The organism is Burkholderia sp. SRS-25, assembly GCF_004343765.1.
Classification (GTDB): Bacteria; Pseudomonadota; Gammaproteobacteria; order Burkholderiales; family Burkholderiaceae; genus Burkholderia; species Burkholderia contaminans.
Window position 1 is genome coordinate 56,998 of sequence record NZ_PTXM01000001.1, and the last position, 164,906, is coordinate 221,903.

The 164,906-nt window shown below is 66.3% G+C and carries 145 protein-coding genes and 5 pseudogenes (1 of these 150 running past the window's edge); 74 read left to right on the plus strand and 76 right to left on the minus strand.

The genetic code is table 11. The annotated features are described in order from the left end of the window. The 11 genes from C5O79_RS00265 to C5O79_RS00315 all read right to left on the minus strand — a co-directional run. Window positions 1-15, minus strand: the start of a protein-coding gene (locus tag C5O79_RS00265; RefSeq protein ID WP_047853275.1) for a TadE/TadG family type IV pilus assembly protein. 519 nt of this gene lie to the left of the window's left edge; the window shows 15 of its 534 coding nt (coding positions 1-15); its start codon is at window positions 13-15; its stop codon lies off the left edge, out of view. A 12-nt stretch (window positions 16-27) separates the two neighbouring features. Next, a complete protein-coding gene (locus tag C5O79_RS00270; protein WP_047853274.1) occupies window positions 28-1,299 on the minus strand; it encodes a TadE/TadG family type IV pilus assembly protein in 1,272 nt (423 codons plus the stop codon). Window positions 1,300-1,324: 25 nt separating this feature from the next. Continuing rightward, on the minus strand, window positions 1,325-1,627 hold the full coding sequence (locus C5O79_RS00275) for a hypothetical protein (RefSeq protein ID WP_046546972.1): 303 nt from the start codon (window positions 1,625-1,627) through the stop codon (window positions 1,325-1,327). A 20-nt stretch (window positions 1,628-1,647) separates the two neighbouring features. Beyond that, window positions 1,648-3,579 (minus strand): type II and III secretion system protein family protein, encoded by a 1,932-nt coding sequence (locus C5O79_RS00280; protein WP_047853273.1) that lies wholly within the window; start codon window positions 3,577-3,579, stop codon window positions 1,648-1,650. A gap of 99 nt (window positions 3,580-3,678) precedes the next feature. Beyond that, window positions 3,679-4,518, minus strand: a complete 840-nt coding sequence (cpaB, locus tag C5O79_RS00285) for a Flp pilus assembly protein CpaB (protein ID WP_047853272.1) — start codon at window positions 4,516-4,518, stop codon at window positions 3,679-3,681. Between the two features lie 35 nt (window positions 4,519-4,553). Further along, window positions 4,554-5,954: an ATP-binding protein gene (locus C5O79_RS00290; protein WP_131931041.1), complete on the minus strand. Its 1,401-nt coding sequence runs from the start codon at window positions 5,952-5,954 to the stop codon at window positions 4,554-4,556. Between the two features lie 32 nt (window positions 5,955-5,986). Further along, window positions 5,987-6,526 carry a prepilin peptidase gene (locus tag C5O79_RS00295; RefSeq protein WP_047853270.1) on the minus strand — a complete coding sequence of 180 codons (540 nt, stop codon included), beginning with the start codon at window positions 6,524-6,526 and terminating at the stop codon, window positions 5,987-5,989. Window positions 6,527-6,553: 27 nt separating this feature from the next. Further along, window positions 6,554-6,760: a Flp family type IVb pilin gene (locus C5O79_RS00300; RefSeq protein ID WP_047853269.1), complete on the minus strand. Its 207-nt coding sequence runs from the start codon at window positions 6,758-6,760 to the stop codon at window positions 6,554-6,556. Window positions 6,761-6,842: 82 nt separating this feature from the next. Beyond that, window positions 6,843-7,034 carry a Flp family type IVb pilin gene (locus C5O79_RS00305; protein WP_046546977.1) on the minus strand — a complete coding sequence of 64 codons (192 nt, stop codon included), beginning with the start codon at window positions 7,032-7,034 and terminating at the stop codon, window positions 6,843-6,845. Between the two features lie 140 nt (window positions 7,035-7,174). Further along, window positions 7,175-7,366 carry a Flp family type IVb pilin gene (locus C5O79_RS00310; protein ID WP_046546978.1) on the minus strand — a complete coding sequence of 64 codons (192 nt, stop codon included), beginning with the start codon at window positions 7,364-7,366 and terminating at the stop codon, window positions 7,175-7,177. 99 nt (window positions 7,367-7,465) lie between these two features. Next, window positions 7,466-7,702, minus strand: a complete 237-nt coding sequence (locus C5O79_RS00315) for a hypothetical protein (RefSeq protein ID WP_124473768.1) — start codon at window positions 7,700-7,702, stop codon at window positions 7,466-7,468. Window positions 7,703-8,417: 715 nt separating this feature from the next. Between C5O79_RS00315 and C5O79_RS00320 the strand changes: the two genes are divergently transcribed. Genes C5O79_RS00320 through C5O79_RS00335 form a run of 4 tightly spaced genes read left to right on the plus strand, consistent with a single transcriptional unit; the run spans window position 8,418 to window position 12,499 of the window. Continuing rightward, window positions 8,418-9,656 (plus strand): glycosyltransferase family 87 protein, encoded by a 1,239-nt coding sequence (locus C5O79_RS00320; protein ID WP_046546979.1) that lies wholly within the window; start codon window positions 8,418-8,420, stop codon window positions 9,654-9,656. Next, entirely contained in the window at window positions 9,653-11,032 is a 1,380-nt protein-coding gene (locus tag C5O79_RS00325; RefSeq protein WP_122477930.1) for a glycosyltransferase family 87 protein, read from the plus strand. Before C5O79_RS00320 ends, C5O79_RS00325 begins: the two co-directional genes overlap by 4 nt. A gap of 24 nt (window positions 11,033-11,056) precedes the next feature. Further along, window positions 11,057-12,100 carry a glycosyltransferase family 2 protein gene (locus C5O79_RS00330; RefSeq protein WP_046546981.1) on the plus strand — a complete coding sequence of 348 codons (1,044 nt, stop codon included), beginning with the start codon at window positions 11,057-11,059 and terminating at the stop codon, window positions 12,098-12,100. A gap of 15 nt (window positions 12,101-12,115) precedes the next feature. Beyond that, window positions 12,116-12,499, plus strand: coding sequence for a GtrA family protein (locus C5O79_RS00335; RefSeq protein ID WP_046546982.1), 384 nt, complete (start codon window positions 12,116-12,118; stop codon window positions 12,497-12,499). A gap of 43 nt (window positions 12,500-12,542) precedes the next feature. Here C5O79_RS00335 and C5O79_RS00340 read toward each other — a convergent pair whose 3' ends face one another. Further along, window positions 12,543-12,782 carry a hypothetical protein gene (locus tag C5O79_RS00340; RefSeq protein WP_124473769.1) on the minus strand — a complete coding sequence of 80 codons (240 nt, stop codon included), beginning with the start codon at window positions 12,780-12,782 and terminating at the stop codon, window positions 12,543-12,545. Window positions 12,783-12,802: 20 nt separating this feature from the next. Between C5O79_RS00340 and C5O79_RS00345 the strand changes: the two genes are divergently transcribed. Together C5O79_RS00345 and C5O79_RS38420 are read left to right on the plus strand one after the other, a co-directional pair. Beyond that, entirely contained in the window at window positions 12,803-13,306 is a 504-nt protein-coding gene (locus C5O79_RS00345; RefSeq protein ID WP_011349899.1) for an inclusion body family protein, read from the plus strand. Window positions 13,307-13,371: 65 nt separating this feature from the next. Beyond that, window positions 13,372-14,262, plus strand: a complete 891-nt coding sequence (locus C5O79_RS38420; protein ID WP_122477933.1) for an AidA/PixA family protein — start codon at window positions 13,372-13,374, stop codon at window positions 14,260-14,262. Window positions 14,263-14,290: 28 nt separating this feature from the next. Here the strand turns inward: C5O79_RS38420 and C5O79_RS00355 are convergent, their stop codons facing one another. Both C5O79_RS00355 and C5O79_RS00360 read right to left on the minus strand, forming a co-directional pair. Next, window positions 14,291-15,229 (minus strand): ABC transporter substrate-binding protein, encoded by a 939-nt coding sequence (locus C5O79_RS00355; RefSeq protein ID WP_122477935.1) that lies wholly within the window; start codon window positions 15,227-15,229, stop codon window positions 14,291-14,293. A 99-nt stretch (window positions 15,230-15,328) separates the two neighbouring features. After that, on the minus strand, window positions 15,329-16,447 hold the full coding sequence (locus C5O79_RS00360) for a TauD/TfdA family dioxygenase (protein WP_122477938.1): 1,119 nt from the start codon (window positions 16,445-16,447) through the stop codon (window positions 15,329-15,331). Window positions 16,448-16,882: 435 nt separating this feature from the next. Between C5O79_RS00360 and C5O79_RS00370 the strand changes: the two genes are divergently transcribed. Continuing rightward, window positions 16,883-18,316, plus strand: a complete 1,434-nt coding sequence (locus C5O79_RS00370; protein ID WP_122477940.1) for an MFS transporter — start codon at window positions 16,883-16,885, stop codon at window positions 18,314-18,316. Between the two features lie 44 nt (window positions 18,317-18,360). After that, window positions 18,361-19,629, plus strand: coding sequence for an ATP-grasp domain-containing protein (locus tag C5O79_RS00375; protein ID WP_122477943.1), 1,269 nt, complete (start codon window positions 18,361-18,363; stop codon window positions 19,627-19,629). A 46-nt stretch (window positions 19,630-19,675) separates the two neighbouring features. Here the strand turns inward: C5O79_RS00375 and C5O79_RS00380 are convergent, their stop codons facing one another. Further along, on the minus strand, window positions 19,676-20,551 hold the full coding sequence (locus tag C5O79_RS00380) for a LysR family transcriptional regulator (RefSeq protein ID WP_122477945.1): 876 nt from the start codon (window positions 20,549-20,551) through the stop codon (window positions 19,676-19,678). Between the two features lie 167 nt (window positions 20,552-20,718). On the opposite strand from C5O79_RS00380, the gene C5O79_RS00385 reads away from it, so the two are divergent. Then, window positions 20,719-21,663: a hypothetical protein gene (locus tag C5O79_RS00385; RefSeq protein WP_122478978.1), complete on the plus strand. Its 945-nt coding sequence runs from the start codon at window positions 20,719-20,721 to the stop codon at window positions 21,661-21,663. Between the two features lie 49 nt (window positions 21,664-21,712). Next, on the plus strand, window positions 21,713-22,930 hold the full coding sequence (locus tag C5O79_RS00390) for an ATP-grasp domain-containing protein (RefSeq protein WP_122477948.1): 1,218 nt from the start codon (window positions 21,713-21,715) through the stop codon (window positions 22,928-22,930). 76 nt (window positions 22,931-23,006) lie between these two features. On the opposite strand, the gene C5O79_RS00395 is transcribed toward C5O79_RS00390, so the two are convergent. Beyond that, complete coding sequence (locus tag C5O79_RS00395; RefSeq protein ID WP_122478981.1) at window positions 23,007-23,531, minus strand: GNAT family N-acetyltransferase; 525 nt, start codon at window positions 23,529-23,531, stop codon at window positions 23,007-23,009. A 498-nt stretch (window positions 23,532-24,029) separates the two neighbouring features. Here C5O79_RS00395 and C5O79_RS00400 point away from each other — a divergent pair, with 498 nt between their 5' ends. From C5O79_RS00400 to C5O79_RS00410, 3 genes are all read left to right on the plus strand, one after another. Then, window positions 24,030-25,232, plus strand: coding sequence for an AAA family ATPase (locus C5O79_RS00400; protein ID WP_122477949.1), 1,203 nt, complete (start codon window positions 24,030-24,032; stop codon window positions 25,230-25,232). Window positions 25,233-25,236: 4 nt separating this feature from the next. Next, entirely contained in the window at window positions 25,237-26,940 is a 1,704-nt protein-coding gene (locus C5O79_RS00405) for a cobalamin biosynthesis protein CobT (RefSeq protein WP_122477951.1), read from the plus strand. Between the two features lie 256 nt (window positions 26,941-27,196). Continuing rightward, the gene (locus tag C5O79_RS00410) at window positions 27,197-28,300 is read left to right on the plus strand and encodes an alpha/beta fold hydrolase (RefSeq protein WP_122477954.1); all 1,104 of its coding nucleotides are present in this window, start codon (window positions 27,197-27,199) and stop codon (window positions 28,298-28,300) included. 46 nt (window positions 28,301-28,346) lie between these two features. Here C5O79_RS00410 and C5O79_RS00415 read toward each other — a convergent pair whose 3' ends face one another. The 4 genes from C5O79_RS00415 to C5O79_RS00430 form a co-directional block, all read right to left on the minus strand. Next, window positions 28,347-30,116, minus strand: coding sequence for a histidine kinase (locus tag C5O79_RS00415; RefSeq protein WP_122477957.1), 1,770 nt, complete (start codon window positions 30,114-30,116; stop codon window positions 28,347-28,349). Window positions 30,117-30,196: 80 nt separating this feature from the next. Beyond that, window positions 30,197-31,618 carry an HD domain-containing phosphohydrolase gene (locus C5O79_RS00420; RefSeq protein WP_122477959.1) on the minus strand — a complete coding sequence of 474 codons (1,422 nt, stop codon included), beginning with the start codon at window positions 31,616-31,618 and terminating at the stop codon, window positions 30,197-30,199. Between the two features lie 36 nt (window positions 31,619-31,654). Further along, entirely contained in the window at window positions 31,655-32,104 is a 450-nt protein-coding gene (locus tag C5O79_RS00425) for a GNAT family N-acetyltransferase (protein WP_122477962.1), read from the minus strand. Next, window positions 32,013-32,450, minus strand: a complete 438-nt coding sequence (locus tag C5O79_RS00430; protein WP_039355450.1) for a hypothetical protein — start codon at window positions 32,448-32,450, stop codon at window positions 32,013-32,015. The genes C5O79_RS00425 and C5O79_RS00430 overlap by 92 nt, the downstream gene beginning before the upstream one ends. Window positions 32,451-32,755: 305 nt before the next feature. On the opposite strand from C5O79_RS00430, the gene C5O79_RS00435 reads away from it, so the two are divergent. Next, complete coding sequence (locus C5O79_RS00435; RefSeq protein WP_122477965.1) at window positions 32,756-33,379, plus strand: ABC transporter ATP-binding protein; 624 nt, start codon at window positions 32,756-32,758, stop codon at window positions 33,377-33,379. Between the two features lie 246 nt (window positions 33,380-33,625). On the opposite strand, the gene pntB is transcribed toward C5O79_RS00435, so the two are convergent. The 4 genes from pntB to C5O79_RS00455 all read right to left on the minus strand — a co-directional run bounded on the left by pntB (window position 33,626) and on the right by C5O79_RS00455 (window position 39,146). Further along, window positions 33,626-35,038 carry a Re/Si-specific NAD(P)(+) transhydrogenase subunit beta gene (gene pntB, locus C5O79_RS00440; protein WP_046546996.1) on the minus strand — a complete coding sequence of 471 codons (1,413 nt, stop codon included), beginning with the start codon at window positions 35,036-35,038 and terminating at the stop codon, window positions 33,626-33,628. Between the two features lie 13 nt (window positions 35,039-35,051). Next, window positions 35,052-36,644 (minus strand): Re/Si-specific NAD(P)(+) transhydrogenase subunit alpha, encoded by a 1,593-nt coding sequence (locus tag C5O79_RS00445; protein ID WP_122477967.1) that lies wholly within the window; start codon window positions 36,642-36,644, stop codon window positions 35,052-35,054. Window positions 36,645-37,337: 693 nt separating this feature from the next. Beyond that, window positions 37,338-38,141 carry a lipid II flippase Amj family protein gene (locus C5O79_RS00450; protein ID WP_039355440.1) on the minus strand — a complete coding sequence of 268 codons (804 nt, stop codon included), beginning with the start codon at window positions 38,139-38,141 and terminating at the stop codon, window positions 37,338-37,340. Between the two features lie 99 nt (window positions 38,142-38,240). Next, window positions 38,241-39,146 (minus strand): LysR substrate-binding domain-containing protein, encoded by a 906-nt coding sequence (locus C5O79_RS00455; RefSeq protein WP_122477970.1) that lies wholly within the window; start codon window positions 39,144-39,146, stop codon window positions 38,241-38,243. 166 nt (window positions 39,147-39,312) lie between these two features. Between C5O79_RS00455 and C5O79_RS00460 the strand changes: the two genes are divergently transcribed. The 6 genes from C5O79_RS00460 to C5O79_RS00485 all read left to right on the plus strand — a co-directional run bounded on the left by C5O79_RS00460 (window position 39,313) and on the right by C5O79_RS00485 (window position 43,628). Beyond that, window positions 39,313-39,855, plus strand: a complete 543-nt coding sequence (locus C5O79_RS00460) for a hypothetical protein (RefSeq protein WP_047853260.1) — start codon at window positions 39,313-39,315, stop codon at window positions 39,853-39,855. A gap of 6 nt (window positions 39,856-39,861) precedes the next feature. After that, complete coding sequence (locus C5O79_RS00465; RefSeq protein ID WP_122477971.1) at window positions 39,862-40,188, plus strand: hypothetical protein; 327 nt, start codon at window positions 39,862-39,864, stop codon at window positions 40,186-40,188. 18 nt (window positions 40,189-40,206) lie between these two features. Beyond that, window positions 40,207-41,052, plus strand: a complete 846-nt coding sequence (locus tag C5O79_RS00470; protein ID WP_122477976.1) for an MBL fold metallo-hydrolase — start codon at window positions 40,207-40,209, stop codon at window positions 41,050-41,052. Window positions 41,053-41,268: 216 nt separating this feature from the next. Further along, window positions 41,269-42,015, plus strand: a complete 747-nt coding sequence (locus tag C5O79_RS00475) for a glucose 1-dehydrogenase (RefSeq protein WP_122477978.1) — start codon at window positions 41,269-41,271, stop codon at window positions 42,013-42,015. 153 nt (window positions 42,016-42,168) lie between these two features. After that, complete coding sequence (locus C5O79_RS00480) at window positions 42,169-43,023, plus strand: DJ-1/PfpI family protein (RefSeq protein ID WP_122478982.1); 855 nt, start codon at window positions 42,169-42,171, stop codon at window positions 43,021-43,023. A gap of 122 nt (window positions 43,024-43,145) precedes the next feature. Next, window positions 43,146-43,628: a DUF4440 domain-containing protein gene (locus C5O79_RS00485; RefSeq protein ID WP_122477980.1), complete on the plus strand. Its 483-nt coding sequence runs from the start codon at window positions 43,146-43,148 to the stop codon at window positions 43,626-43,628. A 196-nt stretch (window positions 43,629-43,824) separates the two neighbouring features. On the opposite strand, the pseudogene C5O79_RS00490 reads toward C5O79_RS00485, so the two are convergent. Then, a pseudogene (locus C5O79_RS00490) lies at window positions 43,825-43,926 on the minus strand (IS5/IS1182 family transposase); the annotation flags it as partial. Beyond that, a complete protein-coding gene (locus C5O79_RS00495; protein WP_047853256.1) occupies window positions 43,920-44,552 on the minus strand; it encodes a TetR/AcrR family transcriptional regulator in 633 nt (210 codons plus the stop codon). The pseudogene C5O79_RS00490 and the gene C5O79_RS00495, both read right to left, overlap by 7 nt. Before the next feature lie 272 nt (window positions 44,553-44,824). Here C5O79_RS00495 and C5O79_RS00500 point away from each other — a divergent pair, with 272 nt between their 5' ends. From C5O79_RS00500 to C5O79_RS38425, 3 genes and pseudogenes are all read left to right on the plus strand, one after another. Beyond that, window positions 44,825-45,718, plus strand: coding sequence for an NAD(P)/FAD-dependent oxidoreductase (locus tag C5O79_RS00500; RefSeq protein ID WP_047853255.1), 894 nt, complete (start codon window positions 44,825-44,827; stop codon window positions 45,716-45,718). Between the two features lie 95 nt (window positions 45,719-45,813). Then, the gene (locus C5O79_RS00505; protein ID WP_122477983.1) at window positions 45,814-46,677 is read left to right on the plus strand and encodes a class I SAM-dependent methyltransferase; all 864 of its coding nucleotides are present in this window, start codon (window positions 45,814-45,816) and stop codon (window positions 46,675-46,677) included. Between the two features lie 222 nt (window positions 46,678-46,899). Next, a pseudogene (locus C5O79_RS38425) lies at window positions 46,900-47,019 on the plus strand (IS5/IS1182 family transposase); the annotation flags it as partial. 200 nt (window positions 47,020-47,219) lie between these two features. On the opposite strand, the gene C5O79_RS00510 reads toward C5O79_RS38425, so the two are convergent. From C5O79_RS00510 to C5O79_RS00525, 4 genes are all read right to left on the minus strand, one after another. Beyond that, window positions 47,220-48,167: a GlxA family transcriptional regulator gene (locus C5O79_RS00510; RefSeq protein WP_122477985.1), complete on the minus strand. Its 948-nt coding sequence runs from the start codon at window positions 48,165-48,167 to the stop codon at window positions 47,220-47,222. A gap of 399 nt (window positions 48,168-48,566) precedes the next feature. Next, on the minus strand, window positions 48,567-49,115 hold the full coding sequence (locus C5O79_RS00515) for a glutathione peroxidase (RefSeq protein WP_122477988.1): 549 nt from the start codon (window positions 49,113-49,115) through the stop codon (window positions 48,567-48,569). 312 nt (window positions 49,116-49,427) lie between these two features. Continuing rightward, window positions 49,428-49,775 carry a hypothetical protein gene (locus C5O79_RS00520; protein ID WP_124492898.1) on the minus strand — a complete coding sequence of 116 codons (348 nt, stop codon included), beginning with the start codon at window positions 49,773-49,775 and terminating at the stop codon, window positions 49,428-49,430. 249 nt (window positions 49,776-50,024) lie between these two features. Further along, on the minus strand, window positions 50,025-50,489 hold the full coding sequence (locus C5O79_RS00525) for a GNAT family N-acetyltransferase (RefSeq protein WP_122477993.1): 465 nt from the start codon (window positions 50,487-50,489) through the stop codon (window positions 50,025-50,027). A 150-nt stretch (window positions 50,490-50,639) separates the two neighbouring features. Here C5O79_RS00525 and C5O79_RS00530 point away from each other — a divergent pair, with 150 nt between their 5' ends. The 3 genes from C5O79_RS00530 (at window position 50,640) to C5O79_RS00540 (ending at window position 53,106) form a co-directional block, all read left to right on the plus strand. After that, complete coding sequence (locus C5O79_RS00530) at window positions 50,640-51,302, plus strand: GntR family transcriptional regulator (protein WP_046547009.1); 663 nt, start codon at window positions 50,640-50,642, stop codon at window positions 51,300-51,302. After that, entirely contained in the window at window positions 51,286-52,527 is a 1,242-nt protein-coding gene (locus C5O79_RS00535; RefSeq protein WP_046547010.1) for a dicarboxylate/amino acid:cation symporter, read from the plus strand. The genes C5O79_RS00530 and C5O79_RS00535 overlap by 17 nt, the downstream gene beginning before the upstream one ends. A 174-nt stretch (window positions 52,528-52,701) precedes the next feature. Further along, complete coding sequence (locus tag C5O79_RS00540; RefSeq protein WP_046547011.1) at window positions 52,702-53,106, plus strand: hypothetical protein; 405 nt, start codon at window positions 52,702-52,704, stop codon at window positions 53,104-53,106. Window positions 53,107-53,489: 383 nt separating this feature from the next. Here the strand turns inward: C5O79_RS00540 and C5O79_RS00545 are convergent, their stop codons facing one another. Continuing rightward, window positions 53,490-53,804 (minus strand): hypothetical protein, encoded by a 315-nt coding sequence (locus tag C5O79_RS00545; protein ID WP_081421338.1) that lies wholly within the window; start codon window positions 53,802-53,804, stop codon window positions 53,490-53,492. A 202-nt stretch (window positions 53,805-54,006) separates the two neighbouring features. Here C5O79_RS00545 and C5O79_RS00550 point away from each other — a divergent pair, with 202 nt between their 5' ends. Beyond that, entirely contained in the window at window positions 54,007-54,222 is a 216-nt protein-coding gene (locus C5O79_RS00550) for a hypothetical protein (protein ID WP_046547012.1), read from the plus strand. A gap of 412 nt (window positions 54,223-54,634) precedes the next feature. Further along, window positions 54,635-55,660: a phosphate ABC transporter substrate-binding protein PstS gene (gene pstS / locus C5O79_RS00555; protein ID WP_122477999.1), complete on the plus strand. Its 1,026-nt coding sequence runs from the start codon at window positions 54,635-54,637 to the stop codon at window positions 55,658-55,660. 595 nt (window positions 55,661-56,255) lie between these two features. On the opposite strand, the gene C5O79_RS00560 is transcribed toward pstS, so the two are convergent. After that, window positions 56,256-56,855, minus strand: coding sequence for a DJ-1/PfpI family protein (locus C5O79_RS00560; RefSeq protein ID WP_122478001.1), 600 nt, complete (start codon window positions 56,853-56,855; stop codon window positions 56,256-56,258). 135 nt (window positions 56,856-56,990) lie between these two features. Further along, window positions 56,991-57,374: a hypothetical protein gene (locus tag C5O79_RS00565; RefSeq protein WP_046547015.1), complete on the minus strand. Its 384-nt coding sequence runs from the start codon at window positions 57,372-57,374 to the stop codon at window positions 56,991-56,993. 132 nt (window positions 57,375-57,506) lie between these two features. Between C5O79_RS00565 and C5O79_RS00570 the strand changes: the two genes are divergently transcribed. Continuing rightward, window positions 57,507-57,926: a hypothetical protein gene (locus C5O79_RS00570; protein WP_081421337.1), complete on the plus strand. Its 420-nt coding sequence runs from the start codon at window positions 57,507-57,509 to the stop codon at window positions 57,924-57,926. A gap of 371 nt (window positions 57,927-58,297) precedes the next feature. Here the strand turns inward: C5O79_RS00570 and C5O79_RS00575 are convergent, their stop codons facing one another. After that, entirely contained in the window at window positions 58,298-59,743 is a 1,446-nt protein-coding gene (locus tag C5O79_RS00575) for a DEAD/DEAH box helicase (protein ID WP_174242171.1), read from the minus strand. Window positions 59,744-60,139: 396 nt separating this feature from the next. Between C5O79_RS00575 and C5O79_RS00580 the strand changes: the two genes are divergently transcribed. After that, window positions 60,140-60,874 (plus strand): ABC transporter substrate-binding protein, encoded by a 735-nt coding sequence (locus tag C5O79_RS00580; protein WP_122478984.1) that lies wholly within the window; start codon window positions 60,140-60,142, stop codon window positions 60,872-60,874. 112 nt (window positions 60,875-60,986) lie between these two features. Here the strand turns inward: C5O79_RS00580 and C5O79_RS00585 are convergent, their stop codons facing one another. Next, complete coding sequence (locus C5O79_RS00585) at window positions 60,987-61,631, minus strand: carbonic anhydrase (protein ID WP_046547019.1); 645 nt, start codon at window positions 61,629-61,631, stop codon at window positions 60,987-60,989. A 365-nt stretch (window positions 61,632-61,996) separates the two neighbouring features. Here C5O79_RS00585 and C5O79_RS00590 point away from each other — a divergent pair, with 365 nt between their 5' ends. Next, entirely contained in the window at window positions 61,997-62,788 is a 792-nt protein-coding gene (locus C5O79_RS00590) for an MHYT domain-containing protein (protein ID WP_122478006.1), read from the plus strand. 158 nt (window positions 62,789-62,946) lie between these two features. Here C5O79_RS00590 and C5O79_RS00595 read toward each other — a convergent pair. Together C5O79_RS00595 and C5O79_RS00600 are read right to left on the minus strand one after the other, a co-directional pair. Next, a pseudogene (locus C5O79_RS00595) lies at window positions 62,947-63,027 on the minus strand (potassium-transporting ATPase subunit C); the annotation flags it as partial. Between the two features lie 116 nt (window positions 63,028-63,143). Then, window positions 63,144-64,073 carry a LysR substrate-binding domain-containing protein gene (locus C5O79_RS00600; protein WP_122478008.1) on the minus strand — a complete coding sequence of 310 codons (930 nt, stop codon included), beginning with the start codon at window positions 64,071-64,073 and terminating at the stop codon, window positions 63,144-63,146. Window positions 64,074-64,185: 112 nt separating this feature from the next. Between C5O79_RS00600 and C5O79_RS00605 the strand changes: the two genes are divergently transcribed. The 4 genes from C5O79_RS00605 to C5O79_RS00620 all read left to right on the plus strand — a co-directional run bounded on the left by C5O79_RS00605 (window position 64,186) and on the right by C5O79_RS00620 (window position 68,602). Next, on the plus strand, window positions 64,186-65,358 hold the full coding sequence (locus C5O79_RS00605; RefSeq protein WP_047853245.1) for an acyl-CoA dehydrogenase family protein: 1,173 nt from the start codon (window positions 64,186-64,188) through the stop codon (window positions 65,356-65,358). A gap of 321 nt (window positions 65,359-65,679) precedes the next feature. Continuing rightward, complete coding sequence (locus C5O79_RS00610) at window positions 65,680-66,537, plus strand: MaoC family dehydratase N-terminal domain-containing protein (protein WP_163009092.1); 858 nt, start codon at window positions 65,680-65,682, stop codon at window positions 66,535-66,537. 10 nt (window positions 66,538-66,547) lie between these two features. Further along, complete coding sequence (locus C5O79_RS00615; protein WP_131931043.1) at window positions 66,548-67,747, plus strand: CaiB/BaiF CoA-transferase family protein; 1,200 nt, start codon at window positions 66,548-66,550, stop codon at window positions 67,745-67,747. A 3-nt stretch (window positions 67,748-67,750) separates the two neighbouring features. After that, on the plus strand, window positions 67,751-68,602 hold the full coding sequence (locus C5O79_RS00620; protein ID WP_122478014.1) for a CoA ester lyase: 852 nt from the start codon (window positions 67,751-67,753) through the stop codon (window positions 68,600-68,602). 162 nt (window positions 68,603-68,764) lie between these two features. On the opposite strand, the gene C5O79_RS00625 is transcribed toward C5O79_RS00620, so the two are convergent. Continuing rightward, window positions 68,765-69,052 carry a DUF1330 domain-containing protein gene (locus C5O79_RS00625; RefSeq protein WP_122478016.1) on the minus strand — a complete coding sequence of 96 codons (288 nt, stop codon included), beginning with the start codon at window positions 69,050-69,052 and terminating at the stop codon, window positions 68,765-68,767. A gap of 477 nt (window positions 69,053-69,529) precedes the next feature. After that, window positions 69,530-75,424: an excinuclease ABC subunit UvrA gene (gene uvrA / locus C5O79_RS00635; protein WP_047853243.1), complete on the minus strand. Its 5,895-nt coding sequence runs from the start codon at window positions 75,422-75,424 to the stop codon at window positions 69,530-69,532. 441 nt (window positions 75,425-75,865) lie between these two features. Here uvrA and C5O79_RS00640 point away from each other — a divergent pair, with 441 nt between their 5' ends. The 6 genes from C5O79_RS00640 to C5O79_RS00665 all read left to right on the plus strand — a co-directional run bounded on the left by C5O79_RS00640 (window position 75,866) and on the right by C5O79_RS00665 (window position 85,736). Continuing rightward, window positions 75,866-76,843, plus strand: coding sequence for a chromate resistance protein ChrB domain-containing protein (locus tag C5O79_RS00640; RefSeq protein ID WP_047853242.1), 978 nt, complete (start codon window positions 75,866-75,868; stop codon window positions 76,841-76,843). Beyond that, window positions 76,840-78,018, plus strand: coding sequence for a chromate transporter (locus tag C5O79_RS00645; RefSeq protein ID WP_122478023.1), 1,179 nt, complete (start codon window positions 76,840-76,842; stop codon window positions 78,016-78,018). Before C5O79_RS00640 ends, C5O79_RS00645 begins: the two co-directional genes overlap by 4 nt. Before the next feature lie 458 nt (window positions 78,019-78,476). Then, window positions 78,477-79,211 (plus strand): response regulator transcription factor, encoded by a 735-nt coding sequence (locus C5O79_RS00650; RefSeq protein ID WP_236862421.1) that lies wholly within the window; start codon window positions 78,477-78,479, stop codon window positions 79,209-79,211. Window positions 79,212-80,218: 1,007 nt separating this feature from the next. Beyond that, window positions 80,219-83,743: a YadA-like family protein gene (locus tag C5O79_RS00655; RefSeq protein WP_122478026.1), complete on the plus strand. Its 3,525-nt coding sequence runs from the start codon at window positions 80,219-80,221 to the stop codon at window positions 83,741-83,743. A gap of 107 nt (window positions 83,744-83,850) precedes the next feature. After that, the gene (locus C5O79_RS00660; RefSeq protein WP_122478028.1) at window positions 83,851-84,645 is read left to right on the plus strand and encodes an OmpA family protein; all 795 of its coding nucleotides are present in this window, start codon (window positions 83,851-83,853) and stop codon (window positions 84,643-84,645) included. A gap of 281 nt (window positions 84,646-84,926) precedes the next feature. After that, window positions 84,927-85,736 carry an NYN domain-containing protein gene (locus C5O79_RS00665; protein WP_226237101.1) on the plus strand — a complete coding sequence of 270 codons (810 nt, stop codon included), beginning with the start codon at window positions 84,927-84,929 and terminating at the stop codon, window positions 85,734-85,736. Between the two features lie 38 nt (window positions 85,737-85,774). Here the strand turns inward: C5O79_RS00665 and C5O79_RS00670 are convergent, their stop codons facing one another. After that, the gene (locus tag C5O79_RS00670; RefSeq protein WP_236862422.1) at window positions 85,775-88,012 is read right to left on the minus strand and encodes a HAMP domain-containing sensor histidine kinase; all 2,238 of its coding nucleotides are present in this window, start codon (window positions 88,010-88,012) and stop codon (window positions 85,775-85,777) included. Between the two features lie 566 nt (window positions 88,013-88,578). Here C5O79_RS00670 and C5O79_RS00675 point away from each other — a divergent pair. After that, window positions 88,579-89,379, plus strand: a complete 801-nt coding sequence (locus C5O79_RS00675; RefSeq protein WP_047853237.1) for an EAL domain-containing protein — start codon at window positions 88,579-88,581, stop codon at window positions 89,377-89,379. A gap of 318 nt (window positions 89,380-89,697) precedes the next feature. Here the strand turns inward: C5O79_RS00675 and C5O79_RS00680 are convergent, their stop codons facing one another. The 5 genes from C5O79_RS00680 to C5O79_RS00700 all read right to left on the minus strand — a co-directional run bounded on the left by C5O79_RS00680 (window position 89,698) and on the right by C5O79_RS00700 (window position 97,190). Then, the gene (locus C5O79_RS00680; protein WP_122478030.1) at window positions 89,698-90,690 is read right to left on the minus strand and encodes a beta-ketoacyl-ACP synthase III; all 993 of its coding nucleotides are present in this window, start codon (window positions 90,688-90,690) and stop codon (window positions 89,698-89,700) included. Window positions 90,691-90,756: 66 nt separating this feature from the next. Further along, window positions 90,757-91,086: an acyl carrier protein gene (locus tag C5O79_RS00685; protein ID WP_122478032.1), complete on the minus strand. Its 330-nt coding sequence runs from the start codon at window positions 91,084-91,086 to the stop codon at window positions 90,757-90,759. A gap of 80 nt (window positions 91,087-91,166) precedes the next feature. Next, a complete protein-coding gene (locus tag C5O79_RS00690) occupies window positions 91,167-95,048 on the minus strand; it encodes a type I polyketide synthase (protein ID WP_131931044.1) in 3,882 nt (1,293 codons plus the stop codon). Between the two features lie 31 nt (window positions 95,049-95,079). Then, window positions 95,080-96,357, minus strand: a complete 1,278-nt coding sequence (gene ccrA, locus C5O79_RS00695; protein ID WP_122478036.1) for a crotonyl-CoA carboxylase/reductase — start codon at window positions 96,355-96,357, stop codon at window positions 95,080-95,082. 74 nt (window positions 96,358-96,431) lie between these two features. Beyond that, complete coding sequence (locus C5O79_RS00700) at window positions 96,432-97,190, minus strand: glucose 1-dehydrogenase (protein WP_047853232.1); 759 nt, start codon at window positions 97,188-97,190, stop codon at window positions 96,432-96,434. A 69-nt stretch (window positions 97,191-97,259) separates the two neighbouring features. On the opposite strand from C5O79_RS00700, the gene C5O79_RS00705 reads away from it, so the two are divergent. After that, entirely contained in the window at window positions 97,260-98,534 is a 1,275-nt protein-coding gene (locus C5O79_RS00705) for a carboxymuconolactone decarboxylase family protein (protein ID WP_236862423.1), read from the plus strand. A 60-nt stretch (window positions 98,535-98,594) separates the two neighbouring features. Next, a complete protein-coding gene (locus C5O79_RS00710; protein ID WP_122478038.1) occupies window positions 98,595-99,065 on the plus strand; it encodes a MaoC family dehydratase in 471 nt (156 codons plus the stop codon). Window positions 99,066-99,172: 107 nt separating this feature from the next. On the opposite strand, the gene C5O79_RS00715 is transcribed toward C5O79_RS00710, so the two are convergent. From C5O79_RS00715 to C5O79_RS00770, 12 genes are all read right to left on the minus strand, one after another. Beyond that, window positions 99,173-100,630, minus strand: a complete 1,458-nt coding sequence (locus tag C5O79_RS00715; RefSeq protein WP_122478994.1) for an amino acid racemase — start codon at window positions 100,628-100,630, stop codon at window positions 99,173-99,175. Further along, window positions 100,630-101,904: a dicarboxylate/amino acid:cation symporter gene (locus tag C5O79_RS00720; protein ID WP_122478996.1), complete on the minus strand. Its 1,275-nt coding sequence runs from the start codon at window positions 101,902-101,904 to the stop codon at window positions 100,630-100,632. The genes C5O79_RS00715 and C5O79_RS00720 overlap by 1 nt, the downstream gene beginning before the upstream one ends. Before the next feature lie 183 nt (window positions 101,905-102,087). Then, complete coding sequence (locus tag C5O79_RS00725; protein WP_047853229.1) at window positions 102,088-103,002, minus strand: LysR substrate-binding domain-containing protein; 915 nt, start codon at window positions 103,000-103,002, stop codon at window positions 102,088-102,090. A gap of 242 nt (window positions 103,003-103,244) precedes the next feature. Continuing rightward, complete coding sequence (locus C5O79_RS00730) at window positions 103,245-103,565, minus strand: high-potential iron-sulfur protein (protein ID WP_122478040.1); 321 nt, start codon at window positions 103,563-103,565, stop codon at window positions 103,245-103,247. A gap of 141 nt (window positions 103,566-103,706) precedes the next feature. Next, entirely contained in the window at window positions 103,707-104,048 is a 342-nt protein-coding gene (locus tag C5O79_RS00735) for a cytochrome C oxidase subunit IV family protein (RefSeq protein ID WP_046547029.1), read from the minus strand. A 7-nt stretch (window positions 104,049-104,055) separates the two neighbouring features. Then, window positions 104,056-104,775 (minus strand): heme-copper oxidase subunit III family protein, encoded by a 720-nt coding sequence (locus C5O79_RS00740; protein ID WP_047853226.1) that lies wholly within the window; start codon window positions 104,773-104,775, stop codon window positions 104,056-104,058. Next, window positions 104,772-105,383, minus strand: a complete 612-nt coding sequence (locus C5O79_RS00745; protein ID WP_122478042.1) for a cytochrome c oxidase subunit 3 — start codon at window positions 105,381-105,383, stop codon at window positions 104,772-104,774. Before C5O79_RS00745 ends, C5O79_RS00740 begins: the two co-directional genes overlap by 4 nt. Beyond that, a complete protein-coding gene (gene ctaD / locus C5O79_RS00750; protein ID WP_122478044.1) occupies window positions 105,380-107,140 on the minus strand; it encodes a cytochrome c oxidase subunit I in 1,761 nt (586 codons plus the stop codon). Before ctaD ends, C5O79_RS00745 begins: the two co-directional genes overlap by 4 nt. Window positions 107,141-107,171: 31 nt before the next feature. Continuing rightward, window positions 107,172-108,320 (minus strand): c-type cytochrome, encoded by a 1,149-nt coding sequence (locus C5O79_RS00755; protein ID WP_046547033.1) that lies wholly within the window; start codon window positions 108,318-108,320, stop codon window positions 107,172-107,174. Between the two features lie 104 nt (window positions 108,321-108,424). After that, a complete protein-coding gene (locus C5O79_RS00760; RefSeq protein ID WP_046547034.1) occupies window positions 108,425-108,940 on the minus strand; it encodes a hypothetical protein in 516 nt (171 codons plus the stop codon). A 218-nt stretch (window positions 108,941-109,158) separates the two neighbouring features. Beyond that, window positions 109,159-109,668: a hypothetical protein gene (locus C5O79_RS00765; RefSeq protein WP_046547035.1), complete on the minus strand. Its 510-nt coding sequence runs from the start codon at window positions 109,666-109,668 to the stop codon at window positions 109,159-109,161. A gap of 204 nt (window positions 109,669-109,872) precedes the next feature. Further along, window positions 109,873-110,088 carry a DUF3820 family protein gene (locus C5O79_RS00770; RefSeq protein WP_047853223.1) on the minus strand — a complete coding sequence of 72 codons (216 nt, stop codon included), beginning with the start codon at window positions 110,086-110,088 and terminating at the stop codon, window positions 109,873-109,875. Between the two features lie 123 nt (window positions 110,089-110,211). Here C5O79_RS00770 and C5O79_RS00775 point away from each other — a divergent pair, with 123 nt between their 5' ends. Further along, entirely contained in the window at window positions 110,212-110,400 is a 189-nt protein-coding gene (locus tag C5O79_RS00775) for a hypothetical protein (protein ID WP_039355684.1), read from the plus strand. Window positions 110,401-110,481: 81 nt separating this feature from the next. Here C5O79_RS00775 and C5O79_RS00780 read toward each other — a convergent pair whose 3' ends face one another. Both C5O79_RS00780 and C5O79_RS00785 read right to left on the minus strand, forming a co-directional pair. Then, window positions 110,482-110,817, minus strand: a complete 336-nt coding sequence (locus C5O79_RS00780; RefSeq protein ID WP_046547037.1) for a hypothetical protein — start codon at window positions 110,815-110,817, stop codon at window positions 110,482-110,484. A gap of 235 nt (window positions 110,818-111,052) precedes the next feature. Then, window positions 111,053-111,994: a LysR substrate-binding domain-containing protein gene (locus tag C5O79_RS00785; RefSeq protein WP_122478046.1), complete on the minus strand. Its 942-nt coding sequence runs from the start codon at window positions 111,992-111,994 to the stop codon at window positions 111,053-111,055. A gap of 81 nt (window positions 111,995-112,075) precedes the next feature. On the opposite strand from C5O79_RS00785, the gene C5O79_RS00790 reads away from it, so the two are divergent. Beyond that, on the plus strand, window positions 112,076-112,474 hold the full coding sequence (locus C5O79_RS00790) for a nuclear transport factor 2 family protein (RefSeq protein WP_046547371.1): 399 nt from the start codon (window positions 112,076-112,078) through the stop codon (window positions 112,472-112,474). A 237-nt stretch (window positions 112,475-112,711) separates the two neighbouring features. Here C5O79_RS00790 and C5O79_RS00795 read toward each other — a convergent pair whose 3' ends face one another. The 4 genes and pseudogenes from C5O79_RS00795 to C5O79_RS38775 all read right to left on the minus strand — a co-directional run. After that, complete coding sequence (locus tag C5O79_RS00795) at window positions 112,712-113,374, minus strand: OmpA family protein (RefSeq protein ID WP_122478048.1); 663 nt, start codon at window positions 113,372-113,374, stop codon at window positions 112,712-112,714. Between the two features lie 125 nt (window positions 113,375-113,499). Continuing rightward, a complete protein-coding gene (locus C5O79_RS38430) occupies window positions 113,500-113,757 on the minus strand; it encodes a YadA C-terminal domain-containing protein (RefSeq protein ID WP_306172476.1) in 258 nt (85 codons plus the stop codon). 58 nt (window positions 113,758-113,815) lie between these two features. Beyond that, window positions 113,816-114,052 (minus strand): annotated as a pseudogene (locus C5O79_RS38910) (hypothetical protein); the annotation flags it as partial. Beyond that, window positions 114,028-117,507 (minus strand): annotated as a pseudogene (locus C5O79_RS38775) (ESPR-type extended signal peptide-containing protein); the annotation flags it as partial. The pseudogenes C5O79_RS38910 and C5O79_RS38775, both read right to left, overlap by 25 nt. A 1,442-nt stretch (window positions 117,508-118,949) precedes the next feature. Between C5O79_RS38775 and C5O79_RS00805 the strand changes: the two are divergent. Then, a complete protein-coding gene (locus tag C5O79_RS00805; protein ID WP_039355697.1) occupies window positions 118,950-119,786 on the plus strand; it encodes a response regulator in 837 nt (278 codons plus the stop codon). Further along, window positions 119,779-122,127 (plus strand): sensor histidine kinase, encoded by a 2,349-nt coding sequence (locus C5O79_RS00810; RefSeq protein WP_122478053.1) that lies wholly within the window; start codon window positions 119,779-119,781, stop codon window positions 122,125-122,127. The genes C5O79_RS00805 and C5O79_RS00810 overlap by 8 nt, the downstream gene beginning before the upstream one ends. Window positions 122,128-122,259: 132 nt before the next feature. Here C5O79_RS00810 and yjfF read toward each other — a convergent pair whose 3' ends face one another. The 4 genes from yjfF to C5O79_RS00830 form a co-directional block, all read right to left on the minus strand. After that, complete coding sequence (gene yjfF / locus C5O79_RS00815; RefSeq protein ID WP_047853216.1) at window positions 122,260-123,348, minus strand: galactofuranose ABC transporter, permease protein YjfF; 1,089 nt, start codon at window positions 123,346-123,348, stop codon at window positions 122,260-122,262. Beyond that, entirely contained in the window at window positions 123,345-124,385 is a 1,041-nt protein-coding gene (locus C5O79_RS00820) for an ABC transporter permease (RefSeq protein ID WP_047853215.1), read from the minus strand. Before C5O79_RS00820 ends, yjfF begins: the two co-directional genes overlap by 4 nt. Then, window positions 124,382-125,896, minus strand: a complete 1,515-nt coding sequence (locus C5O79_RS00825; protein ID WP_039355706.1) for a sugar ABC transporter ATP-binding protein — start codon at window positions 125,894-125,896, stop codon at window positions 124,382-124,384. The genes C5O79_RS00820 and C5O79_RS00825 overlap by 4 nt, the downstream gene beginning before the upstream one ends. A 74-nt stretch (window positions 125,897-125,970) precedes the next feature. Further along, on the minus strand, window positions 125,971-126,933 hold the full coding sequence (locus C5O79_RS00830; RefSeq protein ID WP_046547044.1) for an ABC transporter substrate-binding protein: 963 nt from the start codon (window positions 126,931-126,933) through the stop codon (window positions 125,971-125,973). Between the two features lie 375 nt (window positions 126,934-127,308). Between C5O79_RS00830 and C5O79_RS00835 the strand changes: the two genes are divergently transcribed. Beyond that, window positions 127,309-128,337, plus strand: coding sequence for a DNA topoisomerase IB (locus C5O79_RS00835; RefSeq protein WP_122478054.1), 1,029 nt, complete (start codon window positions 127,309-127,311; stop codon window positions 128,335-128,337). A gap of 272 nt (window positions 128,338-128,609) precedes the next feature. Continuing rightward, window positions 128,610-130,079 carry a glycine betaine/L-proline transporter ProP gene (gene proP, locus C5O79_RS00840; protein WP_122478057.1) on the plus strand — a complete coding sequence of 490 codons (1,470 nt, stop codon included), beginning with the start codon at window positions 128,610-128,612 and terminating at the stop codon, window positions 130,077-130,079. Between the two features lie 74 nt (window positions 130,080-130,153). Here the strand turns inward: proP and C5O79_RS00845 are convergent, their stop codons facing one another. The 4 genes from C5O79_RS00845 to C5O79_RS00860 form a co-directional block, all read right to left on the minus strand. Then, window positions 130,154-130,978: an alpha/beta fold hydrolase gene (locus tag C5O79_RS00845; protein ID WP_122478060.1), complete on the minus strand. Its 825-nt coding sequence runs from the start codon at window positions 130,976-130,978 to the stop codon at window positions 130,154-130,156. Window positions 130,979-131,172: 194 nt separating this feature from the next. After that, window positions 131,173-132,165, minus strand: coding sequence for a LysR substrate-binding domain-containing protein (locus C5O79_RS00850; RefSeq protein WP_046547047.1), 993 nt, complete (start codon window positions 132,163-132,165; stop codon window positions 131,173-131,175). 613 nt (window positions 132,166-132,778) lie between these two features. Then, window positions 132,779-133,651: a diiron oxygenase gene (locus C5O79_RS00855; protein WP_122478998.1), complete on the minus strand. Its 873-nt coding sequence runs from the start codon at window positions 133,649-133,651 to the stop codon at window positions 132,779-132,781. 47 nt (window positions 133,652-133,698) lie between these two features. Then, on the minus strand, window positions 133,699-134,646 hold the full coding sequence (locus tag C5O79_RS00860) for a fatty acid desaturase (RefSeq protein ID WP_047853210.1): 948 nt from the start codon (window positions 134,644-134,646) through the stop codon (window positions 133,699-133,701). Window positions 134,647-135,064: 418 nt separating this feature from the next. Between C5O79_RS00860 and C5O79_RS00870 the strand changes: the two genes are divergently transcribed. From C5O79_RS00870 to C5O79_RS00980, 23 genes are read left to right on the plus strand one after another with little or no spacing between them, the layout of a single operon-like run. Then, window positions 135,065-136,828 (plus strand): fatty acyl-AMP ligase, encoded by a 1,764-nt coding sequence (locus C5O79_RS00870; protein WP_236862424.1) that lies wholly within the window; start codon window positions 135,065-135,067, stop codon window positions 136,826-136,828. Continuing rightward, the gene (locus C5O79_RS00875; RefSeq protein WP_071335853.1) at window positions 136,825-137,535 is read left to right on the plus strand and encodes an ABC transporter ATP-binding protein; all 711 of its coding nucleotides are present in this window, start codon (window positions 136,825-136,827) and stop codon (window positions 137,533-137,535) included. The genes C5O79_RS00870 and C5O79_RS00875 overlap by 4 nt, the downstream gene beginning before the upstream one ends. Next, window positions 137,507-138,724, plus strand: coding sequence for an ABC transporter permease (locus C5O79_RS00880; protein ID WP_047853209.1), 1,218 nt, complete (start codon window positions 137,507-137,509; stop codon window positions 138,722-138,724). Before C5O79_RS00875 ends, C5O79_RS00880 begins: the two co-directional genes overlap by 29 nt. After that, window positions 138,721-139,461 (plus strand): outer membrane lipoprotein-sorting protein, encoded by a 741-nt coding sequence (locus C5O79_RS00885; protein WP_122478067.1) that lies wholly within the window; start codon window positions 138,721-138,723, stop codon window positions 139,459-139,461. Before C5O79_RS00880 ends, C5O79_RS00885 begins: the two co-directional genes overlap by 4 nt. Beyond that, the gene (locus C5O79_RS00890; protein ID WP_122478069.1) at window positions 139,451-140,770 is read left to right on the plus strand and encodes a hypothetical protein; all 1,320 of its coding nucleotides are present in this window, start codon (window positions 139,451-139,453) and stop codon (window positions 140,768-140,770) included. The genes C5O79_RS00885 and C5O79_RS00890 overlap by 11 nt, the downstream gene beginning before the upstream one ends. Window positions 140,771-140,785: 15 nt before the next feature. Further along, on the plus strand, window positions 140,786-141,895 hold the full coding sequence (locus tag C5O79_RS00895) for a hypothetical protein (protein WP_124617870.1): 1,110 nt from the start codon (window positions 140,786-140,788) through the stop codon (window positions 141,893-141,895). A 58-nt stretch (window positions 141,896-141,953) separates the two neighbouring features. Then, window positions 141,954-142,208: an acyl carrier protein gene (locus C5O79_RS00900; RefSeq protein ID WP_011350104.1), complete on the plus strand. Its 255-nt coding sequence runs from the start codon at window positions 141,954-141,956 to the stop codon at window positions 142,206-142,208. Between the two features lie 7 nt (window positions 142,209-142,215). Then, window positions 142,216-143,100 carry a hypothetical protein gene (locus C5O79_RS00905; protein ID WP_046547053.1) on the plus strand — a complete coding sequence of 295 codons (885 nt, stop codon included), beginning with the start codon at window positions 142,216-142,218 and terminating at the stop codon, window positions 143,098-143,100. Between the two features lies 1 nt (window position 143,101). Next, window positions 143,102-143,740 (plus strand): hypothetical protein, encoded by a 639-nt coding sequence (locus C5O79_RS00910; RefSeq protein ID WP_124647623.1) that lies wholly within the window; start codon window positions 143,102-143,104, stop codon window positions 143,738-143,740. Between the two features lies 1 nt (window position 143,741). Beyond that, window positions 143,742-144,725, plus strand: coding sequence for a ferritin-like domain-containing protein (locus C5O79_RS00915; protein WP_046547055.1), 984 nt, complete (start codon window positions 143,742-143,744; stop codon window positions 144,723-144,725). A 3-nt stretch (window positions 144,726-144,728) separates the two neighbouring features. After that, window positions 144,729-145,712, plus strand: coding sequence for a ketoacyl-ACP synthase III family protein (locus tag C5O79_RS00920; RefSeq protein WP_046547056.1), 984 nt, complete (start codon window positions 144,729-144,731; stop codon window positions 145,710-145,712). Further along, window positions 145,702-146,877 carry a PLP-dependent decarboxylase gene (locus C5O79_RS00925; protein WP_131931045.1) on the plus strand — a complete coding sequence of 392 codons (1,176 nt, stop codon included), beginning with the start codon at window positions 145,702-145,704 and terminating at the stop codon, window positions 146,875-146,877. Before C5O79_RS00920 ends, C5O79_RS00925 begins: the two co-directional genes overlap by 11 nt. A gap of 24 nt (window positions 146,878-146,901) precedes the next feature. Further along, window positions 146,902-148,476 carry an acyl-CoA ligase (AMP-forming), exosortase A system-associated gene (locus C5O79_RS00930; protein WP_124474397.1) on the plus strand — a complete coding sequence of 525 codons (1,575 nt, stop codon included), beginning with the start codon at window positions 146,902-146,904 and terminating at the stop codon, window positions 148,474-148,476. Beyond that, a complete protein-coding gene (locus tag C5O79_RS00935; RefSeq protein ID WP_124474396.1) occupies window positions 148,473-149,564 on the plus strand; it encodes a hypothetical protein in 1,092 nt (363 codons plus the stop codon). The genes C5O79_RS00930 and C5O79_RS00935 overlap by 4 nt, the downstream gene beginning before the upstream one ends. Further along, window positions 149,564-151,414: an acyl-CoA dehydrogenase gene (locus tag C5O79_RS00940; RefSeq protein ID WP_165935637.1), complete on the plus strand. Its 1,851-nt coding sequence runs from the start codon at window positions 149,564-149,566 to the stop codon at window positions 151,412-151,414. The genes C5O79_RS00935 and C5O79_RS00940 overlap by 1 nt, the downstream gene beginning before the upstream one ends. A gap of 1 nt (window position 151,415) precedes the next feature. Beyond that, window positions 151,416-152,672: a citrate/2-methylcitrate synthase gene (locus C5O79_RS00945; RefSeq protein WP_124474394.1), complete on the plus strand. Its 1,257-nt coding sequence runs from the start codon at window positions 151,416-151,418 to the stop codon at window positions 152,670-152,672. 35 nt (window positions 152,673-152,707) lie between these two features. Next, entirely contained in the window at window positions 152,708-153,370 is a 663-nt protein-coding gene (locus tag C5O79_RS00950) for a class I SAM-dependent methyltransferase (RefSeq protein ID WP_122478095.1), read from the plus strand. Between the two features lie 3 nt (window positions 153,371-153,373). Continuing rightward, window positions 153,374-154,447 carry a TauD/TfdA family dioxygenase gene (locus tag C5O79_RS00955; protein WP_047853197.1) on the plus strand — a complete coding sequence of 358 codons (1,074 nt, stop codon included), beginning with the start codon at window positions 153,374-153,376 and terminating at the stop codon, window positions 154,445-154,447. Between the two features lie 13 nt (window positions 154,448-154,460). After that, window positions 154,461-155,474 (plus strand): ABC transporter ATP-binding protein, encoded by a 1,014-nt coding sequence (locus tag C5O79_RS00960; RefSeq protein WP_047853196.1) that lies wholly within the window; start codon window positions 154,461-154,463, stop codon window positions 155,472-155,474. Then, the gene (locus C5O79_RS00965) at window positions 155,467-156,546 is read left to right on the plus strand and encodes an ABC transporter permease (RefSeq protein WP_131931046.1); all 1,080 of its coding nucleotides are present in this window, start codon (window positions 155,467-155,469) and stop codon (window positions 156,544-156,546) included. Before C5O79_RS00960 ends, C5O79_RS00965 begins: the two co-directional genes overlap by 8 nt. Window positions 156,547-156,598: 52 nt before the next feature. After that, window positions 156,599-157,141, plus strand: a complete 543-nt coding sequence (locus C5O79_RS00970) for a permease (RefSeq protein ID WP_131931047.1) — start codon at window positions 156,599-156,601, stop codon at window positions 157,139-157,141. 2 nt (window positions 157,142-157,143) lie between these two features. After that, the gene (locus C5O79_RS00975) at window positions 157,144-158,562 is read left to right on the plus strand and encodes an FAD-binding oxidoreductase (RefSeq protein WP_131931048.1); all 1,419 of its coding nucleotides are present in this window, start codon (window positions 157,144-157,146) and stop codon (window positions 158,560-158,562) included. Window positions 158,563-158,594: 32 nt separating this feature from the next. Further along, window positions 158,595-158,837 (plus strand): hypothetical protein, encoded by a 243-nt coding sequence (locus C5O79_RS00980; RefSeq protein WP_047853192.1) that lies wholly within the window; start codon window positions 158,595-158,597, stop codon window positions 158,835-158,837. 108 nt (window positions 158,838-158,945) lie between these two features. Here C5O79_RS00980 and C5O79_RS00985 read toward each other — a convergent pair whose 3' ends face one another. The 4 genes from C5O79_RS00985 to C5O79_RS01000 all read right to left on the minus strand — a co-directional run bounded on the left by C5O79_RS00985 (window position 158,946) and on the right by C5O79_RS01000 (window position 163,191). Beyond that, complete coding sequence (locus tag C5O79_RS00985; protein ID WP_039347791.1) at window positions 158,946-160,298, minus strand: TRAP transporter large permease; 1,353 nt, start codon at window positions 160,296-160,298, stop codon at window positions 158,946-158,948. 4 nt (window positions 160,299-160,302) lie between these two features. Next, window positions 160,303-160,875, minus strand: coding sequence for a TRAP transporter small permease (locus C5O79_RS00990; protein ID WP_047853191.1), 573 nt, complete (start codon window positions 160,873-160,875; stop codon window positions 160,303-160,305). After that, window positions 160,872-161,858, minus strand: coding sequence for a TRAP transporter substrate-binding protein (locus C5O79_RS00995; RefSeq protein WP_046547069.1), 987 nt, complete (start codon window positions 161,856-161,858; stop codon window positions 160,872-160,874). The genes C5O79_RS00990 and C5O79_RS00995 overlap by 4 nt, the downstream gene beginning before the upstream one ends. A 772-nt stretch (window positions 161,859-162,630) precedes the next feature. Further along, a complete protein-coding gene (locus C5O79_RS01000; protein WP_124492944.1) occupies window positions 162,631-163,191 on the minus strand; it encodes a hypothetical protein in 561 nt (186 codons plus the stop codon). Window positions 163,192-163,559: 368 nt separating this feature from the next. Here C5O79_RS01000 and C5O79_RS01005 point away from each other — a divergent pair, with 368 nt between their 5' ends. Next, window positions 163,560-164,138: a DUF4337 domain-containing protein gene (locus C5O79_RS01005; protein ID WP_046547070.1), complete on the plus strand. Its 579-nt coding sequence runs from the start codon at window positions 163,560-163,562 to the stop codon at window positions 164,136-164,138. 92 nt (window positions 164,139-164,230) lie between these two features. Here the strand turns inward: C5O79_RS01005 and C5O79_RS01010 are convergent, their stop codons facing one another. After that, window positions 164,231-164,464 carry a hypothetical protein gene (locus tag C5O79_RS01010; RefSeq protein ID WP_011549124.1) on the minus strand — a complete coding sequence of 78 codons (234 nt, stop codon included), beginning with the start codon at window positions 164,462-164,464 and terminating at the stop codon, window positions 164,231-164,233. Window positions 164,465-164,906: the final 442 nt, after the last annotated feature.

A 164,906-nucleotide genomic window follows, 5' to 3' on the forward strand; every position in this document is an offset into this window, starting at 1 on the left:
CGGAGGCTTTTTCATGATCGTCTCCCGCTATTGAACGAGCATCGGGACCTGGGTCCCGGACGCGCTGCCGCTGCCGGGCAAGCCGTGCGTCGCGCACGGATTGTTGCCGGAGACCGACGAGCCGAGGTATTCGAGGTGTGCGACGATCGCGCCGCTGCCTGCGCTGAACGGAAGCGGATCGAGCATCAGCACGCAATCCCATTGCGTGACGTGTACCTTGCCGCTGCTGCCCGACAGCGTCGAGCAATCGCCCTCCGGCGCGAGCGCGACGCGGCGGTCGCTGCCGAACGTCTGGTAGTTGCTCGCCGTCGCGGTGCCGTTGGTGTTGATCCCGCTGCCCGTCGGCGGCGCGCCGTCGCCCTGGTAGGACTTGAAGGCTGCACGGTCGGCCACGAACTGCGTGTACGCATCGCCCTTGATGCCGGCCGTTCCGGGCGGCCCGTAGTTCGGGCCGACATACGCGTAGCCGGTGAAGTCGGGTTGGCCGCTCGAGCCGTTCGCGCCATTCGTGTAGATGCCGAAGCGCGTATTCCAGGCGCGCAGCGACGCCGACTTCAGGCCCGTGGTGGCAAGATCCGGCGGGCTCTTGATGTTGCAGGTGTTGCCGGAGAGCTCGCCGGCGAGCGTGGTTTCGTTCGTCGAGCCGTCGAGCGCCGCCCAGCCGAAGTTGCCCGGCCCGTAGGTCGACGACGACCCGGACGGCGACGAGATCCAGTCGCCGACCTTGTACGCCGGATCGGACGGGCCGCGGCACACGAACACCGGAATCGCGCAGGTCGTCTGCCCGCCGCCGACGGTTGCAATCGCGCTGGCCGACACTTCCGCCGCGTTCGCGAGCTTCGTGCCCGGCAGCACGTTCAGCACCTCGATGAACCAGTGCGCGATGTTGCTCAGCGTCGCGGTGCACTGCACGTACTTGATGTTCGCCGGCGTCGTCACCGCGTTCTTCGCCAGGAACGGGTTGGTCAGCGAGTCGCTGAACGTGACGTTCGCGTCCGTCGACATCTGCACCGACTTGTTCTGGAAAAACACGAAGTTCAGGTGGCCGGCGGCGATGCCGTCCGCCTCGGCCACCGACAGGCTGATGGCCGAAGTCAGGTCACGCGCAGCCGACAGCGCGCACGCATCGGCGCTGTTCTGCAGTTCGCTGCGCGTGACGTACAGCTTGCCGAGATCCAGCGCGAGACCGACGAACCCGATCATCACCGCCAGTGCGAGACCGACGATGATCGCGACGGCACCGCGCTGGCGATGCAGGCTGCGACGCATGACTTTCGGATGGCGAGCTGCGCTGTTCATGGCGTTCTCCCTGAGCGTGCCGTCGTTACTGGGTGGCCTTGCCGATGCCGATCACGAACGCATTGGCGGGCGGCACGGTTTGCTTGAACGACTTGTCGTAGTTGTCGAGCGCGGCCGCGGCGGCGGCGCCGTCGACCCCCGGTGCCGACACCGAGGCCGCGTGTTCGGCGGCATGCGGGTCGATGATCTGGGCCTGGGTCACGGCGCGGACCGAATCGCCGAAGCGGGTGTCCCACACCGGGGTCGACGACATGCAGCCGGCAAGCGCGAACGCGAGCGGTGCGGCGAGCGCCACGCGGCGCACGATGACGAGGTAGGCGGATTTCATGAGCGTCCCCTTGGATGGCTTCAACGATCGGTGGATTCGGGTGCCGCGCTCACGCGCACGACCTGCTGCGCATGGGCCGCCGCCGGTGTCCGGCGCTTCGGCTGCCCCGCCGGCTGGGCCGGCGTGTCGGGGCCGGCCGCCGCGAGGCGCGCGGCGGCGGCTTCGATACGCGCGATGCGGGCCGCGTTGGCGGTATCGTGCTGCGATACGGCGGCCGCCACGGGTGCAGTCGTCTTCCGCGGCTCGGCCGGTGCCGGCGGCGGCGCGTCCGTCCCCTGCGGCGCGCGCGGTGCGGGCAGCGCGGCAGCCGGGCCGGCGGGCGCGTCCGATTGCGGTGCCGGTGCGGGGGCCGGTGCCTGGGCCGGGGTCTGCGGTGCGGCTGCCGCGCCGTTCGCCGGTTGTGCACCGTGCTTGCGGAGGCCGCCGCGGCCTTCCATGTTGCCCGTCGCATACACGTCGATTTCGTTCGGCTTCGTGAAGCTGTCGGTCGGCAGCGGCACGTCGGCGGTCTGCAGCGGCTTCACCAGGTGCGGCGTGATCACGAAGATCAGTTCGGTGCGGTCCTGCTGGAACGATGTACTGCGGAGCAGCGCGCCGAGCACCGGAATTTCGCCGACACCCGGGAGCGCCTTCAGCGCACCGGTCCCGTTGTCCTTGATCAGCCCGCCGATCGCGAACGTTTCGCCGTCGCCCATCTGCACCGTCGTCGATGCGCGCCGCGTCGTGATCAGCGGCAGGATCGACGTGCCGCCGATGTTGGTCGCGCTCAGCGTGACGCCCGTCTGCGACAGCTCCGACACTTCCGGCGCGACCTTCAGGCTGATCCGGCCATTACTCAGCACGGTCGGCGTGAACTTCAGCGCGACGCCGAATTCCTCTTCCTGCAGCGTGATCGACGACGTGCCGTTGCCGCTGCTTTGCGGGATCGGGATGAAGATCTTGCCGCCGGCGAGGAACGTCGCTTCCTGGCCGCTGATCGTCACGAGATTCGGCTCCGCGAGGATCTTGACCAGGTTGTCGGTGTTCTGCGCGTCGGCCGCAAGGTTGAACGGCTTGTTGTTCGCCTTGCTGAAGGCGATCCCGGATGCGACGCCCGCGAGCAGGTTGCTGACCAGCGCGCCGCTCCACGAACCGAACCCGCCCTGGATGTTGAGCGCGCTGCCCATCTGGTTGATCAGCGTCTTCGACACCTCGGCCACCTTCACCTCGAGCATCACCTGCTGCGGCGACGTGACGTTCAGCATGTTGAGCACCCCGGCGCCCGCCTTGCCGCCGCCCGCCGGATCGCTCGCGCTGTCGCCGTACGCACGGGCGATCTGCACGGCCTGCTGCGCGGCCATCGAGCTCGACACGGTGCCGGCCAGCACGATCGTGCCGGCGGCGGTGGACACATGGATGTCGCGCTCGTTCGGCATCAGCTGCGTCAGCGACGCCTGCAGGCCGCCGGCGTCCGCGCCGACCGCGACGTCGATCACGCGGCATGCCCCGCTCTTGCCCTGCACGATCATGTTGGTCGTGCCGACCGCGAGCCCGAGGATGTACAGCGTCTGCGGCGACACCATCGTCGCCTGCGCGACGGCCGGATTGCCGATCGTCCGGTTGCGGACCGGCTCCGGCATCGGCACCAGCAGCGACTTGCCGAGCGGCACGCTGACGCTGGTCGATTCGCGCACCGCGCCGACGCAGTTCGGCCCGCGCAGCGGCCCCGCCGATGCGGCGGGTGCGGCGGCCGCCACCGGCGCCATGCTGATCGTCATCTGCATCGGCCCCTTGCCGACCGCGGCCGGCGCGCTGGCGCCGCCCTTGGTCAGCACGGCCGACTCGACGCCTTCCTGCGCGAGTGCGCCATAAACGGTCAGCCATCCCGAACAGAGGATCGCGGCCATCATCGTGCCCCGTGCGACGCGTGTCTGCCGCGGGCCGGTACCTGTGCATTGCGGTTTGATCTTCATTTCGTCTGATCCCCCGAGAGACCGGCGCCGTGCCGGTTATCGACTTCCAGGGCCGCCGCGCGTTGCCGGCGGCCGATTATGTGACTTCAATGATCCGATTCAGAAACACTCGACGCTGCCCTTCACGCCCGTCAGCACGCCGACGCAGTCGCGCCGCACTTCCGGCGCCGCGTGCGATGCGACGTGCACGCGTACCGTCTTCACACGAACCGGTGCCGGCGCTGCTTCGGGTGCGGGCTCCTTGCCGAGCAGCGTCAGCTTGGTCGCCCCGTCGGTGGTCAGCGTCTTCTGGTCGACCTGGTTGCGCAGCACGAGTGACAGCGTGCCGACGCTGCGTGCGAGGTCGAGCCGTTCGGCCTGGTCGGGCGTGACTTCCAGCGTCACCGCGTTGACCACCTTCGGCGCCGTGTCGTCGCGGCTGACCTGCTGCGCGACGGCGAGCACGAGGATGTGCTCGAGCACGATCTTCGAGATGCTCTGCCCGTCGGTCTTGCCCTGTTGTTCCTGCGTGTTGACGATCACGTCGACGTAGTTGCCCGGCAGCGCGAAGCCCGCGACGCCGACTACGTCGTTCACGCGCACCGTGATCGCGCGGCTGCCGTCGGCGATGACCGCGGACAGCCCGCCCTTCGTGCCGACCGGCGCGAGCTTCGACTCGATCACCGGCTCGCCGCGTGCGAGGCTGGTGCGCACGACGCGCCCTTCGAGCGCCTTCGTGTCGGTGAACGCGCCGGTGGGCACGCTGCCCGCCGGCCAGCTGACCATGTGGATCTGGTTCGGCCCGAGCGGTTCGCCCAGGTTCAGATCGGTGTTGGCCACCGCGACCGACGTGACCGAGCTCGTGGATGTCTGCACCAGCCAGTGGGACGCGAACACGACCGCGGCAAGACCCGCGACCATCGCGACGACCAGCATCAGGACCGCTCGACTGTTTTTCATGGCAATGCTCCTCGACGAATCGTGAAAGAAACGGCTCAACCGGTGACGAACGTACGGCCTCCGCGCTCGACGGGCGACGGATGGCTGCCGTCCCGTTCAGGCGCTGCGCCGAAGTAACTCGCCCACGCGTCGTACAGCGCGTCGTGCGTCACCTCGGGCGGATCGCCGCGATAACGCGCGCCGGCGGCCACGAGGCGCAACAGGTCCGCCGGAAAGCATGCGAGAAATGCCTTGCCGGTCGGCAAGTGCAGCCGATGCAGCAGGAAGTCGAACGCATCGCTCGCCGATACGAGTCCGAGCGATTCGCAGGCCGCGTTGTACACCTGGCGGTAGTCGTCGATCGACATCGCGCCGACGTGAAGCTTCGAGCCGAGGCGGCGCAGGAACGCGTCGTCGCAGAACTGCTCCGGCGCCAGGTTGCTCGAGAACACCGGCCAGACGTCGAACGGCATCACGAAGCGGTTGCCGGATTCGAGCGTCAGATAATCGACGCCGCGATCGAGCGGGCGCAGCCAGCGGTTGAGCAGGTCGCGCGGCTCGACGCGCTGGCGGCCGAGATCGTCGACGACGTACATGCCCATGTTCGCTTTCATGTGCGGGGGCGCCTGGTAGAAACCGGCGGCCTCGTCGCGGCGCAGGTCGAGCTCGTCGAGCGTCAGTTCACCGCCCGACATCACGACCGGCCGTTTGCACAGGCGCCAGCGGCGATCGACCGACTGGCCGCCGGCGTGCACTTCCGCGTCGACATGGACGAGCGGGTCGTACATCTGGATCACTTCGCCGGCCGCGCAAATCGCGTGCGGCACCGGCACACGGCCGTGCATCAGCCAGCCGAGCCGCTCGGCGAGGAAGGTCTTGCCGCTGCCGGCCGGGCCGTAGATCAGCAGCGGGCGGCCCGCATTCAGCGCGGCAGCCGCTGCATCGAGCACCGACGTATCGATCACGATGCCTTCGAACGCCGCCCATACTTCTTCCTGGCTGATGTGCAGCTTGCGCACCGAATGCGCGTTCAGGCACGCGATATAGGCGTCGAGCGTCACCGGCGCGGGCCCGCTGTAGCCGCTGCGGGCGCGTTCCTCAAGCGCGAGCACCCGGCCCGCGTCGGTCAGGCGGAACGTCACGTCGAGATCGGTCGCGCCGCGATGGGTGAGTTCGACGAGATGCTCGCGCACCAGGAACGCGAAGACGTCGTCGAGCACCGCGAGCGGCAGGCAGTGCCGCTCGACCAGGTCGCCGTACGACGGGCGGCCGAGCATCAGCGTCGACTTCAGCACGAGGCCGGCGACGAACGTCCTGCTCAACCCGGTTTCCTCGAGCGAGCGCGGTGCCGCCGGCAACTGCGCACCCAGCTTCGTATGCACTTCCCGCGACGGCAACGGATCGGGCAGGCGTGCCACCTGTGCGTCGCGTCTCGGTTCGGTGTGATTCGTGTTCATGATCGTTGCGTCCTCGTTGCGGATGCGTCGCGCTATGCGCACGACACGAACAGCATGCCCAGCGTGCCGGCCGCGATCGCCACGCCGTACGGCAGCGTGCCGACCGATGCGATTTCGACGGGGCCGCCGGCGGCCTCGGCGCTCGCGCCTGGCGAGCGCCGCGCGATCAGCGCGCGCACGTTCACCCACATCTGGCCCATCCGCCCGCGCAGCAGCGCGTAGGCGATGGCGCCGATCCCGCCGGCCAGGAAGGTGGCCAGCACGATGTAAAACGTCATTTCCGCGCCGACCCAGGCGCCGATCGCAAGCATCAGCTTCACGTCGCCGGCCGCCATGCCGCGCAACAGGTAGAACGGCAGCAGCAGGCCGAAGCCGGTCGCGGCGCCGGCGAGCCAGCCGAGCGCGCCTGCCACGACACCGTGCAACAGGCACTGGGCAACCAGCGCGCCGGTCAGGCCGAGCAGCACGAGGCGGTTCGGAATCCGGCGGGCCGCGATGTCCGTGCTGGCCGCGGCGACCGCGAGCAGCGTCACGCACAATGGAACCGGGTAAGGCGGCGCAACGGGGAGCATGGCGAACCTCGCAGTCGAATCGGTGGATCAGGAAACCATTGCCAGCGCGGTGGCCACGGCGGCCGTCACGGCCGTTGCGATCACCTCGTACGCATTGGCAAGCGAGCCTTTCAGCGTGACGACGCTGCCCAGCACCGCGACAGAAAACATCGCCGCGAGGAATGCATACTCGATCGACGTCACACCCTGCTCGTCGCCGATCCGGCTACATAGGGCACGCACCTTGGCTCGCATGATGGTCTCCGGTTCCGGATTGATCAGAAGACCGTGGACGGCTCGAGCACTGCACCAGCCGAGCCGTCCGCGGTACGGTCCATCAAAGGCCGGATACTGCCGAATCCAGATCGGCCGCGATCGTGCTGAACACGGTTTTGAGGTCCTTCCCGATGGTCGACAGCGCGAGAATGATGCCGACCGCGATCAGTGCGGCAATCAGGCCGTATTCGATGGCGGTCACGCCGTCTTCGTCACGAACGAAACGGCTGGCTTGTTGAATGAACTTGGACATGATGATCTCCTTGCGTGGTGAATTTCTTGGCCCTCGCGTGCCGGCTGGTCGGATGACCGTGCATCGATACGTCGAGGAACGTCGTTAATGCCGTGTGGTGCAGACAAACGAGCCGAAGGATTCGCTTGCCGTACCGCCCATCAGAAGCCTGCGACTATCGAGTCCAGATCCGAGGCGATCGTGCTGAACGCGGTCTTCAGATCCGTACCGATCGTCGTCAACGCGACGACGATGCCGATCGCGATCAGTGCGGCGATCAGGCCGTACTCGATGGCGGTCACACCGTCCTGGTCCTGGATGAACCACGCGATCTTTTCGATGATTCTTGACATGGAGAGTCTCCTTTCGGACTGCTACGAAATTCCCTTCGTCGGTCAGGACTTCAGGGGGTGGGTACCACCGGCACTACTCGAAAAGGCGGAACGCGTCGCTCAGTTGCGGGAGCGGGGATACACTCCCCTGTCCGTGCGAACGGGTATCGGCGACGCGGAGAGCGAGAAAGGCGCGTGCGGTTCGACCGGCCGGACAAACCGGGCAATCAGGTCGACCTGAACGGCGCGGCTGCCGTTCGACGCATGGAATCCGGATGAACGGGAGACAAGCTCCCGGATAAGCTGCAATATGCTTTTAATGCGGTTCTCGAACCGTGCTGTGCTGTGGTATTTCATTTTTATTCCCCATATACGGCCATGCCGATTTTTTATTGCCCTGACGACACCGGGTCTCATGGGTCACTCGACGACGGCTTGCGCAGTTAATCGAACTGGAGCTGCGTATTCCCCGACGCGCTCCGGCCCTCGTTTCTGCCCGTGATTCCGGCGCTGGTTCCATGCTTCCCTGCCGGAACCGCCCGGTCGTCACATCGTCGACTGCCGTGCCAACGCATACGCAAAGAGCAGGCCACGTCGGACGAAATCCAGACGCATCAAGGGTCCCGGCGATGCCCCGGTTCCTCGGCCTCCGACCCGATGCGCGAAATGTTTCAAAATTGATATATCCGCCCGCGCGAGCGTTGCAAGCCTGAACGCCGGCCGCCGCGCTGTGCAAAGGATCGAAAAAATTTTCTCGGGACTTTCCCGAACGCCCGACGCCACCCGTGCCTCCCGCGATTGGCGCGGTGCGGAACCGGTCGAAATGACGGAATGTTTCAAGGCAGAAACACGAAAGCCGGCCGGGCGGATTTCTCATACCTGAAAATGCGGTTTTCAGACGCGTCGCCGACCCATTCAAATCCCGGCTTTCAGCAGGCGGTTTGCAATGCGCGATTTTTTCTTCAACAATGAACTCACCGGATAACACCATCCCGGATGGTTTCGATCCGTAGGCACCAGAACACGAAACGGCTGCGACCGACCAGACAGCCACTACTACATACGGGGAATCATGTACACCGCCAATCGCGAAATGCGCGGGCGTGCAATACGCCGCGTTCAATGGCTGACAGCCGACCGGATCGTTCCGTACAGCTGCATCATGCTGATGCTCTTCGCCGCGTTGCTGATTACCTGGGGCATCGTGACGAACGGCTTCACGTCAAACGCCATCGCGCTGCCCGGCGTCGATTTCTCGGTGTTCTGGACCGCATCGCACCTGGTGTTGCAGGGCCATGCCGCATCGGTCTACGACGCCTCTTCATTCCTGCAGGCCGAGTTCGCGCACTTCGGTGCGTTTCTTCAGCACCGGCCGCTTCCCTGGCTCTATCCGCCGACGATGTTGCTGCTCATCGCTCCGGTTGCCCTTGTGCCTTTCCTGCCCGCATATTTCCTCTTTTTCGCGGGCAGTCTTTTATGCTACGCGCTCGCCGTCTCGCGGTTGTCGGGATTGCGCGCGCATCTTCCCGTGCCGCGCGCCGCGGCGCTCGTCGTGGTCGCGTATTCCGCCGTGTGCATGGCCGCGCTGTTCGGCCAGAACAGCATCCTGACCGCGGGTATCGCCGCGCTCGCGCTGCATCTGCTCGGCAAGCGCCCGGTCGTCGCCGGCGTGCTGATCGGCTTGCTCGCGATCAAGCCGCAACTGGCCGTGGTGTTCCCGGTCGTGCTGATCGCGGCACGTGCGTGGCGCACGTTCGCGGCGGCCGCGATCACCGCCGCGCTGTTTACGGCCGCCGGCATCGCGCTGGCAGGCCCCGGCGCGCTGCACGGGCTCGGTCAGACACTGTCGACGGTGCGCGACCAGCATTTCATGCTTCCGTCGTACTGGCTCGCGTCGCCGACGCCGTTCGCCGCACTGCGGCTCGCAGGGATGCCGGTGGCCACCGCGCTGGCCGCGCAAGCGGCGGTCGCGCTGCTCGCGATCGCCGCGGCCGTCGACGTATGGCGCCGGACGGGCGACATGCGCCTGCGCAGCGCGGTGCTGGCCGTCGCGACGCTGCTGACGACACCCTATCTGTGGAACTACGAACTGACGTGGCTCGGCATCGCGATCTTCTGCCTGATCGCGCACGGCCTCGACGAAGGCTGGCTGCCGGGCGACCAGGGCATCATCGTGCTGGCATGGCTGCTGCCGATCTTCGAGATGTTCAACCGGCTGATGAAGCTGCCGCAGATCGGGCCGCTCGTGCTGCTGGCGGTGCTGTTCGTCGTCGTGCGCCGCTCGGCGCTCGAGCCCGGGAGCGCACGATGAGATCGTCACCTTCCGCGCGCCATGCCCATCCGGACGCCGACGTGCATCCGGAACTCCCGATCGCGGGCCCGCGCCGCTACCCGCACTGGCTCAATCGCGAGCGCGTGCGTCTCTATGCGGGTGCCGCGCTGGTGGCCGAGCTGCTGTTCATCTGCATCTACGTCACCCGCGTGTTCCTGTCCCACAACGGCGCGCTGCAACCGCTGTCACAGGATTTCTCGCCGATCTGGAGCGCGGCGTGGCTCGCCGCGCACGGGCACGCGGCCGATGCCTGGAATTTTCCCGCGCTGTTCGCGGTCCAGAAGCTCGCGATCCCGGCGATGAATCTCGCGGACGGCACGCTGCCGTGGCTCTATCCGCCCTCGATGCTGCTGCTCGTGCTGCCGCTCGGCTGGCTGCCGTACACGCTGGCGCTCGTGCTGTGGCTCGGGCTCACGTATGTGCTGTTCGCGGCAACGATCCACGCGACCGTGCAGCGCGACGCAGCGTGGCTGTGCGCGCTCGCGTTCCCCGGCGCGTTCCTCACGGTGATCGTCGGACAGACCAGCCTCTTCACCGCGTTGCTCGCCGGCGCCGGCCTGCTCGCGCTGAACCGCCGCCCCGTGTACGCCGGGATCTGCTTCGGTTTGCTGACGATGAAGCCGCAACTCGCGGTGCTGTTCCCGCTCGCGCTGCTGTGCGCGGGCCAATGGCGCGCACTGGCCGCGTGGGCCGCGACGATCGCGTGCAGTGTCGTGCTCTCGACCCTCGCGTTCGGGTTCGGCCCGTGGCTCACGTTCGCGCATGTGATCGACAACGTCTACGCGGTCGTCGGCTCCGGCCAGGCCAAGCTCGTGCGCATGCCGTCGGCGTTCGCGCTCGCCACGTTGGCAGGCTGGCCCGCAATCGTCGCGAACGGCCTGCAGCTGCTGTCGGTCGCGACCGCGGCCATCGCCGTCATCTATGCATGGCGCGGCGCCTGCTCGTACGCGCTGCGCGCCGCGACCCTCGCCTGCGCCTGCCTGCTCGTCAGCCCTTATCTGTACGACTACGACCTGACCTGGTACGGCATCGTGATCGCGTGGTACGCGCGCTATGCATGGACGCACGGCTGGCGGCGCTTCGATCGCGAATGGCTGATGCTGCTGTGGCTGATGCCGCTCGCGGGCCTCGCGGTCGTGCCGCATCTGTCGTTCCAGTTCATGCCGCTCGTCACGCTGGCGTCGCTCGGGCTGCTCGTCAGCCGGATCGCCCGGGAACGACACGATGTGCCGTCGATGCCGGACGCTCGCGACAACTCGACCGAAACCGCGTTCACGCATCAGGCCAGAACGCACCACCGCCCGGCGTACGGAATGCGCCGCACCGGCCGACTGACCCTCGGCGCGCATCGGTGAAACGACATCACAAGGGGAATCATCATGCGGGAACCACACTATGTACCGCTCATCTCGCTGGTCGTGCCGTTCTATAACGAAGGCGAGGCCGTCGAGCACTTCTTCGACGTCGTGATTCCGCTGATGACGTCCATCGACGCGATCCGTTTCGAGATCGTCTGCGTGAACGACGGCAGCCGCGACGACACGCTCGACCGGCTGATCCGGATCAGCACAGCCGAGCGGCGCGTGCGCGTGATCGATCTCACCCGCAACTTCGGCAAGGAAGCGGCGCTCACGGCCGGCCTCGACGAAGCCCTCGGCGACGCGGTGATCCCGCTCGACGCCGACCTGCAGGATCCGCCGAGCCTGATTCCCGTGATGATCGAGCACTGGCGCGACGGCGCGGAAGTCGTCGCGGCGAAGCGCAGCAACCGCGCGTGCGACTCGTTCGCGAAACGCACGGCGGCCGCGATCTACTATCGCGTGCACAACCTGCTGTCGGACGTGAAACTGCCGGAGAACGTCGGCGATTTCCGGCTGATGGACCGCAAGGTCGTGAACGCGCTGCGCAGCCTGCCCGAGCGGCATCGCTTCATGAAGGGGCTGTTCGCGTGGGTCGGCTACCGCACCGTGATCGTCGAATACCAGCGCGACGCGCGCAGCGCCGGGCACTCGAAATTCTCCGGCTGGAAGCTGTGGAATTTCGCGCTCGAAGGCATCACCAGCTTCAGCACCGTGCCGCTGCGCAGCTGGACCTACATCGGCGTGGGCATCGCCGCGCTCGCGTTCCTGTACGGCGCGTTCATCATCCTGCGCACGCTGGTGTTCGGCAATCCGGTGCTCGGCTACGCGTCGCTGATCTCGGTCACGCTGTTCATCGGCGGGATCGAGCTCATCGGGATCGGTGTCGTCGGCGAATACATCGGGCGGATCTACGACGAGTCGAAGCAACGGCCCGTCTACCTGATCCGCCGCCGCTACCAGGCGCACGGCAAGGTGATCGAACTGCCGGTCGCGCGCGACGCGCGCCGCCAGATGGCCCGCCGGCGCGTGCAGCCGACTCGCGCGCGGATCGGCGAACGCTGACGCGCGCCGACGGCCATGATCGGCGTGCTCCAGGCCGAACGCACGCGGCTCGTGCGCTTCGGCGTGTCCGGGCTCGGCTCGACCGCGATCCACACGCTGGTCGCAGCGGCACTGTTCGCGCGGTTCGATGCGACGCTGGTGACGGCGAACGCGATCGCATTCCTCTGCGCGACGGCGTTCTCGTATGTCGCGAATACGCTGTGGAGCTTCTCGTCGACGGTGGGCACGCGCAACGCGGTGCGCTTTCTCGCAGTCACGCTGGCCGGTTTCGTCGAAACGATGCTGCTCGCGCGTGCGACCGAAGCGCTGGACGGCTCCCGCGGGATGAGCATCGCCGCGATCGCGCTGCTGGTTCCGCCGACCACGTTCGCGCTGCACCGGCTGTGGACCTACCGGTAAGCGATCCTTCCCCGCCCCGCCGCTGCCGGACATAATCGGCCATTCAATTAACAGGTTCAATTTCGTTATATTTATGTAACGCATCGAGTCGATTGAATTCGATTTTCAAATTACTATCTGGAACAATATTAAATACCCTGTTTACTTTTACAGCTTCCGGAATTAACCGAACGGGATAATCTGCATTCGCCATCTCGCCTGCACGTGCCTTGATCGGCGAAAATCCTTGCAGGACAAGGCGATGGCGGCCGCACGAAGCAATTCGCGCAACAATAAGTCCCATTCATTCAAACGGGAGCTTCTATGTCACGCGTCACCGATGTGCTCGTCTCCTTCGATACCGAAACCATTCTCAAAAAATATCCGAATCCCAGCAAGAACCCGGCCGCACCGACGCTGATCGATTGGCGCTATGTCTATATGGTGACCAACCAGGACAACGTGATCTCCGGGCAGGCGGGTGGCGAACTCGACCTGAAGGCGCAGGTCGGCGACCTGATCCGCTGGCGTGAAACGAGCCTGTCGCTGGGCTTCGAGAACCAGGTCGTGTTCTACAAGTTCGTCGGCAACGTCGGCAACGAACTGATCTCGACACCGACGCCGCGCGTCGCGGAAGCGTCCATTCCGGTGCCGAACACCAGCAAGCCCGAGGTGCCGACCTGCCAGAAGGTCGCGAACTACTACTGGTCGTCGGAATGCCTGAAAGTCGGCCGCGTGACGTACCACTTCCAGTTCCAGATCATCGATCGCAACTGCCAGAGCCAGGGCTGCTTCTCCTGGGATCCGTTCATCTCGATCCATAACTGATCGCGGCAGGCGGGCGGCCGCGCGGCGGCTGCCCGCGTCATCCACTTGTTGCGGAGGAAGCGCACATGTCTGGTCTTCGTTGCGATGTGCTGGTGATCGTCGACGCCGTCACGTTGCTGTCGGCCCACCCGGAGGCAAGCCGGGACCCGGCCGCACCGACCGTGATCGACGGCCGGCACCTCTATGTGGTGAGCCCCGGCGACGCCGCGCAGCTCGGCCACAACGACAGCCGCCTCTTTACCGGCCTGTCGCCGGGCGACCAGCTGCGCCTGCGCGAAACCGCGCTGGCCCTGCGCGCCGAGGTGAGCGTGCTGTTCATCCGGTTCGCGTTGAAGGATGCGGGCATCGTCGCGCCGATCGAACCCGAAGTGCGCGATGCGGCCACGCCCGTGCCGAATGCCGACGACCTGCTGCATCCGCCGTGCCATCCGATGAAGGACCACTACTGGCGCAGCGACGTGCTGGCCGCTGGCGCCACCACGTGTACGGCCGATTTCGCGGTGTTCGACCGCGACGGCGCCGTATCCGGCTATTTCCGCTGGGAAACGTCGATCGAGATCGCGGGGAGCCGGCCGGACACGAAGCAGCCCGGTTTCAAGCCGTCGTCGGATCGCAATGGCCGCTTCACGCTGCCGCCCAATACGGCGTTCAAGGCGATCTTCTATGCGAATGCCGCAGACCGGCAGGACCTGAAACTCTTCGTCGACGATGCGCCGGAACCGGCCGCATCGTTCGTCGGCAACAGCGAGGACGGCATCAGGATGTTCACGCTGAACTCGAAGGGCGGCAAGATCCGGATCGAGGCGTCGGCCAACGGCAGGCAATCCGCGACCGATGCGCGCCTCGCGCCGCTGTCCGCGGGCGACTCCGTGTGGCTCGGCTGGCTTGGCGCGGAGGACGGCGCCGATGCCGACTACAACGACGGGATCGTGATCCTGCAGTGGCCGATCACGTGAGCGTCGCGGCAATCGGCGCGCGGGCGGCTCAGGTGCGCGGCAGCCCCGGCGGATTGGTCTGCGACCGGTCGATCGCTTCGGCGTCGAGGCTCCAGCGGCCGAGCACCTTCCGGTAACTGCCGTTCGCGATCAGCGCATTGATCGCGACCGTCAGCGGATCGGCGAGGCCGCTGCCCTTGCGCGTCGTGATCGCGATGTCCGCGGTGCGCGGCCAGCCGCCGCTCACCGTGCCGATCAGTTTCGCATCGCCACGCAGCGACGCCTGGTACGCGAGCATCGAATTCACACTGAAGATCGTATCGACGCGCCCCGACTGCAGCGCGACCCAGCGCTCGGCCGCATCCGCGTAATACTGGATCTCGACCGGCGCGAGGCCGCGCGCGACGTTCTGCCGGTTCCACTCGAGCAGGATCTTTTCCTGGTTCGTGCCCGAATCGGTCACGACGCGCAGCCCGGCAACATCTTTCGGCTCGCGGATCGCGGCAATCCGGCTGCCGTTCTTCACGTAGAAGCCGAGCTGATCCTTCCGGTAGGTCGAGAAGTCGAATTTCTCCTTGCGCTGTTCGGTCACCGTCACGTTCGAGATCACCGCGTCGACCTTGCCGGACTGCAGCGCAAGCGGCCAGTCGGCCCACGAAAGCGGCACGATCTTCAGCTTGCGGCCGATGCTGTCCGCGACGAGCTGCGCGAGATCGGGATCGAAGCCGACTACCGTTCGCGCATCGGTCGCATAGGTGCTGAGCGGCGGCAGGTTCGGCGCGATGCCGATCGTCAGCGTGTTCGCTTCCGCAAACCGGAGGCCGGCCGGCAACGCCTGTTCGACCGCCGGGTTCACGGCGCCGCGCTGCCGGCCGGGCTGCTCGGGGCTCAGATCGAACGTCGCGGCCTGCGCGCCCACGCTGCTGCCGATCAGGACGGCGGCCAGCACGCGAACGACGCGCACGACGGGGAATGCTGTTCTTCTCATGTCTTCCGGATTCCTTTGTTTTTTGATGATGCGTGCGCGGAACGCGGGCGGGGCCCTACGATATTCACCGCCCGTCGCCGCGTGGCGTTCCCGGCCCGCTCAGGCGGGCGTCGCCTCGAGTTCGGCCGCGGCCGCGCGTTGCGTCACCGGTTGCGCAACGGGCGACGGGCGCGTTGCTTGCGATTCGCCCGCATACAGCGCCTTCGGATCGAACACGCGCGCCTGCAGCGGCGTGAACGCGCGGAAGTTCCACAGGCTGCGCGCGACGAACACGCGCTGCACCCAGCGCAATGCCCGATCGTTCTCGTCGTATTGCGGATCGAAACGGTCGCGCGAATGCAGCGTGAAATGATTGTTGATCAGCACCAGCTTGCCCGGTTGAATCTGCACGCCGAACGAAACCTCGCGCACCGCGCGATACAGGTTGGCCAGCGCCTCCTGAGCGCGCGTGTTGACCGCCAGCACCATGTCCGGATAGAACGCGACCGTCACGCGCGGCGCATCGAGCGGCCCCGACAGCACCGCGCTCAGGTCGGTGTTGTCGCGCGGCGTCGGTGCCGCCCCGCGCCACCGGTACGGCACGCGGATGATGTAGTGCTCGCCGTAGAGTTGCGCGATATCCTCCGGCGACAGCAGCTGCAGCGCGCGACGCGCATCGGCGAGCCGCGTGTACGGGCCGCCGCCGGCTTCGCTGCGCACGCCGAGCAGCAGCAACGCGAGCGGCGACGTATCACCCTCCGGCATGTGCGCCTGCGCGGCGTTCTCGATATGGAAATCGAGCTCGACCTCGGAGCCCAGGCCCGTATAGTCGCGCGCGGTCGCCTTGTGGGGCGTGAGGTTGTTCACGAGCTCGCGGCCTTCGTGCGCAATCGAATACGGCTCGCCGGCCAGCGTGCTCAACGCGACCAGGACGTTCTCGCTCAACACGCCGGCCTTGAACGAGCGGCCGGTTTCCTCGAACCTCGGGCTGCCCTTCACGTCGTCGTCGATCGGCAGGTTGTCGATCTCGATCGAGCCGTGCGCATCGGCGGTCGGCGCCTTCGCGCGATCGAATGCGTCGACGACCCGGTCGGGAAACGCGTTGTAGGCAAGCTTGCGCACCGCGCTGATGTAGCCCGCGCCGCCGGCCGGATCATAGGCCAGTGCGCCGAGCGTCGTCCGGATGTGACTGGACTCCGCTGCCGTCAAAACGATGCGTTCATCTGCGAGATAGGTCATAGGTCTCTCGTATAAAGATCGGGGGTCGATAAGCGGTAGGGCACTACCGCCGCGCGTTGCCGTCCTCGGGGCTCAGCGCTCGACAAGACTAGGAGACCGCCATTGCATTTCGAAATGATATTAATTCGATTGCAAACAAAAAATTTCGATATAAGTTCAGCAATGCTGCGAGTGGCTGTCCACGTCGTTCGCACCGCCGCTTAACACGAATAGTTGTTAAATAATCGCGGCATATTATTTGTATTCGCTAACGGGTCGATGCTAGTTTTCTGTCGGATTCGACGATGCGCCGGCCGTGGATCAGCAGCCGGCACCCTTCCTCCGCCCCACGGAAACCCGTTAGATGAACCGATTCCATCCGCTGCATCGTTCGCCCGCAAACGACCCGCCGCCGGCTGCGTGCCGCCCCACCCGCTACGCGACGCGGAGGACACGATGAGCGATCGCGCTCCGGCCCTCGAGCGCTCGCTGCCAGCCGGCGCAGCGCCGTACCGCACGTCGCTGCGCGCGATCTTCCCGACCGTCGCGGCCGCGAGCCTCGGCTTCGCGATCGTCCAGCTCGACGTGACCGTGGTCAACGTCGCGATTCCGAGCCTCGGCCACTCATTCGGATCGAGCGTCCACGGGCTGCAATGGATCGTCGATGCGTACACGCTGTCGTTCGCCGCGCTGCTGCTGACGTCCGGCACGCTGGCCGACCGCTTCGGCAGCCGCCGGCTGTTCGCGTACGGCCTCGCGCTGTTCCTGCTGGCATCGCTCGGCTGCGCGCTCGCGCCGTCGCTGGCCGCGCTGATCGCCGCGCGCGTCGCGCAGGGCGTAGGCGCCGCGATGATCCTGCCTACGTCGCTCGCGCTCATCACCCATGCTTGCGCGAACGATGCGGCCGCCCGTGTGCGGGCCGTCGCGTGGTGGAGCGCGACGGGCGGCGCGATCAGCGCGGCCGGGCCGACGCTCGGCGGCCTGCTGATCGATTCGCTCGGCTGGCGCGCGATCTTCTTCATCAACCTGCCGATCTGCGCAGGTGGCCTGTGGCTCACGCTGCGCCATGTGCGGGATTCGGCCGCCGCGCGCACGCGGCTGTTCGATCCGGCCGGCCAGATCGTCGCGGTGCTCGTGCTCGCGCTGCTGACGGGCGGGATCATCCGGGCCGGCGCGCAGGGGATCGGCGATCCGTATGCGGCCGGTGCGCTGGCCGCGTCGGTCGTGCTCGGCGCGCTGTTCGTCGCGATCGAGCGGCGCGTGGCCGCGCCGATGCTGCAGCTCGCGTTCTTCCGGATCGCGCGCGTGCCGGGCGTGCTCGCGATCGGCGCAGTCACGAATGCCGCGTTCTACGGGCTGATCTTCTCGCTGAGCCTCTATTTCCAGAACGCGCGCGGCTTCACCGCGACCGAGTCGGGGCTCGCGCTCGCGCCGCTCACGATCATCATGCTCGCCAACATCGCGAGCGCGCGTCTCGCCGTCCGCCATGGATTCCGCGCGACCGTCATCGTCGGCCTCGCCGTGTCGTTCGCGGGCTACGTGTGGCTGTGGCAGACGCTCGGCGCGCATACGCCGTATCCGCTGCTGGCGCCGGGGCTCGCGGCGATGGCGATCGGCGGCGGCATCGCGATTCCCGCGCTGACGTCGACGATGCTCGGCAGCGTCGAGGCCGGCCGCTCGGCCACCGCGTCGGCGATCCTCAATACCGCGCGCCAGGTGGGCGCAGCCATCGGCGTCGCGGCGCTCGGCGCGCTGGTCGCGGGCCAGGGCGCGGCGATCGTGGCCGGCGCGGCGCGCGGGTTCGCGGTCGCGGCCGTGCTCGTCGCCCTCTGCATCGTGCTGGCCGCGCGCTGGCCCGGCGATGCGCCCGACAGCGACCCGCGGGCCTGAGCCCGCCCCCCCTTCAACCGATCCCACAGCCCAGCGAGGAATCCATGCCGCATCGTTTCATCGATACCGTCCTGATCGTCGACGGCGCGTCGACAGCTGCCTATCTGGCGCCTGCGTTCCGCGCCTATGGCATCCGTTGCGCGCACGTGATCAGCGATCCCGACCTGCCGGAAATCTACCGGAACCAGTTCGTCCCATCCGACTATATCCGCCAGGTCCAGCACCACGGCGACGTCGACGCGACGCTCGCGCAGTTGAGCGACCTGCGGATCGGCGCGGTGCTGCACGGCCTCGACGCGGCGCTGGAGCTGGCCGACACGCTCGCCGAACGGCTCGACGTGCCGACGCGCAATCCGCTCGCGACGTCGGCCGCGCGGCGCGACAAGTATGCGATGAACGAGCGCATTCGCCAGGCCGGCCTGCGTGCGCCGGCGCACTTCCACAGCACGTCGGTCGACGCCGCACTCGAATGGGCGCGCGCGTACGGCACGCTGCCGCTCGTGGTGAAACCGGCGCGCAGCGCGGGCGTGACCGGCGTGAAGATCTGCCGCACGCTCGACCAGGTCGAGGCCGCCGCGCGCGACGTGCTGGCCACCCGTTCGCTGTACAACCAGCCGAACGACGACATCGTGATCCAGAGCTATTCGGAAGGGCAGGAATACATCGTCGATTCGGTGTCGTTCGAAGGCCGCCACCGGGTGGTCAGCCTGTGGGAAGTGCACCGCGACCGCACGCATGCGCCGCGGCTCGACAAGATGCTGGTGCTGAATCACGCCGATCCGCGCTACGCGCCGCTGCTCGACTACGCGGCCGCCGTGCTCGATGCCCTGGACGTGCGCTTCGGGCCGACCCATCTCGAACTGTTCGATACGGCCGACGGCCCGACGATCGTCGAGCTGAACGCGCGGCTGCATGGGAGCCTCGACCCACGGCTGACGAGCGCGGTCAGCGGCGAGAATCACGTGTCGGCTGCCGTCGAAGCGGTGCTGCACCCGGAGCGACTGTTCGGTGAAGTCGCCGCGCCGACGGATTTTCGCGGTTACTGCGGGCACGTGCTGCTGCTCTCGTCGCGCAACGGCATACTGCGGCAGGACTTCACGTGGCAGGCGATCCAGTCGCTGCCGTCGTTCGTCGGGCTCAAGCAATGGGCCAGGGTGGGCGACACGCTGCGCGTGACGACCGACCTGCAGACGGCGCTCGGCACGGTCGGCCTTTACAGCCCGACGTTCGAGCGCCTGCTGGAGGATTGCCGGCGCATTCGCGAGATCGAGGCTGAATTCTTCGCGGATGAACGGGCGGTCGTGCCGGCGTAGCGCGATCGGCGCAGCGCTTGCGGTGCGGCGCGCCGCAAGCGCTCCGCTAGCGCCCGAGCAGCGCCGCCGCCTGCCGCCCCAGCACCGCACGCAATGTATCGAGCTCGGGCAGCTCAGGCGCTTCTTCGGACGTGACGAGATAGGTCGTCACGCTGTCGAGATCGTCGAACGCATGCGCCCGCAGTTCCTTGCGCGCCACGTGCTCGGTCGTGATCCGCTTCGGCACGATCGCGACGCCCATGCCGGCCGCCACACAGCCGAGGATCGCGCCGAACGTGCCGAACGACGCCACCGACTCGATCGCGACGCCGCGCGCCTTCAGCCAGCGCTCCGCGACCGCGCGATACGGGCAACCGTCGTGAAACGCGAGCAGCCGCACCGGGTTGTCGGCCAGCACCTGCCGCCGCGTGGCCGTGGCGACGCTCACCAGCACCATCTCTTCGGCGAACGCCGGCTCGTAGCGCAACCCGGGGCGCACGACCGCGCGCGCCGTGAGCGCGGCGTCGATCCGGCCGCGCAGCAGCGCGTCGGCCAGATCCGGTTCGCTGCCGATCTGCACCGCGAGGCCGAGCGCCGGGTCGCGCGCCTTCAACGCGGCGGCGAGCGCCGGCAACCGCGTGGCCGCCGTGCTTTCCATCGAGCCGAGCCGGAAGTTGCGCGCGACCGGTGCTTCGCGCACCACCTGCGTCGCTTCGTCGACGAGGCGCAGGATGCGGTCGCAGTACGGGATCAGCCGGCGCCCGGCGTCGTTCAGCACCAGCCGCTTGCCGTGCCGGTCGAACAGCGGCGCGTCGAGCGACGCTTCGAGCTGGCGCAGCCGCGCGGTGACGTTCGACTGCGTGCAGCCGAGCCGTTCGGCCGCGCGCAGCGCGCTGCCTTCCTGAACGACGGCCCGGAAGGTTTCGAGCAGAGGGATGTTCATATCACTTTCTCTTGTTACCGATTGTGTTTATATCATTTTACTTCGCCAAAAATCCGGATTAGCCTTGCGGATATCCGGTGCCCGACGGCCCGCTCCCGAGGAATCCGCATGCCCTTCTCCGCCTGCCCTGGTCGTACGCCCGTCCGCCGTCGCTGCGAGGCGCGTCCGTGCGCACGCTGATCGCCGCACTGGTGCGGCGTGGCCCGACGGTGCTCGCGTGCGGCGTCGGCCTCGGATTGCTGGTGCCGCCGCTCGCGGATCTCGCGCGGCCGCTGATGCCCTTCACCGTGTTCCTGTTCGTGCTCGGCACGCTGCTGCGCGTCGAGCCCAGCGCGGTGCGTGCGGTCGCGCGGCGGCCGGCCGTGTCGCTGCTGCTGCCCGCCGCGACGATGATCGCGTGCCCGGTCGCGCTCGGCATCGCCGCACGGCTCGCCGGCATGCCGTACGACTGGGTCGTCGCGCTGGTGATCGCGTACTGCGCGCCACCGTCGAGCGGCACGTCGACGATCGCGCGGATGCTGTCGCTCGACGCCAGCGTCGCACTCGTCGCGACCTTGGCGTCGATGGTGTTCGTGCCGCTCACCGCGCCGCTGCTGACGGCCTGGTTCAGCCACGATGCGGCCGTGTCGATTTCGCCCTTGACGCTCGCGTGGCGGCTCGCGCTGCTGATCGGCAGCGCCGAGGGCGTCGCGCTGCTCGTGCGGCGCTTCGCCGGCGCCCGGCTCGACCGCTATGCGACGCCGATCGATGCGACCGTCGTCGCCGCGCTGCTGGTGTTTGCGCTCGGCACGATGGCCGGCATGCAGCAATCGATCATCGACGCGCCGCACCGCGCGTTGACCGCGATCGCACTCGCGTTCGCCATCAACGCGGGCTTCCAGGTCATTGCGTACGGGCTCACGCCCGGCGACGTCCGCACGCGGCTCAATGTCGCGCTGATCGTCGCCAATCGCAACGTCGGCCTGATGTGGGCCGCGCTCGGGCTCGCCGCGACACCCACCATGGCGCTCGTGTTCACCTGCGCGCAGTTGCCGATCTACACGCTGCCGCGCGTCGTCCAGCATCTGCGGCCGCGCCTCGAAGCACAGCGCCTGCGCCGCCGTGCACGCTAGCCGGCACGCGATGCCGTCCCACTCTTCCGCCTTCGATCAAGGATCCAGCATGAAGCGACTCATCGTGATCGGCGCCCGCGCCACCGGCAGCAGCCTCGCGCTCGTGCGTGGCGCGCTCGCGCGGCAAGTGGCCGTGACCGTGATCACCGCCCCCGGGCACCGTCTCGACGGCGTCTTTCCGGCGGGCGTCGAGACCATCAACCTCGAACCCGATGCCGGCCAGCTCGCCGGCTGGCTGCGCACGCGCTATCCGGACGAGATCGACACGCTGCGCGTGACGACCGCGCACGACACCTATGCGCGCACCGCCGCATGGGTCGCCGACGCGCTCGGCCTGCCCGGCCCCGATGCGCGCCACGTCGCGCACGCGGTGTCGAAGTCGAACCAGAAGGCGCTGCTCGCCGCGCACGGCATCCCGTCCGCGCAATTCGTCACGGGCACGCTGGCCGCGCCGGCGGCGCTCGCGGCCGCGGCCGACCCGCTGCGCTTCCCGGTCGTCGTCAAGCCGTCGGAAGGCTCGGCGAGCGATGGCGTGCGGCGCTGCGAGAGCATCGCCGAGGTACGTGCGCAGATCGACGCCCTCGCCACCGGACACGCCGACGCGCAAGCGCTCTCGACCGAGCGCGTCGTGATCGAGGAATTCCTGAGCGGCAGCGAATACTGCGTCGAGTTTTTCGACGGCCGGTACGTCGGCGCGCTGCGCAAGCTGAAGCGGCATGGGGCAGGCTTTCTCGAGCGCGGCTATACGTCCGAACTCGATCTCGATGCGGGTACGCTGCGCGCACTGATCGACGTCGGGACGCGCGCCACGTCGGCCGCCGGGCTGACCTGGGGGCCCGTGCACCTGGACTGCATCGTGCATGACGGCGTGCCTCACGTGATCGAACTGAATCCGCGCATCGCGGGCAGCTTCATCTGCGACATCGTGCGCGACGGCTATGGCTTCAACGTGGTCGAAGCGTTGCTCGACAAGCTCGACGGTCGCTCGGTGGAGATTCCCGAGCGGTTCGAGCCGCATGCGTATGCGCGCGCCGAATTCCTGCTCGACAGCGATCCCCGCGCGTGGCGTTTCGCGCAAGCGGGTGAGATCCACGACGGCACGGTCACGATCAGTTACGGGCCGCAGGTGCTGCCCGATCGCGAGCGGCGTGCGTTTCTTTATGTGCGGGTGGCGCTGCCGGTCGCGCACGGTGTGGACGGTGCGCCCGCGCATTCCGGTTCGTCGGCCCACGGGAATCCCGTCGGCCAGCCCACCGTTTCCGGCTAACCGTGAAACGATCGACTGGATGCCTTCCCGGGCTCGGCCGAAAGCCGCCGTGCCGCGTGGCCTCGGTCAGGCACCGTCACAAACGACGCCCCAGCAACTGCCCGGGCCACCCTTCCACGTCGAAGGGTGAAATTCGCTCATAGCCGCACGACTCGTAGAAACGCACCAGCGCGCCGGTCCCGCCGCCATAGCAGTCCACCCGCAAGCGCGCCACCCCGGCCGCCCGGGCGCGCTCGTCCGCGAAGGCCATCAGGCGCCGGCCGACACCCCGCGCCCCCGCATCGCGCGACGCAACCAGCACGCGCACATAGATTTCCGGCTCGGTCGCGGGCGGCACGTAGGGCATCGACTCGCCGAGGATCAATGCGCCCAGGACGCGGCCGTCCTGATCTTCTGCTACCCACGCGTCGGGCAGCGCGCAGGCGTCGGTCACGAGTGCGATCCGCCTCGGTTGCGTCGACCAGGGCTCGCGGCCCCATTGCCCGTCGTTGCCGATGGCGACGAACCACGCAATCACGTCGTCGAAGATCGCCAGCACGGCCGGGGCATCGAGCGCGCTGGCACGACGAATTCTCACCTTGTCCACGCCTGTCGACGTCACGTTCAACCCTCCTTCGCCTGCGTCATCGACCGGCGCGCAATGGGATATCAAGCCGGGCGGCCCGCCGACACGCGATGGAAGTCCGGTGATCAAGCCTGCTACGGTACTGACATTCCACCCGATTGATCAAGGTGTGACGGCCCGCGATTCGACATGACGGGTTGTCTTCGCGAAAAACCCGGGCAATCGGCGCAGGGCTGGGGTGTCGATCGACCTTCTCATGCATGAGCGTGGCCGCCCCCTGGCAACGAGCCGCCCCGCTGCCGGCGGATCGGCCCGACAAAAGTGGCTCGGAGCATAGCAAGGAAGCCGAAAGATCATACTGCAGCGCATTGCCCACGGCGCTCCCCCGATCCGGCAAGCCGATGCGCCGCCTGCTCCGCCCTGGCTCGCAGCGGATCGATTCCCGCGCGAATGTCGCGGTTCACGGCAAAAATATACAATCGACGCGATGCATCGCAGGCATGAAGCGCCAGCCGCCCACTCTCGCTCGCCACCATGAACGCACCCGCTGATTCCTCCCCCTCCGCCGCGTCGGTACTCGGCGTCTATCGTCAACTGGCGAACCCGTCCGCCGGGCAATGGATCGTCAGCCGCTCCGAACGCGCGCACATGTACCGCATCCAGCATCACCGGCCTGACGGCAGCACGTCGGTCGATACGGTCGTCGATGCGGACAACCTCGATGCGAAACTGCACAAGTGGATCCAGGAAGGCTTCGTCCGGCGTGAAGCCGGCGATCGCGCGGCGCCCGCTCATCGCGGCGCGTTCATGCAGGCGCTGCGAAGCGCGCACGCGTCGCGACCGGCGGCGGCCGGCGATGCGGCGCACGTCGCGCAGGTGGGCGGCGTGCCGATGCCGCGCGGCCCGGGCGGGCCGCTGGTGCCGCCGCTGAACCCGGCCTACCTGTTCACCGCGCGCGTGACGAACGTGCTGGAAGACATCGTCGAGAACCGGCGCATCCTGCTGATCGGCCACACCGGCACGGGCAAGACGAGCCTCATCGAGCAGGCCGCCGCGCTGGCCGGCCATGGCGTGCTGCGCTCGAACATGAACGGGCAGACGACGATCGGCGATTTCGTCGGGTTCTGGACCGTCAAGGGCGGCGAGACGATCTGGGTCGACGGCGTGCTGCCGACCGCGATGCGTGAAGGGCTGTGGCTCATCGTCGACGAGATCGACTTCGCGGAACCGGCGATCCTCGCGGTGCTGACCGCCGTGCTCGAACCGGCCGGCCGCTTGTTGCTGAAGGAGAAAGGCAACGAGATCGTCGCTCCGCATCCGTCGTTCCGGCTGTTCGCGACCGCCAACGCGGTGGGTGCGATGGGGCAGTTCCGCCATCTGTACCAGGGCGCCAACGTGATGAACGAGGCGTTTCTCGACCGCTGGCGCGTCTACCGCCTCGACTACTTGCCGCCGCCCGACGAGGCGCGCGTGCTGCAACGCACGTTCGGCGCGGCCATGACCGCGGAGATGGCCGACACGCTCGCGGCAATCGCGGCCGACTGTCGCGCCGCGTTCGTCCGCGAGGATCTGGCCAGCGCGTTCTCGACGCGGCGCCTGATCGACTGGGCCGAGCTGATGCTGCGCACCGGCGATCCCGAAGCGGCCGCCGGCCCGACGATCTATGCGAAGGTCGGCGCGGAAGACGCCGACCTGATCCGCAGCATCATCCGCCACTACATCGACGTCGAGGCCTGACGCGATGGATCGGGACGACGACGCGCGGTCGCTCCACCTGACCCGGCTGGCCCGCACGCTCGCGCAACGGCACGGCATCGAGGTACGGTTCGCGCGCCACGGGCCCGTCGCGCAACACGACCTGCTGGTGCTGCCCGACACGCTGCTCGCCGGCGACGTCGACGACGATGCGATCACCGGCCTCGTCGACCTCTACGCAGCGCGCATCCGCTTCGGCGCGATCGATGACCTTGCCGCACTGGCGTCCCCTGCGGTGCAGGCCATTGCGCAGGCGATCGACGACTGGCGCACAGCCGGCTGCCTCGCCGCGATCTATCCCGGCGCGATGACGTTCCTGCAGCGGATGCGCGCGGCGACGGCCGCCGACACGCTCCGCCGGTGGCCTCGCCTGGCATGGCGCGACAGGCTGGTGTGGCGCATCGAACGTGCGCTGTGGAGCGAGCCGCCGCCTTCCATCGAGCGCGTGCCGTCGCTCGACGCGACGATGGCGGCATCGAGTGACCTCGTCGACGCAGCGCGTGCAGCAACGTCGACCGCCGACAGCATCCGCGCCGCGCACCGGATCGTCGAACGCGTGCGCGCGCTGGCGTCGGCCGGTGCGAACAACATGATGTTCACGGCCGATCCGGGCAGCACGATCGACAGCGACAGCATCGCCGCCGAATTCGAATCGGACGGACAGGGCGCGCCGGACGACTCCCGTGCGCCCGTTTCCGCCGAATCGGGCGCCGGTGCGATCGCCGACACGGCATCGTCCACCGAAGCGCCGACGCCGGGCAATGCAGGCCCCCGCACGATCCGCCTGTCTGCGGACAACCGGCCGCTGCTGTCGGTCCCGCTGACCACCGCGTTCGACACGGTGACGGACTTCACCGGCAACGGCGAACCGGCGCGCTGGCATCGCCTGCGAAGCGCGGCCCGCGCGCAGACCGAGCCGCTCAAGCTACGGCTCGAACGTGCATTGAAAGTGGACGAGCAGACGCGCTGGAAACGCGAACAGGAGCGCGGCGAGCTCGACCGGATGTCGCTCGCCCGCCTCGTCACGTCGCCCGGCTATCGCACGCCATTCCGCGTCCCGCGCGCCGCACCCGGGCGCGACGCGGCCGTCAGCCTGCTGATCGATTGCAGCGGGTCGATGGCCGGCAGGAAGATCGAACTCGCCAGGCTGTGCGCGGCGGCGCTGTGCGACGCACTGACGCAGCTCGGCTTCGCGTGCGAAGTGCTCGGCTACAGCTCCGTCGAGGATGCCGCGATGCGCGCGCACTACCAGCGCTGGATCGATGCCGGCCACGACACGTTCGGCTATAACCGGTTCGTCGAACGGCTCGACCTGCGCGTCTACAAGCGGTTCGATTCCGACAACCCGAGCGGCCTCGCCTGCATCGAATGCGGCCACGAGAATCCCGACGGCGAGGCGTTGAGCTGGGCCGCCGAGCGGCTGCTGGCGAAGCGGGCGCGGCGGCGAATCCTGATGGTGCTGTCGGACGGCTATCCGGCCACCGGCGACGGCAACCCGGCGATCCTGCGCACCGACCTGCGCGCCCGCCTCGATGCGCTGCGCGAGCGGCGCGTCGAACTGATCGGTGTCGGGATACTCGACGATGCGGTCGAAACGTTTTATCCGGTCAGCAGCGTGGTCGAGCATCTGCACGAGTTGCCGGGCGCGGCGTTCAGCGTATTGAGCGATACACTGCTGGATCGGCGCTAGCGTCGCGCGCGACAGGGTCGAAGCGCACTTCGATTCGCCGGCGCGTCACATCGAACGGCTAACATCGCCGATGGCCGACTCGAATCGCCGCGGTGACGCAGGATCCGGCGTTGCGTTGCATTCGGCCGGTCGACCGGTTTCGATGTGCGCGCGGCCCGCAGCACGATCCTTGCTCCGGGCCTCTTTCGATTGTCAACTCGACGGCGGAGTCGGCCGCATCTTCCCGCCACGGTCGGCCGCCGGCACGAAACTGCACATGCCCAGGAAAAAAACCAGCCTCTGGTTGCGGCACCTCGAACTGCTTTCCGTCGCCGCCGGCACGCGACCGGCGAAGCGCACGCGCAAGCCGCGACCGGCCGCCAAGCGGGCGGTCAAGCCGGCCGCCCGGCCGGCCGTCACCGTGCGCACCGCCAGGCGCACGGGTACCGAGCCTCACGCCCGCGCACCGGCGGACAAGGCGCCCGGCACGTGGCTCCGCTCGTTTCATTCCGCGGGCCCGAGCGCCGGCCGCTACGTGAACCACGTTGCCTACGCGCTGTATCTCCCCGCCGCGCCGACGACGACAGCCGGCATGCCGGCCGTCGTCATGCTGCACGGCTGCAAGCAGAGCGCCGAATCGTTTGCCGCAGGCACGCGCATGTGCCGTCTCGCCGAGCGGTCGGGGTTCGCCGTGCTGTTTCCCGAACAGGCCAAGACGGCGCATGCGCACCGCTGCTGGCACTGGCATGGCGATGCGACGGAGTCGGAAGCCGCGGCCGTCACGTCGCTGGTCGACGCAATCGTGCGACAGCACGGCTTCGACCGCGACCGGATCTACCTCGCCGGCATGTCCGCCGGAGCGGGGCTCGCCGCGGCACTGGCGATCCGGTATCCCGACCGCTTCGCGGCAGTCGGCCTGCACTCCGGCCCGGCCATCGCCCCGCCGTCGTCGACGTTGGCGGCGATGAACCTGATGCGTCGAGGCCTGCGCGACGACCCGATACGCGCGGTCGAGGCCTGCGCCGACGTCACCTCCTATCCCGGCATGCCGGCCCTCGTGGTGCACGGCGCACTCGATACGGTGGTGACCGATCGCAACGCGACGCAGCTCGGCATCGCGTTCGCGCGGCTCAACCGGCTCGTCGACGAACACGGCGCGATGCGGGTCGGCGAGCAACTCACCTATGCGCGCGACGATGCCGACTACGTCGACTATCTCAAGGCCGGGCGTCTCGTCGTCAGGGTCTGCATCGTCCGCCGGCTGCCGCATGCATGGAGCGGCGGCGACCCGCGCGAGCCGTTTCACTCCGCCACGGGGCCGGACGCCACCGCGATGTTCTGGCATTTCTTCCGTCGCCAACACCGCAAGCGGCTGCGCTGACGTGCGACAACCGCGCTGGCCCGTGGCGCGCGACGCCGTCATGCGATCACGCCCGTTGCTCGAGCTCCGCCGTGTTCGCGCGATCGCCTGCCCGCCGGATCGGTATCCGGACGCAGAACGTCGTGCCCCGCCCGGGCTCGCTCGTCACGTCGATGGCGCCGCGATGGCGCTTGACGATGCCGTGCGAAACCGACAAGCCCAGCCCCGTGCCCTGCCCGACCGGCTTCGTCGTGAAGAACGGATCGAAGATCCGCCGGACCACGTCGGGCGTCATGCCCGTCCCCGTGTCGCTGATCGCGATCGACACCTGCTCGCCATCGCTCGACGTGCGGATCGTGATCACGCCGTGCTCGGGAATCGCCTGCGCCGCGTTCACCAGCAGGTTCATGAAGACCTGGTTCAACTGCGACGGCAGGCATTCGACCTGCGGCACGTCGCCGTAATCGCGCACGATGTCGGCCTTGTACTTGAGTTCGTTGTGGACGACGTTGAGCGTGCTTTCCAGGCCCGCACGGAGATCGACCACGCTCCACTCGTCGCTGGCCGGGCGCGAGAAATCGCGCAGGTCCTGCACGATGCGCCGCACGCGCAGCGCGCCGTCGATCGATTCGTCGATCAGCGTCTCGATCTCGCCGCGCACGTAGTCGAGATCCGCCGCGCGGCCCGTCGCCGCCAGCGCGTCGCGCGCGGCCGGGTCGAGCTGCGGCAGCGCGGCTTCATGCGCGGCGATCACGTCGAGCAGACTGCGCACCCACGTCTTCAACGTGTTGAGGTTCGCACTGACGAAGCCGATCGGATTGTTGATCTCGTGCGCGACACCGGCCGCGAGCTGGCCGATCGACGCGAGCTTTTCCGACTGCAGCAGCTGCACGTGGGTTTCCTCGAGCGCATGCAGCAGGCGCCGCTGCTCCTCCTTCTCCTGTTCGAGCCGCGCCTGCGCGGCCTTGCGTTCGTCGATCTCGGTCGCCATGTTCTCGCGCGTGCGCTGCAGCATCGCCGTCGTCTGCTCGTAGCGATGCAGCGCGCGTTCCAGTTCGGCGGTGCGCGAGCGTACGAGCCGCTCGAGCGTATCGGCCATCCCGCGCAGGAAAGTCGTGCGCGCATCGAAGCGGCTCAGCAACAGCGTGACGACCAGGGTCGCCGTCGTGAACAGCGTGACCGTCGTCGCTAGCCACGGCATGTCGACCCCGTTCGCGGCCCCGCACCGCGCGTCCGGCGCGAAATGCGCGGCCGCCATCGCCGTGTAGTGCATGCCGGTGATGCCGACCCCCATGATGAAAGCCGCACCGACCCGCTGAGCGGTCGCATGACGCGCCTGCTGCACGCGCAACGCCTGTGCGATCCAGAGCGCGGCAGTCGACGCGATCACCGCGATGCCGATCGACGCGGCGAACAGCGCGGCATCGTAGCGGATGCCGGGTTCCATGCGCATCGCGGCCATCCCCGTGTAATGCATGCCGGCGATCCCGGCGCCCATCAGTGCGCCGCCCACGAGCAGCCGCCGCCAGCCCAGCCGTGCGCGCGTGACGACAGTCAGCGCGAAGTACGACACGAGCACGGCAATCGCCAGCGACGCGCCCGTATCCGACCATGCGTAGCCGAGCGGAATCGGCAGCGAAAACGCGAGCATGCCGACGAAATGCATCGACCAGATGCCGGTGCCCATCGCCACCGCGCCGCCGCCCAGCCACGCACGCTTGAGCTTCGGATTGTCGAGCAGCGAAATGAAGGCGGCCAGGTCGAGTGTCGTATAGGAGGCCAGCGTCGCGATCGCGAGCGACAGCAGGACGAGCGGGAGATTGTAGGTGCCGTACATGATCGAGCGCCCCGATCGAGGTGAGTACATTGCCGCGGCGCGCAGTCGTGCACCGCGGCCATCACGCCGCGCGGCCGGGCTCAGGCCGGCGCCGCGCCGGCATTCGGCGCGCTCTGCGCCGGCTTCGCCGCGGCCTGGCCGGCCAGCACGAGGATGTCGAACGACGTCCCCTCGCGTGTCTCGAAGCGGCGCACGAGCTCGATCTGGTGCGCCGACATCACGCTGCCCTTGGTCATCAGCAGCACGCCGCGATGCGTGCGCAGATCGTCGGCGAGCTGCATCCCTTCGCGCAGCTGCGCGGACTTGACCTCCGCGACGGACGCCGCGATGCCGAGGCTCGCCGGGTCCCGCATCAGTTCGGTCAGGCCGTCGACGATCCGCGGGTCGTAACGCACGCCGGCCTGCGAGCGCAACGCGTCGAGCGCCTGCTCGACCGAATGCGGCGCCCCGATGTCGCCATTGCGCAGCCCTTCGAAATCGCGCGCGATCGCCAGGATTCGCGAGCCGAGCGGGATCGCGTCGCCCGCCAGGCTGTCCGGCGTGCCGCGTCCGTTGAAGCGCTCGTACTGGTGCAGCACGATCGACGCGACCTTGTGCAGTTGCGCGACCGGTGTCAGCACCATCTGCGCGCGCAGCGGGTGCTGCTGGTACAGGCCGTGCTCTTCCGCCGTCATCTTCGTGAGCGGCTTGCGCAGCAATTCGTCCGGCAGCGACAGCTTGCCGATGCCGTGCAGCAGCCCCGCGAAATAGACGTCCTGCGCATGCAGCTCGCTCATCCCGGAACTGAGCGCCAGCCGCCGCGCAATTTCGCCGACCCGCATCGCGTGACCGCTGGCCGACCCGCAGCGCATCTCGATCATGCTCGCGCAGACCTGGACCATCGCGGTGAAGCTGCTTTTCAGGTCGCGTTGCGCGGCTTCGAGGAACATCACGGTCTGGCCGAGCTCCTCCGTGCGTGCGCGAACCTGCGTTTCGAGTTCCGTGTTGAACCGGCGCAGCGCTTCGTTCTGCGCTTCCGTCAGCGCGGCGAGCCGGGCCGCTTCACGCCGCAGGCGCCGTTGCTCCAGCGCCTGTTCGAGGGTCAGCAGCAGGTCGTGATCGTCCCATGGCTTGTTCAGGTAACGATAGACGCCGCCGTCGTTGACGGCCTGCACGACCGACGCGATTTCCGCATAGCCGGTCAGCAGGATGCGCATCGTGTCCGGATAGAGCGACCGCGCGCGGGCCAGGAACTCCGCGCCGCTCATGCCCGGCATCCGCATGTCGGACACGATCAGGTCGACTTCGGTCGACGCCAGGACCTCGAGGGCCGCCTCGCCGCTTTCCGCGGTCAGGATCTCGTAGCCGGCGGGCCGGAACACGCGCCGGAGCGCCGACAGCACGCTCGGCTCGTCGTCGACCAGCAGGATCGACGGCACGCCACCCGCATCGTCGGATGTCGCTGCCGCCCCGGTCGTTTCAGGCGATACCGCATTCGGTCCGTTTGTTGCAGATGTCGTCATGATGGTCTCGGATCATGTATTTATAGTCTCTCTGCATCATCGGCATGCGCCGCGCATTCCGTATCCGGGAAAACGCTGATGTGCGCGCACGTAGTAGATGTCCCACTCCGCTTCGTCTACCTGCACGAAGCCGTGCCGGGCATGGAAGCGGTTCGAATCGCTGCCGCGCAGCGCGCCGACGCGAACGGGCACGCGCTGCGAGTCGGCGTCGGCAAGGATCCTGCGCAGCACGGCCGCGCCGATCCCCCTTCCCTGATGCTCGGGCACGATGTACAGATGGTCGAGCAACCACTGATCTTCCTGCGGCTGGACCACGAAAAAGCCCGCGTTCACGCCGTCGGCTTCGATCAAGCTTCTCGCGCCGCCCGTCGGCCGTCGGCGCGAACCGCGTGCGTCAGGGCGTCTCGATGCCGTCCGCCCGCGTCGCCAGGAATCGCAGGTACTTGCCGTCCTCGTCCTCGAACAGCTCCGGCCCGCCGCTCGCATAGGCGCGCATCAGCTCGTCGGCCGCACGGTCGAGATTGCCGAGTTCGAACTGGCACTGACCGAGCCTCAGGTGCAGGAACGGGTTGCCGATCGCGTTGGGGAAATGCATCGACTGGGCGAGCGTATCGCGTCCGGCCGCGTAGTTCTCTTGATGGAAATTCGCGTCGCCGATCGCGGCCATCAACCAGGTGCCGGCTTCCCAGTTGGTCTTGGGTTCGGGAAGCAGGTCGAATCCCGCCCAGAATTTCTCGAGCGCGCCTTCGTAGTCGCCGTCTTCCATCAATGCATCGCCTGCGTCGCTCAGCGCGCCGATCCGTTCGTACAGCGCGTTGTCCAGTTCTGCCATGTCGAGTCCCTGTTCCGGAGTTGAAGTCGGCCCGGTGCGGCCGATGATTGCGAAGCAATCGCGGTGATTGTGTGCAGTTTTGCCGTCCTGATCGTTCATCCGCCCGGCATTCATCCAGCATACTCGACCTGTATGACGCGCGCGCCTCGACTTTCAGCGCACCGTCGTCTGCTCGGGCCCGTCGCTTGTCGCATTACACTATCGGCCGCAACGCTACGCGTCCCGACAATCCGTGTTGCTGGGCCTGCCGCCGACCGTGATGTGGGTCGCGCTCACCTGGCGAATTTTCGTTTGACTACCGACCCATGATCCGCTTCGACAATCTCGGCAAGCGCTACGACAAGCGCGTCATCTTCACAGGGCTCCACTACGCATCCGGTGCCGGATGCGTGGCGCTGTGCGACGAAACCGGCAGTGGCAAATCGACGTTGCTCGCCATTCTCGCCGGCACGCTCGACGCGGACGAAGGCGAAGTGTGGCTCGGCGGCCATTCGCTGCGTACCGCGCCGCAGGAGGCGAAATCCGCGCTGGCGTACGTGCCTGACGATTGCCTGGCGTATCCGCTCCAGACCGGTCGCGAGTTTCTGGATCTCGTGGCGGCCGGCAGGAAGAGCGTCGTCGACGCCCGCACGCTCGAGCTGGCCGATCGATTCGGGCTTGCTCCGCATCTGGAGAAGCGCTTCGAGCAGATGTCGTTCGGTACGCGCAAGAAACTGTTCCTGACGGCGACGACGCTCGGCGCGCCCGCCGTCGTGATCGCGGACGATCCGGACAGCGGGCTCGATGCTGCGTCGCGTGCCGTGCTGATCGATCTGTTCAAGACACTGGCTGCAGACCGCGCCGTCTTTTTTTCGAGTCACGATCCGGCGCTGGTGCGCGCCTGTGACGCAAGGGTCACCACGTTTGCGGAGCTTGGATTCGCTGGATAGACGGTCGCGTCGCCGGCGCAGTGCCGGGGAAGGATCGGGTGTGGCGGCTGGTCGGAGGGGGAACTACGCACCGGCAATCAATCGCTGTCTTTTGCCGCAAGGACGTGCGAAGCGGCCCCTCCCACCCCGCACTTCCTTGACCTTCACGATACGCACGGCCGGCGCGCCGGGCCCCGATCAATCGACTGTCCGACACCCCAGCCGATCCATCGTTCGCTCCACGCACGCGCCCGGCCATGCGCCCCGTCAGGCCTTCAACGCCCCGAAGACCTCGTCCAGCATCTTCTTCGCGTCGCCGAACAGCATCCGGTTGTTGTCCTTGTAGAACAGCGGGTTGTCGACACCCGCATAGCCGGACGCCATGCTGCGCTTCATCACGATCGAGGTCTTCGCCTTCCACACCTCGAGCACCGGCATGCCGGCGATCGGGCTCGCCGGATCTTCCTGCGCCGCCGGGTTCACGATGTCGTTCGCGCCGATCACCATCGACACGTCGGCTTCGGGGAAGTCGCCGTTGATCTCGTCCATCTCCATCACGATGTCGTAAGGCACCTTCGCCTCGGCGAGCAGCACGTTCATGTGCCCCGGCATGCGGCCGGCCACCGGATGGATCGCGAAACGCACGTCGACACCCTTCTCGCGCAGCACCTTCGTGAGCTCGTGCACGGTGTGCTGGGCTTGCGCCACGGCCATCCCGTACCCCGGCACGATGATCACGCTCTTGGCCTCGCGCAGCAGCTCGGCCGTCTCCAGCGCGCTCACCGCCACCACTTCGCCGGCCGGCTGTGCACTGCCGCCCGCCGCCGCGGGCGCACCGCTGCCGGTGCCGAAGCCGCCGGCAATCACGCTGATGAAGTTGCGGTTCATCGCGCGGCACATGATGTACGACAGGATCGCACCCGACGAACCCACCAGCGCGCCGATCACGATCAGCAGGTCGTTGCCGAGCATGAAGCCGGTGGCGGCCGCCGCCCAGCCCGAGTAGCTGTTGAGCATCGACACCACGACGGGCATGTCCGCGCCGCCGATCGCCATCACCATGTGCACGCCGAACAGCAGCGACACCACCGTCATCACGATGAGCGGCGTCATGCCGTCCTGGACCGTCTCCGCATGCAGGAACGCGCGGCCGAACACGATCACCACCACCAGCGCGGCCAGGTTGAGCCAGTGCCGGGCCGGCAGCAGCAGCGGCTTGCCGCCGATCTTGCCGGAGAGCTTGCCGAATGCGATCACGGAGCCCGCGAAGGTCACCGCACCGATCAGGATGCCGACGTAAATTTCCACTTCGTGGATCGCGTGCTCGGCACCCGTGAACTGCACCGACGTATCGATGTAGCTCGCGAAGCCCACCAGGCACGCCGCCAGGCCGACCAGGCTGTGCATCAGCGCAACCAGCTCGGGCATCTGCGTCATCTGCACCTTCTTCGCGGCGTAGAGGCCGACCGCACCCCCGACGACCAGCGCAGCCACGATGTACGGAATGCCCTCGGCCGACACGCGCGGGCCGAGTACCGTGGCGAGCACGGCGATCAGCATGCCGATCATGCCGAGCAGGTTGCCGCGCCGTGCGGTTTCGGGATTGGCCAGCCCGCCGAGGCTGAGGATGAAGAGGATGGCCGCGCCGATATAGGAGACGGTAGTCAGATTGGAAGTCATTGTTGTCGTCTCCTTACTTGCGGAACATCGCCAGCATGCGACGCGTCACCGCGAAGCCGCCGAACATGTTGACGGCCGTGAGCGTCAGCGCGCCCACCGCCAGGCCCAGGATCAGCCCTGACGGACGGCCCTCCGCCGCCGCGTCGCCCAACGGCGGCGCGACCTGCACGAGCGCGCCGATCGCGATGATCGACGAGATCGCATTGGTCACGCTCATCAGCGGCGTATGCAGCGACGGCGTGACGTTCCAGATCACCATGTAGCCGACGAAGCAGGCCAGCACGAACACCGTGAAGTGCGACAGGAACGTGGCCGGCGCGAACTGGCCGACCAGCAGGAACGCCAGTGCGCCCACGGCGAACGTGATGGCGAGCGACTTCGCCGACATCGGCGCGCCGCTGCCGTGGCCATGGCCCTTGGATGCGGCGGCCGCGACCGGCGGTGTTGCAGGCTTCGGTGCGGCGGCCGGCTGCTGGATCGGCGGCGGCGGCCACGTGACGTTGCCTTCCTTGACGACCGTGAGGCCACGGATCGCGTCGTCGTTGAAGTCGACGTTGATCGTGCCGTCCTTGCCCTTGCACAGCTCCTCGACCACGCGCAGCAGGTTGGTCGCATACAGCGTCGACGACTGGCGCGCCAGGCGCGACGCGAGATCCGTGTAGCCGACGATGGTCACGCCATGACGCACCACGGCTTCGCCCGGCACCGTCAGCTCGCAGTTGCCGCCCTGCTCGCCGGCCATGTCGACGATCACGCTGCCCGGCTTCATCGACTGCACCATCTCGGCCGTGATCAGCTTCGGCGCCGGCTTGCCGGGAATCAGCGCGGTGGTGATGATGATGTCCGCGTCCTTGGCCTGCTGCGCGTACATCGCGCGCTGCGCCTGCTGGAAGCCCTCGCTCATCACCTTCGCGTAGCCGCCGCCGCCCGAGCCTTCTTCCTCGTAGTCGACCTTGACGAATTCGCCCCCCAGCGACTTGACCTGGTCGGCCACTTCCGCGCGCGTGTCGTTGGCGCGCACGATCGCGCCGAGCCCGGCGGCCGTGCCGATCGCCGCGAGGCCGGCCACGCCAGCGCCCGCGATGAACACCTTGGCCGGCGGCACCTTGCCCGCGGCCGTGATCTGCCCGTTGAAGTAACGGCCGAATGCGTGGGCCGCCTCGATGACGGCGCGGTAGCCGCTCACGCCGGCCATCGACGTGAGGGCATCCATCTTCTGCGCGCGCGACAGCGTGCGCGGCAGCGAATCGATCGCCAGCACCGTGGCCCGCTTCGCGGCCAGCTGCTGCATCAGTTCGGGGTTTTGCGCCGGCCAGACGAAGCCGATCAGCGTGCCGCCCTCGCGCATCAGCGCGACTTCCTCGCTGCTCGGCGGGCGCACCTTGAGGACGATATCGCTGCGGCCCCATAGATCGGCGGCGGTGGCCACGACTTCGGCGCCGGCCGTGCGGTAGTCGTCATCGCTGAAGTTCGCGCCGGTGCCGGCACCGCTTTGCACGGCCACCGAGAATCCGAGCTTGATCAGCTTTTCGACCACGTCGGGAACGGTCGCTACGCGCCGCTCCTCGTGGGCCGTCTCCAGAGGGACCCCAATCAGTAATGTCATATCCTGAATTGTCAGTAGTGGCCGTCGCGAGGAATTACGGCCTGCGTTTCAAGTCACCCAACTCAATCCGTGTCCGACTTTGCTCCGCGCGCAGCTTGGCACTCCCGCGCAGATTTCACAAACGATCGATCCTCTAATCGATTGTCTTGTCAGAGCAAACCGGTTCATGCTCTTGCCCGATTATGCTGACGAATATCCGGCGTATGGTCCGATCGGATAAAACCCGTCAAGCATATCTCGTGCCAGAGTCTTTCCAAAATTTATATTTTGAATCGGCGCGCATTCAATCCATGAATCCCCTGTCTGGACACAACGGGGCCGGCACCCACCCGCTCCCGGCCCGCACCGCGCCGCTTGGCTCGCCAGCACGTGAATCCGTTTGAAACCTGACGAAATGGCTATCGGCACAACAGCAGCGGAATCGGTTTCATCGAGAATCTCGTTGCTTTCCGGAACAATGCCACTTGTCGCGTGCCAACGACATAATCCGTGTGGCCGACGCGCTTCAGTGCCGGCGAGTTTAATGGAGAACGCTGACTGCACTCTCGGGCCTCATCCGGTGACGATCATTCACGCAGCGCGTCGACGTGGGCACGTAACGCCGGCGAAAAAGGTCTGACGCGGCGACACACGGGTTTCATGGCGGTGGTCGACGCGGGAGATTGCCGGTTGCCCGATTCTCTCGTTGCCGCGCTAGATCAGCTCGGCGACGCGCACGATGACGAGCGCGGCCGGAACGAGCACCGCCTGCGCACACACCGTGCCGAGCACGCGCGCGCCCGCGAGTGTCGTGATGGCCCGCCGAAAGCTGTTCTCCGAGATCCGCCCTTCGATGACGTCGTCGGTCATGACGGAAACCTGCGGGTCGATGACGACCGCCAGCACGACGGTCGCGAAACCGTTGATGACGGACGACAGGTTCGCGCATGTCACTCTCAGCTCGGGCTTCAGGTAGCCCGCGTACAGCGACGCGAATACGCCGACCGTCCAGATCGCCATCGCGGCGACGTTCAACGCAATGACGCGCCACGACACGCCGGTGTTCGCGGTCAGTTGCGTGACGTTCTGGCTCGAAGGCAGTCGTGCGCCGACGCGCAGGTAGTTGATCCCGGCGCGACTGCACGCGTGCAGCAGCAGGCGGGGAATCGAGCGGTTCACCTGGAAGTGTTCGACGGCGCGACTGAAATAGCGCTGGAATGTCGGGATCAGGAACGACCCGACGATGGTCGCCACGGTGGCGGACAGCAGGAACCACCGGAAGTCGGCCAGCAACCCGCTCCCCATCCGGTGCGCGATGTCCATTTCAACGCGTTTCGCGATGAACGGCCCCTGAAAGGAATTGGCCGTTCGGGACACCAGCGCGATGATCCCGAACAACGAAAACGACAACGCGATGCGACGCGTTCGCACACCGGCGATCCGCACGGCATACGCCAGTGTCGCGATCATATGGATGACGAAGGTAAGCCCGCAGATGATCCAAAGCTGACTGTCCATGCTGGTGCCGCGTGCGTGACGGGATCACGAGTGTACCCGAGCACGGCACATCAGCCTGGCGAAGCTGCCTTCGCAAGCGTAACGGTTGGGCGATGAGCGTCAGGCGCTACCGTGCGGTGCCAATCCCCGCGCTTCATCCAGCATCCATGTCGCGAAGGCCTGCAACGGCCCGTCGGCCAGCTCGATCGGTTCGGGCAGCACGAGGCAGAAGTTTTTTGTCACCGTCTTTCCCTCCGGCCACGGGGCGACCAGCCGGCCCTGCTCGAGCTCCTTGTCGATGTACAGGCGCGGCACCAGCGCGACTCCGAGGCCGGCAAGCGCCGCCTCGATCAGCATCGAATGAAGGTCGTAGCGCGCGCCCACCGCCGAATTGGTCAGCGCGATGCCGCACGCCTGCGCATAAGCCTGCCATGCGTCCGGGTTCTGTCGCCGATGAAGACGCGGCAATGCATCCAGCGACGGGTTCGCCCCGGCGCCGGCGAGCAGCGCCGGACTGCAGACGGGCACCAGCACTTCCTCCAGCAGCGGATGCAGATGCATCCCCGCCCAGGCCGGATGCTCGAAATGAATCGCTGCGTCGAAACCGCTTCCGGCCAGCAGGAACGGCTCCATCCGCTCGGCGATATGCACGGTGATGTTCGGATGCCGCGCCTGAAAGTGTTTCAGCCGCGGGATCAGCCAGCGCGTTGCGAAGGTCGGGATGGCGGCGATATCGAGGCTTGCGCCTTCGATCGGCTGCCCCATCAGGTACAGGCTGTCCCGTTCGAGTCGATCCAGAATCTCGCGAACCTGCACCGCATAGCGCGCACCGTTCGGCGCCAGCCGTACCCGGTTGCCGATCCGCTCGAACAGCGTGACACCCAGGAACGCCTCCAGCCTGCCGATCTGACGGCTGACGGCACCCTCGGTCCGTGCCAGCTCCTCGGCGGCTCGGGCAAAGCTGCCGTGTCGGGCAGCGGCTTCAAACGCCTGGAGCGCGGAATTGCTTGGGATCTTGCGGGACATGGGCGTCTCGTTGGTCGAAGTGTGTTCGCCATCAGCTTGAGCAAATGTCACTGAAGGCTGACTTTATTTCGTTTTATGGCGCGGAATGGCGAGCTTAGCATTACGTTACCGCACTGAACATCACACGTCCCCAGATGAATGTGCAGCCTGCCCAAAGGACGATCCCATGATCTACACCGTGGAATGCAGCTTCGCCGACCTCGACAGCGAAGCCGAATGGAACGACTTCTACAGCCTTGAAAAGCTGCCCGCACTGATCTCGGTCACCGGGTTTCACACGTCGCAGCGATTCAAGGCGATCACCGGCGGTTGCCCGGTCTATCTGGCGATCCACACGATCGACAGCCTCGATGTTCTGACCGGCGACGAATATCGCCGCAAAGGCGGCGGCAATTTCGCGAAGTGGCAACGACACATCACCGACTGGCACCGGAATCTCTACAGCAATATCGGCTTCGCGCCGGCCGTAAAGGACGATGAACATCTCGCCGTGAGCGCCGATGGCCCTGATTCGCTGATTCGATTGGGCCTCGAACCGCTGGCCATGCAGGCCGTTGCGCTGGAGAAGTTTCCGGGGCGCCGTTGGCTCGCCGTCGTGCCACGGAATAGCGCGCGGCTTGTCGAGGCGCTGCCGGAAGGTATTCACCTTTACGCACCGATGACGGAGCAGTTGACGAGCACACGCGCCCTTTCGATTGCACAGGAGTAGACCGCGATGCCCAACGTCACTTTCTCGATCGATGCGAAGCGGATGCCGGCTGATGAAAGCCTTGCCGAGCTGTCGCGCGACTGCGTTGAGCTCTGCACGCGGGTGCTCGAGGCTGAACTCAAGAACGTCCACGTCATTTTCCTGGCGGTTCGGCATGGGCATGGACATCCCGTCTTCGCCGACATCCGGTATCGCGTCGGCACGCGTCGCACGCCGGAGGTCATGAACCGGTTCATGGAAGCGCTGGATCAGGCGATCGTTCGCCGCACCGGCCTCACGGCGCGCATTCGGTGTTTCGGTTACACCGCGTCGAACCTTCACGCCCGCAATTAGCCGATTCGGAGCAACACGATGTCCACCCTTACCTTTCCCGTTCAGCAAGTCGGCGACTTCACGATTACCGCGATCAGCGATGGATACCTCACTGCGAGCCTCGACTTCCTGTCGAATATCGATTCGGATGACGCATCAAAAATGCAGCGTGATGCGGGGCAGAACGAGCCGGCGGCCGTTCATATCAATTGCTATGTCGTACGCGGAGCGGGCCGCACCGTGCTCATCGACGGCGGGGCTGGCGGGTTCAAGCAATGGGGCGGCCAACTCCGGACCAACCTGGCGCTTGCCGGTATCGAACCCGCTGCGATCGACACCATCCTGCTTACCCACGCGCATCCCGATCACGTCGGCGGGCTGGTGAATGATGCAGGACAGGCCGCGTTTCCACATGCGGAGCTGGTCGTGCATCAGCGAGAGGTCAAGTTCTGGCAGGACGACGGAAATCTCAGTCGCGCCAGTGAGCGGGCTCGCGGCAACTTCGCGAAGGCGCGTCAGGTATTCGACGCTTATGTCGACAGGCTTCGCATGTTCGAAGACGGACAAGTGCTCCTCGGTATCAGCGCGCTGCCGCTGCCGGGACACACCGATGGACACACCGGATATGTTCTTGAATCCCGCGATCAAGGCCTGCTCGTGTGGGGGGATGTGGTGCATTTTCCGCATATCCAGATTCAGCGGCCGGACGTATCGATCGCGTTCGATCACGATGCGTCGCTGGCGGCCGCTACACGGTCACGCCTTCTCGATCAGGTCAGCGCGGACGGGCTTCTGATCGCCGGCATGCACCTGGGTGAACTCGGGTTCGCACGCATCAAGCGGACGAACGGCGGGTATGGGCTTCTTTACGAGAACGAAGGCTGAAGCCACACGCGTACGGACGTGCGATGCCGCCACCTCACGCCGCAATGCATGAGTCACCCGTCTGATCCAGGTGGCGTTTTTTGAGGGTTATTCGACCTTTGCGCCATCCGCTTCGCGTTCCATACTGCACGTGGAAGATCGAGCAGGGAAACGCACAGACGCCATCGCGTCTTGCACTTTCTGCCCGATCAATCACGACGTGGAAAGGAGCAGAAGATGAGGCTTAAAAACAAGTCAGCGTTAATCACCGGCGGTACCAGTGGCATCGGTCTTGCCACCGCGAAGCGGTTCATCGCGGAAGGCGCTCGCGTCGCAGTGACGGGGCGCGACGAGGCGGCGTTCGAACGCGTGAAGGACGAACTCGGTGGTCATGCGCTCGTTCTCAAGGGCGACGTCCGTTCGATCGAGGACATGCGGTCGATTGCCGCCGAGATCGACGAGAAGTTCGGCGGCCTGGATATCGTGTTCGCGAACGCCGGCTGGGCGTTCCCGTCCGCACTCAACGATATCGACGATGCGCTCTACGACGAGATCATGGACATCAACGTCAAAGGCGTGGTGTTCACGCTTCAGGCGGTGCTCCCGCACTTGCGAGAAGGCGCGTCCGTCATTCTCAACACCTCGTTCGTCGCGCAGACCGGCAAGCACGGCATCTCGTTGACGGCAGCCGCGAAGGCCGCCGTGCGATCGCTTGCCCGCAGTTGGTCCTACGAGTTTCTCGACCGGAAGATCCGCTTCAATGCGATCGCGCCCGGTGCGATCGACACGCCGCTGCTGACCAAGTGGGGCATGCCGGACGAATGGGTTCGCGACCGCAAGGCCGAGTTCGCCGGCGCCATTCCGGTGGGCCGCATGGGCAGCGCCGAGGACATCGCCAACGCCGCGCTCTATCTCGCCAGCGACGAATCCTCGTATGTCGTCGGCACCGAACTGGTCGTCGACGGCGGCGCGTCGCAGCTTTGAGCCTGCGGCGCCCGATTCCAGAGCCCTGCGCGTGATCGCGGCTCATCCACCTTTCTGACCTCACGTCCGCCACGCTTTGAGTCGCGGCGGCTATTTCACTCGGCCCAGTCTGGTAGCGCTCGCAGCGGGGCCGACGTGCAAGGAGAAATGATCTTGACCGACAGTAGCGAAAACAATACTTCCGGACCTCCACTCACCCGAGCCGGTCGTTCGCGCCGCGATGTGCTCAAGTTCGGCGGCATCGCCACGCTCGGCGCCGCCCTCGGTGGCGGAACACTGCTTGGGTACACCCCCCCTGCACTCGCACAGTCCGGCAGCGACGCAGCACTTGCCCCGAATGATCCGCTCGATATCCTGATCGTCAATTACGACGGCGGGACACTTCTCGATTTCGCCGGCCCCAGCGAAGTTTTCCATCGGCTACCGAATACGAACGTTCGCTACGCGAGCCTCAATGGCGGCAACGTGACGCTCGAATTCGGCGTCGTGTACGGCAAGACCGAGCGACTGGCCGATATCGACAAGACAGACGTGCTGCTGGTCCCTGGCGGGTCCGATCTGTCGGCGCCGATGCGCCCCGCGTATCAAGCGCAGATCCGCCGCCTGGCAGAAAGCGCCAGGCACGTGACGTCGGTGTGCAACGGATCGCTCGTGCTGGCCGCAACGGGCATTCTCAATGGAAAGCGAAGCGCCTGCCATTGGGCCTTCGTCAACAAGCTGGCCGAATATGGCGCCATTCCCGTGCCCGATCGCTTCGTCGAAGACGACAACGGCCGGTTCATGAGCGGCGGCGGCGTGACGGCGGGCATCGACTTCGCCCTTCGCGTCGCAGCGAAGCTGCGCGGTCAACAGGCCGCCGAACTCACGCAGCTCGTGATCGAATATGATCCCGCGCCGCCGTTCCACTCCGGCCATCCGAGAGAGGCGCGGCCGGAACTCATCGCGATGGTCGACAAGAAACTGCCCGGTGCATCCAGGGGGCTCGCACGCGTGCCAGGCGTTCGTTGAAACGCTTTCAGGCATTGTGGCCAGCCCATCTACAGACTGCGATGAACACTGCGACCGACATTGCCTGCTTCATCATTTTTTTTGTAGTCCTCTCAATTTAAACCATGCACGGAAATCACTCGATGCAACAGACTCGTATTTTCACTGCTGCTCTTGCAGCCTGCGTTACCTTTTTCGCGTTCGCCGCACCGGCGGTTGCAAGTGGTTCGCAACGCCCGCCCGAAGCGGCCATCAAGGCCGAGAATGCGCGATGGGCGGATGCCTTTGCGCGAGGGGATTACGAGGCGATCGGTCGCCTCTACACCCGCGACGGCACGCTCTTGCCGCCGGGAGGCGACAAGATCAAGGGAAGCAGTGCAATCGTCGGGTACTTCACCAAGGGGTATGCCGGATCAAAGCCCGCCACCGTATCGTTCAGCAATTACGAGTTCTACGGTAACGACCGGGTCGTGACAGAGATGTCGGATGTGGAGGTTCACGACCACGATGGAAAACTCAAATTTCGCGGCAAGCAGACTCTCGTCTTTCTGAACGAGGGCGGCGCGTGGAAGTTGCATCGTGACATGTGGAACGATGACGGCCCGCTGACCACGGATGACCATTGAGCGTCTGGCGAAACGCATAGCGATCTACCCAAAGCGCCGCTGGTCCGTTAGGGATGGTGTTCAGGATTCGTTGCTGCACTGAACCATCAGCATGGAGCTGATGCTGTGCAAGCAGTGCGGCACGTGGCTCGAATGCAGCGCGACGTTCGGTATAAAGAAAGCGCCGATTGCCTGCCCGCGCGGGCGGCTTTTGCACTCAGGCAATGGCCTCGCCCATCAATCGTCCACGCATCATCCAGCGGTTGCTCTGGGCGAACCGCGCATGCAATATCAGGCCGCGATAGCGCACCTTCAGATGCCACCGTGCGCGGCGATGAACATGGCAACGGCCGACCGGGAATAGGATTCGATTTCGTTGTCGTCCACTGCTCTCGCCTCGTCGAAGCGTGCGATCAGCAGGAGATCGGATCCTTTGAAAAGCGCGGCAAACAAGCGGGCGGACCTGGGAGCATCGGGTACGTTCAGAATCGCTTTCGCGTGCAACTGACGCAATACGGCCTCGATTTGGGCGATGACGTGGGCGGGCCCGGCTTCGTAATGGAGCTTGCTTAACGATTTTTGATTCGTCTTGTCGGCCAAGACCATGGCTTCGACACTGCGAACATCGGGACTCAACAGCGTGCGAAGCAGGGATGATCCCACCGCCATGAGCTGATCTTCGACCGAACCGTCGACGCATTCAAAAAGGGCCTGTGGTGCAAACTGATGACAGTGGGCCGCCATGGCCGCGCTGAACAGCGCCTCCTTGTTCTCGAAGTGCCGATAGATGCTCAGCTTGGATATCTTCGCCCGCTGGGCGACCTTGTCCATGGTCGTCGCTTGAAAACCCAATTCCACAAAGAGTTCGCACGCGGCGTCGACTATCGTTTGGCGGAGCGCCTCGTTGGCGGGCCGGCCGCGCCGGCCCTGGCTATTTTCGGTCACGACAATTCCAGTACTTGACAGTATTCAAATTCGCACACTACGATACCACCCAGTATCTTAAATGTGCAAGCCAAGGGTAGCTTTCAACCGGGGCGTCCCGACCAATTTGTCCTGGGCGGTCCGACGATATCGACCAGCCGGTCATTACAGCCACGGGCGATTTTCACGCCAATGCCGAAGCCCTGCTCGCTGACCGTCTCAAGCTGGTATCGCCGGACGATAGTGCCCACCAGGCCCAGCTCCCCTCCATCCAACACCCGGAGCCCCTCACCATGAATGACGTCATCATCATCGGCGGCAGCTTTGCCGGCCTCGCCGCCGCCCTGCAGCTCGGCCGGGCCCGCCGCAAAGTCACGGTTCTCGATACCGGCCGGCCGCGCAACCGCTTTGCCGGTCACTCGCATGGCCTGCTCGGTCATGATCACAAGCCGCCGCTGGACATCCTGGCCGAGGCACGGCAGCAGCTGTCGCGCTATCCAACCATCAGCCTCGTCAATGCCCGGGCAGAGAGCGTGACTGGCGCCATCGACGATTTCTGCGTCGTCACTGACGATCACGAAAGCCTGAGGGCGCGCCGCCTGCTCCTGAGCTATGGCATCGCCGACCAGATGCCTGATGTTCCGGGCTTTGCCGAAAGCTGGGGCACATCCATCGTGCCCTGCCCCTACTGCGACGGCTTTGAAGTCGCCGGCCAGCATTGGGGCCTCGTCTGGTCCAGCCCGCAGTCGTACCAGTCTGCCAGGCTGTTCCGCGATTGGACGGACAAGTTGACTATCTTCACCGATGGTCATGACATTGCGCCCGATATTCAGGCGGATCTGGCGCGCCGAAACATACCTGTCGTAGATGGCCGGATCGTCGAGATCACCCATCACGAGGGCCGTATCGCCACCGTCAATCTCGATAGCCGCCGCAATGTCGCGGTCGACGTCCTGTTCGCCCATCCGCGCAACAAGCCGTCCGCAAGCCTGCATGAATCGCTTGGCCTCGCCACGGTCGATACACCCACCGGCATCGTCCTCGAGGTCGACGAGCGCCGCCAAACCAGCATGCCCGGCATCTACGCCGCCGGCGACCTCGCCACGCCCTTCTTGCCGTCGGTCACCCAGGCGTCATCGCAGGGCGCGATGGCAGGTATTTTCGCCCAGCAGTCGATGCTGGTTTGAGAGCACGGATTCCCTTCTCCGGTTGCATCGTCACCCTCAAAAGGCTGGCGTAGATTGGCGCCGTGAAGGACGGATCGTCGAGTCAAGGAGGTCACATGGCAGAGCAAAGCGCCTATCAGGTCGGTGACTGGAATGGTCAAAGCGGGGAGCGCTGGGTCGCCAACCAGGCCCGGCTCGACGCCATGGTGGCGGTGTTCGGCCAGGCCGCGATAGAAGCCGCCGCGCCCGCGACGGGTGAGCGGGTGCTGGACATCGGCTGCGGCGCGGGTGCGTCGAGTCTGGCTCTGGCAGCCCGCGTCGGCGAGGGGGGCCTAGTGCTGGGCGTGGACATATCCGCACCGCTGATCGACCGAGCGCGCGCGCTTGCGCGACAGGATACGCCGGCCCTGTTCCAGGTGGCCGACGCCAGCAGCGCGGCGCTGCCCGAGGGCGCGTTCGACATCCTGTTCTCGCGTTTCGGGGTGATGTTCTTCGACGATCCGATAGCGGCGTTCGCCCACATGCGACGCGCGCTGCGGCCCGACGGGCGGGTCGCTTTCGTCTGCTGGCGCGGCGCGGCCGAGAATGATTGGGTGCGCCTGCCGATGGGCGCGCTCAAGGGCATCGTCCCGCCAAGCGCGCTGCCCGCTCCCGAAGCGCCCGGCCCATTTTCGTTCGGCGACCGGGGGCGCGTGGCACGCATCCTGACGGCGGCCGGCTTCACCGATATCGCTATCGCGCCCTTCGACGCTTCCGTCCCGTTCGGCGAGGGCGGGACGCGAGACGCTGCGATCGACGACGCGGTGAAGATGACGCTCGAGGTCGGCCCACTGTCGCGTGTGCTCGCCGATCAGTCCGACGACATCCGCGCCCGCGCCTCGGCCGCCGTTCGTGCCGCCTTCGCGGGCCTCCCCGGCGAGCGGTCGGTGATGATCGACGGAGCGGCGTGGATCGTCACGGCACGCAATCCGGCACGCTGAAAGCGATTAACGGAGGAAACGCCCCGCTCTATGGAGCTGTGCGCCTTTGGGCACTCAGACTGACGTCCCTTCTGGTTTGGAAGGCACCATTAGCGAGCCAGGGGCTTTGATGGCAGGGTACAGCGCCGCGCGACACTCGAAATCTTTGGCGCACATGATCAGGAAATCCATTCAAAACCTTTTCCGACCTCGCCAGCTTGGGAAGGACTCCAGAACAGAGCGTTCCACGTCATCAAGCGCCAGTTCGGATATCTGAATGTGTGCTATCGCGGCTTGATGACGAACACGCAGCAAGTGCATACGTTCTTCGCACCGAACAACCCATGGACGGCGCGTGAATGACTGATGGGCGAGGCCATTGCATGAGCGCAAAAGCCGCCCGCGCGGGCCGAACGTCGCACTGCATTCGAGCCGGGTAACACATCGACTGCACCGCATCGGCTCCATGTTGATGGCTCAGTGCGGCAAAACGAATTTTGAACACCATCCTTGGAAGGACTTCGGCCGGGCAGCGCGCAGATCGGCCGGCGGTCGATGGTCGATCAGCGCGCGCCGTTCGATCGGCTCTCGCGTCGAATCGCTTGCGGCGGGTGCCCATGCAGTTTGATGAAGGCCCGCCGCATCCGCTCCGGGTCGGTGAACCCGACAGCCAGCGCAATCTGTTCGATCGGTTCGCTGCCACCCTGCAGGCGCAGCCGCGCCGCTTCGACACGCAAGCGCTCGACCGCCTTCGCAGGCGTTTCTCCGGTTTCCCGGCGAAACGCGCGCCCGAACTGCCGCAAACTCAAGCTTGCGGCCTCGGCGAGCCGCTCGACAGGCAACGCTTCCGCCAGATGTTCCCGCGCAAAATTCAGCGCGATGCGGATGCGATCCGATTCCGGCTCCATCTGCGACATCGCCGAGAATTGGGACTGACCGCCCGGCCGACGATACGGAACCACCAGAAGCCGGGAGACAGCGCGCGCAACCTCCGCACCCATGTCTCGTTCAATCATGCCGAGCGCCAGGTCGATTCCGGACGCGATGCCCGCCGACGTCCAGATGCGGCCCTCCTCGATATAGATACTGTCGCCTTCGACCTTGGCACGCGGAAAGCGCGACTGCAATCGAGCCGCGTATCGCCAGTGCGTCGTCGCTCTCAAGCCGTCCAGCAAGCCGGTTTCCCCAAGCAGAAACGCCCCCGTACACACGCTTGCCACCCGCGCGGCCCGCGCGCCCAGTTTCCTGGCGGCGGCGATGTTCTCCGGTGTCTGCATCGGATCGATGTCACCGCCCACGAAGATGACGGTGTCGAACGTGCGCCTTCCGATCGGCTTCGTGTCGACCGACAGGCCCGTATTGCCCGGAACCGGTCCACCGGGCTGCGAGATGACGTGGAGATCGTAGGGCGCGTGGCCTGCCGCCGTGGCGACCTGGTTGAAGGCCGACAGCGGGCCGCCCAGATCGAGCGCATCGTAGCCACGGCAAACGAAGAATCCGATTCGATGCATGACGAAGTCGTTAACTGAAAATCCCGTAAAGTCGCATTTTACGAGGAACCCTCAAATGACGCCATTCAGCCTGAAATGAGGGAAAAACGTCGTTTACGTCGTGATCGATTGTCCGTATGGCCGCTGAGATCCGAAGCAGGCAACGTGACTTTTTCAGCAGCATCCCCATGTTCCTCGTGGAATCCCGAACGATGTCGTGCAACGTCAACCGTCCGTTGAACGACCTGTCGGCCCGACGCATTCTCCCGTTCGCCGTTCGAGCCAGGCACCCCGTCGCGTTCCGCCTTCAATGCGCGAGTGGCATGCCGGCAGAAATGGTGTTGGGTTGCCCCGCGCTGGCACCCTCGACCACGGGTGCAGGTCAGGCAATCCGTCCTGGCACGCGTCACGCGCGCAGGCTTACGCGGCCTTGGCCAGCTCCGCATCGATGGCGGCGACCAGCTTCGGGTCGTCCGCGGTCGTATCGGGCGAGAAACGCGCGACCACTTCGCCCGTGCGGCTCACGAGAAACTTCTCGAAGTTCCACAGCACCTCGGGCGCCGGATTCGGTTGAATGCCGTAGCCTTCGAGGCGCGCACGGAACGGGCCGTCGCCGGTGGCCTGCGGCTGCGCCTGGGTGAGCGAGCGATAGAGCGGATGCTTGTCCTCGCCGATCACGGAGATTTTCGAGAACAACGGGAACTTCACGCCAAAGGTGCCGGTGCAGAACGACTGGATCTCCGCATCGGTGCCCGGCTCCTGGCCCTTGAAGTTGTTGGCGGGGAACGCCAGCACTTCGAGACCTTCGGCGCGCTTGCCTTCGTAGAGCGCCTCGAGCCCTTCGTATTGCGGCGTCAGCCCGCATTTGGACGCCACGTTCACCACCAGCAGCACTTTGCCTTCGTAGGCGCGCAGGGTCGTCTGCGCGCCGTCGATGGCGCTGACGGGAATATCGTAAATCGTGCTCATGTCTGCATCCTTCAATTGATCAAATGGATTGGCGAACCGCCGGAATCGCGGTGTATCGCGTTCCTTGGAAAACCCTGGACGTCGGACAGTAAAGGCGCGTTGTCGACGCTCGTGATCTGCGCGGAGCAGCGCCCTATCCTACTGCGATCGGTCAACTCCTTGCTTGCAGGCGCGAGCCGCAGGGTCAAACTGACGGCCTCGAAAGACATCAGACACTGTTCGTGCATGGCCAATATCCCTCGCAGAACCGCTGGGCCCTTGTTGGCTACGAGTTGCGACCTAAACGCCCAAAGGCGGCACTCGGCGGCTCACTCAGGTTGCTGAAACCGGGCCGCCACAAACGGGACAAACGATGCGTTTGGCATAGCTGATGAGCGTGAGTCCGCAGCACGTTCCCTCTTGGCTCGGCCCGTGCCCGTCGTCGACAAACTCCCCGGGATATTGAGGCCGCGCGAGCACAAGAAGCGTCCAGGGTGATGATGCAGCGGGCGTCTCATGGAATCGGTGAACCTCCGCGAGCACGAGTTTGGCCGACTGCCATTCCGGACGCGCCACTTTGGCCTCGCGCGCCTCCAACGCCAAAGCGATCACGTCTACCAGTTGCCGCTCCGGCAGCGAGGCCAGTGCATCCACAAGTTCTCGATTTTGTAAAAGACCCATCGAATTTACGATCCAGGTCGTCGGTTTCGAATCTAACGTCGAGGCACGGGTACAGAAAGTCCGGATCGATCGCCGACAGAATGAACGGGGTGCTCGGATGGCTCATGGCAGTTTCCGGTGCGTCAGTTTGACTACATCGACATACGCCAGATCACCTTCGATCGCCGATGTTTTCAAGTTGATCGCAGAAACACTGGACTAGACCACGCATAACCCATCTGGTCGTCTGACGTCAGTACCCAACGAAAGTCAGCCCGCGATCCGGCGCTGCATGAGAAAGAACCCCATGTCGTCGCGCCCCTGCATTGAAATCGGTTTCGGATCGCGATTAAAGCCGAGCATTTCATAAAATGGATAGGCTGATTCACGCGCCGTACACCAGAGCAATAATCCATGCTGTTCGCGGACATAACGAATGGATAGATTGACCAGAAGGCGTCCGAATCCCATACCTCGCACCGACGGATGGACGGCCATGCCGCGAAGGCGCCAGGCTTCAGCATTCAAAACGCCGGCATGTCCTTCTTGACATACCGACGCGACAGCAACAATACCGTCATTATCATGAACGGCAAAGTGCATTGACGTCGGGGCGAGATCTCCGGGTAGAGCGCTCCCTTCCTCATCTCCGGCCATCAGGATTGCGGCTCTGAGTGGATAGGTTTCTTCCGCACGAACGGCGCAGATGGTAAAGCGCACATCTTGTGAAGTCATCTAATTTTCAGCTCGCTTCATGACGAAGATTTTCCTCCGGTTCGCTTTCGGCATACCCACTCGCAAAATTATCAGTTGCCGTGCGTTACCAGTAAGGGTAATTTCCTATCCGTTATCTCTTTTTCAATCATACGCTAACTGCGATCACAGATGACGTTGAAAGTCTCGACAGATGCTGAGCTTGCCTACGACGAGATCCGATCGAGGATCTTTGACGGTCGCCTTGCGCCTGGGCAGAAAGTATCCCATCGAGGCCTGTCGGACGAACTCGGCTTCGGGCAAATGCCTGTGCGCAGCGCATTGCATTTGCTCGAGTCCGAAGGGCTGGTCGTCGTGATCGAAAAGAGCGGGACCTATGTCGCATCGCCGACTACGAGCGATCTGCGCGAAATTTTTGAAATGCGGCTGGCTCTCGAGAGTACGGCTGCATTTCTTGCAGCCAGGTCGGGCGTAACGGCAGACCTCCGCGACGCGGCAGAGAAAATGCAGGATCTGATTGAGCGGGACGTCGCGGACATCATGCTCGAGCAACGCATCGGCTGGGTGTTTCATCAAGCGTTATTTGCTGCAGCAAGGAACGTGCGAATCTCATCGGCGTATGGCCTATTGCGAGCCCAAACCTTGGCGCTGAACGAACTCCCGCGTAGCGACGCCGAAACCGTTCGGCGCGGCACGATCGAGCACCTGCACATCTTTCACGCAATCGAAGCGAACGACGGCGAGCTTGCGCGTCAGCATATGTGGAATCACATCGTTGACGGTACGCCCGCACGGATAAAACTACTAAAGGCGCGGCATGAACACGAAAAATAAGGGACTTTCCCTTCCGATGCAAATGCTTGGCGGGCTTGTCCTGGGCGTCGCTTGCGGCGTATTTGCTCCCGGCTTTGCCGGGAAGCTGGGCTTTCTCAGTGCGATGTTCGGCCACGCGATCAAGATGGTCGTCATGCCGTTGATCTTCCTGTCGGTCACGGTCGGTGTCTTTCGTGCGGGCCGACTGCGCGAACGGCTTGGAAAGGTCGCACTATCCAGTATCGTCTTCTTCGTTTTGATGACTGGCCTGGCCGCGTCGCTCGGCCTGCTGCTCAACTTCGCATTTCGACCGGGTCTCGGGGCGAGCCTCACTCACTCCGGATCGATGCCGGCAGCACTCGCATCCAGCATCGACTGGACGAAATTTCTCGTTGATCTGATCCCCGCGAACATCGTCGCTGCGCTCGCTGCTGGAAATTCTCTCCCGGTACTCGTTTTCGGCGTCATTTTCGGTGCGGCATTGGCGGCTGCCCCCGAGCGTGCCGAGCCCGCGATTGCCGTTTTCGAGGCGCTGCTGTCCGGCCTGTTCAAGATGACCCAGTGGGTGATCGCATGGTCGCCGCTCGCGATCTTCGCCGCGATCGCGCAGCTGTTGTCGGCCAAGGGCTTTGCCGGCGTGCACTCGCTCGTCGAGCTTCTGGGCGTGGCTTATCTCGGCATGGCGATTCTGGCGGTGGTACTCACCCTCGTCATTCGCGTCGCCGGTCAGTCGCCTCTCGCCGTTCTCAGGAAGGTGAAGGAGCCGCTGATCCTTGGTTTCACGACGCGGTCGTCCGAAATTACGTACCCGTTGCACCTGAAGAAACTGGTTGAATTCGGCGTTCCCCACGGCGTGGCGTCCACGATTTTGCCGCTCGCCTATATTTTCAATCGCGACGGCGCGGTCCTCTACACGGCCCTCGCGGTCGGCTATCTGGCTGACGCATATCATCTCGCGTGGTCCTGGCCGCTGGTGATTACGATTTTGATTTTGACGATCATCACCATCGACGGTGCAGCCAATGTGCCCTCCGGAGCGATCGTCGCCATCACCATCGTGCTGACGTCGATCGGGTTGCCGGCCGATGCGGTGCTGCTGCTGTTGGGCGTCGACGCCTTCTTCGACATGGGGAGAACCGCCCTCAACGTCTACGGGAGCACGGCGGCGGCAGCCGTTGCGGTGAGACTTTCCGGTTCGGAGGACAGTATCGCCGCCGAAACCGCGACGCATCAGGCGAGCGTGTGAGTGCCCCGCAAGCGACCGGCGCAGGGCGCTTCACTGTTGCGCCCGCCGATTGCAACGCGCCTGGGCATATCCATTCGAGCATCCAGGAACGGCGAAGAGAACTCGATTGGATGAACGTTCATTTCCATTGATATTCGGTTAGCAGAACGACGGATTTTTTGCAGGAGAAACGGTATGGTTGGTTCAGAGTCCGCAGATTATTTCATGCTGCGCCTAGGCACGCCGCATCCGACATGGGCGTTGACTGATGACAGCAACATGATTGGCATTGGCAATCGTGACGGCGTGGTGAGTGCCCTGTTCGAGCTGGATCGCGACCAAATCGCACGGATCAGAGGATTGGGCCAATCGGTGGAGAGAATCAGGTGTGTGTGCGACCGCGCCGGCCGGGAGCTGCACTTTTATCTCCATGGCAGGCAGGTGTCTCGCGGGGTGTGGGCCGGGGTCGCGTCGGCCGATCCCGACTATCTGCCGACCGCCGCGATGATCGCAACTTGGACAGTGCCGAAGAAGCCCTGCGATGCCTTCCAGTTTTCGAGCGTGAGCGCACGTCTGGTCGCATCCGTCAGCCCAGCCTAAACTGCGATCACAGATTGTTGTGCGAGGTCGAGCCGGATAAGCCCCGCCTTTCGGGGCCGATCGTTCGACATGTTCGTCCGGCTGCACGCGCACGCCGTTCAGTGCCTTTGGTTCTGGCACACTCAACCTCGGATCGCCAGGACCTTTTTGCTGGCCAGTTCACCGGCCAGCGCTTTTCATTCATGGGTAGGTAGTCATCGAGCGACGCCCGTTCATCGCGAGGCTCAATTACGAGACGACGCGGAAGCCCGCAAAAAACATCCCGCCAGCACCGCAGCAGTGCCTGTGCCGCACGCGACGAGATGCAACGTGACGCTCGCCAAGCACCACGCCCGCCCGTTTCAAGACCAAGAACGCCGCTCCCCTCAACCGACCTGCGGCGCTCACCGCATCACCGCCCAAGCCCCCTGCTCGCCCCGAGCACTCCCGGTTCGAACAAAATCCGAAGCATTCAGCGAAACCGTATCGGCCTTTGCCTTTGAACGCGTCTTCCTCGCGACTGCCAGAATCGGCGTCAAATGCTCGTAAAAGCATTCGAGTTGTCGTGCGTCAGACGCCAGTCGCTCAAGTTCGCACGCCTTCTCGAGAATCAATCGAGCAATATGAAAACGCTGAAGGCCGTGGCCGACCCGAACCTGAAACACGACGCCATCGCTGCTATGCGGCACCCCTGCCCACACAAGCGAACTGCGATCCATAAAGCCTCCGGAAAAACCCAATCGTCACACCAATATGCCAGCCATCTCCGACATTGCATATTTGTATTTCAAAATTGTGGCGTTTCACACATCGGCATTTTCGTAAAACTCGAATATTGCGCCGCAGCAAAAGTGTCCGTAGACTGGGTTCGCGCGTCCGATGTAGTTGCCCCGCAGTCGTCCCACGACGGGAGAGCACGCGATGACGACTTCTTCACCAGCACTGAACCAGGCACCCCCTGCGCTCCACGTGTTCCAGCAAGATGGCGGCTGGCACTGGGGCATCACGGTTCCTCGCTCCGCGGGATCCGGCTTCAAACTGATCGCATTCAGTACCGACATCTTTTCCACGGAAGATACTGCCCAACGCGACGGCGATCGGGCGTTGGCCTCCATCGTCGCCACTGACGTGCATTGAATCTGGCGGATCGAGCAATTGCGCCTTCCTTGAATTTTCACAGCCAACTGCAATACTCCTAGCACCCTTCGTTGCGAGACCGCTTACCGCGCACGATGACGGACTTCGCCACTTGCCTGAGGTACCCGATCGTCGGTGACGATCCCGGCCAGCCGGTCGCTACGTGCGGCCTCGGTTGCGGTACGTTGCAATCAACTTCCCGGCGAATGTCATACGAGAAAGATGCGGCACGGAGGCGACTGCCCCCGGCGCAATCGCGCATCGTGCTCGAAAGCAATCGAGAGACGACCATTGCCGCGGTCAATCGACAGACGTTGCCGAAACGCAGCCGGCAGCCCCCGCTCGACCAGTCAGACTTCTCAACCGAGGCCTGCTTGCGGGCCGGCATGCCGATAGCAGGCAGGAGGCGTTCATGAACATCCGGATCTTGATGCCCTGCACCCTGGCTCTTGTCGCCTTCAACGTTCATGCGGCAGATATCACCGGCGCGGGCAGCACTTTCGCAGCGCCGATTTATGCAAAGTGGGCAGATGCGTACAAGAAGGCGGGCGGCGGCAAGGTCAACTATCAAGGCATCGGCTCGTCGGGCGGCCTGAAGCAAATCAACGCGAAAACGGTCGACTTTGCCGGTTCGGACGCTCCGCTGAAGGATGACGAGCTCGCGAAGGCCGGCCTGTTCCAGTTCCCGACGGTAGTCGGCGGCGTGGTGCCGGTCGTCAACGTGCCGGGCGTGAAGGCCGGCGAACTGACCCTGTCGGGCCCGGTGCTGGGTGACATCTACCTCGGCAAGATCAAGAAGTGGAACGACCCGGCGATCGCCGCGCTGAACCCGAAGGTCAAGCTGCCGGACACGGACATCGCCGTGGTTCGCCGTGCTGACGGCTCGGGCACGAGCTTCATCTGGACGAACTACCTGTCGAAGGTCAACGGCGAATGGAAGTCGAAGATCGGCGAAGGTACGACGGTCAACTGGCCGACGGGCACGGGCGGCAAGGGCAATGACGGCGTGGCAGCGTTCGTGCAGCGCCTGCCGGGCGCGATCGGCTACGTCGAATGGGCGTACGCGAAGAAGAACAACATGGTCTACACCGCGCTGAAGAACTCGACGGGCACGGTGGTCGAGCCGAAGACGGAAACGTTCAAGGCCGCTGCTGCCGGCGCGAACTGGTCGAAGTCGTTCTACCAGATCCTGACGAACCAGCCGGGCAAGGAAGCATGGCCGGTCGTCGGCGCGACGTTCGTGCTGCTGCATGCAACGCAAGAGAAGCCGGCACAAGGTGCGGAAACGCTGAAGTTCTTCGACTGGGCGTTCCACAACGGCAACCAGGCCGCCACGGAGTTGGACTACATCTCGCTTCCCGAATCGGTGGTGTCCGAAATCCGCACGCAATGGAAAGCGAAAATCAAGGATGCGTCCGGTAAACCGATTGCAAACTGAGGAGCCCGGACGAGATGCGCAATCGTCCGCATTCGCCGCGCAGCGCAGGAGGGCGCCCCGTTGATGAGCTTAAGGAAGGTCCATCACGACCGCCGATCGACACACACCGCGATGGCGAGCGCGGCCTGATTGAAGCATGGGACGGACGCACTGCCGACCACGATGCAATCAGCGGACAATTTGAACCATGAGCGAAGAAGTGATTCACCGCGCCGACGCGTTCCTGAAAGGCTGACGCACATGCGTTGCGAAGCCTGCACGAACATGCGCATGATGTCCGATCCCGTCGCACATCGCGGACTGGTGGAATTGCACAAGCCAACGAAATTGCGGCCGCTAGGTCGGCCGGCAATCGTCGTGCGACGGTATCGCTGCCGCCGTTGCACGACGAACTGGCTGGTGGAGTCCGATCCGTTGCGGACCGGCGCCACCGAATGGCTCTGCCTGAACGAGTCATCGAACATTCTCGCCCCCTCTTCCACGGGGCAGCCGAACGATGTAGCAACCGGGCACCTGGGAGAAGCCTGTGTCGGGAACCCGACGTTACCGCTTAACCCGGCTCATTGCGACGGAGGCAGCGCCATCTTTTTGCGCGCTACGGCAGGTAAGGCGTGATGTTCGACAACGCACGAGAAACATACTCCTCCTTCTCCCCGACCGGCGCCACATAGTGCAGTGCGCTCCGTGCGGCTTCCTCGCCCTCCAGACGCGCAATGATCCATGCGGCCAGATACTGCGACGCAAAGCAGCCACCTGCCGTTGCGACATTGCCTCGTGCGAAGAATGGCTGAGTGAGGACTTCGACGCCCGCCTCGACGACCCAGGGTTTGGTCGTGAGGTCCGTGCACGCCGGGATGTCGTCGAGAAGGCCAAGCTTTGCCAGAACCAGCGTGCCCGAACATTGGGCACCAATCAGTTGCCGGGTCGGATCGAGATTCAGTTGCTCCATCAGCGTCGCGTCGTTGACGACATCCCGGGTTTGAATACCGCTCCCGACGATGACGGCATCCGCCGCGCGTGCGTCCGCCAACGTCGACTGCGCCTGCACGGTCACACCGTTCATCGATGTGACGAAATGCTCCGGGCATGACAGCGTCACCCGCCAGTCGGGCTTCTTGATTCGATTGAGTACACCCAGCGCGATGAGGGAATCGAGTTCGTTGAAACCCTGGAAGGTCAGAATTGCGATGTGCATGGGGTGCCCTGGCTGAGGTCGGTCGATGCATATTGCCAGATCGGTGCGATGTACGGATTCACGTTGGCGAAAACCTGACGGTTGCTCTCCAGCGCCCCACCCAGCACGACCTGCGCCCCCAATGGCGAGCAACGATCAGAGATCTCCGCGCACTTCACCGGTTCCCAGCGCGTTCCGCTGCCGGTTGACTTCCGCCCAAAGCTCATCGCTGTCGTCATCGCGCAGCACGACCATCCAGTCCAGTTGATCGTCGGTCACGTCGAAGTATTCCAGGATTTCCCGTCGAGCCGCGTCGATGAACTGCGCGTATTCCGGGGTTGCCTGAGCCTGCGCGTGCAACGCGTCGTATTCGGCATCGTCCGCGCCGCCGCCGTGCTCGTCGATATAGCGCGAGATCCACTGGTCCCGTTCGCGGTCGTAGTCGGCCTCGGCGCGCATCGCCTGCAAAGCCGTATAGAAATCCAGTTGGGCAAACGCGGCGATCGCCGCCGTTGTCGCCTCGTCGAATGGTGTCGTCATTCCATCTCTCATGTCGTTCAACGCACATCATCGCACGGGCCGCACCCGGGCAAGCGCCTCAATTCCGGACCGCACGCACATGCCATAATTCGCCCGTTCCCGAGCTACCGGATACATCGTGTCATACGCGAAATGATTTTGATCAGATCACTTGCCGCCTGTCTGTTGATGGCTGGATGTCTTGCTGCAGCACACGCCGAGACGTATCCACCCGAAGTATCGAGAAGCATCGACAAGCTTCAGTCCCAATGTGCCCGCAAGTCCAACGATCCGAAGGCGCCAGCCTGCATCGAATACAAGGCCACGTTGGCGCGCACCATTCCCGCCGACGTCCAGGCATTGATGCATCAGGAAGAAGTCGCCAATGACAAATGCCGGAACGGCCCGGCACCCAAATTATTGCCTGACGGGCAATATGCACCGGGAAGCGCCTGCGCACAACGCGAACAACTGATGAAGACCCTTCACCAGCACAACTGGTGCTGGGGCCATACGGACATGGATAGCTATCTTCCCGGTTGGGTGATCTGCCATCCCGGTGAATGGCAGTAAGGCCGCACCAATAGCAGGACAGAATTCCGCACGGCCGAGGAGCGGGTCGCAGGTCCCAGTCTTCACCGGCGAAGCTCGCACCCGTTGTTGCCGCAGCAAGCAGTCGAACAGGTTTCCCGACGATCCGTCCAGTCTCTCGATCTGCCTTTGCAGCGCGAATCCTCGCCGCCGTCCTGGCATCAGCAACGGGCGCTCGTCCCGGCGGACTTCCCTGGACCTCCCGTTTCAGCCGGAAACGGTGGTTCTGAAACTTGCGTCGACGAATCGCAATTGGCTGCAGATTCGACCCGACGACGCCACACGCTCGAGGTTGCCCTCAGCCGCCAAACCGCCAGCCAAATTCAATGGCTGGCGAGCGGCATCCCCACGCATCAGGACGGACGTTTCCCGCGGGCGCCAGCGGGTTTGCCAGCCGGCTTGCGCGCGCCCGCCGCCGGCTTGCCGGCAGATTTGCCACGCGGCTTCTGCACGCTGAACGGGCTGCCGATGGTGTAGTCCGGTCCGTTACCGGCCGGCTTCGCGTGCGGCGCCGCAGCCTTGCGCTTGTTCTCGCCGCCTTGCGGACGCGGCTTCTTACCCGCCACCGGCATGGCCGCCGACGCAGCTTGCGGCACTTTCGGCTTCTTCGGCTTTTTGGGTTTCTTGATGATCTGGCCCGTCGCGCTGGTTTCCGGCACGCGGTGTTCGGCCTCGAATCCCGGCTCTTCTTCGCGGCGCAGCGTTTGCTTGATCAGCGCTTCGATCGCGGCCAGTTGCGGCGCTTCATCCGCACACACCAGGGACACCGCCACGCCACTGGCGCCCGCGCGGCCGGTACGGCCGATGCGGTGCACATAGTCTTGCGCCACGATCGGCAGGTCGACGTTGATCACCAGCGGCAGGTCGTCGATATCCAGCCCGCGCGCCGCCACATCGGTGGCCACCAGCATCTGGACTTCGCCCGTCTTGAAGCGCTCCAGTGCACGCAGGCGCGCCGGTTGCGGCTTGTCGCCGTGGATGGTGTCGACGGCATAGCCCGCTTCGTCCAGCATCGCCGCCAGGTAATCCACGCCGTTGCGCGTCTTGACGAATACCAGCGCATGCTCCCACTTGTTCTCGGCCACGAGGTGCATGAAAAGATCGGGCTTGTTCCGCTTGTCCACCGTCACCACCCACTGCTTGATCTTGCTGGCCGTGGCATTGGGCGGGCTGACGCTGATGTTGACCGGGCTGCGCAGAATGGTCGCCGCCATCGCGCGGATATCGTCGGTAAACGTGGCCGAGAACAGCAGCGTCTGGCGCTGCGCGGGCAGCGCGGCAAAAACGGCGTTGAGTTCGCGTGCAAAGCCGAGATCCAGCATGCGGTCGGCTTCGTCCAGCACCAGCGTCTGCACCTGATCGAACTGCACCGCGTTCTGGCGATTGAGGTCCAGCAAACGGCCCGGCGTGGCCACGAGCACATCCACGCCCTTGCGCAACTTCATCATCTGCGGATTGATGCTCACACCGCCGTAAGCGGCCAGAAACCGCAAATCGAGGCCCTTGCCGTAGGCGATGAAGCTTTGCAGCACCTGTTCAGCCAGTTCACGCGTGGGCACCAGCACCAGCACACGTGCGCGGTTGCTGGACACCGCCGGGCCGTGTTTCACCAGCCGTTGCAGCAGCGGCAGCGCAAAACCCGCCGTCTTGCCCGTGCCGGTCTGGGCGCCCGCCATCACGTCCTTGCCATCGAGCACGGCAGGAATCGCCTTGGCCTGCACCGGCGTGGGGGCCTGGTAATTGAGGTCCTGCAGGTTACGCAGCAAGGGATCGATCAGGCCGAGCGAGGCAAAAGACATGGACGTATTCCGGACTAAAACCGCAATTCTAGCGGTTGCCGGGCGAATCAAGGCCCACTGCGCGTGGCTGGACGGCGCCGGCGGGGAGCGGCACGACCGACCGGAAGCAGCCACGGGCTGGCGCAAAGCAGGCAAGCCAGCACCTTTTTCAGCACGAATGCCTTCCTTGCCGCGTCTCAGCCCCTTTATCAGCCCATCACTTCATGGCGGATGGTTCACGCCACGAGATGAGGAAACGGTATGTGTCGCGCGTCACCGCGTTCGCAACGAAGGAAGTGAAGCTTGCGCCGCTCGACGGTGCTCGATGACGAAAGCCAGGTGATAAGCTCGATGCCGGCGCGCGGTCGCACATCGACGCGCGCCGAACCCTGCCCTTACGACCGCCACGAGCCACCCATGCCCCTCGCCCCTTCCGTCCTCTCCGCGTTCACGCCGACCGGCAAGCTGCGCGCGTCGATCAACCTCGGCAACCGGATCCTCGCGAACCGCGACCCGGCGACGGGCGAACCGTTCGGCCTGTCGATCGATCTCGCGCGCGCGTTCGCCGAGCGCCTGTCGGCCGAGCTGGAACTGGTCGTGTTCGACACCGCCGGACAGTCGGTGCAGGCACTGACCGACGAGCGTGCCGATTTCGGCTTCTTCGCGGTCGATCCGCTACGCGGCGAAACGGTCGCCTTCACGGCGCCTTACGTGCTGATCGAGGGGTTCTATCTGGTGCGCGACGCTTCGCCGATCCGCACGAACGCGGACGTCGACCAGCCGGACAACCGCGTGACCGTCGGCAAGGGCAGCGCCTACGACCTGTTCCTCACGCGCGAACTGAAGGCCGCGCAGATCGTGCGCGCGCCCACGTCGCAAGCCGTCGTGCAGACCTTCCTCGAACAGCAACTGGAAGTGGCTGCGGGCGTGAAGCAGCAGCTCGAGGCGGACGCCGCTAAAACGCCCGGCCTGCGCCTGCTCGACGAGCGGTTCATGGTGATCCGGCAGGCCATGGGCGTACCGAAGAGTCGCGGCGAAGCGGCCGCAGCAGCACTGAATGCCTTCGTCGAGGAAATGAAGGCGTCGGGCTTCGTCGCGGATTCGCTGCGGCGGCATGGGATCTCTGGCGCATCCGTCGCGCCGCAAGCGTGACGGCATGGGGCGTAACGCAGCGATCCGGGACGGCTATCGCCCCGCTTCCCGCCGGCCGCTTGTGCTCGTCCGACTCGGCAGGGTGCGACCGGCCGGAACGAAGCGCCGGCGCTCAGTACGACTTGACCGCCACCGTGGCCGGCGACTCGCTCAACGGGACGAACTGGCGCGTCGTGCCGTCGAGTGCGTCGATGCGCCCCATCTCGATGTCGTAGACCCAACCGTGCAGATTCATTCGTCCTTGCTCGAGCGCGAGGGCAACCGACGGATGCGTGCGCAGGTTGGCGAGCTGTGCAATCACGTTCTCGCGCACCAGACCGTCGAGCTTGGCCCGAGGGGAGTCGAACTGATGCGCGGCGTTGATGACTTTCGCGGCATCGGAATGGCGCAACCAGTTCGCAACAGCCGGCATATGGTCGAGACACGTACACCGTGAGATCGCGCCCATCGCGCCGCAATCCGAGTGCCCGCAAATGACGATATCCCGCACGCCGAGCACGGCGACCGCATACTCGACCGTGGCCGACACGCCGCCCGGTTCCGGCCCGTACGACGGAACGATGTTGCCCGCGTTGCGAATCACGAACAATTCGCCCGGCTCACGTTGCGTCAGCAGTTCGGGCACCACGCGGCTGTCCGAGCACGTCACGAACAGCGCCTTGGGATTTTGGGCGGTCGCGAGCTGCTTGAACAGCTCGACACGTTGCGGATAGACCTCGCGCTGAAAGCGCAGAAAGCCGTCGATGATGTCGCGCACGGGACTCTCCTGATACGAATTCACGGCGGGCGGGCAACGCGATCGTACGCTGCCGTCCGCCAGGGCGGCCGACATTATCGCAGATCGGCGACGTCGTGATGAGGCTGGCGCGGACGTCGGCCAGCCGGGCTACCTCGACGCGCCCCCATACGCGCACGGCGCATTCGACCCGGCCCGCCCGGGACCGGCAAACCGGCACGATCCCGGGAGGTCCGTCGCACCGACGCACCACCCCAAGTCGGCAGCGGCGGCCTTGATTCGATTCCGGGTTTCGGTATATTTGCGAGACACACGAGGGGATGGCGCACTCGCAAAAACTGGGCGCCCTCAAACGACCAAAAAACCTATAACCGAGAATAACGATCATGTCCGGCACCTACGAGCCTACGCTCGTCGTACTTTCCTGCCTGCTTTCGATCCTCGCATCGTTCACGGCACTCAATATCTCCGACCGCCTGAATCTCATCGGAAATCGTTCGATCTGGCCCTGGATCGCTTTCGGCGGTTGCATCATGGGGCTCGGCATCTGGTCGATGCATTTCGTCGCCATGCTGGCATTTCATCTGCCGGTGGCCGTCGGATACGATATTCCCACCACCGTCGCTTCCTTGCTCATCGCGATTGCCGCTTCGACAGTCGGCTTCATCCCGCTCGCCCGCTTCGCGCTGCACTGGCCGCAACTCATTGTCAGCGCAATCGTCATGGGACTGGGCGTCGCCGGCATGCACTATCTCGGCATGCAGGCAATGAGCATCTGCTCCGGCATTCGATACCAGCCCTGGTTGGTCGTGCTGTCCGTCATCATCGCGATCCTGGCAAGCGGCGCCGCCTTGTTGCTGGCCTTCGACCTGCGCCGGCCGAGCACATTCGGCAGAACACGCCAGATCGGTTCGGCCATCGTCATGGGCGTGGCCGTGTGCGGGATGCATTACTGCGGCATGGCAGCGGCCAGTTTCGAACGAGGCAGCGACTCGACGGCGACCCTCGCCAATCTGCCCGCACCGTGGCTGGCCGGTATCGTCGTGACTTTCAGCCTGGTGATTTTCCTGGTCGCCGCCGTGATCATGCTGCTGGATGCCAGGATCAACACCCAGGCGCGAGAACGCGTTCAGGCGACATTGAGCACCCATCTCGATCGGCGGAATCCCACGCGCTGACAGGGCCCGCTCGACTTCATCCGGGCACGTCGAACCGGCCTTTCGCCTTTCGCCGCTCTCCCGGCCCGGCACACCAGGTGCACGAGCGCACGGCCGCTTCGGCGCGCCGCGCAGTACACCGCCCGCGCAGTTACAGACGCGCATCTGCATGCCGTTGAATCAAGCGCCACCGGCTTCGACATGTCGGTGCCCGCGTCGCGCAGCGCGGCGATGCGCCCCTTCACCTGGTCGGCAAGCGCGGCCCCGCGAGGTCACGCCGGGCCCGCTGCGGCGGTGGCTGCCCCCGGCCCGGCACGCCCGCCGGAGTCAGCCATGACCGCCCTGCGGGGCCGTTCACGCCAACAACGGGCTCGCCCTAGCCCAGCCAGCGCGCATCGGGCCAGTCGCCCTGGTCGAACGTAGCCTTCACGCAATCGAGCAGCACACCGACCACGCAACGCACCGGCGCCGTGGCCTGCCGGCTGCTGGGCGCCGCGAGCACGATCGTGCGCCGGACGCCCGGCGACGCGAGCGGCGCCGCGCTCAGGATGCCGCGCTCGACCTCCTGCGTCACGCCGACGGCCGGCAGGATCGTCCAGCCGTGGCCTTGCGCGACCAGTTCCTTTTGCACGCTCAGCGCATTGGTTTCGGCGAACACCTGCAACGTCACGCCCGCCTCGGCCGCCGCGTGCTCGATCGCCGCCCGCAGGCCCTGCGGCGCGGAAGGCAGGATGAACGGCTCGCGCGCGACCCGCTCGAGCGACACCGGCCGCTTGTGCGACAGCCCGGTCGACGGCGCCGCGACGGCCCACAGACTCTCGTCGATCAAGGCCTTGACGTGCAGCGCGGGCGTCCCCTTCTGCCCGTACAGCAGCGCCGCATCGACATCCCCCGCTTCGAGCCAGTCCTGCAGGTGGCCCGCGTAGCCGATCGTGAGCCGCAGGCGGATGTGCGGGTAGCGCCGCGCCACCTCGCCCGCCAGCCGCGTGGCCAGCAGGTCCGACGTGCTGGCCAGCAGCCCGATGCTCACGATGCCCGCCACCGGCCCCTCGGTCGGCTGGATCTCGGCCTTGGCCCGCGCTACCTCGTTGAGGATGCGGTGCGCGTATTCGAGCATCGTCTTGCCCGACGGCGTGAGCTGCATCCCGTGACGGCTACGGTCGAACAGCTCAGTCCCCATGTCCTCCTCGAGCAGGCGCAGCTGGCGCGACACGGCCGGCTGCACGAGATTCAACAGGCTCGACGCCCGGGTGACGTTGCCCGTTTCGGCCACGGTGACGAACGCACGCAATTGCTTGAGATCCATCGCGGATACCTCGATGCCAAAAACTGATTCGACGATCAGGAAATTCTATTGTTTAAGAAATCCATCAAAACTTATTATGGGCTCAACCCATGCCAATGACGAGACACGATTCATGAGCGCCTCCGTTTTCTCCGCCCCCGACCAGTACCAGGCAATCCGCGACGCGGTACGCGGCCTGTGCAATCAGTTTCCGGCCGACTACCACCGCAAGATCGACGAGGCGCGCGGCTATCCCGAAGCGTTCGTCACGGCCCTCACGCAGGCCGGCTGGCTGGCCGCGCTGATTCCGCAGGAATACGGCGGCCCGGGGCTGTCGATGGCCGAGGCGTCCGTGATCATGGAAGAGATCAACCGCTCCGGCGGCAATTCGGGTGCGTGCCACGGTCAGATGTACGTGATGAACACCATCGTGTTCAGCGGCACCGAAGCGCAGAAGCAGCGCTACCTGCCGCGCATCGCGGCGGGCGAGCTGCGCGTGCAGTCGATGGGCGTGACCGAGCCCACCACCGGCAGCGACACCACCAAGCTCAAGACCACGGCCGTGAAAAAGGACGGCCGCTGGGTCATCAACGGCCAGAAGGTGTGGATCTCGCGGGTTCAGCACAGCGACCTGCTGATCCTGCTCGCGCGCACGACGCCGCTCGACCAGGTGCAGAAGAAGAGCGACGGGCTGTCGTGCTTCATCGTCGAGCTGGACAAGGCGATCGGCAACGGCCTCACGGTGCGTCCCATCCTCAACATGGTCAACCACGAGACCAACGAGCTGTTCTTCGACAACCTGGAGCTGCCGGAAGACGCGCTGCTCGGCACCGAAGGCAAGGGGCTGAAGGTGATCTTCGACGGCCTGAACGCCGAGCGCACGCTGATCGCGGCCGAGTGCATCGGCGACGGCTACTGGTTTCTCGAGAAGGCGCGCGACTATGCGAGCGAGCGCAAGGTGTTCGGCCGGCCGATCGGGCAGAACCAGGGCATCCAGTTCCCGCTTGCCGAATCGTTCATCGAGCTGGAGGCCGCGAACCTGATGCGCTGGCGCGCGTGCGAGAAGATCGACGCGCGCCAGAACGCCGGAGTCGAGGCCAACATGGCCAAGTACCTGGCCGCGAAGGCCAGTTGGGAAGCGGCCAATGCGTGCCTGCAGACGCACGGCGGCTTCGGCTTCGCCTGCGAATACGACGTGGAGCGCAAGTTCCGCGAAACGCGCCTGTACCAGGTCGCGCCGATTTCCACCAACATGATCCTCGGGCATGTAGCCGAGCACGTGCTGCAGCTCCCCCGCTCCTACTGATTCCGGAAGGATTCCTCTCCATGAAGATGCTCGTACCCGATCGGCAAGACCGGCGAGATCGTCGCGCCGCAGCCGTCCATTACGGTCGGTATCTCGGCGGCGATCCAGCACTTGGCCGGCATGAAGGATTCAACGGTAGTCGTCGCGATCGACAAGGATTCCGAAGCACCCATCTTCAGCGCGGCCGACTACAGCCTCGAAGCCGACCTGTTCCGGCCGTTCCCGAACGGGTCAACGCACACTGACGGCAAGGGCAGCCGGCACCTGAAATACAGGCGCCGGCTGCCTGCCGGACACTTCCATCATCGAGTACGAAGCACCATGAATGTCGAGCCCTCTGAATCCTTCGACGCGTGGGTCGGCCGCTGCGAAGACCATACGGACCGGATTACCCGGGCACCCGTCCGTCTGCTGCGGGCGACGCTGGACTATGCGAACCCATCCGAACTCCCCGCGACGCTGCCGCCGCTGTGGCACTGGCTGTACTTCCTGCCGGGCGAACGTCAGTCGAACATCGGCGTCGATGGTCACCCGCAGCGCGGCGGCTTCCTGCCGCCCCTCACGCTGCCGCGCCGCATGTGGGCCGGCGGACGGCTGCAGTTCCTGCGCCCGCTGGCCGTCGATGCACCCGTGCACCGCCGCTCCACGATCCTGAGCGTGCAGAGTAAATCCGGCCGCAGCGGCCGGCTGGTGTTCGTCACCGTGCTGCACGAAACGAGCGACGCCGAAGGCGTGGCCATCCGCGAAGAACAGGACATCGTGTATCGCGATGCGCCGCCTCCCACCGCGGCCGGCGCACCGGCACCCCAGCCAGCACCGGCGCCGACCGACGAACAGTTTTCGCGCGTCGTCACGCCCGATCCGGTGCTGCTGATGCGCTTTTCCGCGCTCACCTTCAACGGCCACCGGATCCACTACGACCGGCCTTACGCGATGCAGGAAGAAGGCTATCCGGGCCTCGTGGTGCACGGCCCGCTGATCGCGATGCTGCTGCTGGAGGAACTGCGCCGCACGCACCCCGACAAGACCGTTCGCCGCTTCGAGTTCAAGGCTGTGAGCCCGTTGTTCGACACCGCGCCGTTCACGTTGAACGGCAAGCTCGAAGGACATGCCGCCCGCCTGTGGGCGCGCGGCCCGCAAGGGCAGCTGGCCATGCAGGCCAGCGCCGAACTGGAGTAACGATCCGACCATGCAAGCTCGCAAAGCTCAACCCGGCCCGCTGAGCGGGATGACCGTCGTCACGCTCGAACACGCGATTGCCGCGCCGTTCTGCACGCGCCAGCTCGCCGACCTCGGCGCCCGCGTCATCAAGGTGGAACGCCCCGGCGTGGGCGATTTCGCGCGGGCGTACGATCACCGCACCCGCGGCCTCGCGTCGCACTTCGTGTGGACCAACCGTTCGAAGGAAAGCCTCACGCTGGACCTGAAGCAACCGGCCGCGCAGGCGGTGCTGGGCGAACTCGTCGCCCAGGCCGACGTGCTGGTGCAGAACCTCGCGCCCGGCGCGGCCGCGCGCCTGGGCCTGTCGTTCGATGCGCTGCACGCGAAGCACCCGCGGCTGATCGTCTGCGACATCTCGGGCTATGGTGCCGACGGCCCGTACCGCGACAAGAAAGCCTACGACCTGTTGATCCAGAGCGAGGCGGCATTCCTGTCGGTCACGGGTACGGCCGACGAGCCCTGCAAGGCCGGCAACTCGATCGCCGACATCGCGGCGGGCATGTACGCGTACACGGGCATCCTCAGCGCGCTCCTGCAGCGCGGCGTCACGGGCATCGGCTCGCACGTGGAAATTTCGATGCTCGAAGCGCTGGCCGAGTGGATGGGCTTCCCGATGTACTACGCGTACGACGACCAGCAGCAGCCGGGCCGCAACGGCGCCGCGCACGCGACCATCTACCCGTACGGCCCGTTCAAGGCCGGCGACGGCCGCGTCGTGATGCTCGGCCTGCAGAACGAGCGCGAATGGAAAGCGTTCTGCGATGTCGTGCTGCGCGACCCGGCGCTCGCGACCGATCCGCGCTTCGACGCCAACGTGCACCGCTCCGAACACCGTGCGGAACTGAAGGCCGTGATCGAACAGGCATTCTCCTCGCTCACCGCGCAGGACGTGATCGCACGCCTCGACGCAGCGCAGATCGCGAACGCCGCCGTGAACCAGATCGGCGATCTCTGGACGCATCCGCAACTGCACGCACGCCAGCGCTTTCGCACGATCGACTCGCCGGCCGGCGAACTGCGGGCGCTGCTGCCGCCCGCGACGATCGACAGCTTCGACGTGCGCATGGATGCGGTGCCCGCGCTGGGCGAGCACAGCACGGCCATCCTGCGCGAACTCGGGCGCACCGACGCCGATATCGAACAACTGCGCGCCGCCGGCGTGATCTGAGCCATGTCCCAGCCCCTCGCCCCCGTCCATCACGCGCGCAGCCTGCTGTTCGTGCCGGCCACTCGCCCCGAGCGCTTTGCGAAGGCGCTCGATTCCGGCGCCGACTGCATCATCGTCGACCTCGAGGACGCGGTGAGCCCCGACAGCAAGGGCGACGCACGCGCGCAACTCGCGCAGCACCTGCCGTTGCTGACGGCCGAGCAGCGTGCGCGCACCGTCGTGCGCGTGAACGCGGCCGGCACGCCTTGGCATGACGCGGACATCGCGCTGCTGCGCGACTGGGTCGCGCAACGCGTAGTCGTGATGCTGCCGAAGTCCGAAGACGCGGGCGCGCTGCGCCACGTCGCGGAGCAGCTCGGCGAGCACGCGCAACTCGTGGCGCTGATCGAATCGCTGGCCGGGCTCGATGCGGCCGATGCGCTGGCGCGTGACCCGCAGGTCGTGCGTGTCGCGTTCGGGCATCTGGATTTCCAGCTCGACCTCGGCATGCGCGCGACGCCCGACGAGCCGGAGCTGGCCTTTGCGCGCAATGCGATCGTGGCTGCGTCGCGTCGTGCGCAGTTGCCCGCGCCGATCGACGGCGTGACCACGCGCACCGACGATACCGAGCGTCTGACGGCCGATTCCCGACGTGCGCGCGCGTTCGGTTTCGGCGGCAAGCTGTGCATCCACCCGGCCCAGGTCGCCGGCGTGAACGATGCGATGGGCTATTCGGAAGACGAGCAGGCGTGGGCGCGCCGCGTGATCGACGCAGCCGCGAAACACGGCGGCGCCGCGTTCAGCCTGGACGGCCGGATGGTCGATCTCCCGGTGATTCGTGCGGCCCAGGCGATCGTCGCCGGCACGCGGAAATAATCCGTTGCGACTACGCGGCAAGATCGGCGACTTCGACAGCCGGCCTCGCACGGCTCGCGCCGAACGCGCTGCCGGGAATCCCAGCTCGCCCTTGAACTGCGACACGACCGTCCCGACGAAGGCGGAGTGGCCGAGACGGTCGACAAGAGGCTCGCCCTCCGGTCAGACGCCTTCGACCATCACGGCCCGAAAGCGCCCGCCCTTCAAGCGATGCTGAACGATGGCCTGGTATGCCGGGCTGTCATACCACGCGCGCGCGGCGTCCGCGGACGGAAACTCGACGATCACCACCCCTTCCGGGCCGTCGCCCTCGAGCGTTTCCTGCGGGCCATACGCGGCCAGCACCTTCAACGGGTGGCCGGCGATCGTCGCGCCGACCTTGTCCTGGTAGCGATCGAGTTCCTGCTGATCCTGCGTGCTTTCATGCGTGAAGACGATGTAGGTCGCCAAGATTGCACTCCTGATGCGTTCGAGAATGATGGGACGATCCGAAGATCGTCCGCCGGACAACGACACTCATCCTAACCATCGGGCGCGCTTTCTCTTATCCCCCTGATTCCAACTCTCTATTCGAGCCGGATTAACAATGGACAATGGACGCACCCGATCGGTCGGGCGCGTGTCGCGGCTGCCGTGATCGTCGGCAACCTGCCATCTCGTTCGCACGCGATGTCCATCAGCCATTCCCGGTGCTCGCCGGGTTCGAGACCTGGCAGCTTGCGTTCGTGCCGTTCGGACTGCCGGCCCGTGACGGCGTGTGCACCTCCCGATCACGGCGGTGGCATAGGGCGTCGACCGCAGCCCCAAAAGAAAACACCCCTCGACGAGGGGTGCATGAGCCGGATCGCGGTGCGCCCCCAGCCGCTGGCAAGTCAGCTGGGGGAAATCACCGCCCGGCACCGGGGCCGTCGAGACGAAGCGTCGCGCTCACCCTACCCGCGCTTCTCCCTCGCGCTCGGCTTCCCCTTCGTCCGCCCCCGTTCGCGCGAGCACCGGCTTGAGCGCCTGCCCGGTGTGGCTTGCACTCACCTGGACGAGCGCTTCCGGCGGCGCCGCCGCGACGATCGTGCCGCCGCCCACGCCGCCTTCCGGCCCGAGATCGATGATCCAGTCGGCTTCGGCGATCACGTCGAGGTCATGCTCGATCACGACGACGCTGTGGCCCGCATCGACGAGCCGGTGCAGCACGCGAATCAGCTTCGCGACGTCGGCCATGTGCAGGCCGACCGTCGGTTCGTCGAGCACGTACAGCGTGTGCGGCGCCTTCTGGCCGCGCCGCGTGATGTCGTCGCGCACCTTCGTCAGCTCGGTGACGAGCTTGATGCGCTGCGCCTCGCCGCCCGACAGCGTCGGCGACGGCTGGCCGAGCGTCAGGTATCCGAGCCCGACATCCTTCATCAGCTGCAGCGGATGCGCGATGTTCGAGATCGGCGCAAAAAACTCCACCGCCTCGTCGATTTCCATCGTCAGCACGTCGCCGATGTTCCGGCCGCGCCACGTGACGGCGAGCGTCTCCGGGTTGAAGCGCTGCCCGTGGCACACGTCGCACGGCACCTTCACGTCGGGCAGGAAGCTCATCCCGATCGTACGCACGCCTTGCCCTTCGCATGCGGGGCAACGCCCGTCGCCGGTATTGAACGAGAAGCGCGATGCCGTGTAGCCGCGCGCCCGCGCTTCCAGCGTATCGGCGAACAGCTTGCGGATCGTGTCCCACACGCCGATATAGGTGGCCGGGCACGAGCGCGGCGTCTTGCCGATCGGCGTCTGGTCGACTTCCAGCACGCGGTCGATCTGCTCCCAGCCGCTCAGCGACTCGCAGCCCTGCCACGCATGCGTGACGTTCAGCGACGGCCGCGGCGCGCTGCGCGCGAGCACACTCGAACGGCGATTGGTGGCCGGCGCGTCCTGCTGCGCGGCCTTGCGCGCGCGGCGCGTGGCCGGCGACGACAGCACCGAGCGGCCAACCGCGTCGAGCAGGTTCGTCATCAGCACGTCGCGCGCGAGCGTCGACTTGCCCGAACCGCTCACGCCCGTCACCGCGACGAGCCGCGCGAGCGGAATGCCGACCGTGACGTCACGCAGGTTGTGCAGCCGCGCGCCATGCACGGTCAGCCAGGCCTCCGGCACCGCGGCGCCGCCTTTCTTGCCCGGCAGGCTCACGCTGCGGCGCGGCTGCAGCGGGTGCGTCATCGGTTGCGCAAGCAGGCGCCCCGTGACCGAATCGGATTGCGCGGCGAGATCCGCGACCGCGCCCTGCGCGACCAGCGTGCCGCCGCGCTTGCCGGCGCCCGGGCCGACGTCGATGATGTGATCGGCGCGACGGATCGTGTCCTCGTCATGCTCGACGACGACGAGCGTGTTGCCCTTGTCGCCGAGCTTGCGCAGCGCGTCCAGCAGGATCTGGTTGTCGCGCGGATGCAGGCCGATCGTCGGTTCGTCGAGCACGTAGCACACACCCTGCAGGTTGCTGCCGAGCTGCGCGGCGAGCCGGATGCGCTGTGCTTCGCCACCCGACAGGCTCGGCGCCGCACGATCGAGGCTCAGGTAACCGAGCCCGACTTCCTCGAGAAACGCGAGGCGGCTGCCGATCTCGCTGACGATGTCGCGTGCGATCTGCGCGTCCCGCCCCGTCAGCGCCAGCCCGTCGATCCAGCGCCGCGTGTCGGACACCGTCCATTGCGCGACCTCGACGATCGGATGCGCGTCGAACGTGACCGCCCGCGCGGACGGGTTCAGCCGCGTGCCGTTGCAATCCGGGCACGGCTCGTTGCCCACGCCTTCCGGTTCCTGCTCGTCGGACGGCAGCGTCTGCTCGCGACCACGATCATCCCCGGCGAGCACCGTGTCGTCGTACGCGGCGCGCTGTTCGCGCGTGAGCGTGACGCCGGTGCCGACGCAGGTCGTGCACCAGCCGTGCTTGCTGTTGTACGAGAACATCCGCGGGTCCAGCTCCGGATAGCTCGTGCCGCACACCGGGCACGCGCGCTTGACCGACAGCACCTTGACCGTGCCGACCCGTGCGGTCGAATGATCGTTCTGCATCGCATCGTGCAGCCCGTCGAGCGGCGCGAGCAGATGCATCACGCCCTTGCCGAGCTCGAGCGTCTCGTCGAGCACGCGGCGCAATTCTGCTTCGTTATCGGGCGACACGACGATATCGGCCACCGGCAGCTCGATCGTGTGCTCGCGGAAGCGGTCGAGCTTCGGCCACGGATCGACCGGCACGAACTCGCCGTCGACGCGCAGATGCGTGCTGCCGCGCGCCTTCGCCCATTTCGCGAGATCCGTATACACGCCCTTGCGATTGACGACGAGCGGCGCAAGCAGCCCGACGTGCTCGCCGCGATGATCGCGCAGCAACTGCGCGGCGATCGATTCGACGGATTGCGACGTGACGGGCGTGCCGTCGTGGATGCAATGCTGCAGGCCGAGCTTCACGTACAGCAGCCGCAGGAAGTGCCAGACCTCGGACGTGGTCGCGACCGTGCTCTTGCGCCCGCCGCGCGACAGCCGCTGCTCGATCGCGACGGTCGGCGGAATGCCGTACACCGCATCGACTTCGGGGCGGCCGGCCGGCTGCACGATCGAGCGCGCATACGCATTCAGCGATTCGAGGTAACGGCGCTGCCCTTCATGGAACAGGATGTCGAACGCGAGCGTCGACTTGCCGGAACCGGACACGCCGGTGATCACGTTGAACTTGCCGTGCGGGATGTCGACGTCGAGCGCCTTCAGGTTGTGCTCGCGCGCATTGACGATCCGCACGACGTCTTCGCCTTCGATCGCACGCCGCTCGCGCGCCGCGTTCAGCACGGCCTGCAGCGGCTTGCCTTCGTCGGCGAGCGCCAGCTCGGCATCCATCGCGCGGTCGTACTGCAGCAGCGCCACGCCGGTATGCGATTCTGCGCAGGCCTTCACGTCGTCGGGTGTGCCCGCACACAGCACGAGGCCGCCGCCGTCGCCGCCTTCCGGGCCGAGATCGATCAGCCAGTCGGCCGCGCGGATCACGTCGAGGTTGTGCTCGATCACGATCAGCGAATGGCCGGCCGCGAGCAGCTTGCCGAACGCCTGCATCAGCTTCGCGATGTCGTCGAAGTGCAGCCCGGTGGTCGGCTCGTCGAACATGAACAGCTTCGCCCGCGCGATGCGCGCTTCTTCCGTGACGACCCGGCGTCCGTTGACGGCTGCCGCCGATTCGGCGAGGAAGCCGGCCAGCTTCAGCCGCTGCGCTTCGCCGCCCGACAGCGTCGGCACCGGCTGGCCGAGCTTCACGTATTCGAGGCCGACGTCGACGATCGGCTGCAGCACGCGCAGCACCTCGGCGTCGGTCGCGAAGAACGCGGCCGCTTCGCTGACGGTGAGGTCGAGCACGTCGGCGATGCTCAGCGCGCGGCCGTTGCGCTCGATGCGCACTTCGAGAATCTCGGCGCGGTAGCGGCTGCCGTCGCAATCCGGGCAGCGCAGGTAGACGTCGCTCAGGAACTGCATCTCGATGTGCTCGAAGCCCGAGCCGCCGCAGGTCGGGCACCGGCCGTCGCCCGAGTTGAAGCTGAACGTGCCGGCGCCGTAGCCGCGTTGCAGCGCGAGCGGCGCCTTCGCGAACAGCTTGCGGATCTCGTCGAACGCGCCGACGTAGCTCGCCGGGTTCGACCGCGTGGTCTTGCCGATCGGCGACTGGTCGACGAACACGACGTCGCCGACCTGGTCGGCGCCCGTGAGGCCGCGATACGCGCCCGGCGACTCGGTCGCCTTGCCGTGATGGCGCGCCAGCGCCGGATACAACACGTCCTGCAGCAGCGTCGACTTGCCGGAACCCGACACGCCCGTCACGCAGACGAGCCGCTGCAGCGGGATCTCGACCGTCACGTCGCGCAGGTTGTGTTCGGTCGCGCCTTCGAGCACGATGCGCGGCGTGTTCGCGTCGACCACCCGGCGCGCCCAGTTCGACGCATGCGCGACATGCTTGCGGCCGCCGAGATACTCGCCCGTCAGCGTGTGCGCGGAGCGGATATCGCCCGGCGTGCCGTCGTAGACGATCGTGCCGCCGCGCTCGCCCGGGCCGGGGCCCATGTCGATCAGCCGGTCGGCCGCGAGCATCACCGACGGATCGTGTTCGACCACGACCAGCGTATTGCCCGCGTCGCGCAGCCGCTGCATCGCCTCGACGATCCGCGTGAGGTCGCGCGGATGCAGCCCGATGCTCGGTTCGTCGAGCACGAACAGGGTTTTCGTGAGCGACGTGCCGAGCGCCGTCGTCAGGTTGATCCGCTGCACCTCGCCGCCCGACAGCGTGCGGCTCTGCCGGTCGAGCGTCAGGTAGCCGAGCCCCACGTCGCACAGATATTTCAGGCGCGTGCGCACCTCGGCGAGCAGCAGCTTCAGCGCATCGTCGAGCAGCGCGCTCGGCAGCGTGATGTCATCGAAGAAGCGACGAATGCGCTCGATCGGCAGCAGCATCAGGTCGTGCACGGTCAGGCCCGGCAGCGCTTCGAGCTGCGCGCGGCTCCAGTCGACGCCGCGCGGCATGAAGCGGCCGGCCGGCGCGAGCACGGCGTCGGCGTTCTCTTTCGAGCCGAGCCGCCATTGCAGCGATTCCGTCTTCAGGCGCGCGCCGCCGCACACGTCGCACGGCGTGTAGCTGCGGTATTTCGACAGCAGCACGCGGATATGCATCTTGTACGCTTTCGACTCGAGATAGCCGAAGAAGCGTTTCACGCCGTACCACTGGCTCTGCCACTTGCCGTTCCAGTCCGGCGACCCGTTGACGACCCAGTCGCGCTCGGCGTCCGACAGCTCGGACCAAGGCGTGTCGCGCGGGATGCCGGCTTTCGCCGCGTAGCGCATTAGGTCGTCCTGGCACTCCTTCCAGGCGGGGGTCTGCATCGGCTTGATCGCGCCGCCGCGCAGCGTCTTGCGCGCGTCGGGGATCACGAGGCCGAGATCGACGCCGATCACGCGGCCGAAGCCGCGGCAGGTTTCGCATGCGCCGTATGCCGAATTGAACGAGAACAGCGCCGCCTGCGGCTCCGCGTAGCGCAGGTCGCTGTCGGGATCGTGGAGCCCGGTGGAGAACCGCCACACCTGCGGTTCGGCAACCGCGTTCTCGGCATCGGCCGGCAGCACGTAGACGTTCACGCGGCCGCCGCCGCGCTTCAGCGACGCCTCGATCGCCTCGACCACGCGCACCTTGTCGGCGCCCTGCACGCGGAAGCGGTCGGCCACCACGTCGAGCACCTTGCGCGGCCCGGTGGGTGAAGCGACCTCGCGCTGCGCCTGCACGCGCGTATAGCCGCTCGCCGACAGCCACTGCGCGATTTCTTCATCGGACACCGCTTCCGGCAGCTCGACCGGGAACGTGACGACGACACGCGGATCGTCCGCCTGCGTGCGCGCAACGAGCTCCGCGTAGATCGTCTCCGGCGTGTCGTGCCGCACCTGCCGCGCGGTCTTGCGGTCGAACAGTTCGGCCGCGCGCGCGTACAGCAGCTTCAGGTGATCGTTCAGCTCGGTCATCGTGCCGACGGTCGAGCGCGAGCTGCGGACCGGGTTGGTCTGATCGATCGCGATTGCCGGCGGCACGCCGTCGACACGCTCGACCTGCGGACGATCCATCCGGTCGAGAAACTGCCGCGCGTAAGCGCTGAAGGTTTCGACGTAGCGCCGCTGGCCTTCCGCGTACAGCGTGTCGAATACGAGGCTGGACTTACCTGAGCCCGACGGGCCGGTAACGACCGTCATCTCGCCGGTACGCAGGTCGAGATCGAGATTCTTGAGGTTGTGCTGACGTGCTCCGCGAATGCGGATCAGATTGCTGGATGACAATTTGCCTGCCCGTCTGAATGAGTTAGCCAGAGTTCACGGTGCCGGAACGCTGCGGCGGATGCCCGCAGGCGCGGCGCACGGGCCGCAAGGTTGTACCCGTGCGACTCGATTTCGACGGACACTATACTGTATATTCATACAGTTTTCCATGACGACCCTTGGGGCGTCATGGGCAGGCGGGTAACGCAGGGGGAGACGCCTGCCGGAACGGTTGGCGCCGGCCACGATACGCCACGCTGCTCCCTTCCCCACATCTCGCTCGCGCGACAGAGATGGCCGAACAGACGCCCCGTTGCAGGCTGGTTCGCTGCGGTTATTGGGCGCGCACTGCAAACCATTCGAATCACCCCGTCGCCGGCTGACGACTGGTGCAGCCTCCCTGCCTGTAGCGCTCGAAAAGCATACTTGTAGATGTTGCAACTCATTAGTAGCATTCTCTACATGAGTACTTTATCGATCTGGTCACTCCTTGTACTGACCCTTCCAACAGAAAACGCGACGGCCCGCATGCGGTTCTGGCGCGCGCTCAAATCGAAGGGCTGCGCGGTGCTGCGCGACGGCATCTACCTGCTGCCGTACACCGCAGAGCATGAAGCGACCCTGCGCGAACTCGCGGACGCCATCGCCGACAGCGGGGGCACGGCCTACCTGCTGCGCGCGCCCAGTCTCGACGCGTCGCAGGAGCAGGACTTCCGCGCGCTGTTCGACCGCGACGACGACTACGCAACCTTCACGCGCACGCTCGTCGACGCGCGCAAGACACTTGCCGCGCAGTCCCCCACGGAACTCACCCGCCTGCTGCGTCGCCTGCGCAAGGATTTCGACGCCATCCGGGCGATCGACTATTTCCCGGGCGATTCGGCCACCCGTGCCGAAGTCGCGCTGCAGGATTTCGTCGCGCTGGTCGACACCGTGCTGTCGCCGGGCGAGCCGCACGCCGCGGACCGCGCCATTCGCCCGCTGGCGATTGGCGAGTACCAGGGTCGCACGTGGGCGACGCGGCAGCGGATGTGGGTCGATCGCGTCGCCAGTGCGTGGCTGATCCGCCGCTTCATCGACGCGCAAGCCAGCTTCATCTGGCTTGCGTCGCCGACGGATTGCCCGGCCGACGCGCTCGGCTTCGATTTCGACGGTGCGACGTTCACGCACGTCGGCGAGCGCGTGACCTTCGAGGTATTGCTGGCCAGCTTCGGACTCCACAAGGACCCTGCGCTGATGCGGCTCGGCGAGATCGTGCACGCGCTCGACGTAGGCGGCCCCGCCGCGCCTGAAGCGGTGGGCTTCGAGGCCGTGATGGCCGGCACGCGCCAGCGCACGGAAAACGACGATCAGTTGCTCGAGCAGATGGGCGCCGTACTCGATTCCCTCTACGCACACTTCACGTCGAACGGCAAAAGCCAAACCGCGGCCAGATCATGACCACTGCCCTCGCCACCCCCGAACCGACCTACTCGCTGGGCGAGCTGGTCGCCTACATGCTGCGCCTCGGCACCTTGGGTTTCGGCGGGCCGGTCGCGCTCGCGGGCTACATGCGTAGCGACCTGGTCGAGCGTCGCGGCTGGATCACCGAGGCCGACTACAAGGAAGGGCTCACGCTGGCCCAGCTCGCCCCGGGGCCGATGGCGGCCCAGTTGGCGATCTATCTCGGCTTCGTCCACTACCGCCTCCTCGGCGCGACGCTGGTCGGTTTCGCGTTCGTGCTGCCGTCGTTCCTGATGGTGGTCGCGCTCGGGTTCGCGTACGCGCATTTCGGCGGGCTGCCGTGGATGCAGGCCGTCTTCTACGGCGTCGGCGCCGCGGTGGTCGGCATCATCGCGATGAGCGCCTACAAGCTCACGACCAAGACCGTCGGCAACGACAAGCTCCTTTGGGCGATCTTCCTGACCCTGGCCGCGGTGACCTTCATCACGGAATCGGAAATCGCGTGGCTGTTCGTCGCGGCCGGCCTGATCGGCTGGCTGTGGCGCGCTCCACCCAAGTGGCTGCACAAGGGCGGCCTGAATGCCGTTGCCGCCACCAATCTTCCCGCAGCCAGCGGATGGCTGAGCGGCATCGACTTACCGCAGCTCGTTCAGATCGGTGCGTTCTTCATGAAAGCAGGTGCGTTCGTGTTCGGCTCCGGGCTTGCGATCGTGCCGTTCCTCTATGGCGGCGTCGTCACCGAACATCATTGGCTGAACGACAAGCAGTTCGTGGATGCCGTCGCGGTCGCGATGATCACGCCCGGCCCGGTCGTGATCACCGTCGGCTTCATCGGGTATCTGGTCGCGGGATTCCCGGGCGCACTCGTCGCTTCGCTCGGCACGTTCCTGCCTTGTTATCTGTTCACGGTCATCCCCGCGCCTTACGTGAAGAAATACGGACACCGACCGGGCGTCAAGGCGTTCGTGAACGGTATCACCGCCGCAGCCGTCGGCGCGATCACGGGCTCCGTCCTCGTGATCGCGAAGCGATCGATCGTCGACGTCCCGACCGCACTGCTCGCCGTCGCCACCGTGCTGCTGCTGTGGCGTTTCAAGAAACTCCAAGAACCGGTGATCGTGACGGCAGCCGCCGTGATCGGGCTCGTGGCGTTCCCGCTGCTCCATCATTGACTTGCGTCGCCGGGAGGCGAACGTGATGGGTCAGATTACCGAAACGCTGCGGCGGATGCCCGCTGGCCCGGCGCACGTGCTGCCCGGGTAAGGCCCGCGCCGCTCGAGTTAGACGGATGCCGCTCTGTCCATCCAAAGCGAATCCCGTTGAAGGCTCCGGCCCCAAGGATGGCTCCAGCGTAACGACGTCCGTGCCGCCCATTGGCCCGAAACCGCCGTTTCGCGTATCGATACGCCACGCGGGCAAGTAAAAAATTCCCGGAAAAGCCCACGCGCCGCCCCTTTTTACCGGGCGTGCAATTCATACGACAAATTCACAAAATGTCACATTCTCGTTCATTATCGATGATTTATATTCCTTAACCGTTTGTTCCATACGCAGCAAAAAGCAAACGTTTGCCTGCTCGCAATGAGAAGGCTGATCAAGATATTCGGGGGCACGAATGCGCATATTGGTTGTGGAGGACGATCCCGTTCAGGCGGAGGAAGTGCAAAGCGCACTTGCTCCGTTTTGTCACACGATCAAGGTCGTTGTCGATGGAGAGCAGGCGCTGCGTTACCTGCGGTCCGAATCCGTCGACGCCGTCGTGCTCGACTGGCATTTGCCCAGCCTGACGGGAATCGAGGTCCTGAACTGGATCCGTACGCGTGCCGATGTCGAATACGGCGTGCTGTTTCTCACCAGCCGCGTCGAGGAGCTCGATGTCGTCAGGGCGCTGGAGGCCGGCGCCGACGACTATCTGAGCAAGCCGTTCCGTGCCGAAGAACTCGCCGCACGGGTCAACGCGCTACTGCGCCGGGTTGCGCGGAACGTGAAGCGCGACGCGCCGATTCGGGCAGGCGAGTACGTGCTGGATCCGGTGGAACGAGCCGTCCGGCTTCGCGACACCCGGATCGAATTGACGACCAAGGAATTTCAGCTCGTGGCGTGCCTGTTTCACAATCTCGGCAAGATCATGTCCCGCGAGTTGCTGGCGACGACAGCATGGGGGCGGGAGCTGGGAACGGAGTCGCGTTCGCTCGATACCCACATCTACAGGATTCGGCAAAAACTGAAGCTCGGGATCGAGAACGGCTTGCGGCTATCCGCCATTTATACGCTCGGCTATCGACTGGATCAGACCAAGCCTGCCACCGAAGCTCCGACCGACGTTCGTCGCGACGCGGGCATGCTGATGGAAAGCCGCGTGTGAATGTCGTTGCATGTGGTTAGCCGTGCCTCCGGCAGGCGGCGTGGCTCCCGGCATGCTCCGACAACATGCGCCGGCGCTGGGTTGTTACGCAACCGAGCGGGGGTTCGCGACATTGGCAATCTCCCGCGGGCGCCGCAACGGCATTGCCAATGCTGATCTTGCATTCACGCACCCTGACGAATGGCATCCGCACGGCGCCTCATATCCGCTGAGCGACCCCGGATTCCCTTGTGCCGCACGACCACACAAGCACCTCCCCGAAGTCGCTTCGAATTCCTATTCATTTCAGAACGTCGCCTGACAAGCGGATCTCCGATGCCTACCGGCGTTCTTACACCGATGCGTGTCTGCTACAAGCCTGCCCGAACCGTCTACGTACACCGCCATGCAATCCCCTGCAATGAGGCAGCATCGCCACACGTTAACAATCATTCAAGGCGTGACAAATGTTTGCTTTTTGATTCGAAGGTCCTCTCCTAATATCTAGCATCACAAGGATCTTGAAAAGAATGACATTTACATCGCTTATCCGATCGTCGCGCCGATAGCCGTAAATCGACGATCACCAAGTCATAAATATTTCACCTTGAATCGTCCGGACGAAGCAATTCAAAAAATCTGGTTTTCTCATTGAAAAGTCAATATCGCGCATTGAATGCGTAGATGGCTCGATTGCCCTATTACAGTAACGGCGGCCTGCCGCCGAGCAAGATTTTTTCATGCCGAGATACAGAAATGGAAAACCTCATTACGGGATCCGCGGTCGCCGCGCACGCGTGTCGTCGTCACGCGATCGACTTGCCCGGCCCGACGACACGCCGGATCTGCCCAGCCCCGCTCCGACTCCATGCCCGGCACGACACATTTTCGTGGTCGCGCACGCTCACTGCATTCCTCGATAGATCTCGATCAGACGCGTAAAGCACTTATTTTATTTTCACCACACATTTAGTATCACTACCCAATCTGACCTGATAGAGATTTATTCTTTTATAGGGGCTATCACAATGAACAGAGTGCACAAGGTCATCTGGAGCAAGGCGCGCGGGGCACTCGTCGCCGTGTCGGAAATCGATATGGCCGGCGGGAAAGGAGAACCCGGTTCGTCGTCGGGCACGGTCGACGCCCGCGGCACACCCCGTCGCCATGAACATCGCATCACAAAATGCGCGGCCGCGATCATGCCGCTCATGCTCGGCGCGCTCGTCATGCCGGAACAGGCGATCGCCCAGTATCAGGCGGGGCCCGGCTCGAGCGCCACCGGTACTGCCGCAACAGCGGTCGGCACCAACACCGTCGCGTCCGGCACCGGCACCAGCGCTTTCGGGCAAGCCGCCACGGCATCCAACAGCAGTTCGACGGCCATCGGCGGCAACAGCACGGCCAGCGGAGTTGGCGCGACCGCGATCGGGCATCAGGCACTGGCGACCGGCACCAACGCTTCCTCGCTCGGCGCGTCCGCCGCAGCGACCGCCGAGAACGCGAGTGCACTCGGCGATTTCTCGACGGCATCCGGAATCGGCAGCACGGCGTTGGGTGCAGGTGCACGGGCGAGCGCCGACAACGCGCTGTCCGGTGGATTGAATGCAGCCGCGTCGGGCACGTCGTCGATTTCCCTCGGCAACGCGTCGGTTGCGTCCAATAATTCCGCAACGACGCTCGGCGCCGGCGGTACCGCATCGGGCGACCACTCGACCGCACTCGGGACGCTGGCGACCGCGGCAGGCGGCTACTCGATCGCCGCGGGCTTCAAATCGATCACCACCAACGCCGCAGATGCCGGCCTCGCACTGGGTTCCGGCGCCTCGGTCAGCGGCGCCTCGGGCGTCGCGATCGGCGTCAACAGCGGCGCGTCGGGCGTCAACGCGGTCGCGCTCGGCCCGGGCGGCACGGCGGGCGTCCCCGGTTCCGGCACGCAGGCGACGGGTGCCCAGGCGGTATCCATCGGCTACAACGCGCTCGCCAGCAATACCTATGCACAGGCATTCGGCAGCCAGGCGACGGCGAGCGGCACGAGCTCGATCGCGATCGGCAACACGGCCACGGCGTCCACGCTGTTCGGTATTGCCCTAGGCAACCTGGCGACCGCTTCCGGCATTTCCGGCGTTGCGCTGGGCGCCGGCGCTAACGCAGGCGGCGACAACTCGGTGGCCCTTGGCATCAATGCCAGGGTATCGGCTTACGGCGGTGTCGCCGTCGGCACCGGCTCGCAAGCGCTGGCAGGCTCGACCGTCGCATTCGGCGACACCAGCACGGTGGCCGCGGCCGCCGGCACGGGTTCCATCGCCGGCGGTCACAACTCGCAGGTGACCGGCGGCACGGGTGCGGTCGCACTCGGCGAAGGCCAGACCGCGAACGGCAACGGCGCGGTGGCGATCGGCGATCCGAACACGGCTATCGGCAACGGCGCGGTGGCCATGGGCGCCACCAACACCGCCAACGGCAATGGCGCGATCGCGCTGGGCAATACGAACATCGCGACCGGGCAGGGTTCGGTCGCGCTCGGCAACGCGTCGCAGGCCAATGTCGCGGGCGCGATTGCCATCGGCGATTCGGCCAACGTCCAGGCCACCGCAACCGGCGGCATCGCGCTCGGCTCGGGTGCGACCGCGAGCGTGGCCAACAGCGTCGCGCTCGGTGCGAATTCGGCGACCGTCGCGGCCACGCCGACCTCCAGCGCGGTCATCGGCGGCGTGACCTACAACTTCGCGGGCGCGGCACCGTCTGGTGTCGTGAGCGTCGGCGCGCCGGGCGCGGAACGCCAGATCCAGAACGTCGCGGCCGGCCAGTTGAGCGGCACCAGCACCGACGCGGTCAACGGTTCGCAGCTCTACGCGACGAACCAGCAGGTCACGTCCAACACGACCGCGATATCGAACATCAACAATGGCGCCGGGATCAAGTACTTCCACGCGAACTCGACGCTGGCCGACAGTCAGGCGACCGGGACGGACAGCATTGCCATCGGCCCTCAGGCAGTCGCGAGTGCAGCCAGCAGCCTCGCGGCCGGCACCGGCTCGCAGTCGAGCGCGGCGAACGGCGTGGCGCTCGGCGCGCAGACGGCAGTTTCGATCGCCGGTGGTGTCGCGATCGGCTCGGGCGCCGTATCGGATCGCACGATCGCGGCAGGCAGCGGCACGATTCCGGCCGGCAGCCACACCGTCCCGTTCAATACGTCCGACGCGACCCTGCTGGGCGCCGTGTCGTTCGGCAGCGCGTCCGGCAACACCTACCGGCAACTGATCAACGTGGCCGACGGGACCGACGCGCACGATGCGGTCACGGTCCGGCAGTTGACCGGCGCACTGCAATCGTTCGCCGTCACGCCGACGATGTACTTCCATGCCAACTCGACCGCGGCCGATTCGCTCGCGGTGGGCGCCGAATCGATCGCGGTGGGGCCGACCACCGTCGTCAACGGCGACAACGGCGTCGGCATCGGCAACGGTGCGATCGTGCAGCAAACGGCGCCCGGCGGCGTGGCCATCGGCCAGGCCTCGAACTCCGGGCAGGCCGATGCCATCGCGCTGGGCAGCGGCGCAAACGCGACCGGGCCGCAATCGATCGCACAAGGCGCCAACGCCGTTGCCAGTACGTCGGGCGGTATTGCGATCGGCTCCGGCGCGAACAGCAGTGCGGCGGACGCCATCGCATTGGGCTCGGGCGCCACCGCGAACGTCGCCAACAGCATCGCGCTCGGCGCCGGATCGGTCACGACGGTCGGCGCGCAGTCCAACTACATCGCATACGGTTTGAGCAGCCCGCAGTCGTCGGCCGGCGAAATCAACATCGGTAACCGCAAGATCACCGGCCTCGCGGCCGGGTCGGCCGGCACCGATGCAGTCAACGTCAGCCAGCTCGAAGCCGTCAACCAGAACCTGACGACGCTGATCCAGAACATCAGCAATACCAACGGCGGCGGCGGCTTCCCGTCGACACCGGGCTCGTCGACACCGCCCGCATCGACGGGTTCGAACTCGTCGGCCGGCGGCAACGGAGCGGTCGCGTCCGGCTCGAACAGCACGGCAGTCGGCAACGGCTCGACCGCATCGGGCAGCGGCTCGACGACGATCGGCGCGGGTTCGACGTCGTCCGGCAACGGCTCCGTGGCCATCGGATCGGGGAGCGACGACGGCGGCCGCAACAACGTCGTATCGATCGGCACGGCGACTTCGACGCGGCAACTCACGAACGTCGCGGCCGGCACCGCCCCCACCGACGGCGTCAACGTCCAGCAACTGAATGCCGCGGTCGGCAACGCGAACGCGTACACCGACGCGAAGATCCAGGCGCTGCGACGCGACGCCGACGGCGGCACCGCCAGTGCGATGGCCGTCGCGGGCCTGCCGCAGCCGTCCGGACCCGGCAAGAGCATGGTCGCGATCGCCGGCAGCGTCTATCGCAGCCAGTCGGGGCAGGCGATCGGCATCTCGACGATCTCCGAAAACAATCACTGGATCTATAAGGCCGCCATCACGACCAACACGCGCAACGACTACGGCGCCGTGATCGGCGCGGGTTACCAGTGGTGACGGCGGGATAAACGGCTGCACTGCAGCGATAGGCGGCGGCTGCGCGCAACGATCGATCGTTGCCGCGGCGCCGGATACGCGGCTCCTTATACGATGAGAGACTGATCATGAAAATCCAATGGGCACTCGCGCTTTCCGTCAGTGTGCTTTCCGTTGCATCCCTGCAAGGCTGTGCGACCGACGGGCCGCCCCGCTTCCCGGATCCGCAATCCGCCAGCCCGAAGGGCGGCACGTTCGTGAACGTGGCCAACCTGCGTAACGTCGGGCCCGGCCTGAACAAGGACCAGATGTACGACCTGCTCGGCCCCCCCCACTTCAACGAGTGGTTCGTCGGCAGCCGCACGTGGAACTACCTGTTCGACTTCCGACGCGGCAACGAAGTCGTCTCGTGCCAGTACCAGGTGCGCTACGACGAGCACATGAAGGTGAGCAATACCTACTGGCGCGACCCCGCCTGCGCGGACTTCGTGCGCGCGCAATCCGCCGCGCCGGCAGCCGCGGCAGAGCCGCCGGCCGCGCCGATCGAGCAATTCACGCTGCAGAGCGATGCGCTGTTCGCGTTCGGCCAATCGAGCCTCGAATCGATGCAGCCCGGCGGCAAGGCGCAGCTCGACGATGCGGTCGAGCGGATCAAGCGCCACAAGGCGATCACGCGGATCGTCGTGATCGGACACACCGACAGGATCGGCACCCCCGCGGTGAATGACCCGCTGTCGCGCGCGCGGGCCCAAACGGTTCGCCGTTATCTGATCGCGCATGGCCTGGACGGCAACGTCATCGAGGCGGACGGCGTGGGATCGCGCGAGCCCGTCACGCATTGCCCGCCCGGCCGGAGCCGCGCCGTGATCGCGTGCCTGCAACCCGATCGCCGGGTCACGATCGCGGTCAGCGGCCGCGACTGACGGGCCGCGACGCGGGTGGCGTCATACACGCCGTGCCCGCGTGGCGGGCGCCACCGTTTGACCGACCGGCAAACCGGCATCGCGCACCGGCGGGCGGCAATGCGCGCGTCGTGCTTCCCGGCAGCGCGCGCGGCGTATCGTTTCCCCCCGTATCGGCGCAGGGCCGGCACGGTCCGTGCGCCCGCCAACCGCCCTGCCCATGCAGAAAGCGTGCGACGCGGCACGACGGCGCTTGATTCGAACACCTGAGCGACTAGCTACCAGCAATCCGGATGACGACGATGAGAAGGGTCGGGGTGTACGTGGATGGAAGCAGCATGGACGCGAATGGCGGCCATCTGATGCGATACGACGTGCTGCGCGCGCTCGCCGGTCGGGCCGGCGCGACGATTCAGCGGCTGCACGCGTACCTGAGTTTCGACGCGCGCCGCGCCGCACGCTCCGCCGATTACGACGCGCGGATCAAGGGTTATCAGGCGGCGCTGCGCGACAAGGGATTCCGCGTCACGGTCAAGCCGCTCAGACACTTCGCCGACGAGGACGGCACCGAAACCGTCAAATCGAACTCGGATCTCGGCATGGCCATCGACGCGCTATCCGAATCGGACCGGCTGGACACCGTGCTCGTCGCTACCAGCGACGGCGATTTCGTCGAAGTCGTGCGAGCGCTGCAGAAGAAGGGATGCCGGGTCGAAGTCCTCGGTTTCGACAACGTGCCGCTCGAGTTGCGCGATGCGGCCGACCAGTTCATCAGCGGCTATCTGGTACCGGGCCTGCTGCCGGCTCGCGATGCGGTGTCCGGCTCGCCGGCCTGGGGCCAGGTCGGGTCCCGCGTGCGCGGCGTCTGCAACCGGTTCGAGCCGGACGACGGCTACGGGTTCATCGCGTTCTGGGCCGCATTGCCCGATACGCCGCTGCTCGCGGCCGCCGACACGAGCCCCGCCTACTTTCGCGGCAGCAGTTTGCAGGATCCATCCATCCTCGCCCGGCTGCCGTCCCGCAGCACGATCCTCGAATTCGACCTCGCGATGCCCGCGAAACACGCCGGCGCGCCCGAAGCGCGCCGGATCCAGGTCGTGTCCGCCGCCTAGCTGCCGATCGCTCGTCGGCGATCGAAGCTGCGGCCGGATCAGCGCCCCAGCGCCGCGTCGTGATCGTGCTTCGACAGCAACATGAGGAAGGTCGTCCCTTCGCCGAGCTTCGATCGGACCTGCAGCTTTCCGCCGAGCGAATCGACGACCGTCTTGACGAACGCCAGGCCCAGGCCATGCCCGGACATCGACGCGCCGCCGTCCAGTTGCGTGAATTCGCGAAACAGCTTTTCCTGATCGCGCTCGGATATACCCGTTCCGTAATCGGTCACGGCGATCCTCACGTGCTGGTCCGTGGCCGACAGCTCCACATCGACCGTGGAAGCTTCGCGACCGAACTTGATCGCGTTGCCGATCAGATTGACGAATGCCCGCCGCAGCAATTGCACATCGGCGATCGTGCTGAGCCCGGGCTCAGCCGTCAGGTTGACTGTCGTCGATTTCGCACTCGCCTGCGGCAGCAGATCGTCGACGGCATCGCCGAGCACCAGTGCGGGATCGACCGCGGCGAGCTTCGGCGGCAGATTCTCGGCCCTGGCAAGAAAGAGAAAATCGTCGGACAGGCTGAGTGCGCGCGTCGCATACTGTGATACCAGTTCGGCGAAGCGCTGCGGCGTGTACCGCGACGGATCCCGCTGAATCTGCGAAACGAGCGCGAGAATCGACGCCTGCGGGGATCGCATGTCGTGCGACAGGAATCGCAGCGCCATGTCCCGCTGCCGCTCGGCCATCCGAACGGACGACACGTCCGCGACCTGGAAGACCAGCGCACGCTCACCGTAGACGGACGGGCGAATCGGCGCGCACTTGATCAGCAGCGAACGACCGCTCCGGGCGTTGGCAATCTCGATCCCCTGATCGAGCTGGGATTTCGTCCGTGCCGACAGCGCGTCGCCGTCAGGCCAGTGATCGAGCGACGTCAACGCCTGTGTGGCGAATTCATTCGCCCGATGCGACCCGGTGATCTGAAACAGCACGTCCGAAACCGGGCGCCCCACCGGCGCCCGCCCGGCCGCCGGATGCTCGTCGGGCTCCGCGCACCACGCGGCGATTCGCTGGTTCGTCAGCAGCACGACGCCGGCAGCCGACGCGATCAGCGTCGCTTCCGGAAGACTGTCGACCCATGCGTCGATCAGCGCTCGATAACGACGTACCCGCGCATCGAGATTCGCAGTCCTTTCCAGTTGATGCCGAACCGGGTCGATGTACGGCACGGCGTTCGCCGATTCCGCATGCAGCGACGGGTCGGCCACCATCCGGTCGCCCAGGAGGCCGATGAAGCGCAACAACACTTCGGTACGCCGCCAGAACACCAGCAGGCAGGCGAGTACGCACATCAGCATGCCGGTGGCGGGCGGCAGCGCCTCGCCGCCGACCACGAACATGACATACGCAATCGCCGCAACCGCTGCTGCCGTGACAAGCGATGCAACGAGGCCTCCGCGGGGACCGAGCCGGTAGAGCAACACGCAGATCACACAAACGACGGTCTCGTTGAACAGCAGCACCCATGCGGCCCCGGTCTGGTGAAGGGGGCCCGCGATGACTGGCGTGGCCAACGCAGTCACCGTCGCGGCCGTGTCTCCGCTCGGCAGTGTGCCGGCCGACGACACGCCGGGCCTGCCCTGCCCGAGGCCGGCCGCCGCGCGAATCAGGACCGCTCGTCCGCTCAGCCGGTTCGACGGCACCGCGCCGTCCAGCACGTTGACGTACGAGTAGCGCTCGCACGGCCCATTCCAGTGAAGTACGGCGTCGCGCGCGCAGGCTTGGCCAGTATTGCCGAGATTGCCGGCCCCGGCCTCCGTCCGTGCGGCGCCGCGACTTGCCGCCTCACCATCGGCGCGGTGCCCGGCACGCGTGCGCGCGACCGCCCGCAGGCCGGTCAAGTCGATACTGATGATCGCGACGCCGCTTCCGGCCAGCCGCTCCATCATCCGCTCGCGTGTTTCGACGCTGAAGGGCCAGTTGCCCAGGCGCTCGGTCGTCCGTTCGTCGACTACGATCATCGCCAGCGGCCTGACGGAACCGCGGTGGACGGACTGCGACACGAACTCGAACCACGCGCGGTCGACGCGATACAGCGCTTGGGCCGCCGTGAGCACCGCGCAGACCAGCACCAGCGCAAACGTCAGGGGTATCCATTCGGTCGCACAATGCGAGGACACGTTCCCGGCCATCTGTCTGCCCTCATCACATGAACGGCGCCGCCACAGCCCCAAAAATCCTCCGAACATGTCGATCAGATGATGCTCCATCGATATCGCATTGATCGGCATCAGAAATGCCTACATCAAACACCGCAACCCATTCCAAACCGCATTGACGGGCGACGCGGCCGCCGCCCTCACCTGCCGATCGCCCGCCTGCGCACACGCGCCGGCGTACCGGTCGATCGGCCTCGCCGCAATGAATCAGAATTCAAGATGCATAAATTATACTGAAATTCCAATATGAATTATATGCAATATTCAATTGTATCTACATTTGCATTTAGTTTTACGTCGCACGCCATTCTTCGAATCAGGAAAAATTACCGACGCCGGGCCATTGCGGTCATTTCATCGTCGCAACGTGCGCTCGTGCCCGCCCAACCAACCAGCCGGACAGCAGGTCAGGCGAAAAATCACCGCGCAGAACGAGCATCAATTAAGTTTCGATTTTCGAATGCAATAACGGAATACATGTTTCGGAAAATACAAGTCAATTTCGCCGATATTTAACATACAAATCAACAAACAAATTTACATTTGTTTGTTTTTAGCAAGTTGAAAATTTGCGTTCCGCTCCATAGAATCGATCAGAGACATGCGGCCGACATTTCACTCGACTTACTCGGACATTCATGAATGCCTCCTTTGCGTCACCCGATCCGCTCGACGATGCCGAACGCGGACTTCGTCAGGACGAGTTCTTTTTCCTCCTGCAACCCAAGTTCGCACTACAGAGGATCCGTCTCGCCGGTTTCGAATGTCTGATGCGCTGGCATCATCCGGCGCGTGGCATCCTGGAGCCCCCATCGTTCATCAGCCTGATCGAGGATTCATGCCTGGCCACCCGCTTCACGGACCTGCTCACCCGGCGAGCGGCGCACCTGCTGGCGCAGTGGAAGGCGGCCGGTCACGGCGAGTTGTCGCTCGCGATCAATCTGTCGCCGTCGGAGCTGGGACACGCAAATTTTCCCGCGCAGCTTGCCGCGCTGCTGACGTCGCTCGGGCTCGAGCCGGCTCGCGTCGAAATCGAGCTGACCGATGTCGTTCCGCCTGCCCGGCTCGACTGGCTCGTGGAGGCCATCCACGCGACGCAGGCAATCGGCGTGCGCGTCGCGCTGGACGACTTCGGCGCAGGCTTCAATTCGTTGACGCTGTTGCAGCAGTTGCCGGTGGATATCGTCAAGTTCGATCGCTCGCTGATCCGCGATGTCCTGCAGAACAGCGAATCCATGCGGGTCGTGGAAACCCTGGTGCACATCGCGCAAGGTCATGGCAAGCACATCGTGATGACGGGCATCGAAACCGCCGAACAGTTCGAGTGGGCGAGCACGCTGCCGGACGTCGACGGCCAGGGCTTCTACCTCGGCGAGCCGCTGTGCGAAGCGGCGGTCGCAACGTTCATCACCGAATGCCATGCGCGGGCCCTCTCCTAGCCCTGCATGCGCCGCGCGCGGGGGCGGCGGATAAGCGCCCTGCGTGTGTCAGGCTCGCGGCTGCGTGCGTCATGCGTCGCACCGGCATGCCGGACGCTGCAACATCCCAGGATTCATCCAGAACATCGGGGGCCATCTACGCTCCGATCGGGCTGTTTGTTCGCGCCGCCCTGTGCGACGTGCAGCCAGCATAGAACGGCGGCCCGAGCGCTCAAAGTGAACTTTTGTCACTTTCGCGAGCATTTCCACAGGGACTCCCACATTTCGGGAAAGGTGCCGACGGGCCGCACCGGCGGGCGCCGGTGCGTCGCGCGTGAACTACCAGCGAATCAACGCAGCCCCCCACGTGAAGCCCGAGCCCATTGCAGGCGTCAGGACGAGGTCGTTCTCCTTGATGCGCCCGTCGGATACCGCTTCGCTGAGCGCGAGCGGAATCGACGCCGCCGACGTGTTGCCGTGTTTGCCGACGGTGAGCACGACCTTCTCCATCGGCAGATTCAACTTCGTCCCGACGGTTTGCACGATGCGCTGGTTTGCCTGATGCGGAACGATCCAGTCGACGTCGTCCCGGGTCAGGCCATTTGCCTCCAGCGCTTCCCGCGACGCGTCGGCGAGATTGACCACCGCATGCAGGAATACGTCGCGGCCCTCCAGATGCATCTTGCCGGCGCTCTGCGTCGACGATACGCCGCCGTCCGTATGAATCTTGTCCCAGTACCGCCCGTCCGAATGCAGATGCGTGGAGAGCACGCCGCGCGGCTTGTCGCCTTCGCGCCGTTCGCAGCGCAACACCAGCGCACCCGCGCCGTCACCGAACAGCACGCAACTGTTGCGGTCCTGCCAGTCGACGATACGCGACATCGTTTCCGCACCGATCACCAGCGCGGTGCGCGCCTGGCCGAGCCGGATCATGTTGTCGGCGACCGAAAGCGCGAAAACGAAACCGGAACAGACGGCCTGCACATCGAACGCGGCGCCGCGCGGCATGCCGATCGCTTCCTGAACGCGCACGGCCGTCGCGGGCATCGTGCGATCGGGCGTGCAGGTCGCGACCACGATGAGATCGACGTCGGCCCCGGCGATTCCGGCGTGACTCAGTGCGGCCCGGGCCGCGCCGATCGCGAGATCGGACGTGTTCTCGCCGGGCGCCGCGATCCTGCGCTCCTTGATGCCTGTGCGCTGCGTGATCCACTCGTCGGTGGTGTCGACCCTGAGCGCGATGTCATGATTCGTCATGCGATGCTCGGGCAACGCGGAACCGCAGCCGACGACGCGCGACGTCCAGTGGCCCGCGCGATTGATTTCCACCATCTTCGGTACTCCGATCAAAGTCGATGACGCGCCGGCCGCCCGATGTCTCGAACCGGCGCCCTCGCGTTACCAGCTTCCGGCGCCCGCGTCTTCGCCCGGCTCCGCGGCAGCGCTCGTGTCCTGCCGTTGCAGCGAGACGAGATGCTCGGCCAGCGCATTGAAGGTCGGATAGTCGTAAAGGACGGTATCGTCGATCTTGATGTTGAGCCGCTCTTCGAGGAAGAACGCGAGTTCGACGGAATGCATCGAGTCGAAACCGGCGTCGGCGAAGGTCTGTTCGAGATCGGTCGGCACCTGCAGGTTGTTCGCTTCTGTCCACTCCTGGATCCACGCAAGAATGGTGTCGGCGGTGACCGTCGGCCCGTTGACGGTGGTGGCTTGAATGTGATCGCTCATGGCATCGATTCCTTGAAGTCGGGTTGAGAACGATGAAGGCGCGGCGGCGACGCCGCACCCGGGAAACGGCAAGGCAGCGCCTATGCGGGCGTCGCGCGCATCAGCGGCTCCGGCTCGGCGTGCGGCGTATCGGCATCGCGTCCACCACCGAAGAAGTGGGCCAGGCGACTCACGGAAGGTGCACACACGATGGAGTTGTGGTCGTCGTCGAACACGCTGACCGTGACGCCGCCGCTCCCGAGACGACCCAGTTGCTGCGCTGCCAGCGCGCTCGACATCCCACGCTTGTCGCGTACGGCGAGCGCGTATCCGATCCGCGTTTGCACCTGTTTCGGCTGATGGCATGCGAGCGCCACCGCGCTCGCGGCATGCAACCGCGCGATGTGTTCGAACATCGCAGGCTGGGCCCGGCGGCGCACGTCGGCGAGGTAGAAATCCTGGTCGAGCATCGCATCGAAACGCGGGTCGACCAGCCATCGCTCGACTGCCTGCGTGCCGTCATCCGGCGCAAGATCCGCGGCCAGTGCGCGCAACCGCGTGGCGAATTCGCCGTCGTGGAGCGGGCTGTCGACGATCATCAACGGCGGGGCGCTCTCGCCCTCCGACTCCCACTGCGCGGCCATTTCGTGCGCGACGATCCCGCCGAACGACCAGCCACCGAGCAGATCGGGTTGCCTGCCGTGTGCCGAGAGCAGCGCCGCGCGATAGCGCGACGCCAGTTCCGTGATCGACAGATACGCGGGCGCATGGCCCTGGTCCGCGTACGGATGACGGATAGCGACGACAGTCGGATCGCCCGGCCATGACGCGGCCAGTTCCTGATAACACAGAACGTTTCCGCCGACCGGATGCACGAGCGCCACGAGCGGCCCGGCCCCCTCGCGCAGCGTCACGACGAGGCCGGCGTCACCGCCGGAGCCGGCCGTTCGCCGCGGATCGGTCGCGACGACTTCGCGATCAGGCGCGTCACCGTCCATCGCGCCGAACCACGCCGCCAGCGTATGCAGCGATGCGCCGCGCGCCAGCATGGCGATCGGCGGCATCTTGCCGAGCCGTTGATGCAGGCGCACCCGCAGCTCCGTCAGCGCCAGCGAGTCGAGCCCCTGGCCGACGAGCGAAAGCCCGTCGTCAAGCACGACGGTATCCGGCGCGACTGCTGCCGCGATCGTGCGCAGCGTCGCGAGCATCTGCGCCGCGCCCGCCGGTACCGCGTCGGCACGATCGGCCGCGCTCGAATCCGGCAGTCGGGCCGCCTCGCTCGATGCGGCGTCGCTGCGTTGGCGCACCACGCCGCGCCCCGCTTCGGCGAGATCCGGGAACGGCAGCTCGAAACGCTCGGTGTCGAACGTGTAACCCGGCGCTTCGGCCGGCGGAGGTGCATTGCCGTACAGCTTGTGCCATGCGATCTTCTGCCCTTCGCTGTAAAGACGTGCGCAGCCATGGGCAAAGCCGGTCGCTTCGGTTTCCTCATCGCCTTCCGGGCCGTCCGCGAGCGACGCGATCGCGCATTGCCAGTCGCCGCCCGCGGCGGCGCGCGCGAGCTTCGACAGCGCCGCGCCGGGTCCCACTTCGACGAAGAGCGTCTTGCCGTCCGATGCCGCGTGCAACGCGTCATGAAAACGCACCGGCTGCTCCACGAGATCGAGCCAGTGCTCGATGCCGGCGATCGCATCGGTCGCGACGGCGCCCGTGAGGGTGGAGACGATCGGAATCGACGGCGGCGTGAGCGTCAGCGGTTCGAGCGCGCGCCGGAACGCTTCGCGCATCGAACGCAGCATCGGCGAATGGCCCGGCGTGTCGTAGGTCTTCAGCAGCGACACGCGCTTGCCCGCCGCGACCATCGCATCGTGCACGCGCGCCACCGCTTCCTGCGTGCCGCTCACGACGGTCTGCCCGGGCCCGTTGATACCGGCGACGAACAGATCCGTACCGAACGCGAACCGCGCGGCGAGTTCGTCGGCAGCGGCGGCCACCGCGAGCATCGCGCCGGCCGGCGTCGCGGTATCGAACAGTCGGCCGCGCGCTTCCACTGCGGCGAGACCGTCGCCGAGCGACATCACGCCGCCGATCACGGCGGCCACGTGCTCGCCGAGCGAATGCCCGATCAGGAGGTCGGGCTGTACACCGAGTTCCATCCAGGTACGCGCAAGCGCGTAGCACACGACGAAGTGGGCCAGTTGCCCCGGATGATGTCGTACCGCTTGCGCGCTGCGGCCGACGATGGCATCGAGCACGTCGCGCGCGGTCTCGGCGTCCAGCAGGCGCAGGCACGCATCCGCGTGTTTGCGGAACAGGCCGTTGCCGTGGTAGAAGTTGCCGCCGACGCCCGGCTGCCATGCGCCCTGACCGGGCACGAGAAACGCGACGCGGGGCTTGCGCGGCGGTTCGCCCGCATGCCAGTTCCCGGACGGATTGTCCGCGAGGAAGGCGTCGAGTGCGCCGATGAAATCCGCTTTCGTCGTGCCGACCAGCGCGACGCGATGATCGAAATGATCGCGCCGCACGCTCGACGTGTGACACGCGTCGCGCAGCGGGACGGACGTGCTCGCGAGCCAGTCCCGCCATGCCGCCGCGACACGCCGCCGTGCGTCCGGCGAGCGCCCCGAAAGCGTCAATACGCGTTCACGCTCGATCGGCGCAACGGCGTCCGATACGGGCGCCGCCGCGGACAGAATCAGGTGGACGTTGGTCCCGGTGATGCCGAAACCGCTGACACCGACCAGCGTCTTGCCTTCGCCGAGCGGCGTACCTTCGCGTGGAATGGCGACTTGTGCGCCTTCCCAGTGAAATCTCGGGTTCGGCGTGTCGAAGTTCGCCTGCGCGGGTACGTGCCGGTGCCGCAGGATCAGCATCGCCTTGATGAAGCCGGCCATGCCCGCGGCGCCCTCCAGATGCCCGAGCTGCGACTTCACGGAGCCGACGAGGATCGGCTTGTCGCGGGCGACGGCGCGCGCATAGACGTTACGCAACGCGGCAAGCTCGATCGGATCGCCGAGCGCCGTGCCCGTACCATGCGCTTCCACGTACGCGACCGCTTCCGGCCGAACGCCCGCGCGCATCATCGCGCGGCGAATGACGGCTTCCTGCGCCGCGCCGTTCGGCGCGGTGAGGCCGTTGCTCGCGCCGTCGCTGTTGACGGCCGATCCGATCAGCACCGCATCGATGCGATCGCCATGCGCGAGCGCGTCGTCATGCCGCTTCATCACGATCACGCCGCCGCCTTCGCCGCGAATATAGCCGTCGGCGCTCGCATCGAAGGGACGGCATTGCCCGGAGGCGGACATCGCCTGGAGCCGCGCGATACCGATCGTTTCCTCCGGCCCGAGGATCAGGTTCACGCCGCCGGCGATCGCCACGTCGCACTCGCCCGCCTGCAGGCTCTGCGCGGCAAGATGGATCGCGACCAGCGACGACGAACAGGTCGTATCGACGAAGATCACCGGCCCGCTCAAACCCAGTATGTGCGCGACGCGCCCGGGGGCCATCGCGCGCAGGTTGCCGAGCTTCGAATAGGTGGTGATGCGCGACGGATCGCCGGACCAGACCGTGCGACGGCCGTAGTCCGCCTCGCCGATCGTCATGAAGACCCCGACGTTCCTGCCGCGCATCCGGCCCGGCGCGATGCCCGCGTTCTCGAGCGCCGCCCATCCGAGTTCGAGCATCCAGCGCTGCTGCGGATCCATCTCCATCGCCTCGGCCGCCGAGGTGCGGAACAACTTGCGGTCGAAGCGGAATGGATCGTCGACATAGCCGGCCACGCGCGAATACGTGGTGCCGGGCTCGTCCGTATCCGGCGAATAGAACGCATCGATATCGAAGCGCTCGCGCGGCGTTTCGCGGATCGCCGTGCGCCCGGAATTCAGCAGCGCCCAATAGCTCGACGCACAGGACGCGCCGCCCGGGAACCGGCACGACATGCCGATAATGGCGATCCGTTGCGCTTGCGTGTTTGACTGGTTCATACCGTCCTCTCGGCGGAAAGGTTCATCCGGCCTAGTGGCGGCTCGCCGCGGCGAGATCGTCGCTGCTGCTCGCCTGGACGAGCACGGCCATGTTGCCGGGCAGGTGCCGGTTCTCCCGGATCTTCGCGTGCGCGTCCGGCAGGCGGCTCCACGGAAACACTTCCGACAGGCACGGGTCGATCTTGCCGCTCATCACGAGCCGGTTCGCCTGCGACGCTTCCTTGAGATTGGCGAAGTGGCTGCCCTGAATGCGCTTCTGGCGCATCCACACGTAACGCGCGTCGCAGGTCAGGTCGTAGCCGCTCGTCGCCGCGCAGAACACGACCATGCCGCCGCGCTTCACGACGTAGCAGGACGGGGCGAACGTATTGCGGCCCGGGTGCTCGAACACCATGTCGACGTCGCGCTTTTCGCCGAGTGCAACCCAGATCGCCTTTCCGAACTTCTTGACTTCATCGACATAGGCCGCGTACTCGGCCTTCGCATCGACGGGCGGGGGCGCGCCCCAGCACGAAAAATCCGAACGGTTGATCACGCCCACCGCGCCGAGCCGCTTGACGAACTCGGCCTTCGACGCGTCGGAGACCACGGCGACGGGACGCGCGCCCACCAGCGCGGCGAGCTGGATCGCCATCGTTCCGAGCCCGCCCGCGGCGCCCCACACGAGCACCGATTGCCCTGCGGAAAGCACGTGCGGCTTGTGGCCGAACAGCATCCGGTACGCGGTGGCGAGCGTGAGCGTGTAGCAGGCGCTGGCGGCCCATGTGAGGTGCTGCGGGCGCGGCATCAGTTGCGTCGTCTGCACGCGCGCGAACTGCGCGAACGACCCGTGCGACGTTTCGTAACCCCAGATCCGTTGCGACGGAGACAGCATCGGATCGCCGCCGTTGCATTCCTCGTCGTCGCCATCGACCTGGGAACAGTGTGCGACCACCTCGTCGCCCACCTTCCATTTCTTCACGTTCGATCCGACGGCCCATACGATGCCCGCCGCATCCGAACCCGTGATGTGATACGCATCGTCATGCAGATCCAGCACCGAGAACGGCTGGCCGAGCGCAGCCCACACGCCGTTGTAGTTGACGCCGGCCGCCATCACGAGCACCAGCACGTCGTCCGGGCCGAGCGACGGCACATCGACGATTTCGTTCGTGAATGCGTGCTGCGGTTCCCCGTGGTTCTCGCGGCGAATCGTCCATGCGTGCATTTTCTTCGGTACGACGCCCAGTGGAATCGCGCCGCCGATGTCGTACAGCTCCGGCGGGTTCTTTCTCGTCTCGACAACAAAATCTATCGTTTTGGTATCCATAACAATATTCATGAAAGAGTTGACCCGATAAACGTCGTACTTGCGCTAGGTCGCCCGTGACGCCGTCGTGCGCATCATGCAGCGGCCATCCCGCCGTCCACCGACAGCGCGGCGCCGGTCATGAACGAAGACGCGTCGCTCGCGAGGAACGTGACCGCCTCGGCGATTTCCTGTTCGGTGCCCAGCCGGCCGACCGGATGAAACGCCTTGATCTGGTCGGTCATATGGGTTTCATCGAGAAACTTCTCGACCATCGCCGTCGCCACGAACGCCGGGCAGATCGCATTGACACGGATATTCTGCTTCGCATATTCGAGCGCGGCCGCTTTCGTCAGCCCGAGGATGCCGGCCTTCGACGCGTGATAACTGCAACCGCCGAATGCCGACGCGACGATGCCATATGTGGACGACATATTGACGATCGCGCCGCCGCCCGCTTTCAGCATTTCCGGAATTTCGTACTTCATCGAAAGGAACATCCCTTTCAGATTGATATCCATCACGTAATCCCAGCTCGCCTCGTCGGTATCGGCCACCGCTTTGCCGAATGCCTCCACGCCGGCGTTATTGAACGCAATATCGAGCTTGCCGAATTCACGCACGGTCTGCGCAACCATGTGCGCGCAATCCGCCGCGCTGGACACGTCGGTCTTCACGAACAGCGCTTCGCCGCCCGCGCGGCGGATCTCCTCGACGACAGCCAGACCTTCGTCGATGCGGCGCGATGCGATCGCGACGCGCGCGCCTTCGCCGGCGAACAACAATGCCGTGGTTCGGCCGATACCCGAACTTCCCCCGGTCACGAGGGCAACCTTTTCATGAAGCTTCAGCATCGTGTACTCCAGTCGCATTGATATGCAGGCCCCGTCATCACCACCCCATTTATTCAGATCGAATTGAAAATGAATCACCGGATCTTGACGGGATGGATTCTAGACGGCGAAAACCCTGCGCCGATGAAAAGTGAAAAAAGTTCAAATTTGATTGTCGGACGGACGAATATCATCGCTGACGTCACGACACTCCGCGTTCAACTCATCGGCTTCCCTATGCGTGCGAATACGATCACCCGGCATGAACTCGGCATGTCCGTCATTCACGCGATCGGCGACGAAGGCTTCGTCGGCCTGAGCGCGGCGCTCGACCGTCTCGACCCCGATTTCAAGCGATTGCTCGTCGAAGGCGCTTATGCCGACATCATCGCCCGTCCAAACCTGTCGCTGAAGCACCGTGAGCTCGTGACGGTCGCGGTGCTCGCGACGATGGGTAACGCGGATGGCGCACTGAAATACCATGCGGGCGGCATGTTGAATACCGGCTGGGCGCCGCTAGCGGTGCTCGAAACGGCATTCGAGACGCTCCACTACGCCGGCATACCGGTGGCCAGCGCCGCGATGCGCGATATCGCCGCGCTATTACGCGAGCGTGACATCGATATCGGCCACGACGTCGATCTTTTCAAGGATTCCGAAGCGGCGATCGCCACCCTGCTTCAGCACCGGAAACGTCCGTTCAATGCGCTGACGCAGAAGGAGCGCCGGCTCGCCGCACTTGCCATCGTCATCGCGCGCGAAAACCGGCACGACGCGGTTCGCGTCCATGTGAACGCCTGTTTGCATGCCGGCTGGACGCGCGGCGAACTGACGGAAGTATTGATTCAACTGACCGGCTATATCGGCTGGCCGCTCATCCTGCCCGTATCGCGCATCGTGCTCGACGTATTCGATACGTTCAGTGTGCTCAATGGCGCGCAGGACGGCTCGGCGAAAATCCAGGCGAACGAGCCCGCCGAGCGGCATGCGCTGCAACGCGACCTGTGCCCGCCGGACGCTGCAGCAGGCTTCGCGGACATGTCGTCCGCGATCGCGCGGGGCATCGATCGGCTGGCCAGTGCGGCATCGGGCGACGAGCCGGTCGAGCACGCGAAGGCGCGCCACCTGACGGCCATCGCGTGCCTGACCTGCGTCGCGCGCAATGCCGACGCCGACCCACTCGCGATGCACATCGGCGATGCACGCCAGTCAGGCGCGTCGCGACCCGAGATCGTCGATGCCATCGTCGGTGCACTGCCTCATGCCGGCATGCTGGCCGTGCAATGGGCGCTCGCCGTGGCGAACCAGTCGTTCGCATCGGCAGATCAGCACGCGGCGCGCGAGCACGACGACGTGCAGGCCTGAAGACGACGGCGCTCGCCCCTCCCCCAACACCATGCGGCACGAACGACACAGGAAACGACGATGAACGATGAAGGCGGATACGATCTCGAGGATCTCATGCCCGGCATGAGCGCGTGCTTTTCGAAAACCCTTTCCGAGCACGACGTGCGGCTGTTCGCGAGCGCGACCGGCGACCGGAACCCCGTGCATCTCGACGAGACCTATGCGCAGCGGACGTTTTTCGGCGGCCGCATCGCACACGGCATGTTGTCCGCCTCGGTGATATCGGCGGCGATCGCGACGCATCTGCCAGGGCCAGGCTCGATCTACCTGTCGCAGGATCTGCAATTCCGCCGCCCGGTCAGGCTGGGCGAAACGGTTTGCGCGACCGTAACGGTCAAGGAGATTCTCGCGAGCCGGCGCCGGGTCGTGCTGGAAACCCGCTGCGAAGTCGACGGCCTCGTCGTCGTGGAAGGCACGGCGGTGGTGATGCCCACGAATGCGGCGGCGCGCCGGAAAGAAGCGGCGCGCGTGCAGGATCAGGAGGCTTGACTGTCGCCTGAAGCGGGCACGCAGGCATCGCAGATGCGCGGCCGGCGCTCACGCGAGCCTGCTTCGTCGCCGCTGATCGACGCGCGACAGGCGACACGTGAACGGGCTCAGCAGCTGGCCGCGATCGCGTGGGCGACGCATCGGCGGGCGAGCACGTCGGTCGGATCGACGAGCGTTGCCCGCGCCCCGTTGCGCGCGACGTATTCGCCGCGCGGCAGCAGGATGGGCAGTTCGGTACACCCGAGCACGATCACGCTCACGCCATCGACAATCAGCGCATCGATTGCGGCACCGATGTCGTCCTCGCACTGTCCGGTCGTGAAGCCGGCCTTGACGCCGTGCTTTCCATAGATCGCGTCCATCACGCGCGCCTGCAACGCCGGTGCGGGCACGACTTGCCGAAGCCCTTGCTGCGCCAGCGCCTTTTCATACACACCGCTTGCGATCGTGCCGGACGTCGCCAGTACGCCGACGTCGCGCAGCGCGGGCCACGTGTTGCGTACATGTGCGACCGTCTCGGTCAGCATGTTGACGATCGGAACGCCGAGATACGGCTGAATGCACTCGACGAACGCATGTGCGGTGTTGCACGGAATGGCGATGAGGTTCGCATCGCCGTCCTCGAGCTGCTTGCAGGTCGCGTACAACGCGATCGTCGGATCCGCGCCGCCGCCCACCAGGTTGCCGGTCCGATCGGGAATCTGCGGGTTCTGTTCGACCAGCAGCTTGACGTGGTCCTGATCGCGCGACGCCGGCGTGTTGCGCACGATCTTGTCCAGGAAATCGACCGTCGCGGCCGGGCCGACGCCACCGACCACGCCGATCTTGAACGGTAGCACACGCGAACCGCGCGGCGCCGATACCGCGTACTGCGCATACGCGAGATTCGAATCGATCAACGGCACCGGCAACGGGCCGATTTCGTCCGTAACCAGCGCAATCTCGGTCAGCCCCGGGACGATGACTTGCACACCCTGATCGACCAAGTCCTCACAGGCTCGGCGCAACAGCTCGACCGGCCGACCTCGACACTCGCCGCGCTTGACGCCGTCGGCACCGTAGACGGCTTCCGTCACGAGATCGACGCCATCGTACGAACGCGGATAAACGACGTCGAACTGCGGCGCCGGAAAATACGTATCGAAGAGCCGCTTGTCGCGCACATAGTCGGAAGCGAGCACGCCGATGCGCGTCACGTCGGGATATGTGCGCCGCACGTGGCTGCGAACGGCTTCGACGATATCGACGATCGCGACGCGCGTATTCGCCTTCAGCTCGTCGAGGAACGTGTGGCTCAGGAAACACGGCAGTACGACCGTCGTCACGCCCCGCTTCTCGAACTGCCGGATCATGTCGAACACGTACAGCTTGCGTTCGACGGTCGCGGCACTCCCCGCCCCCGCGCCCTTGAACGGATGTTGTTCGAAGATCACGTCGACGTGCGCTTCGTCCGACTGCGCGGGCGTCGCCTTCATCATCTTGAAGAACACGTCGGCACTCCCCAGCGGCCCGAGGCCGCCGATCACGCCGAATTTGCGCCGCGCGAGCATGCTGTCCGTGCGCATCATGCGTTCAGCTCCGGCCGGTCGAACACCGCGCCTTCGGGTTTCGCCGCTCGCCGGCCCTCCCACTTCGCAATCACGGCCGTCGCCACGCTGTTGCCGATCACGTTCGTCATCGTGCGCCCCATGTCGAGGATCTGGTCGATCGCGAGGACCATCGCGACGCCGGCCACCGGCAAATGGAACATCGGCGCGACCGCCGCGACCACGACCACCGAGCCGCGCGGCACGCTCGCCATGCCCTTGCTGCTCAACATCAGCACCAGCAGCATGAACACCTGCTCCGACAGCGGCATGTGCACGCCGAACGCCTGGGCGATGAAGATGGCGGCAAACGCCTGATACATCATCGAACCGTCGAGGTTGAATGCGTAACCCAGCGGCAACGTGAAGCCCACCACCTTCTTGTCGACGCCGAACCGCTCGAGCTGCTCGGTCAGGCGCGGATAGGCGGCCTCGCTGCTCGCGGTCGAGAAGGCGATCAGCGCGGGTTCGCGCACGGCCTTCAGCAGGCTCACGACGCGCCGCCCGAGAAACGCGTAGCCGGCGCCGATCAGCAGCATCCAGAGAACGAGCAAGCCGAGATAGAACGCGCCGATCAACTTTCCATACGTATAGATCACGTCGAGCCCACGCAGCGTGACCGACGACGCGATCGCGCCGAATACGCCGAGCGGCGCCGCGCGCATCACATAGTTCGTCAGGCGCAGCATCACCGGCACCATCCCGTCGATCGACTGGATCACGACGCCGACGCGCTTGTCGTGCTTCAGCGCACTCAGCGCGACGCCGAGAAAGAGCGAGAACACCAGGATCTGCAGGATGTCGTTGCGCGCCATCGCGTCGAGCAGGCTGGTCGGGAACGCATGCGTGATCACGTCCCGGGCGTTCAGCGCGGCCGTATTCAAGCCGGTATTGACCTCGCCGGCGGTTGCCGTGAGGTTCAGGCCGGCGCCCGGCTGCAGCGCATTGGCCATGACGAGGCCCAGGCTCAGCGAAATCAGCGACGCGCAGACGAACCACCCGATCGAGCGCAGGCCAATACGCCCGACGTCCTCGCCGCTGTCCATGCCGGCCAGGCCGGACACGAGCGTCACGAACACCAGCGGCGCGATGATCATCTTGATCAGGCGCAGGAAGATGTCGGTGACGATCGAGAAATTGCCGGCAATCGTCTTGAGCGTGCCCGGGTCCGCGATGTGGGTGTGGCAGAGATAGCCGGCGACGACACCGAGAATCATGCCGACTGCGATGCTTAAGGTAAGGCGATTTTTCATGTCCATCCGTCCGTGGTGGCACCCGGCCGCCGGAAGGCGGACCGCCGCTGCGATGAAGGCAGCGCGACGCGGGTCGCGCGTCACTTCTGCCGTTGGAACGAATGGTAGGGACCGTCGATAAAACCGTGATGCCGGTGCAACATGGCGGTATGCGAGTGCCGCATAAGGCGGGAAAACCCTGACTCAGCCGAGCCGTGAAGGCGCCGCCCGCAGGTGCTGCCAGAGGGTGTCCAGGAATTCACTGCGATTCGACACATCGCGATACGCGCGCAGTTCGACGTCGAGGTTCCACGCCGCCGGCCCGGCCGGCACGAGTTCGCCGGCCGCCAGTTCCGCCGCGATCGCGCTCCGGGGCAGCCACGCGACACCCTCGCCTTCCATCACGAGTTTCTTCAGCACCTCGGCCATGTCGGATTCGTAGTGCAGTTGCAAGGCCGGCGCATCCGGTGCGCGACCGAGCAGCAGCGCGAGGCACCGCCCGAAGTAGCTGGTTTCCGTATAGGAAATCAGCGGCAGCGGATGCTGCTTCGTCCCGGGAAGGCGAAAGGCCGGCGCCGATCGATGGTTGGGCCTGCATGCCGGCATCAACGTATCGAGGCCCACGGTCAGGTGTTCGTATTTCACCGGGTCGAGATGGAGCGGCAGTTCCGGATGGTGATACGCAAACATCAGTTCGCAGTTGCCGTTGACGAGCATCAGGATCGAGTCGTGGACATTGGTCGGAATGACGCGCGCCCGCACTTCGCCGAAATGCGGCGCGAGCGCCTTGAGCCAGGCCGGCAGGAAACTCAGCGCGATCGTGTGGCCTGCGGCGATCTGCAGGCTCTTGCCGGCGATCCGCTGCTCGGTGCGGATGATGGCGCGCGTGTCGAACAGGCGGCTGAGCACGTCTTCGGCCGTCTCGCGGAACAGGCGTCCCGCCGGCGTCAGCACCGGCGGAAAGCTGCTGCGATCGATCAATTCGGCCCCGATCCACTGTTCGAGCGATTGAATGCGGCGGCTGAAACCCGACTGCGTGACGTTGCGGAACTCCGCTGCCCGGGAAAAGCTTTGATACTGAGCGAGGGCGAGGAAATCCTCGATCCATTTGATTTCCATGTTGGCCTTGGAGGATCGCGACGGGATCGGCCTGCGCGTACCCGAAGTCAGGGTGGCGCGCAGGCCGGCGGACGCTCACATTGTATGTGCTCGACCCGGCCCGTCGTGTCGGCGTTCGCGATGGCGCCAGTGCACCGACCTGAGCGTCGCTGTTCTGCATCGTCGCTGACCGGACGATATTCTCGGACGCGCCCCGTGCCACCGGCATTTAGGCGGCACGGCCGCCGGCGATCCCTGCCTGGCTACGCCTTTTTCATATAACTGTTGCACCAGCCTTTCGCATTGACCTGCTTGCCGCCGAAAATCGCGCACGGCCCCGTCGCGGCGCCGGCCTTGCCCTGGAAGAACTGGCAATTCACACAGGCCTCGCCCGCGTGGAATTTCGGGTACTTCGCATGGTCGACCCGGCCGGCATCCGCCTTGTAGCCGAGCGCCAGGGCATTGGCATCGGTTTCCTGCACGACACCGGCCACGGTATCGGCGGCCGTCGCGCGGCGTCCAGCCGCGAGCGCGGAAGCAAGCACGGTGGTGACTGCAATAAAACGTCGACGTGAAAATTTCATGGAGTCCTCACTTCAGGTTTGCATGAACGGTTGTCCGGGAAGCGCCGCTCCCTGACGACGGGACGCCGCCCGCGCCGAAACGGTGCCGGTCGATCGCGCTCGTATCGCGCCCATCACGCCGACGCACGATCGACGCCGGAATCAGCGAAAGAACAACTCCCGCATCCCGAACGTGTGATGCGCTTCCGCCGCCATCAGCACCATCAGCACCAGCAGGCTCAGCGGCGGGATCAGGATCGCGTACACGAGCGCCAGCCGCTCCCACATCATGTGCATGAAGATCGACACGATCAGCCCGGCCTTCGCGATCATCAACACGACGATCAGCACCCAGCGCATCAGGCCCTGCACGTTGAAGTAGTCGACCAGGTACGACAACGTGCTCAGCACGAACAGCAAGCCCCAGATCTTCAGGTAGAGGCCGATCGGATGCTGCTGGCCGTGCGCGGCGTCGGGTCGATCGGCGGGATCGATGTGCTCCATGGCTGCCTCACCACAAATAGAACAGCGCGAAGATGAACACCCACACCAGGTCGACGAAGTGCCAGTACAGCCCGGCGATCTCGACGATCTGGAAGTTGCCGTGTTCGGTGAACCCAGGCTGCAGGATCTTGCGCGCGATCAGCAGCAGGTAGATCACGCCGCAGGTCACGTGAAAGCCGTGGAACCCGGTAATCGTGAAGAAGCACGCGCCGAACTGCGCGGCGCCCAGCGGGTTGCCCCACGGGCGGATCCCTTCACGGAAGATCAGGTTGCTCCATTCGAACGCCTGCAGCGACACGAAGGTCGCGCCCAGCAGCGCGGTGGCCAGCAACAGCGCGGCGGCGGGCCGCGCGTTGCGCCGGTAGCCGAAGTTGACGGCCATCGCCATCGTGCCGCTGCTGCTGATCAGCGTGAACGTCATGATCGCAATCAGCAGCAGCGGCACTTCCACGCCGCCCACGCTGAGCCCGAACACTTTCGCGGTATCGGGCCACGGCGCGGTGGTCGACATGCGCACCGTCATGTAGCCGATCAGGAAGCTGCTGAAGACGAAGGTGTCCGACAGCAGGAAGATCCACATCATCGCCTTGCCCCACGGCACCCTGAAGGCTTCGCGGTCGGACGACCAGTCCGTGACGATGCCGCGCCAGCCGTCGGGCCGCGCGTCGGCGGGCAGGCCCGCGGGCGATTCGGCCGCGGATTCGGTGTGGACGGTAGGCGCGGTCATGGCGCGGCTCCATACAACGGCCCGCAGATGGCGGCGACGATCCCCGGGGTCAACCACCATATCACCGCCAGCAGCACGAGCCAGACCGCGAGCAGGAAGTGCCAGTAGAGCGCGCACAGCGCGATGGCCCGTTGGGCCCGGAACGGATCCGCGCGCCGGAGCTGCGCGATCGTCACGCCCCATGCCGCCAGCCCGCCCAGCACATGCAATCCGTGCAGGCCGGTCAGCAGGTAGAGGAAACTGTCGGACGGATTGACGGTGACGGTCTGCCCGGCTGCCGACAGCACGTGCCACGCAATCAGTTGCCCGATCACGAACACGGCCGCCAGTATGCCGCCGGATACCAGCCACACCGCGCGGTACGGGCCTATCCGCCGGGCTCGCTGCAGCGCAATGCCGGCCAGCGCCAGCGCGCCGGTGTTCCACCACAACAGCGCCGGATGCGGGATCGGTTGCCAGTCGGATTCGCGCATGCGCATCGCATAGGCGAGCAGCAGCAGCGAAAACAACGTCGTCGCAACCGCCATGAACACGACCAGGCCGGTGCGGCCCGCATTCGGCAAGCCGGGTGGCGCATCGGGAACGAAGGGGCGCGGCAGCGTGGTCATTCGCGTGCCTCGCCCGGGTGCAGCGTCGGATGAGCCGCTTTGGGTTCAGGCGCCGTTGCCGGCGGCTGATTCTGCGGCACGAAGTCTTCCTCTTGCCCCGGCGGACTGTATTCGTATGCCCAGCGGTAGACGACGGGAAGCGTCGGCCCCCAGTTGCCGTGCACGGGCGGCGTTTGCGGCGTCTGCCATTCGAGCGTGGTGGCCCGCCACGGGTTGCCGTCCGCGCGCCTGCCGTGCCCGAGGCTCCAGGCAAGGTTGAACAGGAACAGCACCTGCGCCACCGCGACGATCAGCGCGACGATCGTGATGAACGTGTTGAGCGTCTGCGCCGAATGCGGAATGAAGCTGTAGCCCTGATAGGCGTAATACCGCCGCGGCATGCCCAGGATGCCGAGATAGTGCATCGGGAAATAGATCGCATAGGTGCCGACGAAGGTGATCCAGAAGTGCGCGCGCCCGAGCGTGTCGTCGAGCATGCGGCCCGTCACCTTCGGGTACCAGTGATACAGGCCGCCGAACACCACGAGGATCGGCGACACTGCCATCACCATATGGAAGTGCGCGACCACGAAATACGTGTTCGACAGCGGGATGTCCACGCTCACGTTGCCGAGGTACAGCCCGGTCAGCCCGCCCAGCACGAAGGTGCTGATGAAGCCGATCGCGAACAGCATCGGCACGGTCAGGTGAATGTCGCCGCGCCACAGCGTCAGCACCCAGTTGTAGACCTTGAGGGCGGTCGGGACGGCGATGATGAGCGTCGTGGTGGCGAAGAAGAAGCCGAAGTACGGATTCATGCCGGCGATGAACATGTGGTGCGCCCAGACCACGAAGCTCAGCGCGCCGATGATGACGATGGCCCACACCATCATCCGGTAGCCGAAGATGCTCTTGCGCGCGTGCGTGCTGATGAGATCCGACGCGATGCCGAAGGCCGGCAGCGCGACGATGTAGACCTCCGGATGCCCGAAGAACCAGAACAGGTGCTGGAACAGCAGCGGGCTGCCGCCGGCGTGCTTGAGCGTCTGCCCCATCGACACCACGGCCGGGATGAAGAAACTGGTGCCGAGCGTCCTGTCGAACAGCATCATCACCGCCGACACGAACAGCGCCGGAAACGCCAGCAGCGCCATGATGGTCGCGATGAAGATGCCCCACACCGTGAGCGGCATGCGCATCAGCGTCATGCCGCGCGTGCGCGCCTGCAGCGTGGTGGTCACGTAGTTCAGGCCGCCCATCGTGGCCGCGACGATGAAGATCGCCAGCGACACGAGCATCAGCACGATGCCCCATTCCACGCCCGGCGTGCCCGGCAGGATCGCCTGCGGCGGATACAGCGTCCAGCCCGCGCCGGTCGGCCCGCCCGGCACGAAGAAGCTCGCCACCAGCACCAGCACGGCCAGCAGGTAGACCCAGTAGCTCAGCATGTTGAGAAACGGGAACACCATGTCGCGTGCGCCGAGCATCAGCGGGATCAGGTAGTTGCCGAAGCCGCCGAGGAACAGCGCCGTCAGCAGGTAGATCACCATGATCATTCCGTGCATCGTGACGAACTGGTAGTAGTGGTTCGCGTCGATGAAAGCAAACTTGCCCGGAAAGCCGAGCTGCAGCCGCATCAGGTCCGACAATACGAGGCCGACCAGGCCGATCGCGATGGCCGTCAGTGCGTACTGCACGGCAATGACCTTGTGGTCCTGGCTCCACACGTAGCGGGTCCAGAAGCTGTGCGGGACGTGGTCGGTGTGCGCGTAGGTCATGGCGTCTGCTCCGTCTGCTTCGTCTGTTCCGCTAGGGCTGGGCCGCGGTGCCGGCGGACGTCCCGCCTTGCGCCTTGATATAGGCCACCAGTGCGGTCAGTTCCTGCTCGCTCAGGTCGAAGTGCGGCATGATCGGCGAGAAGCCCTTCACGACGCGGGCCGTCGGATTGCGAATGAACGCGCGCAGATAGGCTTCGTCGACCTTCGCGGTGCTGCCGTCGGCCATCGTTTCGGTCTTGCCGTACAGGCCCTTCCAGGTCGGGCCCACGAGCGGACTGCCGTCCACGGTGTGGCAGGCGACGCAGCCCTTGGCCGCCGCGAGCGTCCTGCCCAGGTTGGCCAGCGCCTGCGCACTGCCGCCTGCCGCGGCCGGTGCGGCCTGCACGTGGGCCATCTGCTGCTGCGCGAACGTGGTCTGCTGCGCGAGCCAGCGCGAGAACGCGGCTTCGTCTTCCACCACCACCACGCCGCGCATGCCGGAATGCCCGATTCCGCAGAGCTGCGCGCACAGGATGTCGTAGCGCCCTGCCTTGGTCGGCGTGAACCAGAAGGTGGTCACCATGCCCGGCACCATGTTCATCCGCGCGCGGAACGGCGGAACGTAGAAGTCGTGCAGCACGTCGCGCGACCGTGTCAGGACCTGGACCGGCCGGTTGAGCGGCAGGTGCACCTCGGGCCTTTCGATCAGGTAGTTGTCACGGCCGTTCGGGTCGGCGGGGTTCATGCCGAACGGGTTGTCGTTGCTGATGTAGCGCACGTCGGTCGTGCCCAGCTTGCCGCCGGGCCCGGCGAAGCGGAAGCGCCATTGCCATTGCTGGCCGAGCACTTCCATCTGCAGCACGTTGCGCGGCGGCCGGATGTAGTCCGCGTAGACGAACAGCCCCGGCGCCAGCAACGCCGCCACGCCGACGATGGTCAGGCCGATCAGCCACCATTCCAGTTTCCGGTTGTGCGGTTCGTAGGCCGCACGATGCCCGCTGCGGTGGCGATAGCGCACCAGGGCGACCACGATGAACAGGTTGATGGCGATGAAGAATGCGCCGGTGATGACGAGCGTGATCGTCAGCATGTCGTCCATGCGCACCCAGTTCGACGCGATCGGCGTGATCCACCACGGACTGGCAAAGTGAAACCCCACCGCCAACAGGATGATCAGGACCAGGGCAATCGCAAGGGCCATAGGCCGCCTCGCTGCATGTCACACGCCGGAGCCGCCGACATCGGGTTACGCGTCTCCCGCGGGCGCCGCATGTTCAAGGTCGGTGCGGCGGGAAACGCGATGTGTCAGTCGTCCAGGTTCTGCTTGCGCAATCGTTCCAGCCTGCCGTAGGTGATGGCCGCAACCACGCCGAACAACAGGTTGGCCAGCAAGGGCCCGGAACCCCGCTCGGAGACGAACCACGGGAACACGGCCGTCATCACGTAGAAGTTCCACCCATACGCGACGATCCCGAACGCCAGCCCGATGGCGGCTTCCATGCCCACGCTCGAATCGAAGCGGAAAGGCGCCATGATCGCGGCGAGCATCATCCCCATGATCGCGCCGAGCACGTAGTGCAGCAGCAGCGCCATCGCCACGATCTCAAGATTGAATTGCGTCATCTGGCCGAGCGCGCTGCGGCCCATCACCATCGCCGCGATCTTGTGGGTCGGTTGCCACGGGCTCGAGCCGAGCACGAGGGTCGACCAGACGAATTCCAGCGCGATCACCAGCGCGCCGCCCGCGAGGCCAGCCACGGCAGCGGCGACCCAGTCGGGCGACCGACGCTCCCAATGGTGCGATTGAATGTGCAGTTCCATACGACCTCCTTGCCGCGACGGTTCGACGTCGGCACTTCGGTTCCGAAGGCATCACGCGCGTCGGGCCCGCGTCTCTCGCACGATTCGGCATGGCAGGCAGGGTTGCCTGCGCAACGTGCGCACACCCCGCTCCCCGCGCGGCCCGCGGTCGCGGCCGTGCGCTCGACGGAACGCGTCGATGAACGCGGGAGTCGGGCAGGCCGGCTTGCCGTCGCGCGTCAGGGGAAGATCGGTGACGTAGGTTCGGCGCCCTCCAGGTCTGCCTTCGGAAAATGCTGGGCGACCATCTCTTCGATTTCCTGCTCTCGCAATGCCGGCACGTCGGCCATGATCAGGATCTGGCCTGCCTGGATAGCCTCGCGAAATCGCTGGAGTCGCGCGTTCGGCTCCGAGATGCCGATCATCGCGGCGGTCCACGCCCCGAAACCCGCTCCGGCCAACGTCAACCCGACGACCGCGCCGCCCGCGATCACGAGTTCCGCCGGAGGAAATACGAGCGCGACGAGGCCGATCAGCGCGCCGGCCGCGCCGCCGAGCGCGACGCCGCGCTCGAGCGCATGCACGACATCGCTGCTTTGCAGCAACGATGCTTCGGGCAACTGATCGAGTGTGACGCTGTGGTCGGCGAGAACATGGATGTGGCGCCAGGTGATGCGTGCGCGCAATAGATCGTCGACGATGGCCTTCGCCATCTGGGTATCGGGTACGAGGAAATAAAGGCGTCTCATGTTGGCACCCCTTTTCTTGCCATCAACGCGTCCAAGGGACTGCTTTCTATTCTATGTCAGCATCGGCAACGTGCCAGGTGCATGCGGGCCACGGACGGGGTCGCATGCGAGCAGTCGGCACGCGTGGCAGGGGTGGTTGAAGCGCGGTGGGGATCGCGGTCGATCGACGCGGGGCACGTTGCATTCGCCCCGCCCCGACCGGCGCTATCCGCGCTTTCGCAACGGCGCCAGCAAGTCCCGCAGGCCGTTGTGGTCGATCTCGTGCATCAGCGCGAGCTGCCGGCCGATTTCGCCGCGCGGAAACCCTTCGCGCGCCAGCCAGTTGAGGTAAGGCCCGGGCAGATCGGCAATCAGCCGTCCCTTGTATTTCCCGAAGGGCATGATGACGGTGACGAGTTGTTCGAGGTCTGGATTTTGCATGCGGATATTGTGCACGGCTTTTCGGTCCCGTCGCAGACCGCGCGAAAAGGACTCGGCGAATCACCTGCGCCCCTTTTCTCGCCTGCTAGACTGGAATTCCCCCTGCACACGATGGAGGGAATCATGATGTCCGTCTATGTCGTGAAGACCGGCGAGCAGTTCCTCTGCACCGCCGAGGATGGCGATATCGGCATGGCACCGGCCGTTGAGGATGCCACGTCGTTTGGTTCGTATGAGGAAGCGGAAAAGGCGGCGCACGTGCATGCCGATCCCGGATACGAAATCGTGGCCGTCTGCGTGATCAGGCACTGACACGGCGCCCGGCGACGGGCGCCCGGCGCGCATTCCCCCGTATGCGGCGCCGCAAGGAATCGGAGCGTCGTTGCTCCGCCTTTATCGTCTGGGCCCTTTCATGCCCTCCGACTCCATGGCCGCGTGCCACGCCTCATTCGCCTCGATCGGGTCCATCGCTTCGTCGACGGAGGCCGTCGCGCGCTCGGCGGCCGCTCTGGCCTCGTCCGCCGGGGACGCGAAATCATCGTCGCCATTGCGATCGCCATCACCGTCGCCCGGAGGATGCAGCATGTCCTTGAGCATCGCGCTCAGTTCCGACGTGTCCCATGGCAGCCCACGCCGAGTCCGATCCTTGATGTAGTGCCTCACTTCCGCGTCCTGTTCCACGGTCAGCGGCAGCCCTCGGAAGGTGCTTTTGGGGCCAGCGTCGATCATCGCATTCTCCTGTTTCTAGGGCATTTTCAGTGTACTCGCCATTGGGAATGCGGGAGCCATAATTGCTGCGCGCTTGCGGCAGATCAGACGTGCGGGCTCGACAGGCGGGCCGGTTCTTCGGAGGCGATGCGCAACGTGATCAATCGAAGATTTGAACGCTGGCATGGGCGGTGTTCGCGCTCGCGTCACCTGCAACCGCGAAGCCGCAGTACAGGCGTGTTTTCCCCGATAACGATCAGCCTTCCTGCGCCAGCCGAAACAAGACGTCAGCGAGGGCGCGAATCTTGGACTGTGCGGCTCGTTGGGATGGATAGACGACGAAATACGACAAGCCGTTTTGCGCCACGTCGGCAAATGGTGTCATCAGTGTCCCCGCCTGCAGGCGATCCCTCGCCATCCGGGGATCGCCGATCGCCACTCCATGCCCTTCCGCCGCAGCGGAGAGCGTCAGTTCGAGGGTATCGAAAACGAGCCCACGGCTCGCGTCGATCTGCCGTGCCCCAACGCTTTCCAGCCAGCATTGCCACTCCTGATGACCGTGTCCGGGGTGGAGCAATGTGACATGAGCAAGGTCGGCTGCCGAGCCGAGCGATGCGGCCATTTCGCTGGTACACATCGGGGTGAGTCGCTCGACAAACAACGGCACCGCGTCCATACCCGGCCACTGCCCGGTTCCACGCACAACGATGGCGTCGACGTCAGGTGTCGTGAAATCCGGCGTGTCGTCCGCCGACGTGGAGATGCGAAATTCTGTTCCAGGCAACGCGTGATTGATGTCCGGCAGCCGTGGAAGCAACCAGCGAAGCGCAAACGTGGATGGCAACCGCAGCGTGACGACAGGCGCCGCCTTGGCGTGAACGTCTGCGTGTTGAACCAGTTGCGTGAGTACGCTGACGGCCACGGTCAACAGTTCGCTGCCTTCCGCTGTCAGCGTCAACCCTGACGCATGGCGCACGAAAAGTGCACACCGGTAGTGCGATTCCAGTTGCTGGACCTGACGGCTCACCGCACCCTGCGTTCGACACAGATGGTCGGCGGCTCTGCTGATGCTCCCGAGTTGCGCCGCGGCGACGAACGCCTGGAACGCTGTCAGCGGCGGCAGCGGCCGCGTCAGGTCGCCCAATGGGTATGCATGGGTTGCATACCCGGGTTGCGGATTTTTCGATTGTTCGGTCATCGGTGCATCGCTATCTTGCCTGTACCCGATGCGCGTCCGTTCGAATGCGCGGCGTCGTCAACGAATGATCGGAGAAAAATGATGGTCTCATCGTCGGAAGCACTATACACCCGGCAGGTTCGCAACTATCTCGCGGAGCTGGAACGCGGCGATGTCGCGGCGATCTGTGCGTTGTTCACGCCGGACGCCCAGGTCTTCTCGCCGTTTCTCGGCTGGATGAACGCCGCGCCATTCTTTGCGAAGGTCAATGCTGCGTCTGGAGCAAGCAAGATAACGCCCATCGACATCTGCGTCAGCACGATGGGGGCTCGACGGGCGACCGGTTACTTCGTCTATGACTGGGCGCTGAAAGATGGATCCGCGGTGCGTTTCGAGTGCGTCGATGTTTTCGAATTCGACGACGATGGGCGCATCGAGCGGATGATCATCGTCTACGACACCCATCCGATTCGCAGCACGGTGGGTGACAAATACGCGTAGCCGAATCGATGTCGCTCGATGCCGAAGGCTGGTTTGTGGAGGGCACGTGCCGACTTCGATCGCCACGCGCGCAGGGCATTCGGTGAACACGCCGACATCCGCCGCGATGGCGGCACCGCACACGCCCGTCGCGACACGGTGCCTGACTCGACCGCCTGCGCCCCCGGACGGCACCGCTGCCGCAAGCGAGCCGTCCGTTCTCGACGGCCACGCCTGCGGCAAGCCGGTGGCTGCGTCCTACTTCTGCAGCGAGATTTCCACCCGGCGATTACGCGCCCGCCCTTCGGCGGTCTCGTTCGATGCGGCCGGGCTGGTCTCTCCATGCCCCGCCGCCTCGATCGAATCCGCCTTCAGCCCGTGTTCGCGCAGATACCCGGCGACCGCATCGGCGCGACGCTTCGACAGTGCCTGATTGTGTGCATCCGAGCCGGTCGCGTCGGTATAACCGTCCACTTCCACACGCGAGAAATGCCTGTCGCCCTGCTGGTTCAGCAACGCGTCGAGCGCGGCGGTGGCGGCGGACGTCAGCACCGCGGAGTCGGTCGCGAAGTACGCATCGCCGGTCAGGCTCACCTTCTCGACCGCGGCGGGCGCGGGCGCGGCCGCCGCGGCGACCGGCGCGGGTGCCGCACCGCACTGGAACACGATCGAGTGCGGATCGGCGCCGTCGCGGTACGGCGTCGTGGAATCGACCCTGCGCACGGCCTCGTTGCCGCACATGCGCGTCGCGACCTTCATGCAGGTATTGGCGCTCGACAGGATGCCGTGGCAGTCGACGCGGAACGTCCGGATGCCGTCGCGGGGCTGAAGTTCGTATGCGTTGTACGTCGGCCCCGATGCGCTCGAACAGGCCGCGAGGGAAACGACGGACGCCAGCAGTGCAAGATGAATGTTTTTCACTTGATTACTCCGAAAATGCGAGGGGCGCAGCGCGGGCGGCGCAACGGCGCAGCCGCATCCGCGTGCGTTTGCGTTCAGCGCGGTCCGCTCCGGCAATGCGTGCCGGAACGAACCGCAGCGCGCGATTACTTCCACTGATACAGCATGCCCGCGCCGACGACGCGCTGGCTGCCGGCGAAGCCGCCGTTCAGCGTCGCCTTCAGGTTTTCCGTGACACGCGCCTGCACGCCGACCGCCATGGCCTTCTGCCCCTGGAACGTCGCCGTACCGACCCCCATCGCGAAGTTCGAGTCGCGGTCCATGTGCGGGATCGACGCCATCGCGGCGGTGGCCGCGATCCCCTCGCGTGCCATCGAATCGGTCTGCTGGATCTGCTGCTGCATCTGCGTGAGCTGGTTGTTGACCGTGTTCAGCGACTGCGTGAACTGGTTCGACACCGCGTTCAGCTGGTTCACGTTCACCGCATCCGTGCCCTGCGTACCGGCCGCGACGTTGACCACCTGGCGCGCCGATTCCGCCGAACCGACCGCGACGACGTTCGAGCGGCCGCCGTCGTTGCTGCCCGTGCCGATCGCGGCCGAATTGCTGCCCGACGCCGTCGAGCCCACGCCGATGGCGGTGGAACCGTTGCCCGATGCGAGCGAGTTGTTGCCGACCGCCGTGCTGTTCGAGCCCGATGCCACCGCCCCCGAACCACCCGCCGACGAATTCTGGCCAGTCGAGCCCGGCGGCACGTTCGTGCCGCTCGGGTTCGTCGTGTACTGGCCGCCGAGGTTGGTCGTGCGCTGGTCGATCAGCGTCGTCAGCTGGTTCGCGACCGAGTCGAGCTGCGACACGTTCACCGCGTCCGTGCCGTTCTTGCCGGCCGCGAGGCCCGTGATCTGCCGGTTGCCGATGTTCACTTCGCCGGCCGACGATTGCGGGCTGCTCAGGCCGTACGCGACGTAGTTCGTCAGCGCGCCGACCGTCGTCAGCGAACCGGCGCCTAACGCCACGCTGTTCGCGAACGTCGCGGACGCACCGGCGCCCAGCGCGAGCGCATCGGTTGCGTTGCCGAGCGCGCCGGAACCGAGCGCGACGCTGCCCACGCTGACCGCCTTCGCATTGGCGCCTTGCGCGACCGACTGCGCGCCCAGTGCCGTCGCGCCGCTGCCGAGCGCGATCGCGTCGGCCTGCGCAGAACTCGCCGCCTGCCCGATCGCGACGCCGCCAGGCGCGGTCTGGTCGACGATCGCGCCGTTGCCGATGCCCACGCCGTTGTCGCCGTTGACGACCGTCGTCGGCCCCACCGCGACCGATTCCGCACCGACGGCGAGCGAGTCGGTCGCCGTCGAATTCGCGTGGAAATACTTCTGGCCCGTGACCGCGAACGACTGCAACGCGCCGGCGAGCTGCCGCACGGTCACCGCATCCTGCTGCCCGGTGCCGTCCGCGACGTTGGTGATCTGGCGATACGTCTTGCTGGTTGCGTCGCCGACCGAAACCGCGCCGAGCAGCGTCTGGTCCGTCGTGTTGAACGGAATCGATGCTGTGCCGTTGCGGATGATGCCCGACGCCGGCGTCGTCGCGCGGTCGGATACCGACCCCGCACCGAGCGCGATGCTGCCGTCCACCTTCGAGATCGCATTCGGGCCGATCGCGACGCTGTCGAGCCCGACCGCCTGGCTGTCCGGCGCGGTCGAGTTCGCGTGGAAATACTTGATGCCGTGCGCGTTGATGTTGTCGATCGCCGAGCCGACGTTGTTGTTGATCGTCGTCGAGCCGTCGCTGTTGTAAGTCACGTACGACGGGGCCGAAATCGTGCCGGTCGTCGGATCGTAGGTGGCCCCGCCGCCGATCGCGCCCGCCGTGCTGTTGCCGAGGTTGGTGTTGTTGTTGGCGATCGAGCTGAGGCCGGTGGACAGCGAGCCGATGCCCGTCGACGTCGCGGTGGACAGCGACGTCAGGTTGCTGTTCGTGCTCGACAGCCCGGTGGACAGCGAACCGACGGTCGTCGAGGTCGACGTCGACAGCGACGCGATCGAGCTCGTCGTCGAACTGAGCCCGGTCGACAGCGAACCGATGCTCGTCGAGGTCGCGGTCGACAGCGACGTGACGTTGCTGTTCGTCGTGCTCAGGCCGGTGGATAGTGAGCCGACCACCGTCGAGGTGGACGTCGACAGCGACGTGATCGAACTGTTCGTCGAACTCAAGCCGGTGGACAGCGAGCTGATGCCGGTCGACGTCGAAGTCGACAGCGACGTCACCGAGCTATTGGTCGAGCTCAACCCCGTCGACAACGAGCTGATCCCTGTCGACGTCGACGTGGAAAGCGACGTGATCGAGCTGTTGGCCGACGACAACCCGGTCGACAGCGACGACACCCCCGTCGACAACGAACCGACACTCGACGCCGTGGAAGTCGACAGCGAATTCACCGCCTGATTCGTCGCATCGAGCTGCGACCCGTTGATCGCATCCGTGCTCGCCGAACTGATGCGCCCGGCCGCGACATTGGTGATCTGGCGCTCGGTACCCGCTGCGCCGACGCTGACGACGCTGGTCGGATTCGTACCGTTGAACGTGTACGTCACGCCGCCGATCGTCGCGCTTGCGGTCGGGTTCGGCGCGGCCGTCGTCGAGCCCGAGCCGAGTGCGACATCGCCTGCATTGTTCGCCACGGCCGACGCGCCGAACGCCAGCGCACCGGCCGCCGCGGCCGTCGACGTGTTGCCGAGCGCGAGCGAGCCGGTGCCCTGCGCGATGTTCGAATTGCCGATGGCGACCGCGCCGTCGCCGTTCGCCGTGTTGTTCGACCCGGCCGTGACCGCGCCGGTGCCGATCGCGGTGCTCGGGTCGCCGATCGCCACCGCACCGTTGCCGCTGACCGTCTGCCCCAGGCCCAGCGCGACGGCGCCGATGCCGCCCAGCACCTTCGAGTTGTTGCCCCCGGCAATCGAGCCCGCCCCCGCCGCAGCCGCGACCGAGTTGCTGTCGCCAATCGCCACCGTGGAACCCGCCGCCGCGACGCTGTTGATGCCGATAGCCGTCGCATTCGTGGCCGACGCCGTCGCGCCGGGCCCCAGTGCGCTCGCCGAGATGCCGGTCGCAAGCGCAAGATTACCGACCGCGGTCGCGAACTGCTGCGTCGCGGTCGACTGGACGCCCATCGCGATCGAGCTGACCCCCGACGCATTCGCGTTCAGGCCGAGCGCCATCGCGCTATCGGCGCCGGCCGTCGTGGCCGAACCCAGCGCGATCGAACTGGTGCCCAGAGACTGCGTGCCCGAGCCCGGTACACCCGCCGTCCCGCCCCAGCCGATCGCGATCGACGACGTGCCCTTCGCACCGCTGTTCACCCCCATCGCCACGCCCGAATTGCCGGATGCCAGCGCGCCGCTGCCCACGGCAACGGCGGCTGCGCCCGAGCTAGTCGATTGATTGCCGAGGGCCACCGAGCCCGTAAGGTCCGCATGCGACGCATAGCCGAGCGCGACGCTTTGCGCGCCGGCGGCGCTCGCCCCGAGGCCGAGCGCCGCCGCGTACTGACCGGAAGCCAGCGCATTGTTGCCGAGCCCGATGGCGGACACTCCGGTCGCGGCCGCGCCGCTGCCCATCGCTACCGACCCGCTTTGCGTCGCACTCGACAGGTTGCCGATGGCAACCGAGTAGGCCCCCGAGCCGATCGCCTGCACGCCCATCGACGCGCTGTTGACGCCGGTCGCCTGCGCGTTGATGCCGACGGCCGTCGAACCGTCGGCCATCGCATGCGCACCGGGGCCAAGCGCCGTGGCCGACACGCCCTGCGCCGTCGACAGGTTGCCCAACGCGGTGGAATTCGTCTGCGCGGCGCTCGACCCGACGCCGATCGAAATCGACGAGACACCGCCGGTAGCCGAGCCGCCATCCGGCTGATACTGCGCATGCGCGCCGGCATGGAACAACGCGAGATACGCGGACGCCATCAGCAGGGTGAGCCGCCTGAGCGATGGGGCCGAGGTCGCGCCTGCGCGAACCGCGGCCGCTCCTTCGACGTCACGCTCCGCCGTGCCACGCGACGACGCAACGCGCTTTCCGCGTGCCCGATCAAGCTCCGAAGCCGCAACCCAGGCTCCCAGTGCTTCGTTCCAGATCGACTTGAACGTCTTGTTCATCTTGTCTTCCCTCGGTTCTCATATGCTGGATGACGCAACGGCGAACACGGCGACCGGCGAGAACACCCTCTGTACGTTCCCGTCCGCCTCGCGACGCCCCGCAGTTCACTTTGGATCACTAACTAAACAGCCGGGTAATGCTGCACGACACGCGCGATGGACATCGCGATCACGCGATCGCGCGCCGCCCGTGCCGGTCGACACGATGCGAGGCGACGATCGCCGGTTATCGAATCATGGAAGCCGACACGGCAAGCCCGACAGGCCGACGCCGAGCGTGCGGTTCATTCGCGCACGCGCGCGCCGTCGCGCCGAACCCGCGACGACCTCGAATCTCATGGGAAAGCGTCATTCAGACGCCGGATAGGCGAAAAGCCGGCCCGCACCCGGGGGCGGCCCGCCCTGTTTCATTCAGGAGGAGGATGGCGCCGTGCGATCCCCGGGGCTGAAGCATGCGCGGCCGGTTCGTGCGAACCGGTGCGTTGGCCTGTCATGCCTGCTGTGTTCATCGTTTTCGTACCCGCCTGATTCGAGAGCGCGCCGCGCGCGACCGTCCCCCGATGGATCGAACCCTCGGACGGCCCACGCGCAGCCACTCACCCTTTCCGTCCGGCATTCAAACGCTGTTCCGGAATCCCGGAACAGCATCGACGACTTGCCTGACGACCCCTGCACCGAATTAATCGATCGAATTTCATTGACAATTTCGTCTCGACCGGTGCCCAACATCCAATCGCATTCCAGAATTCGCCGATTTCTCTTATATCGCGACGTATTCGGCGAACAATGAAATTTGCATTACCCTCGTGCCAGTAATTCGTTCGCCGCTGCCATCCCATATCATGGAATAGAACATCGGTCGATGTCTCATTGGTATCGCATGCATCGGAATAAGACTTCGGCATGCGATCCGCGCGATTCCGACCGTTTCAAAGAACCGATTCCAGCCGCGCCGGGGCTAGTGTGCTGGCATTCGCCAGAACGAACCTTTTCCGGAGCGGAAAAATCCTTTTCCGGAGCGGACGGCATTTACATTCATACATTCCAATTAAAAATGCGATTTCCCGACTAACATGATTTCGACCAGACATCGAGGAAAAATTAATCATGAGATCCACAATTTCTTCATTCCATTTACATAGAAGGTGTCACCGACTGAACGTACGCCAAACTGATTCCCAATCCCTGCAATTCAAAGTATTCAGAATTGATTCGGAAATAAAGACCGATTATTAAAATCCGGTTCGGCATGTTTTTCCACCCCCCTTTCTTCCAGCCGGACGCCGTGGCGGCGAACACGCAACACCCCGCCGCACAAGCCCCCACATGCCGCACGGAATCCTCACAATGTGACCTGCCGTCGGCATATAATTTTTCGCAACAATCGTGCAGGCCGCGATGCACATCTTCTGACTGGCCACCCTTCCAACGCATCCGCAACCATGTCATCCCGCTCGTCCAGTCCGGCGCCGCCTCGTCCCACGCCGGATCTTGCTGACGCACATATCCTTGTCGTCGACGATCGCCCGAACGACCTGCGGCTCCTCACGGAAATCCTGCGTGCCGCACGGTGCCGGATCAGTGTCGCGTTCGACGGGCTGCAGGCGTATCACCGTGCCCAGGCGATCGCGCCCGACCTGATCCTGATGGATGTCCGCATGCCGCGCATGGACGGCTTCGCCGCGTGCCGGCTGCTGGCATCGACGCCTTCGACGCAATCGATCCCGGTCATCATCCTGACGGCCGCGGGCGATCTCGAGGATCGCATCGCGGGGCTCGAAACCGGCGCGATCGACTACATCATCAAGCCGTTCGAGCCGACCGAAGTGCTGGCCCGGATCCGCAATCACCTGAAACGCGCGCGGCGCAGCCAGCCGTTCGCGCATCTGCCCGAGCTGCCCGACAACCCGGATGCGGCCCTCGTGCGCGCGGCGTCCGAGGTCCTGCTGCGCGACCTGCGCCATCCGCCGGCACTCGAGGCGCTCGCCAGACAGGTCGGTACGCACGAGAAGCGCCTGTCCCGCGTGTTCCGCGATCATCTCGGCCAGACGGTGTTCGAATATCTGCGCGACACGCGCCTGCGCGCCGCGATGCATTTCCTCGCAGAGACCTCGATGGGAATCGGCGACATCGCCGAGGAAATCGGCTTTTCCACGCCCGGCAACTTCGCCACCGCCTTCCGCGAACGCTTCGGCATCACGCCGTCCGACTGGCGGCGCCAGCGCCATGCGGTCAATGCCCCGCCCGCCACACCCGGGGCGCACCATCACGATGGTTAGGCGCCACGCGGCATGGGCATCCGGATGTCGCGCGGTGCTGCTGTTTCTGCTCGCGATGGCCGTCATCTGCGCGACGGCGCGCGCCGCGTCGGCGCCGAACCCCGCGCAACTGGACGCCGTGTCGGTATTCGAGGACGCGAGCACGACGATGTCCGCCGATCAGGTGGCCGCACGGCTCGCCGATCCGGCGCATGGCACGCCGGTGGCCGGCACGTCGTCGTTCAACGTCGAGTTCTCGCGGTCGGCGTGGTGGATCCACGCCACGCTGACCAACCGCGACAACGCCGCGCGCCCGCTGGTGCTGGTGATTCGCGACGCCCGCGTCGACCAGGCGGACTTCTATATCGGCCGGAACGGCCGGTGGGCACTCGACAGCCGGTTCCCGGCCACCGGCCACGGCGGTGATGCCGCCGCGCCGCCATCGCGCTACCCCGCACTCGACGTCACGCTGCGCGCCGGCGAAAGCGTCCCCGTGCTGATCCGCGTCATGTCGCGCAAGGAAATGCGGCTCGCGCCGGCCGCGTTCACGCGTGCGGCGTGGGATGCGCTGGAGCGGCGCGCGACGATGTGGGACTTCGGCTTCTTCGGCGGGCTGCTCGCGCTGATGTGGTGCGCACTGCTGATCGGGTTCTTTTCGCGCAGCAGCGTGTTCCACGTGCTGGCCGCGGTGGCGCTGGGCACGACGCTGTTCGAAGCGGCTTACCGCGGCTATCTGGCGATGGCGTTGCCGCCTGCGCTGCATGAATGGTCGGCGCGCGGCGAAGTGATCTTCGCGTACCTGGCGGTGTCCTGCTTCGTCCTCTTCATCCTGATGGTCGCCCGGCGCGAGCAGGCGAAACTGCCGATGCGCGCGATCTACATGGCATTCCTCGCGCTCGAAGGTATCGGCATGATCGGCGCCGCATGCGGCGACCTGCTGACGTTCACGTGGTTCTGCCTGCGGCTGAACACGGTGCTCGGGATCGTCAACATCAGCCTCGCGCTGCTGCTCGCGATCCGCCGAACGCCGACCGGCCGCGTGATGCTGATCGCCATCGCGATCGCCACCTTCAACATGCTGATCCGCGTGCTCGACGGCATGAGCGCGCTGCCGCCGGCGCTCGCCTGGCTGAAATCCGACATCTTCCCGAACCCCGTCATCGCGATCGTGGGGCTCGCCACGCACCTGCTGGTGCTCGCCGCGTGGATTCATCACGTCGGCCGCCAGCGCACCGAGGCGAGGAAGCGGCTCGAGCACTGGCAGCTCACCGAACAGGATCGCCTGCGCGACGAAGTCGCACGACGCACGCTCGCGCTCAACGACGCGCTGCAACAGGTGACGACCCACATGCAGCAGAAGATCGAGACGCTCGGCTACGTCAGCCACGACCTGCGCGCGCCGCTGTCCACGATCAACGGCTACGCGAAGCTGCTGCTGCAAGGCGCGACGCGCGGCCAGGCGCGGCTGATCCGGTCGATCGACCGCAGCATCCGCTACCAGCTCACGCTGATCGACGAACTGCTCGCGTTCACGAAGGCCGAGCTGCAGCCGCTCGGCGTGACGCCGGACGCCACCGACCTGCCCGGCCTGCTCGACGACATCGGCCACTATGCGGTCGCGCTGTGCGCGCAACAGGACAACCGTTTCGTCTACCGGCCGGCCACGCCGCTGCCGCGCACGGTGTCGATCGACGGCATGCGGCTGCAGCAGGTGCTGCTCAACCTGCTGTCCAACGCATCGAAGTTCACGCGCGACGGCACGGTCACGCTGTCGATTCATGCCGCGCGCGAAGGCGACACCTGGCGCCTGCTGTTCGAAGTGGCCGATACGGGCATCGGGATCGACATCAGCGGAAACCGCGACATCTTCCGCGCGTACCAGCAGGTGCAGGCCGTGAACGGCGGCACCGGGCTCGGCCTGTTCATCGCGCAGCGCATCGTCGGCGCGATGGGGGGCGAGCTGGCCGTCGCCAGCCAGCCGGGCATCGGCACGGCGTTCTCGTTCGCGATCGTCGCGCCGGCCGTCGGGCACGCGCTCGTGCCGGTGTCGGAGCTCGTCCGGCGGTTTCATCCGGACGGCGAGGCCGAGCCGGACATCCCCGCGCCCACGATGCCGTGCCCGCCCGACGACGCGCTCGACCAGCTGATCCTGCTGGCCGACAACGGGCAACTGACCGATATCGAGGAATGGCTCGGCCCGTATGCGGGCGAGCCGGATTACGCGGCCTTCGTGCGGGACGTGCGAGAACACCTCGATGCACTGGACCTGGACGCGATCGGGAACCTGGCCCGCTCGCTGAAACATGCGCGCCGCGCCGCGACGGCGTTCGACGCCGAAGCCGACACGGCCGGGCCGGCCTGACAGCACGGGCCACCGCGCCGCGCACGCGCCGATCGGGCAGCGGCGGGCCGCCGGATGCGACAGCCCGCGCATCGGCACTGCCCACCGTCGCGTCAGGGCGCTTCGTGCCGCTGCCCCGCCGGCCGATGCGCGCTACAGCCGCCGCATCGTCGAAACCAGCGCGGCATCCTCGTCCGGCGATGCTGGCCGCGCCTGTGCGGGGCCGCGTTTCGGCCTCGGCGCCCCAAGCCCCGTGCCGCCCGTGCGCCGCCGCGCCGCGTGCCGTTCGATCACACGTTGCAGCACGCAGAACACGCACAGCAGCGCGCCGACCACGATCCGCGTCCACCACGAACTCAACGTGCCGTCGAACGTGATCAGCACCTGGATCGTGCCGAGGATGCCGACCCCGAACACCGAGCCGATCACGTAGCCCACGCCGCCCGTGAGCAGCGTGCCGCCGATCACGGTCGCGGCGATCGCGTCGAGCTCCATCCCCTGTGCCTGCAACCCGTAACCCGACAGCACGTACAGCGTGAACACGACGCCGCCGAGCGCCGAACAGAAGCCGCTCAGCGCGTACACGCCGACCTTCGTGCGCGCGACCGGCAGCCCCATCAGCAGCGCCGAACGCTCGTTGCCGCCGATCGCGTAAACGTTGCGGCCGAAGCGCGTGAAATGCGCGACGTAGATCGCGCCGGCCAGCGTCGCGAGCGCGATCAACGCGCCCGCGCTCAGCGTGCCGCCGCCCACCGGCACGCTGAAGCCCGCGATCGCATGAAACACCGGCTCGTTGATCGTGATCGACTGCGTCGTGATCAGGAAGCACGCGCCGCGCGCGAGAAACATCCCGGCCAGCGTGACGATGAACGGCTGCAGCCGGAAATAATGGATCAACGCACCCATCGCCGCGCCGTACAGCGCGCCGAACGCGAGTACCAGCGGCACGATCACCCACACGGGCCAGTGCAGCCGCTCGGCGCCGACCGCGCAGAAGATCGTCGTCAGCGCGACGACCGAGCCGACCGACAGGTCGATTCCGCCCGACACGATCACGAACGTCATCCCGATCGCGACGATCAGCAGGAAGGCGTTGTCGACGAGCAGCCCGGTCAGCACCTGCATCGAGAAAAAGCCCGTGTAGGTCACGGACCCGAAGCCGAACAGCGCGGCGAACAGCACGATCGTCACGACGATCGGCAGCGTGCGCGGGTCGGCGAGCCGGACAAGGAATCGATTCATCGCGGCGTCGCTCCGGAAGTGGCGCGCGAACGCGCGGAAGACAGCAGCCGCGACGCGTGCCGGACGACCAGCGCGCGCGCCGCGTCCGACTGGATCAGCGTCACGACGATCACGACGACCGCCTTGACGACGAGCGTCGCCTCCGGCGGCACGCCGATCGAATAGGTCGTGTAGGTGAGCGTCTGGATGATCAGCGCGCCGAGCACCGAGCCGGCGAGGCTGAAACGGCCGCCGAGCAGCGACGTGCCGCCGAGCGTCACCGCGAGGATCGCGTCGAGTTCGAGCAGCAGCCCCGCGTTGTTCCCGTCGGCACTGCGCACGTTCGAGCTGGCCAGGATGCCCGCGAGCGCCGACATCACGCCCGAGCACAGGTACACGCCGAACACGATCGCGCCCGAGCGCAATCCCACGAGCCGTGTCGCGACCGGGTTCACGCCGATCGCACGGATGAACAGCCCGAGCGCCGTGCGGTTCACCAGCAGCGCGGTCGCCGCGATCGTCGCCAGCGCGATCCACACCGCGCACGGCACGGCCGCGAGATAGCCGCCGCCGAGCGCGAGGTAGCCGGGCGCGCCGATCGGGATGATCTGGCCGCCCGTCAGCAGTTGCGCGACGCCGCGGCCGGCCACCATCAGGATCAGCGTCGCGATGATCGGCTGCATCCCGACGAACGCCACCAGCAGCCCGTTCCATGCGCCGGCCAGCAGCCCGACGCCGAGCGCGGCGGCCAGTGCCGTGCCGACCCGCGACGGGTCCGCATCGAGCACGATCGCCGCGGCTGCCCCTGCGATCGCGACGATCGCGCCGACCGAGATGTCGATCCCGCGGGTCGCGATCACGAGCGTCATCCCGAGCGACACGATCACGAGCGGCGCCGCGCGGTTCAGGATGTCGACCGGCGCGCCGAACAGGTGACCGTCGAGCAGCGTGATCGACAGGAAGCCCGGGCGATGCGCGACGTCGAGCGCGAACAGCAGGACGAGCGTCAATGCCGGCCACGCGAGCGAATGACGAAACAGCGTGCGCAGCAGCGTCATGACTGGCCTCCCGCGATCAGCCGGTACACCTGCTCCTCGGATGCATCGGCGCCGGTGAGTTCGGCGACCTTGCGGCGGTCGCGCAACACCGCGATCCGGTGGCTCACGCGCACGACTTCGCTGATCTCCGACGAGATGAACAGGATCGCGAGCCCTTGCGCGCACAGCGCGAGCACGCGCTCCATGATGTCGAATTTCGCGGCGACGTCGATGCCGCGGGTCGGCTCGTCGAGGATCAGCAGCTTCGGCTCCGTCGCAAGCCAGCGCGCAAGCAGCACCTTCTGCTGGTTGCCGCCCGACAGCAGCCCGATCGGCTGCTCCGCGTCGCGCGCCTTGATGCCGAGCCGTGCGATGTACGTATCGGCGAGCTCGCGCTGCCGCGCCCGCCCGATCAGCCGCCACCAGCCGCGACGCGCCTGCAGCGCGAGAATGATGTTCTCGCGGATCGACAGCGCGGCGACGATGCCCTCCTTCTTGCGATCCTCCGGGCAATACGCGATGCCGTTGCGGACCGCGTCGTGCGGCGACGCGAGCCGCGTGCGCGCGCCGTCGATCTCGATCGCGCCGGTGTCCGCACGTTCCGCGGCGAATGCCAGCTGCGCGGTTTCGGTGCGCCCCGAGCCGAGCAGCCCGGCCAGCCCGACGATCTCGCCGGGCCGCACGTCGAGGTCGAGCGGGCTCATCATCCCGCGCCGGCCGACCTGCTGCATCGACAGGAACGGTTCCGCCTCGCCGGCGGTGCGTTCGACCGCCGCCGCACCTGCCTGCAGCGTGTCGGACATCCGTTCGCGGCCGGTCATCTTCGCGACCAGCACGTCGACCGGCAAGTCGCGCGCGAGATACTCGCCTTCGCGCTCGCCGTTGCGCATCACGGTGATCCGGTCGGACACCGCATAGGTCTGCTCGAGAAAGTGCGTGACGAACAGGATCGCGATGCCCGATGCCTTCAGTCGGCGCAGCACGTCGAACAGCCGCGCGACCTCGCCGTCGTCGAGGCTCGACGTCGGCTCGTCGAGAATCAGCACGCGCGCGTCGACCGACACGGCCCGTGCGATCGCCACCATCTGCTGCACGGCGATCGGATACGCGTCGAGCGAGCGCGTGACGTCGAGCGACAGGTCGAGTTCGGCCAGCGCCGCACGCGAGCGCGCATGAATCGTGTTCCAGTCGATCGCGCCGCGCCGCATCGGCTGCCGGCCCGCGAAGATGTTCTCCGCGACCGACAGGTTCGCGCACAGGTTCACTTCCTGGTAGAGCGTCTGGATGCCGGCCGCCTCGGCCTCACGCGGCGCGGCGAAATTCACCGGCGCGCCGCCGACGCGAATCTCGCCCGCGTCGTGCGCATGCACGCCGGTGAGCACGTTGATCAGCGTCGACTTGCCCGCGCCGTTCTGGCCCATCAGCGCGTGGATCTCACCCGGAAACAGCCGGAAGTTCACGCGCTGCAGCGCGTTCACGCCCGGAAACGACTTGTCGATGCCGATCATTTCGACCACCGGCGATCTCTCCATGCATCCTCCCTCGAAGCGGTTGGCGCCCGGGCGGCCGCCACGCCGCCGCCCGCGCCGGATCGTCGGTACGTGGCTCAGTACTTGCGGGTCGGCAGCACCTGGGCCGCGACGTTCATCGGGAACACCGTCTCGTTCGTCACGATGCGCTTGGGCAACTGCTTGCCGGCGACGACGTCCTTCACCGCGCTCATCAGTTGCGGGCCGAGCAGCGGGCTGCATTCGACGTCGACGTTGATCTTGCCGGCGACCATCGCCTGGAAGCCGCCCTTCGTCGCGTCGAACGACACGACGCTCACGTCCTTGCCGGGTTTGATCCCCGCCTCTTCCATCGCCTGGATCGCACCGAGCGCCATGTCGTCGTTGTGCGCGTAGACGACGTTGATCTGCTTGCCGTAAGTCTTCGCGAACGCTTCCATCACCTGCTTGCCGCCGGCGAGCGTGAAGTCGCCGCTCTGCGACGCGATCACCTTGAATTTCGGATTGCTCTTGATCACTTCGAGCAGGCCGGCACGCCGGTCGTTGGCCGGCGCCGAGCCGACCGTGCCCTGCAGCTCGACGATGTTGATCGGGCCTGCGTCGTTCTTGTAGCGCTCTTCGAGCCAGTGGCCCGCGCGCCGTCCTTCCTCGAGGAAGTCGGAGCCGATCATCGTCACGTACAGCGACGGGTCCTTCACGTCGACGCCGCGGTCGGTCAGGATCACCGGAATGTGGGCTGCCTTCGCTTCGGTCAACACGGGCTCCCAGCCCGATTCGACGACCGGCGAGAACGCGATCACGTCGACCTTCTGCGCGATGAACGAACGGATCGCACGAATCTGGTTCTCCTGCTTCTGCTGCGCGTCGGAGAATTTCAGGTTGATACCGGCGTCCTTCGCCGCGCCCTTCACCGACACGGTGTTCGCGGTGCGCCACGCGCTTTCCGCGCCGACCTGCGAGAAACCGAGCGTGATCGGTTTCTGCTGAGCGTGCGCGCCGCCGGCCAGCACCGCCGCCGCGGCAACGATCGCGCCGGCTGCCAGCTTCCTGATGAATGTCATGGTTCGTCTCCGATGATGTCGTTGTGTGCCGCTGCGCTGTTGTGTTTCTGCTTGGCGCGGGCGCGGATCGGGGCTGTGCGCCGGCCGGAGGCGTCGCGCCGGCCCGGTCTGCATGCCCCGCATCAGTCTAGAAACAAGTCCGATAACCTTCTAATGAAATATTGGATTGCGGCGATATCGGATTCGGCATACGTATAAACACCTAAGCATGCGGGCAGGCCCGCCGCGTGCGGCGCACGGTTCTTGCTCGGCCGCCACGACTGCCCTCCGTGCCAGGCGCGGCGGTGCGCGAACGAAAAGGAGCGAAGAATGGTTGCAGCCCGTCAGCGCGGGTCGCCGCGCACTGACAGCACCGCCGGCCGGAGCCCTCGCGGCATGAAGCAGCGCGCCCCCCGCACGGGCGCGACGCTACGTCATGTCGACGACCGACCCCCCGGCTACACGCGCCGCCGCCTGCGCAACGGCTTCGCGTACTACCGGCAGGACGGCGCCAGGATTCGGGATGCCGCGGAAATCGCCCGCATCGACGCCCTCGCGATCCCGCCCGCCTATACCGACGTGTGGATCTGCGCGGATCCGCTCGGACATCTTCAGGCGACGGGCCGCGACGCGCGCGGCCGCAAGCAGTATCGCTATCACCCGCAATGGCGGGCGACGCGCGACGCGAACAAATACGCGCGGATGGCGGCATTCGCACGTGCGCTGCCGCGTATCCGCGCACGCGTCGCGCACGATCTCGCGTTGCCGGGCATGCCACGCGACAAGGTCGTCGCGACAATCGTCCGGTTGCTCGACACGACGCTCGCGCGGGTCGGCAATGCGGAATACGCGCGCGACAACGGGTCGTACGGATTGACGACGCTGCGCAAGCGCCATCTGACGCTCGAACCCGGCCAGGTACGCCTGCGCTTCGCCGGCAAGAGCGGCATCGAGCATGACGTGACGGTCGACGATGCGCGTGTCGCGCGGATCGTACGGCGCTGCGCCGAACTGCACGGGCACGAGCTGTTCCAGTATGTCGACGATGACGGCATGCGCCACGCAGTCGGCTCGTCCGACGTGAACGACTACCTGCGCGCGGCGAGCGGCACCGATTTCACCGCGAAGGATTACCGGACTTGGGCCGGCAGCGTGCACGCGCTCGCGTTGTTACGGCGCGCGCCGCATCGCGGCGTGACGCACGCGCGCAAGCAGATCGTCGAGACCGTGCGGGAGGTGGCCGACCTGCTGCGCAACACGCCGGCCGTGTGCCGGCGCTGCTACATCCATCCCGACGTGCTCGATGCATTCGAGTCGGGTGCGCTGGCTACGCTCGCGGTGTCGCGCACGCCGCGTGGGCTGCGCGTGGACGAAGCGGCGTTCGCGGCGTTGCTCGGCTGCGCAGGTCGGCGCACTGGGAAATGACTGCGCACATCCCCTGGACACCCGCTTCGACGCAGCCGGCCCCACACGAACCCGTGTCGTTTACCACCGGGTTCCGGGCGCATGACCGATAGTCGCCGGCGCCCGTTTCTCTAAACTGGCTCTCACACAACCCTGCCCGATGTCGCCCGCAACGCGCGTCACTTCACCGACATCGGGGCGCCCCGAGACACCTGCCTTCGCTGCCCATCGGCCCGCACGACTCCACTGCACACCCGCCCGGCCGGCTGCCAAGGCAATTCCAGGAGAGTTCATTGAGCCCGTCGCAAGCGCACGCCGCGAAAGCCCGATCTTCGCGCCAGTCCGTCAAGCTGGATGACATCACGATCGTCGACCCCGCCGTCCTCAAGCGCGCGGTCGGCGCCATGGCATTCGGCAACGCGATGGAATGGTTCGACTTCGGCGTGTACAGCTATATCGCCGTCACGCTCGGCAAGGTGTTCTTCCCGTCCAGCAGCCCGTCCGCGCAGTTGCTCGCAACCTTCGGCACGTTCGCGGCCGCGTTCCTCGTGCGCCCGCTCGGCGGCATGGTGTTCGGCCCGCTCGGCGACCGCATCGGCCGCCAGCGCGTGCTCGCCGCCACGATGATCATGATGGCCGCCGGCACCTTCGCGATCGGCCTGATCCCCAGCTACGCGTCGATCGGCATCATGGCGCCCGTGCTGCTGCTCGTCGCCCGCCTCGTGCAGGGTTTCTCGACCGGCGGCGAATACGGCGGCGCAGCCACCTTCATCGCCGAATTCTCGACCGACAAGCGCCGCGGCTTCATGGGCAGCTTCCTCGAATTCGGCACGCTGATCGGTTATACGCTCGGCGCGGCGACGGTCGCGCTGCTCACCGCGTCGCTGTCGCAGGAAGCGCTGCTGTCGTGGGGCTGGCGCGTGCCGTTCTTCATCGCCGGCCCGCTCGGTCTCGTGGGACTCTATGTCCGGCTGAAACTCGAGGAAACGCCCGCCTTCAAGAAGGAGGCCGAAGCACGCGAAGCGGACGAACGCACGCGGCCGAAACAACGCTTCACGACGCTGCTCGTCGAACAGTGGAAACCGCTGCTGCAATGCGTCGGCCTCGTGCTGATCTTCAACGTGACCGACTACATGGCGCTGTCGTACCTGCCGAGCTATCTGTCAGCGACGCTGCACTTCCGCGAATCGCACGGCCTGTTCCTGGTGCTGCTCGTGATGGTGCTGATGATGCCGATGACGCTCTACGCCGGGCACCTGTCGGACAGGATCGGCCGCAAACCGGTGATGATGGCGGGCTGCGTGGGCCTGCTCGTGCTGGCCGTGCCGGCGCTGATGCTGATCCGCACCGGCGGCATGCTGCCCGTGTTCGGCGGGATGCTGATCTACGGGGTACTGCTGTCGACGTTCACCGGCGTGATGCCGTCGGCGCTGCCCGCGCTGTTCCCCACGCGCATCCGCTACGGCGCGCTCGCGATCGGCTTCAACGTGTCGGTGTCGCTGTTCGGCGGCACGACGCCGCTCGTCACCGCGTGGCTGGTCGATCGCACCGGCGACCTGATGATGCCCGCGTACTACCTGATGGGCGCATCGTTCATCGGCATCGTGTCGGTGCTCGCGCTGCGCGAAACGGCGCGCCAGCCGCTGCCCGGCTCCGCGCCGTGCGTCGCGAGCCGCGCTGAGGCGCTGAACCTCGTTCGCGGCCGGGCCGACGAAGCGCGCGGCCGGGACAGGAAGCTCACGCCGGTCAGCGAACGCGCGTGATGCGGGCGCGGGTTGCGCGGGCTCTCATGACATGACGCGACGCCGCGCGACATGCGCCGGCGTCGCGCGCAGCGTCAACCTGCCGACAGCCGCTGCGCGTCGAACCAGTCGAGCAGCATGCGCGTGACGAACGCGGGATTTTCCAGATTCGAAATGTGGCCGGCGTCCGGCACCAGCGCATGGGTGCACCCGATCACGCTCGCCATCTTCACCGTTTCCGACGGCGGGCGCGCCATGTCGCCCGCGCCGCACATCAGCAGCGTGCGTTCGGCGTCCAGTTCGGCGAGGGCCGACAGCGTGTCGGGCCGGCCGAAGATCAGCCGGCCGAGCGGAACGATCGATTGCCGCAACCGGTCGGCCGGCAGGCTCGCCAGCGCGTCGCGAAACGCGGACGGCACCGGGCTCGCCAGATTGACATCCGGCCGGAAGAACAGCGGCACGATCGCATCGAGCAGCGGCGGCGCAATACGGCCCGCGGCGGCGATGGCGTCAAGCATCCCGAAGTAGCGCAGCCGCGTCGCATCGGGCTCGGCCTCGAGCGACGCATCCATCAGCACGAGCGAACGCACGCGCTGCGGTTCGCGCAACGCGAGCCGCGCCCCCCACATGCCGCCGACGCTGAGCCCGACCAGCGCGCACTGTTCGATCGCCAGCGCGTCGAGCAGCGTACTCGCCTGCGCGGCAAGATCGTCGAGCGTCTGTGTGCCTTCGGGCAGCGCGCCCGATGCGCCGTGCCCCCACAGGTCCGGCACGATGACACGATACTGGCGCGACAGCGCGTCGATCTGCGGCGCCCACATCGCCGCATCCCACAGATAGCTGTGCCCGAGCAGCACCGGGAACCCGGTACCGTGATCCTGATAATGCAAGGTGCTGCCATGAATGTTCACTGCGGGCATGTCGTCTCCGGTGTCGGCGCGATCGGCAGCGGCCCGGAACCGGGCGCCGCGGTCGGCGGCGTGCTGCAACGAATGCGAAGCGGCGCATCATCGCACAGGTTGCGGGCGCGGCGCATGACGGATCGCACATGCGTTCGCGTCGAACCTGCCGCATGCCCTTCGACGCGCACCCGCGACGGCGTGGCGCGACCGTGCTATCCGACGCGATACATCGGCACCACGTTGCTGCCGCCCGTTTCCTGGTCCGACGCGAGCGGATGATTCGCCTGTTCGAGCAACCAGTTGGTCAGCACCGCGATATCGAACTCGTTGCATGCATCCGGGTTCTGCACCAGCACGTAGCTGCCCGATGCGACCGTGCAGTGCGGGAACAGCTCGACGAGCCGGCCCTGCTTCAGCAGACCGTCGACCAGCGGCCGCCGCCCGATCGCGATGCCGTGCCCGTCGACCGCGGCCTGCACCAGCTGGTCGTACTGGCTGAAATGCAGCGCGCCGGCGGGCCGCAGGCGCGGCACGCCCAGTTCCTTCAGCAGATGGCTCCATCCGTGCCAAGGCCACTCGCCGCGCGGATCGTCGAGATGCAGCAGCACGTGCTTGTCGAGATCCTCCGGCTTCATCGACGCGGCGTCGCCCGCCGCCGGCATCAGGCTCGGGCTGCAGACCGCCACGACACGCTCGCGAAACAGCACGTCCGTCTCGTCCGTCGACGTATACGGCCCTGCATATCGCACGGCCAGGTGCAAACGTTTGCGTTTAAGATCTTCAATTTCGCTCGTGGCCGATACGCGTACGTCGATGTCGGGGTAGCTGGCGCGGAACGAACCGAGGCGCGGAATCAGCCACAGCGCCGCGAACGAGACGGTGGTCGACAACGAAATCGCGCGCTGGCCCACACTCGACGACAGCTTGCCGATCACCGATTCCAGGTCGGACAACGCGAACGAGATCGCGTCGTACAACTCCCGCCCCTTGTCGGTCAGCGTCAGGGAACGAATGTGCCGGTGAAAGAGCTCGATCCGGAGCTGCTCCTCGAGCGCCTTGACCTGCCGACTCACGGCGGATTGCGTGACGTTCAGTTCCTGCCCGGCACGCGTAAAGCTCAAATGGCGCGCCGCGCATTCGAAGCCTCTCAGGAAATCCAGCGAAGGCATACTTCTCAATCGCTTTGCCAATCTCACATTAGCCATACCGCCGCCTCAAAGTTGCACCCACCGACAGACCAGTCGCCGTTCGTCTCCCTGAATCGTTTCTCCTTTTTGGATTCGGAAACGATTTTATATTGAAGCATGGATGCGGATCATTCTTATTTTCAATCGTGACACCCGTATTTATCTATCGATTTTCATCGGGTAGATATTCTTACATCCACATTATCAAGTAGTGATTTTGTAAATCAGTGAACAGCCGAAATGGCGCGAAAGATAACCGGCAAAGTCGCATAAAAACAGCGCATTACGGGCACAAATAGACGCCATGACAACCATACTGATGCTACAGCAGACGCACATCCGAATGCCTACAATCAAGTTTCAATTGCCAGACAGTTTTATTCCTTTACCGGATAGCGAAAAGAAAACGCACTTCAACATACACGCGGAATACTATTTAAATTCTCGTTTTCATGTTTACGAAAACATACTAAACGAATGAAATTGAATTGCGCCATTCAATTTCCGCAATTGATGAAGCAATTATGTCCGGCAATGAATATTCCGCCGACCCGAAAGGGCAACGCGCGTGCATGACGCCGCCCAGTCGTCCGGAATCGGTTCCGCCCTTTACCGGACGGGATGCGCGTCGCTATACGCTGTCCACCACGCCGTCCGTCACACGGGGCATTCGCGTGGTCACTTCGCGGCGATAGCGGTTCAGTTCCTGTGCGGTCGCGAACGTGCGCTCGAACAGGATCGACAGGTTGTGCAGGATCCGCTCGACGACCTTCTTTTCCCATTCGCCATCGAAGCGAATCTGCTCGTCGAGCCAGCGCTCGAGCCATTCCGGATCGGGCAGGCGCGACTGCACGGTGTCGCGCGGGAACAGCGCCTGGTTCACGTGCAGGTTGGTCGGGTGCAGCGGCTTCTCGGTGCGGCGCGCCGACGCCATCAGCACGCCGATCTTCGCGAACGCGGCACGTGCGACGTCGCCGCAGTTGTTCAGCGCCTTCTTCATGTAGCGCAGGTACGCGCCGCCGTGGCGTGCTTCATCGCGCGAGATCGTTTCGTAGATCTGCTTGATGACCGGCTCGGTGTGCCAGTCGGCCGCGCAACGGTACCAGTGGTTCAGGCGGATCTCGCCGCAGAAGTGCAGCATCAGCGTCTCGAGCGGCGGCGCCGGGTCGAACTGGAAGCGCACCGCGTGCAGCTCCTCTTCGGTCGGCACCATTTCCGGCTTGAAGCGGCGCAGGTATTCCATCAGCACGAGCGAATGCTTCTGCTCTTCGAAGAACCACACGCTCATGAACGCGGAAAAGTCGCTGTCGTGCCGGTTGTCGCGCAGGAACATTTCCGTCGCGGGCAGCGCCGACCATTCGGTGATCGCGTTCATCCTGATCGTCTCGGCCTGCTCGTCGGTGAGCAGCGAAGCGTCGAACTTGTCCCACGGAATGTCCTTCTCCATGTCCCAGCGCACCGCTTCCAGCGACCTGAAAAGTTCCGGATAAAGCATCGTCGTCACCGTCGTTGAAAGGCGTTCGGGCGCGGCACCGATCGGCACCATCGCGGTCATGCCGATTGCGTGGACGCCGGCGCCGCCACGTCGGCGTCGGGCGCACGGTCGTCCGCGTCGTCGTCCACCGTGCGCGGCGACAGCCTGCCGCGCAGCAGCGCGTAATAGAACTGCCGGTAGGTGCGGTGGTAATAGCGGATGCGCGGCCCGATCGCGCCATGCAGGTCGTGCAGCCGCTCGATCGGCAGGTTCGGCATCATGTGGTGCTCCACGTGATAGTTGTTGCCGTTCGTGAACCACGTCATGAACGCATTGCTTTCGATCGTCCGCGTGTTGCGGAACGGGTCGGTGCTCGTCAGGTCGCAGCGGTAATGCTCGGGCATCTCGACCAGCGCATGCACGGGCGCGGCCACGAACACGAGCGGCACGACCCACACCCACACGGCGAACCACGTGTGCAGCGCGATCGACACGCCGGCCAGCAGCGCGATCGCCGCGACCATCAGCAGGTGATCGCGGCGGATCGCACGCGACACGAGCGGGTTATCGCCGAAGCTTGCGCCCGGCACGACGAGCTTCGCGACGTTCTTCGCGAACTGGATATAGTGCGCGGCCATCGACAGCCGCCACGCCCACAGGCCGAGATTGACGACGGGGCTCGCGCCGTACTGGTCGCCGTAGTCGAAGAACTCCTTGTTCTCGGGCGTGCCGAGCAGCCGGTGGTGGCGTAGGTGGCTGTCCTGGTACGCATGGAACGACACGAGCATCGGCATGCCGAGCAGCACGCCGAACACCATGTTGAGCCGCTTGCTCCTGAATCCCTGGTAATGCAGCGCCTGGTGCTGCAGCTCGACCCCGTGCGCGTACATCGCGCCGATCAGCAGGATGCCGACGATCTTCAGGACGACATACGTCGACAGCGCGAACAGCATGCCGTGCGCGATGAGCGCGACGTAGACCGCGAGCTTCAGCGAGAAGACGACGCCGCTCGGGCGGCTCTTCATGTCTGCAACCGGTTTCTGACGGGCGAGAAGCGATGAGGTGACGGACAAAATGCTCTCCTTGGCCGGACCCTGCCCGGCACGATGACGCGGCGACACTGGCGCGCTGCCGGGTTGCAATTCTTCTGTGAGTCGATGCTTCGGACAAACGAATTTTCCGAACGCATTGCATGACGCCCGCGCATGAGCGCACCACATCGTGAACTAGACGACCGGTCGAATGCGTACCGACCATTCACCTCGCGCGGGCTCGCACGTATACGCACATGGCAGCGCCGAGTGGATGCGTGCTGCTCATGCATAGCCTGCAAATATTCCGTTTGTCGCGTCATGTCGATCCGGCAAGAATCCCCCTCACTCGACGAACGGCGCCGCCGGCACCGTGGCGCGAGCGGCCGTGTTCCTCAAGGGGAGAATCCTCGTGACGAAGTGCGCATCCACCATTCATCGCCTCATCGAATCGCTCGAGGACGTCGCGGGCGCCATGCATCGCATGACGTTCGTCGACGACGCCAGCAACGAGGCGAGCATCACGTACCGGCGCTTCGCCGAAGAGGTGTTTCGCCAGGCCGGCGCACTGCGCGAACTCGGTGTGCGCGAGAACGACCTGGTGATGCTGGCGCTGCCCGCATCGGTCGGGCACGCGGCGGCGATGATGGCCTGCGTGATGACGGGCGCACTGCCCTGCACCGTGCCCGTTCCCGCGCGCCGCGCCACCGCCGGGCGGCAGGTGATCGACGTCGCATGCGAGCTGTACCGGCCGCGCCTCGTCATCGCCGCGGATGCGCAGTCCGCCGCGTGGCGCGACGACGCGTTTCCCGCTTCATCCACGCGTGTCGTCGATCTCGACACGCTGTCGCTCGTCGCGGATGCCGGTGCGCGCGCGCTGATCAGCGCTAAGCACGGCCGCGATCCGCATCACGTCCAGCTCACGTCCGGTTCGACGTCGCATCCGAAAGCCGCGGTGCTCAGCCACGAGAACGTGATCGCGAACGTGCTCGGCATTGGCGGGTCGGTGCGCTTCGACATCGCGGCCGGCGACGGCACCGCGTCGTGGCTGCCGCTCTATCACGACATGGGGCTGCTCACGCTGCTGTCGAACATGCATTACCGCGCGCCGCTGCTGATGATGCAGCCGAACAGCTTCATTCGTCATCCGCTCGGCTGGTTGAAGCGCATCGCGTCGGCGCGCGCGACGACGACATCGGTGCCGACCTTCGCGCTGCGCTACTGCGTGCGCCGTTTCAATGCCGCCGCGATGGAAGGTGTCGATCTGTCCGCGTGCCGCAACATCTTCATCGGCGGCGAACGCGTGGACGACGCGACGCTGCGCGACTTCGCCGCGACGTTCGCGCCGTACGGTCTCGCGGCCTCGGCACTGCAGCCGTGCTACGGCATGGCCGAATCGACGCTCGCGGTGTCGATGCATCGTGCGTGGCACGAAGGCGCCGTCGACGGTGCGCCGTACGTGATCGCCGACACGCTCGACCGGCGCGCGCTGATCGAGCGCCGCGACGCGCAACCGGCCGCCGCGAACGACGGCGCCGACACCGACACCGAAACCGTGCTCGCGATGGGCACGCCGATCGAGGGCATGGCGTTCCGGATCCTCGACGACGGCGACCACCCGCTGGCGAACCGCGCGGTCGGCGAAGTCGCGATCCGCGGCACGTCGGTGATGCTCGGCTACCTGAACCCCGACGACGGGTCGATCGCCGCGCCGCTGACGGCCGACGGCTGGTTCCGCACCGGCGACATCGGCTACGTCGCGGACGGCCAGCTCCATATCCTCGGGCGCAAGAAGGAAGTCATCATCATTCGCGGCAGCAACTACTTCCCGCACGAAATCGAGGAGGCGCTGGCATCCCATCGCATGCTGCGCAAGAGCACCTGCATCGCGTTCGGGCTGCCCGATCCGGAGACGGGCACCGAGCGGCTGGTCGTCGCGATCGAGGCGCGGCCCGTCGATGCGACGCCGCAGACGCGCGCCGAATGCCAGCAGCTGCTCGCGTCGCGGATCGGCTTCGCCGCGCAGGATCTGTGCTTCGTCGAGCCCGGCTCGCTGCCGCGCACGACGAGCGGCAAGCTGCAGCGCCTGAAGTGCCGCGACCTCTATGCAAACGGCGCGCTGCCCGTGATCCACGCGACGGCCGCCGCCGAAGCCGGCCAGGGGGCGTACGCATGACGACCGCCACGCTCACGCCGGTGCTCGAACTGCGCGACGTCTCGCGCGTGTACGAGGGCGCGGGCCGCGTCGTCGCGGTGCGCGGCGCGACGATCTCGATCGGCCAGCGCGACGTCGTCGCGCTCGTCGGGCCGTCGGGCAGCGGCAAGAGCACGCTGCTCAACCTGGCCGGTTTTCTCGACGTGCCGAGCGCCGGCGAACGCTGGCTCGAAGGCCGCCGGATCGACGATGCGCCCGACACGCTCGAGCGAATTCGCCGCGAGCGCATCGGCTTCGTGTTCCAGCAGTTCAACCTGATTCCGGTGATGTCCGCGCTCGAAAACGTCGAACTCGGCTGCTTCGCATGGGGCACGCCTCGCACGCGGCGCGAGCGCGCACGCGCGATGCTCGACGCGGTGGGGCTCGCCGCGCGCGAACGCCACCGCCCCGGCGAGCTGTCCGGCGGCGAGCAGCAACGGGTCGCGCTGGCCCGCGCGCTCGCGAAGGAGCCGGCGATCGTGATCGCGGACGAACCCACCGCCAGCCTCGACAGCACCAACGCACGGGCGGTGGCCGAGCTGATCCTCGACACCAATCGCACGCTGGGCACCGCCTTTCTGATTGCGTCGCACGACGATCGTCTGTGCGCGCACCTGCCGCGCCGCATCGAGATGCGCGACGGCGTACCGGGAGTGAATCGTGAACTGGTCGACGTTTGCGTGGCGTAACCTCTGGCGCAACAAGCGCCGCACCGTGCTGACGATGGCGATGATCGGCGTCGCCGCGTTCGCGTCGAGCCTCGCGCTTGGCTACGTGATCGCGACCTTCGACGCGGTGCGCGAAGGGTCGATCGACAGCGGCGTCGGCCACGTGCAGGTGCTGCACCACGGCTATCTCGACCTGATCGGCGAGCGGCCGCTGCAGTACGGGCTGACCGCCGACGAGCAGGCCACCGCCACGCACGCGATCGCGGCACTGCCCGGCGTCGCGACCACCGCGCGCGGCATCGACTTCGACGGGTTGATCTCGAACGGCGATCTCAGCTACGGCTTCGTCGGCGAAGGCATCGAGCCGAACCGCGAGCCGCCCGGCTTCTTCGACTATCACACGGTGCTGTCGGGTCGCTACCTGTCGCCGACGAATGCCGGCACCGAAGTCGTCGTCGGCGCCGAACTCGCGCGCAAGCTCGGCGTGCACGTCGGCTCGGTCGTGCAGCTGATGGCGTCGACCGCGCACGGCGGCATCAACGCGACCGATGCGCAGATCGTCGGTGTGATGAGCACCGGCAACAAGGACGTCGACGAACGGATCGTCAACGTGACGTTCACCGCCGCGCAGGCGCTGCTGCGCACCGACCGCGCGTCGCGCATCGCGGTGTTCCTGTCGGACACCGCGCACACGCCGGCCGCCGCCGCCACGCTGCGCGCCGCGCTGCCCGCGCTCGACGTGAAGACCTGGGACCAGCTCGTGTCGCTCTATCACCAGGTCGTCGCGCTGTACAAGAACCAGTTCTCGGTGTTCGGCGCGATTCTCTGCCTGACCATCCTGCTGTCGATGAGCAACTGGATCCTGATGAGCATCGTCGAGCGCCGCCGCGAGATCTCGACACTGCGCGCGCTCGGCGTGCCGGCCGCGACGGTGCGCGGCGTGCTGATCCAGGAGACCGCCTTCCTCGGCCTGCTGGGCGCGGCCGCCGGCATCGCGGTGGCGCTGCTGACGATGGTTGCGCTCAATCACGCGCAGATCCACCTGCCCCCGCCGCCGGGCCGCGTGAAGTCGATCCTGCTCGAATTCACGGTCTCGCCGGCCGCCGTGGCCGCCGTCGAAGGCGCGTTCGTCGTGCTCGGGGTGGCCGCCGCGCTGCTCGCGACGCTCGGCCTCGCCAAACGCAACATCCTCGAAGGACTCGCCCCATGATTCGCATTCGCCACCTGGCCGCCGCGCTCGTCGCGTGCGCGCCGCTCGTTCACGCCGCCGACGCCCCGACGGCCCAGGCCATGCTCGCCCGTGCCGACGCATACCGCAGCACGGCCGCCGATACGCAGACCAACATCCAGATCACGAACGAAGTCGGCGGGCAGTCCGGCGACGCGACGCGCTACCTCGTCTATACGCGCGGCAACGGCGACACGCTTGCGCTGACGCGCAGCGGCGAGAACGACGGCCAGAAATATCTCGCGACGACGCGCGGCCACTGGTTCTACGTGCCGAACACGCGCAGCGCGGTACGCATCAACGGGATGCAGCGGCTGCAGGGCGAGGTCGTGATCAGCGACATCACGCGCACGCACTGGGCGGACAGCTATCACGCGTCGGCCGCGCCGGGCGCGACGACGATCGCCGGCAAGCCGGCCACCGAGCTCGACCTGACCGCGACCGATCCCGACAACGTCTACCCGACGATCAAGCTGTGGATCACGCCCGACACCGACGTGCCGGTGCGCGCGCAGTTCTTCCTCGCGAGCGGCCTGCTGTTCCGCAGCGCCGACTTCTCCGCACCGGTCGACGCGAACGGGCGCAAGGTGATCCGCAAGATCACGTATCGCAACGAGATCGAGAAGCAGCGCGCGAGCGTCGTCGACATCCTCGACGGCCAGCCGCGCAAGATTCCGTCGGGCTGGTTCAACCCCGACACGCTTGCCGATGGCCAGTGACCACGACGCCCATGTCGACGCCCATCGTGACCGCCTCCGTCCATCATCCGGCCGAATCTGGCCCGCCGCCGCGCTCGCCGTCCCGCTTGCGCTCGGCTGCACGCTCGCGCACGGAGAATCGCTGATGGAACAGTTGAGCACGCTGAACGGCATCGCGTACGCACGCACCGTCGACAGCATGGATGGGCACGCGCTGCTGGGGAACCTGATCGGCGACCAGCCGCGCAACCTGCAGGAAGCCGGCCTGCTCGCGCGCATCGACGGCGAGAACCTGTTCATGAACGCCCGCGCCGTTGCCGGCAATCACTCGCTCGGCGCGCAGTCCACCCGCTTCAACGAGGCCGGCGTGCGCTACGCGTTCGACAACGGCATCACGCTCACCGCCGGCAAGCGGATCGATCCGCTCGACACGTCGCAGGCGTTCTTTCCGCTCGGCTTCTTTCAGAAGCGCGCCGCGACGGCCGACATCTACGACCGCTACGGCGATGTCGAAGGCACGCCGCTCGTCGAAGCGAAATGGGCCGGCGAACAGACCACGCTGCAGTTCATCGCCGGCGAGAACCGCACGCTGCGCAGCGACGTCGACAACCGCGACGTGCAGGGCGCGACGCAGCTCGTGCGCGGCGCGTACAACTGGTCGGGCGGATCGGCCGCGTTGCTCGCGGGCCGGCACGCAGGACACGGGGGCGCCGGCGCGACGCTGTCGTTCGACGTCGCGCGCTCGAACACCGTCTATGCAAGCGCATGGCTCGAGCGCGGCACGACGCGTCCGCTGCCCGCCTTCATCGCAAACGGCACGCCGCTCGATTCCCCGGCCGCGTACGACGCGGTCGATCGCCGCAACGATCGCCAGATCATGTGGCGCAGCGCTGTCGGCATGCAGAGCGCACTGCCCGGCAACTTCTCGCTGATCGTCGAGTGGTCGCACGACGAGGCACGCTACGACGCGAACCAGTGGCGCCAGATGGTCGGCGCGACGCGCGTGAACAACGCGCTGCTGCCCGTCGCGCCCGGCGCGGCACTGGCCGGCCTCGGCGGCACGGCCGATTTCGTGAGCGTCGACGGCAACCTGCGCGACTACCTGTTCGCCCGGCTCGGCAAGAAGATCGGCCGCGTCGAGTATTCGCTGCGCGGCGTCTATTCGCCGCAGGACAAGGGCCTGCTCGCGATCGCGCAAGTCGTCGCCGACGTGAACAAGCGCGTGAGCGTCGATGTCGCGGTCACCCGTGCGTTCTCCGACAGCAACTCCGAGTACCGGATGGTCGGTCTCGGCACCCGTATCGACGCCGCCGTGCGCGTGCGCTTCTGACAGGAACCCTGCCCCATGTCCACGCTTTCCGCTCCCGCTTCGTCCGCCGGCCCGCTCGCGACCGCACCGCTGCTGCTGCGCGTGGCCGACCAGGCCGCGTATCCGGTGCTGCGCCACTTCGACACGATCGCATCGCTCGGCATGCCGCCGCGCGCGGCCGCCCGGCTCGTCGAAGCAGCTGCCGTGCGGCTGCTCGACAGCGAGATGGTGATCGCACTGCATGCCGCCACGCCGGACGTGCTGCCCGATTCGTCCGCATCGACGCCGCTGCGGCACGACGAAGCGCCGCTCACCGAAGCGCTGCTCGAACAGATCGGCCGCGAAGGGTTTCATCACCTGTTCAAGCCGTTCATGCGTGCGTTCATCCGCATCATGTTCGGGCTGTTCTTCTCCGACGACCAGAACCGTCGCGCATGCGAATGCATCGACAGCGGCCACAACTTCGCGTTCCTGATGAGCGACGGCGGCGGCCCGACGCTCGCCGCATGGCGCACCGTCGTGCGCAGCGACGACCACGGCCTCGCGCTCACCGTCGACAAGGTGTGGGGCATCGAAGCGCATCGCGACTGCATGGCGGTGGTCGCCGCACGGCTGCCGGGCGTGATGTTCCCGGCTGCCTATCTCGTGTGGCCCGACGAGTACCGGAAGCTGAAGCGCACGACCTGCGGCGCGCCGTTCCTCGCGGGCAACCTGCAGCTCGCGAACGTCGGCGGCCAGGTGCGCGTGAACGCCGAAGATCGCCTGCGGATCGGCGGCCCGACCGTGTTCAACAAGTACCTGACCGTCGTGCGCCCCTACTTCGTGCGCGCGCTGATGGCGCACGTCGGCTGGCTCGAACGCACCGGCCGCGTCGAACTCGATGCCGACGCGCGCGCCGTCCACCAGTTCATCGCCGACGCCGCGCGCAGCCAGACCGACGACGCGCACTACAGCTTCGGCAAGGTGCAGCGCGTGCTCGCGATCAAGCTGCTGTCGAACGAATTCCTGACCGCGCTCGTGCGCGACGGCAGGGTCGCCACGTTCGACGACCAGCGCGACCTGCTGGCGTTTTCGAAGATGGAAGGCAGTTCGTACCGTTGTTATCACGAGCTTCGCAAGAGCCTGCGCTGCGAAGCCGGCAGTTGACCCACGCGACAGGCCGATCGATCCCGATCAACCCACTTCATTATCAGGAGCTCCTCTCATGACGACCCAGAACGTTCCGGCCGACGCGCTCGACATCCTGTCCCGCGAAGTCGCGAAGATCCTCAACGTCGAAACCGTCGACACCGACGCCGGCATCGGCGAACTCGGCATCGATTCGCTGAACATCGTCGAGCTGATCGTGTTCTGCGAACAGCTCTACGGTTCGATCGACCCGGAAGCGCTGAACATCACGCAGTACACGACGCTGCAGCAGCTCGACGCGCAACTGCGCCGCCAGCAGCACGCTGCCTGACACGACGATGCTCGCGCCCCTTGCGACCGTGGCGGCTCCCGCCGCCCAGCCGGCCCCGGCGACCGCGCTGACCGTGCAGGCGCTCGCGTACCGGCGCGTCGCTCCGTCGCGCGACGGCGCGGCCGTGCCGCTCGACGACACGGCCCGCGCGATCGGCACGCTCGCGTGCGCCGAACGCGAGCGGCTGTGCGGCGCGGTCGGCGCGGACGACTACGTGGTCAGCTCGACGATCCTGTCGATGCTGCTGATGAACGATTCGCCGCAGCATCGCGTGTTCGCTCAGGCACTGGCCGGTGCAAACGACTACACGCCCGACTGGATGACCTGCTCGTACGAATGCGCGGGCTGGGGCTACGTATTGCGCCGCTCGCTCGCCACCGCGGCCGAGACCGGGCCGCGCACGCTGCTGCTGCAGATCGTCGACATCGACGTGCACGGCTACACGTACTGGCACGGCAACCCCGCCTGGGGACGCTCGGGCTTCGGCGTGTGCACGCTGCTCGTCGACGTCGGCCGCGAAGCGTCATCGTCGGCGCCGTCGGTGCTGGCCGAGGCCGCGCCGCCGGCCAGCGCGGTCGTGCGGCTGGGCCGCGACATCCGCACCTTCTGCGCGGCCCGCCCCGGCTTGCACGCGGCGCTGCCGTTCTTTCCGGCGACGTCGCGCCGTGCGCTGCTCGCGTCGGTCGGCAAGACGCCGCTGCTGCCGGACGGCCACGGGGTGTTCGGTCATGCGTTCGGCAGCGATCCGTGGCTGTCGGTGCTGCTCGCGCATCGCGACGGCGACACGCCGCGCCGCGCGGCCGTCTGCTCGCTCGCGCTGAACGGCTATTACGCGGTCGCCGACGTCGCGTTCGCGCCGGACGCGACGTTCTCTCTCGACGACGAGGCGTGACATGGTGCGACCCGTTCACTTCACCTACCGGATCGAGCGTGACGCGCGGCGGCCGGTCGCGGTCGCCGCGAGCGCGTACCGGATGCCGCTCGACACGCCGGCCGACTATGCGCGTGCCGCACTCGCGGAAACGGCCGGCGACGTGTACGACGCCGGCGCCATGCATACGGGCGATGCGCACGGCGGCGATCGCCGTGTGTTGCTCGACCACGTCCAGTACTTCGCATTCCTCGCCGAAATCACCGCGCGAATCCGCGACGCCGTGCATCCGGACGCCCGCCTGTTCATCGAAGTCTGCGCGCCGTACTTCGGTGCGTTGCCGGCCGAACTGCTCGCGCCGCACGTGCTGCTCGGCGTGCACCTGTACGACGAAGCATTGCGCGATGCCGCGCGCGGCGCCCCGGTCGTGTGGATCGGCGACCGGATCCTGCGCGATGCGGAGTTCGCCGGCGACAACCGCGTGTGCTGCGCGATCTGGCCCGCGCGGCTCGCCGACGCGTTCGACGCGCAGCTGCGCGGCCCGTGGCCGTCGTATGCGATCCGCCTCGACCCGCACCCGGCCGCCCCGCGCGGCGCGGCTGCGGCGCTTACCGATTCCGCCCATCATTCCGGCGCCGCCGCGCGGCCGGGGAGACCTTGAAATGACTGACACGCTCACCGTTATGCAGGACACGGCCGACATCCGCTGGTCGATGCCCGTCGACGCCCTGATGTCGAACGACTACGCACTGCGCGAAGAGGCGCTGAACCGGTTGTACGAAAAGGCGAAGGCCGCGCAGTGGGACGTCGCGACCGATGTCGACTGGAGCCACGATCTCGATCCGGCGAACCCGCTCGGCATGCCCGACCCGACGCTGCTGATCTACGGCACCGAGCTGTGGGGCAAGCTTTCGGACACCGACAAACGCGAGGTGCGCCATCACGCGCAGGGCTGGCTGCTGTCGCAGATCCTGCACGGCGAGCAGGCCGCGCTGATCTGCGCATCGAAACTCGCATCGGCCGAGAACGGCCTGAGCGCGCGGCTGTGCGCGGCCGCGCAGATGATGGACGAAGCGCGCCACGTCGAGGCGTACGCGAAGCTCGTGAACGAGAAGCTCGACGTCAGCTACCCGATGAGCCGTTCGCTGAAGGGGCTGCTGCACGACACGATCACGAGCAGCGCGCTCGACATGACGAACCTCGGAATGCAGGTGCTCGTCGAGGGCATCGCGCTGTCGATCTTCCAGAGCGTCGTCGCGTACAGCACCGATCCGTTCATCAAGGACCTGTTCGTGCGGATCCAGCGCGACGAATCGCGCCACTTCGCGGTCGGCCGGATCACGCTGTGCCGCGTGTATGCGGAGATGAGCGCGGTCGAACTGCGCGAGCGCGAAGAGTTCGTCTGCGAAGGCGCGGCCGTGCTGTACGAGCACCTGTGCGCGGACGACATCTGGGAACCGATGGGGCTGTCGAAGCGCGAATGCAGCGCGATGGTGCGCGAGTCGCCGGTCTCCAGCTCGATCCGCCGCTCGATCTTCCGGCGCCTGGTGCCGACGATCCGCGAGATGGGCCTGCTCACGCCGACCGTGCAGGCGACCTTCGAAAAACTCGACGTCCTCGACTACGCGGCAATGCCGCTCAACTGAACCATGACGACGACCTCCTCCCAAGCGTCACGCGATTTCTGGATCGGCATCGACGCGGTGGCCTACGAGCTGCCGGGCCTGCCCGTCGACATCGAGGCCTGGGCCGCCGAGCGCGACTACCCGGCGCAGCGGGCCGCGGCGATCGCGCAGTCGGGCAGCCGCTATTTCCACATGGCGCTCGACACGAGCGAGACCGATCTCGCGATCGCGGCGGCCGGCCGCCTGCTCGACACCGCGCGCGTGCATCCGTCCGACATCGGCGCGATCGTGCACGTGCATACGCAGCAGTTCAGCGTGCCGCCCGCGCCGCGCAGCCTGCCGCACGAGCTGGCCGCGCAGCTCGGCATCGAGCCGTTGTGGCTCGGCTCGGTCGCGCAGCTGAACTGCGTGTCGGTCGCGGCCGGCATCGAGACGGTGCGCGCGCTGATGCGCCGCTATCCGCAGCTCGACGCGGCGCTCGTCGTGTCGTCCGACCGCGTGTACGGCGAGGATTACCGGATGCGGCAGATGACGGGCGTGCAGTGCGACGGCGCGGCCGCGATGCTGATCGCGCGCAACAGCACGAAGAACCGCCTCGGCGGCATCGCGATCGAGACGCATGCGAAATGGCATCGCGGCTCGGATACCGTCGCGGCGAACGAGGCCGACCTGATCATGATGGAGTGGCCGTACACGCGCAAGGCGATCGACGCTGCGGTCGCGCTCGAGCCGCACGCGCTCGACGCGTACGAGCTCGTGCTGCCGCACAACGCCGACCTGCCCGGCTGGAACGCGCTGTGCCGCGCGATGCGCGTGCCGGCCGAGCGGCTCTATGCGGAGAACATCCATGCGCGCGGCCACGCGTGCTGTTCGGATTTTCCGATCAACCTGGCCGACGTCGGGCTCGACGCGGTCGCGCGCGGCCAGCGTGTGCTCGGCGTGATGCAGTCGAACTGCGGCGCGTACGCGGCCGCCACGCTCCATCCGGTGGGCCGCCATGACGCCTGAGCGCCCGCTTCCGCCCGCCGGCGACCACGCGTGGATCGCCGACCTGCGCACGCCGTGCTACGTGTACGAGCCGGAAGTCGCGATCGCGCGATACCGGTCGCTGAAGGCACGGCTCGGCACGCGGCTGATCGTGTCGCTGAAGGCGAACCCGAACCAGGACATGCTCGCCCGCTGCGCGCACGCGTACGAGGATGGCGTCGAACTCGCGAGCCGCGGCGAACTCGATGCGGTGATCGGCCGGATCAAGACGCCGCGCTACCTGAACAACCCGTCGATGGACGAGATGTTCATGCGCGCCGGGCTCGCGTCGCGCTGCCATTTCGTGCTCGACAACCCGGACGCGGTCGCGCGCTTCGTGCCGCTGGCGCGCGAGGCGGCGGCCGGCGGCAGCACGCCGGGCTCCGTGCTGCTGCGCGTGAATGCCGGCGCGCTGGCCGGCGACGATGCACGCGCGCTGTGGCACGACCACTTCGGGATGACGCCGAACGAGGCGCACGACGCGGTGCGCACGCTCGCCGCCGCCGGTTTGCAGGTAGCCGGGCTGCACGTGTTCTCCGGCCCGCATTCGTTCATCCGCCAGGACGCGGCGCAGCCCGACACGCTCGTGTTGCCCGAACGGCTCGCGGCACTCGCCCGCGATCTCGCGCCCGCCAACGGCGCGCCGCTCGCGTCGCTGAGCCTCGGCGGCGGCTTTGCCGACGATCATCCGGGCGATGCCGCGTTCGAACGCTATGCGACCGCACTCGCGCCGCTCGCCGGGCAGTACTCGCTCGCGCATGAATCCGGCCGCGCGATCTTCGCCGATGCGGGCGTGTTCGCGACGCGCGTCGTCGCGGTCAAGACGTGGCAGGACCGCACGATCGCCGTCTGCGACGGCGGACTGTCGCATGCGTTCCTGCTTGCGCAGACCGAATCGGTGATGCGCCGCCTCGCCGCGCCGTCACTCGTGCGCCGCACGCCGGCTCAGCCGGCGCGTGGCGTGCCGACGATCTACGTCGGCAGCACGTGCAGCCGCGCGGACGTGATCGGCCGCGACGACACGAGCGCGCCGCCGCAGGTCGGCGACATCGCCGTGTTCGCGCGCTGCGGCGCCTATCACCGCACGTACTCGATGGCGCATTTCCTGTCCCACGAAGCCGCGCACGTGTACGTGCGGCCCGCCTAGACCAACCTGAGAGAGAAGCCGATCATGAACGCCCTGATCAGCGTCGCCGACCTGCTCGAACACGGCGCCGCGCGCTGGCCGCAGCATCCCGCGTATACCGACGGCGGCGGCACGATGACCTACGAACAGCTCGCACGCGCGGTCCGCCGCGCGGCCGCCGCGCTCGCGTCGCGCGGTGTGCAGCCCGGCGAGCGCGTGGCCATCTACGCGCCGAAACGCATCGAAACCGTGGTCGCGATGCTCGCGGCCAACGCGCTCGGCGCGATCTTCGTGCCGGTCAATCCGCAGTTGAAGGAAGCGCAGATCGAACACATCGTCGCCGACAGCGGCGCGGCGCTGTTCATGACCGGCGCGCAGCGATTGAAGCGCCTGCCGGCGCTCGCTGCGCTCGTCGGCGAACGCGCGATGCTGATCGAGGAACTTGCCGACACGATCCACGCAGCCGGCGCCGACACACCGGCACCGCTTCCCGCCGGCCGGCCGGTGGACGACGATCCCGCCGCGCTGCTCTACACGTCCGGCTCGACCGGCAAGCCGAAAGGCGTGGTCGTGTCGCACCGCAACCTCGTGTCGGGCGCGTTCAGCGTCGCCGCGTACCAGGGGCTGGCCGACGACGACGTCGTGCTCGGCGTGCTGCCGCTCAGCTTCGACGCGGGCCTGAGCCAGCTCACGACCGCGCTGGCCGCTGGCGCGTGCTATGCGCCGCTCGACTTCCTGCAGCCGGCCGAAGTGCCGCGCCATTGCGACGCGTTCGGCGTGACGTCGATCACCGGCGTGCCGCCGTTGTGGATGCAGCTCGCGTCCGCCGGCTGGAGCGATACGGCGCGCATGCGGATCCGCCGCTTCGCGAATACCGGCGGCCATCTGGCGACACCGCTGCTGCACCGCCTGCAGGCGGTGTTCACGAACGCCGCGCCGTACCTGATGTACGGGCTGACCGAGGCATTCCGCTCGACCTACCTGCCGCCGTCCGAAGCGGCGCTGCGCCCGACGTCGATCGGCAAGGCGGTTCCGAACGCCGAAATCCTCGTGCTGCGTGCGGACGGCAGCGAATGCGCGGCCGACGAACCCGGCGAACTCGTGCATCGCGGCGCGTTCGTCACGCTCGGCTACTGGAACCGGCCCGAGCTGACCGCGCAGCGTTTTCGCCCGCTGCCGCGCCGGCACGGCGAGATCCCGCGCCCGGACGTCGCCGTGTGGTCCGGCGACATCGTGCGGCGCGACGCGGACGGCTACCTGTATTTCGTCGCGCGCGGCGACGACATGATCAAGACGTCCGGCTATCGCGTCAGCCCGACCGAAGTCGAGGACGTGCTGTTCGCGCTGCCCCACATCCGCGAGGCCGCCGTGTTCGGTGTGCCGCACGCATCGCTCGGCGAGGCGATCGCCGCCTGCGTCGTGTCGACGCTCGACGCCGACGCGTGCCGCGCCGACATCGCGCGCGCCTGCCGCGACGCATTGCCGACCTACATGAGCCCGCTCGTCGTCGAGCCGCTGCCGGCGTTGCCGCGCAACCCGAACGGCAAGATCGACCGCCCCGCGCTGAAAAACCAGTATCGCGACGCGTTCGCGCCCACGAACGAGGAGACCGCCGCATGACCCTGTCGACGCTCGATGAAACCTGCCTCGGCGCGCGCCGCATCGCCGAACCCGGCACGCTGGCCCTGTCGGGCGGCGTCGTGGTGCTACCGCCCTCGGTCGTGTTCAGCGCGATCCAGGCGCAGGAGCGCCATCCCGGCTACCGGCACCTGCTGCTGCCGCAGGCGCGCTTTGCCCGGCCGCGCGGGATGGGCGCACTGACCCCTGACGAAAGCACGCGCCTCGCGCCGGGCGGCCGGCCCACGCTGCGGGTCGCGCCGCCCGGGCGCAGCCTCGCCGATCTCGCCGCCGACGCGGCCCTCGACCTGCGCGACCAGCTCGGCTCCGGGCAGCTGGCCCGCACGACCCACGTGATCGTCGCGAGTTGCGCGCTCAATGAAGGCATCGGCGATTCGGTCGTCGGCCGCATGCAGTACGAGCTCGGCCTGCAGCGCGTGACGCCGTTCGCGCTCGGCCAGAACGGCACGCTCGGCTGGTATTCGGCGCTGATGCTGCTCGACGGGCTGCTCGACGAAGGCGACCAGGCACTCGTGATCCTCAGCGACAAATGGCTCTACCCGTTCTTCCGCCAGTTCGGCGACCTGGTCGGCTACGGCGACGCGGCCGCTGCGCTGCTCGTGTCGCGCGCGGGCGCGGCGCCCGAGCCCGCCGACTGGGGCGGCGTGCGGTCCGTCGCGGTCGAATTCGGGCCGTCGATCGCCGATCCGTGGGCCGACGCGCCCGGCACGTTGCGCGACACGCTCGCGCCGGTCGCCGCGCGTGCGATCCGCCGCGCGCTCGACATGGCCGGGCTGCGCGCCGGCCAGATCGACTGGTGCGTGCCGCCCGGCTTCGATCCCGGCTTCGCGGCGCGCGTGGCCGACGCGGCGTCGATCCCGGTCGCCGCCCGCATCCAGCATGAAGCCGCGGGCCACCTGTCGTCGGCCGAATCGGCGGCCGCGCTGATCCGGCTCGCGGGCGCGCTCGACGAAGGCGAACGCCGCACGGTGCTCGTGTGGGATGCGGCACTGCATGGCGCGGCGGCAGCGGCCGTCGTGGACCTCGCCGGCGGCCTCGACGCCGCGCTCGATATCGAAGGAGACGCGTGATGAGCGCCTACAAGGTGAGCCTGCGCGAGCTGCGCTTCTTTCTGTGGGAACTGTTCGAAGCCGACAAGCGGTTCCTCGCGGAACACGGCCTGTACGGCACGCACGACCGCGCGTCGATCGATGCGCTGCTCGAACGCGCACGCGATTTCGCGCTCGACCTTGGCCGCAGCTACCAGCAGGCGGACGTCGAAGGCTGCACGCTGCTCGACGACGGCCAGGTGCGCATTCCGTCGCATTTCCATGCACTTTGGGCGCGCTTTCGCGACGAATGGTCGAACACGCTGTTCGGCACCGCGCACGGGCTGCCGCCGATCGTCACGCAGATGATCTACGAGATGTTCATGGGCGCGAACCCGTCGTTCATGACGTACGGCGGCTTCACGCGCCCCGCGATCAAGCTGCTGCAGATGCACGGCACGCCGCACCAGAAGGCGCTGATCACCCCGCTCGAGGCGTACCGCTGGGATGCGTGCTTCTGCGCGACCGAACCGCAGGCCGGCACCGACCTCACCGCGGTGGCGCTGCGCGCGACGCCGCTCGAACGCGACATCTATGCAATCGACGGCGAGAAGGTCTACATCTCGGCCGGCATGCACGAACTGACCGAGAACACGCTGTATTTCGTGCTCGGCCGCATCGACACCGCGTCGCCGGACTCGTTCTCGCTGTCGTGCCTCGTCGTGCCGCGCTTCTGGCCGGACGAGGAAACGGGCGAGCTGCAATCGAACCATGTCGACTGCATCGGCCTGCCGCGCAAGATGGGGCTCAAGGGCTGTGCGAACACGCACCTGGTGTTCGGCGCGAACGGCACGACCAGGGGCTGGCTGCTCGGCGGACGGCGCAACGTCGGCCTGCTGCAATTGATGCCGCTGATGAACCAGGCGCGGATGAGTACCGGGATGTTCGGTGTCGGCGTCGCGTCGAGCGCGTACCTGCATGCGGTCGAGTATGCGGGCCGCCGGCTGCAGGGCCGGCCGATCGAGCGTGCGTCGAACACCCACGCGGCGCGCGTCGCGATCGTCGAGCACGCGGACGTGCAGCGCATGCTGGTCGACATGAAGAGCCGCGTCGACGGCTGCCGCGGCCTGCTCGGCAAGCTCGCCGCGACCGCCACGCGCGCGGCGATGCTCGAAGCGACGCCCGATGCCGACGCGGCCGAGATCGAGCGCCACCGCAAGCTCCAGCTGCTGCTGACGCCGATCTGCAAGGCGTTCATCTCCGACCAGGCGTGGCGGATCTGCGAAACCGCGATCCAGGTGCACGGCGGGCTCGGCTATACCGATGCGAGCCCCGTCGAGCAGAACGCGCGCGACGTGAAGATCCTGTCGATCTGGGAAGGCACGAACTACATCCAGGCGCAGGACCTCGTGCGCGACAAGCTCGGCTTCGGCCGCCATTCGCGGCTGATCCAGTACTACCGCGACGAACTCGACGTGTTCCTCGCGCGCCAGCATCACACCGGCACGCATGCGGAGCTGCGCCCGCTGTTCGACGCGCTGCGCGCAGGCGCCGACCGGATCGCCGCCGCGCTCGACGACATCGCGCGCGACGTGCAGGACGGTCACACACACCGCAGCAGCCAGTTCTACACGCGCTTTCTCGAGATGTTCGGCGTCGTCACGTCGGCGTGGGTGCTGCTCGAATCGGCGACGATCGCCGCGCGCCGGCTCGACGCACCGGACACCGCCGATACACCGTCCGAACTCGCGTTCTATCGCGGCAAGCTGAAAAGCGCGCGCTACTACTTCGCGAACGTGCTGCCTGTAGTGGATCAGCACGCGGCCGTGATCGCCGCGATGGCGCATGCGGCGATCAGCGTCAGCAGCGAAGAACTCGCGCAGGTGGAATGACATGGATACGACGCTCGATTCCGCCGCGACCGCTTCGACCGCCATGCCCACTTCGGCCAGCGACGCGCCGCGCAACCTGCTCGGCCGCCCGGCGACGCGCCATCGCGGCACCGACATCGACGGCGCGACGCTCGAACCCGAAGCGCTGCGCGTGCGCGATCTCGACCTGAACGCGCTGATCGGCGCGACGACGTTCGAAGGCGCGCTCGCGCACCTGTGGTTCGACGTCGCGCCCGGCAGCGCCGAGCATCGCGCATACGAGGCGGCAATCGGCGCGCGGCTCGCCGCGTTCGCCGATGCACTCGCGCCCGGCTCCGCCGCGCAGTCCGTCGCCGCGGATCTCGGCGCGGCGGGTGTCGCGCCGGTGTTTGCCGCGGCGTCCGGCCTGCTGCGCGGCTTCGACGACGTGGCGGCCCGTGTGCACGGCGAAGCACCGGACGACGCGGATCTCGACACGATGCTGCTATGCGCGGCGGCCGCGCCGTTCCTGCTGCACGCGGCAATCGAAGGCCGCCCGTTCGCCGCACGCGACGACTCGATCGGCGCATCGCTCGCCGGCACGTCGAGCCACGCGCAACGCATGCTCGTGCTGACCGGCGCGACGCGCAACGACGCCCCGGCGCAAGCCGCAATGGACATGCTGCTCGTCGCGTGGCACGCCGGCTTCGGCTACATCACGCCGACCGTGCTCGCGCCGCGTGTCGCGATCGGCACCGGCGTCACGCTCACGCAGGCCATCGCGTCCGGTTTCCTCGCGAGCGGGCCGTCGCACGTCGGCGCGGCGCTCGAAGCGATGCACTGGCTCGCCGCGCTCGCGCAGTCGGTCCCGGGCGGCACCGGCGCACCGCCTGCCGCGCTCGACGCAACCGGGCGCGCGGCAATCGATGCCACGCTCGATGCGAAACGCACGCTGTACGGCTTCGGCCATCCGCTGTTCGTCGCCGACCCGCGTCCGCCGCACATGCGCGCGCGGTTCGCGACGCAAGGCTTCGACGGCGCGTACATGACGCTGTTCGACGCGTGCTGCGCGCAGGCCGACGCCCGCCGCGCGTTGCGCCCGAACATCGATTTCCTGACGGCCGCGACGCTGCTCGAACTCGGTGTCGACGCGCCGTCGTGGGGCGTCGGCGTCGGGCTCGGCGCGCGCATCGCGGCGATGGCCGCGCATGCGGTCGAGCGGCGCCGCCGCCCTGCTTTCGGCGTCAACAGCGCGACCGCGCGACGGCTGCTCGCCGCCGTGCCGGTCGGCTGGCTGTGAACCATCATCCCTCCGCACTCCGCAAAAGGACCGTCATGCTGCTCAAGAACCTGCGCCCGGCGAACGACTACGATCGCTTCGCCACCGAAACGCTCGAACCGTGGGACCTGCTGTTCATCAGCCGCATCCGCCAGCTCGCGCGCGGGATGACGCCCGGCGTGATCGCCGACATCGGCACGGCCACCGGCGTCGTGCCGGTGCGGCTCGCGACCGACCCGGCGATGCGCGGCTGGCGCTACGTCGGGATCGACCTCGATCCGGCGATGCTCGACGAAGGCCGCCCGCGCATCCATGAACTCGACCTCGACGACACGATCGAGATGCGCGTCGGCGACGCGCTCGCGCTGCCGTTCGATGACGGCACGCTGACGATGGCCGTCGGCCGCGCGACGCTGCACCACCTGCCGGACAAGGCGCTCAGCCTCACCGAGATGTACCGTGTGCTGGAACCGGGCGGCATCGCGCTCGTGCACGACATGCGCCGCGACGCGCCGCAGCACCTGCTCGACCGCTTCACCGAGATGCGCGCCGCCGCCGACTATCCGCCGACCCACGTCGAGGAAAAGATCACGCTCGACGAAGCGCACGCGCTCGTCGCCGATGCCGGTCTCGCGGCAGTCGCGTCGATCTACAGCCCGAGCGCCGGGCTCGGTGCGCTCGGCTTCGAGATCCTGCTGAAGAAACCGGCGCTGGCCTGAGTGATGACCGACCTCGCCTTCCTCGCCGCGCACGCCGCCGCACGGCTCGGCGCCGACGACGTGTACTGCTCGGCGGTCGCGCCCGGCGCGACGCTGCCGCTGTGCGTGACGCCGCGCAGCGCCGAACTCGCGACCTCGCCGGAGATGTTCGTCGCGTGGTACCGCTCGCGGCTCGATACGATCGACACGCTGCTCGACGCGTGCGGCGCGCTGCTGTGGCGCGGCTTCGCGGTGCCCGACACCGCCGCGTTCGGCCAGCTCGGCGCGCTGTATCCGGCGTACGCGAACGGCTACACGGCCGGCGCCGCGCCGCGCAAGCAGATCGACGGCCAGGTGTACGAATCGACCCGCATGCCGCCGCCGTTCAAGATCGGGCTGCACCAGGAGATGGCCTACATGCCAGCGTTCCCGCGCCTCGTCGCGTTCTATTGCCGGCAGCCGGCCGATGCGGGCGGCGAAACGCCGATCTGCGACATGCGGCGCGTGACGGCGCGCGTGCCGGCCGCGCTGCGCGAACGGTTCGCCGAACGCGGCGTGATGTACCTGCGCAATTTCGCGGCGCCCGGCGAGCGCGCGGACGGCCTCGCCGCCAATCCGGGCATGCCGTTCGCCGAATACCACCGGCCGTGGGATGACGCATTCGGCACGCGCGAGCGCGACGAAGTCGAGCGGCTGTGCGCGGAACGCGGTGTCGGCTGCCGCTGGCTCGACGACGGCAGCGTGACCGTGTCGCACGTCGGCAGCGCGCTGCGCGCGCATCCGCGCACCGGCGAAACCGTGTGGTTCAACCAGGCGAGCGCGCAGCACCCGAACCCGCGCTCGATGGGCGAGCTCAGCTACCGCTACCTGCAGCGCATGTACGGCGGGCGCGCCGCGTTCCCGTACGAGATCCGCTATGGCGACGGGTCGCCGATGCCGTTCGACGATCTCGTCGCGATCTACGACGCGCTCGACGACGAGGAGCTCGCCTTCCCGTGGCAGGCCGGCGACGTGCTCGTCGTCGACAACATGCTGGTCGCGCACGGCCGCAACCCGTATCGGGGCGCGCGCGACACGCAGGTCATGCTGTTCGACTGACAGGAAGCCGACGATGAGCGATTCGTTCCTCGCCTCCGTGCGCGCGCTGTTCGGCCCGCACACCGCGTTCGACCGGCCGCTGCGCACGGCCGCCCAGCCGCTGCCCGACGCCCACGCGCCGGGCGCGGCGCTCGGCGCGCGCGCGATCGACGTCGCGGCCGGCGATTTCCGTTTTTCCGCGCGGCACGTGCGGTTCCGGCTCGGCGCCGTCACCGCGATCGTCGGGCCGAACGGCTCCGGCAAGACCACGCTGCTCGAAACGCTGCTCGGCTTCCGGCGCGGCGGCACCGACGTGCGCGTGCTCGACGTGCCGGCCGCGCGCTTCATGCGCGATACGCCGTCGCTGCGGCGCATCGGCGCGCAATTGCAGAAGGTCGAGTATCCCGACCATCTTCGCGTGTCGGAGATCGTTGCACTGCACCGCGCGATGTACGTGCACGCGGATGCCGCGGTCACGGATGCGCTCGGCATCGCCGAACTGCTCGACAAGCCGTGCCGCGCGTTGTCGAAGGGGCAGCGCCAGCGCATCGACCTCTACGTGGCGCTGGCGCACCGGCCGGAACTGGCCGTGCTCGACGAGCCGTTCACCGGCCTCGACCGTCGTTACGCGGGCGTCGTGATCGACCTGCTGCGCCACCGTGCGCGCGGCACGAGCGTCGCGATGATCTGCCACGCCGAGGAAGAGCTCGCCGTCGTCGACGATCTCGTGTGGGTACGCGACGGCGGCGTGCGCTACCAGGGCGACAAGGACGCGCTGCGCGCCGAACTCGTCGGCGACGCGCGCGCGGTCCTGCACTGCCGCGACGAAGCCGACGCACGTGCGCTGCGCAAGCGGCTTGCAGCGCTGCCCGGCGTGACCGGCGTGCGCGTATCGGCCGCGCACGTCGTCGAGGTGTTCGGCGATGCGACGCTGCATCCGAACGTGCACCGCATCGTCGGCGAACGAGGCATCCAGCATCTCGCGCTCGCGCCGAGCACGCCGGGCGACCTGCTGCGCCTCTGTACCGAGGGTCCTTCCCATGACTAAGGTGTTCCTGATCCTCGTGCGCAACGAGCTGCTCGGCTATCTGCGCAGCCGCTCGTCGCTGTTCTGGACGCTCGTGTTCCCGGTGTTCCTGCTGAGCGTGATGCTGTTCGCGTTCGGCGGATCCGGTTCGCTCGGTACCGCGGACATCGTATTCGCCGTACCCGGCGGCACGACACCGTACAGCCGCGCATGCGAAGCGCAAATCGTCGAGAGCCTCACGCACAGCGACACGGTGAAGGCGACCTTCGACGGCCGCGGCGCGGCGGCCGATCGCGTGACCGTCGTGCTCGGCAGCGACGAGCGCACGCCTGCGACGATCCGCTACGACTTCAACGGCTCGCTCGCGGTCAAGGCCGCATCGCGCGTCGTCGAGATCGCGCTCGCGCGCTGCGCCGCGCAGCGTCTCGGGCTACCCGCCGCGCAAGCCCGCTTCGAGAACGCGGCACCGGCGCGCCGCCCGTTCGACTACGGCGCGTTCTTCGCGACCGGCATTCTCGTGATGGCGTTCATGGCGATCGGCCTCAACTCGACGACGACCGCGATCGCGTCGCTGCGCGAACGCAATACGTTCAAGCTGTACGTGTGCTTCCCGGTCTCGCGCGGCGTGTTCCTCGCGGCGCTGATCGTCGCGCGGATGATCATGATGGCGCTGTCCGCGCTCGTGCTGCTGACCGTCGCGCGCGTGGCGTTCGGCATCGCGCTGCCGATCGCGACGCCCGACGGGCTGCGCGCATTGCCGATCGTGCTGCTCGGCGCGGCGATGGTGCTCAGCATCGGCGTGCTGCTCGCGAGCCGCGCCAGGTCGCTGGCCGCCGCCGAACTCGCGTGCAACGTCACCTACTACCCGCTGCTGTTCTTCAGCGACCTGACGATCCCGATGCACGACGCGCCGGCCTGGCTGAAGGCCGTGCTCGCGTTCCTGCCGACCAACCAGTTCGCGGTCGCACTGCGCGGCGCGCTGGTCGACGGCGCCCCGTATGCGCAGCTCGCGCCGCAACTGCTCGGCATGGCCGCGAGCACGGCGCTGTTCCTGTTCGCCGCCGCGCGGCTGTTCCGCTGGCACGACGCTTGACGCGTCGCCCGCCGTTTCGAATTTCGACGTTTCGACGAAGGAGAACCCCCCGATGAAATCGAGCAATCCCATAACCGACTACCTGCTGCACGCGAGCAACTTCCTGCCGGCGATCGTGTTCCTGTTCTATGGCCGGCTCGGGCCCGAGCAGCCGGACGTGCGCTGGACCCACGCGTTCCTGATCGGCGGCGTGCTCGCGCTCGTGCACGGCGCGTGGCTGCTGCGCCGCGCGGACCGCAACAGCATCGCGCTCGGCGTCGACCTGTTCCTCGTGATCGGCGCAGCGCTCGCGCTCGTGTCGCCGACAGGTAGCCGCCTGTGGGGCGAGGAACTCGGCCCGGCCGCGATGCTCGTCTGCGTGCTGGTCGTCGGCATCGTGCACACCGCGTGGTCGGACGGCGGTTTCGTCGACGGTACGTTCGTCGACCATGCACGCGCCCGTTCGCTGTCGATCGTGCTGCTCGCCGTCACCGTCGTCGCGCTCGCGGTGTCGATCACGATGCGCCACAGCCCGCTGTGGGGCGGCGTCGTGCCGCTGATCGCGCTGGTCGTCGTGCGTGGCCGCCTGCGCAAGCAGCTCGTGCGGGCCGGCTGACGATGAGCGCGCTGCCCGACCGCGCCGCGCAGCGGCACGCACTCGCCGCGACGCTCGGCGACGGCTGGCTCGATGGCGCATCTCCTGACGCGTGTTCATCGTATGAAACGGATGTGACACTGCACGGCGGCATCGCGCTCGGCATCGCCCGGCCCGCGTCGACCGCCGACGCGAGCGCACTCGCCCGAGTCGCCGTCGCGCACCGCATCGCGCTGGTCGCGCAGGGCGCGCGCACCGGGCTCGTCGGCGCGGCCATACCCGATCGCAGCGGCACGCAATGCGTGGTGTCGTTCGACCGGATGCGCGCGGTGCGCGCGTTCGACGCCGCGAATCGCAGCATCACGGTCGAGGCCGGCGTGCGGCTGTCGGACATCAACCGCGTGGCGGCCGAAGCCGGCCTCTGCCTGCCGATCGACCTCGGCAGCGATCCGGCGGCCGGCGGCCTCGTCGGCGCGAACGCGGGCGGCAGCCGCCTGATCAAGTACGGCGACGTGCGCCGCAACGTGCTCGGCGTCGAAGCCGTGCTCGCCGACGCGGCGGGCACCGTGATCGACGCGCTCGCGCCGCTGCGCAAACGCAACGCGGGCTTCGACGTCACGCAATGCTTCATCGGCGCGAACGGCGCCAACGGGCTCGTGACGGCCGTGTCGTTCGCGCTCGCGCCGCTCGAACGGTCGTCGTGCGCCGCGTTCGTCGCGTTCGCGTCGTACGACGCGGCGCTCGCCGGCCTGGTCGCGTTCGAGCGTGCGTTCGGCGAGATGCTGTCGGCATTCGAATTCATGTCCGCGGCGGCCGTCGGCTGCGTCGCGGCCGCGTATCCGGCGTCGCGCATTCCGTTCCAGGCCGACGCTGCCGCGTGCTATGCACTCGTCGAGATCGCAACCGGCATGCCGGGGCTCGATGCACTGCTCGAGGAACGCACGATCGCGACGCTCGACACGCTGGCGAGCGAACACGTGGTGCTCGATGCGGCCTGCGCGCCGGCCGAACGGTTCTGGCGGATCCGCGACGCACTGCCGGCCGCGGTGGCGCAGGACGCCATCCCGCTGTCGTTCGACGTGTCGTTTCAGCGCGGCGCGCTGGCCGCGTTCGTCGGCGACGCAGAGCAGTGGATCGCGGCCGCTCATCCGTCGCTGCGCTGTCACGCGTTCGGGCATTTCGGCGACGGCGGCTGCCATCTCGTCGTGTCGATCCCGCACGCCAGTGCTGGCCGCTACGGGCCGCTGCAGCAGGTGGCGCTGCGCGGCGCGCTGTACGACCGTGTCGTGCGGGCCGGTGGCTGCTTCAGCGCCGAGCATGGCGTCGGGCCGGTCAACGTCGCGTATTACCGCAAGCATGTGCCGGCCGCGCAACGGCAGGTCGCCGCCGCCATCCAGCACGCCGTCGACCCGCTGGGTCTTGTCGGGCGTGTCCGCTATTGATGCGCCGTTGCGCGGCGCCACGGAGAATTCGCATGATCCTTCGACATCCACCCGGCCCGGATTCCGTTTCCGAACCGGATGCCGACCCGCCGTTCTCCGGCATCCCGGCCACGCTGCCCGACTCGGGGGTCGTGGTCAACGTGCGAGGCGTGGCGTACGTCATCAAGCTGCCGCCGCGCGATCATGCGCGCCCGGCGCTGTGGCGCGAGCTCGAGGATTGGCGTGGCGACCGGTCGGCGGGCGGCAACGGCGAGCCAGATGCGGGGCAGGATTGAGCGTTCATGTGCGCTCCGCTGCCTTGAAAGGCCACCGCGGAAACGACTGCGGCGCCGGACAACCCAGATCGTCCGGCGCCGCATCGGGCGAAGCACGCGATCGGAGAATCAGAACACCGCGTGCCCGCTGATGACGCTCGGCAGCCACGTCGAGAAGAACGGCAGGTACGTGACGATGTTGATCGCACTGAAGATCGCGAGGTAATACGGCCACGCCATCTTCGTGGTCTCGCCGATCGACACGTTGCCGATCGCGCAGCCGACGAACTGCACCGAGCCGATCGGCGGATGCACGAGGCCGAGCGAGCAGTTCAGCAGCAGCATGATCCCGAACTGCACCGGCCCGACGCCGCACGCCATCGCGATCGGCAGGAACAGCGGCGTCGTGATCAGGATGTGCGCGGCCATGTCGACGAACGTGCCGAGGAACACCTGGATGATGTTGATGTACAGCAGCATCAGCCACGGCGCGGCGGTCGACTGCTTCAGCAGCCCTTCGATCGCATCCGGGATCTCCAGGTACGACATCTGGAAGCGCAGCATGTTCGACACCGCGATCAGCAGCAGCACGACGCCCGTCGTGCGCGCCGCATGCGACAGCGCGCGGCGCAGCTTCTCGGCCGTCAGCGTGCGGTACACCACCGCGGTCAACACGAGCGAGTACACGACGGCGATCGCGGCGGCTTCGGTCGCGGTGGCAATCCCCTTCGCGACGCACACGAGGATGATCGCGATCACCATCAGCCCGGGCACCGCGCCGACGAAGCTGCGCAACACCGCATACCAGCCGGGAAACGCGGGCAGCGCGGACGAACCGTCTTCACGGCGCGGATAGCCGTGACGCACGGCCTGCCAGTACGCGGCGGCCAGCACGAAGCCCATCACCCACAACACCGGCAGCAGCCCCGAGAACAGCAGGTCGCCGATCGACACGCCGCTCACCGGCTGGCCGTGCAGCATCCCGGTGATGCCCTGCGCGGCGAACGCGTAGATGATCATGTTGGTCGACGTCGGCATCAGCGCGCCGGCGAGCGACGCATGCGTCGTCACGTTGACCGCGTACGCGGCGCTGTAGCCTTCGCGCTTCATCAGCGGAATCACCACGCCGCCCATCGCCGACGTATCGGCGGTCGGCGAGCCCGACACGCCGCCGAACAGCGTGCAGGCGACGACGTTCGCCATCCCGAGGCCGCCGCGGAAGTGGCCGACCGTCGCCTGCGCGAAGCGCAGGATCCGGTCCGCGATGCCACCATGCAGCATCAGTTCGCCGGAGAAGATGAAGAACGGCACCGCGAGAAACGAGAACGCGTTCATTCCCGAGATCATCGCCTGCATCGCGGTCGCGATCGGCAAACCTTCGACCATATAGGTCAGCACGCAGGCTATCCCGAGCGCGAACGACACGGGCACGCCCAGCACGAGGAAAATCAGAAAACTGACGGACAGGATCGCGAGTTCCATGGCGTTATTGTCCCGGCGAAGAACGACGAAGCGCGAGCAGGTGCTCGAGTGAGAAGAGGATGATGGCGATCGCCGCAGGCATCGCGATCAGGTAGCGCACGCCCTCGGACAGCCCGATGATCGGGATGCGGTCGCCCATCGTCTCGGCGGCCATGCTGCCGCAGCCGATCATGATCATGATCGCGAACGCGATCAGGCTCAGGTGCTGGATCGCGATCACGACCGTGCGCGACTTCGGCGGCAGCCGGCGCACGAGCGAATCGAGGCCGATATGGCCGCCGTCGCGCACCTTCATCGCCGCACCGAACATCGCGATCACGATCACGAGCAGCAGCGCGATCGGCTCCACGAAATCCGGCGCGTTCTCGAACACGTAGCGCATCACGACCGCGTAGAACACCAGCACCGTCAGCACCGCGAGGCACGCCGACGCAATCACGGCCAGCACGCGGAACAGCACGTCGTTCACGCAGCGCAACAGCGACGCGGCATGCGGCCGCGCCGGCGCGGTGCCGTCCGGCGCGTCGCCGGGCGAACCCGCCGCCGACGCGCCGTTCAGGGAAGTGTGACGTGTCACTTGGTAGCCTCGATCTCGTCGACGATCTGCTTCATCTGCGGCGTCTTCTCGTACTTCGTCCACAGCGGCTGCATCGCCTTCACGAACGCCGCGCGGTCGATCTGCGCGGCTGGCAGCACCTTCGCGCCGCCCTTCGTCACCGTCTGCTGCGCGGACGCTTCACGCGCGGTCCACAGCTTCTGGTAGTACGGCACCGAATCGGCCGCCGCCTTCCTGATCGCGGCCTGCTCCTGCGGCGACAGCGTGTCCCACACCTTCTTCGAGAACACCAGCACTTCCGGCGTCATCGCGTGCTGCGTCTCCGAGTAGTCGGGCGCCACTTCGTAGTGCTTGGTTTCCTCGTACGACGGCATGTTGTTTTCAGCTGCGTCGACGAGGCCCGTCTTCAGACCGGTGTACACCTCGGCAAACGGCATCGGCGTCGGCGTGCCGCCCATCGCCTTGATCTCGTCGACCATCAGGTCCGACGGTTGCACGCGCACCTTCAGCCCCTTCATGTCGGCCGGCGAGCGCACCGGGCGCTTCGCGTAGATCGAGCGCGCGCCGCTCTCGTAGAACGTCAGCGCGATCATCCCTTTCGCGGTGAACGCGTCGAGGATCTTCTGGCCGGCCGGGCCGTACATCGCCTTGCGGAAATGATCGACATCGCGGAACAGGAACGGGAACGACGGGATCAGCGATTCCGGCACGATCTCGTTGAACGACGCGCCGTTCACGCGCGCCATGTCGATCGCGCCGATCCGCACCTGGTCGACCGTGTCCTTCTCCGAGCCGAGCGCGCTGTTGCCGAACACCTTGATCGAATCCTTGCCGCCCGTCTGCTTCGACAGTTCGTCGCCCATGAACTTCACGGCCATGTTGGTCGGGAAGTTGTCGCCGTGCACGTCCGCCGAGCGGAACACGCGCGCCTGCGCGGACATCGCGAAGCCGGCCATCAGCGCGACGGCCAGGGCGATACGGGAGCGGTTGAATCGGTGCTTCATCGTCAGTCTCCTTGATGGTTGTGCTCGTTGTTGCGCGGCGATCCGCCGGCATGCTCATTCTTCGGCGCCGTGCTCGCTGACCGCTGAGTCATACGTCGTATGACATGTTGACGCGAATGTACGTCGGTTAATCGTTTAACTCACTTGGTGCATACCCGTAGAGCCCTCCCCATGACGGGTTTCGGGCACGTTTCAGGGAATCGCTTTCTCTGTTTAGGCGAGTTTGCGCGAAACGTTTTCCGGGAATGGGTGTTTGTTCGTGCTGGGTGGTGAGCTGATCGTTTCCGCCGGCACCCGAAACCAAGCTTTCGCTTCGGTTTCAATTGTCGTAGGATGACTGATCACGACATCGGCGGGTCGGCGCGATGTCAGGAGCACGCGCCGGCCATGCACCGCGGCGTGCGACACGACCGGAAGGAATGAAAGGGAATCCGGGCAGCGGCAGGCGCCTGCCCCGCCGGAGGAAGCCAGAGTACCGAGACTGGCGCCACGGTTTTGCGATTCCGCGTGCCTAAGTTGCTGCGACTGCCCAACACATTGCCAACAACACCTCGCGATGTCGACGTCCGGAGTCACACCTCACAGGTCGCATGTTCGCGTAAGGCGTACAACTGACACCATGCTTTTCCGACTTTCGACCCAGTCGATGTAACCGGCTTGGCTCGCAACGCCGACTGCGGCTGCCGGCCATGACGGGTCATTCGAAACGGCTTTGTGGATCGTCGACAGATAGTGCAACGGGGTGGGCGAAGCTTGTCTCGGCTTTATCGTGTTACATATACTTTTCGGTACCATCGGCGTCGAAATTTAAACCTCGCAGGCAAAGTGCTTTGCACACCCGGTCCAGTACGGCGTCGTTATCACGGTCTCCAACAAAGTAGCGCTCGTTACTGAGTGCATCCAATCCCGACTGAAAGGCAAATATGGGGGAAATCTCGTTCCTAACTGATCCCTCGAAGTAGTAGCTATACCTATTGTCTCGATCGGATAATGAATAGACGCACGGAAAGCTGTTAAGCCATGTAGCAAAAGCTTGAGAGACGCGATATAGCGCGGGATAGAGTCGGCTGAGCGTGCCAGTGCGGAAATGGACCTCGCCGACTGTCCATAGCAACTTGCGGGTGGTGTGAGGAGGGGTGACTGTAACGATTGGTGATTTCTCGGCATCGACTGAACCGTCTTCGGCATAGTGCAGCGCGCCAAGATGTGCAAAGTACAGGACAACATGGTGTGCGGTGGCCACTTCGCGCGGTGGCTCCTTCAATTCACGGAACCATGTCAGAACCGCTGCACTGTCAGCCGGGTCGGCGATGAATCGATATGATTTAGCCATGCAGCGCGTCGTGTCGGAATGGTGGCAGTCGATTTTATTCGGTGTTATACACCACTTCGCAGTCGCCAGCGAAGACCCGCGAACGTCCGCTGTCGGGACCGCAGATCGACCGCTTGGGGTCGACTGCTGTCGACTCACTGCAGAAGTGTCAATTCATGCACAATGTCGAACCGTCGCCCTTTTGAAGGGAGTCGGCGTTCAAACAGCGTGAGGCTCCGCAGACCATTGTCCGTTCGTTCATACTTTCGCACGAACGGACTGCCCAAACTGGGCTGCGACCCAGCGATAGTGCCACCACTTTTGCTGCACGCTCCTCACGTGCGTGGGCAACGCGTACAAGCCCTTCAACCCATGCGGACGTTCTTGTCATGCCAGAAGATTTCGAAGTTCACGGCCCACACGATCATGCAGTAGAGCACCCTGCGGCGCATGAAGAAAACCACGGAGCGGCGCGCATCGCCGTGATGACTGCTGTCCTCGCCTGCGTCGGCGCGATTTCCGCGTACCAGAGCGGTGCGGAAGAGAATTTCGCGTTGCTGCACAAGAACGAGGCCGCGATTCAAAAAACCGAGGCAGCTAACCTGTGGGGCTATTACCAGGCAAAGGGCGAGAAGCAGAATCTAGCCGAGCTCGGTGCGGCCTTGAGCCAGGAGGCGTCGCCGCAAAGAAAGCGTTTCGAAGCAGACGCGGCGCGGTATCGCGAAGAGAAGGAGCCGATCCGCAAGCGCGCCGAAGCGCTCGAGCAAGAAGTCGTGAAGAGCAATGCTGCAAGCGAGGAGCGGCTACACCGACATCATCGCTGGGCGCAGGCCACTACCATCATCCAGATCTCGATCGCGCTTGCTGCGATCACGATTCTCACGCGGCGGAAATGGATGCAACACCTGTCGATGGGTGCTGCGGCGATCGGCGTCGTGCTGGCAGGGCTGGCGCTCTTTGGTGTGTAGCGGTCCGACGAGCGGGCGATTGTCGGCCAGGAAGGGGCGTTCGACACAGCTTTTTAGATCGTCGGCAATCGGTGCGGATAAGGGCGTAGCCTTTAGCGGTTACCGTCGATCAGATCGTTCAGCAGCGCATCGAACGCGGCCTGTGCGTCTTCAAGTTCCTGCAGGGCGGCATCAAAGGTTTGCAGTGCGAACGGCGAAGGCTCACCGCTGCCTTGCGGCGGAAATTGCTTCTGCATCGAGGCGAACGTACTCTGCACGCGCAGCGTGGCGGCCACCATGCGCTCCATCGCCTGGGTTTCTTCGGCTCGGGCCTGTTCCGGATTCATTCCTCTCTCCTTGGATGGTTTTCTTGAAGACCAGATCGTACACGCTGTGTCCGTTCTTGCCGCCCTTGGCAGAACGACTCCGTTGAAGGTTCCAACGGCACGCTGCGGGAGAAGCGATTTAATCGGGAATGATTCCGCAGTCGCGCCGAGGCCAAGATACTCATCGAGCGAGGCTATAAAATCCCGCCGCAGGTCACAACGATTGGCCGCTTTGGATAAATCTGAAGGGCCGTTCTGGGTCGACTACACTCAACCGCGCACAACGAAATACCACCACGTCGGCGCCGCAATGATCCAATCGCACAAACTCCGACACACCGCCCCAGCATCGGTGGCGCGACTGCCCGTAAGTCACTTATTTTCTGCGCACGCAGTTGCCGATACCCCACACCCGCCCAGCGCACCCCACCCCGCCCGCGGCCTGACGCACCGACGCACCGCC

Excerpts from the sequence above, each read along its gene's own strand:
- C5O79_RS00545 (WP_081421338.1), bottom strand. The coding sequence starts at position 53,804 with ATGGATCGCAGTTCGCTTGTGTGGGCAGGGGTGCCGCATAGCAGCGAT.
- C5O79_RS00405 (WP_122477951.1), top strand. The coding sequence starts at position 25,237 with ATGGATCGGGACGACGACGCGCGGTCGCTCCACCTGACCCGGCTGGCC.
- C5O79_RS00505 (WP_122477983.1), top strand. The coding sequence starts at position 45,814 with ATGGCAGAGCAAAGCGCCTATCAGGTCGGTGACTGGAATGGTCAAAGC.
- C5O79_RS00500 (WP_047853255.1), top strand. The coding sequence starts at position 44,825 with ATGAATGACGTCATCATCATCGGCGGCAGCTTTGCCGGCCTCGCCGCC.
- C5O79_RS00830 (WP_046547044.1), bottom strand. The coding sequence starts at position 126,933 with ATGACATTCATCAGGAAGCTGGCAGCCGGCGCGATCGTTGCCGCGGCG.
- C5O79_RS00775 (WP_039355684.1), top strand. The coding sequence starts at position 110,212 with ATGATGTCCGTCTATGTCGTGAAGACCGGCGAGCAGTTCCTCTGCACC.
- C5O79_RS00945 (WP_124474394.1), top strand. The coding sequence starts at position 151,416 with ATGGATACGACGCTCGATTCCGCCGCGACCGCTTCGACCGCCATGCCC.
- C5O79_RS00735 (WP_046547029.1), bottom strand. The coding sequence starts at position 104,048 with ATGGAGCACATCGATCCCGCCGATCGACCCGACGCCGCGCACGGCCAG.
- C5O79_RS00310 (WP_046546978.1), bottom strand. The coding sequence starts at position 7,366 with ATGTCAAGAATCATCGAAAAGATCGCGTGGTTCATCCAGGACCAGGAC.
- C5O79_RS00930 (WP_124474397.1), top strand. The coding sequence starts at position 146,902 with ATGAACGCCCTGATCAGCGTCGCCGACCTGCTCGAACACGGCGCCGCG.
- C5O79_RS00965 (WP_131931046.1), top strand. The coding sequence starts at position 155,467 with ATGACTAAGGTGTTCCTGATCCTCGTGCGCAACGAGCTGCTCGGCTAT.
- C5O79_RS00300 (WP_047853269.1), bottom strand. The coding sequence starts at position 6,760 with ATGCGAGCCAAGGTGCGTGCCCTATGTAGCCGGATCGGCGACGAGCAG.
- ctaD (WP_122478044.1), bottom strand. The coding sequence starts at position 107,140 with ATGACCTACGCGCACACCGACCACGTCCCGCACAGCTTCTGGACCCGC.
- C5O79_RS00900 (WP_011350104.1), top strand. The coding sequence starts at position 141,954 with ATGACGACCCAGAACGTTCCGGCCGACGCGCTCGACATCCTGTCCCGC.
- C5O79_RS00910 (WP_124647623.1), top strand. The coding sequence starts at position 143,102 with ATGGTGCGACCCGTTCACTTCACCTACCGGATCGAGCGTGACGCGCGG.
- C5O79_RS00890 (WP_122478069.1), top strand. The coding sequence starts at position 139,451 with ATGGCCAGTGACCACGACGCCCATGTCGACGCCCATCGTGACCGCCTC.
- C5O79_RS00670 (WP_236862422.1), bottom strand. The coding sequence starts at position 88,012 with ATGCCGATCAATGCGATATCGATGGAGCATCATCTGATCGACATGTTC.
- C5O79_RS00690 (WP_131931044.1), bottom strand. The coding sequence starts at position 95,048 with ATGAACCAGTCAAACACGCAAGCGCAACGGATCGCCATTATCGGCATG.
- C5O79_RS00335 (WP_046546982.1), top strand. The coding sequence starts at position 12,116 with ATGATCGGCGTGCTCCAGGCCGAACGCACGCGGCTCGTGCGCTTCGGC.
- C5O79_RS00755 (WP_046547033.1), bottom strand. The coding sequence starts at position 108,320 with ATGGCCCTTGCGATTGCCCTGGTCCTGATCATCCTGTTGGCGGTGGGG.
- C5O79_RS00570 (WP_081421337.1), top strand. The coding sequence starts at position 57,507 with ATGATTTTGATCAGATCACTTGCCGCCTGTCTGTTGATGGCTGGATGT.
- C5O79_RS00760 (WP_046547034.1), bottom strand. The coding sequence starts at position 108,940 with ATGGAACTGCACATTCAATCGCACCATTGGGAGCGTCGGTCGCCCGAC.
- C5O79_RS00615 (WP_131931043.1), top strand. The coding sequence starts at position 66,548 with ATGCAAGCTCGCAAAGCTCAACCCGGCCCGCTGAGCGGGATGACCGTC.
- C5O79_RS00925 (WP_131931045.1), top strand. The coding sequence starts at position 145,702 with ATGACGCCTGAGCGCCCGCTTCCGCCCGCCGGCGACCACGCGTGGATC.
- C5O79_RS00710 (WP_122478038.1), top strand. The coding sequence starts at position 98,595 with ATGAACGATGAAGGCGGATACGATCTCGAGGATCTCATGCCCGGCATG.
- C5O79_RS00975 (WP_131931048.1), top strand. The coding sequence starts at position 157,144 with ATGAGCGCGCTGCCCGACCGCGCCGCGCAGCGGCACGCACTCGCCGCG.
- C5O79_RS00540 (WP_046547011.1), top strand. The coding sequence starts at position 52,702 with ATGGTTGGTTCAGAGTCCGCAGATTATTTCATGCTGCGCCTAGGCACG.
- C5O79_RS00465 (WP_122477971.1), top strand. The coding sequence starts at position 39,862 with ATGCCCAACGTCACTTTCTCGATCGATGCGAAGCGGATGCCGGCTGAT.
- C5O79_RS00915 (WP_046547055.1), top strand. The coding sequence starts at position 143,742 with ATGACTGACACGCTCACCGTTATGCAGGACACGGCCGACATCCGCTGG.
- C5O79_RS00425 (WP_122477962.1), bottom strand. The coding sequence starts at position 32,104 with ATGCGAGCGGCGGGCCGGAGCTGTTCGAGGACGAGGACGGCAAGTACC.
- C5O79_RS38430 (WP_306172476.1), bottom strand. The coding sequence starts at position 113,757 with ATGCAGCAGCAGATCCAGCAGACCGATTCGATGGCACGCGAGGGGATC.
- C5O79_RS00370 (WP_122477940.1), top strand. The coding sequence starts at position 16,883 with ATGAGCGATCGCGCTCCGGCCCTCGAGCGCTCGCTGCCAGCCGGCGCA.
- C5O79_RS00435 (WP_122477965.1), top strand. The coding sequence starts at position 32,756 with ATGATCCGCTTCGACAATCTCGGCAAGCGCTACGACAAGCGCGTCATC.
- C5O79_RS00600 (WP_122478008.1), bottom strand. The coding sequence starts at position 64,073 with ATGGATCTCAAGCAATTGCGTGCGTTCGTCACCGTGGCCGAAACGGGC.
- C5O79_RS00875 (WP_071335853.1), top strand. The coding sequence starts at position 136,825 with ATGACGACCGCCACGCTCACGCCGGTGCTCGAACTGCGCGACGTCTCG.
- C5O79_RS00730 (WP_122478040.1), bottom strand. The coding sequence starts at position 103,565 with ATGAAATTTTCACGTCGACGTTTTATTGCAGTCACCACCGTGCTTGCT.
- C5O79_RS00820 (WP_047853215.1), bottom strand. The coding sequence starts at position 124,385 with ATGACGCTGCTGCGCACGCTGTTTCGTCATTCGCTCGCGTGGCCGGCA.
- C5O79_RS00515 (WP_122477988.1), bottom strand. The coding sequence starts at position 49,115 with ATGAGCACGATTTACGATATTCCCGTCAGCGCCATCGACGGCGCGCAG.
- C5O79_RS00605 (WP_047853245.1), top strand. The coding sequence starts at position 64,186 with ATGAGCGCCTCCGTTTTCTCCGCCCCCGACCAGTACCAGGCAATCCGC.
- C5O79_RS00655 (WP_122478026.1), top strand. The coding sequence starts at position 80,219 with ATGAACAGAGTGCACAAGGTCATCTGGAGCAAGGCGCGCGGGGCACTC.
- C5O79_RS00970 (WP_131931047.1), top strand. The coding sequence starts at position 156,599 with ATGAAATCGAGCAATCCCATAACCGACTACCTGCTGCACGCGAGCAAC.
- C5O79_RS00295 (WP_047853270.1), bottom strand. The coding sequence starts at position 6,526 with ATGCTCCCCGTTGCGCCGCCTTACCCGGTTCCATTGTGCGTGACGCTG.
- C5O79_RS00720 (WP_122478996.1), bottom strand. The coding sequence starts at position 101,904 with ATGAAAAATCGCCTTACCTTAAGCATCGCAGTCGGCATGATTCTCGGT.
- C5O79_RS00985 (WP_039347791.1), bottom strand. The coding sequence starts at position 160,298 with ATGGAACTCGCGATCCTGTCCGTCAGTTTTCTGATTTTCCTCGTGCTG.
- C5O79_RS00330 (WP_046546981.1), top strand. The coding sequence starts at position 11,057 with ATGCGGGAACCACACTATGTACCGCTCATCTCGCTGGTCGTGCCGTTC.
- C5O79_RS00320 (WP_046546979.1), top strand. The coding sequence starts at position 8,418 with ATGTACACCGCCAATCGCGAAATGCGCGGGCGTGCAATACGCCGCGTT.
- C5O79_RS00455 (WP_122477970.1), bottom strand. The coding sequence starts at position 39,146 with ATGTCCCGCAAGATCCCAAGCAATTCCGCGCTCCAGGCGTTTGAAGCC.
- C5O79_RS00770 (WP_047853223.1), bottom strand. The coding sequence starts at position 110,088 with ATGCAAAATCCAGACCTCGAACAACTCGTCACCGTCATCATGCCCTTC.
- C5O79_RS00675 (WP_047853237.1), top strand. The coding sequence starts at position 88,579 with ATGAATGCCTCCTTTGCGTCACCCGATCCGCTCGACGATGCCGAACGC.
- C5O79_RS00525 (WP_122477993.1), bottom strand. The coding sequence starts at position 50,489 with ATGACTTCACAAGATGTGCGCTTTACCATCTGCGCCGTTCGTGCGGAA.
- cpaB (WP_047853272.1), bottom strand. The coding sequence starts at position 4,518 with ATGAAAAACAGTCGAGCGGTCCTGATGCTGGTCGTCGCGATGGTCGCG.
- C5O79_RS00360 (WP_122477938.1), bottom strand. The coding sequence starts at position 16,447 with ATGACCTATCTCGCAGATGAACGCATCGTTTTGACGGCAGCGGAGTCC.
- C5O79_RS00550 (WP_046547012.1), top strand. The coding sequence starts at position 54,007 with ATGACGACTTCTTCACCAGCACTGAACCAGGCACCCCCTGCGCTCCAC.
- C5O79_RS00270 (WP_047853274.1), bottom strand. The coding sequence starts at position 1,299 with ATGAACAGCGCAGCTCGCCATCCGAAAGTCATGCGTCGCAGCCTGCAT.
- C5O79_RS00740 (WP_047853226.1), bottom strand. The coding sequence starts at position 104,775 with ATGACCGCGCCTACCGTCCACACCGAATCCGCGGCCGAATCGCCCGCG.
- C5O79_RS38420 (WP_122477933.1), top strand. The coding sequence starts at position 13,372 with ATGTCTGGTCTTCGTTGCGATGTGCTGGTGATCGTCGACGCCGTCACG.
- C5O79_RS00475 (WP_122477978.1), top strand. The coding sequence starts at position 41,269 with ATGAGGCTTAAAAACAAGTCAGCGTTAATCACCGGCGGTACCAGTGGC.
- C5O79_RS00620 (WP_122478014.1), top strand. The coding sequence starts at position 67,751 with ATGTCCCAGCCCCTCGCCCCCGTCCATCACGCGCGCAGCCTGCTGTTC.
- C5O79_RS00785 (WP_122478046.1), bottom strand. The coding sequence starts at position 111,994 with ATGACCGAACAATCGAAAAATCCGCAACCCGGGTATGCAACCCATGCA.
- C5O79_RS00510 (WP_122477985.1), bottom strand. The coding sequence starts at position 48,167 with ATGCATCGAATCGGATTCTTCGTTTGCCGTGGCTACGATGCGCTCGAT.
- C5O79_RS01005 (WP_046547070.1), top strand. The coding sequence starts at position 163,560 with ATGCCAGAAGATTTCGAAGTTCACGGCCCACACGATCATGCAGTAGAG.
- C5O79_RS00610 (WP_163009092.1), top strand. The coding sequence starts at position 65,680 with ATGAATGTCGAGCCCTCTGAATCCTTCGACGCGTGGGTCGGCCGCTGC.
- C5O79_RS00790 (WP_046547371.1), top strand. The coding sequence starts at position 112,076 with ATGGTCTCATCGTCGGAAGCACTATACACCCGGCAGGTTCGCAACTAT.
- C5O79_RS00575 (WP_174242171.1), bottom strand. The coding sequence starts at position 59,743 with ATGTCTTTTGCCTCGCTCGGCCTGATCGATCCCTTGCTGCGTAACCTG.
- C5O79_RS00380 (WP_122477945.1), bottom strand. The coding sequence starts at position 20,551 with ATGAACATCCCTCTGCTCGAAACCTTCCGGGCCGTCGTTCAGGAAGGC.
- C5O79_RS00275 (WP_046546972.1), bottom strand. The coding sequence starts at position 1,627 with ATGAAATCCGCCTACCTCGTCATCGTGCGCCGCGTGGCGCTCGCCGCA.
- C5O79_RS00315 (WP_124473768.1), bottom strand. The coding sequence starts at position 7,702 with ATGAAATACCACAGCACAGCACGGTTCGAGAACCGCATTAAAAGCATA.
- C5O79_RS00810 (WP_122478053.1), top strand. The coding sequence starts at position 119,779 with ATGGTTAGGCGCCACGCGGCATGGGCATCCGGATGTCGCGCGGTGCTG.
- C5O79_RS00905 (WP_046547053.1), top strand. The coding sequence starts at position 142,216 with ATGCTCGCGCCCCTTGCGACCGTGGCGGCTCCCGCCGCCCAGCCGGCC.
- C5O79_RS00400 (WP_122477949.1), top strand. The coding sequence starts at position 24,030 with ATGAACGCACCCGCTGATTCCTCCCCCTCCGCCGCGTCGGTACTCGGC.
- C5O79_RS00705 (WP_236862423.1), top strand. The coding sequence starts at position 97,260 with ATGAATCACCGGATCTTGACGGGATGGATTCTAGACGGCGAAAACCCT.
- yjfF (WP_047853216.1), bottom strand. The coding sequence starts at position 123,348 with ATGAATCGATTCCTTGTCCGGCTCGCCGACCCGCGCACGCTGCCGATC.
- C5O79_RS00780 (WP_046547037.1), bottom strand. The coding sequence starts at position 110,817 with ATGATCGACGCTGGCCCCAAAAGCACCTTCCGAGGGCTGCCGCTGACC.
- C5O79_RS00955 (WP_047853197.1), top strand. The coding sequence starts at position 153,374 with ATGACCGACCTCGCCTTCCTCGCCGCGCACGCCGCCGCACGGCTCGGC.
- C5O79_RS00940 (WP_165935637.1), top strand. The coding sequence starts at position 149,564 with ATGAGCGCCTACAAGGTGAGCCTGCGCGAGCTGCGCTTCTTTCTGTGG.
- C5O79_RS00685 (WP_122478032.1), bottom strand. The coding sequence starts at position 91,086 with ATGAGCGATCACATTCAAGCCACCACCGTCAACGGGCCGACGGTCACC.
- C5O79_RS00470 (WP_122477976.1), top strand. The coding sequence starts at position 40,207 with ATGTCCACCCTTACCTTTCCCGTTCAGCAAGTCGGCGACTTCACGATT.
- C5O79_RS00530 (WP_046547009.1), top strand. The coding sequence starts at position 50,640 with ATGACGTTGAAAGTCTCGACAGATGCTGAGCTTGCCTACGACGAGATC.
- C5O79_RS00935 (WP_124474396.1), top strand. The coding sequence starts at position 148,473 with ATGACCCTGTCGACGCTCGATGAAACCTGCCTCGGCGCGCGCCGCATC.
- C5O79_RS00420 (WP_122477959.1), bottom strand. The coding sequence starts at position 31,618 with ATGACGACATCTGCAACAAACGGACCGAATGCGGTATCGCCTGAAACG.
- C5O79_RS00920 (WP_046547056.1), top strand. The coding sequence starts at position 144,729 with ATGACGACGACCTCCTCCCAAGCGTCACGCGATTTCTGGATCGGCATC.
- C5O79_RS00960 (WP_047853196.1), top strand. The coding sequence starts at position 154,461 with ATGAGCGATTCGTTCCTCGCCTCCGTGCGCGCGCTGTTCGGCCCGCAC.
- C5O79_RS00860 (WP_047853210.1), bottom strand. The coding sequence starts at position 134,646 with ATGAAGAGCCGCCCGAGCGGCGTCGTCTTCTCGCTGAAGCTCGCGGTC.
- C5O79_RS00565 (WP_046547015.1), bottom strand. The coding sequence starts at position 57,374 with ATGACGACACCATTCGACGAGGCGACAACGGCGGCGATCGCCGCGTTT.
- C5O79_RS00995 (WP_046547069.1), bottom strand. The coding sequence starts at position 161,858 with ATGAAGCACCGATTCAACCGCTCCCGTATCGCCCTGGCCGTCGCGCTG.
- C5O79_RS00355 (WP_122477935.1), bottom strand. The coding sequence starts at position 15,229 with ATGAGAAGAACAGCATTCCCCGTCGTGCGCGTCGTTCGCGTGCTGGCC.
- C5O79_RS00850 (WP_046547047.1), bottom strand. The coding sequence starts at position 132,165 with ATGGCTAATGTGAGATTGGCAAAGCGATTGAGAAGTATGCCTTCGCTG.
- C5O79_RS00410 (WP_122477954.1), top strand. The coding sequence starts at position 27,197 with ATGCCCAGGAAAAAAACCAGCCTCTGGTTGCGGCACCTCGAACTGCTT.
- C5O79_RS00345 (WP_011349899.1), top strand. The coding sequence starts at position 12,803 with ATGTCACGCGTCACCGATGTGCTCGTCTCCTTCGATACCGAAACCATT.
- pntB (WP_046546996.1), bottom strand. The coding sequence starts at position 35,038 with ATGACTTCCAATCTGACTACCGTCTCCTATATCGGCGCGGCCATCCTC.
- C5O79_RS01000 (WP_124492944.1), bottom strand. The coding sequence starts at position 163,191 with ATGGCTAAATCATATCGATTCATCGCCGACCCGGCTGACAGTGCAGCG.
- C5O79_RS00580 (WP_122478984.1), top strand. The coding sequence starts at position 60,140 with ATGCCCCTCGCCCCTTCCGTCCTCTCCGCGTTCACGCCGACCGGCAAG.
- C5O79_RS00665 (WP_226237101.1), top strand. The coding sequence starts at position 84,927 with ATGAGAAGGGTCGGGGTGTACGTGGATGGAAGCAGCATGGACGCGAAT.
- C5O79_RS00460 (WP_047853260.1), top strand. The coding sequence starts at position 39,313 with ATGATCTACACCGTGGAATGCAGCTTCGCCGACCTCGACAGCGAAGCC.
- C5O79_RS00715 (WP_122478994.1), bottom strand. The coding sequence starts at position 100,630 with ATGCGCACGGACAGCATGCTCGCGCGGCGCAAATTCGGCGTGATCGGC.
- C5O79_RS00340 (WP_124473769.1), bottom strand. The coding sequence starts at position 12,782 with ATGGGACTTATTGTTGCGCGAATTGCTTCGTGCGGCCGCCATCGCCTT.
- C5O79_RS00980 (WP_047853192.1), top strand. The coding sequence starts at position 158,595 with ATGATCCTTCGACATCCACCCGGCCCGGATTCCGTTTCCGAACCGGAT.
- C5O79_RS00700 (WP_047853232.1), bottom strand. The coding sequence starts at position 97,190 with ATGCTGAAGCTTCATGAAAAGGTTGCCCTCGTGACCGGGGGAAGTTCG.
- C5O79_RS00590 (WP_122478006.1), top strand. The coding sequence starts at position 61,997 with ATGTCCGGCACCTACGAGCCTACGCTCGTCGTACTTTCCTGCCTGCTT.
- C5O79_RS00645 (WP_122478023.1), top strand. The coding sequence starts at position 76,840 with ATGACCACTGCCCTCGCCACCCCCGAACCGACCTACTCGCTGGGCGAG.
- C5O79_RS00950 (WP_122478095.1), top strand. The coding sequence starts at position 152,708 with ATGCTGCTCAAGAACCTGCGCCCGGCGAACGACTACGATCGCTTCGCC.
- C5O79_RS00895 (WP_124617870.1), top strand. The coding sequence starts at position 140,786 with ATGTCCACGCTTTCCGCTCCCGCTTCGTCCGCCGGCCCGCTCGCGACC.
- C5O79_RS00485 (WP_122477980.1), top strand. The coding sequence starts at position 43,146 with ATGCAACAGACTCGTATTTTCACTGCTGCTCTTGCAGCCTGCGTTACC.
- C5O79_RS00390 (WP_122477948.1), top strand. The coding sequence starts at position 21,713 with ATGAAGCGACTCATCGTGATCGGCGCCCGCGCCACCGGCAGCAGCCTC.
- C5O79_RS00445 (WP_122477967.1), bottom strand. The coding sequence starts at position 36,644 with ATGACATTACTGATTGGGGTCCCTCTGGAGACGGCCCACGAGGAGCGG.
- C5O79_RS00680 (WP_122478030.1), bottom strand. The coding sequence starts at position 90,690 with ATGGTGGAAATCAATCGCGCGGGCCACTGGACGTCGCGCGTCGTCGGC.
- C5O79_RS00325 (WP_122477930.1), top strand. The coding sequence starts at position 9,653 with ATGAGATCGTCACCTTCCGCGCGCCATGCCCATCCGGACGCCGACGTG.
- C5O79_RS00660 (WP_122478028.1), top strand. The coding sequence starts at position 83,851 with ATGAAAATCCAATGGGCACTCGCGCTTTCCGTCAGTGTGCTTTCCGTT.
- C5O79_RS00290 (WP_131931041.1), bottom strand. The coding sequence starts at position 5,954 with ATGAACACGAATCACACCGAACCGAGACGCGACGCACAGGTGGCACGC.
- C5O79_RS00825 (WP_039355706.1), bottom strand. The coding sequence starts at position 125,896 with ATGGAGAGATCGCCGGTGGTCGAAATGATCGGCATCGACAAGTCGTTT.
- C5O79_RS00305 (WP_046546977.1), bottom strand. The coding sequence starts at position 7,034 with ATGTCCAAGTTCATTCAACAAGCCAGCCGTTTCGTTCGTGACGAAGAC.
- C5O79_RS00765 (WP_046547035.1), bottom strand. The coding sequence starts at position 109,668 with ATGAGACGCCTTTATTTCCTCGTACCCGATACCCAGATGGCGAAGGCC.
- C5O79_RS00805 (WP_039355697.1), top strand. The coding sequence starts at position 118,950 with ATGTCATCCCGCTCGTCCAGTCCGGCGCCGCCTCGTCCCACGCCGGAT.
- C5O79_RS00450 (WP_039355440.1), bottom strand. The coding sequence starts at position 38,141 with ATGGACAGTCAGCTTTGGATCATCTGCGGGCTTACCTTCGTCATCCAT.
- C5O79_RS00535 (WP_046547010.1), top strand. The coding sequence starts at position 51,286 with ATGAACACGAAAAATAAGGGACTTTCCCTTCCGATGCAAATGCTTGGC.
- C5O79_RS00725 (WP_047853229.1), bottom strand. The coding sequence starts at position 103,002 with ATGGAAATCAAATGGATCGAGGATTTCCTCGCCCTCGCTCAGTATCAA.
- ccrA (WP_122478036.1), bottom strand. The coding sequence starts at position 96,357 with ATGGATACCAAAACGATAGATTTTGTTGTCGAGACGAGAAAGAACCCG.
- C5O79_RS00640 (WP_047853242.1), top strand. The coding sequence starts at position 75,866 with ATGAGTACTTTATCGATCTGGTCACTCCTTGTACTGACCCTTCCAACA.
- C5O79_RS00375 (WP_122477943.1), top strand. The coding sequence starts at position 18,361 with ATGCCGCATCGTTTCATCGATACCGTCCTGATCGTCGACGGCGCGTCG.
- C5O79_RS00885 (WP_122478067.1), top strand. The coding sequence starts at position 138,721 with ATGATTCGCATTCGCCACCTGGCCGCCGCGCTCGTCGCGTGCGCGCCG.
- C5O79_RS00430 (WP_039355450.1), bottom strand. The coding sequence starts at position 32,450 with ATGGCAGAACTGGACAACGCGCTGTACGAACGGATCGGCGCGCTGAGC.
- C5O79_RS00835 (WP_122478054.1), top strand. The coding sequence starts at position 127,309 with ATGAAGCAGCGCGCCCCCCGCACGGGCGCGACGCTACGTCATGTCGAC.
- pstS (WP_122477999.1), top strand. The coding sequence starts at position 54,635 with ATGAACATCCGGATCTTGATGCCCTGCACCCTGGCTCTTGTCGCCTTC.
- C5O79_RS00745 (WP_122478042.1), bottom strand. The coding sequence starts at position 105,383 with ATGACCACGCTGCCGCGCCCCTTCGTTCCCGATGCGCCACCCGGCTTG.
- C5O79_RS00415 (WP_122477957.1), bottom strand. The coding sequence starts at position 30,116 with ATGTACGGCACCTACAATCTCCCGCTCGTCCTGCTGTCGCTCGCGATC.
- C5O79_RS00520 (WP_124492898.1), bottom strand. The coding sequence starts at position 49,775 with ATGGGTCTTTTACAAAATCGAGAACTTGTGGATGCACTGGCCTCGCTG.
- C5O79_RS00845 (WP_122478060.1), bottom strand. The coding sequence starts at position 130,978 with ATGCCCGCAGTGAACATTCATGGCAGCACCTTGCATTATCAGGATCAC.
- C5O79_RS00280 (WP_047853273.1), bottom strand. The coding sequence starts at position 3,579 with ATGAAGATCAAACCGCAATGCACAGGTACCGGCCCGCGGCAGACACGC.
- C5O79_RS01010 (WP_011549124.1), bottom strand. The coding sequence starts at position 164,464 with ATGAATCCGGAACAGGCCCGAGCCGAAGAAACCCAGGCGATGGAGCGC.
- C5O79_RS00560 (WP_122478001.1), bottom strand. The coding sequence starts at position 56,855 with ATGCACATCGCAATTCTGACCTTCCAGGGTTTCAACGAACTCGATTCC.